The following is a 228923-nucleotide window of genomic DNA, read 5'->3' as shown; positions in this document are numbered from 1 at the left end:
CCGAACGTGGTCAAGGTCGTCAGCGACCTCAATGGCCTGGCGCTGACATTCAGCCGTGCCACGCTGCCGTGGGCGCGCGATGCGTTCGCCAAAAGCCGCGAGCAACTGCCGGAAGGCGTCCCCTATCGCCGCCACATCGGCATCTACGCCTACCGCGCCGGTTTCCTGCAGGATTTCGTGAACTGGGGCCCTTGCTGGCTGGAAAACACCGAATCGCTCGAACAGCTGCGTGCCCTGTGGCATGGCGTGCGCATTCATGTCGCCGATGCGTTGATCGCGCCGCCGACCGGTGTCGACACGATCGAAGACCTTGAGCGCGTTCGCCGCCTGCTGGAGGCGTGATGCGCGTTCTGTTTGTGTGCCTGGGCAACATCTGCCGGTCGCCCACGGCCGAAGGTGTGTTGCGCCATAAATTGCGCGAAGCGGGGCTGGCGGATCAGGTTGAAGTAGCCTCTGCGGGGACCGGCGACTGGCATGTCGGCAATCCGCCGGACAAACGCAGTCAGGCCGCCGCGAAACTGCGCGGATATGACCTGTCGCTGCAACGCGCGCAACAGGTCAGCCGCGCCGACTTCGCCAGCTACGACCTGATTCTGGCGATGGACAACAGCAACCTGCGCAACCTCAAGGCCTTGCAACCGTCTACCGGCAAGGCCGAACTGGATCTGTTCCTGCGTCGCTACGCCGGTCTGGTCGATGAGGTGCCGGACCCGTATTACGACGGCGACCAGGGTTTCGAGCAAGTGCTGGACCTGATCGAAGCGGCTTGCGACCAACTGCTGATCGAAGTGAAGGGCCGGTTATGAGTGTGCAGGTGCAATCGCAGGTTTCCCTGAAGCCGTTCAATAGCTTTGGTGTGGATGTTCGCGCCCGATTCTTTGCCGAAGCCCACAGCGATGCCGATGTGCGTGAAGCGCTGGACTATGCCAAATCCCATGAGCTGCCGTTGCTGGTCATCGGTGGCGGCAGCAACTTGCTGCTGACCGCGGATATCCAGGCGTTGGTTTTGCGCATGGCCACGCGGGGCATTCGCGTGCTGAGCGATGACGGCAACCACGTGGTGATCGAAGCGGAAGCCGGCGAGCCGTGGCATGCGTTTGTGCAACACACACTGGCCCAGGGTTTTTCCGGTCTGGAAAACCTCAGCCTGATTCCCGGCACCGTCGGTGCCGCGCCGATGCAGAACATCGGCGCCTACGGCGTCGAGATCAAGGATGTGTTCGCCGGTCTCACCGCGCTGGATCGCCAGTCCGGCGAGCTGCGCGATTTCAGCTTGCAAGAGTGCAACTTCGCTTACCGCGACAGCCTGTTCAAACAGCAGCCGGGGCGTTGGCTGATCCTGCGGGTGCGCTTTAACCTTGATCGCGCCGCGCATCTGCATCTTGAATACGGCCCGGTGCGTCAGCGCCTGCGCGAGCAGGGCATCGAGCAACCGACGCCCACCGACGTCAGCCGCGCCATTTGCAGCATCCGCAGCGAAAAGCTGCCGGACCCGGCGGTGCTCGGCAATGCTGGGAGTTTTTTCAAGAATCCGCTGGTGCCTGCCGCCGTGGTCGCACAGATCAAGCAGCAGCACCCGGATGTGGTGGCTTATGCGCAACCGGACGGGCAGATGAAACTCGCTGCCGGTTGGCTGATCGAGCGCGCCGGCTGGAAAGGTTTTCGCGAGGCCGACGCCGGCGTGCATAAATTGCAGGCGCTGGTGCTGGTCAACTATGGCGCGGCGACCGGGCTGCAACTGCTCGACCTGGCGCAACGGATCCAGAAAGACATCGCCGAGCGTTTCAATGTCGAGCTGGAGATGGAGCCGAATCGGTATTAAGGCTACGCTTTGCCAACGCCATCAAAAGCCCTGCACTGATAAAAAAGTGCAGGGCTTTTTTGTTAATGCTGGGTTAACTTAGCGAGCTAACGATACCACCCATTTGCTCCACCAAAGGCCCGGTGCAGACGTCATCGTCGGTACAAGAGAGCCTGATTAGCCTGAGTCGATCTGCGCGAACCCCCGCTGATTTTCCGGCGGCAGATTGCTCGACCCCATAACCTCCAATAACTATGCGGGCGTGCCCATGATTACCCTGAAACTCAACGGTCAAGACCATTCTCTCGATGTCACTGAAGACATGCCGCTGTTATGGGCGATTCGTGACGTCGCCGGTTACAACGGCACCAAATTCGGCTGCGGCATGGGCCTGTGTGGCGCCTGTACCATCCATATCGACGGTTCACCGGCGCGCAGTTGCATCACGCCGATCGGCTCGGTAGTCGGCCAGAACGTCACCACCATCGACAACCTGCATGCCGACCCGATCGGCAAAGTCGTCCAGCAGGCATGGCTCGACAGCGCCGTTGCACAATGCGGTTATTGCCAGGGTGGGCAGATCATGTCCGCCACCGCTTTGTTGAAAACCAACCCGAACCCCAGCGACGAGCAGATCGAAGAAGCCATGGTCGGCAATATTTGCCGCTGCGGTACGTACAACCGGATCAAGACGGCCATTCGTCAAGCCTCCACCCACCTGAAGGAGGCCAAGGCATGAGCCGCCTTCCGAATGATTTCGCCCTGAGCAACCTCAGCCGTCGTGGCTTTCTCAAAGGCGTCGGCGCCACCGGAGCACTGGTACTGGCCGCGACCTGGGGCTGGCAGGATGCATTGGCCGAAGACGCGCCGAAGAAATTTGGCGCCGACGGCATGCCCAATGGCTGGATCGACGACCCCAAGGTGTATGTGAGCATCGCCGCCGACGGCAGCGTCACTGTGGTGTGCAACCGTTCGGAAATGGGCCAGGGCGTGCGCACCAGCCTGACCATGGTCGTGGCCGATGAGCTGGAGGCTGATTGGGCTCAGGTCAAAGTGCAGCAAGCGCCGGGCGATGAAGTGCGTTTCGGTAACCAGGACACCGACGGTTCGCGCAGCATGCGTCATTGGTATGAGCCGATGCGTCGTTGCGGTGCGGCGGCGCGGACCATGCTTGAGCAAGCGGCCGCCGCGCAGTGGAAAGTGCCGGTTGGCGAATGCCACGCGCAGCTACACAACGTCATCCATAAACCGTCCGGTCGCGAGCTGGGCTATGGCGAACTCGCCGCTGCCGCGAGTGCGTTGGCGGTGCCGGCGCGTGACAGCCTGCGCCTGAAGCAACCGTCGGAATTTCGCTACATCGGCAAGGAAGGCACCAAGGCCATCGACGGTGCCGATATCGTCAATGGCCGTGCGGTGTACGGCGCCGACGTGCATTTCGATGGCATGCTCTACGCCACCATCGCCCGCCCGGCGGTCTATGGCGGCAAGGTCAAAAGCCTGGATGACAGCGCCGCGCTGAAAGTGCCCGGCGTGCTAAAAGTGATTCAGATCGAAAGCCGTCCGTTACCCTCGGAGTTCCAGCCACTGGGCGGCGTGGCCGTCGTCGCGAGCAATACCTGGGCGGCGATCAAGGGCCGCGAGGCATTGAAGATCGAGTGGGACGATGGCCCGAATGCCAGCTATGACTCGATTGCCTATCGCAAGGAACTTGAAGCGGCTTCGCTGAAACCCGGCAAAGTGGTGCGCAACACCGGTGACATCGACAAGGCCTTGAGCGGTGCCGCCAGCACGCTCGAGGCGTCTTATTACTTGCCGCATCTGGCGCAGGCGCCGATGGAGCCGATGGTTGCCGTTGCCCGTTTCCAGGACGGCGTGTGCGAAGCCTGGGCGCCGAGTCAGGCACCGCAAGTCACCCGTGAGCGCATCGCCGAGCGTCTGGGCGTGCCGTTCGACAAGGTCACCTTCAATGTGACGCTGCTTGGCGGTGGTTTCGGCCGCAAGTCGAAACCGGACTTCGTGGTTGAAGCGGCAATCCTCGCCAAGGAGTTTCCGGGCAAGGCCGTACGGGTGCAGTGGACGCGTGAAGACGACATCCACAACTCGTATTTCCACACCGTGTCGGCCGAGTACCTGAAGGCCAGCGTCGACAAGAACGGCATGCCGTCCGGCTGGTTGCATCGCACCGTGGCCCCGAGCATCACCGCGTTGTTCGCGCCGGACATGAACCATGAGGCGGCGTTCGAACTGGGCATGGGCTTCACCAACATGGCCTATGCGATTCCCAACGTGCGTCTGGAGAACCCCGAAGCCAGGGTGCACACGCGGGTTGGCTGGTATCGCTCGGTGTCGAACATTCCCCATGGTTTTGCGATCCAGAGTTTCGTCGATGAGCTGGCACACAAGGCCGGGCAAGATCCGCTCAAGTACCAGATCAAGCTGCTGGGTCCGGATCGGCAGATTGATCCGCGCACGCTGAGCGAGGAGTGGAACTACGGTGAATCCCCTGAGCGCTATCCGATCGATACCGGGCGCATGCGCACCGTACTGGAAACTGCGGCCAAAGCCGCCGGATGGGGGCGCAAGCTGCCCAAGGGCCGAGGTCTTGGCCTGGCGGTGCATTACAGCTTCGTCACCTACGTGGCAGCGGTGATCGAAGTCGAGGTCAAGGACGACGGTACGCTGATCGTGCACAAGGCGGATATCGCCGTCGATTGCGGGCCGCAAATCAACCCCGAGCGGATTCGTTCGCAGTTCGAGGGCGCCTGTGTCATGGGACTGGGCAATGCTGTGCTGGGCGAAATCAGCTTCAAGGACGGCAAGGTCCAGCAGGACAACTTCCATATGTACGAAGTCGCGCGCATGTCGCTGGCGCCGAAAGAAGTGGCCGTGCATCTGGTCACGCCGCCCGGTGAAGTGCCATTGGGCGGGGTTGGCGAACCGGGCGTGCCACCGATTGCGCCGGCGCTGTGCAATGCGATTTTTGCCGCTACCGGCAAGCGCATCCGCAATCTGCCAGTGCGTTATCAGTTGCAGGGCTGGCAAAAGGCAGAAGCGTAATGGACAGCGTCGACCTCAATGTCCTGCGCAGCGTGCTGGAATGGCGTCGCGCCGGACAACGGGTGGTGCTGTTCAGCGTGGTCCAGACCTGGGGCACCGCGCCCCGGGCACCTGGCGCCATGCTGGCATTGCGCGAGGATGGTGTGGTGATCGGTTCGGTGTCGGGCGGGTGTGTCGAAGATGACTTGATCGCCCGGCTGCACGACGGGCGGATCGCCACCGATGGCCCGCCAGTACAGATGATCACCTACGGTGTGACCCGCGAGGAGGCCGCGCGTTTTGGCCTGCCTTGCGGAGGCACCTTGCGTTTGACCGAGGAGCGTGTTGGCGATCCGGCATGGGTGGCCGAACTGCTGCAGCGTTGCGAAAACCATGAAATTGTCGCTCGCGAGCTGAACATCGAAACCGGCGAGGTGGTGCTTGCGTCGGCGAATAAAGCCGATTCGCTGGTGTTCGACGGCAAGACCCTGCGGGCGATTTACGGCCCGCGCTGGCGCTTGCTGTTGATCGGCGCCGGGCAGTTGTCGCGCTACGTTGCGGACATGGCGCGGCTGCTGGATTTCGAAGTGCTGATCTGCGATCCGCGCACTGAGTTCGTCTACGGTTGGGAAGAGCAGCACGGTCGATTCGTGGCCGGCATGCCGGATGAGGCGGTGCTGAACATCCAGACTGACGAGCGTACGGCGATCGTTGCATTGACCCATGATCCGCGTCTGGATGACATGGCGTTACTCACGGCACTGGATTCGCCGGCTTTCTACGTCGGTGCACTCGGCTCGCGGATCAACAGCCGCAAACGCCGGGAAAACCTCGCTGAGCTAGGCTTGTCGCAAGCGTCGATCGATCGTCTGCACGGGCCGATCGGTTTACACATTGGCAGCCACTCGCCGGCGGAGATCGCCTTGTCCTTGTTGGCGGAAATTGTCGCGATCAAGAACGGTGTAGAGCTGAAACAGAAGAAACCGCTGGAGGGCGTATGAGCCGATCCATCGCAGTGATTGTGCTGGCGGCGGGCGAGGGCAGTCGCTTTCGCCAGGTCGCCGGCCCTGATAAGGACAAATTGCTGGCTGACTGCACGGGGCGCGACGGCGCGGTGCGTTCGGTGATTGAACAGGTTCTGGTGAATTTGCCGGCCAGCCTCGACAAGCGTGTGTTGGTGACAACTGAGGCACGGCCGCAGGCGATGCGCATGGCGCAGGCTTATGGCTGCGACGTCGTGTCGATCGAATCGACCGGGATGGGCGACAGCATTGCCGCAGGTGTTGCTGCGTGTGCCGATGCGGATGGCTGGTTGATTGTTCTTGGCGACATGCCGTTTATCCTGCCATCGAGTATTGAGCGGGTTGTCGCGGCGATGACCGATGACGCGGTGAGCGTGCCGGTGCTGGGCGACGAGTTTGGGCATCCCGTAGGGTTTGGGCGTGGGTTTGGCGCGCAGTTGCAGGCGCTGACCGGCGATCGTGGGGCTCGGCCGTTATTTGCGCAGGGGCGAGTGGTGGAAGTGGCGGTGGATGATCCCGGGGTTTTGTGGGATATCGATGTGCCTGAATCTCTGGTATTTCCCCATTCTTGAACCGTGTTGAGATCCCTTGTGGGAGCGAGCCTGCTCGCGAAAGCGGTGGTTCAGCTAAAGGCGTGCTGACTGACACACTGCTATCGCGAGCAGGCTCACTCCTACAATGAACATCGGTGCGGTCTGAATTGCGTGCATAAAAAAGCCCCGCCTGGCTTTCACCAGGCGGGGCTTTTTATTGAGCTTCAGGAATCAGACAAGCGGTTTAGGCTCGTGCTCTTTTTCCTGAGCCTCTTCGCGCTGTTCAACCGCGTCCTGAACGGAGCGTGGTGCTTCAGCGATTACCGCTTCAACCGATGCCTGCTCAGCGACCGGGGCAGGCGCTGCCTCGACCACGTCAGCCGCAGCGGCGGGTTCGGCGGCGACCGGAGCAGCAGCGGCAGCCAGTTCGGCCTCCTTCTGCAGACGCTCTTCTTCACGCTTGCGACGACGCACTTCACGCGGGTCGTTAGGCGCGCGGCCATTTGGCGTCAGGGCGCTGACTGGAGCCGGCGCTTCAACTACCGGAGCTGGCGCTTCGATAACGGCAGGCGCTTCGACAACCGGTGCCTCAACCACTGGCGCTGGTTCAGCCGCGGCGACTACTGGCTCGGAAACCATGGCTGGCGGTACTTCGGCTTCAGCGACCGGCGCTGGAGCTTCGGTGACAGCTGGCTCGGCAACCCAGTTGAACGCAGTCTGCTCTTCGCGAACTTCACGCACGGTCTCGGTCACTGTTTCAGCTACGGTTTCAACCGCTGGTTCAGTGATTGCCGTTGGCGCTTCAGCGACAGCTTCAGGTTCGGCAGCCGCTTCAACCTGAGGTTGAGCTTCGCGAGCAGGGGCCACTTCGACTTCTGGCGCGGCAGTCACTTGCACCGGAGTAGTCGCTTCGACAACCGGCGCTTCGACTGGAGCGCTTTCCAGAGTAGCAGCGGTGGCGCGTTCAGCCTGCTCGTGAGCCTGGGCTTCAGCCGGAGCACTGATCACGCTGCTGGCAACAGCGGCGGTGACTGCCAGGCCGGCGGCCAGATCGGCAGTGCTTGGGCTTTCAGCGTTTTCGCCGGACTCGGATTCTTCCGAACCTTCGATCACGTTGCCATTGGCATCGCGCTGACGTTCACGACGATTGCTGCGACGACGCTGACCACGGGAGCGACGACGTGGACGATCGCCTTCGGCGTTGTCCTGACCGTCTTCCGGCAGTTGCTCTTCGTTATTGGTGTTGACTTCTTCTTCAGCGACGGCAGCTGCGGCCTGCTCGGCGCGCGGTTGACGCTCTTCACGCGGCGGACGCGGGGCGCGCTCTTCGCGTGGCTGACGGACCGGACGCTCTTCAGCGGTCACGGCAGCAGCGGCTGCGGCTGGCACGGCGTCCAGTGGCTCGCGCAGTTCACGCACGCGTTCTTCACGCTCGCCACGTGGCTTGCGGTCTTCGCGCGGAGCACGCGGTGCACGTTCTTCACGCGGGGCACGTGGCGCGCGCTCTTCGCGGGCTGCCGGTGCTTCGTTGCGGGTTTCACGAGGCTCGCGCACTTCGCGGGCTTCACGTGGTTGACGCTCTTCACGCGGCTCACGTGGTGCGCGTTCTTCACGCGGGGCACGTTCTTCGCGCGGCTTGCGTTCGTCATCGCGGCGACCGTTACGGTTGCGGCTCTGCTGACGACCGTTGCGACGCTCTTCATTGCGGGCTGGACGCTCGGCAGCCGGTTTTTCTACGGCAACCGGTGCAGCAGGCTCTTCCTTGGTGGCGAACAGGCTGACCAGCGACTTCACCAGACCTTTGAACAGGCTCGGCTCAGGTGCGGCAACCGGTGCCGGAGCAGGTGCGGCAGGCGCGACTTCGGTTGGCACCGGCGCATTGGCGCGAGCTGGCGCGGTCTTGACCGCGGCTTCCTGGCGAACCAGGGTGCGGGTCGCGGCGGCTGGCTGGACTTCTTCGACTTCGGCAGCGGCTGCCGCGATTTCGTAGCTGGACTGGTTCGTCGCAGCTTCCGGGCTGTCGTCACGCAGGCGCTGAACTTCGAAGTGCGGCGTCTCGAGGTGATCGTTCGGCAGAATGACGATGCGCGCGCGGGTGCGCAGTTCGATCTTGGTGATCGAGTTGCGTTTTTCGTTGAGCAGGAAGGCTGCAACCGGGATCGGCACCTGGGCGCGAACTTCGGCAGTGCGGTCTTTCAGCGCTTCTTCTTCGATCAGGCGCAGGATCGCCAGCGACAGCGATTCAACGTCACGGATGATGCCGGTGCCGTTGCAGCGAGGGCAGACGATGCCGCTGCTTTCGCCGAGCGATGGACGCAGGCGCTGACGGGACATTTCCAGCAGGCCGAAGCGCGAGATGCGGCCGATCTGCACGCGGGCGCGGTCGGCTTCCAGGCATTCGCGGACTTTTTCTTCCACGGCGCGCTGGTTCTTGGCCGGGGTCATGTCGATGAAGTCGATGACGATCAGGCCGCCGATGTCGCGCAGGCGCAACTGACGGGCGATTTCTTCGGCGGCTTCAAGGTTGGTCTGCAGGGCGGTTTCTTCGATGTCGCTGCCTTTGGTGGCGCGCGCCGAGTTGATGTCGATGGACACCAGGGCTTCGGTCGGATCGATGACGATGGAGCCGCCGGAAGGCAATTCGACGACGCGCTGGAAAGCGGTCTCGATCTGGCTTTCGATCTGGAAACGGTTGAACAGCGGCACGCTGTCTTCGTACAGCTTGATCTTGCTGGCGTACTGCGGCATCACCTGGCGGATGAAGGTCAGGGCTTCGTCCTGGGCTTCAACGCTGTCGATCAGCACTTCGCCGATGTCCTGGCGCAGGTAATCGCGGATGGCGCGGATGATCACGTTGCTTTCCTGGTAGATCAGGAACGGCGCGGAGCGATCCAGCGAGGCTTCTTTGATGGCGGTCCACAGTTGCAGCAGGTAATCGAGGTCCCACTGCATTTCTTCGCTGCTGCGGCCAAGGCCGGCAGTGCGCACGATCAGGCCCATGTCGGCTGGAGCGACCAGACCGTTCAGCGCTTCACGCAGTTCGTTGCGTTCTTCGCCTTCGATGCGACGGGAGATACCGCCGGCACGCGGGTTGTTCGGCATCAGCACGAGGTAACGACCGGCCAGGCTGATGAAAGTGGTCAGGGCGGCGCCCTTGTTGCCACGTTCTTCTTTCTCGACCTGAACGATGACTTCCTGGCCTTCGCTCAGGACGTCCTTGATATTGACGCGGCCTTCAGGGGCTTTCTTGAAGTATTCGCGGGAGATTTCTTTGAGGGGCAGGAAGCCGTGGCGCTCGGAGCCGAAATCGACAAAGGCAGCCTCAAGGCTTGGTTCGATGCGAGTGATACGGCCTTTATAGATGTTGGCCTTTTTCTGCTCGCGTGCACCGGATTCGATGTCCAGGTCGTAGAGGCGTTGGCCATCTACCAGTGCAACACGCAACTCTTCGGGTTGAGTTGCGTTAATCAGCATTCTTTTCATGTAGTACCGTCGGTTTCCGGGCTGCCGGAAACGGCGTTCGGCACACACGACTTCTCACGGTCGGTGTCAGGTGCGTCGGGAGTGGTTGGCCATTCCCGTGTCCAGCGATGTCAGGCCAATTGGGCCCATACCGCGACGTACGCGTCCTGCTTGCTGTGGCTACTTAAGCACTCAGTCAGGAGGAGGAATCAACCAGCGGCTGTGGACGAGATGAAGCGTCTTGATCAAACCTGTTGCTACACAGTCCGGCGGTTGTGCATCTCCACCCTACACGTATCCCTGATAATTCGGGTGCTGCCGCGCGCAGAATCCGCAGCGGGTTGGCATTTACCGTGAGCTCCGAAAGGGGAGGTCACGCATCATGGCTAATTCAGGCGATGTTTCCGAAGTCTTCGCTCGGGGTCATTTGCAGCTGACTGCACTTTGTGAACTGGCCGTGAATATTTGCCTGCCAGGCGAGTGAAAACTCTGCTCGGCGGTGTAATTCAGGCCTCATGTCACCTGCGCTCGTTACAACTGCAGACTCCACCGTTACGTAGCGAAAGCCCCGTAGGACGGCCTCGCGCCCTGGTGAATTGCGTTGGTCAGGGCCGGTCTTTGACCGTGGTTCCGCTGTCCAGGCCGCTTTTGGCGGCGTTCGCGACTATAGCAGCAATGATTAAGTGCTTCAATTCCATAAAAATTGTTATCATCCGCGGCATGACAACTACTGCCCCTTCGACTCCAGGCGTTCAACTGCTTGAAGTCTCGCCGGAGTATGCCGGCCAACGAATCGACAACTTTCTCCTCGCCCGGCTCAAAGGCGTGCCCAAGACCTTGATTTACCGCATTTTGCGCAAAGGCGAAGTGCGCGTGAACAAAGGTCGGATCAAGCCTGAATACAAGCTGCAGGCCGGCGATATTGTGCGCGTACCGCCGGTTCGCGTGCCTGAGCGCGACGAGCCGGTGCCGCTGGCCCAAGGGCTGTTACAGCGCCTGGAAGCCTCGATCGTCTTCGAAGATAAAGCCCTGATCGTGATCAATAAGCCCGCCGGCATTGCGGTTCACGGTGGCAGCGGGTTGAATTTCGGGGTGATCGAAGCCTTTCGTCAGTTGCGTCCCGATGCCAAGGAGCTGGAGCTGGTTCACCGTCTCGACCGGGACACCTCCGGCCTGCTGATGATCGCCAAGAAACGCAGCATGTTGCGTCACCTGCACGAGCAGTTGCGCGGCGATGGCGTCGACAAGCGCTACATGGCGCTGGTCCGTGGCAACTGGGCCGCCTCGATCAAGCAAGTCCGTGCGCCATTGCTCAAGAGCAATCTGCGCTCCGGTGAGCGCATGGTCGAAGTTAACGAAGAGGGCAAAGAAGCCCTGACCGTGTTCAAGGTGCTGCGCCGCTTCGGCGACTTTGCGACCATGGTCGAGGCCAAGCCTGTCACCGGGCGTACTCACCAGATTCGCGTGCACACCCTGCATGCCGGGCATTGCATTGCCGGCGACAGCAAGTACGGCGATGACGATTTCACCAAGGAAATCCGTGATCTGGGTGGCAAGCGCCTGTTCCTGCACGCCTACATGCTGACCGTGCCGCTGCCGGATGGCGGCAAGCTGACCCTGCAAGCACCGGTCGATGAAATGTGGGCCAAGACCGTGGAGCGATTGAGTGCGCCCATCTGATTACAAACTGCTGATTTTCGATTGGGACGGCACCCTCGCCGATTCCATCCATCGGATCGTCGAGGCCATGCACTCGGCGTCCGGGCGTTCCGGCTTCGAGTTGCGCGATGATTTTGCCGTCAAGGGCATTATCGGTCTGGGCTTGCCCGAGGCCATTCGCACCCTGTACCCCGAAATCAGCGATGCTGAAATGACCGCGTTTCGCGAGTACTACGCCGATCACTACATCGCGGCAGAAGCCGTGCCTTCGCCGTTATTTGAAGGTGTCGTCGAGTCGATGGCGTCGTTTCGCGAGCAGGGCTATCACCTGGCGGTCGCGACCGGCAAGAATCGTCGCGGCCTGGATCGCGTTCTCAAGGCCAACGGCTGGGAAGATTATTTCGATATCACCCGTGCTGCCGATGAAACTGCCAGCAAGCCACACCCTCTGATGCTTGAGCAGATCGTCAGCCACTGCGGCGTGCGCCCGGAGCAGGCGTTGATGGTCGGAGATTCGTCCTTCGACCTGCTGATGGCGCGTAACGCGGGGATGGATTCGGTGGCGGTCAGTTATGGCGCGCAATCGATCGAATCCCTGCAGCAGTTCGAGCCGCGCCTGTCGATCGATCGTTTTTCTGAATTGCATGCCTGGCTGGGACAGCATGTTTAATACGTTTTTGCTGGGGTAGATGGCATGACCGACGAATGGAAAGCACCGGCCAAGGCAAGTGCCGACGACGGTGACGCAAAAAGCTGGAAGCTGCTGGAAAAGACGCTGCTTGCCGGTGTGCAGGAACAACGTCGCTCGCGGCGCTGGGGGATTTTCTTCAAGCTGCTGACGTTTGTTTATCTGTTTGTTGCGTTGCTTCTGTTCACGCCGCTGATGGACATGGAAAAGAGTGCCGCGCGCGGCACGAATTACACCGCATTGATCGACATCAACGGCATGATCGCCGACAAGGAGCCGGCCAGTGCCGACAACATTGTCGGCAGTCTGCGGGCGGCGTTTGAGGACAAGAAGGTCAAGGGTGTGATTCTGCGCATCAACAGCCCGGGCGGCAGTCCGGTGCAGTCCGGTTATGTCTATGACGAGATCAAGCGCCTGCGGGGCCTGCACCCGGAGATCAAGCTGTACGCGGTGATTTCCGATCTCGGTGCGTCCGGTGCCTATTACATCGCCAGCGCGGCGGACCAGATCTACGCCGACAAGGCCAGTCTCGTCGGTTCGATTGGGGTAACGGCGGCCGGTTATGGTTTTGTCGGTACCATGGAAAAACTCGGCGTCGAGCGCCGCACCTACACCTCGGGCGAGCACAAGGCATTCCTCGATCCGTTCCAGCCGCAAAAGCCTGAGGAAACTGCATTCTGGCAGAGCGTGCTGGATACCACGCACAAGCAGTTCATCAATAGCGTGAAGCAGGGGCGCGGCGATCGCCTGAAGGATAAAGAGCATCCGGAGCTGTTCTCCGGGCTGGTCTGGTCCGGCGAGCAGGCCTTGCCGTTGGGGTTGATCGATGGTTTGGGCAATGCCAGTTCGGTGGCGCGTGACGTGATTGGTGAGAAGGAATTGGTGGACTTCACTGTTGAAGAGTCGCCGTTCGACCGCTTCTCGAAAAAGCTCGGTGCCAGCGTCGCTGAGCAGTTGGCGATGTGGATGGGCTTCCACGGGCCTTCGTTGCGTTAATCCGCCGGTAGATTAAAAGATCGCAGCCTGCGGCAGCTCCTACAGGATTAATGTTCAATCGCTTTTTTTGCGGTGACGCTGATTCTGTAGGAGCTGCCGGAAGGCAGCGATCTTTTGCTTTTAAGGAATCTGTACGCCTTCGGCCAACAACATGTCGATCAGGCGAATCAGCGGCAGGCCGATCAGGCTGGTGGCGTCCGGGCCTTCGGTCGATTGAAACAGGCTTACGCCGAGGCCTTCGGCCTTGAAACTGCCGGCGCAATCGTACGGCTGCTCGAGGCGTAAGTAGCGCTCGATGCGCGCCTCATCCAGTTTGCGCATATGGACCGTGAACGGCACGCAGTCGACCTGGCAGCGCCCGGTCTGGCTGTTGAACAGGGCGAGGCCGGTGAGGAAGGTCACGCTGGCGCCGCTGGCGGCCATCAATTGCTCGCGGGCTTTGTCGAACGTATGAGGCTTGCCGATGATGCGGTCGCCGAGTACGGCCACCTGGTCCGAGCCGATGATCAGATGAGCAGGGTGGCTGTCAGCCAAGGCCCTGGCTTTTTCCTCGGCGAGGCGTTTGACCAGTTCGATCGCGGCTTCGCCTGGACGGTGACTTTCGTCGATATCCGGCGAGCTGCAGACGAACGGCAGGTGCAGGCGGGCGAGCAATTCCCGGCGATAGGTCGAGCTGGAAGCAAGTAATAAAGGCAGCATGGGTGTCTCCTGAGGCAGGAGCGGATTCTAACGGAGGCACGCAAGTGACGGACAGGGCACAATTTCCTTTGACATGGGTGGGTGCATCCCTATAATGCTGCGCCTATGTTGAATGACCCGATTCCACCTCACGTTGACCCGCGCAAATTGGCTGATCGTGGCACCACCCTTCAAGGTGAACTGCTGCTGGCCGATTTGAAGAGACTCTGCGACCCGCTTTCCGACGATGTCGGTACGGTGCAGGCCAAATTCGTTTTTGAACGAGATGAACGTAAATCTGTGGTCATCCACAGTTTTATCGACACCGAAGTCAAAATGGTTTGCCAGCGTTGTCTTGAGCTGGTCACCCTGCCGATCCACAGCGAATGCAGTTACGCGGTGGTGAAGGAGGGTGCGAATACCCAGTCGTTGCCGAAAGGTTATGACGTGCTGGAACTGGGCGAAGATCCATTGGATCTGCAGTCACTGATCGAGGAGGAGCTTCTGCTCGCCTTGCCCATTGTGCCTGCTCATCATCCGGAAGAATGCCAGCAGCCGGCGGGAGCAGATGAGCCCGAACCGAGCGAGGACGAGGTAACGCGGTCCAACCCGTTCAGTGTATTGGCGCAGTTAAAGCGTGACCCAAACGTTTAGGAGTTAATCAATTATGGCTGTTCAGCAGAACAAAAAATCCCGCTCTGCCCGTGACATGCGCCGTTCGCACGACGCTCTCGAGGCTAGCACCCTGTCTGTAGAAAAAACCACCGGTGAAGTTCACCTGCGTCACCACGTATCGCCAGAAGGCGTATACCGTGGCCGTAAAGTGATCGACAAGGGCGCTGACGAGTAATCACTTGTCTGCTCAAGTCATCGCGATTGACGCAATGGGCGGGGACTTCGGTCCCCGCAGCATTGTTCAGGCCAGTCTCGCTTGCCTGTCTGCTACGCCCTCGCTGCACCTGACCCTCGTCGGTCAACCCTCCCTTCTTGAAGAACTGATTACCGGCCATTCGGCTGCCGATCGCGCGCGCCTGACGATTGTTGCGGCCAGCGAAGTCATCACCATGGATGAAAAGCCTGCCCAGGCTCTGCGCGGCAAGCCGGACTCGTCGATGCGGGTCGCCCTCGAGCTGTTGCGTGACGGCAAGGTGCAGGCCTGTGTCAGTGCCGGCAATACCGGCGCGTTGATGGCATTGTCGCGGTTTGTCCTGAAGACGCTGCCAGGCATTGATCGTCCGGCGATGGTTGCCGCGATTCCGACGCAGACCGGTTATTGCCAGTTGCTCGATCTCGGCGCCAACGTCGATTGCAGTGCCGAGCAACTGTTGCAGTTCGCCGTCATGGGTTCGGTGGCCGCGCAGACGCTGGGCATTGCCCGTCCGCGGGTGGCACTGCTGAACATCGGTACCGAAGACATCAAGGGCAATCAGCAGGTCAAGCTGGCGGCAACGCTGCTGCAGGCGGCTCGTGGCATCAACTACATCGGCTTCATCGAAGGTGATGGTTTGTATCGCGGCGAGGCAGATGTCGTGGTGTGCGACGGTTTTGTCGGCAATATCCTGCTCAAGTCCAGCGAGGGGCTGGCGACGATGATCGCCGCGCGCATCGAAGCGCTGTTCAAGCGCAACCTCGCTTCCCGAGCCGTCGGCGCCCTGGCCTTGCCGCTGATGAAGCGCCTGCAGGCTGATCTGGCCCCGGCGCGACATAATGGCGCAAGCTTTCTCGGCTTGCAGGGCATCGTCGTGAAAAGTCACGGTTCGGCCGGCGTTCAGGGCTTTCAGAGCGCGATTTCCCGGGCGTTGATCGAGATTCAGGAGAACTTGCCCGAGCGCCTCCACGGTCGTCTGGAGGATTTGTTGTCTTAGGCGTTTTCGTCGGACAATGCTTAAATGTGACCGCCCGGTTCAAAGGGCCATCCAAACTGTCAGTTTCTTGCGTCCCACGCGGGGCGTCATTTTCCGACGACAAGATCATTAGGGGCTTGTTACATGTCTGCTTCCCTCGCATTCGTCTTTCCAGGACAGGGTTCGCAGTCCCTCGGCATGCTGGCCGAGCTGGGCGCGCAACATCCGCTGATCCTCGAAACCTTTCAAGAAGCCTCTGCTGCGCTGGGCTACGACCTGTGGGCACTGACCCAGCAGGGCCCGGAAGAGCGGCTCAATCAAACCGACAAGACCCAACCGGCCATTCTGACCGCCTCGATCGCCCTGTGGCGTCTGTGGCTGGCTGAAGGTGGCGCGCGTCCGGCATTCGTTGCCGGTCACAGCCTGGGCGAATACAGTGCGCTGGTCGCGGCTGGCAGCCTGACGCTCGCTGATGCGGTCAAACTCGTCGAGCGTCGTGGCCAGTTGATGCAGGAAGCGGTTCCGGCCGGGCAGGGTGGCATGGCCGCCATTCTCGGTCTGGAAGATGCCGATGTCCTCGCGGCTTGCGCCGAAGCGGCGCAAGGTGAAGTGGTCAGCGCCGTCAACTTCAACTCGCCAGGCCAGGTCGTGATTGCCGGTGCCAAGGCTGCGGTCGAGCGCGCCATCGAAGGCTGCAAGGCCCGTGGTGCCAAGCGCGCCATGCCGCTGCCGGTCAGCGTGCCGTCGCACTGCGAGCTGATGCGCCCGGCCGCCGAGCGTTTCGCCGAATCCATTGCCGCCATCGACTGGCAGGCGCCGCAAATTCCGGTGGTCCAGAACGTCAGCGCGCAAGTGCCGGCCGATCTGGACACCCTCAAGCGTGATCTGCTCGAACAGCTGTATAAGCCAGTGCGCTGGGTTGAGTCGGTACAGACTCTGGCGGCCAAGGGCGCGACCAATCTGGTCGAGTGCGGCCCAGGCAAGGTCCTCGCCGGCCTGAACAAACGTTGCGCCGAAGGCGTTGCGACTTCCAACCTCAATACCCCAGACGCCTTCGCTGCCGCTCGCGCAGCGCAGGCCTGAATCAGGAGAAACTTGCATGAGTCTGCAAGGTAAAGTTGCACTGGTCACCGGTGCAAGCCGCGGTATCGGCCAGGCCATCGCACTGGAACTGGGTCGCCAGGGCGCCATCGTTATTGGCACCGCGACCTCCGCGTCGGGCGCCGAGCGCATTGCCGCGACCCTGAAGGAGAACGGTATCCAGGGCGCGGGTTTCGAACTCAACGTCACCAGCGACGAATCGGTCAGCGCCGTGCTGGCAGGCATTCAGGAGCAGTTCGGTGCGCCAGTGGCGATTCTGGTCAATAATGCCGGCATCACCCGCGATAACCTGATGATGCGCATGAAAGACGACGAATGGTACGACGTGATCGATACCAATCTGAACAGTCTGTATCGCCTGTCCAAGGGCGTTTTGCGTGGCATGACCAAGGCGCGTTGGGGTCGAATTATCAGTATTGGCTCAGTGGTGGGTGCCATGGGCAACGCAGGCCAAGTAAACTATGCAGCCGCCAAGGCCGGTCTGGAAGGTTTCAGCCGTGCGATGGCGCGTGAAGTCGGTTCGCGTTCGATTACGGTCAACTCGGTAACCCCAGGGTTCATCGACACCGATATGACCCGCGAGCTGCCTGAAGCACAGCGTGAAGCCTTGCAGACGCAGATTCCGCTGGGTCGTCTGGGGCAAGCTCAAGAGATCGCGTCTGTGGTCGCTTTTCTTGCATCCGACGGTGCGGCATACGTTACCGGGGCTACAATTCCGGTGAACGGTGGGATGTACATGTAAGTAAAATGTGACGGATTGCTTCAAAAAAATGTCATACGAGCTGTCTAAAATCCGTTATAAAGCTGCAATCTATTTATAGACAGAGGGCCGCAGGGTTTGAGGAGTGAAGCTTTCAGTTGAAAAGCTGAAAAGTCTTTCTATACACTTACCCACTGGCCAGCTGCCTGAATTTGTCCATTAGGAGTGATAAAAGGTATGAGCGACATCGAATCGCGCGTCAAGAAAATCGTTGCCGAGCAACTGGGTGTTAAAGAAGAAGAAGTGGTCAACACTGCTTCCTTCGTAGAAGACCTGGGTGCCGACTCCCTTGACACCGTTGAGCTGGTGATGGCTCTGGAAGAGGAATTCGAGACCGAAATCCCTGACGAAGAAGCTGAAAAGATCACTACTGTACAAGCTGCAATCGACTACGTTACTGCCCACCAGGCGTAATAGTTTGTAATCGTTGCTCGCTGTCATGGAAAAACCGCACTGCCATCATGGCGTGCGGTTTTTTCTTTAGGCCTGATGCAAAGTCGTCATCTGAAAAAGGAGAGTGCTGTGTCGCGTAGACGCGTCGTAGTCACCGGTATGGGTATGTTGTCGCCACTGGGCACCACTGTGCTGAGCAGTTGGCAGGGCATTCTGGCTGGCCGCAGTGGCATTGGTCTGATCGAACACACCGACCTTTCTGCCTACTCCACCCGCTTCGGCGGTTCGGTAAAGGGCTTCAATGTCGAGGAATATCTGCCGGTCAAGGAAGCGCGCAGGCTTGACCTGTTCATTCAGTACGGCCTCGCTGCAGGCGTTCAGGCAATGAACAACGCCGGGCTGCAAGTCACTGACGCCAACCGTGAGCGCATCGGCGTCGCCATGGGTTCGGGTATCGGCGGCCTGACCAACATCGAAGAAACCAGCCACGCACTGCATGAGTCGGGCCCACGCAAGATTTCGCCATTCTTCGTGCCTGGTTCGATCATCAATATGATTTCCGGTTGCCTGTCTATCCATCTGAAAGTGCAGGGACCCAACTACGCCATCGCCACGGCCTGTACCACCGGTACGCACTGCATTGGCATGGCGGCGCGCAACATCATGTACGACGAAGCCGATGTAATGATCGCCGGCGGTGCCGAAATGGCTGCATGCGGTCTGGGCATGGGCGGCTTTGGCGCGTCCCGCGCGCTGTCGACCCGCAATGACGAGCCGACCCGCGCCAGCCGTCCCTGGGACAAGGACCGTGACGGTTTCGTCCTGTCCGACGGTGCCGGGGCGCTGGTGCTTGAAGAGCTGGAGCACGCCAGGGCGCGCGGTGCGACCATCTACGCCGAGCTGATCGGCTTCGGTACCAGCGGCGATGCGTACCATATGACCTCGCCGCCCTGCGACGGCGCCGGGGCTGCACGCTGCATCACCAATGCGCTGCGCGATGCGAAGATCAACGCCGATCAGGTGCAATACATCAACGCTCACGGTACTTCGACCCCGGCTGGCGACCTCGCCGAAGCCAACGCAATCAAGTCCGTGTTCGGTGATCACGCCTACAAACTGGCGGTCAGCTCCACCAAGTCCATGACCGGTCACCTTCTGGGTGCAGCGGGCGCGGTCGAGGCGATCTTCAGTGTGCTGGCAATCAACGGTCAGGTCGCGCCGCCGACCATCAACCTTGATGAGCCGGGCGAAGGCTGCGATCTCGATTTTGTGCCGCACACCGCACGCAACATGGACATCGATGTCGTGTTGTCCAACTCGTTCGGGTTCGGCGGCACCAACGGCACCTTGGCCTTCCGTCGGTTTGCAGGCTGATGGACTGCTGGGTCGACGGTCAACCGGCTGACAGTCTGTCGCTGAAAGATCGCGGCCTGGCCTACGGCGACGGTCTGTTCGAGACCATCGCCGTGCACGGTGGCCAACCGATCCTGCTGGGTCGGCACCTGGCGCGTTTAGCCGATGGCTGCACGCGTCTGGCCATCGCTGCGGACATCGAGCTGATCCGCGCCGAGCTGCTCTGCTATGCGGCAGCGATGGGCACGGGTGTGCTCAAGCTTATCCTCACGCGGGGTGACGGCTTGCGCGGCTATGCGCCCGATCCGGCGGCACCGGGCCGGCGTATTCTGCAAGGCAACCCTCCTGCGGCGTATCCCGCTGTTCACGGCGAAGCCGGCATTCGTCTGTTCCCGTGCAATACGCGCCTGTCCAGGCAGCCTTTACTCGCCGGGCTCAAGCACCTGAATCGACTGGAGCAGGTTCTCGCCCGTGCCGAATGGAAGGATGACGAGCACGCCGAAGGCTTGATGCTCGATCAGGCGGGGCGAGTCATCGAAGGCGTGTTCAGCAATCTGTTCCTGGTGCGCGACGGTGTCTTGATCACGCCTGATTTGAAGCGTTGCGGGGTCGCCGGGGTGATGCGCAGCGAAATATTGTTTCAGGCCGAGTCGTTGGCAATTCCCAGCCAAATCGCCGATATCAGCCTGGAACAGCTGCAATGGGCCGATGAGGTGTTTGTCTGCAACAGCGTGTATGGCGTCTGGCCGGTACGCGCCTACGCTGCACTGAGCTGGCCGGTTGGCCCGCTCACCCGTAAACTGCAAACCATTGCCCGCGCGCTACTGGATGCTTGATTCGTGAGACGTAAACTATTGCTGCTGCTGGAAACCGGACTGGTTCTGGCGGGGCTGCTGTTGGGCGCCAGCGCCTGGAAGATTCATTCCGCACTGGAACAGCCCCTGAACATCACGCAGGAAGAACTGCTGGATGTGCCGAAAGGCTCTACACCGACCCGGACTTTTCTGGGGCTCGAAACCGATGGCGTCATCCGGGACGCGTTCTGGCTCCGGGTGTACTGGCGCTTCAATCTTGCCGGCACGCCGATCCACAGCGGCGAATACCGCATGCAGCCAGGCATGACCGTCAACGGTCTGATCGACTCGTGGAAGCGTGGCGACGTCGTGCAATACAGCCTGACTCTGGTCGAAGGCTGGAACTTTCAGCAAGTACGCGCCGCTTTGGCCAAGGATGAGAAGCTCACTCAGACTCTGAACGGTCTGAGCGACAGCGAAGTCATGGCGAAGATCGGCCACAAGGGCTTGTTTCCTGAGGGGCGGTTCTTTCCTGACACCTATCGTTTCGTGCGGGGCATGTCGGATGCCGAGTTGCTGAAAAAAGCCTTCGATCGCCTCGACGAAGTGCTCGCCAGGGAATGGGAGCAACGTTCGGCCGATGTGCCTTATACCGAACCCTATCAAGCGCTGATCATGGCCTCGCTGGTTGAGAAGGAAACCGGTGTACCTCAGGAGCGCGGTCAGATTGCTGGCGTGTTTGTGCGGCGCATGGCCTTGGGCATGCAGTTGCAGACCGATCCGACCGTCATCTACGGTCTGGGCGATCGCTACACCGGCAAACTGACCCGCGCGCACCTGAAAGAGCCGACGCCGTACAACACTTACGTGATTCCCGGTTTGCCGCCGACACCGATTGCAATGGTCGGGCGTGAAGCGATTCACGCCGCGCTTAATCCGGTGGCGGGCACCAGTCTGTATTTCGTCGCACGTGGCGATGGCAGCCATGTGTTTTCCGACGACCTCGACGCGCATAACAACGCGGTGCGTGAATACCAACTGAAGCGCCGCGCCGACTACCGTTCAAGCCCCGCGCCAGCGACAACGCCGCAAACGGCTCCGGCAGTCGATGAGGCGATTCCTGCGGCCTCGCCGAACACCGCGCCCGAAGCGCTGCCGCCAGTGCCGCCGCAGTCACCTGCGCCGGTCGCGGAACCTGAAGCCGATGCCCCGCAAAACGCGCAATGACTTTGATTAAGGACTGCCTGTGACTGGCTTGTTTATTACCCTGGAAGGCCCGGAAGGCGCCGGCAAGAGCACCAATCGCGAATACCTCGCCGAGCGCCTGCGCGCCGCGGGTGTCGAAGTGGTGCTGACCCGCGAGCCCGGAGGCACGCCGCTGGCCGAGCGGATTCGCGAGGTGTTGCTGGCACCGGCCGATGAAGTGATGAACCCGGACGCTGAGCTGTTGTTGGTTTTCGCCGCACGTGCGCAGCATCTGGCAGAAGTGATTCGCCCGGCGCTGGCCCGTGGCGCCGTGGTTCTGTGTGATCGCTTTACCGACTCGACCTACGCTTATCAGGGCGGCGGTCGCGGTTTGTCGCTGGAGCGCATTGCCACGCTGGAAACCTTCGTACAGGGCGACTTGCGTCCCGATCTGACGCTGATTTTCGATCTGCCAGTGGAAATCGGCCTGGCCCGTGCCAGTGCGCGGGGGCGGCTGGATCGTTTCGAGCTGGAAGGCCGGGCGTTTTTCGAGAGCGTGCGTAATGCGTTTCTCAAGCGTGCCGAAGCCGATCCTGCGCGCTATGTGCGCATTGATGCCGGTCAGCCATTGACCAAGGTGCAACAATCGCTGGATACCTTGCTGCCGAACTTGCTGGAGCTGGCCCGTGGCTGAGGCTTACCCATGGCAGGCCAGCCTCTGGCAGCAACTGGCCGGACGCAGTCAGCATGCCCACGCGTATTTGCTGCACGGTCCGGCCGGGATCGGCAAGCGCGCGCTCGCCGAGCGGTTGATGGCCAGCCTGCTGTGTCAGCGTCCGACGCCCGAGGCGTGCGGTGAGTGCAAATCCTGCCTGTTGCTCAGGGCCGGCAGCCACCCGGACAACTACATCCTTGAACCGGAAGAAGCCGACAAGGCGATCAAGGTTGATCAGGTCCGTGATCTGGTCAGTTTCGTGGTGCAGACCGCACAACTCGGCGGGCGCAAGGTGGTGCTGATCGAGCCAATGGAGTCGATGAATATCAACGCCGCCAACGCTTTGCTCAAAAGTCTTGAAGAACCTTCCGGCGATACCGTTCTGCTGCTGGTCAGCCATCAGACCAGTCGTCTGCTGCCGACCATCAAGAGCCGTTGCGTACAGCAGGCGTGTCCGCTACCGGGCGAAGCGATGAGCCTGCAATGGCTGGCTCAGGCGCTTCCTGATTGCTCTGAAGAAGAGCGCGTCGAATTGCTGACACTCGCGGCCGGCTCGCCCCTGATGGCAGTCACCCTCCAGTCTCAGGGCGTGCGTGAACAGCGCGCGCAAGTGGTCGAAGGCGTCAAGAGGCTGCTCAAGCAGCAGCAATCGCCGACGCAACTGGCCGAAGAATGGAAAAACATTCCGATGCTGCGCCTGTTCGATTGGTTCTGCGACTGGTCGAGCCTGATCCTGCGCTATCAACTGACACAGGATGAAGCCGGCCTCGGCCTGAACGATATGCGCAAGGTCGTGCAATATCTGGCGCAGAAAAGTGCGCAGGGCAAAGTGCTCGATATTCAGGACTGGATTCTCGCCCAGCGCCAGAAAGTCCTGAGCAAGGCCAATCTCAATCCGGCGCTGCTGCTCGAAGCATTGTTGGTGCAATGGGCGGGATTGCCTGGTCAAAGATAGAAATGTGTACCTAGACTCTGAATGTCAGCAGTGGAGGTCAACATGATTGAATCCGTCAGCCCCGGGCCGCGTAACGGTATCTTGTCCCTGACCATCAAGGACAAGGCCGTGCTTTACGCCGCTTATATGCCATTTATCAAGAATGGCGGCCTGTTCATCCCGACCAACAAAAGCTACAAGTTGGGCGACGAGGTGTTCATGCTGCTGCATCTGATGGATGAAGCAGAGAAAATTCCGGTCGCCGGAAAAGTCACCTGGATCACCCCCAAAGGTGCACAAGGCAATCGCGCGGCGGGTGTCGGCGTACAGTTCAACGATGGCGACAACACCGCGCGCAGTCGCATCGAAACCCATCTGGCCGGAGCGATGAAGTCCGACCGTCCCACTCATACGATGTAAGTTGCAGCCCTTTTATGCTCGTAGATTCCCATTGTCACCTTGATCGCCTCGACCTCACCGCCCATGACGGCTCGCTGGAAGCCGCACTGGATGCCGCCCGCGCGCGCGGGGTGGGGCACTTTCTGTGTATCGGTGTAAGCGCCGACAACGCCGCCGACGTCAAAGCCCTCGCCGAGCGTTACGACGACGTCGATTGTTCCGTTGGCGTTCATCCGCTGGATGTGCAGCCCGGCGCGGCTCCGGCGCTGGACTGGCTGCTGCATGAACTCGATCACCCGAAAGTAGTGGCGATCGGTGAAACCGGTCTGGACTATCACTACGAGCCGGAGGCCGCCGAGTTGCAACAGGCGTCGTTCCGCCTGCACCTGCAAGCGGCGCAACAGACCGGCAAACCGGTGATCATCCACACCCGCGGCGCCCGTGCCGACACCCTCGAACTGCTGCGCGAAGCGGCGCTGCCTCAAGCCGGCGTGCTGCATTGCTTCACCGAAGACTGGGACATGGCCAAGGCTGCGTTGGACATGGGCTATTACATTTCCTTGTCGGGCATTGTCACCTTCCGCAACGCCGACGCGCTGCGCGATGTGGCGAGCAAGGTTCCGGCCGATCGCCTGCTGGTTGAAACCGATTCGCCGTATCTGGCGCCGATTCCGTATCGCGGCAAGCCCAACCTGCCGCAGTACGTGCGCGAAGTGGCTGAGTTCCTGGCGATGCTGCGCGGTGAGAACTACGAGCGTTTTGCCGAGCAGACCACGGAAAACTTCAAGCGCCTGTTCCCGCTCGCCAGTGTTAGATCTGCCGCGTGACGGCTGGCTGAATCGCAGGCAAAAAAAACCCGGGTTCTGGGGGGTGAATCCGGGTTAAGACCATTAGGAGTAAAACAAAGGCACGCGGTCCGTTGGTACCTTTATCGGCGCGGCACTTGGGGGAGATGCCGCCCGACAGTTCAAGTATTGATCAGTCTGGCGTGCAGTCCAGTGAGCCGGTCGGGGTTTTTAAACAAATTTGGAATACGTTCGCTTCAGTTGAGTTCTCATTCCCTCCGAAACGTTCTCAAAATGAACAGCAAACACAGATATGGTCGGATGATCCGTGCATTTTTGCGCAAGTTAGGCATAATACGCGGCTTCGATTTTGACCCTTCAGACCTTTTCTTATGCACAAAGAACCTCGTAAGGTCCGTGAGTTTCGTCGCCGCGAGCAAGAAATTCTCGATACCGCGCTCAAGCTGTTCCTCGAACAAGGTGAAGACAGCGTCACCGTCGAGATGATTGCTGATGCCGTGGGTATCGGCAAAGGCACGATCTACAAACACTTCAAATCCAAGGCGGAGATCTATCTGCGCCTGATGCTCGACTACGAGCGCGATCTGAATGAGCTGTTGCATTCGGCCGACGTCGACAAGGACAAGGAGGCGCTGTCGCGCGCCTACTTCGAATTTCGCATGCGCGACCCGCAGCGCTATCGCCTGTTCGACCGTCTCGAAGAGAAGGTGGTCAAGGGCAATCAGGTGCCGGAGATGGTCGAGGAGCTGCACAAGATCCGCGCCTCGAACTTCGAACGCCTGACCCTGCTGATCAAGGGGCGTATCAGCGAAGGCAAGCTGGAAGACGTGCCGCCGTATTTCCATTACTGCGCGGCCTGGGCGCTGGTGCACGGCGCAGTTGCGCTGTATCACTCACCGTTCTGGAGCAATGTGCTGGAAGATCAGGAAGGCTTCTTCCAGTTCCTGATGGACATCGGCGTGCGCATGGGCAACAAGCGCAAGCGTGATCCGGAAACGCCGAGCAGTTGAGTCATTCAGTTGCTCGATTGCGCCGTTATTTCGCTATTGGGCGCAATACCGCAGGAATATACTCAGGCATAGGGCTTGCTAAAACTTGATTTGTGAGTCAAGTTTTAGCGGCTCGAAATTCTATTGCCGGAGTGCTCATGATCGTTGACCGTCAAGGCAGGCGTTTTCGCAATTTGCGGATCAGCCTGACCTCTGCCTGCAATTACGCCTGCACCTACTGCGTGCCCAACGGCAAGCGACTGGTCGCGGCGCAGGACGAATTGTCGGCCGACGCCATGGCGCGTGGCGTGGCGTACCTGATCGAAGCCGCCGGCATCGAACGCCTGCGCATCACCGGTGGCGAGCCACTGGTCAGCCCCAAGCTCGAATCCTTCATGAGCGCCATCGGCCAGATGGGCCTGGACGACATCAGCCTGACCACCAACGGTCAACTCCTCACGAAAAAGCTCCCGCTGCTGGTGGACGCCGGTCTGCGCCGGATCAACGTGTCCCTCGATACTCTCGACCCCGCCGCCTTCCGCAGCATCGCCCGCGGCGGCGACCTGGCGAGCGTGCTCGACGGCATGGAGCAGGCTGCGGCGGCAGGCATGAAAATCAAAGTCAACATGGTGCCGCTGAGTGGGCAGAACCTTGATCAGGTGCTGCCGTTGCTTGATTACTGCCTGGAGCGCGGGTTCGAATTGCGTTTCATCGAGCTGATGCGCATGGGCCACTTGGCCAAAGATGCCAACGCGTTCCTGCAACAGTTCGTCAGCCTGCAGCAATTGCTGACGCTGATCGGCGAGCGCTACGAGTATGCGCAAACTGACGCGCCAGTCGATGCCACGGCGGTGCGGTATGCGATTGCGGGACGCGGCAACTTCGGCGTGATCGCCAACGAAAGCGTGCCGTTCTGCAGAACCTGCTCGCGGTTGCGCCTGTCTTCGACCGGCTGGCTGCACGGTTGCCTGTCGTCGAGCAACCGCCACTATGTCGGCGACCTGCTCGACAAGCCGCGCCATGAGGCATTGCCGGCGTTGCAGCGTTTGCTGATGAAAGCGTTGGGAGACAAACAGGAGGTGGCGTTCTCTGGCGGCGCTACTGTCATGAAGATTATCGGCGGCTGATGTGGCGAGGGAGCTTGCTCCCGCTGGGTTGCGAAGCGACCCCCAAATCAATCCCCCAACAGACCTGTTCGCGCACCGCAGCGCGCGGTTTTACGTCAGCTGCGCCGCCGAGCGGGAGCAAGCGCCCTCGCCACAAATAAAGCATTTCAGATTCGATACCTGCACATTCCTGCGAGCTGGCGCAAAAGCTGCATTCAATGGCCATTCGCCGGTTTTCCGTCACCGGCCTTTGGAGGAATAGGATGCGTAGCCTGGTTTTGCTGCTGGCCGTTTTGGCGCTTGGCGGCTGTATGACTGTCAGCGATATGGCCGAAGGCACTCGCGACCAGATGAGCGATGCAGGGTTGCTGGACCACAGCGACAGCCGGCGCGTGAACAATTTCCGCATTCAGCCGGACTCGTTCATCTACATCGCCCAGGGTGCTTTTGCCCCGCCGGGTGGTTCTTATCCTCGGCCGAACGTGGTCGCTGAAGAAGCCTTCAAGGGCTTTATCGAATACTTCCCGATGGTCCGCCGCGCCCGTGCGCCGGAAGGCCTCGACCAGGCCATGGGCGAAGCCCGCGATGCCGGCGCGCATTACCTGCTGTACACGCGTTTCGCCAGGGCTGACGACCGCATCGGCAACTCCGACGAGTGGCTGGATGAGGAGGCCGTGGATCGTCTCGGCATCGACGGCGGGGTGATTCAGATCATGTTGATCGAGACCAGCACCCAGTATTTGATTGATACTGCACGGATCAAAAGTCGTGGCGGTTTACTGACGTTCCACGACAACAAACCCGAGGACCTGATCGGCCCGCCGCTGACGCAATATGCGCGCAGTCTGCTGGGGATCGGCAACCAGTAAACACAGGAGTACGCCATGAGTGGCCCGCAAAAAGCCAATGACCTGTTGGGACAGATCCCGAAAACCAAAGGCTTGCCGCCGGTGCATTTGTGGAACCCGGATTTCTGTGGCGACATTGACATGCGCATTGCGCGCGACGGCACCTGGTATTACCTGGGCACGCCGATCGGACGCAAGCCGATGGTCAAGTTGTTCTCCACGATCATCCGTCGCGACGGTGATGATTACTTTCTGATCACGCCAGTCGAGAAAGTCGGGATCAAGGTCGATGACGCGCCCTTCGTGGCGATTGCCGTGGAGGTGGAGGGCGAGGGCGAGGCGCAGGTTTTGCGTTTTACCACCAACGTCGACGAAACCACCGAAGCGGGGCCTGAGCATCCGATCCGGGTCGAGATCGATCCGCAGACCCAGGAACCCGCGCCTTATGTGCATGTGCGCACCAACCTCGAAGCACTGATTCACCGTAATGTGTTTTACCAGTTGGTGGAACTGTCGGTGAGCCGTGAGATCGAGGGCCAGCGCTGGCTTGGCGTGTGGAGCGGCGGCGAGTTCTTTCGCATCGGTCTGGAACCCTGACATAAATTCCCTTGTAGGAGTGAGCCTGCTCGCGATAGCGGTATGACAGTCGACATTTGCTTTGACTGGTACACCGCTATCGCGAGCAGGCTCACTCCTACATTTGTTTTGTGTTTCAGCTGAAAATCCTGATTGACTGTTATTCATATGATGATTAGCGTAGGCACCCATCGCGATCTGCCTTGAGGTGTCCATGTCCAGCAGCTTTCATGCGTCGACGGTCGACTGGCTTGGCAGCTGGATTGCCGCCGGCCAGGTCAAACCGGGTCAGACCATCAAAGTCGAGGCAGATCTGGGCGAGCAACTGGGCGTCAGCCGCACGGTCATTCGCGAAGCGATCAAAACCCTCGTCGCCAAAGGCCTGCTCGAAGTCGGGCCGAAAGTTGGCACGCGGGTGCTGCCGGTGCGGCGCTGGAACCTGTTTGATCCGCAAGTCGTCGGCTGGCTGTCACGCAACGGCTTGCCGGAAAATTTCGTCGATGACTTGCTGGATTTACGCCGCACCATCGAACCGATGGCAGTGCGCTGGGCTTGCGAACGTGCCACGCCGGAGCAGATCGAAGCGGTGCAATTGGCCTATAACGCCCTTGAACGGGCCGTCGACAGTGGCAGCGATTACAACCGCGCCGACCAGGTCTTTCACGAATGCATTCTGGCCGCCAGCCATAATCAATTCATCGAGCAAATGGTGCCGGCCCTGGGCGCGCTGCTGGCGGTGTCATTCGAAGTGTCCGCCGCCGACCCCGATGAACTGCGCCGCACCTTGCCGATCCACAAAGACATGGCCGACGCCATCGCCGCCCGGGATTCGACCCGCGGCGTGTGGGCGTGCATGACGTTGATCGACAACGCCGATCTGGCGATCAAACGGTTTTACCCGAAAGTCATGGCCGACAAAAAAGCCAGCTGACACACACAGCCCTTGTAGGAGTGAGCCTGCTCGCGATGGCGGCGTGTCACGCGACACCGTTGGTACTGAACCACCGCTTTCGCGAGCAGGCTCACTCCTACAAAGAAAACAACAAGAAACATGAAGGATCAGACATGACCTGCACCGCCCTGACCCAACACCGCGCGCAACTCGGCGAAGGCCCGTTCTGGGATGCGCCAGCCCAAGCGCTGTACTGGGTCGATATCGCCGGCAAACAAGCGCTGCGCCTGATCGGGCAGAACGTGCAGATCTGGCAGATGCCCGAGCACATCTCGGCATTCATCCCCTGCGCCAGCGGCGATGCACTGGTCACCCTGAGCAGCGGTGTCTATCGCCTCGACCTTGACTCCCCAGGCCTTGAACCACGCCTGAGCCTGTTCTGTGTCGCTGATCCGCAACCGGGCAACCGTCCCAATGAGGCCCGTTGCGATGCCTTGGGCCGACTGTGGCTGGGCACCATGCAAAACAATATCGGCGAGCAGGGCGAGGATCTGCCGATTGTGCGCCGTTCTGGTGGGCTGTTCCGCATCGATCCGGACCAGCGTGTTACGCCGCTGTTGCTCGGGCTGGGCATTCCCAATACGTTGCTCTGGAGCGATGACGGCACCACGCTGCTGTTTGGTGAAAGTCTCGACAGCACGCTCCATCGCTATTTCATTCACCCCGACGGTCATCTTGACGTCCCCCAGGTCTGGTACGGCCCGGACGCGCAGGGCGGCCCCGACGGTTCGGCGATGGACGCCGAAGGCTACGTATGGAATGCCCGCTGGGACGGCAGTTGCCTGTTGCGCCTGACGCCGGAAGGGCAGGTGGACCGTAAAATCGATCTGCCCGTCAGTCGCCCGACCAGTTGTGTATTCGGTGGCGAAGACCTGAAAACCCTGTATATCACCAGCGCCAAGAGTCCGCTCGACCACCCCCTGGATGGCGCCGTGCTGACAATGCGCGTCGATGTTGCAGGAAAGCTCTGTACGCGTTTTGTTGGATGAATCCCAAAATATGGGATGCAAAATTATATATTGAGATTATTTGCGGGTCAGGTTTATAGTCGGCTCCAGCAGTAACACGCACTCACACTTAAAAAGAACAAAACAGGTGAAGTGATGCAGCGAATCTTGATCGCACTCCCCTGCGGAGTCCGCGTCTCGCAACGGCTCAATGCCGTGAGCGACGCCTGTCTGTTTGATTCCCCACGCCGTCAAAACCGGACATCGATTGATGCCCGGTTTTTTTGCGCCTGCGCGCAGGAGGCCTGAGCCATGGCTGAAGCGCTGACATTGCCAGCCGTGTCGCCACCGCCGAAAGGCGAGCGCCTGAAAAACAAAGTGGTATTGCTGACCGGCGCCGTGCAAGGCATCGGCGAGGCGATCGTCGCGGCGTTCGCTTCGCAGCAGGCAAAGCTGCTGATCAGCGATATTCAGGCTGACAAGGTGGAGCAGGTTGCCGCCCATTGGCGCGAGCAGGGCCACGACGTGCAGGCGCTCAAGGCTGACGTGTCGAGCCAGCAGGATCTGCACGCCCTGGCCAGACGCGCGGTGGAGTTGCATGGCCGCATCGATGTGCTGGTCAACTGCGCCGGGGTCAATGTCTTCCGCGATCCGCTGCAAATGACCGAAGAAGACTGGCGCCGTTGCTTCGCAATCGACCTGGATGGCGCCTGGTATGGCTGTAAAGCCGTGCTGCCGCAAATGATCGAGCAGGGCGTCGGCAGCATCATCAATATCGCCTCGACCCATTCCAGCCACATCATTCCCGGTTGCTTTCCGTACCCGGTGGCCAAGCACGGTCTGCTCGGCCTGACCCGCGCCCTTGGCATCGAATACGCGCCGAAGGGTATTCGCGTCAATGCGATTGCGCCTGGCTACGTCGAAACGCAATTGAACGTCGATTACTGGAACGGTTTCGCCGACCCGCAGGCCGAGCGTCAGCGTGCTTTCGACCTGCATCCGCCCAAGCGCATCGGTCAGCCGATTGAAGTGGCGATGACCGCGGTATTCCTGGCCAGCGACGAAGCACCGTTTATCAACGCCTCGTGCATCACCATCGATGGTGGACGTTCGGTGATGTACCACGACTGAATAAAGCGGATTCCGAGCGCTGGACTACGCTTGAAATCCAATCATCATACGATATGACTATTTTCTAACAGCTTCACTGGAAACACAGTTCAACGCTTTTCAAACCTTGCTCAAAAAAAATAACAAGGAGTCATCTGATGAAACGTCGTTTCGGGATTCGTACCCTGTGCAGCACTGCCCTGGCGGTCACTGCGTTCAGCCTGAGCAGTGCGCTGCTCGCCGCCGATGCGGTGAAGATCGGTTTTCTGGTCAAGCAGGCCGAAGAACCTTGGTTCCAGACCGAGTGGGCTTTTGCCGAGAAAGCCGCCAAGGACAAGGGCTTTGAGCTGATCAAGATCGCCGTGCCGGATGGCGAGAAAACCCTCTCGGCCATCGACAGCCTGGCGGCGAATGGCGCCAAGGGCTTCGTGATCTGCCCGCCGGATGTGTCCCTCGGCCCGGCCATCATGGCCAAAGCAAAGCTCAACGACCTGAAAGTAATTGCCGTGGACGACCGTTTCGTCGATGCCAACGGCAAGTTCATGGAAGACGTGCCGTACCTGGGCATGGCTGCATTCGAAGTCGGCCAGAAGCAGGGCGCCGCCATGGCCGCGGAAGCGAAAAAGCGTAACTGGGACTGGAAAGACACCTACGCGGTCGTTAACACCTACAACGAACTCGACACCGGCAAGAAGCGCACCGACGGTTCGGTCGATGCCCTGAAGAAGGCCGGGATGCCTGCGGACCACATCCTCTTCGCCGCGCTGAAAACCCTCGACGTGCCGGGCAGCATGGACGCCACCAACTCGGCGTTAGTGAAACTGCCGAGTGCGGCGAAAAACCTGATCATCGGCGGCATGAACGACAACACCGTGCTTGGCGGCGTCCGCGCTACTGAAGCCGCCGGTTTCGCCGCTGCCAACGTCATCGGTATCGGCATCAACGGTACCGACGCCATCGGCGAATTGAAAAAGCCTAACAGCGGCTTCTTCGGTTCGATGCTGCCAAGCCCGCACATCGAAGGCTACAAGACTGCCGAGATGATGTACGAGTGGGTCACCACCGGCAAAGAGCCGCCGAAGTACACCGCCATGGATGACGTCACTCTGATCACCCGCGAGAACTTCAAGCAAGAGCTGGAAAAAATCGGCTTGTGGAACTGAGGCAACGACGGCCCGGGCAGTCGGGCCGTTTTTCGGTGTGAAGAGGTGGCTTTATGCACGCGCAAGTACAGACACAACAACAGCACAGCGCCAGTGGCAGCCTGCGTTTTAACGGGATCGGCAAAAGCTTTCCCGGCGTAAAAGCGCTCGACGGCATCAGCTTCGTCGCTCATCCCGGCCAGGTTCATGCCTTGATGGGCGAGAACGGCGCGGGCAAATCGACCCTGCTGAAGATTTTGGGTGGCGCCTATATTCCCAGCAGCGGCGAACTGCAGATCGGCGAGCAGACGATGGCGTTCAAGTCCACCGCCGACAGCATTGGCAGTGGCGTCGCGGTGATTCACCAGGAGCTGCATCTGGTTCCGGAAATGACCGTGGCCGAGAATCTGTTTCTTGGCCATCTGCCGGCCAGTTTCGGCCTGATCAATCGCGGCGTATTGCGTCAGCAAGCCTTGAGTTGCCTCAAAGGCCTGGCCGATGAAATCGACCCGCAGACCAAAGTCGGACGCTTGTCGCTCGGCCAGCGGCAGTTGGTGGAAATCGCCAAGGCGTTGTCCCGTGGCGCCCATGTCATCGCTTTCGACGAGCCGACCAGCAGCCTTTCGGCCCGCGAGATCGACCGCTTGATGGCGATCATCGGCCGCCTGCGCGACGAGGGCAAAGTCGTGCTCTACGTTTCCCATCGCATGGAAGAAGTGTTCCGCATCTGCGACGCCGTCACGGTGTTCAAGGACGGCCGCTACGTGCGCACCTTCGACGACATGAGCCAGTTGACCCACGATCAACTGGTGACGTGCATGGTCGGGCGTGACATTCAGGACATCTACGATTATCGCCACCGCCCACGCGGCGCCGTGGCGCTGAAAGTTGATGGGCTGCTCGGCCCGGGCCTGCGCGAACCGATCAGTTTCGAGGCGCACAAGGGCGAAATCCTTGGCCTGTTCGGACTGGTCGGAGCAGGGCGTACCGAGCTGTTTCGTTTGCTCAGCGGCCTGGAGCGCCACACTGCCGGACGCCTTGAATTGCGCGGCCACGAATTGACGTTGCGCTCACCGCGCGATGCGATTGCCGCGGGGATTCTGCTGTGCCCGGAAGACCGCAAGAAGGAAGGCATCATCCCGCTGGCCAGCGTTGCCGAGAACATCAACATCAGCGCCCGCGGTGCGCATTCGAGCCTGGGCTGTCTGATCCGTGGCTTGTGGGAAAAGGACAATGCCGACAAGCAGATCAAGGCCCTGAAAGTGAAAACCCCGCACGCCGGGCAGCAGATCAAATTCCTTTCCGGCGGCAACCAGCAGAAGGCCATTCTTGGCCGCTGGCTGTCGATGCCGATGAAGGTGCTGCTGCTCGACGAACCGACCCGTGGCATCGACATCGGCGCCAAGGCGGAGATCTACCAGATCATCCACAACCTCGCCGCCGACGGTATTTCGGTGATTGTGGTGTCCAGCGACCTGATGGAAGTGATGGGCATTTCCGACCGCATTCTGGTGCTGTGCGAAGGCGCCCTGCGCGGCGAAGTCAGCCGTGACCAGGCCAATGAATCCAACCTGCTGCAACTGGCTTTGCCGCGCCACCGCGCTGACGGCGTGGCGAACTGAGAGGTGACTATGATGACAACCCAAAACGAAACCCTGCCGACCGCGCGCAAACCCCTGGACCTGCGCCGCTTCCTCGATGACTGGGTCATGCTGCTTGCGGCCGTCGGCATCTTTGTCGCCTGTACGCTGCTGATCGATAACTTCCTCTCGCCATTGAACATGCGCGGTCTGGGCCTGGCGATTTCCACCACCGGCATCGCCGCGTGCACCATGCTCTATTGTCTGGCGTCCGGGCACTTCGACCTGTCGGTCGGCTCGGTGATTGCCTGTGCCGGCGTGGTCGCGGCGGTGGTCATGCGCGACACCAACAGCGTGTTCCTGGGTGTCAGCGCGGCGTTGGTAATGGGCCTGATCGTCGGGCTGATCAACGGCATCGTGATCGCCAAGTTGCGAGTCAACGCGTTGATCACCACGTTGGCGACGATGCAGATTGTTCGTGGCCTTGCCTACATTTTTGCCAACGGCAAAGCGGTGGGCGTGTCGCAGGAATCGTTCTTCGTGTTCGGTAACGGCCAGTTATTCGGTGTGCCGGTGCCGATCCTGATCACCATCGTCTGCTTCCTGTTCTTCGGCTGGCTGCTGAATTACACCACCTACGGGCGCAACACCATGGCCATTGGTGGCAACCAGGAAGCGGCGCTGCTGGCAGGCGTGAACGTTGACCGGACCAAGATCATCATCTTCGCCGTGCACGGCGTGATTGGTGCGCTGGCTGGCGTGATCCTGGCGTCGCGGATGACTTCCGGGCAGCCGATGATTGGCCAGGGTTTCGAACTCACGGTGATATCTGCCTGCGTACTGGGCGGGGTGTCGCTGAGCGGCGGCATCGGCATGATCCGCCATGTGATTGCCGGGGTGTTGATTCTGGCGATCATCGAGAACGCGATGAACCTGAAGAACATTGATACGTTTTATCAGTATGTGATTCGGGGTTCGATCTTGCTTTTGGCCGTCGTCATTGACCGCTTGAAACAACGCTGACACAACCTAACCCCTGTAGGAGTGAGCCTGCTCGCGATAGCATTCTTTCAGCCACATTGATGCTGGATGTGCTGACGTAATCGCGAGCAGGCTCACTCCTACAGGGATCGCGCTACTCTCCTCCTTCTGTCACCTTCCCTCAAATATCCCTTGCCCGCCGCCTGCCGTTTCGGTTATCACTTTGTACATGATTAGACAGGTACGATTTGACAAGAAAAAAAGGGTGGTCGACGAGCTTGTTCGACGCATCGAAAGCGGCCTGATGGAGGATGGCTTTCTGTTGCCCGGCGAACACCAGTTGGCTCAGGAATTCCAGGTCAGCCGTGGCACGCTGCGCGAAGCGCTGGCCGAACTGAAGCGGCGCAATTACATCGCCACGCAAAGCGGGGTTGGCTCGATCGTCACCTACGACGGTGTTGCCCTCGACCAGCGCAGCGGCTGGGCGCAGGCGCTGGCCGACAGCGGGGCGCTGATCAACACTGAGGTGTTGCGCCTCGAAGCCGTGACCCGTACGGATCTGCTGGTGCGGTTCGGCACCGATCAATTCATCACCCTCGACCGTCGCCGGCGCGCCACCGACGGTACGCTGGTGTCTCTGGAACGTGCATTGATGCCGGCCAACGGCGGCCTGGAAAGCCTGCCGCGCGTCGGTCTGATCGACAATTCCCTGACCATCACCCTGGCCGCCTACGGCTACATCGGCGAGCGCGGCGATCAGTGGATCGGCGCCGAGCCGCTGAACGCCGAAGACGCCGAACTGCTTGGCCGTCCGGTCGGCACGGTGTTTCTCAAAGCCCTGCGCACCACGTACGACCGGCAGAACCGTTTCATGGAACAGGTCGAAAGCTTGCTCGACCCGGTGCATTTTCGTCTGCACCTGCAATTTGGAGAATCGCGATGACCACGCTCAACCGTGCGCTTGGCGCTTTCTATGGTCTGGCCCTGGGTGACGCGCTCGGCATGCCGACTCAATCGCTGGACCGCGAAACCATCAAAAGCCGTTTTGGCCAGATCACCGATCTGCAGGACGCCGGACCGCTGCAACCGATCGCCGCGAACATGCCCAAAGGCTCGATCACCGACGACACCGAACAGGCAATCCTGGTTGGCGAGTTGCTGGTCGAAGGCCAGGGCCGCATCGAGCCGGCCATCCTCGCCCAGCGCTTGATCGAATGGGAAGCCGAGATGCAGGCCAAAGGCTCGCAGGATTTGCTCGGCCCCTCGACCAAACGCGCCATTGAAATGATCCTCGCCGGCCATTCGCCCGAAGAAGCCGGGCGCTATGGCACCACCAACGGCGCGGCGATGCGGATTACCCCGGTCGGCATTGCGGCGAATGTCGCTGATCCCGAACGCTTTATCGCCGCCGTGGTGCAGGCCTGTCAGGTGACCCACAACACCACACTGGGGATTTCCAGTGCGGCGGCGGTGGCGGCGGTGGTGTCCGCTGGTATCAATGGCGTCGACCTGGGCGAGGCGTTGAACCTCGGTCAGCACATTGCCCAGCAAGCCGAAGCCCACGGACACTGGGTGGCGGGTGGGCGCATCGCCTCCCGGATCAGTTGGGCGCGCAGCATCAGCGTCGACAGCGATAAGGCATTGCTCGCCGACCTGCTTTACGACGTGATCGGCACGTCGGTGGCGTCGCAGGAGTCGGTGGTGGTTTCATTCGCGCTGGCTCAACAAGTGGCCATTGGTGAGATGAGCGCATTCGAAGCACTGTGCATGGCCGCCAGTCTGGGGGGCGACACGGATACCATCGCGGCGATTCTCGGGGCGATGCTCGGTGCCTGTCTGGGGCTTGAGTGTTGGCCTGTGCCGATGATTGAAACGGTGAAAGCGGTTAATCATCTGGAGCTTGAGCCGTTGGTGCAGGGGCTGCTGGCCTTGCGTTGACAGGGCTGCCGCCTTCGCGAGCAAGCTCGCTCCCACATTGGATTTGTGGCGTTCACATACCCTGTGGGAGCGAGCTTGCTCGCGAAGGCCGCACCGCATAGTCGAATACTTAACCCGCAATGGATCGCACAGACAGGCCTCGGAAGGCCAATGGTCATGTCGTTTTGCATCATTGCCACAACCACAAAAAAGGCAAACAGGAGCACGTTCATGAGTTCAACAACCGCCGGGCAAAGCGTCGGGCAACTGGAAACCCGCGGCATCGAGCCCGTGCCGGAAGCCGAGTGCAACGGCCATCCGCTGCAGCTGTTCTGGGTCTGGTTCGCCGCCAATATTTCAATTCTCGGCTTGCCGCTGGGCGCGACGCTGGTGGCGTTTCGCGGTCTGGCGATCTGGCAGGCGATCATCGTCGCCATTCTCGGCGCGGCCGGTTCGTTTGCCGTGGTCGGGATCATCTCCATCGCCGGCCGTCGTGGCCGCGCACCAAGCCTGACGCTGTCCCGCGCGATCTTCGGGGTACGCGGCAACATCGGCCCGACACTGGTCTCGCTGATGTCGCGGCTGGGCTGGGAAACCGTCAACACCACCACGGCGGCGTTCGTGCTGCTGTCGCTGTGTTCCATGCTGTTCGGCTCGCCGGTGGAGGCCAAAAGCGCGCCGTTGCTGACACTGCTCTCCATCGCGATTTTCGTGCTGCTGACCTTGGCGGTGTCCGGCCTTGGCCACGCGACCTTGCTGGTAATCCAGAAATGGGCGACCTACGTGTTCGGCGCGCTGAACATTCTGGTCGGCGGTTTTCTCTGCGCAACCATCGACTGGAGCGCAGTGTTCAACGCCACGCCGGCGCCGCTGAGCGCGATGATCATCGGCATCGGCACCATGGCCGCCGGCACCGGGATCGGCTGGGCCAATGCCGGCGCGGACATGTCGCGCTATCAGCACCGCAGCGTCAAAGCCGTGCGGCTGGTGGCGTCGGCAGCGTTCGGCGCAGGCATTCCGCTGGTGCTGCTGATCACCCTCGGCGGCTTGCTCTCGGTGGGCAACAACGACCTGGCGTCAGCGACTGACCCGATCGTGGCCATCCGCGACATGTTGCCGACGTGGATGGCCGTGCCGTATCTGATCACCGCGTTCGGCGGCCTGCTGCTGTCGAACAACCTGTCGGTGTACTCGGCCGGTCTGACCACGCTGACCCTTGGCCTCAAGGTCAAGCGCGTCTACGCAGTGGTGGTCGACATTGTCGCGATCTTCGCCGGTTCGATCTACTTCATGCTGATCGCTGACAGCTTTTACGGCCCGTTCATCACCTTCATTTCCCTGTTGGCCGTGCCGATCACCGCATGGGTCGGGATCTTCGTGGTCGATCTGATTCACCGTCATTACTACAGTCCGCAAGACCTGCTCGACGTCAGTCCTCGCAGCGCCTACTGGTACAGCGGTGGCATCGAGTGGCGTGCATTCGGCGCCTGGGCCATTGCCATCGTGCTGGGGTTCAGCTTCACCACCATCGGCACCACCGCCGAGAACGTCTGGTTCAAGGGCTTTCTGTCCGACTCGTGGCTGGGCCATAACGGCCTCGGCTGGATCGTGACCTTCGTTGTGGCCGGTGGCATTTACTTCCTCCTCGGCGGGGCGAAGGATCGCCGCGCCGCGCCAACCGAGAATGCCCATGCCTAAGCTGTTGCACACCGGCCAGGTCATCATCGACCTGGTCATGGCCGTGGAAAAACTGCCGCAAATCGGCGGTGATGTACTGGCGCAGTCGGCCGGATTCGAAGCGGGTGGCGGGTTCAATGTGATGGCGGCGGCGGCGCGCAATGGCTTGCCGGTGGTTTATCTGGGGCGCCACGGCAGCGGGCGTTTCGGCGACCTGGCGCGCCAGGCGATGAACGCCGAAGGCATTCGCATCGGCATCCGTAAACCGGCGCTGCGCGATACCGGCCTGTGTGTGGCGCTGACCGATGCGTCGGCCGAGCGCAGTTTCATTTCGTACATCGGCGCAGAAGGCGAGGTCACCGAGGAGGATCTGAACAGCGTCGCTGCCGAGGCCGGCGACTACGTTTATCTCAGCGGTTACAGCTTGCTCCACGCCGGCAAGGCCCAGGCCTTGCTCGACTGGACGCTGGCATTGCCGGCAACGGTTCACGTGGTATTCGATCCCGGGCCGTTGGTGCAATCGCCGGATTCGCCGCTGATGCAGGCGCTGCTGCCGCGCATCGATGTGTGGACCAGCAACAGCGTCGAGGCGCTGCGTTTTACCGGTGCCGAGGACATCGCTGTGGCGCTGGATCGTCTCGCCGGGCATCTGCCGGCCAACGTGCTGATGGTGGTGCGCGACGGGCCGCAAGGCTGCTGGATTCATCAGGCCGGCGAGCGTCGCCACGTGCCGGGTTTTGCCGTGCACGCGGTGGACAGTAACGGGGCTGGCGATGCTCATGCCGGGGTGTTTATAGCGGGATTGGCACGAGGGCTGGATGCACCGGAAGCGGCGCGGCGGGCGAATGCCGCGGCGGCGCTGGCCGTGACGCGCTGGGGGCCGGCGACTGCGCCGGGGGCGGCTGAGGTGGATGGGTTTATCCGCGAGTCCTGCGGTGGCTGATCATTAGCTATCGCGAGCAGGCTCACTCCTACAGGGGGAACGCTTTCCAACTGTAGGAGTGAGCCTGCTCGCGATAGGGCCATCAAATACGCTGAAGTACCCGGACCTAGCCAGCCTTGCGCAACGCCTCGATCAGCTCCTGCTTACGCATCGAAGACCGTCCCGGAATGTTCTTCGCCCGGGCTTCCTTCATCAAACTGTCAACGGTCTGCGCGTCCTTCGAAGTCTCGCTGTTGCGCGAGTGCCCCTTGCGACTGGCCACCGCGCGCCGCGATGACTCCTTGCGATCTTCAGACTTGGCGCTCGCCGGCTTCTTGCGTCCCGAGCCGCCGGATTTCTCGCCGCCGCCCGATTGCTTGTTGACGGTCGCCCAGGCCCGCGCTTCGGCTTCATCTGTGGACACGCCTTTTTTCTCGTAGCTGTCTTCGATGTGCTCGGCCTTGCGCTTTTGCTCGGCGGTGTATTTGTCTTTGCTGCCACGAGGCATGGGATTTCTCCTTGCATCGGTAGGTGAAGTTCACTGCCGGCACTGTCACATGGCTCAGCTGTCGAGTTTGCGCGCCGCTTCAACACCGGCGGCGCTGAGCTTGATCGGCAGGTTCAACGACTGTTCGCCGGCCTCGCCGCAGGTCACATGGCCGTGGTGAATCAGCCCGCGCTCCTGTAGCGCCGCGAGGGTATCGGCGACGACTTTCTCGCCGCGATAATTGTCCAGGACTTCTTTGCCCAAGCCATCGGGATGCGCATGCAGCAGGCGGGTGAGGACTTCTTTTTCGAGGTCTTTGTCGACGTTCATGGTTACCTCTTCAGGGGAGTGAACAGGACGCTCGCGTCGGCGAACTATTGACCGGCACCTTCGGAACCCGAGCCACCGGTGGTGGTTTTCGAACCGGTGCCCGGCCCGGCGTTATCGGGCGTAGCCGGCGCGTCAGGCGTGTTCATGCCGCCCTGGCGTCCAGGGTCGCTGCCTTGGGTGCGCGGGTCAGTGCCGGTGGCCGGCGGCTGATTGATCAGCGGCACGCCAGAGCCATCGGTGTTTATGCCGGGGGCGCTGTTGATGGCCGGGGCTCGCGGTGGCGTCGGATCGGTAGGGCCAGTGCCCGCTGCCGTGGACGAGGCGGCGAACACCGCGGGGCAGAGCAGGGCGCTGAAGACGAAAGCAGTCAACCTTGACGGGATCATAGGGCTTCTCCAGTAATTGGAATCCTTACCCTTTTTTGGTCAGCCCTGATGGCGGATTGGTGCCTGAGGACCGACGAACGGTCTTCCTGCGCGTCGCAGTCAAGTGGGTTCAGACGATGCCGATCTCTTCCTTGAATTGCTCCATGAAACCCTTCAGGCGGTGATGGCGAATCTGTGCCAGACGCTGGCCGGCCGCGGTCTGAAAGCCGTCGGCGAGGTGCAGCAGTTTGGTCTGGAAATGATCGAGGCAAAAACGCGTGTCGTCGTAATCACGTTCACGCGCTAGCGGATCCTGCGGGTCATACAACGCCGCGCCCATGCGCCCGGCAACGTAGAAGGTACGCGCAACGCCAAGCATGCCCAGCGAATCGAGACGGTCGGCGTCCTGGACGATTTTTGCCTCAAGCGTCAACGGGGTGATGTTGGCGGAGAAACTGTGGGCTTCGATGGCGTGGGCGACGCTGGCGATTTTCTCGCCGGGCCAGTTCATTTCCTTCAGCACGGATGACGCTTTGTCCGCTGCCAGACGTGAAGCCTGCGAGCGTAGCGGAGAGTTTTTTTCGACGGCGACGCAGTCATGCAGCAGCACGGCGGCGAGCAAGATGTCGAGATCGCCGCCTTCTGTTTCGTGCAGGGTGCGGGCGTTGTGCCAGACGCGTTGCAAATGGGCGAGGTCATGGGCTCCGTCGTCGCAGGGCTCCAGAGCGTGGGGCAGCAACTCGGCGGCGAGGTCGATCAAAGGCGCAAATGCTGTAGCAGGCATAGACATCGTGTTCATGGGCTCAGTTAAATTTTGTGGCGAGGGAGCTTGCTCCCGCCGGGTTGCGCAGCAGCCCCCCGATGCGGTGAACCAGGCAGGCAGCAAGCCTGAATTATGACTGCTTCGCAGCCAAGCGGGAGCAAGCTCCCTCGCCACAAAAGCGCTGCGGACTTAGTATGGCGCTTTAATTTCCCCACAAGGCCCGTCCATGACGATCGAAATCCGCCCGGCGACCCCCAGCGATGCACCGCAGATCCTCGCCTTCATCACCGAACTGGCCGATTTTGAAAAGGCCCGCCACGAAGTCATCGCCAGCGTCGCCGACATCGAGCGCAGCCTGTTCGGCGAAGGTGCTACCGCCCATGGTCTGATCTGTCTTCGCGACGGCTTGCCGATCGGTTTCGCGGTGTTCTTCTTCAGTTATTCGACCTGGCTGGGCAGCAACTGCCTATACCTCGAAGACCTTTACATTACTCCTGAGCAACGCGGCGGCGGCGCCGGCAAAACCTTGCTGCGCCACTTGGCAAAAATCGCCTGCGACAACGACTGCGGCCGCTTCGAATGGAGCGTGCTGGAGTGGAACACCCCAGCGATCGAGTTCTACAAATCCCTCGGCGCGCAACCGCAGGAAGAATGGGTGAGGTATCGCATGGATGGCAAGGTGTTGAGGGAGTTTGCCGAGGGTTGAACGAATGATGGCAATCCAATGCTGATTCGGTTGTCGCCACCGCTCTAGTCCGGCATCCTGTGCGCCATTTTTGCGCGCTCACGGACGACACCTGCAATGCCTCTGGCAAAATTTCTCCGCGCCTGCGGAGCGCTCGCTGCGTCAATGAGTGACCAGCAATGAGCGGTCTACAGGCCTCAATGCGCCTGTATGGCCTGGTGAAAAATACCGGGTCTACTGACGACCCAAAACGACAGGCTGTCGAAATTCTCTGCATGGCCCAGCGCACTGGCGGCCTGGCTATTCGGGCTTTCGTGTCGCGGCTTGACGCCGAGTTGATGACGCGCAGTGCCGGACTTGGCGATTACCGCGTGGTAGCGCTGAGAACCTTCGATCCAACAGCGGTTATAGACGCCCATCGAGGCTGGCTGATGCTGCACATCTGTTGCGGCTTCGTCGCTCTCGCCGGCCATTCTCTGTTGGAGAACGGTGCGTTGATCCCGATGGGCTGGCATGTCTATTCCGAAATTGGCCGGTGGACGTCGGGGCATCATCTGGACCTCGGCGTGCACATGGGCGACTTGCTGCAATCGACTTATGAGCGCAATCACCTGCGTAACTACAACGCCTGGCTCAACGAACTGGATGATGCAACGCCTGCCGATTTGAAGTGGCAAGCCGACGAAGCCTGGCGTGCCGTGCAAACCGCAACATCACCTGAAAGCCTTGAGCATTGTCACGCTCTGTTCGACCCGGTCGACAATCGCTGGCGCTTTGCCGCGACCGACATCGACATCTATCAGCCATCCCCGGCACCCCTTAAGCAAGGAGCTTTGAATTGAGTGGTAAACCCGCAGCACGCGTCACCGACCCGACCGCTTGCCCACTGCCAGGACACGGCACCAACCCGATCGTCTCCGGCTCGCCGGACGTGTTTTTCGATGGCCTCGCTGCTGCACGCATGACCGATAAATCAGCGTGTGGCAGCCCGATTACCGGAGCGGTCTCCGGCACCGTCTTCATTAACGGCCTCAACGCCGCGATGCTCGACAGCACTGGCGGGCATGGCAATGTCGTGATCGGTGGCTCGGGCACGGTGATCATCGGCCAGAGCGGCGGAGGGGCAGCGTTTAGTGGGCTGTTGCCGATGCCGGTGCATTTCACTGACAGGTTGCAAGTGACGAATGAAGCGACCGGAGAGCCAGTGCCTTATCACGCCTACACCATTGAACGGGGTGACGGAAGCGAGGAACACGGTGTTACCGATGCGAACGGATTCACGCATATGGTCAGCTCGCACGTGGCGGAAACCATCAAATTATTCGTGGAGTGATTGGTCATGTCCGAAGTCAGCGCACCTACTGAAACACCTCACGCGAAGAGGGAAGTAAAGGCACACACACTTACTTGCAAGACCGATCAGACCAATAAGCAGGTTGCTATATCTCTGCGGAACTTTGTTGTGTTTTTTATTGGTGGTGCTGGAGATCAGGAAAGTTATTATTTCAGCGGTCCAAATAATAACGTCGACGCCGTGCGGGAAATTTTCATTAGAGATGCCAAAGCGTTGAATTTTCCTGTGGGTAAATTCGAGTCGTGGCCTCTCGGTTATAATGATTTCATTACTGATAAAGACCTGTCTGAAAAGGTACTGGCGAAGATCCCGGACTGCTCAACCGCTGTGTATATTGTGGGTCATAGTCTGGGAGGTTGGAATGGCGCTCACCTTTCAGCCACTCTCACGGAGAAAGGCTATACAGTCAGAATGTTATTGACCATCGATCCGGTTGGCGAAGGTGTGATGGTGTGGGGCATTTCCAATATCTACAGGTTGCCACCCAAGCCCAAGGCTCAGTACTGGGTCAATATTCGCGCCGCACCGAAGATAACAAACGTATCAGATACAGTTGCAAGTTTTGGTGAGCAATGGGAAATCTCTACCGGGCCGAATGTAATGGGGCGGGTAAACGTGAATCATGCGGATGCCAATATTATGTATTTGCGACCGTTGGATAACGGAAAAACTGCTCGTCAGATTTTCAATGAGTCGGTTTTGAGCTTTTTCAAGGAGTGAGCATCGTGTCCCGATTTTTTTTGATGCTTTTATTGCTCATATGCTCTGCATGTTCAATGAATCATGGCAAGCCGGCTGCGAAATTGTCTTATTCCGGAGTCGAAGAGTTGGAAGATACCGGAATCTATCAGGTTCGCTTTCGCGCCGATGTGGAGATTCTCGAGTTGTTCAAATCACATATCAGCCAAGGGTTGGTATGCGCTGTGGATGATGATCTGGACTTTTCTGTCGCGCACCAGATAAAACGCTCCGGTTTTGGCCTTGTTGAGCGCGATGAGAGGGGGAAGGAAAACGAGTACAAGGCCGACGTCATTTTCAGAGAGTCGACCGGGAAAAAGGGCGCGGAAATCTTTCCTGAGGGGGCAGTACTCAGTCGTTGGTTTACGAAAAGACCTTTTATTTCCTGCGTATTCCGCGCTCATACGACTCCTTACAAAACGTATTTTTCCGAAATCATGCGTGTGCCATCCGCTGATCTGGCGCGAGCAATCAACAGGGAATAACCCTTCGTTCAAGTGGGCTTCTTGTCTGGCGGCAGGAAGCCGATTTGTCGATCACTCTTCTGCCGCCTGCCAATTGCCGCTGAGCGATTCATTCAGCGTTGTCGTACGGAAATCCTGAAGATCCCGGCTTTTTCTTTGTCGAATTCAGCGGATCAGGATTTTTATGCCCGTAGACAAGAAAAGCTGGCTACTCGTCTATGTCCCACTATGTGGGATTGATATTTATATATTGAGATTTTCCTTCCCTCGGGTTTATAGTCCATCGCACTCACTGCCAAAAACAAAACAGGTGAAGCGATGCAGGCGCAATTGATCGCGCTCGATTGGGGGACGACCTCATTACGTGCTTACAAACTCGCGGCGGACGGTGTGGTGCTGGAGCAGCGTGCGCTGTCGTCCGGGATCATGCAGTTGCCCAAGACCCCAAGAGCCATCCACGGGCGCGAATGCGCCGACGGCTTTGAACTGGCCTTTGACGAGGCCTGCGGTGACTGGCTCGACGCGCAGCCGAATCTGCCGGTGATTGCTTGCGGCATGGTCGGCAGTGCGCAGGGCTGGCGCGAAGCGGCCTACTGCGAGACGCCGGCCGACGTCGCCCATCTCGGAAACTCCCTGCAAACCGTTGTCAGTCTTCGCGGTACGTCCGTGCACATCGTGCCGGGTGTGATTCAGCGTTCGCGCCTGCCGAACGTGATGCGCGGCGAAGAGACCCAAGTGCTAGGGGTCCTGCAAAGCCTGCCGGCCGAGTCTGGTAACGACTTGCTGATCGGCCTGCCGGGCAGCCATTCGAAGTGGGTGGAAGTGGTCGATGGCCGCATCACTCATTTCGACACATTCATGACCGGCGAAGTCTTCGCCGTCCTCAGCGAGCACAGCATTCTCGGGCGTACCCAGCAGCCGAGCGCGACCTTCGATGCGCAGGCGTTTGACCGCGGCGTACAAATTGCCCTGTCGACAGACGCTGAGCTGGGCGTGTTGTCGACCTTGTTCAGCGCCCGCACCCTCGGCCTGACCGGTGAACTGAGTCCGACCGCTCAGCCGGACTATCTGTCCGGCCTGATGATCGGCCATGAGCTGGCCGCGCTCGCCAACGTCCAGCGGCGTCGGCGCAACAACCCGAATCTTCCTGCGATCGTGCTGATTGGCAATGCGCAATTGTGTACCCGCTACCGCCGTGCCCTCGACGCCTGCGGTTTCGCCACGGTGACCCTGGCCGAGCAAGCTACCGAGCGTGGTTTGTGGCAACTGGCGCTGGCCGCCGGACTGATCGAATCCTCATCCCGTTAACCCTGACTGGAGGCCTGACATGCTCAAGCAAGCATTGGCGCAAAACGGTCTGATCGCGATCCTGCGTGGCCTGCAACCGCAGGAAGCTGCCGCGGTCGGAGAAGTCCTGTATGCCGCCGGATTTCGCGTCATCGAAGTACCGCTCAATTCCCCATCGCCGTACGAAAGTATCCGCATCCTGCGCCAGACACTGCCCGCCGATTGCCTGATCGGTGCGGGCACCGTTCTGACACCCGAGCAGGTCGCACAAGTAAAAGAGGCCGGCGGCCAGGTAATCGTCATGCCGCACAGCGATGCCAAGGTGTTGCGCGCGGCGAAAGCGGCGGGGCTGTACCTGTCGCCGGGTGTGGCCACGCCGACTGAAGCGTTCGCGGCGCTGGCGGAGGGCGCGGACATTCTCAAGCTGTTCCCGGCCGAGCAGATGGGCCCGGCGGTCGTCAAAGCCTGGCTCGCGGTGTTGCCAGCGGGCACGGTACTGGCACCGGTCGGCGGCATCACGCCGGACAACATGCAGGTGTTTATCGATGCCGGGGTAAAAGGTTTCGGCCTCGGCTCCGGCCTGTTCAAGCCAGGCATGACGCCCGAGCAGGTTGCGGTCAACGCCAAGGCGTACGTGGCCGCGTGGAAAGCGCTTCGCTAAGACTTTTTGGCGCCGCGTGCGCTGCATCAATAAGAGAGACAAAAAGATGAAAATCACCAAACTCACGACCTTCATCGTTCCGCCGCGCTGGTGCTTCCTCAAGGTCGAAACCGACGAAGGCGTGACCGGTTGGGGCGAACCCGTGGTGGAAGGGCGTGCGCACACCGTCGCCGCTGCCGTGGAAGAATTGTCCGACTACCTGATCGGCAAAGACCCACGCAATATCGAAGACATCTGGACCGTGCTCTATCGCGGCGGCTTCTACCGCGGCGGCGCGATTCACATGAGCGCGCTGGCCGGTATCGATCAGGCGTTGTGGGACATCAAGGGCAAAGCCCTCGGGGTTTCGGTCAGTGACCTGCTCGGTGGTCAGGTGCGCGACAAGATTCGTGTCTACTCGTGGATCGGCGGCGACCGTCCGGCCGACACCGCGCGTGCGGCGAAAGAGGCGGTGAGCCGGGGTTTCACCGCGGTGAAAATGAACGGCACCGAAGAACTGCAGTTCCTCGACACCTTTGAGAAAGTCGACCTCGCCTTGGCCAACGTCGCCGCCGTGCGTGATGCCGTCGGGCCGAACGTCGGCATCGGCGTCGATTTCCATGGTCGTGTGCACAAGCCGATGGCCAAGGTGCTGATGAAGGAACTCGACCCTTACAAACTGATGTTTATCGAAGAGCCGGTGCTCAGCGAAAACTACGAAGCGTTAAAAGAACTCGCCCCCCTGACCAGTACGCCGATTGCCCTGGGCGAGCGGCTGTTCTCGCGCTGGGACTTTAAACGGGTGTTGAGCGAGGGCTACGTCGACATCATCCAGCCGGACGCGTCCCACGCCGGCGGTATCACCGAGACCCGCAAGATTGCCAACATGGCCGAAGCCTACGACGTAGCGCTGGCGCTGCATTGCCCGCTGGGTCCGATTGCGCTGGCAGCCTGTTTGCAATTGGACGCGGTTTGTTACAACGCGTTTATCCAGGAGCAGAGCCTGGGCATCCATTACAACGAGAGCAACGATTTGCTCGACTACGTGAAGGACCCGCGCGTGTTCGATTACGACAAGGGCTTCGTGAAGATCCCGAACGGTCCGGGCCTGGGCATCGAGATCAACGAGGAATATGTGATCGAGCGCGCGGCCGTCGGCCACCGCTGGCGCAACCCGATCTGGCGCCACGCCGATGGCAGCTTTGCCGAGTGGTGAGTCATCACTGATCCACCGCCCTGATCGTTCCCACGCTCTGCGTGGGAATGCCTCAACGGACGCTCCGCGTTCGGCTCTCGAGGGACGCGGAGCGTCCCGGGCTGCACTCCCACGCGGAGCGTGGGACCGATCAGATCTTCAGGGAGAGGGAGATCTGCGTCATGACCTCAACAAACATAAAAAGAGGCATCTCTCATGCAAACGCACACCCTCACCGGGCAGGCGTCTTTAGTCACGCCTAGCCGCAAGCGTTTTTTCATCATGGTGTTGCTGTTTATCACCGTGGTCATCAACTACCTGGACCGCAGCAACCTGTCGATTGCCGCGCCGGCGCTGACCAGTGAGCTGGGCATCGATCCGGTTCACGTCGGGCTGATTTTTTCCGCCTTCGGCTGGACCTACGCCGCCATGCAGATTCCCGGCGGCTGGCTGGTCGATCGCGTGCCGCCACGGATCCTCTACAGCGTGGCGCTGCTGCTGTGGTCGGTGGCCACGGTGATGCTCGGTTTCGTCAGCAGTTTCATTGCGCTGTTCGTGCTGCGCATGGCCGTCGGAGCGCTGGAAGCGCCCGCGTATCCGATCAACAGCCGCGTGGTGACGACCTGGTTCCCCGAGCGTGAACGCGCCACGGCAATTGGTTTCTACACGTCCGGGCAGTTCGTAGGTCTGGCCTTCCTGACACCGGTACTGGCCTGGCTGCAACACACATTCGGCTGGCACATGGTTTTCGTTGTGACTGGCGCGGTCGGCATTCTCTGGGCGGTGATCTGGTACGCCGTGTATCGCGAGCCGCGCGACTTCAAGGGCGCCAACGAAGCAGAAATCGATCTGATCCGCGAGGGTGGCGGGCTGGTCGATATCCAGGCCGAGACGGCCAGAGTCAAAGCCAAATTCAGCTGGACCGATCTCGGCGTCGTCCTCAGCAAGCGCAAGTTGTGGGGCATCTACCTCGGCCAGTTCTGCCTGAATTCGACGCTGTGGTTTTTCCTCACGTGGTTCCCGACCTACCTGGTGAAATACCGCGGCATGGATTTCATCAAGTCCGGCCTGCTGGCGTCGCTGCCGTTTCTCGCCGCGTTCGTGGGTGTGCTGTGTTCGGGGTTCTTCTCCGACTTCCTGATCCGCCGTGGCTACAGCGTGGGCTTCGCACGTAAATTGCCGATCATTGGTGGCCTGCTGATTTCGACCTCGATCATTGGCGCCAACTTCGTTGAGTCGACGCCGCTGGTGATTGCCTTTCTTGCGCTGGCATTTTTCGGTAACGGTCTGGCGTCGATCACGTGGTCGCTGGTCTCGACACTGGCCCCGGCCCGTCTGCTTGGCCTGACCGGTGGCGTGTTCAACTTCATCGGCAACTTGTCGGCGATTGCCACGCCGATCGTCATCGGCTTCCTTGCCAGCGGTGATTCGTTCGCCCCGGCCATCACCTACATCGCTGTGCTCGCGCTGGTCGGCGCTTTGTCCTACGTGCTGCTGGTGGGCAAGGTCGAGCGTATCGAGTTGTAGTGCTCAGCATCGGGCGACCATAATGCCGCCCGTTCCCTCGCTCAACGGTAAAGGCTGGATATGCAGGAAGACGCTCCGGAAAAAACCAGGGAGGCCGCGCCCACCGGCACCCAGACACTGCTGCGCGGCCTCGGTGTGGTGCAGGCCGTCGCCAGCGGCGCCCGTGATCTCAAGGAGATTGCCCGGCTGATCGGCACCACGCGCAGCACCACCCATCGCCTGGCCAGTTGCCTGGTCGACGAACGCTATCTGCGTGTGGTGCCACAGATCGGTTATCTGCTCGGGCCGAAGCTGATCGAGCTGGGCTTTCAGGCGCGCGAAGAGTTGCCGTTGGTGACGTTGGCCGGACCGTACCTTGACGAGTTGTCGGCGCTGACCGGCGACACCGTGCATCTGGGCATCCGCGAAGGTGACGAAGTGCTGTATCTGTTGAAGAATCCTGGACGCAATGGTCCGGAGATGCGTTCACGGGTCGGCCATCGCATGCCGCTGGTGCGCACCGGGATCGGCAAGGCGTTGATGCTTGATGACTCGCCGCAGGATTGGCAACGGCTGTACGACATCAGCCTGCCGGCGGGTGGGAAAAGTCAGTTCTGGCCGCAGCATCCCCAGCAGTCGTGGGAGCAGCTCGAGCAGCGCATGACCGAATACGTGGCGGGCGGCTACGCGTTCGATCTGGAAGACAACGAACCATCGATCCGCTGCGTGGCGGCGCCGATTCGCGATGCGAGCAAGGGTATTGTCGCGGCGATCAGTATCGCCAGCACCGTGCCGTACATGCCGCTGGAAAAGATGGCCGAGTTGATTCCCCTGCTTAAAGGGGTCACAACCCGGCTGTCGGCGGAGCTAGGCTTGAAGGTGTAAGTCTTGAAGGTGTAAACCTTGAAGGTTTAAGCCTTCAGCGTCGCCATGTCGATGACAAAACGGTATTTCACGTCACCGGCGATCATCCGGGCGTAGGCTTCGTTGATCTGGCGGATGTCGAGCATTTCGATGTCGCAGGTAATGTTGTGCTCGGCGCAGAAATCCAGCACTTCCTGGGTTTCGGCGACACCGCCGATCAGGGAACCGGCCAGCACACGACGGCTCATCACCAGTTTGCCGGCGTGGACCGGTGGGTTAACTGGCTCGATCAGACCGACCAGAATGTGCACGCCGTCAAACCGCAGGGTGTCGAGGTACGGATTGAGGTCGTGCTGCACCGGAATGGTGTCGAGCAGGAAGTCGAAATACCCGGCGGCGGCTTTCATTTGCTCGGCGTCGGTGGAGACGATCACATGATCGGCGCCCTGACGACGGCCTTCCTCGGCTTTGCTCGCCGAACGGGTGAACAGGGTCACTTCCGCGCCCATGGCTTTGGCAAACTTGATGCCCATGTGGCCCAGACCACCCATGCCAAGAATCCCGACCTTGTCGCCCGCTTTGACACCGTAGTGCTTGAGCGGCGAGTAGGTGGTGATGCCGGCGCAGAGAATCGGCGCGGCGCTGGCCAGTGCCAGTTTTTCCGGAATGCGCACCACAAAGTGTTCGCTGACGACGATGCTGTCCGAATAACCGCCCATGGTGTTGCTGCCGTCCACCCGGTCTGGCGTGGCGTAGGTCATGGTCGGGCCTTCGAGGCAATATTGTTCCAGATTCGACTGGCAGGCTTCGCAGGTGCGGCAAGAGTCGACCATGCAGCCAACACCGACCAGATCGCCCACTTTATGCCGGGTGACATTCGCACCGACAGCGGTGACTTTTCCGACGATCTCGTGGCCGGGCATCAACGGATAAACGGCGATTCCCCATTCATTGCGCGCCTGATGGATGTCGGAATGGCAGACGCCGCAGTAGAGAATTTCGATCGCCACGTCGTCGGCCCGTGGGCTGCGGCGTTCGAATTTCATCGGGGCGAGGGGTGTGGTGGCCGATTGGGCGGCATAGCCGATGGCGGTGTACATGAGTGACCTCGCAAAAGCAGTGACAAGTGAGGCGGTGCATTCTGGGCGCCGACTGAGCGTGCGGCCATGGCGATTCCTCCGGGTCTCATGCCTAATTCTCCGGCATGCAGGTTTTGACGGTCGCAGGGGGCAACGGATCTGCGATGATGTTTTCATCCCTTTTTCCCTGATTTTTGCGAAGACTTTTTTCGATGCAGTTAACTCGTCATCTTGATGCCAACGCCCGGCTGGTTTCGCTGATCGAACCGCTGGCGCTGCGTGATGGTTACAGCCAGACCGGCTTGCCCGGCGTGCAAGTGCTGCGCGCCAGTTGCGATGTCGCCCGTGGCCCGCACATTTACGAGCCGAGCCTGATGATCATCGCCCAGGGCAGCAAACTGGCGTTCCTCGGCCCGCGGACCATGGAATATGGCGCCGGGCATTACCTGATTCAGGCACTGCCGGTGCCCTTCGAGTGCGAAACCTTTGCCTTGCCCGACGCACCCTTGCTCGGTGTCTCGGTGGCAATTGATCGGGTCCAGCTCGGTGAGTTGGTGTTGGCGATGGGCCTGGCGCCGGGGCGGCATATCCCGGCGCAGACGCCAGAATCGATGACCTCTGTGGTGCTCGACGATGACATGCGTGGCTGTGTCGAGCGGCTGCTCAGTTGCCTGCACGATCCGCTGGAATGTCAGATTCTCGGTCCGGCGCGGGTGCGCGAGTTGTTGTTCGTCGCGCTACGCGGGCCGCAGGCGGATGTCTTGCGCGCGCTGGTGGAAAAGCAGGGGCAGTTCGCGCGGGTGGCGGCTTCGATCAGCCATCTGCACGCGCATTACACCGAGCCGTTGAACGTCGAGACCCTGGCCGGTTGCGCGAACATGAGCGTGTCGACGTTTCATGAGCATTTCAAACGCAGCACGTTATTGTCGCCGGTGCAGTATCTGAAGCGGCTGAGGTTGCTCAAGGCGCAGACCTTGCTGGTGGCCGAAGGCCTGGGCGTGGCGCAGGTGGCGCATCGGGTGGGGTATCAAAGCACGTCGCAATTCAGCCGCGAGTACAAACGTTATTTTGAGCGTAGCCCGGGAGACGAACGCGCCGCCTAAGTCGACGAAGATCCCCTGTAGGAGTGAGCCTGCTCGCGATAGCGGTATGTCTGTGCCAATGATGCTGGCTGACACACCGTTATCGCGAGCAGGCTCACTCCTACAGTTGTTTTGTGGTGTCAGAGGAATTTTGGGCAACAAAAAGGCCCCCATGTCGGGAGCCTCTTCGTTCAGCGCATCGACTTACATGTTCGGGTAAGTCGGTCCACCAGCACCTTCCGGCGTGACCCAGGTGATGTTCTGCGCAGGGTCCTTGATGTCACAGGTCTTGCAGTGCACGCAGTTCTGGGCGTTGATCTGGAAGCGCTTTTCGCCGTCTTCCTTGGTGATCACTTCGTATACGCCGGCCGGGCAGTAGCGCTGCGCTGGTTCGTCGTACAGCGGCAGGTTTTTGCTGATCGGAATGCTCGGATCGGTCAGCTTCAGGTGGCAGGGCTGCTCTTCTTCGTGGTTGGTGCCGGAGATGAACACCGAACTCAGTTTGTCGAAGCTCAGCTTGCCGTCGGGTTTCGGGTAATCGATCTTCTTGCAGTCGGCCGCCAGCTTGAGGCAGGCGTAGTCCGGCTTGGTGTCGCGCAGGGTGAACGGCAGCTTGCCGCCGAAGATGTTCTGGTCGAGCCAGTTGAAACCGCCGCCGATGATCGCGCCGTATTTGTGGATCGCCGCGCCGAAGTTGCGGCTGGCAAACAGTTCTTCGTGCAGCCAGCTGTTCTTGAATGCGTCGACATAAGTGGTCAATTCGACTGTGCAGTCTTGCTCGGCGAACAGCGCATCAGCGACCGATTCAGCGGCGAGCATGCCGGACTTCATTGCGGTGTGGCTGCCTTTGATCTTGGCGAAGTTCAGCGTGCCGAGGTCGCAACCGATCAGCGCGCCGCCCTTGAAGACCATTTTCGGCAGCGAGTTCAGGCCGCCCTTGGCAATGGCGCGGGCACCGTAGCTGATGCGCTTGCCGCCTTCCAGATACTGCGCGAGTACCGGGTGATGCTTGAGGCGCTGGAATTCGTCGAACGGCGACAGGTAGGTGTTGCTGTAGGACAGGTCAACGATCAGGCCGACGACCACTTGGTTGTTTTCCAGGTGGTAGAGGAACGAGCCGCCGGTGTTCTCGGTGCCCATGATGTCCAGCGGCCAGCCGGCGGTGTGCACCACCAGGCCTGGCTGGTGTTTCGCCGGGTCGATTTCCCAGATTTCCTTCAGGCCTATACCGTAGTGTTGAACGTCGGCATCGCTGTCGAGGTTGTAGCGCTTGATCAGTTGCTTGCCGATGTGGCCACGGCAGCCTTCAGCGAACAGTGTGTACTTGCCGCGTAGTTCCATGCCCGGGGTGTACAGGCCTTCTTTCGGGTTGCCTTCGCGGTCGACGCCCAGATCACCGGTGATGATCCCGCGCACTACACCGTTTTCGTCGATCAGCGCTTCCTGGGCGGCGAAGCCGGGATAGATTTCCACGCCGAGGTTTTCGGCCTGCTGGGCCAGCCAGCGGCACAGGTTGCCCAGGGAAATGATGTAGTTGCCTTCGTTGTGCATGGTCTTGGGCACAAAGAAGTCTGGAATTTTCTGTGCGCTTTCGGCGTTTTTCAGCACGAAAATGTCATCGCGAGCGACCGGCGTGTTCAGCGGCGCGCCAAGTTCTTTCCAGTCCGGGAACAATTCGTTCAGAGCGCGCGGTTCAAACACCGCACCGGAGAGGATGTGTGCGCCGACTTCGGAGCCTTTTTCGACCACGCAGACGCTGATTTCCTTACCGGCATCAGCGGCCTTCTGCTTCAAGCGGCAGGCGGCGGACAGACCAGCGGGGCCGGCACCGACGATGACGACGTCGAATTCCATGTATTCGCGTTCCACAGGCTATCTCCTACTCAAGGCTCAACAGTTTTTTTTCTAATTTGGAGGTTTGATGTCGCATCCGTATTGCCTTTACGTTAACGTCAAAGGGAATATTGGCGAATCCACCTTTCTCTCTAGGCGGCGCATTATATCTACACCACTCTCAGCGTCCAATACAAACGTTTGTTTGAATCGGCTCCAGCCCAGAGAAATCAAAGAAGCGCGGCTTATGAATGGTCATTTTGCTGTATTGACCGGAATAGGTGTTCCGGTCAAGATACGGGCGGTTTTGCGCTAGTCGTAAGCAGACTGGCGGTTTCAAGAGCACCTCTAAAGACAGGGCGCAGGCAGCGTCAGGTGATGCGCAGCGCAGCTTGGGCGCGCAGTTTACACCGCGTGAAGATCGATGACTGCTCAGTCACCCCTGACGAACGGTTATCAGCCTTTGTAACGTGCAATCACCCGGCAGACCCGTCGGCGTTTTTAGAGGTGCCCTTTTAGCCTGATGAGCATCAACCGCCAGGTTCGCCTAGGCGACTTTCTTTTCACCGGAGAGTAACGAGGAATCCATGAAGGTTCTTGTAGCTGTCAAACGCGTTGTGGATTACAACGTCAAGGTTCGCGTCAAGGCGGACAATTCCGGCGTAGACCTCGCCAACGTCAAGATGTCGATGAACCCGTTCTGCGAAATCGCAGTGGAAGAAGCCGTACGCCTGAAAGAAAAAGGTGTTGCGACTGAAATCGTCGTCGTCTCCATCGGCCCGTCCACCGCTCAGGAACAGCTGCGCACTGCACTGGCTCTGGGCGCCGACCGCGCCATCCTCGTCGAATCCGCTGAAGACCTGACCTCGCTCGCCGTGGCCAAGCTGCTCAAGGCTGTGGTCGACAAGGAACAGCCTCAACTGGTGATCCTCGGCAAACAGGCCATCGACAGCGACAACAACCAGACCGGCCAGATGCTCGCGGCACTGAGCGGCTACGGTCAGGGCACGTTCGCCTCGAAAGTCGAAGTCTCTGGCGACAGCGTTGCCGTGACTCGCGAAATCGACGGCGGCGCGCAGACCGTTTCGCTGAAACTGCCGGCCATCGTCACCACCGACCTGCGTTTGAACGAGCCGCGCTACGCGTCCCTGCCAAACATCATGAAAGCCAAGAAGAAGCCTCTCGAAGTGCTGACTCCGGACGCTTTGGGCGTTTCCACCGCCTCCACCAACAAGACCCTGAAAGTCGAAGCGCCGGCTGCACGCAGCGCGGGCATCAAGGTCAAGTCGGTGGCTGAACTGGTCGAGAAACTGAAAAACGAAGCGAAGGTAATCTGACATGACTATCTTGGTAATCGCTGAACACGACAACAAAGTGCTGGCCCCGGCCACGCTGAACACCGTGGCTGCTGCGGCCAAAATTGGCGGCGACATCCACGTTCTGGTAGCCGGTCAGGGCGCAGGCCCAGTGGCTGACGCCGCGGCGAAAATCGCTGGCGTGAGCAAAGTCCTCAACGCTGACAACGCCGCTTACGCGCACCAGCTGCCGGAAAACGTAGCGCCGCTGGTTGCAGAGCTGGGCGCTGGCTACAGCCACATCCTGGCCGCCGCCACCTCCAACGGTAAAAACATCCTGCCGCGCGTTGCTGCTGCGCTGGACGTCGATCAGATCTCCGAGATCATCTCGGTAGAAAGCGCTGACACCTTCAAGCGTCCGATCTACGCCGGTAACGCCATCGCTACCGTGCAATCGACTGCCGCAATCAAAGTCATCACCGTGCGTGCCACCGGTTTCGACCCGGTTGCCGCTGAAGGTGGTTCGGCGGCCGTTGAAGCCGTGGGTGCTGCGCACGACGCCGGTACTTCGAGCTTCGTCAGCGAAGAGCTGGCCAAGTCCGATCGTCCCGAACTGACCGCTGCCAAGATCGTCGTTTCCGGCGGTCGCGGCATGCAGAACGGTGACAACTTCAAACACCTGTACGCGCTGGCCGACAAGCTCGGCGCTGCTGTGGGCGCCTCGCGCGCTGCGGTCGACGCAGGTTTTGTACCGAACGACATGCAGGTTGGCCAGACCGGCAAGATCGTTGCGCCTCAGCTGTACATCGCCGTCGGTATCTCCGGCGCGATCCAGCACCTGGCCGGCATGAAAGACTCCAAAGTGATCGTGGCGATCAACAAGGACGAAGAAGCGCCGATCTTCCAGGTGGCCGATTACGGCCTGGTGGCGGATCTGTTCGAAGCAATCCCTGAGCTGGAGAAGCTGGTCTAATCCGGCGGCTTCACTTATAAAGAGCCCGGCCTGATGGTCGGGCTTTTTTTTGTTTCGGATTTGACTGGGAGCGTTTCGCCATGGATCTGCGTCGCAGGTTGTTATTGGGATTGATCCTGTTACCGGGCGTGGCCGCGGCCGCCGGCAAGTGCGAGCGCCTCGTCGTCACCGGCAGCCCGGACGCGCCGCCGTACCTGTGGCAGGATCCGCAGAATCCGAAGCTGTTGATCGGTGCCAGCGCCGATCTGTTGCAGCACGTCGCCAAGGACCTCGGTATCAAGGTCGAATTGCTTTATGCCGGCAAACGCGCGCAAGCCCTCGATGAAGTGCGCAGCGGGCGCATGGACCTGCTGGCCGACGCGCCGCTGGTCGTCAACGAGCTGGAAAACCTCGACTACATCCATCCGCCGTTGCTGGAAAATGACTACCTGGTGTGGACGCGCAAAGGCTCGACGTTGCTGTACGGCGAAGCCATGGACTTGCGCGGGCACACCGGCGGTGTGTCGGAAAAGTCTCGAATGACCCAGGCATTCGGCACTTTCGCCGAGCAGAATCTGACCCTTACCCGGACAGCCAACCTCACCCAGGCCTTTCAGAAATTGCTGCTGGGCGAAGTTGAATATGTACTCGCCGGACGTTACTCAGGCATGGCCGCCGCGCAGGCACTGGGCATGACCGAGGACCTGCTGGCCTTCGAACAACCGATCGATCGACCGGGCCTGTTCCTCGCGGTTTCCCATAACTCGGCCTGCAACGATCCGTGGTTGCGCGGACAGCTGGCAAAAAAGATGACAGAATTGCCCGCGTCCGGACTGACGGAAGCCGCGCTGCAACGCAACATCGAGCGCTGGAAGGCGCAGCAGCAACAGCCACCACAACCTGTCAGTGCCCCAAAACAGTAGGGATTCTTAGTGAGTAATCGACTTCTTTTCGCGGCGGTGGCCGTGCTGGCCCTGGCCGGCTGCGCAACCGATCCGGCACCTAACGAACAAATGCGTTTGACCGAACAGGCCATCGCCCAGGCCAAGGCTGTCGGTGCAACGGCCGACGAAGTCCCGCAAATGCAACTGGCCGAAACCAAGTACAACCGGGCCAAAGGCAACATGGCAGACGAGTCCTATCGCAATGCGCGCATGCGCGCCGAACAGGCCGAACTGGATGCCCGTCTGGCCGAAGCCAAGGTGCTGACGCAAAAAAGCGAAGAACAACTGAACGTGCTCAATACCCGCATCGTCCGCCTACGCAAGCAACTGCAACTGGGGGAGGCCCAATGAGCCTCAAATCCAGTGTATTCGGCGCCTTGCTCCTCGCCGGTTGCGCGAGCCTCTACGGCTGCGCCGGCCAGCACAGCGAAGCGGCCCTGCAACAGGCCGGTGCCGACTTCCAGAAAGTCAAAGAAGACTCCAACGTGCTGCGCATCGCGCCGAAAGACGTGATCCGCGCCGGAGAATCGCTGGCGCGTGCCGATCGCTTGTCGACCTATTGGGGCAGTGGTTCGGACGTGGTGCATTACGCCTACCTGAGCCAGCGCTACAGCGAAATCGCCCGTGAGCACACCAATCAGGTGCTCAACGAAGAGCGTGCCGCCAAGCTCGAACTGGAACGCCAGCGCCTGCAACTGGCCCTGCGCGAGTCGAAACTGCTGAGCGTGCAACAGCAGGGCAAGTGGCTCGAAGAACAGATCGTCGCGCTCGCTACCACGCAAACGGATCGTGGTCTGGTAATGACCCTGGGCGACGTGTTGTTCGACACCGGCCAGGCCGAGCTGAAGAACTCCGCCAACCGCGTGGTGCTGAAGATCGTGCAGTTCTTGCAGCTGAATCCGAAACGCGTGGTGCGCATCGAGGGCTACACCGACAGCACGGGCGGCAAGCAGGAAAACCTCAAGCTGTCCCGCGACCGCGCACAATCGGTGGCCGATGTGCTGATCGATTTGGGTATCGACGAAAAACGCATCCAGGTCGAAGGTTACGGCGATGAATATCCCGTGGATGCCAACGCGTCCGAACGCGGACGGGCGCAGAATCGGCGCGTGGAGATTGTTTTCTCCGACGAGAAAGGCCAGCTCGGCGCCGCCCGCTGAGGGAGGCGTCATTGGGAAGCCCGGCCTGTGATGCAGAGCCGGGCTTTTTTTCGTCTGTCGACTGGCGCGCAAAACAGTACAGACAGGGGCTGACACCGCACTGTATGGTCGACTAAAGTGGCAACTGTCCCAGTACACTTCCCAACTGTTCCGGTATTGTTTCACACAAGAATAAAATGCCCGTGAAATCGAGTGCTGCGTCATGACCAATCTCTTGCTTTACCAGCGTATTGCTCAGCAACTGGCCGAAGACATCCGCCGCGGTGTCTATCAACCGGGAGAGCGCGTGCCTTCGGTGCGCAAGATGAGTTCGCAGCTCAATGTCAGTCATGCGACGGTGTTGCAGGCGTATGCCAACCTTGAAGATCAAGGGCTGATCCGCGCCCGTCCACAGTCCGGTTACTACGTCCACCAGACGCCCGCACTGACGGCGCCGACCCCGGACATCGCCCGGGTCGAACGGCCAGGACTGGTCACCCGCAGCAGCATCATTCAGCAGGTCCTGGTCGAGTCTCGCCGCGAGGGCGTGTTCCCGTTGGGCGCCGCGGTGCCCAGTGTCGATTATTTGCCGGTCCGCGCGCTGCATCAGCAACTGGCCAAGGTCACGCGTTTTCATAGTCCGCGGGCGTTCAGCTATATGTTCAGCCCGGGATTCGAGCCGCTGCGGCGGCAAGTCGCGATTCGCATGCGTGACGCCGGCGTAGTGGTCGACCCCTCGGAAGTGGTGATCACCCACGGCTGCGTCGATGCTCTGCAAATGTCACTGCGCGTACTGACCCGGCCGGGCGATCTGATCGCGGCCGAATCACCGACCTACTACGGGCTGCTGCAACTGGCTGATCTGCTGGGCCTGAAAGTCATCGAGATTCCCAGCGATCCGGCCACTGGCATGAGCCTTGAAGCGTTGCAACTGGCCGCCAACCAATGGTCGATCAAGGCACTGGTGCTGACCACACGGCTGAGCAATCCGCTGGGCGGCACCATGCCCGAAGAGCGGCAGAAACAACTGCTGCGCCTGGCCTCGGATTTCGATATCCAGATTGTCGAAGACGACATTTACGGTGAATTGATGTTCGAGCAGGGCCGCACCAAGGCCCTCAAGGCCTACGACCGGCTTGATCGAGTGATTTACTGTTCGAGCTTTTCCAAGACGTTGTCGCCCGGCGTGCGCATCGGCTGGATGATCGCTGGCAAGTATCAGCAGGAAATCCAGCGCTTGCAGACATTCAGTACCCATTCGGCCTGCAGCGTGACGCAGATGGCCATCGCCGCCTACCTTGAGAACGGCGGCTATGACCGGCATTTACGGTACATCCGTCAGGAATACCGAAAAAATCTCAGTGCTTTCCAGTTGGCGGTGCAGCAACACTTCCCCGAAGGCACGCAAATGTCCCGGCCCACGGGCGGTTTCATCCTGTGGGTGAGCTTGCCGGGGCGGGTCAACACGCAGGAATTGCATGTCCGCGCGTTGCAGCAGGGCATCAGCATCGCACCGGGCCTGATCTTCAGTAATACCGAGCAGTTCAACCACTGCATCCGCCTGAACTGCGGGATCCCATGGAACCGCGAGGCGGAGAGGGCGTTGATGACACTCGGGTTGCTGGCGACCCAACTGTGTCAGGAAACGGCTGGCGGATTCTGAACGAGCGGCAGGTCAGGCTTGTCTTGTCGCGCACAACAGGCGAGCATGTGGCCCTCTGCCGTTAGTCTTGTTGGGTCCATGAAAGCGATTGTTCCTGCCGCGTGGGTATTGCTGGGTTTACTGGTGATGGGTCAGGCACCCAGTGTCATGGCGGCTGCTCCCCAGGAAAAGCCGGCAGCGACCCATAAGACCAACAAGGCCGTCAAGACCGCGGCACCGGTGAAGAAAGCCCAGTCCAAAAAAGCCACCCCGGCAAAGAAGCGACGCCCGGTAGCTTCCAAGTCGAAATCTGCCAGCGAAGTGGCGAAAACCAAATTGCCGCCGGCAAAACTCGATCTCAGCCTGCCCAAAGACCTGGTTGAGGAATTGAAACCCAAGGGCGCAGTGGAATTGCCCAAACGCGAGGCAATCCTGCCGCAGATGTTTGGCGAAAAAGACAGCGGCTTCCAGCTCAACGGCCGTTTGCTCAGCAACGAAATGCAATTGCAACTGCGTGAAGAACGCCGCGAAGTTGAAGGCGCTGCCCTGGATTTCGAATTCAAACAGTGACTAACAGCCACCTCTGACCCGCAGAACAGACGCTTTGCCTGTGACTGCGCAGTCACTTTCAGTTATCGCGCAAAACCCGGTTCAGGCAATTTGAAACAGCCGTTTTAGCGGTTACTCTGTGCCCCGTCTCCTTTAACACATCGTCCGTCGCGAGGATTGGTTCGTCATGAAATGCCGTGAAGGCTGTGGCGCTTGCTGCATTGCCCCCTCCATCAGTTCGCCGATCCCCGGCATGCCCGATGGCAAACCTGCCGGTGAACGTTGCGTGCAACTCTCGGTCGATAACCTGTGCAATATTTTCGGTCGCCCGGAACGCCCGCCGGTCTGTTCAGGGTTCGCTGCGGATGTTGAAGTCTGTGGCGCCAGCTCGGAAGAGGCGATCAGGTTGATCGGCTGGTGGGAGCGAATGACCGCGGCGTGATGTGTCAAACGAACGGAACTTCAACAATAAGGAATAAGACTATGGGTTCGCTGCATCGTATCGCCGTGTTGTGTGGATTGACCGCTGTGCTCGCCACCTCGATGGCTCAGGCTGAAGAGTGGAAAGTCGCCAAGAACGAACAGGGCATCAAGGTTTCCCTGAGCGAAGTGCCAGGTTCGGACTACAAGGCCTATCAGGGCGTTGCGCTGATGAAGACCACCGTCGCCAAACTGCGCGCCTTGCAGGAAGATGTCGCGGGTGCATGCGCCTGGATTCACGAGTGCAAGTCCCAGAAGCTGCTCGAGCATGAAGGCGATCAGAGCTGGACCTATTCTCAGTTCAATACGCCATGGCCGGTGACCCCGCGTGACTCGGTGTTGAAGATCACCACCCTTGAAGGCACTGACGGCAGCCTGACCCGCAACCTTGAAGGCGTGCCGACCTATCTGCCGGAAGAGAAAGGCTTTGTGCGTGTCACCGAAGTCAAAGGCTTCTGGAAATTCGTACCCAAGGGCGATCAGGTCGAAGTGACCTATCAGGTGCACACCAATCCTGGCGGCAGTGTGCCGGCGATGGTGGCTAACAAGTTCGTTGTCGACGCGCCGTTCAACACGCTCAAAGCGCTGAAAGAACGCGCCGAGAAATAATTGCCGCACCGACTGCAGAACGCCCCGACCGGTTCGGGGCGTTTTGTTTGTTCTTTATATTGTGTTTCCGGATATGCGTTGCACGAAATTTTCACAAAGTGTCCAAGACAATTCGCCCGCACTTTTGCACGTTGTCTCGCCTGTGCTGCTTTAAATGAAAGTGTCAGCGGGCAGGGCAGTAATCAATGGCAATGGTGTGGATGATCGTGCAACATTTGCGCACTGCGCACGCCCCGGGGTCTGGAATGACCAATAGAGGGCATGGCGCCGCTGTATTTTTGCAACTTCAACTTCCAATGGGTCCTAAAACGACATGGCAAACCCGGACGCCCTGAATCAGCAGCGATCTTCTGCTCGCCTGCTGCAACCGACCGTCAAATCGCATCTGGCCTACACGCTGCTTTGTGCGCTGGTCATGATGGTGATGTTTTCCGTGCTGCGCCTCGCGCTGCTGGTCTACAACCGCGAGATGATCCTCGACACTCCGGCTTCGACGTTCCTCGAAGCCTTCGCCAATGGCCTGCGTTTTGACCTGCGCCTGGTGGTCTACCTGTGCATTCCGCTGGTGCTGTCGCTGTTCAGCGCCCGCGCCATGGCGGCACGCGGCTTCTTCCGTCTGTGGCTGACGGTCGCTTCGAGCATCGCGCTGTTCCTCGGCCTGATGGAGATGGACTTCTACCGCGAGTTCCACCAGCGCCTCAACGGCCTGGTGTTCCAGTACGTGAAAGAAGACCCGAAAACCGTGATGAGCATGCTCTGGTACGGTTTCCCGGTGGTGCGCTATCTGCTGGCGTGGGTCATCGGCACGGTCATTCTGACCCTGGCGTTCAAGGGCGCCGACCGCGCCACACGTCCGCGCGGGCCATTCAGCGGAGGCAGCGTCAGCAGCCGTCAGGTGGCGCCGTGGTACACCCGTCTGGCGGTGTTCGTGGTTTGCCTGCTGATCTGCGTGGTTGCCGCGCGTGGCACCCTGCGTCAGGGCCCGCCCATGCGTTGGGGCGATGTCTACACCACCGATTCGAACTTCGCCAACCAGCTCGGCCTCAACGGCACGCTGTCGCTGATCGCCGCCGCCAAATCGCGCATGGGCGAGGACCGTGACAACATCTGGAAAGCCACGCTGCCGCAAGAACAGGCGCAGCAAGTCGTGCGAGACATGCTGGTGATGGCCGACGAGAAACTGGTCGATGCCGACATCGCCGCGGTGCGCCGCGACTACACGCCACCGGCTGACAAGACCCTGCCGATCAAGAACGTCGTCGTGATCCTGATGGAAAGCATGGCCGGTCACTCGGTGGGTGCGCTGGGTGCGCCGGGCAATATCACTCCGTATCTGGACAAGCTGTCGAAGGAGGGTCTGCTGTTCGACCGTTTCTTCTCCAACGGCACCCACACCCACCAAGGCATGTTCGCGACCATGGCCTGCTTCCCCAATCTGCCAGGTTTCGAATACCTGATGCAGACGCCGGAAGGCAGCCACAAGCTGTCGGGCCTGCCGCAGTTGCTCAGCGCCCGTGACTACGACGACGTCTATGTCTACAACGGCGACTTCGCCTGGGACAACCAGTCGGGTTTCTTCAGCAACCAGGGCATGACCAACTTCGTTGGCCGTAACGACTTCGTCAACCCGGTGTTCTCCGATCCGACCTGGGGCGTGTCCGACCAGGACATGTTCGATCGTGGCCTGCAGGAGCTCAAGGCGCGGGAAAACGGCAAGCCGTTCTATGCGCTGTTGCAGACGCTGTCCAACCACACGCCATACGCCTTGCCGACGCCATTGCCGGTCGAGCGCGTCACTGACCGTGGCAGCCTCAACGAACACCTGACTGCCATGCGCTACTCCGACTGGGCGCTGGGGCAGTTCTTCGAGAAGGCCCGCAAAGAGCCGTACTTCAAGGAAACCCTGTTCGTCATCGTCGGCGACCACGGCTTCGGCAACGAGCGCCAGATCACCGAGATGGACCTGGGCCGCTTCAACGTGCCAATGCTGATGATCGCGCCGGGCATCCAGGAAAAATTCGGCACCCGTGACCACACCGTGGGCACGCAGATCGACATCGTGCCGACCATCATGGGCCGTCTCGGTGGCGAAGTGCGTCACCAGTGCTGGGGCCGCGATCTGCTCAACCTGCCGCAAGGCGATACCGGTTTCGGCGTGATCAAACCGTCGGGCAGCGAGCAGACCACCGCCATCGTCACGGCCGATCAGATTCTGGTGCTGCCGCGTGACAAGGACATGGGGCCGAAGATCTGGCAATACCAGCTCGGTGCCAATCCGCACGCCGAAGTAGTGCCCAATGCACCGCGTACCGCTGAACTCAAACTCAAGCTGGAGTCGTTCCTGCAAACGGCGACCAAGAGTCTGATGGATAACACCGCCGGTGTGATCCACGGCAAACCGGACTGATGACTCGGTAAAGTCCATGCAATAAAAAAGAGGCCCTTGAAAAAGGGCCTCTTTTTTTACCGCTTCAAATCGTCATATCTTGCCGAGTAACAACAGCACCAGCAGCACGACCAACACCACGCCGATAATGCCCGACGGGCCATAACCCCAACTTCTGGAGTGCGGGAAGACCGGCAGACCACCGATCAGCAACAGGATCAGGATGATGATTAGAATTGTGCCCATGGGTGATTTCCTTGTTCAGAGTCTGGAAGAGTCTTGATGCTCAGTGGGCAGCTGGAGAGCAACTAAATTCCAGCCGGCTTACATGTTCCGACGTGCCCCAATGAAAAAAAATTCAATGTTTTTTTAATGTATTTGGATTGCTCGGTTATTTCGTTTTGAGCGAAAAGATCGCAGCCTCGTTGCACGCGACAGCGCCTACAGGGATTCATCGAAAATTAGCGCAGGCGCTGATCTTTTGATCCTGCATTCAGCAATCTGATGGAGCGTGGGCGCGCACGCTTCCTTCGCTACACTCCGCGCATCTTCCCCGGAACAACAAGGCTGTCTGTTATGCAAAATCGCATGATGATCACTGGCGCAGGCTCAGGCCTGGGTCGCGAAATCGCACTGCGCTGGGCGCGCGAAGGCTGGCACCTGGCCTTGTCCGACGTCAGCGAGCCCGGCCTGCAGGAAACCCTGAAAATGGTCCGCGAGGCGGGGGGCGACGGTTTTATCCAGCGCTGCGACGTGCGCGATTACAGCCAGCTCACCGCGTTCGCCCAAGCCTGCGAAGAGAAGCTTGGCGGCATCGACGTCATCGTTAATAACGCCGGTGTGGCCTCGGGTGGTTTCTTCAGTGAACTGTCGCTGGAAGACTGGGACTGGCAGATCGCGATCAACCTGATGGGGGTGGTCAAAGGCTGCAAAGCGTTCTTGCCGCTGCTGGAGCAAAGCAAGGGCAAGATCATCAACATCGCGTCCATGGCCGCCTTGATGCAAGGCCCGGCCATGAGTAACTACAACGTGGCCAAGGCCGGCGTGGTGGCGTTGTCGGAAAGTCTGTTGATTGAACTGGCACAGCAGGAAGTGGCCGTGCACGTGGTCTGTCCATCGTTCTTCCAGACCAACTTGCTTGACTCTTTCCGTGGTCCGACCCCGGCCATGAAAGCGCAGGTCGGTAAACTGCTGGAAAGTTCACCAATCAGCGCCGCCGACATTGCCGACTACATTTATCAGCAAGTTGCCGCTGGCGAATTCATGATTCTGCCCCACGAACAAGGGCGCATGGCCTGGGCCATCAAACAGAAAAACCCGCAACTGCTCTACAACGAAATGACCACCATGGCCGATAAAATGCGTGCCAAGGCCAAACAAAACAACGCTTGATCTTGTTCCCTGCACGCCGCGTCGTTAGGGTGACCGCCATGGTCACCCTGTCGAGACGCATCAATGCTCAATTACCTGTGGTTCTTCCTTGCGGCGTTGTTTGAAATCGCCGGTTGTTTCGCTTTTTATCTGTGGTTGCGTCAGGGCAAAAGCGCCTTATGGGTGATTCCCGCAGTGCTCAGTCTGACTGTGTTTGCGCTGTTACTCACCCGCGTCGACGCCGCTTACGCCGGTCGTGCCTATGCCGCTTATGGCGGGATTTATATCGTCGCCTCGATCGGCTGGCTGGCGGTGGTGGAGCGCGTGCGTCCTTTGGGATCGGACTGGATCGGTATGGCGCTGTGCGTCATCGGCGCCAGTGTGATTCTGTTCGGGCCGCGATTTTCCGCCGCTTGAGGTGTTTGTGGGAAGCGTCTGAAGGCTTGGTTCTGTCTGGTGTGTAGGGCAAAACTGATTTGTCGGCTACGGATTGTGCAGCGCCGCCAAGCCGCGCATCTTCAGGGTTTGTTAATCCTGAAGGACGAATCCCATGCTTGTACTCAGCCGTGTTGTCGGTGAGCTGATTTCAATCGGAGACGACATTACCTTGCGCGTGCTGTCGGTGAACGGTGGCAGTGTGCGCTTTGGTGTCGAGGCACCGCAGGAGGTCAATGTGCACCGCGCGGAAGTTTACCAGCGCATCCAGCGCAAACGCGCCGTCGAAAAGGCCCGCTGAGGGCCTCAGTCGAAAAGATGTTTGGGCACGTCGTGCTTGAGCATCAGTTGACACTGCTCGCTTTCAGGGTCGAAGACGATCAGCGCCTGGCCTTTGGTCAGCGCCTGCCGCACGCGCAATACGCGGGTTTCCAGCGGCGTGTCGTCGCCATTGTCGGTGCCGTCGCGGGTGACGAAATCCTCGATCAGGCGGGTGAGGGTGTCGACTTCAAGAGCGTCGTAGGGAATGAGCATGGGCACCTCGGCTGGATCAATGGCGCGATGCTACGGCGATTGGGTTTTGTCTGCCAGTTTTCTAGCCTGTGCCGGCCCGTTCGCGAGCAGGCTCGCTCCCACATGGAAATACGGTCTCCTGTGGGAGCGAGCCTGCTCGCGAAGGCGTCAACAAGGATTCAACTGTCGGAACGCTGCCCCACCAGACTGTCCACCGAAGGCACCCGGGTGTCGCTTTCCATCTGCGTTTCATGTTCGATCTGGTGGCTGAAGCGGTCGAGCGACGCATTGGCTGGCGCCGCATCGCTGGCAAACACCGGCGGGCTGAGAATGTAGGCCCCGAGCAAACGGCTCAGCGCCGCCAGACTGTCGATGTGCGTGCGTTCATAGCCGTGGGTCGCATCGCAGCCGAAGGCGAGCAGGGCGGTGCGGATGTCGTGGCCGGCTGTTACCGCTGAGTGCGCGTCACTGAAGTAGTAGCGGAACAGATCCCGGCGCACCGGCAGTTCATGCTCACCGGCCAGGCGCAGCAGATGCCGTGACAAGTGATAGTCGTAAGGCCCGCCGGAGTCCTGCATCGCCACACTGACGGCATGTTCGCTGGAGTGCTGGCCCGGCGCGACCGGCGCAATGTCGATGCCGACGAACTCACTGACGTCCCACGGCAGGGCCGCCGCCGCGCCACTGCCGGTTTCCTCGGTGATGGTGAACAGCGGATGGCAGTCGATCATCAGTTCCTGCCCGCTGTCGACGATGGCTTTGAGTGCGGCGAGCAGCGCCGCGACCCCCGCCTTGTCATCCAGATGGCGCGCGCTGATGTGGCCGCTTTCGGTGAATTCCGGCAGCGGGTCGAAGGCGACGACGTCACCGATGCTGATGCCCAGGGACTCGCAGTCGGCCTTGGTTGCGCAATAGGCGTCCAGGCGCAGTTCGACGTGGTCCCAACTGATCGGCATCTCGTCGACCTGAGTATTGAAGGCGTGTCCGGAGGCCAGCAAGGGCAGGACACTGCCGCGAATCACGCCGTTGTCGGTGAACAGGCTCACGCGACTGCCTTCGGCAAAACGGCTCGACCAGCAGCCGACCGGGGCGAGGGTCAGGCGGCCATTGTCCTTGATCGCGCGCACAGCGGCGCCGATGGTGTCCAGGTGGGCCGAAACGGCGCGGTCAGGACTGCTTTTTTTGCCCTTGAGCGTGGCGCGAATGGTTCCGCGGCGGGTCATTTCGAAGGGAATGCCAAGCTCCTCCAGCCGTTCGGCGACATAGCGCACGATGGTGTCGGTGAACCCTGTAGGGCTGGGAATGGCGAGCATTTCCAAGAGGACTTTCTGCAGGTAATTCAGATCCGGTTCGGGGATGTGTGAGGTCATGGTCATGGAAACTCCTGATGGGTTGAGCACACCGATGGTTTCGATGAGAAGGAATGTGCAGTGAATTTGAGGCCTCCATCGCGAGCAGGCTCACTCCTACAGGGGAATGCATTTCAGATGTAGGAGTGAGCCTGCTCGCGATGGCGATGGTGCATTCAGCGCATCAATTTCAAACAGCCGGCTGACTGTGCGGAAACAGCAGATCGACAAACCGCTCCGCCGTCGGCTGCGGTTCATGGTTGGCCAGGCCGGCGCGTTCGTTGGCTTCGATAAATACGTAGTCGGGCTGATCCGCCGCCGGCACCATCAGGTCGAGACCAACCATCGGGATATCCAGCGCCCGCGCTGCGCGCACCGCCGCATCGATCAGGGCCGGATGGAGAATGTCGGTAACATCTTCCAGCGTGCCACCGGTGTGCAGATTGGCGGTGCGCCGCACGAACAAATGCTCGCCCGCCGGCAGAACGCTGTCGTAGCCATAGCCGGCCGCCTGTAGCGTGCGCTCGGTTTCCTGATCCATCGGGATTTTGCTCTCGCCACCCGTGGCGGCCTGACGGCGCCGGCTCTGCGCCTCGATCAGCGCGCGAATCGAATGCTGGCCGTCGCCGACCACTTGCGCAGGCTTGCGAATCGCCGCCGCAACGACCTCAAACCCAATCACCAGAATGCGCAGGTCGAGCCCCTCGTGAAAGCTCTCCAGCAACACGCGAGCGTCAAATTGCCTGGCGGTTTCGATGGCTTGCTGCACCTCTTCGATGCTGCGCAAATCCACCGCCACGCCCTGACCTTGTTCACCGTCAAGGGGTTTGACCACCACCCGCTGATGCTCATCGAGAAACGCCAGGTTGTCGTCGGCATTGCCTGCCAACTGCTGCGCGGGCAAATTCAATCCGGCGGCTTTGAGTACTTTGTGGGTCAGGCTTTTGTCCTGGCACAGGGTCATGCTGATGGCGCTGGTCAGGTCGCTCAACGATTCGCGGCAACGCACCCGGCGACCGCCATGGCTGAGGGTGAACAGCCCGGCGTCGGCGTCATCGACCTGCACATCGATGCCGCGCCGATGGGCTTCTTCGACAATGATCCGCGCATACGGGTTGAAGTTGGCTTCCGGCCCCGGGCCGAGAAACAGCGATTGGTTGATGCCATTCTTGCGCTTGATCGCGAAGGTCGGCAGGTTGCGGAACCCCAGTTTCGCGTAGAGGTTTTTCGCCAGGCGATTGTCATGCAGCACCGACAAATCCAGATAGGCCAGACCGCGACTCATGAAGTGCTCGACCAGATGCCGTACCAACACTTCACCGACGCCGGGACGCGTGCAATGCGGATCGACCGCCAGGCACCACAGGCTGCTGCCGTGTTCCGGGTCGTTGAACGCATTCTGATGGTTGAGGCCCATGACGCTGCCAATCACTGCGCCGCTGTCTTCATCCTCGGCCAGCCAATACACCGGGCCGCCCTGATGATGCGGGGTGAGTAACTCGGGATCGATCGGCAGCATGCCGCGCGCCTGATACAAACGATTGATGCCTTGCCAGTCCGCCTCGCTCTGCGCGCGGCGAATGCGGAACCCGCGAAACACCCGGGTCGCCTGGCGGTAATCGCTGAACCACAGACGCAAGGTGTCGGAGGGATCGAGAAACAACTGCGTCGGTTCCAGGCCCAGAATCTGTTGCGGCGCGGCGACGTACAGCGCGATGTCGCGCTCGCCCGGTTGCTCGTTGAGCAACTCCTGCGCCAGCGAGGCCGGATCGGGAAACGTGTGGCCGATCAGCAGTCGGCCCCAGCCGCAATGCACGGCAATCGGCGCGGTGGCCGGTTCGCTGCCGTCTTCGGCCAGGCGCGCCTGCAACCGTTCATACGAGGGCGACTGACCACGTAGCAGGCGTTGGTTGATGGACGTGGGGTGGGGTTTCATCGATCAGATTCCTTGTTCACTGAGCCACAGGTTCAGGGCCGCCAGTTGCCACAGTTTCGAACCGCGCAACGGGGTCAACTGGCCTTGCGGATCAGTCAAAAGCTTGTCGAGCATGGTCGGGTTGAACAGGCCGCGATCCTGGCTGGGATCAAGCAACAGGTCGCGTACCCAATTGAGCGTGTCGCCCTGCAAGTGCTTGAGGCCCGGTACCGGGAAGTAGCCTTTCTTGCGATCGATCACTTCGCTTGGAATGACTCGACGCGCAGCTTCCTTCAGCACTTGCTTGCCGCCATCGGGCAGCTTGAATTTGCCCGGAACGCGGGCCGACAGTTCGACCAGTCGATAATCCAGAAACGGCGTACGCGCTTCCAGACCCCAGGCCATGGTCATGTTGTCGACGCGTTTGACCGGGTCATCGACCAGCATCACCGTGCTGTCCAGGCGTAAGGCTTTGTCCACCGCGGCATCGGCGCCAGGCTGGGCAAAGTGCTCTTTGACGAAGTCGCCGGCCGCATCGTGGTCGACCAGCCATTTCGGCTGCACGGTCGCCGCGTAGTCGTCGTAGCTGCGATCGAAGAACGCATCGCGATAGGCGGCGTAAGGATTCGCCGCGCCGTCGACTTGCGGGTACCAGTGGTAACCGGCGAACAACTCATCCGCGCCTTGGCCGCTCTGTACCACTTTGCAGTGCTTGGCCACTTCCCGGGACAACAGATAGAAAGCGATGCAGTCGTGGCTGACCATCGGCTCGCTCATCGCGCGGAACGCGGCGGGCAGTTGCTCGATGATTTCCTTCTCGTCGATTCGCAACTGATGGTGGCGGGTGCCGTAGTGCCTGGCGATCAGGTCCGAATACTGGAACTCATCGCCGCGTTCGCCACCGGCGTCCTGGAAGCCGATGGAGAAGGTCGACAGGTTCTCAACGCCGACTTCGCGCAGCAGACCGACGAGCATGCTCGAATCGACACCGCCGGACAGCAGCACACCGACGTCGACCGCTGCACGCTGCCGAATCGCCACCGCTTCGCGGGTGCTGTCGAGCACACGGTCGACCCAGTCTTCGAGGTTGAGGTTTTTCTCGTCCTCGCGCGGGCCGTAGGGCAAGGTCCACCAGGTTTTCTGTTCGGTGCGGCCATCGGCCTCGACGCGCATCCAGGTGGCTGGCGGCAGTTTCTCGATACCCGCCAGCAGGGTGCGCGGTGCCGGAACCACCGCGTGGAAGTTCAGGTAATGGTTGAGCGCTACCGGATCGAGGATCGGGTTGATGTCGCCGCCCTTGAGCAGTGCCGGCAATGCCGAGGCAAACCGCAGGCGTGGCCCGGTCCGCGACAGGTACAACGGCTTGACGCCGAGACGGTCGCGGGCGATGAACAGACGCTGGTTGTCACGCTCCCAAATGGCAAAGGCAAACATACCGTTGAGCTTGGGCAGCAGCGCTTCGCCCCAGGCGTGATAGCCCTTGAGCAACACTTCGGTGTCACCGTCGGAATAGAAGGCGTAACCCAGCGCTTCGAGTTCAGCGCGCAATTCGGGGAAGTTGTAGATCGCCCCGTTGAAGGCGAGTGAGAGGCCCAACTGACTGTCGATCATCGGCTGCGCCGAGCCGTCCGACAGGTCCATGATTTTCAGGCGTCGATGGCCCAGGGCAATCGGCCCTTGGGCATGAAAGCCCCACGCGTCAGGGCCGCGAGGCGCCAGGTGATGGGTGATTCGCTCGATGGCTGCAAGGTCTGCAGGTTGTTGATCAAAACGTAACTCGCCAGCTAATCCACACATAAAGTCCTTACCGGTTTTTCCGTTGGGGAGGGGTCAAGCCGTACCGCGCAAAAAGAGCGGGTACTCAGAAACTGACCCGCCTCGGTATGTGGAGTTTTAGATCGATAAGTTATAAGCAGGCCTGGCAGGCGTGCGCCCGGCCGTCACGGGGGCGACACCGTTTGGCTCAGAGATTTGTCGCCGGGTGGTGGTAGCGGGGTATTTTATTGATGACAAATGCTGTTGGTTTGCGGCCGGGCAGACCCGGTTTTTTGAATTATTAATGGGGCAGTAATCTCGCTAAGGTCAAAGTCCGAAACCCGCAATAAAGGACTATTGCCGATGCCTGCCACGGAGAAGAAACAGGACCTGCCTCAAGGGTCGATACTCAACACCCTACTGGACGCTACGGGCGACCTCGATACTGCCGAGGCCCTGCAAAAGTGCCTGCCGGCGTCTTTGCTCAAAGCCTCCACCGCGACGCTGGCCAATATCGATCAGACCGCGCGGGATTTGCACGACATTCAGCTCAAAGTCGACAAGGATCTGGCCGGGCTCAAACCGTTACACAGCTTTTGCATCAATGCACTGAACGAAGCGTTGCAGCGCAAATGGCCGGCGAAGTACGACGTCGAGCAGGATTTGCTGAGCATGCCGGGCGATCCGTGCGGCTGTCCGCCGTCGTCTGTCAAGGATGGTATCGAAACCATCAACCACTCCACACAATCCCTGTTGCAGGGGGCAATGCAGAATTTCAGCGAAGACGAGGAGGGCGCTGATGCGTTTCCCGATGGCAGTGTGGTGCGCGTCAAAGCTGCGCCTGGCGGAGTGAAAGACTTGACCCCCGCGGCCTTCGCCGCGTTCTGCCGCGAGCTGGATCTTGGCAAACAATATCAGGAACATTTTCAGCAGGTCTTTGGCCTTCGGGACGAAGATGGCAAGGTCGTGGCAACCAGCTCGATGACCCGCGATATCGCGAGCATGAAGAAGCTGCTGTTGCAGTTCGATACCCATCTGGCTTCGCTCAAGGGGCACATCACGCCAGTCGGCTTGCGCATGCTGCAGGACTTGATCAAGGCCGAAGGCGTGGTATCGGCGAAGAGCCTGCGCTACGGCGGGCGCACGATGATCATGCAAGGCCTTGAGGCCATGGACGCTTGCGTGTGGGGCGTCGTGGTGTTTTCCGCGCGGTCGGTGGAGCAATACCCGGATGAATGGTGCCTGGTGTATATGGCCGGCGAACCCGACCGGCCGCTTTACGAATACTCCAGTTTCAGCGCCTTCAAGCGATACCTGACTCAGCAGTTGCAGCTCAAGCCGTTTCAGGAGTATTTCGCTCAAAGTCTGGACGAAGATGCCAAGGCGGATTTTTTCAAAAGCTTTAGCGACACCCAGGAGCTGGGCACCGTCCGGCAGCTGTCGATCACCACACCACTGTTTGAATTCATGGTGCAGAGCCACGTCGGCAAGTTGCAGCTCGACGCCCGCAAACTGGCAGTGCCGACCGCTGATATCGATGAAGATGTTCGGCAAAAGCGCTTGCTCGATTTTCTCCAGATGGGCGTAACCGTGGCATCGGTGGCGGGCTTGTTTGTGCCGGTGCTTGGGCAACTGATGATGGGCGTTGCGGTCGGGCAACTGCTTGGCGAGGTGTACGAAGGCGTCGAAGACTGGCGTCGCGGCGATCATCAGCAAGCCCTGTCTCACCTGCTCAGCGTGGCCGAGAACATCGCGCTGATGGCTGCGTTTGCTGGCGGGCAAAAAGCGCTGGGGGCATTGGGCGCAAAACTCGTGCGTTCACACCCGGAATTTTTCGGCCAGTTCACCGCCATCCTCAACCGGGCCGGCAAGCCGCGCCTGTGGAAACCTGATTTGAGCGTCTATGAACATAGGCTTCCGGCAGGGCTGACCGTGGCGGAGGGCTCCACGGAGTTTTACCGGATCGGTGACAAGACCCTTGGCCGTGTCGATCATCGCTTCTTTGCCGGCAGCCATGACTCCGAGACGAACGTCTGGCGCCTTGAGCACGCCAGCCGTGCGCAGGCGTATTCCCCTGAACTGACGCGGCACGTCGAAGGCGGCTGGCAGCTTCCCGATGAAAGGACTGAAGAATGGGCCGGCAGCGCCTACCCGCTCAAGCGCATCGATCCGCACTTGAGTGAATTCGTCGACACCGACCTGGACATGATGCGCCGGCTCAGCGACACCTCGTACGAAACCTTGCACCGCGTCTTCAGCGACAACCTGAGCCTGCCGGTGCGATTGCGCGATACCGTGGAACGCGTGCGCATCGGCCGCCAGTTAAGTGAGTTGGCGCGCGAGCTGCAGAGCGGCGAGATCCATTCGGGGCAGTCCGTCGAGGAGCAGTTGCATGCCTTGCCGAAACTGCCGGGCTGGCCAACTGACCGCTACATTGAAGTGATGCGTGCCGAAGGTTCAGTCAAAGCGGCCTATCCGCCGACCAGGGTGGCCGACGATCAACTTTGCGTCGAAGTCGACGAAGACCAGTTGGCCCAGGGGCAGTTGCTGCAAACGGTTATCGACGGTCTGTACCCGCACGAAGTCGACACTTTGCTCGGCAGCAAGGTTGCGCAAGGCGCTCAAGAGTCAGCGTTGGCGAAAAAACTCGGTACGGCGCTGGAGGCGGACCATCGCGCGGTGTTCGAGCACATGTACCGGCGTTATGACCAGAGTGAGGCAGCGGATGTGCTGACACTGCGCGCGGTCTATGCCGGCCTCCCGCAGCGCGTTGCGCAAACGCTGATCGACCGCGCGCCCAGTGTTGAGCGGTTGTCCCTGCGCTCGGCCGATCGCGTACCGCTGCGCCTGGGACAGCAGGCCAGCGAGCAGCTCGCCAGGGTACGGCTCGATCGTGCCCTGACGGGATTGCACTGGCCGTGGATCGCCACGGCCGATACCGACAAACTGGCGATTCAATTGCTGTCACGCTTGCGTGGCTGGGAGGCCGGGCTGCGTCTGGTGATGCGGGACAAAACGCTCACCGGACCGGTGCTGGAAGCCATCGGCGCCGAAACAGCGACCGCCGCCGACACCTGTTCGCTAGTGAAGTCCGGCGCAGGCTACGAAGCATTCGGCGGCAACGGCAAATCGCTGGGCAAAGTGGCAGCGGGCCCCGACGCGCTCTATACCGCTGTCCTCAAGGCATTGCCCGCGCGCCAGCGAATCGCCGTCGGATTTGCCGACCCGTCACCCGCCGAGGCTGCACGGTTGCGCAGCCAGTTGCTCGATGCCGCGCTGGCCGAGCGCGAGGCCAGCGCGCAGACATTGGTCAGCGGCAAGTTTACCGAGCGGCTCGTCGAACCCGCGTGCATCCAGGGCGATCAGCCACTTGCGATCAATCATCCCCGAGCCTTGTTGCGCAAAGTGCGCAAGTTGTATCCGCGGCTGAGTGAAATCGAGGCCGGACAATTGCTCGATGAGCTGGGTGATGATCCGCTGAGCCGCGCGACCCGTGTCCGCGCCTTGCGTCAGGATTTGCTCAAACTGCGTGATGCGTTGTTTGCGTGGAGTGAGGATGAAGCCGCCATGCGCGCGCTGGGCGGCGACTGGGGCGAGGTGCGACACGGCCGCAAGACGGTCGCCGAGATGATCGAGGAGGCTTTTCGACGGATTTCTGTGGCTGAAAACGATCAGGGTGAATCTGTCTGTGCGCTCAACCTCGACAAGATGCGCGTCGGCAAACTGCCAACCTTGCCGCCGGGGGTGAGCTTCGATCACATCGAGCGATTGTCGCTGCGGGAAATGGAGCAGGGCGATGACGTGGTGTACTTCCTCAAAGCGTTCAAGCAGCTCGAGTCACTGGAACTGGACCACAACAAAATCACGCGCCTGCCGGAAGTCCTGTCGCATATGCCCAGGCTCGGTCGCTTGAGTCTGGCCAACAATCAGCTGCGGTTGACCGAGCAGACGCTGGTAAAACTCAACGGGTTGCGCACCCTGCATCACCTGAACCTCAACGCTAATCCACTGGGGGCCACGCCGGATATCGGCAGCATGGTCAAGCTGCGGCAATTGCTGCTGCGCGAGACCGGCCTTACGGAGCTGCCCAAGGGCCTTGAGCTGCCCGCGCATCTTGACTGGATCAACCTGAGCGATAACCAGATCAAGGAATTGCCGCTCTGGCTGTTCCGCACCTCGAGACGCTTCAGTCAGTCCGTTGATCTGAGCCGCAATCCATTGTCCAGAACCAGCGCGACGCACCTTGAGACGTATCGCAAGAATTACGGCGTCGGCATGGGGTATCTGGCGGACGACATTGCCCGACTTGACGAGCAAAAGGCTCGTTCACTCTGGTTTACCGAGACCGCAGGCGAGGTCGGCGCGACACGTGAGCGGATCTGGACGGCATTCAAAGAGGAACCGCGAGCCGAAGCGTTGTTCCATTTGCTGGCGGTACTGGGCGATACCGCCGGTGGCACCAAGGGCAGCGCTGATCTGCAACGCCGTGTCTGGACGGTACTTGAGGCTGCGGAAACTGACGCTGGGTTGTGCGACCAACTGCTGGACATAGCGGCCAACCGGATGATCTGTACCGACAGCGCGGCGGTCAATTTCAGCCACCTTGAAGTTGCGGTGGAGGTCAATCAATTGACCAACGCAGCCTCCGGTGAGATCACAGCCAAACCGCTGTTGAAGCTGCTCCGCGGTCTGTTCAGACTGGACCAACTCAACGCAATTGCCGAGGAGCATGCTGCCAAAGTCAAAGCCGATGCACTGGAGGTGAATCTGGCTTTTCGCATCGGCCTGGCCGAAACGCTGGACCTGCCCGGTCAGCCGCGGCACATGCTCTTCAGTGAACAGGCGAAGGTGACTGCTGCCGATCTGGAGGCAGCGAAGAGCCGCGTCAGTGCCGCTGAACTTTCCCCTGAACTGTTGAAGTTCATGCTGCGCCAGCCGTTCTGGAGCGATTACCTCAAACGCACATTTCCCCGTCAGTTCTCGCCTATCGATGAAAAGTTCGCGGCGAAACTCGAGCGGGAGTTTGAAGGGGCGAGCAAATTGTCATCGGCCGACTACCTGAGTAAGGTGGACGCCATCAAGCTCGATCGCGAACAGGCTGAAGAGGCGGTGCTCCAGCGCCTGACCGACGACGCCGTTCGTCTGGCCGATCTGGGCATCTGCATGATGCCCGAGGCCTGAGCGGTTATTGGCCGCGAATCAGCCGGCGCAGGGCGAAGCGGTTGGGGTGACAGGCTTCGGCCACTGGGCGTGGCAGGGGCAGCGGTTCATTGTCCAGCCACGCCGCGAGCAGTTCGCCGGACAGCGGCGCGGTGATCAAACCGCGCGAGCCGTGGCCGCTGTTGACGTACAGACCATCGAGCCATGGGCAAGGCGTGTCCGGCACTTGTCGGGCGTCCTTGCTCAGCGCCGCGTAGGCATGGTTGAACGCTTCAAGGTCGGCGAGCGGGCCGACGATGGGCAGATAATCCGGGCTGGTGCAGCGGAACGCCGCGCGTCCCTGAAGGCTGTCGAGCGGCAACTCGGCGATGTTCAGGCGCGTGACCAGATCGCTGGAAATTTCTTCGAGCATCGCCAGATTGCCCCGGTGCTCGGCGAGGGTCGGCGTCAGGTCGTCGCTGTGGAAAGCGAAACTGGCACCGAGAGTGTGTTCGTCCAATCGGGCCGGGGCGACGTAGCCTTCGGCACAGACCACCGTGGTCAGCGTCTGGCTCTGCGCGGTCTGCGTGAGCCGGGTGATCTGTCCGCGAATGCGTTTGAGGGGCAGCTCGGCAGTCTGTTCGAAGCGCTTGATCTCTGCCGCCCCGGCCAGCACCACGACGGGCGCGCTGGCGAGCAGGTGCTCGCCGTCGAACGCTTGCCACTGATCATTGACCTTGCGCAGTTGCAGCACGTCGCGATGGGGGAGCAGCTCAATATTCGGCTGCGTCGCTTGCGCCTGACACAACGCCGGCGGATGCACCCAGCCCCCTTCGGGGTAATACAGACCCCCGCAGTTCAGGCCCACGCCCGCGACAGCCTGCGCTTGTGGCGGGTCGAGCCAGTGCAGCAGGTCCTCGGGGAAGGCGGCCGCCAACTGCGCGTGACGCTCGGCTTCCTTGGCATTGAACGCCAGTTGCAGCACACCGCAGTCGTCCCAGTCGGTGCCGCGTTGCAGCGATTCGAGCAGCCGGCGGGTGTAACCGAAACCGCTGAGGATCAGTTGCGACAGCGCCGTGCCGTGGGCGGACAGTTTCAGGTACAGCACGCCCTGCGGATTGCCCGACGCTTCTTGCGCCACCGCGTCGTGCCGCTCGAGCAGCGTCACCTGCCAGCCTCGTGCGGCGAGACTCGATGCGCTGGCGCAGCCGGCCAGACCGCCGCCGATCACCAAGGCCCTTCGCTCGCCACTCACCGGGGCAGGGCGGGCAAACCATGGCTTTGCCGGGGCGGGCGCTGCGACCTCTGGCGGCCAGCCGAGAAACTCGCCACGCAGAATCTCCCATTTATGCCCGATGCCCGGCGTGCGCTTCATTTTGAACCCGGCGGCATTGAGCAAACGCCGCACCCAGCCGGTGCTGGTAAATGTGCTGATGGTCGCGCCCGGCGCCGCGAGCCGCGCCAGTTCGACGAAAAGTTCTGCAGTCCACATGTCGGGGTTTTTCGCCGGAGCAAAACCGTCGAGAAACCAGGCGTCAATCTGGCCGTCGAGTTGGGGCAGTTGCTCCAGCACATCGCCGATCAGCAGGGTCAGCGTCACTCGCCCGTCGGCCAGGGTGATGCGCTGAAAACCTTGGTGGATCGCCACGTAACGGGTCAGCAACTGATCGGTCAGGGATTTGAGTTCAGGCCATAACGCCAGCGCCCGCTGCAGGTCGGCAGGGCTCAGGGGATATTTTTCGACGCTGACAAAGTGCAGCCGCGCACCGGCCATGGCGTGCTGCTCGAACAATTGCCAGGCGCAGAGAAAATTCAGCCCGGTGCCAAAGCCGGTTTCACCGATGACCAGGCGGCCGCCCGCCGGCAGCGCAGCAAAACGCTCGGCCAGGCGGTTTTGTTCAAGGAACACATAACGGGTTTCGTCCAGCCCCGACTGGTCGGAAAAATACACGTCACCGAACACTCGTGAACGAGGACGTCCGTGGTCATCCCAATCGAGTTGGGCATGGGGCAATGGGGCTTTCATGGCAGGCTCGGCGATCACAAGGCGGCCATTCTAGCCGATCACGCGCGGGCTGCCTGATCCAGCATAAGACTCGCGGTGAAGAGAATCCTGTGGCGAGGGGATTTATCCCCGCTGGACTGCGCAGCAGTCCCGAAACCATCCACCCCGTTTTCCCGAGTTAAACCGCACTTCCCGGATTTACGACTGCTGCGCAGCCGGTCGGGGATAAATCCCCTCACCACAAAGTTCTCATTCAGTCCTGCGTTCGTGGGAATTTCTGCCCTGCGCCCGTGCCCAATCCGCTAGTCTTGCTGAACCCTGGAAGGAGCCGTCGCCCATGTTTGAATCCGCTGAAATCGGTCACGCCATCGACAAAGACACCTTTGAGGCCGCCGTCCCGGCGCTGCGCGAGGCGTTGCTGGAAGCCCAGTTCGAATTGCAGCAGCAGAAGCGCTTTGCGGTGATCATCCTGATCAACGGCATCGAAGGTGCAGGCAAGGGCGAGACGGTCAAGCTGCTCAACGAGTGGATGGACCCGCGCCTGATCGAGGTGCGCACTTTCGATCAGCAGACCGATGAAGAACTGTCGCGACCGCCGGCCTGGCGCTATTGGCGGATGCTCCCGGCCAAGGGGCGCATGGGTATTTTCTTCGGCAACTGGTACAGCCAGATGTTGCAGGGCCGGGTGCATGGGCTGTTCAAGGATCCGCGTCTGGATCAGGCCATCGCGGGCGCCGAGCGTCTGGAAAAAATGCTTTGCGATGAAGGGGCGCTGATCTTCAAGTTCTGGTTTCACTTGTCGAAAAAACAAATGAAAGCCCGGCTCAAGACCCTGGCCGACGATCCCCTGCACAGCTGGCGCATCAGCCCGCTGGACTGGCAGCAATCGCAGACCTACGACAAGTTCGTCAAATACGGCGAGCGCGTGCTGCGCCGCACCAGCCGCGATTACGCACCGTGGCACGTCATCGAGGGCGCCGACGCCAATTACCGCAGCCTGGCCGTCGGCAAGATTCTCCTCGAAGGCCTGCAAAATGCGCTCAAGCGTGCCGACGTCAGTCCTCACGATGTCAGCGCCGCGCCGTTGGGCACGCCGGTCGATCAGTTGAACCTGCTCGACAGCCTCGACCTCAGTCAGCGTCTGGACAAGAAAGACTACGAAGAACAACTGATCACCGAACAGGCGCGCCTGTCGGGTTTGATGCGCGACAAACGCATGCGCCGCCATGCTCTGGTCGCGGTGTTCGAAGGCAACGATGCAGCGGGCAAGGGCGGGGCGATTCGCCGTGTCGCGGCGGCGCTCGATCCGCGCCAGTACAGCATCGTGCCGATCGCCGCGCCGACCGAAGAAGAGCGCGCGCAACCGTACCTGTGGCGGTTCTGGCGGCATATTCCGGCGCGAGGCAAGTTCACGGTATTCGATCGCTCGTGGTACGGACGGGTGCTGGTCGAGCGGATCGAGGGCTTTTGCACCCCGGCCGACTGGCTGCGCGCCTATGGCGAAATCAACGACTTCGAAGAGCAACTGGCCGATGCCGGGATCATCGTCGTCAAGTTCTGGCTGGCGATCGACAAAGACACGCAAATGGAGCGCTTTCAAGAGCGCGAAGAGATTTCCTTCAAACGCTTCAAGATCACCGAAGACGACTGGCGCAATCGCGAAAAATGGGACGCCTATCGCGCGGCGGTCGGCGACATGGTCGATCGCACCAGCACCGAGATCGCGCCGTGGACGCTGGTCGAGGCCAATGACAAGCGCTGGGCGCGGGTCAAGGTTTTGCGCACGATCAACCGGGCGCTGGAAGAGGCTTTCGAGCAATCCGACAAGAAAGCCAGGAAACACAAGCACTGAGGCGATGGCCGCGCATACGCCGGGTGAATGATCCTCGCGGTCGGCAAGAAGGTGGACTTATGCTCAGGTCCACTCTCAACCGACAACAACAATGAGGTATGCGCCATGCGTGAAGTGGTGATCGTCGACAGCGTGCGGACCGGCCTGGCCAAATCCTTTCGCGGCAAGTTCAACCAGACCCGCCCCGATGACCTGGCGGCCCATTGCGTCAATGCACTGCTTGAGCGCAACGCCATCGACCCGGCCAGCGTCGAGGATTGCATCGTCGGTGCCGGCTCCAACGAGGGCGCGCAGGGTTACAACATCGGTCGCAACGTCGCGGTGCTGTCGCGTCTGGGCACCGGCACCGCCGGCATGACCCTCAACCGTTTCTGCTCGTCGGGCTTGCAGGCAATCGCCATCGCCGCCAACCAGATCGCCTCGGGATGCAGCGACATCATCGTTGCCGGCGGCGTCGAGTCGATCAGCCTGACCCTGAAAAGCGTGAACACCGACAACTTGATCAATCCGCTGCTCAAGCAACAGACCCCGGGCATTTACTACACCATGGGCCAGACCGCCGAAGTGGTCGCACGGCGTTATGACGTCAGTCGTGAAGCGCAGGATCGCTATGCGTTGCAAAGCCAGATCCGCACCGCTCAGGCGCAGGCGGCCGGGCTGTTCGATGATGAGATCGTGCCGATGGCGGTGCAGTATCGCGTCGAGGACAAAAACACAGGTGAGGTGCAGGTACTCGACGGCGTCGTGGATCGCGACGACTGCAACCGTCCCGACACCACTTACGAAAGCCTCGCGGCGCTAAAACCAGTGTTTGCCGAAGACGGTTCGGTGACGGCGGGCAACTCGTCGCAACTGTCTGATGGGGCGTCGATGACCTTGGTGATGAGCCTGGAAAAAGCGCTGGCGCTGGGGCTTAAGCCGAAAGCGTTTTTCCGCGGTTTCACTGTGGCCGGCTGCGAGCCGGACGAGATGGGCATCGGCCCGGTGTTCTCGGTGCCGAAACTGCTCAAGGCCAAAGGCTTGCAGGTGGCGGATATCGATCTGTGGGAATTAAATGAGGCGTTCGCTTCGCAGTGCCTGTACAGCCGCGATCGGCTGGAGATCGATAACGACAAATACAACGTCAACGGCGGTTCGATCTCGATCGGACATCCGTTTGGCATGACCGGGTCGCGCCAGGTCGGGCATCTGGTGCGCGAGCTGCAGCGGCGTAATCTGCGTTACGGCATTGTCACCATGTGCGTGGGTGGCGGGATGGGGGCTAGCGGGTTGTTTGAGGCGGTGCGCTAAGCCGCAAATAATTGGGTCTGTTCCGGCCTCTTCGCGAGCAAGCCCGCTCCCACATTCAACCGCGATCCCAGGTGAGGAATGCGGTCGAATGTGGGAGCGGGCTTGCTCGCGAAGGCATCACTGCGGTCTATCGGTTGCAATCCTGCCGCTGCATCCGCGCAATATAAGCCTGAATTTCCTGCTCTATCACTTGACTGTCAAACGGTCCCTCAAGGGTGTTTTCCCGGGTGCTGAAAAACAGTTCGCCGTTGACCCTGCAGATGCGGTCGCTGCGAAAACGGGTAGCGGGAGCGGGGGCGCTGTCGTCGGCGCGCTTGGCGTACATGTCGGTCTCCTGAGCAATGCGCTGAAACGTCTGCAATCAGCTTATGCCTGAAGCACTTGGGGCGCCTGTTGAGGCGATCAACGGCGGCGCGCCGGTTTACTGCTGCGACCCGCACAGTTTCATTCGCGGCCTGTCCTCAACTGTCCCTGTGTTGCACGCGGCGGCGCGCCTAGAATGACTGTTCTTGTCAGCAGGCTTTTGGGGTTCGCATGCACATTTCATCGGGGCGCTGGGTGTACGGATTGTTCCTGGCGCTGCTGACCGCGTTTTTATGGGGCATCCTGCCGATCAAGCTCAAACAGGTGTTGTTGGTGATGGACCCGGTCACGGTGACCTGGTTTCGCCTGATGGTGTCCGGCGGCTGCCTGTTCATCTACCTGGCGTCGGTGAAGCGTCTGCCGAGCCGCAAGGTACTCGGGCCCAAGGGCGGCTGGCTGGTGCTGATGGCGGTGCTCGGCCTGGTCGGCAATTACGTGTTGTACCTGATGGGCCTCAACCTGCTCAGCCCCGGCACCGCGCAACTGGTAGTGCAGATGGGGCCGATCATGTTGCTCATCGCCAGCCTGTTTGTGTTCAAGGAGCGTTTCAGCATTGGCCAGGGCATCGGGCTGGCGGTACTGCTGATCGGTTTCGGATTGTTCTTCAATCAGCGTCTGGCCGAATTGCTGACCTCGTTGTCTGATTACACCGCAGGCGTTTTGCTGGTGCTGCTGGCTTCGACGGTATGGACCTTTTACGCGCTGGGTCAGAAGCAACTGCTGACGGTGTGGAATTCGCTGCAAGTGATGATGGTGATCTACCTGTTCTGCGCGTTGTTGCTGACGCCGTGGGTGCATCCGCTTGAAGCGCTGAACCTGAGTCCGCTGCAAGGCTGGCTGCTGCTGGCGTGCTGCATGAATACGCTGATCGCCTACGGGGCATTTGCCGAAGCGCTGGCGCACTGGGAGGCGTCGCGGGTCAGCGCGACCCTGGCGATCACGCCGCTGGTGACGTTTGCTGCGGTGGCGATTGCGGCGCGGGTCTGGCCCGAATATGTGCATGCCGAGCAGATCAATGCGCTGGGCTATGGCGGGGCAGTGCTGGTGGTGCTCGGCTCGGCGCTGGTGGCGCTGGGGCCGTCGTTGATGGCCGGGCTCAGGGCGCGACGTCTGAAAATGGCAGCCAGTTAAACCGCGTCAGCTTCATCGCGAGCAGGCTCACTCCTACAATTGGAATGCGTACCCCTGTAGGAGAGAGCCTGCTCGCGATGACTTACTGACAGACGCTAAAAAACTCAGCCCTTGGCTCCCGCCTCGATCATGTTCTCCGGCCGCACCCACGCCTCGAACTCTTCATCGGTCAGATAGCCCAGTTGCAGCGCCGCCTCGCGCAAGGTCAGCCCTTCGCTGTAAGCCTTCTTGGCGATTTCCGCCGATTTGTCATAACCGATGTGCGGGTTCAGCGCTGTCACCAGCATCAAGCCGCGTTCCAGGTGTTGGGCCATGACCTCGGCATCCGGTTCCAGCCCGGCAATGCAGTGCTGCTGGAAGTTGCTGCAGCCGTCGCCCAGCAGGCGGATCGATTGCAGCAGGTTGTGAATGATCACCGGTTTGAACACGTTCAACTGCAAGTGACCCTGGCTGGCGGCGATGCCGATCGTCACGTCGTTGCCCAATACCTGACAGGCGAGCATCGACAGCGCCTCGCACTGTGTCGGATTGACCTTGCCGGGCATGATCGAACTGCCTGGTTCATTGGCCGGCAACTTCACTTCGGCGAAACCGGCACGCGGGCCGGAGCCAAGCAGACGCAGGTCGTTGGCGATTTTCATCAGGGCTACGGCGAGGGTTTTCAGCGCGCCGGAGAGGTTGGTCAGCGGCTCGTGGCCGGCCAGCGCGGCGAACTTGTTCGGCGCGGTGACAAACGGCAGGCCGGACAGCGCGGCCAGCTCGGCGGCAATTGCCTCACCAAAACCGTGCGGCGAATTCAGCCCGGTGCCGACGGCGGTGCCGCCCTGAGCCAGCTCGCAGACAGCGGGCAGAGCGGCGCGAATGGCACGCTCGGCGTAATCGAGTTGCGCGATGAAACCGGACAACTCCTGGCCAAAAGTGATCGGGGTGGCATCCATCATGTGTGTACGGCCGGTCTTCACCAGTTTCATGTGCCGCGCCGCCAGTTCGGCGAGGCCGCCGGACAACTCGGCAATCGCCGGCAGCAGTTGTTCGTGCACCGCTTTGACGGTGGCGATGCTCATGGCCGTGGGGAAGCAATCGTTGGAGCTTTGCGAGCGGTTGACGTGATCGTTCGGGTGCACTGGCGTCTTGCCGCCGCGCGGATTGCCGGCCAGTTCGTTGGCACGGCCGGCGATCACTTCGTTGACGTTCATGTTGCTCTGGGTGCCGCTGCCGGTCTGCCAGACCACCAGCGGAAACTGGTCGTCGTGCTGACCATCGAGAACTTCATCGGCGGCCTGTTCGATCAGGCGGGCGATGTCGGCGGGCAGGTCGCCGTTGCGGTCGTTGACCCGTGCGGCGGCTTTCTTGATCAGCGCCAGGGCGTGCAGCACCGGTAGCGGCATGCGTTCCTGACCGATGGCAAAGTTGATCAGCGAGCGTTGCGTCTGAGCACCCCAGTAGGCGTCGTCCGGGACTTCAATCTGGCCCAGGCTGTCGGTTTCGATACGGCTCATCGTGCTCACTCCTGTTGGTCGGTTGGCGCAGTTTAGGCCGGCTTCGGCCCGGGTGGTTCCATCGGCTCGATTGTTGACCGCAAAACCGGGCCAATCAAGCGCGGCAAGGGTCGGGGGTTGAGCCATAGCGTTTTTTAGGCGCAGAATGGTCGCCCTTGGGGTTTGACCTCGCTTTGCTTAAAAGGAAACTCGATGACTCGTCTTCGTGCCATCTGTACCGCGGTTGCACTGGTTTGCGCCAGCGGCCAGGTGCTTGCCGATACCGCCAGCCACAACGCCAGTGCCGAAGCTTTCCTGACGCTGGCTCACGCTGACAAACTGGGCACTCCGGTGTACATGCAAGTGCAGCAAATGTTCGCTCAGCGCTTCGAGCAGACCAAAGCCCCTGAGGCCAAGAAAGCCGTACTGGAAACCTATCAGGCCAAGGCCAACGCCGCGCTGGACCAGGCCATCGGCTGGAACAAGCTGAAGCCGGACATGGTCAAGCTCTACACCAGTAACTTCAGCGAATCCGAGCTCAAGGATCTGGTTGCTTTCTACAAGTCGCCACTGGGCAAGAAAGTCCTGGAAAAAATGCCGCAGCTGACCCAGCAATCGGCGCAGATGACCCAGGGCAAACTGGAAAGCGCCGTACCGGTCGTCAACAAACTGCTCGACGACATGACCAAAGAGCTGACCCCTGCCGCTGCACCGGCCAAGAAGAAGTAAGCGGAGTTCGTGATGACCATGCAACAACGCATCGAATCGACGCTGGGCCTGCTTCAGCCTGAGCATCTGCAAGTGCTGGACGAAAGCCACATGCACAGCCGCGGGTTACAGACGCACTTCAAGGCTGTGGTGGTCAGTGCGCAGTTCGAGGGCCTGAACCGGGTCAAGCGCCACCAGAAAGTCTACGGCACGCTCGGCGAGCTGATGGGCGAGTTCCATGCGTTGGCGCTGCACACCTACACCCCGCGGGAATGGGCAGAGACCGGCGCCGCCCCGGCGTCGCCGACCTGTGCCGGCGGTAGCAAACACTGAGAACGGCGAGGGCTGCTGTTGTGGCGAGGGAGCTTGCTCCCGCTGGAGTGCCCAGCACTCCCATACCGGCAAAAGTGCGCCGATTGAAGAAGTGGGTTTGCTGGTTTTATGACTGCTTCGCAGCCAGACGGGAGCAAGCTCCCTCGCCACAGAGATATCAGTGCATCCTCAACCGATCGTGTTTTTGCTAGAATCCGCAACGCGCCGCTTAGCCGGCGCGTTTTTTTTGAATCCGGTTCACCCTTTGCGAGGGTAGCCACCTGGAGAAATACCCATGACACAACCGATTGTCGTGGCGGCACTGTACAAGTTCGTCACCCTCGAAGATTACGTCAACCTGCGCGAGCCACTGCTGCAAGCGATGGTCGACAACGGCATCAAAGGCACTCTGCTGATCGCCGAAGAAGGCATCAACGGCACGGTCTCCGGCACCCGCGAAGGCATTGACGGCCTGCTCGCCTGGCTGAAGAACGATCCACGCATGGTCGACATCGACCACAAGGAATCGTACTGCGACGAGCAGCCGTTCTATCGCACCAAGGTCAAGCTGAAAAAAGAAATCGTCACCCTGGGCGTCGAAGGCGTCGACCCGAACAAAAAGGTCGGCACCTACGTTGAGCCGCAAGACTGGAATGCGCTGATCAGCGATCCGGAAGTGCTGCTGATTGACACGCGCAACGATTACGAAGTGTCGATCGGCACCTTCGAAGGCGCCATCGATCCGAAAACCACCAGTTTTCGCGAATTTCCCGACTACATCAAAGAACACTTCGATCCGGCCGTGCACAAGAAGGTCGCGATGTTCTGCACCGGCGGTATTCGTTGCGAGAAAGCCTCGAGCTACATGCTCGGCGAAGGTTTCGAAGAGGTTTATCACCTCAAGGGCGGCATCCTGAAGTACCTCGAAGAAGTGCCGCAGGAAGAGACCAAGTGGCGCGGCGACTGCTTCGTCTTCGACAACCGCGTGACCGTGCGCCACGACTTGACGGAAGGCGACTACGATCAATGTCATGCCTGCCGTACGCCGGTCAGCGTTGAAGATCGCGCGTCCGAACACTACGTGGCCGGCATCAGTTGCCCGCATTGCTGGGACAAGCTCAGCGAGAAAACCCGCCGCAGCGCCATCGATCGGCAAAAGCAGATCGAACTGGCCAAGGCGCGCAACCAGCCGCACCCGATCGGCTACAACTATAAGCAAGCATCCACCGAGGCTTAACCATGTCCGCGCGCCTGCTCTATGTGATGGATCCGATGTGTTCCTGGTGCTGGGGGTTCGCTCCGGTGGCCAAGGCACTGGTCGAGCAGGCGCAGGCCGCCGGAGTCGAGCTGCATCTGGTGGTCGGTGGTTTGCGCACCGGCAGTGGTTCGGCGCTGGAGCCGACCACGCGGCGCTACATTCTGGAGCACTGGCAAGCGGTCACCGAGGCCACCGGCCAGCCGTTCAGATTCGATGGCGCGTTGCCTGACGGTTTTGTCTATGACACTGAACCGGCCTGTCGCGCCATCGTCACCGCGCGCAGTCTGGCGCCGGATTGCGCATGGACACTGGTCGGGCTGATCCAGCAGGCGTTTTACGCTGAAGGCCGCGATGTCACCCAGGCCAGCGTGCTGGTTGAGCTGGCCGAACAGGCCGGAGTGCCGCGCATCGAGTTCGCCGAGCATTTTGATCACGCCGATCAGCACAAGGCGACTCAGGCCGATTTCAGCTGGGTGCAGGATCTGGGCATCGCCGGGTTTCCGACCCTGCTGGCCGAGCGCAACGGCCAATTGGCGCTGTTGACCAACGGCTATCAACCGCTCAGCGAGCTGTCGCCGTTGCTCGGCCGCTGGCTGGAGCGTGCGGCCTGTGTCTGATCTGGCCGATGACACGCCAGCCGTAAAGCGTATCGACCGGCTGAGCTGGGCGGAAGTCCGGCGGTTGGCGTTGCATCACAAAAAATCCCTGTGGATCGCCAACGGCGTGGCCGTGCTGGCGACGCTGTGCAGCGTGCCGATTCCTTTGCTGCTGCCATTGCTGGTCGACGAAGTCCTGCTCGGCCACGGCGATGCCGCGCTGAAAGTCATGAACCATTTCCTGCCTGATATGTGGCAGCAGGCGGCGGGCTATATCGGCCTGATGCTGCTGGTGACCCTGACCTTGCGTTGCGGCGCCCTGTGTTTTGGCGTGTTGCAATCACGGCTGTTCGCGCGACTGGCCAAGGACATCGTCTATCGCATTCGCGTGCGTCTGATCGAGCGGCTCAAGCGCATCTCCCTCGGAGAATACGAAAGCCTGGGCAGCGGCACGGTGACCACGCATCTGGTCACCGACCTGGATACCCTGGACAAGTTTGTCGGCGAAACCCTCAGTCGTTTTCTGGTGGCGATGCTGACCCTGGTCGGCACCGCGAGCATTCTGATGTGGATGCACTGGAAGCTGGCGCTGTTGATCCTGCTGTTCAATCCGCTGGTGATCTACGCCACGGTGCAGTTGGGCAAACGCGTCAAGCACCTGAAGAAGCTTGAGAACGACAGCACCTCGCGCTTCACTCAGGCGCTGAGCGAAACCCTCGATGCGATTCAGGAGGTGCGTGCCGGCAACCGTCAGGGGTATTTCCTCGGCAGGCTCGGATTGCGTGCACAGGAGGTGCGCAACTACGCGGTCAACTCGCAGTGGAAAACCGACGCCTCCAATCGTGCCAGTGGCTTGCTGTTCCAGTTCGGCATCGACATCTTCCGCGCCGCAGCGATGCTCACCGTGCTGTTTTCCGACCTGTCGATCGGGCAGATGCTCGCGGTGTTCAGTTACCTGTGGTTCATGATCGGCCCGGTGGAACAACTGCTCAATCTGCAATACGCCTATTACGCGGCGGGCGGGGCGCTGGCGCGGATCAACGAGCTGCTGGCGCGCGCCGACGAGCCGCAGTACCCGGGCGGTGTCGATCCGTTCAAGGGACGCGACACCGTGGGCATCGAAGTGCAAGGCCTGAGTTTCGGTTATGGCGACGAATTGGTGCTGGATCAGATGAACCTGTCCATTGCGCCCGGTGAAAAAGTCGCGATCGTTGGCGCCAGTGGCGGCGGCAAAAGTACCCTGGTGCAACTGCTCCTGGGGCTGTACACACCGTTGGCCGGGAGCATCCGTTTCGGCGGTTCGACCCAGCAAGAAATCGGCCTGGAGACGGTCCGCGAGAATGTCGCGGTGGTGCTGCAGCATCCGGCGCTGTTCAACGACAGCGTGCGCGCCAACCTGACCATGGGCCGGCCCCGTACTGACGAAGCCTGCTGGCAGGCGCTGGAAATTGCGCAAATGGCCGCGACTATCCGGGCATTGCCCGATGGCCTCGACAGCATCGTCGGGCGTTCCGGTGTGCGTTTGTCGGGCGGCCAGCGGCAACGGCTGGCGATTGCGCGGATGATTCTCGCCGAACCGCGGGTGGTGATTCTCGACGAAGCCACGTCGGCTCTTGATGCCGCCACCGAATACAACCTGCACCAAGCGATGGCGAAGTTTCTCAATGGCCGCACCACGCTGATCATTGCCCATCGCCTGTCGGCGGTGAAACAGGCGGACCGGGTGCTGGTGTTTGACGGCGGGCAGATCGCCGAGGACGGCGACCATCGCCAACTGATTGCCGACGGCGGTCTTTACGCCAAGCTCTACGGCAACTTGCAACAGCACTGATCGAAACACTTGCTGGCCTGTCAGACGTTCTACGCGTGGTGTAAAGCCGCGCCTTGCCTTGCGCGAGAACCCCACCTAGTCTCGTCATAGCGATTTCGTCCGGAAGGCGAGCGGGCAGTGCTCATGCAAGGAATCTCATGAAGCAAAAGCAGACTCTGGGAACACCACGGTTGTTGGGCATCGTCTGGCCTTTTATTGCTGTCGTGGTGTTTCAGGCGTTATTGGGCGGCGTGAGTCTGTACGTGCTCTCGGCCGTTCGCGGTTATGTTGCCGGCGAAAGCCTGTGGTCCAAGGGCCAGAAAGATGCCATCTATTATCTGAACCTCTACGCCGATAGCCGGGACGAGGCGATTTACCACAAGTACCTGACGGCGATTGCCGTGCCTCAAGGCGGGCACCAGTTGCGTCTGGCGCTCGACCGCCAGCCGCCGGACCTGCCGGCCGCGCGCGAGGGCATTCTCAAGGGCGGCAATCACCCCGACGACGTCTCCAGCCTGATCTGGCTGTACCTCAATTTCCGTCATTTCAGTTATCTGGAAACCGCGATCGATCACTGGACCGTTGGCGACGCCTATCTCGACCGATTGCATGAAGTTGCGCAGGAAATGCATCAGCGCATCACCCGCAATGAAGCGACCTCCGGCGATGTTCAGCGCTGGAAAGTGCAGATCTTCTCCATCAACGACGCGGTGACGCCGGCCGCCAGGGCGTTCAGCGATGCCCTGGGCGAAGGGTCGCGGGTCATCATGCGTTTGCTCTTGTTCATCAACCTGGCCACTGCGCTGGGGCTGATCGTGCTGGCGCTGTGGCGCACGCACAAGCTGCTCAAGCAACGGCACGCGTTTGCCCAAGCGCTGCAACTGGAAAAGGATCGCGCGCACATCACGTTGCAATCAATTGGCGATGGCGTCATCACCACGGACGTCAGCGGTGCGATCGATTACATGAACCCCGCTGCCGAAGCCATGACGCACTGGAAGGCCGAGCAGGCTGCGGGTCTGCCACTGGCCGCGTTGTTCAATCTGCTCGATGACAACGCCCAGACCGAAGGCCTGACGCTGATCGAACACATCCTCAGCGGTCAGCTCAGCGGCGGCAGCGAACATTCGAAGCTGATCCAGCGCCTGGATGGCAGCACTGTGTCGGTCACGCTGGTGGGCGCGCCGATCCGCAACGCCGGCAAGGTCAGCGGCACGGTGCTGGTGTTGCACGACATGACCCAGGAGCGGCAGTACATTGCCAACCTGTCCTGGCAGGCCACCCACGATGCGCTGACCGGGTTGGCCAACCGCCGGGAATTCGAGTATCGCCTGGAGCAAGCGCTGCACAACCTTACGCGCCAGGCGGGGCGGCACGCGTTGATGTTCCTCGATCTGGACCAATTCAAGCTGGTCAACGACACCTGCGGCCATGCGGCGGGCGATGAGCTGTTGCGCCACATCTGTACGCTGTTGCAGTCGGGCTTGCGCGAGGGCGACACCCTGGCGCGGCTGGGCGGCGATGAGTTCGGCATTCTGCTGGAAAACTGTCCACCGGACGCTGCGGAGAAAATCGCCGAAAGCCTGCGCCAGACAGTACAGAATCTGCATTTTGTCTGGAAAGGGCGGCCCTTCCTGACCACTGTCAGTATCGGCCTGGTGCACATCACCCAGGCGCCGACCACGCTCGAAACGTCACTGCGGGCGGCCGATATGGCGTGCTACATGGCCAAGGAAAAAGGCCGCAACCGCGTGCAGGTCTATCATGCCGACGATTCCGAACTGTCGCTGCGCTTTGGCGAAATGGCCTGGGTGCAGCGCCTGCACATGGCGCTGGAAGAAAACCGCTTTTGTCTGTACGCCCAGGAAATCGCGCCGCTCAAGCAACAGGACGGCGAGCGCGGGCACATTGAAATCCTCTTGCGTCTGCATGATGAGTCCGGGCGAATGATTTTGCCTGACAGTTTTATTCCCGCCGCCGAGCGTTATGGCTTGATGAGCCAGTTAGACCGTTGGGTGGTGCAAAACGTATTTAAGGTTATTGCTCAATGTATTGCCGAGGAACATCAAGAACCCTTGGCGATGTGTGCGATTAATCTGTCAGGCATTACTATCGGAGATGACGCCTTTTTGCACTTTCTGCGCGAACAGTTTGTTAACTACGCTATACCGCCTGAAATGATTTGTTTTGAAATTACTGAAACCAGTGCTATTTCAAATTTAGGCAGTGCAATTAGATTTATTAATGAACTCAAAGGCTTAGGTTGTTACTTCTCGCTGGATGACTTTTGTGCCGGAATGTCTTCATTCGCTTACTTGAAACATTTGCCTGTAGACTTCCTGAAGATCGACGGGAGTTTCGTCAAGGATATGCTGGACGACCCGATTAACCGGGCCATGGTCGAAGTGATCAATCACATCGGGCATGTCATGGGCAAGCGGACAATTGCCGAGTTTGTTGAAACTGTCCAGATCGAACAAGCGTTGCTTGAAATCGGTGTGGATTACGCTCAGGGTTATGTCATCGAGCGTCCGCAGTTGTTTACCTGTGACAGTTTGCGCAGTCGCCCCGCCAGGCCGCAGCCGCTGTTATTCAAAGCGCCTGGTACGTTCCGTTGAAGTCTCTCGCCGATCCTTGCCATCACAACTCAAAAGGAGCCGAACAGTGATCGACACATTCAACCGAGCCGGACCGCTCATGGAAGCCGCCAGTTATCCCGCCTGGGCACAACAGTTGATCCAGGATTGCAGCGAGAGCAAACGCCGGGTTGTCGAACATGAACTTTATATGCGCATGCGTGACAACAAACTCAGCGCTAAAACCATGCGTCAGTACCTGATCGGGGGCTGGCCGGTGGTCGAGCAGTTTGCGCTGTACATGGCGCAGAACCTGACCAAAACCCGCTTCGCCCGACATCCGGGCGAAGACATGGCGCGGCGCTGGCTGATGCGCAACATTCGTGTCGAACTCAATCACGCCGATTACTGGCTGAACTGGAGCCGGGCGCACGGTGTGAGTCTGGAGGATCTCCAGGCGCAACAGGTGCCGCCGGAGCTGCACGCCTTGAGTCATTGGTGCTGGCACACCAGCGCTGCCGACTCGCTGATCGTGGCCATCGCGGCGACCAACTATGCGATCGAGGGCGCGACGGGCGAGTGGTCGGCGCTGGTCTGCTCAAGCGGCGTCTATGCGGCGGCGTTCCCCGAAGAGGAGCGCAAGCGGGCGATGAAGTGGCTGAAAATGCACGCCCAGTACGACGATGCTCATCCGTGGGAAGCGCTGGAAATCATCTGCACCCTGGCCGGGATGAACCCGAGCAAGGCCTTGCAGGCCGAGTTGCGCCAGGCGATTTGCAAAAGCTATGACTACATGTACCTGTTCCTGGAGCGGTGCATGCAGCTAGAAACATCTGAGCGTCTGCTGGTCAATCGGGAGCGCAGAACTGTCGTCGAGAGCTGAACTTCAAAGCGATGGATAACCATGTAGGAGTGAGCCTGCTCGCGATTCGGCGTATCAGACAATAAATTTATCGGCTGACACGCCGAATCGCGAGCAGGCTCACTCCTACAAATGCTGTGGGGTGGTCGAAAAGAATTATCCCGCCATTGCCAGGCGATTACGCCCCTCGCGTTTAGCCACATACAGCGCACTGTCGGCACGACGCAGCAAGCTGTCAGCCGACTCGCCCGGCAGCAAGGTGGAGCAGCCCAGGCTCACCGTCAGTTCAATCAATTGTCCATCCGCGTAGTACTCCGCCGCCTGCGTCGCGTAGCGCAGACGCTCGCCGACCATCGCCGCCGCCTCCCGGCTGGTGTTCGACAGCAGGACCAGAAATTCCTCGCCCCCATAACGGAACACCATGTCGACGTTGCGCAGTTGCGCCTTGATTGTCGCGGCGATCGCCTTGAGCACATCGTCGCCCGCGCTGTGGCCGTGACTGTCGTTGACCCGTTTGAAATGATCGATATCGAGCATCAGCACCGACAACGGTTGTTGATGGCGGCGCGACATATCGATCTCGCGCTGCAGGGTCTGCTCCATCGCAATCCGGTTACCGGCACCGGTCAGCGGGTCGCGCAGGGCGCTCTGGGTGGCGGCGCGATAAAGCAGGGCGTTGCGCATCGGATAAAGAAGGGATGACAGCAGGGATTCGAGGTCGCCTTGTTCCTTGTCGTTGAAGCGCTGGTTGCGGCGAAACACCAGTTCGCCCATCTGCTCACCTTCGTGACTGAGGCTGTAGCTGAGCGAGTGGTGACCGCGCGTGCCGAACTCAAGGCGCAGGTCGCTTGCCTGATGCACATAACTCAGGGCATCGAGCGGTACCAGGCGTTGGGCTTCGCGGAAAAACAGGCCAAGGATGCGTTGCGGCTCAAGGCTGGTTTGCAGCTGCAGGCTCATTTGCTGGCGCAGTTGCGCAAGACTGGCCGGGCGCTCCAGCAGAGGGGGCAACTGACCAAAGCCCAGGCGCTGCAATTTGGCACTGTCAAAGTCAATTGCATGGGTCTGGGAGGGTGGTTTCATATGGCGTGAGCCCCTAAGCAGTAAATCTGTCTTACAGGCTGGGTGAGAGCGGCTGTGGGCTGCGCGTCATACTGATCCATCAGTCCCGTAGGACGTTTGGCGTAAGTTTAGTCTGCCTGATCACGATGAGTCAGCTATCGAAATCGGCCTTGCCCGACTGCCTTCACACGGCATGCTTTGAAGGAAATTAGAGCGAAAGTCGTGCCATTCGGTTCGCTTTTATTTAAACCCTTTCGAATCAGTTAGTTGGCAACGAGGTGTCACGAGAGGTGGTGGGAAATTGACTGATTTGTGACGCGCGGATCCGGCAAATGTTCGCCGCGACAGGAAACTGCCGCGGCAACAAAAGCGACGTGTGGCATTACTGGGCGTTGAACGCCTGGCCGTTTATCCCGCTACTGTCAGGCCCCATCAGGTACAGGTACACCGGCATGATCTCTTCCGGCGTCGGGTTGTTCAGCGGGTTTTCCCCCGGATAGGCCTGGGCGCGCATGCTCGTGCGAGTCCCGCCCGGGTTGATGCTGTTAGAGCGTACCGGTGCCACGCCCTCGACTTCATCGGCCAGGGTTTGCATCAAGCCTTCGGTGGCAAACTTCGACACGCCGTAGGCGCCCCAATAAGCGCGGCCCTTGCGTCCGACGCTGCTTGAGGTGAACACCACTGAAGCGTCCTGCGACAGCTTGAGCAACGGCAGCAAGGTGCTGGTCAGCATGAACATGGCGTTGACGTTGACCTGCATGACGCGCATGAAGTTCTCGCCAGACAACTGCTCGATGGGCGTGCGCGGACCAATGATCGAGGCGTTGTGCAGCAGACCGTCGAGATGGCCGAACTCGGTTTCGATCATCGCCGCCAGCTCATCGTACTGATGGGGCAGGGCGGTCTCGAGATTGAACGGAATCACCGCCGGTTGCGGATGGCCCGCCGCTTCGATCTCATCGTAGACCTGCGTCAGATTGGCTTCGGTCTTGCCCAGCAGCAACACGGTCGCGCCGTGGGCGGCGTAGGTTTTCGCCGCGGCCGCACCGATGCCACGCCCGGCGCCGGTGACCAGAATGAACCGATCCTTGAGCAATTCGGGACGAGCGGTGTAATCAAACATAAAAACCTCACAATCCATTTCGTGAAGACCTGCTTCACCTGTAGCGAGGGGATTTATCCCCCTTCAGCGGCGAAGCCGTCGCAAAACCTGCCTGTCATATCATGCGGATGAAAGCGGGGGCCGCTTCGCAGCCCAGCGGGGATAAATCCCCTCGCCACAAGGGCATCCTGCAACAGTCAGGTCAGCAGCTGCAAAGCGCGCTGTCGAGCACCTTGCGCAACTCCAGCGGATGATCCACCACCACGTCCGCGCCCCAATGCCGCGGGTTGTCGTCCGGGTGAATGTAGCCATAGGTCACCGCCGCCGTTTTGGTCCCGGCGTCGCGGCCCGACTCGATATCGCGCAGATCATCGCCGATAAACAGCACGGTCGACGGATCCAGATCAAGCATCTTGCACGCGAGGATCAGCGGCTCCGGATCCGGCTTGCTGTTCTTCACGTGGTCGGGGCAAATCAACAGCGCCGAGCGCTCGGCCAGTCCCAGCCGTTGCATGATCGGCTCGGCGAAGCGCACCGGTTTGTTGGTGACCACGCCCCAGATCAGGTTGGCGCTCTCGATGTCGGCCAGCAGCTCGGCCATGCCGTCGAACAGTTTGCTGTGCACCGCGCAGCCGACCAGATAGCGCTCGAGAAACTCCTGGCGCAGCTCCTCGAAACCCGGCGACTCCGGGTCCATGGAAAAGGTCACCGCGACCATGGCTTTGGCGCCGCCGGAAATCTCGTCGCGGATGTGCTTGTCATCGATCGGCGGCAGGCCGCGATCCGCGCGCATCGCCTGACAGATGGCGATGAAATCCGGCGCCGTGTCGAGCAGGGTGCCGTCCATGTCGAAAAGTACCGCTCTGATCGCCATCGGCTTATTCCTCGCGCAGGGTCTGGATCATATAGTTGACGTCAACGTCGTTGCCCAACTTGTAGTGCTTGGTCAGCGGGTTGTAGGTCAGGCCGATGATGTCCTTGACGGTCAGGCCGGCCATGCGGCTCCAGGCACCGAGCTCGGACGGGCGGATGAATTTCTTGAAGTCGTGGGTGCCGCGCGGCAACAGCTTCATGATGTATTCGGCGCCGATGATGGCGAACAGGTACGCCTTCGGGTTGCGGTTGATGGTCGAGAAAAACACCTGGCCGCCCGGTTTGACCATGCGGAAGCAGGCGCGAATCACCGAGGATGGATCCGGCACGTGTTCGAGCATCTCCAGGCACGTGACGACGTCGAACTGCTCGGGCATTTCTTCGGCCAGGGCTTCGGCGGTGATCTGCCGGTATTCGACGCTGACACCGGATTCCAGCTGATGCAGTTGCGCGACCGCCAGTGGCGCTTCGCCCATGTCGATGCCCATCACGGTGGCGCCGCGTTGCGCCATGGCTTCGCTGAGAATGCCGCCGCCGCAACCGACGTCGAGGACTTTCTTGCCGGCCAGATTGACCCGCTCGTCAATCCAGTTGACCCGCAGCGGGTTGATGTCGTGCAGCGGTTTGAATTCGCTTTCGCGGTCCCACCAGCGATGGGCCAGGGCTTCGAATTTGGCGATTTCGGCGTGGTCGACGTTGCTCATGGTGTATTCCTCTGAAACTTCAAAAGGGCTGTCGCCGTGGCATGCGTGCCGCGGCGTTTACGATTCGGTGTGGCCGCTGATCCGCTGGCCCCAGGCGCGGGCGGTGGCGCCAAGCTGTTGTTCGTCCATGCGGGTCAGACGCCGGTCGTCGAGCAACTGTTTGCCAGCGACCCAAAGGTGTTTCACGCAATCGCGACCGGTGGCATATATAAGCTGCGACACCGGGTCATAGACCGGTTGCTGCGCCAGGCCGGACAGGTCGAACGCGACGATATCGGCGGCTTTGCCGATCTCCAGCGAGCCGACTTGCGTTTCGATGCCCAGTGCCCGTGCGCCGTTGAGCGTGGCCATGCGCAGTGCGCGATGGGCATCGAGCGCCGTGGCTGAGCCGGCGACGGCTTTGGCCAGCAGGGCGGCGGTGCGGGTTTCGCCGAGCAAGTCGAGATCGTTGTTGCTCGCCGCGCCATCGGTGCCGACTGCAACATTGACCCCAGCCTGCCACAAACGCTCGACCGGGCAGAAGCCGCTCGCCAGTTTGAGGTTCGATTCCGGGCAGTGGATCACGCTGCTGTTGCTTTCTACCAGCAAGGCCAGATCGTCATCGCTGATCTGGGTCATGTGTACGGCCTGGAAGCGCGGCCCGAGCAAGCCCAGGCGAGCGAGGCGCGCCAATGGGCGTTCGCCGGTCTGCTCGATGGCTTGCTGCACCTCGAACGCGGTTTCATGCACGTGCATGTGAATCGAGGCGTCCAGTTCCTCGGCGATCACCCGGATTTTTTCCAGGTTCTCGTCGCCGACGGTGTAGGGTGCATGGGGGCCGAAAGTGACCTTGATGCGCTCGTGATGCTTGAGATCGCCGAACAGCTCGACGCCCTGACGAATGGCTTCGTCGGCGCTGCTGGCGCCCGGAATCGGGAAATCGAGGATCGGTATCGCGATCTGTGCGCGGATGCCGCTGTTGTGCACGCGTTCGCTGGCGACTTTCGGAAAGAAGTACATGTCCGAGAAGCATGTGATGCCGCCCTTGATCTGCTCGGCGATCGCCAGGTCGGTGCCGTCGCGGACGAAGTCTTCGTCGACCCATTTGCCTTCGGCCGGCCAGATGTGGTTTTCCAGCCAGGTCATCAGCGGCAAGTCATCGGCCAGGCCGCGGAACAAGGTCATCGCCGCGTGGCCATGGGCATTGATCAGCCCGGGCGCCAACAAGACATCCGGCAATTCGCGGATTTGCGTGGCGTTACACTTCAGCGCTTCGGCGCGCGGGCCGATAAACACGATGCGACCGTCGCGGATACCCAGGCCGTGCGCCTTGAGCACCACGCCTGCGGGTTCGACGGGGACCAGCCAGGTCGGCAGCAATAACAGGTCGAGCGCAATGGCAGGTTTCGGCATCGAGGGTCGGTTCCAGTGCTTTTGTAAAGGATGGCGAAGTATACCCGAGCGTCTTCGCGGGGGGATCGCTATAATCGGCGGCTTTTGTTCATGAGTGCGGGGTGTGGGATGCGCGATCGACTGTTGGCTGCGGAGAAAGTGAAGGCCATCGATTGGCGTGATGGCGCGCTGCACCTGCTGGATCAGCGTATTTTGCCGTTCGAGGAAACCTGGATTGCCTACACCAGCGCCGCCGGCGTGGCCGAGGCGATTCGTTCGATGGTGGTGCGTGGCGCACCGGCCATCGGTATCAGTGCCGCCTACGGTATCGTCCTCGCCGCGCGGGCGCGGATTGCCGAAGGGGGCGACTGGTATGCGGCCCTGGAGGAGGATTTCGCCTTGCTGGCCGATTCGCGTCCGACCGCGGTCAACCTGTTCTGGGCGTTGAATCGCATGCACGACCGCCTCGATCGGCTCAAGGGCAATGTCGATCCGCTGGTGGCGCTGGAAGCAGAAGCCGTCGCCATTCATGAAAGCGACCGCGAAGCCAACCTGACCATGGCCCAACTGGGCGTCGATCTGATCCGCAAGCATCAGGGCAATGCCCAGGCGATTCTGACCCACTGCAATACGGGCGCGCTGGCCACGGGCGGTTTTGGTACGGCGTTGGGGGTAATTCGTGCCGCGTTTATCGAAGGCATGGTCGAGCGTGTTTACGCCGATGAAACCCGTCCATGGCTGCAGGGTTCGCGCCTGACCGCGTGGGAACTGGCCAACGAAGGGATTCCGGTGACGCTGAACGCCGACTCCGCCGCCGCGCACATCATGAAAACCAAGGGCGTGACCTGGGTGATCGTCGGGGCTGACCGCATCACCGCCAATGGCGATGTGGCGAACAAGATCGGCACCTATCAATTGGCGGTCAATGCGATGCACCACGGCGTGCGCTTCATGGTCGTGGCGCCGAGTTCAACCATCGACATGCATCTGGCCAGCGGCGACGACATTCCGATTGAAGAGCGCGATGGCGCTGAATTGCTGGAAGTCGGCGGCAAGCGCGTCGGTGCGGACGTTGAGGCGTTCAACCCGGTATTTGATGTCACCCCGGCGGACCTGATCGACGCGATCGTCACTGAGAAAGGCATCGTCGAGCGCCCCGACACGGCGAAAATGGCCCAGTTGATGTGCCGCAAGCGCCTGCATTGAAGGGCTGTGGCGTCTGCAAGGACGCCATCGCGAGCAGGCTCACTCCTACAATTTTGTGTCGAACGCAAATCCTGTAGGAGTGAGCCTGCTCGCGATGAGGCCAGAAAAGTCAATAAACAACCCCAAACCAGGCCAATATTTCACATTCAAAGAAGCTCTGAGCCTCTCTCGTCCCCCTCAAGCCTGTCACCGGTCAACTAACTATGCTCCATGCGCATCTGGGGGATAGGTGCGTGGCGGCCTTTGTGATAACATCCGGCGTTTTCCGAGGCAGCTCCACGGAGCTGTCTTTACTGCGCAAATCCACTCTCCAGATTGTTGATTTGTCGTAAGTCGGCGCATGGCACTCGGCCGGCCCCGACGAGCTTCGTTGCTCCCACATGGATATGACGAAGTTTCACCAGAAAAAGGAATCAGGCTTCTCATGGGCGAACTGGCCAAAGAAATCCTCCCGGTCAATATCGAAGACGAGCTGAAACAGTCCTACCTCGACTACGCAATGAGCGTGATCGTCGGCCGTGCACTGCCGGATGCGCGCGATGGCCTCAAGCCCGTGCACCGTCGCGTACTGTTCGCGATGAGCGAGCTGGGCAACGACTTCAACAAGCCGTACAAGAAATCTGCCCGTGTCGTCGGCGACGTGATCGGTAAGTATCACCCGCACGGTGACACCGCCGTGTACGACACCATCGTCCGCATGGCCCAGCCATTCTCTCTGCGTTACCTGCTGGTCGACGGCCAGGGCAACTTCGGTTCGGTCGACGGCGACAACGCCGCGGCGATGCGATACACCGAAGTGCGCATGACCAAACTGGCGCACGAGCTGCTGGCTGACCTGCACAAGGAAACCGTGGACTGGGTGCCGAACTACGACGGCACCGAACTGATCCCGGCGGTCATGCCGACCCGCGTGCCGAACCTGTTGGTCAACGGTTCCAGCGGTATCGCCGTGGGCATGGCGACCAACATTCCGCCGCACAACCTCGGTGAAGTCATCGACGGTTGCCTGGCCCTCATCGACAATCCCGAGCTGACCGTCGATGAGCTGATGCAATACATCCCCGGTCCGGACTTCCCGACTGCCGCGATCATCAACGGTCGCGCCGGCATCATCGAAGCCTACCGCACCGGTCGCGGCCGCATTTACATGCGTGCCCGCTCGATCATCGAAGACATCGACAAGGTCGGTGGCCGTCAGCAGATCGTCATCACCGAACTCCCGTACCAATTGAACAAGGCGCGGCTGATCGAGAAGATCGCCGAGCTGGTCAAAGAGAAGAAGCTCGAAGGCATCACCGAACTGCGCGACGAGTCCGACAAGGACGGTATGCGCGTCGTGATCGAGCTGCGTCGCGGCGAAGTGCCTGAGGTCATCCTCAACAACCTCTACGCCCAGACCCAGCTGCAATCGGTGTTCGGTATCAACATCGTTGCGCTGATCGACGGCCGTCCGCGCATCCTCAACCTCAAGGATCTGCTGGAAGCCTTCGTCCGTCACCGTCGCGAGGTGGTCACCCGCCGTACCGTGTTCGAACTGCGCAAGGCGCGCGAGCGTGGCCACATCCTCGAAGGCCAGGCCGTTGCCCTGTCGAACATCGACCCGGTGATCGCCCTGATCAAAGCCTCGCCAACTCCGTCGGAAGCCAAGGAAGCGCTGATCAGCACGCCTTGGGAATCCTCGGCTGTGGTAGCGATGGTTGAACGCGCCGGTGCCGATTCGTGCCGTCCGGAAAACCTCGATCCGCAATACGGTCTGCGCGAAGGCAAGTACTTCCTCTCGCCAGAACAGGCCCAAGCGATTCTGGAATTGCGCCTGCACCGTCTGACCGGTCTTGAGCACGAGAAGCTGCTGGCCGAGTATCAAGAGATCCTCAACCAGATCGGCGAGCTGATCCGCATCCTCAACAGCGCCGTGCGCCTGATGGAAGTGATCCGCGAAGAGCTGGAAGTGATCCGCGCCGAATACGGCGACCAGCGCCGCACCGAGATCCTCGATGCGCGTCTGGACCTGACCCTGGGTGACATGATCCCGGAAGAAGAGCGCGTTGTGACCATTTCCCACGGTGGCTACGCCAAGACCCAGCCGCTGGCTGCGTACCAGGCACAGCGTCGTGGCGGTAAAGGCAAGTCGGCTACCGGCGTCAAGGATGAGGACTACATTGCTCACCTGCTGGTTGCCAACAGCCACACCACGCTGTTGCTGTTCTCCAGCAAGGGCAAGGTGTACTGGCTCAAGACCTACGAGATTCCGGAAGCGTCCCGCGCCGCCCGCGGTCGTCCGCTGGTCAACCTGCTGCCATTGAGCGAAGGCGAATACATCACCACGATGCTGCCGGTCGATCTCGAAGCGATGAAGAAACGCGCTGACGAGGAAGAGGCCGAAGGCGTCGAGGCTGACGTTGAAGAAATCGAAAACAGCAATGAGACCGACGAAGAGCGTCGCGCCCGGATCAAGGCTGCCGACCGCAAGAAGGCACCGTTCATCTTCATGTCGACCGCCAACGGTACCGTGAAGAAAACTCCGCTGGTGGCCTTCAGCCGTCAGCGCAGCGTCGGCCTGATCGCGCTGGAGCTGGACGAAGGTGACATTCTGATTTCCGCCGCGATCACCGATGGCGAGCAGGAAATCATGCTGTTCTCCGACGGCGGCAAGGTCACGCGCTTCAAGGAATCCGAAGTACGCGCCATGGGTCGTACCGCTCGCGGTGTGCGCGGCATGCGTCTGCCGGAAGGGCAGAAGCTGATTTCCATGCTGATCCCGGAAGAAGGCAGCGAAATTCTTACCGCTTCCGAGCGCGGCTACGGCAAGCGCACGGCGATCACTGAATTCCCTGAATACAAGCGTGGCGGTCAGGGTGTGATCGCCATGGTCAGCAACGAGCGTAACGGTCGTCTGGTCGGTGCGGTTCAGGTGCAGGACGGCGAAGAAATCATGCTGATCTCCGATCAGGGCACCCTGGTGCGCACCCGTGTCGACGAAGTGTCGAGCCTGGGCCGTAACACTCAAGGTGTCACGCTGATCAAACTGGCCAAGGATGAAACCCTGGTCGGTCTGGAGCGGGTTCAGGAGCCTTCGGAAGTCGAAGGTGAAGAGTACGAAGGTGAAGAGGGTGAGGAATTCGATGGCAGTGTCGTGAACAACGATGCTGGCGAAGACCAGCAACTCGACGCCGCAGCTGACGAAGAACCGCAAGAATAAGCGGACAAACAAGGGGGCGGATGAGAATTCGCCCCCTTGTTATTTGTCCGGTATGAAATATCGTCAGGCACGGAGATTCCCTTGTAGGAGTGAGCCTGCTCGCGATAGCGGTGTGTCAGTCAACGCATGTTTATATGACACACCGCTATCGCGAGCAGGCTCACTCCTACACTGGAAAGCGTTTCATCGCCGTTCCAGTGTCGACGGTCGATACGATTTAATGCGTGATATCAAATCAGAGCGAGATTGGATGTGAGCAAGCGAGCCTATAACTTCTGCGCCGGTCCTGCGGCGTTGCCTGAAGCTGTCCTGCAGCGCGCCCAGGGTGAACTCCTTGATTGGCACGGCAAGGGGCTGTCGGTCATGGAAATGAGCCATCGCAGCGATGAGTTCGTGTCCATCGCGACCCAGGCCGAGCAGGATCTGCGTGACCTGCTGAATATCCCGTCGAACTACAAAGTGCTGTTTCTGCAGGGTGGCGCCAGCCAACAGTTTGCGCAGATTCCCCTGAACCTGTTGCCGGAGGGCGGCTCGGCCGACTATATCGACACCGGTATCTGGTCGCAGAAAGCCATTGAAGAAGCCTCGCGCTACGGCCACGTCAATGTCGCCGCGACCGCCAAGCCTTACGACTATTTCGCCATTCCGGGCCAGAACGAGTGGAACCTGTCGAAAGACGCCGCTTACGTTCACTACGCGCCAAACGAAACCATCGGCGGTCTGGAATTCCAGTGGATTCCGCAAACCGGTGACGTTCCGCTGGTGGCCGACATGTCTTCGGACATCCTCTCGCGACCGGTCGATATTTCGCGTTTCGGCATGATCTACGCTGGTGCGCAGAAGAACATCGGCCCGAGCGGCATCGTCGTCAACATCATCCGTGAAGACCTGCTTGGCAAGGCCCGCGCGCTGTGCCCGACCATGCTCGACTACAAGGTCGCGGCGGATAACGGCTCGATGTACAACACCCCGCCAACCCTGGCCTGGTACCTGTCCGGTCTGGTGTTCCAGTGGCTGAAAGAGCAGGGCGGCGTTGAAGCGATCGCCAGGCTCAACGACGTCAAGCAGCGCACGCTGTACGACTTCATCGACGCCAGCGGCCTCTACAGCAACCCGATCAACAAGTCGGATCGCTCGTGGATGAACGTACCGTTCCGTCTGGCTGATGATCGTCTGGACAAGCCGTTCCTCGCCGGTGCTGACGCGCGCGGCTTGCTCAACCTCAAGGGCCACCGCTCCGTGGGCGGCATGCGCGCTTCTATCTATAACGCCGTCGACATCAACGCCGTCAACGCGCTGGTGGCGTACATGGCTGAATTCGAGAAGGAACACGGCTGATGTCCGAGCAAGAACTCAAGGCACTGCGCGTTCGCATCGACGCTCTGGACACTAAAGTCCTGGAGCTGATCAGTGAGCGTGCGCGTTGCGCCCAGGAAGTCGCGCGAGTAAAGATGGCCTCGCTGGCCGAAGGCGAAGTGCCGGTGTTCTATCGTCCCGAGCGCGAAGCTCAGGTGCTCAAGCGAGTGATGGAGCGCAATCAGGGGCCGCTGGGCAACGAAGAAATGGCGCGCTTGTTCCGCGAAATCATGTCCTCGTGCCTGGCGCTGGAGCAGCCACTGAAAGTGGCCTATCTCGGCCCTGAGGGCACTTTCACCCAAGCGGCGGCGATGAAGCATTTCGGTCATGCCGTGATCAGCAAGCCTATGGCGGCGATCGACGAAGTGTTCCGCGAAGTGGCGGCCGGTGCGGTGAATTTTGGCGTGGTGCCGGTGGAAAACTCCACCGAAGGTGCGGTCAACCACACCCTCGACAGCTTCCTCGAGCACGACATGGTGATCTGTGGCGAAGTCGAACTGCGTATCCACCATCATCTGCTGGTCGGGGAAAATACCAAGACCGACAGCATCAGCCGCATCTATTCCCACGCGCAGTCGCTGGCCCAGTGCCGCAAGTGGCTGGACGCGCATTATCCGAATGTCGAACGCGTCGCGGTGTCGAGCAACGCTGAAGCGGCCAAGCGGGTGAAGGGTGAGTGGAACTCGGCGGCGATCGCCGGCGACATGGCGGCGGGCCTGTATGGCCTGACCCGTCTGGCCGAGAAAATCGAGGATCGCCCGGATAACTCAACACGTTTTTTGATGATCGGTAATCAGGAAGTGCCGCCGACCGGCGACGACAAGACTTCGATCATCGTCTCGATGAGCAACAAGCCCGGCGCGCTCCACGAGCTGCTGGTGCCGTTCCATGACAATGGCATCGACCTGACCCGCATCGAAACCCGTCCGTCGCGCAGCGGCAAATGGACTTACGTGTTCTTCATCGACTTCGTCGGCCACCACCGTGATCCGTTGATCAAAGGTGTGCTGGAAAAGATCAGTCAGGAAGCAGTAGCACTCAAGGTGCTGGGTTCCTACCCGAAAGCAGTTCTCTAAGGGGCTAGCAAATGAGTGGCAACTTCCTCGCTCTGGCACAGCCGGGCGTGCAACAACTGTCGCCGTACGTTCCGGGCAAGCCTGTGGACGAACTGGCGCGTGAGCTGGACCTGGATCCGGCGAAAATCGTCAAACTGGCGAGCAACGAAAACCCGCTGGGCGCCAGCCCGAAAGCGCTGGCGGCGATCCGTGAAGAACTGGCCGAGCTGACGCGTTATCCGGACGGCAACGGTTTTGCCCTGAAATCGCTGCTGGCCGAGCAGTGCCGGGTCGAGCTGAATCAGGTCACGCTGGGCAATGGCTCCAATGACATTCTTGAGCTGGTCGCCCGCGCCTACCTGGCGCCGGGCCTGAATGCGGTGTTCAGCGAACACGCCTTCGCGGTGTATCCGATTGCGACTCAAGCGGTCGGCGCACAAGCCAAAGTGGTTCCAGCCAAAAACTGGGGGCATGACCTGCCGGCGATGCTGGCGGCCATCGATGCCAATACCCGTGTGGTGTTCATCGCCAACCCCAACAACCCGACCGGCACCTGGTTCGGTGCTGAGGCACTGGACGAGTTCCTGCAGGACGTTCCCGAGCATGTCTTGGTGGTGCTGGACGAGGCCTACATCGAGTACGCCGAAGGCAGCGATCTGCCTGACGGTCTGGATTTCCTCGCCGCTTACCCGAACCTGCTGGTGTCGCGAACGTTCTCCAAGGCTTATGGCCTGGCCGCGCTGCGTGTCGGTTATGGCTTGTCGACGCCAGTGGTCGCCGATGTGCTGAACCGCGTTCGCCAGCCGTTCAACGTCAACAGTCTGGCCCTTGCGGCGGCTTGCGCGGCGTTGAAAGACGGTGAGTATCTGGCGCAGAGCCGTCAGCTCAACGAGTCTGGCATGCAGCAGTTGCAGGCCGGTTTCCGTGAGCTGGGTCTTGGTTGGATCGAGTCCAAGGGCAACTTCATTTGCGTCGATCTTGGTCAAGAAGCCGCTCCGGTTTTTCAGGGCTTGTTGCGCGAAGGCGTGATCGTGCGCCCGGTCGCTAACTACGGCATGCCGAACCACCTGCGCGTGACCATCGGACTGCCGGCGGAAAACAGCCGTTTCCTCGAGGCACTGCGCAAGGTTCTGGCTCGTGGTTGATGTCACTGCACTGCAACCTGCTGCACCTATGATCGGTCGCCTGGTGGTGGTCGGTCTGGGCTTGATCGGTGGTTCGTTTGCCAAAGGCTTGCGCGAAAGTGGCGTGTGCCGCGAAGTGGTCGGGGTCGATCTCGACCCGCAATCGCGCAAGCTTGCGGTCGAGCTGGGTGTGGTCGATCGTTGCGAAGATGACCTGGCACTGGCCTGTGTGGGTGCTGATGTGATTCAGCTGGCGGTGCCGATTCTGGCCATGGAAAAACTGCTCGCGCGTTTGGCTGTGATGGATCTGGGACAAGCGATCCTTACGGATGTCGGTAGCGCCAAAGGCAATGTGGTGCGCGCTGCGACCGAAGCGTTCGGCGGCATGCCGGCGCGCTTCGTGCCGGGGCACCCGATTGCCGGTTCCGAGCAGAGCGGGGTGGAAGCCTCGAATGCCGAACTGTTCCGTCGCCACAAAGTGATCCTTACGCCGCTTGAGCAGACCGATCCCGTCGCGCTGGCAGTGGTTGATCGGCTGTGGCGCGAATTGGGCGCCGATGTCGAGCATATGCAGGTCGAGCGTCACGACGAAGTGCTGGCCGCGACCAGTCATCTGCCGCACCTGCTGGCCTTCGGTCTGGTCGATTCATTGGCCAAGCGCAATGAAAATCTGGAGATCTTCCGTTACGCTGCCGGTGGTTTCCGCGATTTCACAAGAATCGCCGGAAGCGACCCGGTGATGTGGCACGACATCTTCCTCGCCAACCGCGAGGCTGTTTTGCGCACACTCGATACATTTCGCAGCGACCTCGACGCCTTGCGCGACGCGGTCGATGCAGGGGATGGGCACCAATTGTTGGGCGTTTTCACGCGCGCCCGGGTTGCCCGCGAGCATTTCAGTAAAATCCTGGCCCGCAGGGCCTATGTGGACGCTATGAATTCCAACGATCTGATCTTCCTGGCTCAACCTGGTGGCCGCCTGTCCGGTCGGATTCGCGTACCGGGTGACAAATCGATTTCCCACCGTTCGATCATGCTCGGCTCGCTGGCCGAAGGCGTCACCGAAGTCGAAGGCTTCCTCGAGGGCGAAGATGCCCTGGCGACCTTGCAGGCGTTTCGCGACATGGGCGTGGTCATCGAAGGCCCGCACCACGGCCGCGTGACCATTCACGGTGTCGGCCTGCACGGCCTGAAACCTGCGCCGGGCCCGATCTACCTGGGCAACTCCGGCACCTCGATGCGTCTGCTGTCCGGCCTGCTGGCGGCGCAGAACTTTGACAGCACTCTGACCGGCGACGCATCGCTGTCCAAGCGTCCAATGAATCGCGTGGCCAATCCATTGCGCGAGATGGGCGCGGTGATCGAAACCGCCGCTGAAGGTCGTCCGCCGATGACTATCCGCGGCGGGAACAAGCTCAAGGGCCTGACTTACACCATGCCGATGGCCAGCGCCCAGGTGAAATCCTGCCTGTTGCTCGCCGGTCTGTACGCCGAAGGCAAGACCACCGTGACCGAGCCGGCACCGACCCGTGACCACACCGAGCGCATGCTGCGTGGCTTCGGCTATCCGGTCAGCGTCGACGGTGCCACGGCCTCGGTCGAATCCGGCGGCAAGCTCACCGCGACTCATATCGAGGTGCCGGGGGATATCTCGTCTTCGGCGTTTTTCCTGGTGGCGGCGTCGATTGCCGAAGGCTCGGAGCTGGTGCTTGAGCACGTCGGCATCAATCCGACCCGTACCGGCGTGATCGACATCCTGCGTCTGATGGGTGCCGATATCACTCTGGAGAACCAGCGCGAAGTCGGTGGCGAGCCAGTGGCTGACTTGCGCGTGCGGGCAGCTAAACTCAAAGGTATCGAAATTCCCGAGGAGCTGGTTCCGCTGGCGATCGATGAATTCCCGGTACTGTTCGTCGCGGCTGCATGCGCTGAAGGCCGCACCGTGCTGACCGGGGCCGAAGAGCTGCGGGTCAAGGAATCGGATCGGATTCAGGTCATGGCGGACGGTTTGCTGGCGCTGGGCGTCAAGTGCGAGCCGACCCCGGACGGCATCATCATCGACGGCGGCCAGATCGGTGGCGGCGAAGTGCATGGTCATGGCGACCACCGTATCGCGATGGCCTTCAGTGTTGCCTCGTTGCGCGCGACTGCACCGATCCGCATTCACGATTGCGCCAACGTCGCGACCTCGTTCCCCAACTTCCTCGCGCTGTGCGGGCAGGTCGGTATTCGTGTGGCACAAGAGGCTCAGTCGTGAAAAACATTGCACCGGTCATCACCATCGACGGGCCAAGCGGCTCTGGCAAAGGCACGGTTGCCGGGATTCTGGCCAAACGTCTGGGCTGGAATCTGCTGGATTCCGGTGCGCTTTATCGCCTGCTGGCGTTCGCGGCGCACAACCATGGTGTCGACCTGACCAATGAAGAACTGCTGAAGAAGCTTGCCGCTCATCTGGATGTTCAGTTCATTGCGGCGACCGAAGGTCAGTTGCAGCGGATCATTCTGGAAGGCGACGAAGTCAGCGATGTCATCCGCACCGAGAGCGTTGGCTCCGGCGCTTCGCAAGTGGCTGCGCTGCCTGCCGTGCGCGAGGCACTGCTGCAGCGCCAGCGTGCGTTTCAGGAAGCGCCGGGCCTGGTCGCCGATGGCCGTGACATGGGTACGGTGGTTTTTCCGGATGCACCGCTGAAGATTTTCCTCACCGCCAGTGCCGAGGAGCGGGCGCGCCGTCGATATTTGCAGTTGAAGGGCAAAGTCGAGGGTGTTAGTCTGTCGAGTCTGCTAGATGAGATCCGTGCACGCGATGAGCGTGACACCCAGCGCGCAGTAGCCCCGCTCAAGCCGGCGGCCGACGCGATTCAGCTGGATTCCACGGAGCTTTCCATCGATCAGGTGCTTGAACGCATCATGAGCGAGATCGCCATTCGCGATATCGCCGGGTGACCAAGAGGGTCGCAGGGGACCAGTCATAGTCCTGCGGTGCTTCTTTTAAATGAAACTAACCCACACCGTCTGGGGTGTGGAGATGGGCGTTTACTTCGCCCTCATCTACAGGAATTAAAATGAGCGAAAGCTTTGCGGAACTCTTTGAAGAAAGCCTGAAAACCCTGAACCTTCAGGCAGGCTCCATCATCACCGGTGTTATCGTTGATATCGATTACCAGGCTCGCTGGGTAACCGTTCACGCTGGTCTGAAGTCTGAAGCACTCATCCCGCTTGAGCAGTTCTACAACGATGCTGGCGAACTGAACATCAACGTTGGTGATGAAGTTCACGTTGCTCTGGATTCGGTTGAAGACGGCTTTGGCGAAACCAAGCTGTCCCGTGAAAAAGCCAAGCGCGCTGAATGCTGGATCGTTCTGGAAGCAGCCTTCGCAGCCGAGGAAGTGGTCAAGGGCGTTATCAACGGTAAGGTTAAAGGCGGCTTCACTGTCGACGTTAACGGCATCCGTGCGTTCCTGCCAGGTTCCCTGGTTGACGTCCGTCCAGTGCGCGACACCACGCATCTGGAAGGCAAAGAGCTGGAATTCAAGGTCATCAAGCTGGACCAGAAGCGCAACAACGTTGTCGTTTCCCGTCGCAGCGTCCTCGAAGCCGAGAACTCCGCCGAGCGTGAAGCTCTGCTGGAATCCCTGCAGGAAGGCCAGCAAGTCAAAGGTATCGTCAAAAACCTCACCGATTACGGCGCATTCGTCGATCTGGGTGGCGTGGACGGCCTGCTGCACATCACCGACATGGCCTGGAAGCGCATCAAGCATCCTTCCGAGATCGTTAACGTTGGTGACGAAATCGACGTCAAGGTTCTGAAATACGATCGCGAACGCAACCGTGTTTCCCTGGGCCTGAAGCAACTGGGCGAAGATCCATGGGTTGCTATCAAAGCCCGTTACCCAGAAGGCACTCGCGTAACCGCTCGCGTTACCAACCTGACCGACTACGGCTGCTTCGCTGAGCTGGAAGAAGGCGTTGAAGGTCTGGTACACGTTTCGGAAATGGACTGGACCAACAAGAACATCCACCCTTCGAAAGTCGTACAAGTCGGCGACGAAGTGGAAGTCATGGTTCTGGACATCGACGAAGAGCGTCGTCGTATCTCCCTGGGCATCAAGCAGTGCAAGTCGAACCCATGGGAAGACTTCTCTGGCCAGTTCAACAAGGGCGACAAGATCTCCGGCACCATCAAGTCGATCACCGATTTCGGTATCTTCATTGGTCTGGACGGCGGCATCGACGGTCTGGTTCACCTGTCCGACATCTCCTGGAACGAAGTGGGCGAAGAAGCCGTACGTCGTTTCAAGAAGGGCGACGAGCTGGACACGGTCATCCTGTCGGTTGACCCAGAGCGCGAGCGCATCTCCCTGGGCATCAAGCAACTGGAAAGCGATCCGTTCTCCGAGTACGTCTCGGTTAACGACAAGGGCGCTATCGTGACCGGTACCGTGAAAGAAGTTGACGCCAAAGGCGCCATCATCGTTCTGGCCGACGACATCGAAGCTACCCTGAAAGCCTCCGAAATCAGCCGTGACCGCGTTGAAGACGCGCGCAACGTTCTGAAAGAAGGCCAGGAAGTTGAAGCCAAGATCATCAGCGTTGATCGCAAGAGCCGCGTAATTCAGCTCTCGATCAAGTCGAAAGATGATGCTGAAGAGAAAGAAGCTATCCAGAGCCTGAAAGCAGCTCCGGAAGGCGAAGCAGCTGACACCACCATGGCGGCACTGCTGCGTCAAGCAATGGCCAAACAGAACTAAGTTCTGCTTGATCATGAAAAAGGGCGACTTCGGTCGCCCTTTTTTGTGCCTGTGATTTGGCAATACGGCTTGGCCGTGAAACCAATCGCTTCGCTTGCGGGTCTGTTTCTTTAATCGGATCAATCGCCTATTCGCGACTAAGCTTCGTCTAAGCGTGTAAGCGTCGGGCTTGACCTGGCATAAGGAAGTGGATGAACAAGTTGATTGTCGTTGCAGCGATATTGGCATTGGCGGGTTGCACGACCAGTGCAAAGACCCATGCCGTGCGTGGTGTAAGCGGTATCGAGGTCGACTGCTCCGGGCTGGGTTCTGGCTGGGAGAAGTGCCACAAGCGCGCTGCGAAGGAGTGCAAGGGGGCGGGCTACAAGGTCGTCACGCGGTCAGACGATGCCAAGGATGAAGATGAATATCCGTTTGGGTTCAACCCGGCAGGTTACCTGACCAGGACCATGTTGGTGATCTGTCGTTAAGTGCGTGACTGCCGCCCGGCATCGATTTGATGCCCTGAAAATGGGCGTTTTGACGCTGGCAAAGATAAGTCAATCCCTGGGCTGTTCAAAATCTTCCGGGCATGCTAAAACCTTTCAAGCGCTGATCTAGCTGCTTGAAAAAGAAGGGAAAAATATGACGAAGTCGGAGTTGATCGAACGAATTGTCACCCATCAAGGGCTACTCTCATCCAAGGATGTGGAGTTGGCCATCAAGACCATGCTTGAACAAATGTCTCAGTGCCTCGCCACCGGTGATCGCATCGAGATCCGTGGATTTGGCAGCTTCTCCCTGCACTACCGCGCGCCACGTGTCGGCCGCAATCCCAAGACCGGCCAGTCGGTCAGTCTGGACGGTAAATTCGTTCCGCATTTCAAGCCGGGCAAGGAATTGCGCGACCGGGTGAACGAAGAAGAGGAGGAGGGCGCGTGATCTTCGCTATTCAAATCCAGGGAGACCTGAATGCGTAACTTGAAACGCATACTGCTTGGCGTATTTCTTCTACTAATGGTTCTGGTTGTCCTGGCGTTCGTGCTGGAGAACCAGCAATCGGTCGCGCTTTTGTTTCTGGGTTTTTCCGGGCCGCAGTTGCCAGTGTCACTGGTCGTGGTGTTGGCGTTGCTTATCGGCATGTTGATTGGGCCGCTGCTAGGCTGGTTTCTGGGACGCTCGTCCAGAGCGGCGCGCAAGCGACTGGTCTGAAAACGACAGGTGCAGGGCATCTGTCGAAATTGCGCATCAGCCTGTCTTTATCCAATAGTAAAACGATCATTAAGCTGTAAAATGCAGCCCTTGTTCGATTGTGCCTTGGTGCATGTCGATTCAGACTGACTCTGACGGATGCCAACAGCGAGTGGCGTCTGCATTCATGGATTAGACGGCGCTCAACGGCAGCGCTGTCCGCAGCTCAAGGGTATCGTTTCGCGTGAAAATTCTAGTTACCGGCGGCGCCGGCTTTATTGGCTCGGCAGTGATCCGTCACATCATCTCTAACACTTCCGATGCTGTCGTTAACGTCGATAAGCTAACGTACGCTGGCAATCTGGAGTCCCTGGCAGAGGTCAGCCAGAATTCGCGTTACGCTTTCGAGCGCGTCGATATCTGTGATCGTGATCAGATTGACCGTGTCCTGCGTGAACACCAACCGGATGCAATCATGCACCTGGCCGCAGAATCTCACGTAGATCGCTCTATCTCAGGCCCGTCCGAGTTCATCCAGACCAACATCATTGGCACTTACACACTGCTCGAAGCTGCTCGCCATTACTGGGCTGCGCTGGACGACGCGCGTAAAGCCAATTTCCGCTTTCACCACATTTCGACTGACGAAGTTTACGGAGACCTCGAAGGTCCGGAAGACCTCTTCACCGAAACCACGCCGTATCAGCCAAGCTCGCCATATTCAGCCAGCAAAGCCAGTTCCGACCACTTGGTTCGTGCCTGGGCGCGCACTTATGGCCTGCCGACGCTGGTTACCAACTGCTCGAACAACTATGGCCCGTGCCATTTCCCGGAAAAATTGATCCCGCTGATCATTCTTAATGCGCTGGAAGGCAAACCGCTGCCGGTGTATGGCAAAGGTAACCAGGTTCGTGACTGGTTGTATGTCGAAGATCACGCTCGTGCGCTGTACAAAGTGGTCACCGAAGGCGTCATTGGTGAGACTTACAACATTGGCGGCCACAACGAGAAGCAGAACATCGAAGTGGTACACACACTGTGTGCGTTGCTCGATGAGTTGCGTCCAGATTCCGCGCACCGTCCGCATGCCAGCTTGATTACTTATGTTCAGGATCGTCCAGGTCATGATGTGCGTTATGCAATCGACGCGAGCAAGATCCAGCGTGAGCTGGGGTGGACGCCGGAAGAAACCTTCGAGACGGGCATTCGCAAGACTGTTGAGTGGTATCTGAATAACACTGAATGGGTTGCCCACGTCAAGAGCGGCGCGTATCAGCAGTGGATTGATCAGAACTACGCGGATCGCTCGAACTAAGCATGAAAATCCTTCTGTTAGGTAAGGATGGTCAGGTGGGCTGGGAGCTACAACGCTCCCTAAGGCTTCTTGGCGAATTGATTGCACTGGGTCGCCACGGTGCTGATGGACTGTGTGGGGATTTGACCGATCTCGGCGCTTTGCGCGATACGATTCGCAAGCTCAAGCCTGATGTGATCGTCAATGCAGCCGCCTACAATTCCGTCGATCACGCCGAAACAGAATTCGAATTGGCTCACCTCGTGAATGCGCAAGCAGTTCAGGTGCTTGCCGAAGAAGCACGATTGTCCGGTGCATGGCTCATTCATTATTCGACTGACTATGTCTTTGATGGTCACGGGACCACACCTTGGCGAGAAGAAGACGCAGTCCAGCCTCTGAATCGTTATGGCCAGAGCAAGCTGGCGGGAGAGCAGGCAGTGCAGGCCTCTGGCTGTAAATATCTGCTCTTCCGAACCAGTTGGGTGTATGGCAGTCGGGGAAATAATTTTGCCAAGACCATGCTTCGTCTAGCCAAAGAGCGACAGAAGCTTAGCGTGATCGTCGATCAGATCGGCGCCCCTACCGGTGCGGATCTGATAGCGGATGTAACTGCCTTGGCGTTGGAGCAAGCGCTCCGTCGCCCGGAGCTGTCAGGCCTGTACCATTTGGCAGCTGGCGGTGAGGTTTCCTGGTACGGCTACGCACGTCAGGTGGTGGACTCTGCCGGGGCCTATGGTGAGCCGCTTTCTGTACAGGAAGTAGAGCCTATCGAAGCGGCGGCCTATCCAACGGCGGCACGTCGGCCATTGAATTCGCGCCTGAATACTCAGAAGTTGCGCGATAATTTTTCTCTACACTTGCCGGATTGGCAAAGTGGTGTAATTCGAATGCTTAGGGAAGTTCTGAACAAATGACCACTCTAAATCGTAAAGGCATCATCCTCGCAGGCGGCTCCGGTACTCGTCTTCATCCGCTGACCTTGGGCGTGTCTAAACAGATGCTGCCGATTTATGACAAGCCGATGATTTTTTACCCGCTGTCGGTTCTCATGCTTGCCGGTATGCGCGAAATACTGATTATTTCCACGCCGGAAGATCTGCCTTGCTTCAAAAAATTGTTGGGTGATGGCAGCGTCTACGGCATACAGCTGACCTATGCCGAGCAGCCAAGCCCGGATGGTCTGGCGCAAGCGTTCATCATTGGTGAAGAGTTCATTGGCAAAGACCCTTGCTGTCTGATCCTGGGCGACAATATCTTCTACGGGCAGCACTTCTCGGACAATCTGCGTTCTGCCAGTTCGCAGCAGCACGGCGCTACGGTATTCGGCTACCACGTATCAGATCCGGAACGTTTTGGCGTTGTCGAGTTCGACTCTACGGGTCGTGCGCTGAGCATTGAAGAGAAACCGCTGAAACCAAAGTCCAACTACGCGGTAACCGGTCTGTATTTCTACGACAATCAGGTTGTGGAAATCGCCAAGAACATCAAACCGTCGGAGCGCGGCGAGTTGGAAATCACCGATGTGAACAGCGCTTATCTCGATCAGAAGTCGCTTAACGTCGAGATGTTGGGCCGTGGCTTCGCCTGGCTGGATACTGGCACGCATGACTCATTGCTGGAAGCCAGTCACTTCGTCCACACCATCGAGCAGCGCCAAGGTTTGAAAGTGGCGTGCCTGGAAGAAATTGCATTTACAAATGGCTGGATCACCGCCGAACAACTGGCTTCTCAGGCGCAGGCCCTGAAGAAGACCGGTTACGGTCAATATCTGCAGAAGTTGCTGGATGCACCTTCCCGCTGAGCTGAATGTCCAGGGTTTCCCATTTGGTGCGTTCAACCGCCGCAAGCAGGAGTGGCATGCCAGTAGAACCTCCCAAGATCGCAGTATTGCTGGCTGCCTATAATGGTATGCAATGGATCGAGGAGCAGATTGCCTCGATCCTTGAGCAGCTGTCCGTCGATATCACTATTTATATCAGTGTGGACCCGTCCGATGACGGGACCGAAGCCTGGTGCGAGGCGTTTGCAGCTGCCGACAGTCGCGTGATTCTTTTGCCTCCGGCTGGACGGTTTGGGGGGGCAGCTCGAAATTTTTTCCGTCTGATTCGTGACGTGGATACGCAAGGCTACGATGCTGTGGCGTTTGCCGATCAGGATGATATCTGGCACCCCGACAAGCTTTTGCGCGCGACTCAGGAGCTGGCCTTGCAGGGCGTAGACGCCTATTCGAGTAATGTCACGGCGTTTTGGCCGAATGGAAAAAAGATCCTGCTGGACAAAAGTCAGCCGCAGGTCGCTTGGGATTTTTTGTTCGAGGCAGCGGGTCCCGGTTGCACCTACGTGCTAAGCGGTACGCTGGCGATGTCGCTGAGGCAGGAAGTCAGTCGTGTTTGGGAGCCATTGCAGCAAGTCAGTCTGCACGACTGGTATTGTTATGCCTTTGCTCGTAGTCGCGGATTCAAATGGTTCATTGATCGGCGCTCCAGCATGCTGTACCGGCAGCACGGAAATAATCAGATGGGTGCGAATACTGGCTTGTCGTCGTTGTGTCAGCGCTACAGCACCATTCACAAGGGCTGGTGGTTCAAGCAAGTAAGAACCATCGCTTTGCTTGTTGGGGTGGATGAAGCGCCGTTCGTCAAGCGCTGGTTGAAATTGAGACGGCGCGATCTGCTATTGCTTTCGATACAGGGAAAGCAGTGTCGCCGCCGCCCGCGTGACAAATTTCTTTTCTTTTTCGTGTGCTGCCTGACGGCGGTCGCCGGGAAGAAACGATGACCAGCCGTCGAATGGACATATTGGTGGTTCCGGCCTGCTCGAAGCCTGACCATCGGCCATGAAATCTCTTTATAATCACTCGCTTCGTAAAGGAAGCGAATGGAGCCGGTAAAAGCGTGAGGCGTTTCAGGAAGTGGTGGGGCCTCCCGACCAGCGTTTAATTGCAGTGGAGCATACAGTGTCAAGCCCCTTGTCAGCGCATTCCACGAACTCCGGCCTGGATTTCGACTCCGTCGATGCGCTGGAGAAGAGCGAGTCTGTCGCGATATTGATGTGCTCTTTCAATGGTGAGCGATTTCTATCCGAACAATTAGCCTCGATTGAGCAGCAAGACCATGTACGGTGGCGGCTGTACGTATCGGATGACGGTTCGACGGACTCGACGCTAAGTATTCTTGACGCCTTTCAAGCGCGGCTGGGTAGCGAAAAGGTAACGGTGTTTTCCGGCCCTCGGACCGGTTTCGCCAGCAACTTCATGTCGGTGACCTGTAAAAAAGAAATTAATGCTGATTTCTTTGCGTGGTCGGATCAGGACGATGTATGGGCTTGTGACAAGTTGACAGCGGCATTGACGTGGTTACGTCAAGTGCCCGCCGACGTTCCCGCGCTGTATGCCGCACGAACAACCTTGGTCAACGAGGATGGAGTGACCATCGGGGTTACGCCGCGATACTCTCGCGCTTTTGGATTCTCCAATGCTTTGGTGCAGAACATCGCGGCTGGCAATACGATGGTTTTTAATCGTGCGGCGTGTGAAATCTTGCGCTCTACTGCTCATCTCAACATCGTAGCTCACGACTGGTGGGCCTATCTGCTCGTGACTGGAGCTGGCGGGGTATTCCATTTCGACGAAGCCCCGCACCTTTTTTATCGCCAGCATGAGGCGAACTCGATCGGTGCCAGTAGGGGGTTCGGGTCAACAGTCATACGCATCCGGAAATTATTTCAGGGTCGGCTGAGGCGCTGGATAGATCAGAACATCGAAAATCTGGAGAGCGTAGAGTTTCTTCTAGCACCGCAAAATCGAGAAGTGTTGCAGCGATTCAAGATTGCCCGGAAGCGAAATCTGCCTGGTCGTCTATTTGGGATCTGGCGTTCGGGTATCTACCGCCAGACTCTAATGGGCAACTTGGGGTTGCTGATCGCTGTTATTTCAAGAGGGGTTTGAACAATGATGTATCGAGAGAATACGGTTATGGGTATTAATGAGGTTTCTGGCTGATGCAGATTTTTTCCGCTTCGCCCAGTGTCATGTTTACCAGCGTCTGGCGTAATCGGGCGTTGATCACTGCATTGATCAAACGGGAGGTCATCGGTCGTTATCGGGGCTCCTTCATGGGTATCCTCTGGTCGTTTTTCAATCCGATCGTGATGCTCTCCATCTACACGTTTGTATTCAGTTTCATCTTCAATTCCCGCTGGACGGGCGCCGGCGATTCAAAGTCGGAGTTCGCATTGGTTCTGTTCGCCGGATTAATGGTCTTTAACCTGTTTTCGGAATGTGTAACTCGCGCCCCCAACCTGATTATTTCAAATGCTAATTACGTTAAAAAAGTTGTCTTCCCTCTGGAGATACTGCCTTGCGTAATCGTTGGCGCCTCCTTGTTCCACGCTCTGGTCAGCTTGATCGTATGGAGCGTGGCGTACAGCGTGGTATTTGGCATGCCGCCGATAACGATGCTCTATCTTCCCGTGGTCATTGCACCCTTGCTACTGATCATTCTCGGTTTGTCCTGGGGCTTGGCTTCGCTGGGCGTCTTTATGCGTGACGTCGCACATTTCATCGGTCTGGTCACGAGCGGCTTAATGTTTCTGGCGCCTATTTTTTATCCTGCCACGGCTGTGCCCGAGGAGTACAGGCACTTGTTGCAACTTAACCCGCTGACCGCCGCTGTTGAAAACGTTAGAAGTGTCCTGTTTTTTGGGCAACAACCGGATTGGCAAACGCTCGGAATTTATTCCTGCGTTGGAATAACAGTCGCATGCCTGGGTTTTGCATTTTTCCAGAAGACCAGAAAGGGGTTTGCTGATGTCCTCTGAAATTGCGATTCAACTGCAAGATGTTAGCAAGTGCTATCACATCTACGATAAGCCACGAGATCGATTGGCGCAGATGCTTGCCGGCCAGCGCAAGCAGTACTACCACGAGTTCTGGGCTCTGCGGAACGTTTCGTTCGACATTAAACGAGGCGAAACTGTCGGGATTGTCGGGCGTAACGGCAGTGGTAAGTCCACGCTGCTTCAGGTTATTTGCGGCACGCTGAACCAGAGTGCCGGCAACGTGCAAACGGTGGGGCGTATCGGGGCTCTGCTGGAATTGGGGTCGGGATTCAACCCCGAGTTCACCGGGCACGAAAACGTTTATATGAACGCTGCGATTTTGGGCCTCAGCCGCGCAGAAGTTGATGAGCGTTATGACGACATCGCGGCTTTTGCTGATATTGGCGAATTCATTCATCAGCCAGTCAAGACCTATTCGAGCGGCATGATCGTTCGCCTGGCCTTTGCGGTTCAGGCAATGGTGGACCCCGATATCCTTATCGTCGACGAAGCGTTGGCTGTAGGCGATGAGCGCTTCCAGCGAAAGTGCTTCGCTCGGCTTGACGAGTTGAAGGCAAAAGGCACCTCAATCCTGTTTGTGTCTCACTCAGGGCCTCAGGTTGTAGAGCTCTGCGACCGGGCGATCCTGATGGAGCGCGGCGAGCGAATCTGTACGGGGTCGCCGATGAGTGTGGTCCGGGCGTATCAAAAACTGATCTATGCCCCTGCGGATGAACAACCGAGGTTGATTGAGGAGTTTCGCCAGATTGGCAGCGAGAAAGTTGCGATCGAGGCTGGCGAAGCAATAAAAACCGATGGTGTCGAAGATAAAGCCCCTGAGGACCAGTATTTCGATCCGGGTATGGTTCCCGAGTCCACAACAATCTATCCGGAGCAAGGTGCTCGGATCGACACTTTCGAGATTTTCGACAAGCAAGGTCGGCGCTGCAATGTTCTGAAGGCCGGTGCGGACTACGATATCGTCATGACCGGCGAATTGAAAGAATCGGTGTCACGCGTGTTTTTTGCAACTCACGTACGCACGGTTTCTGGTGTGGTAGTGACCGGTCAACGCTTTCCTGACGAAGGCAAATATTTTGACTTCGACAGTGCGGACCGAGCGTTCAAAGTCACCTTCAGTTTCAAGATGGTCATGTTGCCGGGCGTATACTTCGTCGGCGGAGGCGTGTGGTCGGAGCATGAACCGACTTTGTGCCACAGAATTCTCGATGCGCTCATGTTCCGTCTCGTTTCGGATCGCGGCGCAAGATCTTTCGGTTATATGGATGCCTCAAATAATGAACCAGCAATTGAATTACTCTGACTGTATTCCTGCGGATCAACTCAGGGAGATTCACACCTTTCATAAACTCACCGATGGCATGATCAGTCTTGAGGAGGGTCTGGTTCTGTATGTATTGGCAGGCCAGGTCCAGTCCGGATGCATTGTGGAGGTGGGGTCATACCGTGGTCGATCTACGGTATTTCTTGGTCGAGGTTCTTTGGCGGGTCACAACGCACCGGTCTTTGCGGTCGATCCGCACAAGCCTTTCATTGGCGTGCTGGGTGGCGTCTTTGGTCCCAAGGACCGCACCGAGTTCTACAAAACCATGTTGATCACCGAATGCAGCGAGATTGTCTCGTTGATCAATATGAGCAGCGAAATGATCGTACCAAAGTGGAACGAGCCGGTTGGCCTGTTGTGGATTGATGGCGATCACAGCTATGAAGGAGTGAAGCGGGATTTCGAATGCTGGCTACCGCACGTTGCTGAAGGTGCATGTATCGCTTTTGACGATGCATCGGATCCAAACCTGGGGCCGCGTATTCTGATCGATGAGCTGCTCGCGACGCAGATGTACGAAGAGTGCATCAACGTGGGCAAGGTTTCCGTTCTTAAGAAAAAACAATAAGCCTGAGAGGACGGTAATGACGAGTAACGATGACCAGAGTCTGCTGGATTTTCTTACATGGAACAGCTGTGTTTCACACGAACGGCAATTATTCTACGTAGCCACCCCGAAAGTGGCGTGCACCTCTCTGAAGTGGTGGTTCGCTGAGCTGGAAGGTGTCGCGGAGGCTGTTCGTAACCTCAAAACCAGTTCCGAAACTGATCCTGAGCTGGTCATCCATGACTCTCTGCGCGTTGCTGCACCGCATCTGTGCGTGCATTCACCGGAACAACTGGAAGAAATCAAGAAGGGTGGTTTCCTCATCTTTGCTCTGGTAAGAAATCCGTACAAACGGCTTTTTTCCGCTTGGCAGTCGAAGATACTACTGCGTGAGCCTTATCAGATCGAACCCTATTTAGGGCAGGCATTTGTTGAGTACCCGATTGAAACAAAGAGCGATGTGGCAGGGGCGTTCGAGTGCTTTCTTGAGTACCTGAATACTAATGAAAAAGACGATTTCAAAGATTGGCATTGGGCGCCACAGTATGATCTGCTTAAGCCCCAACTTTTTCCTTACACTTTTGTCTCGAAGATTGAAGATACAACTGAGCTAAATGAGGCGTTGCGCACTCATTTAGGTGACGCGTATGTCAATCCCTTCACAACTTCAAAAGCCAACGAAAGCCTGATTCCATATCTGCCTGAATTTATCAGCCCAAGGTCAAGGGAACTGATTGAGCTGCTTTATGCGAAAGATTTTGAAGCCTATGGCTACTCGTTGGAACTGCCCCCAGCCAAAGTAAATTTCTCGGATGAGCATCTGGATCTGGCGCTGAAGGGTATTCAGCTTTTACGTGGCCGTCATTTGCGCATCACTGAAATCCGCCAGCATTGCAACGCCGAGTTTTCTGCTTTGTTGGTGGACAAGAATTGGCTGGCAGAGCAGCGTGAAGTCTGGATGGCTCTTTGCAAGGAGAAGGAAGCGGAACTTGTCGATCTTCAAGGTTACTGCGCAACTGAGGCACAAGCTTTCGAAGCGACTCGTGCAGAACTGGAACGGTTGAAGGTTGAACTGGCACAATCCAATGCTGCTCTTGCACATTCAAACTCCGAACTCCAACGATCGAATGCTGAACTGGCCACATGTAGCGAGGATGGGGTGCAGCTTGAGGCCAGGCTTGCAAACTCCGTGCTGGAGGCGGAAGGGTTAAGGTCCGAACTGGTGCAAGCAAGTTCCGAGCTGGTCCAATTGAAATCAAGCCTGGCTCAGACAAATTCCGTGATGGCACAAGCAAATTCGGAGCTGGCGCAGTTGAAGGCGGAGCTGGCTCGTTCAGCTACCGAGCTGGCACAGTCCGGCAGTGAACTGGTGCGGTCCAATACTGAGCTGGCAAAGTCCAATTCGGAGCTTTCACGTTCGAATAACGATCTCGCGCAAACCAATCAGCAGCTGGAATGGTCAAGAGCCGAGCTGGAAAAGCTCAAAGTGAACGTGGCTTCATTGATTTCCGAGCGTGAGGCGTTTGCCCTTAAGCATAAGCGATATCTTTCTGTGCATCATTTTGTCGAGACTGGTTTAGTCAGCCGGTTGCGTAAAGCCGGGCAGCTCGTTAAAGGGCGCAAAGGAGAATAAAAGTGGCAAAGGTTTCGGTTGTATTAACGTCTTATAATCACGAAAAATACATCGGTCAGGCGATCGACTCTGTTCTCAATCAAACTTTCACCGATTGGGAATTGATCATTGTTGACGATGTGTCGCCGGATAATTCCTGGAGCGTTATCGAAAGTTATAATGATCCTCGCATCATTAAAATTCAGAATGATAGAACGCGTCGATATATCTATAACATCAACCGCGCTATCGAGTTGGAAAGCAGCGGTCAATATATTGCCATTCATCATTCTGACGACGATTGGGCGCCTGACAAGCTGGAAAAGCAAGTGGCAGTTCTCGAGGCGAACTCCAACGTGGGCGCGGTGTTTTCCCATGTGCAGTGTATTGATGAAAATAACCGCCCGCTTGTCGTTGAATGGTTTAACCAGCCGAACAAACCAAGGACGGATTGGTTACGTTCGTTATTCTTTAATGAAAATCAACTGTGCCATCCAAGTGCCTTGGTCAGACGATCTGTCTACGAACAGGCTGGCTTGTACAGAAGTGCGCACGCGCAAACCGACGACGCGGAGATGTGGACGCGATTGTTGATGATCGCTGATATCCATGTTGTCCAGGAACGGCTCACCTTGCACCGAATTTTTTCGGACCAATCCAACGAAAGCGGTGATCGGCCGGACAGGCGGGCGCGGATGTGGCTGGAGTGGTATTTACAGAAAAAACATTATATTGGCATGCCACTGGCTGACATTCTCGAGGCGTTCCCCGAGAGTAAAAGGTGGGTAACTCCAAAAGGCGCGAATAGCGGATATCTGCTGGCGATGTTCGCGATTCAGATCGGCGGTTGCCCGGGCACTCGGCTTTTTGGTGTAGAGCTGCTGTATCAACTGATGAACAATGCCGAAGACCGGGCTGATATCGAAGCGATCCATGGCTTCACTTATCTCGATTTCATTGCGCTCACGGGGCAGGAGGATTTCTTTAACCCGGCCGCCGTCCTACCGGTAACGCCTAAGCCGATTGTCAGCAATCCGTTGCGGCGTTTTGCTGGCAAGGTAGTACGCAAGCTCCGCGCGTTGTAATTGGACGCTCTGCCTCCCAGTCAGCCGAGCCTTGGCATGGCGGCTTGGCTTCGAAAAGCGAAGAAGCCCCGGCTACTGTCGTATATGAAGTGATCTGCAATTATGGGGCTGCGTGTGAAGGTTGATCTGAAAATTGTGAGCGGCGTGGTTTTTTTTACCTTGATTGCGGTCGGCGTTCTGGCTCTGGTTCGCTGGTCGGAAGTCGGCCAGAAGGCTGAGATGTCCGCGCCAATGATAGTGCAGCTCGCTCCTCCCAAAGGGCTCGATGTGACGGTAACGGCATCTGAAGTCACGCTGGGCGTAAAAGCGTGCAACATCGACAAGTTGGGGGATGAGTTTTTTTTGCACCTTTATCCGACGGATGCTACGAGCGCCGGCCCTGAAGGGTTTGTAAACCAACAGTTCAACCTGAAGACGCTGACACCGATTGAAAGCAGTGATCAGGCAGGTGTGGCTTCCTGTCATTACCGCGTAAAAATTTCCTCGAGCGACGTCAAGCGCGTCGCAGTCGGGCAGTTCAGGGCACCGGAAGGACGCTGTTGTGAAATTCTGTGGACTAAAGAAGTGAAACTGGATGAATAACCTTCAGGGGGCTGGTTTTGCTTCCGAGGCTCATCGGTCATTTGGTCTGGATGTCTGTCGGACCATCGCCTGCCTGCTCGTTGTGTTCGGGCATATGCTGGGGCATTCGACACCTCATCCGCTATTGGCCGGCTTTGCGTTTCTGGCAACCTTCGGCGTGGATTTGTTCTTTTGTCTGAGTGGCTTTCTGATTGGCAGAATCCTGCTGAAAGAGGCGGCGAATTGGCGTGAGCAGAAAATTGCCGGACTTACAGGGTTCTGGTACCGGCGCTGGATGAGAACACTGCCGCTCTACCTGTTTTTCTTCTTTGTTTCGCTGCGATTTGACTGGGCGGGGGCAACTACGTTTGCCGAGCAATTTCATTACTTGGTATTTGCGCAGAATTTCGCTTGGAACATGACGGATTTTTATCGTTTGTCCTGGAGCTTGGCGGTTGAAGAGTGGTTTTACTATTGCTTTCCGCTCGTTATGTTGTTGATGATCGGCTTTGGAGCGAACGTCAGGCGCGCAGCAATGATCGTTATCGCGCTCTTTATGGTCGTGCCTTTTTTAGCCCGATTCGAGCTGCCTATTGAGTCGCTGCGATATGATGATGCGAGATACGTTGTGCTGTATCGATTGGACGCCATCGGTTTCGGCGTGTTGATCGCCTATCTATATACGTGGCACCGCCCGGTTTTCGAACGCCTTGCGCGGTTTTGGTATGTACCCTTTGCATTTGCTGGTGCGCTGATTTTGATGACTCGGCAAGGGCTTCCCTGGACGGCGAACAGCAAGCTTGAACAATCATTGTTTTTCACTTGTTCGGCGATTTTTTTCGCAGCATTGATTCCCGCTTTTTTCAGTTTGAGAGCATCGCGTTCTAATGTGATTAACCATTTTGTGAAATACACCAGCCTGATTTCCTATTCGATTTATCTGGGGCATATCTTCGCTTTTATATTGGTGATAAGCGTTCTTAATCGATACGGTCTGTATGAGCGTGTTTACCTTAATCCATGGTTGGTTTATCCGGTTTTCATTGCTTGTGTTTATGCGCTCGCTCATCTGACGTATACCTGTGTCGAGAAACCATTCTTGGCACTTCGTGACGTTAATAGTGTGTCGAAGTTTAAATTATTGGTAGGCCTTTCGCGTTTCGGCTCAGGGAAGTAATTTTGTTATGTTGAACTCCGCGCACCGTGATTATTCTTCAGTCTCCGCTCTGGGCGAAATGACAAAACGTTATGAGCCAAGTCCTGAGCTTTCCGACGGGGGGCGGCAGGGCCACGTGCTTGTTGTCAGCTGTTCGAATGCGGCTCTGACAGACTTTTTCAGTCTATACCGCTCACTGCTCGGCCAGACATTCCAGGCCTGGAAGTGGTTGATATGCCTTGAGGAAAGTGAAAAGCAGCAAATGAGCGCTGCTTTTCTTCAAGCGATAACCGCCGATAAGCGCGTGCAGGTGATGGGGCGCAAAGAATGTGCTGTCACGGGTGATATCTGGAAAGAACCTGAATATATCGTACTGGCTGATGCGGCGACGGAGTTCGATCCGACCTTTATTGAAAAAGGAATCTGGTGTCTCGAATCGAATCCGGAATTTGCTTTTTGCAACTCCTTCGGCACGATCAAAAAAGAGGGGCTCGTAGAGGTACGACATAACTTAAGTGAGGGCAAGTATTATCTTGATAATCCACATGCCAAGGTTAGAGGCGTTATTGCTCGCACGCCTATACTTCTGCAGGCGTTTGAAGACATAGCGCTCTTGCCTGATGGGCGTGAGCCGACATCGTTGCTCGCCCGCCTGGCGGATGCGGGTCACTGGGGGTTTACCATTGCGGAGTCCCTGCAAAGTTGCGGCACTGTGTCGTTGCCACAAGGTAACGATGCTTTGCCCGAGATGCCGCTCAAGCCGGTTCCGAGCCCTCAGCGGCGTTATCCGTCGGCTTATGAAACACTGCCCGAGGGGGTCGCGTTCAGCAATCCCCTTAATTGCAATCCTCGCGGCAGGCGAGTCATGTTTCTCCTGCCGTGGATGGTGGAGGGCGGGGCTGACCGGGTGAATATCGACCTGATACAGGGTCTTGTCACCGGTGGGGCTGATGTGACGGTTTGCGCCACGCTTGAGGCAGACCATCGCTGGCAGGACCGTTTCGCGGAGCTGACTTCAGATATTTTTATACTGCCCAATTTTCTCTCGCTATCTGATTTCCCACGGTTTTTGTTATATCTCATAGACTCCAGACGCATTGATACCGTGTTGGTCGCCGGAAGTACCTTGGGTTACCAGCTTCTGCCGTATCTGCGCACAGCTGCACCAAACACAACGTTTGTCGATTTATGCCACACCGAGGAGATGCATTGGCTCAATGGTGGGCATCCACGATTTGGGGTGGGTTATCAGGACGCGCTGGACATGAATGTGGTCAGTACACGTCATTTGTCCGAGTGGATGGTTCAACGTAACGCGAACGCCAGCAAGATCCGGGTTATGTATACGGGAATCAAATCGCATCCTGTTTCGCTCACTAAAAACCAGCGGGCTGAAATGCAACGTGGTTTCGGTCTCGACGAACACGCGCTGACGATCATTTTTGCGGGTCGGATGTGCAATCAGAAGCGCCCGTTGAAACTGGCCGAGATACTCCATGCGCTGAAGCAGGCCGGCGTTCGCTTCAATGCGTTGATCATTGGTGAAGGGGAGTTGCGCCCGGCGTTCGAGAGCTTGATCAGCCAGTTCGATTTGGCTACAGAAGTCCATGTAGTGGGCGCGAAACCGCATGACGAGTGGCTTTCGTTGCTGGCGATTTCGGATGTGCTGTTGATGCCGTCGGAATATGAGGGGATCTCGGTCGCGCTTCTTGAGTCGATGGCGGCAGGCGTTGTTCCTGTTGTAGCGGACGTCGGTGGGCAGGATGAGTTGGTGGGAGAGGAAACCGGATATCTGATCCCTCACGGCGAAGATGAGGTCGGCCGATATGTCGATGTATTGCGTGCGCTCTCTCTTGACGCTGCGATGCGTGAGCGAAAGGCACAAGAGTGCCGGCAGCTGATCGAGGCGCATTATACCGCGGCGGCGACTAACCGTCAGTGGCTTGAGATACTGGATGAAGCTCAAGCCAACAGAGCGGCGTCAGCTAAGCCGTTTCTACCCTCTGGGCTAGCGCGAGAACTGGCAACGACAGCGTTAGAGAATCGGCGTCTGACTTCGTATCTGGACTATCTTTACGCCACACACTGCTTGACAAACGAAGCTCAAACCGTTGAACCAATCAAGGCTGGCATTCTTCAGTTAATATTTGCGCAACTTCGCCAATATCCCCTGATGAAATACTTATCTGAAAAACCGCTGCTTAAAAAAATCTTGCGAAAGTTGAAAGCGTTGGTTTCTTGACGCTTTGTATGTTTTGTGTTATTTTTTTAAAAATTTAATAGCTGTTTGTGTAAATTGTTTTTATGACTTAAAAGTAAGTCGAGAGTCTTTATGAAGATTACAGTATTTGGTGGCGGCGGTTTTATCGGGTCAACTATAGTTGACCGTTTGTTGTTGGATGGCCATTCGATTCGAGTCTTCGAGAGACCTCGGGTAGTTGAGTACCGTAAGTTTTTACCTCATGAATGTGTCGAATGGATGACAGGTGACCTGTCATCGATCAGCGATATAAATAAAGCTGTCGAAGGCGCTGATGCTGTTTTTCACCTGGTCTCCACCACGCTACCGAAAAGCTCGAACGAAGATCCGGTTTACGATGTGCAGAGCAATGTGGTCGCAAGTTTGCAGTTGCTCAATGCGATGGTGGCCCACAAGGTGGGGCGGATTGTATTTATTTCTTCCGGTGGCACGGTCTATGGTGCTCCTAAATACCTGCCCATCGATGAAAAACATCCCACTGACCCAGAAGTTTCCTATGGTATTACCAAGCTGACCATTGAGAAATATCTGCAGATGTACAACCATCTCTATGGCATCAAGCCCGTTGTTCTTCGAGTCGCCAACCCCTATGGCGAACGTCAGCGCGTGGAGACGGCGCAGGGAGCGGTCGGGGTGTTCATCCATAACGTATTGAAGGGACTGCCAATCGAAGTTTGGGGTGATGGTAGTGTTGAGCGCGACTTCCTTCATGTCAGTGATGTGGCAGAAGCATTTGCCAAAGCGTTGACATATTCGGGTAACGTCAGTGTGTTCAATATCAGCTCGGGAGTCGGCACCAGCCTGAACAGCTTGATGTCAATGATCGAAGAGGTCAGCGGTGAGCCGGTTGCCAGAAACTATAAGCCAGGACGACCTTTTGACGTGCCGGTCAGTGTCTTGAGCAACGATCTGGCACGGGATGAGTTGGGATGGGAGCCCAAGGTGTCAATGCAGGAAGGTATAGTCAGAACTTTTGAGTGGGCCAAGAACGAAAACCAGAAATGAAGGTGGTCTGGTGAGTTGCCGTCCGCGTGCTGAAAGCGCTGATTGCAAATGAAAATACTCCTCACAGTCCATCAGTTTTTTCCGGAGTTCTCTGCGGGTACTGAGGTGTTGACGCTGTCCGTTGCCCGTGAGCTGAAATCTCTTGGGCATGAGGTCAGAGTATTCACCGGCCACCCTGCTGAAGAGACGCTCGCTGATGACGAGCGTTTCGATCAATATCGTCACGACGCCATTCTGGTCGACCGATTTCGGCACTCATATGAACCGATGGGAGATCAGACCTCAAAAATCGAGATCGGTTACGACAACCATCTGGCTGCTGATTATTTCCGGCGCCTGCTGGAGGAGTACAAGCCGGACGTCGTTCATTTTTTTCATCTCAATCGTCTCGGTACCGGTTTGATCGAGAAAGCGGTCGAAGCCGGTGTTCCAGCGTTCTACACACCCACTGATTTCTGGAGCATTTGTCCTACCGGCCAGCTGCTGCGGTGCGGGGGGCGAACATGTGCAGGCCCAAGTAAAGATGCGGGAAACTGTGTCGTACACTTTGCCGCCAGCCGGCTTCCGGAGCGAATCGGACCGCTGCTGACAATGGTTCCGGATGTTATCAGCGATATGCTGGTGCGCAGTGTGCAGTCGCATTGGATTCCAGCCGGACCTCTTGTAGATGAGGTGCGTGCGCTGAACGCGCGGCTCCACAGGAATGTTTGGCGATTGAATCTTTTGCAGGGAGTCGTAGCACCAAACCCGGTGATCGAGCAGCTATTGACGCGCAATGGCGTGCGGCAGGACATTGTGGTCAGGTCTTCCTACGGCATCGATCTGGAGCAACCGGTAGTGATGCGGGATCGAGCTCCCAGGAATCGGTCGTTGGTGCTGGGGTTCATTGGCACTCTTGCGCCACACAAGGGCTGTCATGTGCTGTTAGAGTCTTTGCGCCATTTTTCCCCTCGCGATATAGAGCTGAAAATCTACGGTAAGGAAACTGACTTCCCTGACTACGCGGCGCGGTTACATCAATTGGCTGATGGAAGCGAGGCTGTAACTTTTTGCGGCACTTTTGCCAACAAAGAAATATTCAATGTACTGGGTGAGTTGGACGCGCTGGTTGTGCCATCTGTCTGGAACGAAAATACACCTTTGGTCGTCTATTCGGCCCAGGCCGCCGGCTGCCCTGTTGTGGCTTCCAATGTGCCGGGAATCGCTGATGCCGTTATCCATGAGGTGAACGGGCTATTATTTGAGCCGGGAAGCGCCGAAGCGCTTCAGGGGGCTCTGAAACGTTTGGTTTCAGAAGAAGGTTTATTGGCGAATTTATCGTCCAATTCCACTCCTCCAAAATCTGTTGCTGTTTATGTTGAAGAGTTATTGCAGATATGGAAATCGTCAATGTAGCAATGTCGGCTATTATTTTCGCATTGAGGTTTTCCTTGGCGCAGGCGGTCGCCGGGTCTATCCTTCACGTTTAATTCTTAGCGCGGTTTCAAGCACGGCAGATCACGGCTTCTGTCGGTGTTGAAAAACCGAATTTAAGCCAATTTGAATATAATTGCGGTGTGGTTTCGATGACGGAAAATCTTGTCGCTCATCAGATGGTCGTTGATCGGGAGCAGCGTAGCGCTCTCAAACAGCAGCGCCCAGTGGTCCTTTGGTTCACCGGACTTAGCGGTGCCGGGAAGTCGACGATAGCCAATGCGCTGGAGCAGGCCTTGCTTGAGCATCATCGTCACACGTATTTGCTGGACGGAGACAACATGCGCCTCGGTCTATGCAATGATCTTGGTTTCAATGATCATGATCGCACGGAAAACATCCGCCGAGTCGCCGAAGTTGCCAAGTTATTGGTTGATGCTGGCCTTATCGTGGTCAGTGCGTTTATCTCGCCGTTTCGCCTTGATCGAGCCTTGGCTCGCAAGGTTATTGGTGATGAATTCTTCGTTGAGGTCTACATCAGTACGCCTTTGCTCGAATGTGAGCGGCGGGACCCCAAGGGGCTGTATGGCAAGGCGCGTTCAGGAATGATTAAAAATTTCACTGGTATCGACTCCTCCTATGAAGCCCCAGTGAGTCCGGATATCACTATCAATACACTTGATGAAGATGTATCCACCTCTGTTGCCAAAATCATGGACTTCCTGGTGGGGCGGATAGAACCTTGAAGACCTTGGTAATCATAGGCGCAGGCTTCAGTGGCGCGGTAACGGCTGTTCAACTGTTGCAAGTCGCCACGGCCGGCACTCGTGTGGTGCTGCTCAATCGCTCCGGTGAGATGGCACGCGGGCTGGCTTACGGAACCAATAGTTCTCGGCATTTACTGAACGTACCCGCAGGTAATATGTCGGCGCTGGCTGATCAGCCAGATCATTTTTTGAAGTTTTGCGAAGCGCGGTTACCAGGCACTTCGGCGTCTTCTTTTGTTCCGCGCAAGCTCTACGGCGAATACCTGACGGAGCTCCTACGGGATGCGGAGCGTAGTTGTCGTCAAGGTGTCTGTTTTGAGCGGCTTACCACCGAAGCGCATAGCATTGAAGAACAAGGCGGCAAGGTATACGTCCGTATCGCTGATGGCCGGGAAATAATTGCCGATCATGTCATCCTTGCGTTCGGAAACTTTTCTCCATACAACCCGGCCGTTACTGCTATTGCACAGCAGGCGGGTCGTTACCTGGCGGATCCCTGGTCGCGAGAAATCGAGGTGCCGATTAACCCCGAGGCACCCGTCCTGTTGCTTGGCGCAGGTCTGACGGCATTGGATGTCGCGTTGACTCTGGATCAGAAGGGGCATAAAGGGCCGCTCTATATGCTTTCGAGACGAGGTGTGCAGCCGCTACCGCACCGCTCTTCACGGCATGTCGATACAGTCTCGGCAGATGTGGTTCAGACTTTGCTTTCTTCTCCCGCGACCGTGCTGAGTTATTTGCGTCAGATGCGCTCATTGGTTAAAACTGCTGCCACGGATGATATTGACTGGCGGGATATTGTTGCAGCTGTGCGCCCGATTACTGCGCAGTTATGGGAGCGCCTGAGTGAAGTGGAGCGACGACGCTTCCTGCGCCATCTGCAAGTGTACTGGGACGCCCACCGTCACCGAGTCGCGCCTGCTTCATACGCCGCTTTCTCGGCTTTGATAGAGCAAGGGCAGCTTAAACCGATGGCTGGAAGGATTGAGAATATTGAAGTGTTAACCGACGGTCTACGGGTTCATGTTCGCAAGCGGGGGCGAACAGCAGCAGAACCAGTGGACGTGTCGCATGTCATCAATTGCACTGGGCCGAATTCGAACCTTGCTCGGGTCGATGATCGTTTAATTGTTCATCTGCGCCACAAAGGTCTGATTCAACTGGATAGCCTGGGGTTGGGGATCTGCGTGGATGAGTCTCTTTCTGTCCTTGATCAGCATGGAGAGCGTGTCGATTGGCTGAGTTACGTCGGGCCGATGCTGAAGGCTAAATTCTGGGAAGCCACCGCTGTCCCGGAGCTCAGAAAATACGCACGGGGCCTCGCGTTGCGAGTCAATGCAACCGTGGGTTAGGGGTGTCGGCGGGGCACCTGCCGCTTCAGGCCTGGATGTCTCCATTCCAAATGCAGGGCTCCGTCGTTTCCATGACGGGCATGCGATGATACGAAGCATTTGGTGGTGTGCAGTTTATGCATTATCAAACATCATTACTTTCCAGCGGGCCTGATCAGTGAAAGTTGAAACGGTACTAGTAACCGGTGGCTCGGGTTTCCTGGGAAGTGGCTTGCTGAAGCATCTTGCCTCTTGCAAACGCTATTCTTTGATAGCCGCGTTGCGTAGAGAATTTCCAGAGCTTCCTGAGTCCATTCACCGTTTTATGTTTGCGGATTTGACTGCGCATGTAGATTGGCAAGTCGCCATGAGCCGCGTTGATGTGGTGGTGCATTCGGCTGCGCGGGTCCACGTCATGGACGAGTCTGCGGAGGATCCCCTGGCGGAGTTTCGGCGCGTAAACGTCGACGCTACATTGAATCTGGCGCGGCAGGCTGCGAAGGCAGGTGTCAAGCGATTCATCTACCTCAGTTCGATCAAGGTGAATGGTGAATTTACCGAGCCTGGTAGCGTATTTACTGCCGATGATTCGCCTGCGCCTGTCGACCCTTACGGTATATCCAAGCTCGAGGCAGAGCTTGCATTGAAAGAACTCGCCACAATCACCGGTATGGACGTTGTTATCATTCGTCCCGTATTGGTTTATGGGGCGGGAGTTAAAGCCAATTTCCTGACGATGATTCGCTGGCTACAGCGCGGAGTGCCCTTGCCTTTCGGCGCGATTAACAATAAGCGAAGTCTTGTCAGTATAGATAACCTGATTGATTTTATTATGACGTGTATCGAACATCCTGCGGCCGCCAACCAGACATTTCTGGTCAGCGACGGGCATGACGTTTCCACAACAGAGCTTTTACGAAGCCTGTCTGTGGCGCTGAATCAACCATCCGTCTTGCTGCCCGTTCCGGTGAGTCTAATTAGCGCCGGAGCGAAGCTTTTGGGTAAGGGCGCCATGGCCCAGCGCATCTTTTGTTCGCTTGTGGTGGACATCAGTAAAAACAAACACGTATTGGGCTGGGTTCCACCAGTAAATTTCCAACACGCCATTGAAAATACAGTCAAACCGTTTGTGGATGCTCGAACAAAATGAATTACTGGTGGCTTATCCCGTTCTTGGCTGTGTTTTCTTATGTTCTAACGGGGCTTCTGCGCCGCTACGCGTTATCGCGTAGTTTGATAGATATTCCCAATCAGCGCAGTTCACACTCTATTCCGACTCCTCGAGGCGGGGGCGTCGCTATTGTTCTTTCATTTATCTGCGCGTTGGTAATCCTGTTCAATACCGGGTTAATCAGCGATCGCACCGCGATTGCGTTGGTTGGCGCAGGCGGTATTGCCGCTGTCATCGGTTTTTTGGATGACCACGGGCATATAGCCGCGCGATGGCGTCTTCTGGCTCATTTTTTTGCAGCAGCCTGGGGAATCTACTGGGCGGGTGGCATGCCACCTTTCGAAATCGGGGGTGTCAGTATCCAATTGGGGTGGCTTGGGCATTTTCTGGCGCTTATCTATGTAGTGTGGATGCTTAATCTTTATAACTTCATGGATGGCATTGACGGTCTTGCTGGCGTCGAGGCGGTGACAACTTGCGCGGGTGCGGTGGCGATCTGCTTGCTCGGTGGCTATACAGGGTTGGCATGGCCCCCGGCTTTGCTTGCAATATGTTGCGTAGGTTTTCTTTGCTGGAATTTTCCACCGGCAAAAATCTTCATGGGGGACGCGGGAAGTGGATTCCTCGGTGTCGTACTCGGCGTGTTGGCGCTTCAGGCTGCGTGGATCGATCCAGGATTGCTCTGGGGGTGGTTGATACTGCTCGGCGTGTTCGTGGTGGATGCGACATTCACATTGATACGTCGCTTGCTACGAGGCGAAAAAATTTACGAGGCGCACCGTAGTCACGCCTACCAGGTTGCATCCCGAAAGTTTGGTAAACATTTGCCCGTCACTACTGCTGTCGGATTGATCAACGTGCTCTGGCTGCTACCGATCGCGCTCTGCGTGGTCCGCTTCAAGCTGGATGGTGCGGTGGCGCTGGTGATAGCGTACCTCCCACTCTTTTGGTTGGCCGTCAAATACAGGGCGGGCGAGCTCGAGGAAAACTAGAGGGCTGATGGCGTTTTGCCAAAAAAATGCGCCAGGCTCTTTCGGGTCAGCAAAATCCTCCCGAGAATTCGTGTCAGGAAGTATCAGAATTGTTTCCAAAATGTGTATCATGCACACACGAAGGGATCGGTCCTACAGACGACGGCGCGAATTTGACGTCCAGCTCGCTTGGGCGCCTGGAATTTTTCATGAGAAGTGTGATTCGGACAGCGTCCAACCGCTAGCCATAGCAATCCCCGGACACACGTCGTTCATGAACTGCATTAACCAGAAGGAATAGATTTTGGCTCGCAATGGCTTTTTTCCCAAGCTGTTCAGATTGTTTGCTGAACGTTCAAAAAACCTGAAGAACTCCGCTGCATCCCCAATGCAGGCAGGCGAGCCGAAAATTTCTGCTGAACGAGTTAACGTTGCAGCGAACACAGTCGAGCATAGTCCTCCCTGCCTGGAAGTTATCCAGCCAGTTAAGGTTGAGAAGCCAAGTGCGGACCGGAAGGCAAAAAATTCGGTTTCACTGCCTGACAACTTTGATCCGCAGCTCTATTTGAAGCTCAACCCGGATCTAGGTACGGCCATTGATCCTGTTGCTCATTACTTGAATCACGGTCATCGGGAAAGTTGGCGTATTGTCACACTTCCTGAAATTAAAATGTCCAGCAGTCGCGCTTTTGATGCTTCGCGAGAAACGGTCATGATTGTCAGCCATGAAGCATCTCGTTCGGGAGCACCGATACTGGCGTTAAATTTGGTAGAGCGCTTGGCGAGTCGTTACAACGTGGTTGCGCTTTTACTGGGGCATGGCCCTCTGCTTGATGCTTTTGAACAAGCTGCCGTCGCAACAATGGCGAGTCCGCGGCTAAAAAATAATGCGCCTTATACAAACCCTGCTGTTGAACATCTGTGTAGCTTATTCAAGTTTAAATTTGCACTGGTTAACAGTATGGAGTGCCGTGTGGTTCTGGAACCCTTGGCCCGGAACTTTGTACCTGCCATTCCGTTAATTCATGAGTTTGCATCCGCGTATCCTAACTCCAGTGCGGTGTTCTCCGATGCCAGATTGTGGTCCAGTGACCAAGTGTTCTCCGCAGATATTACCTGGGAGAGTGCTAAAGATGCATGTTCTCCTCTAAAGTCAATGACTGCCCACATTATTCCTCAAGGGCGTTGTGTATTACCTGAACAAGTCGTCAGTAAGGCCGCGTTGACAAAAGAGGCAGAATTTCTGCGTGGTCGGATCCGGCCAGACAGTGACACTGAGAGAAAATTTGTAATCCTCGGTGCGGGCTATGTCAACTTTCGTAAAGGCGCAGATCTTTTCATTCAATGTGCTATTAAGACCATGCTTGCACCGGGAGGCGAAAGATTCCGCTTCGTATGGATCGGCAAAGGCTATAACCCTGATGTAGAAGATGGCTACTCGGTTTACCTTGCGGATCAGATCAAAAGGTCGGGATTGCAGGATCGTTTCGTGATGCTGGATGAAACTTCTGCCATTGAAACAGCTTATGAAGAGGCCGATCTGCTGTTTATTTCGTCTCGCCTTGATCCATTGCCGAATGTGGCTATCGATGCGTTTGATGCTCGATTGCCGGTGCTCTGCTTCGACAAGGCTACAGGTATTTCGGACTTCCTTTCCTCTTGCGGGTTGCGCGAGTCTTGCGTTGCAGATTATCTCGATGTTGACAGCGCCGTACAAAAAATCTTCGCACTGGCAAATTCCAGTGAGCTGTATGAATGCGCGGTCAGCAAGAGTCATGAGGCTTCGAGGATTTACTTCGATATGGACAAATACGTGGCGGAGCTTGAGCAGGTCGGACTTAACGCCGCCGAACGCGCAGACCAGGAAAAGCGCGATGTCGACACCATTCTCAACTCCGGTTTGGTCAATGCTGCCGAGCTTGACGTACGACGCTATGTGCGGGCATGGGCAAGTGGAATCAACCCACAGTCACCCCGCGCGGATTTCAAACCGGATGTATATGCTTCGCAACAGGCTGTCCAGACCTTGGCCGGCGATCCATTTGCTGATTACATTCGCAAGGGTTGCCCACAGGGCGCGTGGAACCAAGGCGAATAATCGTTTCTGCATATAGATAGCGTCTGTAACGCAATTTCTAACGATGCAGTTTTGGCTCGATTTAAATCATGCGGGTGCCGTCCTTGCCGGTTAGGGTGATGACCGGATTTGACGGCATTCCTGATGCGTATGTCGGCCACAAACGAGCCTGGAAAACCTTTGTAGGCGGTGTTTAATCTGCAGATGAATTCGCTTTGTCGCAGCCAATTTATTCAGATGATGGCTCAAGCATTGAGGTTACAATGCTGCTCGTCGACTGTCTAAGGAGGGAGCCAACGTGCTCGAGCGGGTGAATGGATAAACTGCGTACTGTTTTGTTGGGGTTGCCGCGCAAGCGCAAGCGTTTGCTGCAGGTCGCTACCGACGTCGTCCTGGTATGGGTCGCGCTCTGGTTGTCGTTCATTGTGCGTTTGGGCATCGACGACATGTACAACCCCCTCAAAGCTCATATCTGGCTCTTCGCGTCCGCTCCAGTCATCGCAATTCCGTTATTCATACGCTTTGGCATGTATCGCGCGGTCATGCGCTACTTCGGTAACGATGCCCTGATCGCGATCGTGAAGGCCGTCAGTCTTTCATCGCTGATACTGGCGGTCGTCGTCTATTGGTACAGCAACCACCAAGCCGTTGTGCCCCGGTCAATCATCTTCAACTATTGGTGGTTGAGCATGATAATCATCGGCGGCTTGCGCCTTTGCATGCGCCAGTTTTTCATGGGCGACTGGTTTACCGCTGCACAGCACGTACCTTTTACCAGTCGCGATGATGGTTTGACCAAGGTTGCCATTTACGGGGCGGGCGTCGCTGGTAATCAACTGGTGGCCGCTTTACGCATGGGGCGCGTCATGCGCCCGGTAGCGTTCATCGATGACGATCCTGGTATTTCCGATCGTTCGATTTCCGGCCTGCAGGTGTATAAACCGAAGCACATCCAGCAGATGATCGATGTCACTGGCGCTCAGGAGATACTTCTCGCGCTGCCATCCTCCACGCGTGCCAGGCGCAGGGAAATTCTCAACTTGTTGGAGGGCTTCCCACTGCATGTGCGCAGTGTGCCGAACTTCACCGACCTGGCCAGCGGGCGGGTCAAGGTCGAGGATATCCAGGAGGTGGATATTGCCGATTTGCTGGGGCGTGATGCGGTGCCGGCACAGCAGGATCTGCTGGCCCGATGCGTCAACGGCAAAGTGGTGATGGTTACCGGTGCCGGTGGATCGATCGGCGCCGAACTCTGTCGACAGATCTTTACGCTGGGCCCTACCACGCTAGTACTTTTCGAGCACAGCGAATTCAACCTGTACAGCATACTGTCGGAGTTGGAGCAGCGCGGACGTAGAGAGTCATCTCCGGTCCGTCTGTTGCCCATACTCGGCTCCATCCGCCATCAAGACAAAGTCCTTGATGTGATGAAGATGTGGAAGGTAGAGACCGTATATCACGCTGCGGCTTACAAACATGTACCGATGGTAGAGCACAACATTGAGGAAGGCGTGCTTAATAATGTAATCGGTACATTGAATACTGCGCAGGCTGCATTACAGTCAGGCGTATCGAACTTCGTGCTTATTTCAACAGATAAGGCGGTGCGACCGACAAATGTAATGGGCAGTACCAAGCGTCTCGCCGAATTGACCCTGCAAGCATTGAGTCGTGAATCGGCCCCGGTACTGTTCGGTGACAGCTCAAATATTTCCCGTGTCAATAAAACCCGTTTCACCATGGTGCGGTTCGGCAACGTACTCGGCTCCTCGGGTTCGGTTATTCCCTTGTTTCACAGCCAGATCAAATCGGGCGGGCCACTGACGGTCACTCATCCGAAAATAACTCGTTACTTCATGACCATCCCCGAGGCCGCCCAGTTGGTCATACAGGCGGGGTCTATGGGGCTGGGGGGGGATGTTTTTGTCCTCGATATGGGAGAGCCGGTGAAAATCGTCGAACTGGCGGAGAAAATGATTCATCTGTCGGGGCTGAGCATACGCTCCGAGCGTAATCCGCAGGGGGACATCTCCATCGAATTCACTGGACTTCGCCCGGGAGAGAAACTGTACGAGGAACTGTTGATCGGTGACAACGTGGCTGCCACGCCGCACCCGATGATCATGACAGCTAACGAAGACTTTTTATCGTGGGATGTCCTTAAAGCCAGGCTGAGCGAGTTGCTCGTTGCATTGGAGACGGATGACTATTCCCGCGTCCGCCAACTCCTGCGCGAAACCGTCAGCGGCTACACCCCCGACGGAGAAATCGTCGATTGGATCTACCAACAGCGCCGCCTCGAGCCTTGATTGTTTCACATTCTGTAACGCTCGTATTTTTGACAACGCCCCTTCATGGCCTACGTTTGAAGAGCAGCTTCGGAAAAGCTGCTTTCTAAAACGATGATGGAGCGTCACTTATGCGTACCGGTTATTTCTATTCGCTGATCTTTGCTTTCCTCACCAGCGCCTCGATTGCTGCGATTGCTGCCCCTGTTTCGCCCTCAGAGACAACCAAGGCGCCTTTGCTGATGGATGCAGCGGCGCCCTCGCAGAGCGCGAAGGTCGACCTCAACGGCGCGGATGCGGCGACATTGCAGAAAGAGTTGGCCGGTGTAGGGGAGGCCAAAGCACAGGCGATTGTTGCGTATCGTGATATAAACGGGCCGTTCGCATCGGTAGATGAGTTGCTGGAGGTGAAGGGGATTGGCAAGGCGATTCTGGATCGCAACCGTGAAAAGCTGGAAGTGAACTAAGCTGACAGTTCAACGCCGAGAGGCCGGTCATTGACCGGCCTTTTTTATTGAACGCCGATCGGTAGGACGTCTCAAAGCTGAGAATTATGGGTGTCATATTGTTATGGGATTATGCCTATAATAAAGTCCGATGGGGATTGGCTCGGCACTTGAAGTGACGCCGAAGCGGCTGCGCCCAAGTGTCTGATCACGATTGCGTCGCTGTCCATCGCTGATGAATTGGCGGGTTTGCAGCGCAACCTTAGATGTCGAATATATGAATTGATAAGGGGGCACCACGATATGAACCAACGTCGAGTCGTCGTCACGGGCATGGGCCTGGTTTCACCCTTGGGCAGTGATGTTGAAATCGTCTGGCAGCGTCTGCTCGCCGGGCGCTCCGGGTTGCGTAATCTGCCCGACGCGGTGGTAGCTGACCTGCCGACCCGGGTTGGCGGCAGTGTGCCAACGGTGGAGGAAGATGCCGAGGCCGGTTTCGATCCGGATCGGGCGACGCCGCCCAAAGAACAGAAGAAGATGGATCGCTTCATCATGTTCGCCATGGAAGCGGCGCGGCAGGCGCTGGAGCAGGCCGGTTGGCATCCAGTAGACGCTGAAAAACAGGAGCGTACTGCGACAATCATCGGCTCGGGCGTCGGCGGCTTCGGTGCGATTGCCGATGCGGTGCGTACCACCGACAGTCGTGGCCCTCGGCGTTTGTCGCCGTTCACCATTCCATCGTTTCTCGTCAATCTCGCCGCCGGCCACGTGTCGATCCAGCATGGCCTCAAGGGACCGCTGGGCGCACCGGTTACCGCATGTGCCGCCGGTGTTCAGGCAATCGGCGATGCGGCGCGGTTGATCCGGGCGGGGGAGGCGGACATCGCAGTATGTGGCGGTGCGGAAGCTTCGATCGATCGCGTCAGTCTCGCCGGTTTCGCGGCGGCACGGGCGTTGTCCAGCGGCTACAACGATACCCCTGAAAAAGCCTCGCGTCCCTTCGACAGCGGCCGGGATGGTTTTGTGATGGGTGAGGGTGCCGGCCTGCTGGTCATCGAGTCGCTGGAGCATGCGCTGGCGCGTGGTGCGAAGCCGTTGGCCGAACTGGTCGGTTACGGCACCACGGCCGATGCCTACCACCTGACCGCCGGGCCGGAAGACGGCGGTGGCGCGCGGCGGGCGATGCAACTGGCGCTGGCTCAGGGAGGGGTGACACCGGAGCAGGTGCAGCATCTCAATGCCCACGCGACCTCGACGCCGGTCGGTGACTTGGGCGAGTTGGCGGCGATCAAGACGTTGTTTGGCACGCAGAACAAGATCGCCGTAACGTCGACCAAATCCGCCACCGGTCATTTGCTTGGTGCTGCCGGTGGCCTGGAGGCGATATTCACGTTGCTGGCTATCCGTGACCAGAGGGTGCCGCCGACGCTCAACTTTGAAAACCCGGACCCTGCGAGCGAAGGGGTCGACATCGTTCATGGCGAAGCGCGGGCAATGCCGATCGAATATGCCTTGTCCAACGGCTTCGGTTTTGGCGGGGTCAATGCCAGCGTACTGTTCAAGCGCTGGGAAGGTTAATCGGTCGATTGCTTGAGGTGATCGCGGGTGACGTCGAGGATGCGCTGGCCGAAGTCGGCATCCGCGACGCTGCGTGACAGCAGCAGTGCGCCCGCGAGCGTCGCCATGATGACAATGCTGCGGTCAGCGCTGTTCTCGCCTGCAAGCGCCCCTTGAATCTGCTCAAGTCGAGCGTTGAGGACGTCATCGCTGGTGGGGCTTGGCTGGCCGCGCTGGCCCAGCTCCGATGAAATGGTCAGCAGCGGGCAGCCTTCGTGGGGCGAAGTCTGATGCCACTGCGACAGGTAGGTGTCGATAAAAACCTGCAATGAGTTTTCCTGAGCGAAAATTTCCTCACACAAGCCCGCGACTTGCTCGCCGGCTTCTTGAAGCGCTTTTTCGACCAGTTCTTCCTTCGATTTGAAGTGCGAGTAGAAACCGCCATGGGTCAGCCCGAGTGCTTTCATCAGTGGTTGCAGCCCGGTCGCGCCGATACCGTCCTTACGAAAGCGCGCCGAGGCTTCCTTGATGATGCGCTGATGGGTCTGGGCTTTGTGATCTGGCGAGTAACGCATGTGAAGCTCTCCGCGACGATGCTGCCATCTTAACCACGGAAGATTAAATGGTGACTGTACTTCTAAAATCTAAAAAGCCTGCTGTTGAGTCCGATTGCGCCGGGAAAATAAACCCCGCCTTTGCGGCGGGGTTGGTATCAGCGGTCCTGTGCATCCTTGGCGTCCGCTTCGGCATTGCGCTGTGCGACGCGCTTGCGTTCTTCATCGGTCAGTTCGACCTTGTTGGCGGTGTCGCGCAACATCATCAGTCCGCCAACAATCGAGCCGATCGCAACGGCCAGAATCAACCAGGCATACCAGGGCATAACGGCTCTCCTTAATGGCAGCTCGACGGGCGAGGACTTCGCCGCGCGATGCTGCATACCACGTTTGAGCGAAACGACTTCGCAGTGGTTCCATTCTAGGCCGCTTATGCCCGGCACACCCGAACGGGGTTAAAGACCGGTCAACATCGCATCCGCCGGCGCAGCGGCACGCAGTTGCCCGGTCAGCATGAAGTAGCAGAACCCGACCGCCATAAACCCAAGAAAAATCAGACCGATCAACGTGTTGAACCACGCCATCGCCACCAGGCAAACCACCGCCAGCACCAGCGCGATCATCGGCACCAGCGGATAGCACGGCGCGCGGAAAGTACGCTCCAGGTTCGGTTCGGATTTACGCAGTTTGAACAGGCTGAGCATGCTCATGATGTACATGACGATCGCGCCGAACACGGCCATGGTAATCATCGCTGCGGTCAGCGTCATGCCGCCCAGGTTGATCAGGCCGTCGCTGTAAATAGCCGCGATGCCGATGATGCCGCCTACGATGATCGCGCGATGCGGCGTCTGAAAGCGCGAGAGTTTTGCCAGCGAGGCGGGCAAGTAACCGGCGCGGGCGAGGGCGAAGAATTGCCGTGAATATCCAAGAATGATGCCGTGGAAACTCGCCACCAGGCCGAACAGGCCGATCCACACCAGCATGTGCAGCCAGCCGGAGTCGTCGCCGACCACGGTTTTCATCGCTTGTGGCAACGGGTCGTTGATATTCGCCAGGGTGCGCCAGTCACCGACACCTCCGGCGAAGAACATCACGCCCATCGCCAGCACGACCAGCGTAAGAATGCCGCTGATATAGGCCTTGGGAATCGTGCGCTTCGGATCCTTGGCTTCTTCGGCGGCCATCGCGGCACCTTCGATGGCGAGGAAGAACCAGATCGCGAAGGGGATTGCCGCAAACATCCCGGCAATCGCTGGTGCGCCGAAGACGTCGGAACCGGCCCAGCCATTCAGGGCGAAGTTGCTGAAGCTGAACGCCGGCGCGACCACACCCATGAACACCAGCAGTTCAGCCACCGCCAGCACGCAGACGATCAGCTCGAACGTCGCCGCCAGTTTCACCCCGAGAATGTTCAGGCCCATGAAGACGATATAAGCACCCACCGCGGCGTGCTTCGGATCGAGTGCCGGAAACTGCACATTGAGGTAAGCGCCAATCGCCAAGGCAATCGCTGGTGGGGCGAAAACGAATTCGATCAGCGTCGCCAGCCCGGCAATCAATCCGCCTTTTTCACCAAAGGCGCGGCGACTGTAGGCAAAGGGCCCGCCCGCATGGGGAATTGCGGTGGTCAGTTCGGTGAAGCTGAAGATGAAGCAGGTGTACATGGTCGCGACCATGAACGAAGTCACCAGGAAACCCAGCGTACCGGCGACGCCCCAGCCGTAACTCCAGCCGAAATATTCCCCGGAAATCACCAGCCCCACGGCAATGCCCCACAGGTGCAACGTGCCCAGCGTGGGTTTGAGTTGTGTGTTCATGCGATTGCTCCCGCAACGGTTGGAAAGCTCGGGGGAGGGCGTGTGCAGTGGGCGTGCCATTGCGCTGAAACAAGTCGTAATGAGTTCGAAGCTGTCGCTGCGGGGATGATTGGCGCTGTATGTGCCGCAACAGTGCGCCAGTTGGGTGCGATGTTGCCGGTAATGCCGCTATCGCGAGCAGGCTCACTCCTACAGGGGGAATGCATTCCAACTGTAGGAGTGAGCCTGCTCGCGATGGGGGCCTGTACAAGCGCCTGAAATCTCCCTGTAACGCCCGCATAAACCCACTCTTTACGCTTTCTTTATGCCCCGCTGCCTGCCTCGCTCTCGTTCCTTTACAGCCTCCTTCCCGACAATCCCTGCACACACGGCAATACGCCGTAACACGGAGATCTTCCATGAGCGTTCTGGACGGGGTGTCACTGCTGCTGGCAGTGGGGCTGTTCATTTATCTGTTGGTTGCGCTGTTGCGCGCGGATCGGAGCTAGGAGCGGCTATGCACAGTTATGACTATTGGCTGATCCTTGGGTTTTTTGCGCTGGTCCTGCTGCCGGCGCCGTTCCTCGGGCGTTTCTACTACAAAGTGATGGAAGGCCAGCGCACTTGGCTGACGCCGGTTCTGGGCCCGGTCGAGCGCGGTTGCTATCGCCTCGCCGGGGTCGATCCGCAGAGTGAACAGAGCTGGCAGAAATACACCCTGGCACTGCTGGCGTTCAACCTCGCCGGGTTCCTGCTGCTGTTCGCGATTCTGCTGTTCCAGGATCATCTGCCGCTGAACCCGCAGAATCTGCCGGGCCAGGAATGGACGCAGGCGTTCAACACCGCGGTCAGTTTCATGACCAACACCAACTGGCAATCCTATAGCGGCGAAGCGACCCTCAGCTACCTCAGCCAGATGGTCGGCCTCACCGTGCAGAACTTTGTCAGCGCCGCCACCGGGCTGGCCGTGCTGGTTGCGTTGTGTCGTGGCATCGGACGCAAGTCGGCACACACCCTTGGCAACTTCTGGGTCGACATGACCCGCGCCACCCTCTACGGCTTGCTGCCGCTGTGCCTGCTGCTGGCGCTGTATCTGGTCTGGCAGGGCGTGCCGCAGACCTTCGCGCAGTATGTCAACGCGGTGACGATGCAGGGCGTTGACCAGGTGATTGCGCTCGGCCCCGCCGCCAGCCAGATTGCGATCAAGCAACTGGGCACCAACGGTGGCGGCTTTTTCGGCGTCAACTCGGCGCATCCGTTCGAGAACCCGACCGCGTGGAGCAACCTGTTCGAAGTCGCCTCGATCATTCTGATCCCGGTGGCGCTGGTATTTACCTTCGGCCATTACGTCAAGGATCTGCGCCAGAGCCGCGCGATCATCGCCTGCATGCTGGCGTTGTTTTTGATCGGCGGCGCGACATCGCTGTGGGCCGAATATCAGCCGAATCCGACCCTGAACAACGCTGCCGTCGAACAGACCGCGCCGCTGGAAGGCAAGGAGTCGCGCTTCGGCACCACCGCGACGGTGTTGTGGTCGGTGACCACGACGGCGGCCTCGAACGGTTCGGTCAATGGCATGCATGACAGCCTCAACCCGCTGAGCGGCATGGTCGCGCTGGTCAACATGATGGTCGGCGAAGTGATCTTCGGCGGCGTCGGTGCCGGGCTTTACGGCATGTTGCTCAACGTGCTGATCGCGGTATTCCTCGCCGGTTTGATGATCGGCCGCACGCCGGAATACCTCGGCAAGAAGCTTCAAGCGCGTGAAGTGCAATTGCTCGTCGTGACCTTGTTGGTGATGCCGGTTGGTGTGCTGGTGCTGGGCGCGATTGCCGCCACGGTTCCCAGTGCTGCGGCAACCATCAGCAACCCCGGCCCGCACGGTTTCAGCCAGTTGCTCTACGCCTACACCTCGGCCAGCGCCAACAACGGCTCGGCATTCGGTGGCCTGAGCGCGAACACGCCGTTTCACAACCTGATGCTCGGCCTGGGCATGTTGATCGGCCGCTTCGGCTACATCCTGCCGGTGCTGGCACTGGCCGGCAGCCTGGCGATGAAAAAAAGCGCACCGGTCGGCCAGAACAGCTTTCCGACTCACGGTCCGCTGTTCGTAACCCTGTTGACCGTGACCATTCTGCTGGTGGGTGGCCTGACCTTTCTGCCGACCCTGGCGCTGGGTCCTGTCGCCGAACATTTAAGTATGGGCTTCTAAGGAATCCATCATGAATATGCCTGCAATCAAACCGGCTGCCATCAAGGCACCGGAATCAGCAAAAACCGCGATCTCGGCGCTGTGGCGCCCGGCGCTGGTGCAAGCTTTCGTTAAACTCGACCCACGGCAACTGGCGCGTTCGCCCGTGATGCTGGTGGTCGAACTGACGGCGATTTTCACCACGGTGCTGTGCTTCATTCCAGACGCCGATGTGCCGACCTTCGTCGCCGCACAAATCGCCTTGTGGCTTTGGTTTACCGTGCTGTTCGCCAACTTCGCCGAGGCCTTGGCCGAAGGTCGTGGCAAGGCCCGCGCCGACAGCCTCAAGGCCGGCAGCGAAGGTCTCAGTGCTCGCTGCCGCCAAGCCGATGGCAGCTTCAAGATTGTGCCCGCTGCCAATCTGCGCAAGGGCGATGTGGTGCGCGTCGAAGCCGGCGAGATGATCCCCGGTGACGGCGAAGTCATCGAAGGTATCGCGGCGGTCAACGAAGCGGCGATTACCGGTGAATCGGCGCCGGTGATCCGCGAGTCCGGTGGCGACCGTTCCGCCGTCACCGGCAACACGCGGCTGGTCTCCGATTGGCTGCTGGTGAAGATCACCGCCAACCCTGGTGAATCGACCCTCGACCGCATGATCGCGCTGGTCGAAGGCGCCAAACGCCAGAAGACTCCGAACGAAGTCGCACTGGATATCCTGCTGATCGGCCTGACCCTGATCTTTCTGCTGGTGGTCGTGACCCTGCAACCGTTCGCCCATTTCGCCAACGGCAGCCTGCCGCTGGTGTTCCTCGTGGCGTTATTGGTCACGCTGATCCCGACCACCATTGGCGGCTTGCTCTCGGCGATCGGTATCGCTGGGATGGACCGGCTGGTGCGTCTGAACGTGATTGCCAAGTCCGGTCGCGCCGTCGAAGCGGCCGGTGACGTGCATGTGCTGTTGCTCGACAAGACCGGCACCATCACCTTCGGCAACCGTCGCTGCAGCGCGGTGTACGCTGCGCCGGGCGTGACTGGTCGTGAGCTGGCCGAAGGCGCGTTGTTCGCCTCCCTGGCGGACGAAACCGCTGAAGGCAAATCGATCGTCGAGTTCTTGCGCGGCCTGCATCCACAACCCGAGCCGGCGCCAGAAACCTTGACGGCCGTGCCGTTCAGCGCAGAAACCCGTTTGTCCGGCGTTGATTATCATGGACGCGTGTATCGCAAGGGCGCGGTGGATTCGCTGCTGGCGTTTCTCGGTCAGCAGCGCTCGGATCTGGCCCCGGCACTGGCGCGGGAAATCGACAAGATCGCCCAGAGCGGTGGCACGCCGTTGCTGGTCTGCGCCGACGGCAAACTGCTCGGAGCGATTCACCTCAAGGACGTGGTCAAGCCGGGCATTCGCGAGCGTTTTGCCGAACTGCGCAAGCTGGGCATTCGCACGGTGATGGTTACCGGCGACAACCCACTGACCGCGGCGGCAATCGCGGCGGAGGCGGGCGTTGATGATGTGCTTGCCGAGGCGACCCCAGAGAAAAAACTCGCGCGTATTCGTCATGAGCAAAACGACGGTCGTCTGGTCGCGATGTGCGGCGACGGCGCCAACGATGCCCCGGCGCTGGCTCAGGCAGACGTCGGCATGGCGATGAACGACGGCACGCAAGCTGCCCGCGAAGCGGCGAACATGGTCGATCTCGACAGCGACCCGACCAAGCTGCTCGATGTGGTGCAGATCGGCAAGGAGTTGCTGGTGACCCGCGGCGCGCTGACGACCTTTTCCATCGCCAACGACATCGCCAAATACTTCGCGATCCTGCCGGCGCTATTCGCTTCGATTTATCCGCAACTGGGCGTGCTGAACATCATGCAATTGACCAGCCCGCAGAGCGCGATTCTCTCGGCCATCGTCTTCAACGCGTTGATCATCGTCGTGCTGATTCCGCTGGCCCTGCGCGGCGTGCGGGTGCAGGCGGCGAGTGCGGCGGCGTTGTTGCGGCGCAATCTGCTGATCTACGGGGTGGGCGGGATTGTGGTGCCGTTTGTGGGGATCAAACTGATCGACATGCTGCTTACGGCGCTGCATCTGGTTTGACAAGATCTCGGCGGTGCGGGGCCCTGGTGGCAAGGGAGCTTGCTCCCGCCGGGCTGCGAAGCGGCCCCAATCCGATTGACCGAGTTGCCGGTTTTTACGACTGCTGCGCAGCCGAGCGGGAGCAAGCTCCCTCGCCACAGGTGTCGCAGTGTTGCCCATTTGCAAGAGGATTTTGAAAATGTCCACAATGATACGCCCAGCCCTGAGCCTGTTAGTGCTGATGACCCTGATCACCGGCGTCGCCTATCCACTGGTGGTCACCGGCATCGCCCAGGTCGCATTCCCGGCCCAGGCCAACGGCAGCCTGATCCACGACGCCGATGGCAAAGTCCGCGGCTCATCGCTGATCGCCCAGGATTTCAGCGGTGACGGCTGGTTCCACCCGCGTCCTTCGGCGGGCGCGTTCGCCACGGTCGCCAGCAGTGCAAGCAACCTCGCACCGAGCAATCCGGCTCTCGCCACACGGGTGATCGACGACGCCAACAAACTGCAGGTTCCCGGCCAGGGCCCGGTGCCGTTAGCCTTGCTGACCACCTCCGCCAGCGGCCTCGATCCGCACTTGCCACCGGCAGCGATTGCCTATCAACTGGCGCGTGTCGCGGCGGCCCGTAACCTGCCCGTTTCGACCTTGCAGCAACTGCTCGATAAGCACATCGAACAACCGCTGGTAGGGCCGCCGGTGGTGAATGTGCTGGAGTTGAATCTGGCACTGCAAAACTTGTAATTCAGCTAACACCGATCGTTCCCACGCTCTGCGTGGGAATGCATCAATAGACGCTCTGCGTCGGCTTTTATGGGACGCAGAGCGTCCCGGGCTGCATTCCCACGCAGAGCGTGGGAACGATCAATCTCAAACCGAACAAGGCAATCCAAGCATGAGCGACTCCGGCCGCGCCGACGCACTGTTAGCAGACTTGCCCCGGGACGGCCGTGGCCGTTTGAAGGTCTTCCTCGGCGCCGCCCCCGGCGTCGGCAAAACCTACGCCATGCTCCAGGCTGCGCACACGCAATTGCGTCAGGGTGTGAAAGTCCTCGCCGGTGTCGTCGAAACCCATGGCCGCGCCGAAACCGAAGCGCTGCTTGGCGGCTTGCCGCAGCAACCGCTGGTGCGCACCGAATACCGTGGTGTGATGCTCGAAGAAATGGACCTCGACGGCCTTCTTGCCGCGAAGCCGAAACTGGTGCTGGTCGATGAACTGGCCCACAGCAACGCCCCCGGCAGCCGTCACGCGAAACGCTGGCAAGACATTCAGGAGTTGCTCGCCGCCGGCATCGACGTGTTCACCACCGTCAACGTCCAGCATCTGGAAAGCCTTAACGATCAGGTGCGCGGTATCACCGGCGTGCAGGTGCGCGAAACCCTGCCCGACTGGGTGCTGCAAGAAGCCTTTGAGCTGCTGCTGATCGACCTGCCGCCACGGGAACTGCTTGAGCGGCTGCGCGAAGGCAAGGTCTACGTGCCGGAGCAGGCGCGTGCCGCCATCGATGCTTTTTTTACCCAGACCAATCTCACCGCGCTGCGCGAGCTGGCGATGCAGACGGCGGCGGCGCAAGTCGACAACGATCTCGCCCAGGGCTATCGCCAGCTCGGTCAGGCCGCGCCGGCCGTGCGCGGGCGCCTGCTGGTCGGCGTCGATGGTGACGCGCAGGCCGAACGCCTGGTGCGGCATGCCAGCCGCGTCGCTCAGCGTCGGCATTTGCCGTGGAGTCTGGTCCATGTCGATAACGGCAGCGTGCGCGATGAACAATCGCGGCTGCGTCTGCAAAGCGCTCAGCAATTGGCCGAGCGCCTCGGTGGCGAAGTGGTGTTGCTGCGTGCCGGCGAAGTGGCGAAGACCTTGATTCAGCACGCCAGCGAACGCCGAGCGAGTCTGCTGTTGGTCGGCCAGTCGCGGCCACGATTGCGTCGGCGCGTGTTCGGCGGTGGATTAGCGGCGCGGTTGCTGCGTCAGGCCCACGGTCTGGAAATCAACGTGCTCGACAGTGACCACGAACAGCACCCACCGCGCCCGCGCAATCCGATCACGCTGGTTTGGTTCGACTACGCGCTGGCGCTGGTTGCCACGGTATTGGCAAGTGCATTGGCATGGGCGGTATCGAGTGTGTTGCCGCTGCCGAACATCTCGCTGGTGTTTCTCGCCGCGGTGCTGCTGGTCGCGGTGCGCAGCAGCCTCGGCCCGGCACTGGCGTGTGCGGCGCTGTCGTTTCTGACCTATGACTTTTTATTCATCCCGCCGAATTTCTCCTTCAGCATCCAGCGCGAAGAAGACGTGCTGACGCTGTTGTTCTTCCTGCTGATGGCGGCGCTCACCGGTAATCTCGCCGCGCGTCAGCGCCGGCAATTGCAGGCCCTGCGCGACACCCAGGAAGAGACCAGCGAATTGCTTGACCTGTCGCGCAAACTCACCGCCGCGACAGATCGTCAGGCGGTGGTCAGTGCGGCGGCGCAGCACCTCAACGGCTGGCACGACCTGCAACTGTGCCTGCTCAATCGCGACGGTCAGGGCGGCTGGAAGGTCGAGACCGGCGGCCCGCTGCAATTCAGCGAGGCAGAACGTGCCGCCGCCGACTGGGCCTGGCAACACGATCAACCGGCGGGCATGGGCACCGGAACGCTGCCGTCCGGGCGTTGGTGGTGGTGGCCGTTGTCGGTCGATGACGGGCCGCTGGCGCTGCTCGGGGTCTGCGCCAAAGAGGGCCAGACCCTGAGCGGCCAGCGCCGACGCTTGCTCACCGCGTTGAGCCAGCCGCTCGCACAGGCGCTGGCGCGGGCGCAGTTGGCCGATGATCTGGAAGCCGCGCGCTTGCACGGCGAAACCGAGCAGTTGCGCAGCGCCTTGCTGGCGTCGGTGTCCCACGATTTGCGCACGCCGCTGACCGCCATGCGCGGCAGCATCGACAGCTTGCTGGCGCTGGGCGAAGCGATCCCGCTGGAGGACCGCCGCGAATTGCTCGAAGGCACCCGCGATGAAGCCGAGCGTCTGGATCGCTATATCCAGAATTTGCTCGACATGACCCGCCTCGGCCATGGTGCGTTGAAGCTGGCGCGGGACTGGGTGTCGCCGGCCGACATCGTCGGCAGTTCGCTCAATCGCCTGCGTGCGGTGCTGGCGCCGTTGCAGGTGAGCACCGATGTGCCGGCTGAATTACCGCTGCTGTTTGTGCATGCGGCATTGATCGAACAGGCATTGGTCAATGTCGTGGAGAATGCCGCACGCTTCTCGCCCGCCAATGGTCGTTTGCAACTGCGTGCCGGGGCTGACGATCAGGAGATCTTTTTCGCGGTCAGCGATGAGGGACCGGGTATCCCCGAAGACGAGCGGGCGAAGATTTTCGACATGTTCTATACCGCCGCGCGCGGTGATCGTGGAGGGCAGGGCACGGGCCTGGGCCTGGCGATCTGTCAGGGCATGGTCGGCGCGCACGGCGGACGGATCAGCGTCGCCGACGGCATCGACGGGCGCGGCACGTGCATCACCCTGCACCTGCCGTTGCAGACGCAACCGGGGATGGACAATGAACCCTGAGTCCGTCTGCGCTACTCTCTTGTCACTCTTTTGTATCGACGTGAATTCATGAGCCAGACCGCGACCATTTTGGTCATCGATGACGAACCGCAGATCCGCAAGTTCCTGCGCATCAGCCTCGCGTCTCAGGGATATAAAGTGCTGGAAGCGGGGACGGGGGCCGAGGGCCTGGCGCAGGCCGCGTTGAACAAGCCGGACCTGCTGGTGCTCGACCTCGGCTTGCCGGACATGGACGGTCAGCAAGTGCTGCGCGAATTTCGCGAATGGGCCACGGCGCCGGTGCTGGTGTTGTCGGTGCGCGCCAGCGAAGGGCAAAAAGTCGAGGCGCTGGATGGCGGCGCCAATGACTACGTGACCAAACCGTTCGGCATCCAGGAATTCCTCGCCCGGGTACGCGCATTGTTGCGTCAGGCACCGACGGGCGAGGCGCCGCAAGCGGCGCTGAATTTCGGCCCGTTGACCGTGGATCTGGCTTATCGGCGGGTGCTGCTCGACGGCGCGGAAGTGGCCCTGACCCGCAAGGAATATGCAGTGCTGGCGCAACTGGCGCGGCATCCGGGCCGGGTGATTACCCAGCAGCAACTGCTCAAGGATATCTGGGGACCGACGCACACCGAGGACAGTCATTATCTGCGCATCGTGGTCGGGCACCTGCGCCAGAAGCTGGCGGATGATCCGACCCGGCCGCGGTTTATCGTGACGGAAGCGGGGGTGGGGTATCGGTTGTTGAGTGCTGATGGTCTGTAGTTTTGTGGTGTCTGGTCTGGCCTCTTCGCGAGCAAGCCCGCTCCCACAATGGATTTATGCACGACGCAAAACCTCTGTAGGAGTGAGCCTGCTCGCGATGACGGCCTGACAGCCAGCGCAGATTTTCAACCCTGCTCACTCTCATACCGATCCAGCGTATCGCTGGCAATCTGCCGCCCCAGTGCGATCAATTCCGGTGCCTTGTAAAACTCGAAAAACCGGCACACCCGTTTCGGCACATTGATCAGGATATCCGGCGGATAGCCGGCAATCTTGTACTGCGCCAGTGAGGTCTGCATGACCTCGAAACTTTGGTTGATCAGGTCGAGCAGGGACGCCGGGCCGACGTTATCGATAATGAAAGAACCGGTGGCGGACTTCGGCGCGCCTTCACGCTCGGGCGCGGCCGCCGGCTGCTGGCTTTCCGGTTCGACGCCTTCAACCCAGGGATTGATGTCCGCCGCTTCGGCACGCAGCGCTTCCTGTTCCAGCCGCAACAACTGCTCGGCCTGCTTGCGCCTGAACGGCATCTTCGAACCCAGCGAATTGAGCAGGCTGTCGAAGCGTGAACGAAAGGCTGGCGGGCGTTCGATCACCGGTAGTTTGTAATGCCGCTGGTTGGTCGAGTTGAGATTGACCGCGATGATCAGATCGCAGTGGCTGGACACTACCGGCACGATCGGCAAAGGATTGAGGATGCCGCCATCGACCAGCATGCGATTGCCTTGCATCACCGGAGTGAACAGGCTGGGAATCGCCGCCGACGCGCGCATGGCCTGGTGCAGGCAACCTTCCTGGAACCAGATTTCCTGCTGGTTGGTGAGGTCGGCGGCGACGGCGGTGTAAGGGATGCGCAGGTCTTCAATATTGATTTCGCCGACAATCTTGCGGATCTGCCCGAAGACTTTTTCGCCGCGAATCGCGCCGAGGCGAAAACTCACATCGACCAGCCGCAGCACGTCGAGGTAATCGAGGCTTTCGATCCAGCGGCGATACTCATCGAGCTTGCCGGCGGCATAAATCCCACCGACCACCGCGCCCATCGAACAACCGGCGATGCAGGCGATGTCGTAGCCGCGCCTTTCCAGTTCTTCGATAACGCCAATATGGGCGTAGCCCCGGGCCCCCCCGGAACCCAGCACCAGTGCGACACGCTTTTTCATCCAACGTCCTCCCGACAAGGTTTCACAATGCACCCATCGAGGCAGCGGCTCAATCGCCGACGTCGTTCAGCACGCCAATGACGTCGTTTTTTCGATACTGTGCGATGCTTCCAGACTATCCTTTTCGCCAATGCAGTTTGCTGGGCGGGCAAGGCACTTTTTCGCCGCCCGACCGTCTTACCTGCACGACTGTTGACCTACCTTGAGGTGTGAGTGATGAAAGCCTGGATCTGTGTGCCGTTGATGGCCCTGGTATTGGCCGGTTGTGCCGGCAAAACCGCGTATCGCGACAGCTGCGGCAGCCAGCTCGACGCGGCGTGGCATGAACTGGATCTGGCCAAGGCGGAAGGCTTCGCCGGCACGGTCAGCTATTCCAAGGCGCTGTCGCTGCTGACCGCAGCCAAGACCCAGCAGCAATTCGAAGGCTTCGAAGGCTGCAGCAAGAAAGCCGAGAAAGCGCGTTTCTACATTCGCGAATCCCGCGCAGGACGTTAACAGCAACTGCAAGTTTTGAGCTGCAAGCTGCAAGCTTAAGGCGACCGCCTTCAGCCTGAAGCCTGCAGCTTGGAACTCGCAGCTGCCCATGGAGTAGCCCCCTATGATCGACCGGTTGGTGGCTCATCTGTTGAGCCTGGAAGTGCGCTTGCTGGCTTGCCAGGCGCGGTTGGCCGCGCGCACCGATCCCGAGGCCTTGCACGATTTGCGTACCACCGTGCGGCGCTTGCGCAGTCTGTTGCGGCCATTGCGTGGGCTGCCGGGTGTCGAGCAACTGGAAGCCGCTGCCTCGGCGGTGGGTGATGTGACGACGCCGTGGCGCGATCGTGAGGTGCTGGCGGCGTATTTGCTCAAGCATGATCAAGGCGAAGCTGCCCAACGCCGCATGGCACAGATGGCCGAAGCGTATCCGGCACTGGCCGCCAGTGCGCAGTTGGCTTCGTTGCTGATGATCCTCGATGCCTTCCCGCGTTTCCTGCGTGCCGCGCAGCGTCAGGGCCTGCTCAAAGGCTTGGCCAAACGCATCGAAAAACGCCTGGGCAAGCAGTGGCAGAAACTCGATGAAGCGCTGCACGACCCCGCCCATGACCGCCATCGTCTGCGTCTGCTGATCAAACGCGTGCGCTATGGCATCGAAGCCTATCCCGAGCTGGATCGCTTGCCGGAACCGGCGCTCAAACGCTTGAAGTCTGCGCAAGCTGCGCTGGGCGACTGGCACGACTGCTGGCAATGGCTGGCACGCGTCGAGCAGGAAGCGGATCTGCAACCGTGCGTGGCAACGTGGCAGGCCGGCTTGATCAAAGCTGAACTGAAAGCCGATCAAGTGTTGGAAAAACTCAGCGCGACCTGCTTCAAATCCTGAGATCGCCGCGATCCCTGTAGGAGTGAGCCTGCTCGCGATAGCAATCTATCAGTCGCCAATTCATTGTCAGATAAATCGCTATCGCGAGCAGGCTCACTCCTACAGAGGATTTTCAGCGTGACGGATATTGGTCCAAGGCCTATCTGTCAGCCCATTTGACCGGAATAGACGCTGCGCCGCGGTGCCGGGCTGGTTAAGATCGCCGCATCCCTTTTTTGCTTGCCGAGGTTGCCATGCGCTTTTGCGATCTGCTCGATGCCGTCCGCCAACAACCTGAAGTAACCATTCCCGCCGAATGGGGACAGGGTCGGGCCAGTTTTGGTGGCCTGGTGGCTGCGCTGCAATTTGAAGCCATGCGCGCCAGAGTGCCGGACGAGCGTCCCGTGCGGTCGCTGGCGATCACTTTCGTCGGCCCCGTCGAACCGCAAATCCCGGTGAGTTTCGAGGTCGAGGTGCTGCGCGAAGGCAAAGCCGTCAGCCAGGTATTGGGCCGAGCCATGCAGAAGGGTCAGGTGGTGACGATCATTCAGGGCAGCTTCGGTGCTTCACGGCCCTCGGAAGTGGCCGTTGACGCGTACCCGGCACCGACCATGAAACACTGGGATGAATGCCAGGAGCTGCCGTATATCAAAGGTGTGACCCCGGAGTTCATGCGTCATCTGGCGATGCGCTGGAGCGTCGGCGGCATGCCTTTCACCGGCACGCAGTCGCGGCAGATGGGCGGATGGGTGCGTTTGCGTGGAGACGTTCGGGAAGAGCCGGTCAATGAAGCGCATCTGCTGGCGCTGGTTGATGCGTGGCCACCGGCGCTGTTGCCGTACCTGAAGAAGCCGGCACCGGGCAGCACACTGACCTGGACCATCGAATTCGTTCAGCCCTTAAGGAACGTGAGTACGCTGGACTGGTGCCAATACCTGGCCGATATCGAATACGCTGCCGATGGCTACGGTCATGTCGCCGCAAAGCTGTGGAGCGCGGAGGGAGAGTTGATCGCCATGAGTCGCCAGACGGTGACGATCTTTGCCTGACTCAATGCCGACGGTGACGCTCACGCCAGGCGCGCCACCAACCGCCGCTGAGCAAGAAGCGCGGGAAAGTCAGGAACTGCTCGACCAGCAAGCGTGACACCGCGTCTTTACGATCACTGAACGGCTCGGAGGCTTGCGCCTCCAGGCTGTGGCCGTGGCGCTGCAGACCCAGCGCCGCGAGGATACCGATCACGCCGATGGCGACGCTGGCCAGACTCAGGCTGAACACCCCCGACACGATCAACAGAAAGGCCACGATAAACAGCGGCACGGCAATCAGGTGCAGCACCAGATTGGTCGGATGCTGGTGATTGCCCGGGTAGGCGCGCCATTGCCACGCGGGAAGGTTGGGGTGACGTTTGCCCATGTTGCTACTCCTTGATCCATGTTTGAACTCATGGTTGAAGAATAGGCGCGGGCGAGGAGGGCGGCGAATCAAGGTTGGCTATTGAAGTGATAGGGGCAATGGACAAATTGGATGTTGCCCAATCTGGCCCCATCGCGAGCAGGCTCACTCCTACATTTGGAACGCATTCCCCCTGTAGGAGTGAGCCTGCTCGCGATGGCGTCATCAAAGTTTCAACTGACCTATCGCCTTGTTAAGCGCCCCAGCCAACGTCGCCAACTCACTGCTCGTCGTCGCCGAATCCACCGTCTGCCGTACGGTGTTTTCAGTCACATCGCGAATACTCACCACCGCCCGGTTCATCTCCTCGGCGACCTGGCTCTGCTGCTCCGCCGCCACGGCAATCTGCGTGTTGCTCTCACGCATCTGTGCCACCGCCCCGGTGATGTCAGCCAATGCCTCACCGGCCTCCTGCGCCTGTTGCACGCAGTCGTCGGCCTTGTACGAACTCTCCTGCATGAAGTCCACTGCATCGCGGGTGCCGGCCTGCAGGGCGGACACCATGGTGGTGATTTCATCGGTCGAGGTCTGCACACGCTTGGCCAGATTGCGCACCTCATCGGCAACCACCGCAAAACCGCGGCCCATCTCGCCGGCGCGGGCGGCTTCGATGGCGGCGTTCAACGCGAGCAGGTTGGTCTGCTCGGCGATGCTGTGAATCACGCTGACCACGCCGTTGATTTTCTGGCTGTCCTCGGCCATCCGTTGAATCATCTCGGCGGTCTGCTGCACGCCGCTCGACAGCCCGGTAATCGACTGCTGTACGCGCGCCACTACCTGTTGGCCGCTGCCGGCGAGGCCGTCGGCGGTCTTTGACAGATCGCGGGTGGCACCGGCGTGCTGGGCGATGTGATAGACGGTGGCGGTCATCTCGTTGATCGCGGTGGCGGCCTGATCGGTCTCGCTCTGCTGGCCGAGCATGCCGTGACGCACTTCGTTCATGCTCGACGCCAGCCGTGCCGCACCGACGTCCAGTTGCCGCGCGGTGTTGGCGACGGTCGTGACCACACGCTGATAACCGGCCTGCATCGCATTGAAGGCATTGGTCATCTGCCCGACCTCGTCCTTGCCCGCCAACGGCACCCGGGCCGAGAGGTCGCCGGTTTTTTCGACGTGGAGCATGACGTCTTTCAACGTATTGAGTTGGCTGAGCAGAAAGCGGATCAGCAATTGCGAAGCGCCGAGCATCGCCAGCATCAGGATAAACACCGCGAATGCGTAGTTGGCGAAGCGCTCGCTGAACACCTGGCTCAGGCTCGGGGCGTAGGCGATGACCGCCACTTGTTCGCCATCGGCGCGGCTGAATACCTCGGCGCCCATTAACGGGTTGTCGCCGAACAGCGGCATTTCATTGATGGCATTCCAGCCGTTGCTGCCGCTGATTTCCAGCAGCGGTTGATCGTTGAGACGCGGTGCTTCACCGCGCTTGAAAGTCAGCACCTGAGCGGATTTGGGCAGCGCCCGCTCTGGCGGCCAGGCCTTGAGCAGTTGCGCCTGCGCCTGAGCGGAGGCCTGCGCGGCGTGGCTGCGGGCCTGTTGTTCAAGCTGGACGGCGTACAACACCAGCAGCAGGGTGGTGACAAAGGCGACCGCGTTGACCGCCCAGAATTTGTATTTCAGCGAGATATTGCTAAGCCAGGCACCCATGGAGGTCTTCTCTGATAGCGGAAACAGTTTTGGCAAGGTGCCATTATTGTGCCGCTATCCAGATGAGAAGACCTTGATATGAGTCAACAGACGCCGCTGCCCTGCTTTTCTGTAGGAGTGAGCCTGCTCGCGATAGCAGTGTGTCAGTCAATGCTGTAAGCAACTGACCCACCGCTATCGCGAGCAGGCTCACTCCTACAATGGGATTCGGTGGTGTCAGGAAACGATTGGCAAACCGTAGAACGTCCGGGCACATGCGGTGGTATGCGCCGCCAGCGCTTCTTCGGTCTCGCCGCGATGCAACGCCACCTCGCGCAACACCTCAGTCAGATACGCCGGCTCATTGCGACCGTTTTTCGGTTTCGGCCGCAGCGTGCGCGGCAGCAGATACGGCGCATCGCTTTCCAGCATCAGCCGTCCCGGTTTGATCTCTTTGACCAGCGGATGCAGATGCGTGCCGCGGCGCTCGTCGCAGATCCAGCCGGTGATGCCGATGTGCAAGTCCAGATCAAGGTAGCTGAACAAGGCTTTTTGCTCGCCGGTGAAGCAATGCACCACGGCCGCGGGCAACTGATCGCGGTAATCCCTGAGGATCTCCAGCAATCGCTGGTTGGCATCACGCTCATGCAGGAACACTGGCAATTGCAGCTCGACCGCCAACGCCAGGTGTTCCTCGAGGACTTTCTCCTGTTGCGGGCGCGGCGAGAAGTCGCGATTGAAGTCCAGCCCGCATTCGCCCACTGCAACGACATTGCCTTCCTGCAACAGGCTGCGCAGGCGCCGTGCACTGTCGGCATTCCAGTCGCTGGCCGAATGCGGGTGAATGCCGGCGGTAGCAAACAGTCGCTGACCGCTGTCATCGAGTTGCCGGCACAGTTCAAGCGCCTGTTCGCTGCCCTCGACGCTGGTGCCGGTCAGCACCAGCTGGCAGACCCCGGCGGCATAGGCGCGGTCTAGCACGGCCTGGTGTTTGTCGGCGAAACTGGGGTTGGTCAGGTTGACGCCGATATCGATGAGTTGCATGGTGCTACCTCGGGCCGAAGGCCGGAAAGCATATCAGAGCTGTAGATTTATAAGAAAAGCCAAGAACTACAACGGCTTATGGCTGTCTGTTGAGGCCGCGAGAGACCGGGGGTGGCGGTGATGCCATCACTGTGCCAGTCTTTCGCACTTTACCAGCGCTCCGAGCGCTCTGTTTTCCTCGGTGATTTCGCCACGGTTGTACGCGCAAATCGCCCGTATTCTTTTCGGAGAGTGGATGCATCGTCCCTCGGTTTTGCTGCTGTTGTGTGGCGCGTTGCTGCTGCCGATGCCGGTGCTCGCCCGCTTGCCCGGGCCGCTGCAAGCCGTGCCGGCGACCAAGGTCCGCGACCTGTCCGAGATTCGCAGCAGCCGCGTGTTGCGGGTGCTGGTCAATCAGAGCCGCAACAGCTCTGGCGAAGTTCAGGGCCAGGCCATCGGTGTCGAATACCATCGCTTGCGTGCGTTCGAGCAATACCTCAATGGCCATGCCCGCGATGGTCAGGACGTCACCCTCAAGATTATCCCCAAAGCCAAGGATCAATTGCTCGGCGCCTTGCAGCGTGGCGAGGGCGACATGGTCGCGCCCGGCGAGTTGCTCGATTTGCCGTCGGGCTATGCGGTGTCCAGCAGTGAACCGATCGCCAGCAATGTGCCGTTGGTGCTGGTCGGCATCAAAGGCGAGCGGCGTTACACCAAGGTCGAGCAGCTCTCCGGGAAAACCCTCGCGTTGCCCACCGGCAGCGCGGCGGGGGAGGCGGTCAGCCAGTTGAATCAGAAACTGGCGCTGCACAAGCTGGCGCCGATCAATATCGAATGGGTCGATCCGACACTGGCGGTAGAGGACGTGCTGGAGATGGTGCAGGGCGGCATTTTCCACCTGACCATCGTCGAGCAACCGATTGCCGAGCGCTGGGGCAAGATCCTGCCCAAATTGCGCCTCGACCGGCAGCTGAACCTCGGCGAACCGGGCGAAGAGCATTGGTTCGTGCGGCGCGACGCGTCGATGTTGCGTGCGAGCATCGACCGCTTCCTCACCGGTTACAAGAAACCGTCAAACGAAGATGCCGCGTTTCTGCGCATTTATCGCCGCCTGTATCAAGTCCATTACCCCTTGGCCAAGGCCGATCGCCAGCGTCTGGAAAAACTGCGTCCGACCCTGCAGAAGCACGCCGACGCGCAGAACATGGACTGGCTGAATCTGGCGGCGCTGGCGTTCAAGGAATCGCGCCTGCAACCCAACGCCCGCAGTGGCAGCGGCCCGACCGGGCTGATGCAGATCACGCCGTCCGCGGCGCAACGGGTCGGCGTCAGCAATATTCAGAATCTCGATGCCAATGTGCAGGCCGGGGCCAAGTACCTGGCGATGATCCGTCGCAAGTTCTTCAACAGCCCGAAACTCAATGAGCGTGAACGCATGGCCTTCACGCTCGCCGCCTACAACATCGGCCCGGAGCGCGTGCAGGGCATGCGTGCCGAAGCGCGGCGACGCGGCCTGAATCCGAACCAGTGGTTCTTCCAGGTCGAGCGCATTGCCATGGAGCAGGTGGGAATGGGCGCCGTCAGCTATGTTAATAGCGTCAACAAGTATTACTTGGCATTCGACCGGGAGCGGGAGTCGCTGGAGCCGCGCGGACAAAAAGTGGTCACACGGAAATAATCTAATAATTAGATTGTTATGGCGCAATTTTTGCGCTTTAAGCATAAAATAAACTGATTAATATAGCGACCAACCCAAACACACAACACTTCTGCACAACAAGGAATGCCCCATGAGTTCTCTGATCAACAAGGTTCTGTTCACCCGTGCCGGTTACGGCCTGACTGTTCTGCGTATCGCTGTCGGCGTCATCTTCGCCGCGCACGGTGCACAAAAGCTCTTTGGTCTGTTCGGCGGCTACGGCCTGGCCGGCACTGCGCAATGGATGGAGAGCATCGGCCTGACCCCGGGCTACCTGATGGCGTCGCTGGCCGGCGGTACCGAGTTCTTTGCCGGTCTGGCGCTGATCATCGGCCTGCTGGTGCGCCCGGCGGCACTGGGTCTGGCGTTCCTTTCGCTGGTGGCGATCTTCTCGGTACACATCGGCAACGGTCTGTTCATGGCCAACAACGGTTATGAGTTCGCCCTGGCCCTGCTGGCCGGCAGCATTGCAGTACTGATCGAAGGCGCCGGCAAGCTTTCGGCGGATCGCGCCATCGCCGGTTAAGCGCTCTGGCTCAAGCCCAAGGCCCGCATTGTGCGGGCCTTTTTTGTTGCGGCTGATTCTTGACACTGGTCGGTCACGTTATCTAGGATGTTGCTCATGCGCCGATTTAAACAGCTACTTGCGGGGCGCCAGGTAACTCGATCAGTTACCGTCAGAAGCCGTAACAGGGCTTCGAAATACCGCTAAAGCGCTGGTTCGGTGTTGCCTCTCACCTGCCATGCAGACTTTTGAGGCAGAGACACGACACGATGAATGCACTACGCCCTCCAGCACGTCCCGCGCCGATCACGGCTCATATCACCCAGCGCAACCCGAAAATTCTCCTGGGCGGCAAACACCAGCCGACGCTGTTGCGTTATCTCGATGGCTGGCCACGTCGCAGCGGCGGTCCTGCCGCCTTCCTGATCCAGTTTGTTGATGACGGCGAGTCGCTGGCGCGTTTTGCCAGCGACAGTTTCGATCTGGCGGTGATTCAGGCGCCCAGCGCAGAAGAGGCGCCTGACATGATCAAGCAACTGACCCGCGTTGCGCGGCAGGGTTTGATCACTCGCCGCTGATTCGGCTTACGGGTATTCGATCGCGACGATATAGACGAACTGCTCGCCGGTCGGCGTCTGTACCCGGACTTCCGCGTCAAGCGCTTTGCCGATCAACGCGCGAGCCAGTGGCGAGTCGATGCTGATCAGGCCTTGTTTCAGATCCAGTTCATCCGGACCGACGATGCGGTAGCGCGATTGCTTGCCGCCTTCGTCCTCGATGGTCACCCAGGCGCCGAAGTAGACCTTGTTCGGATCGCTGGGTTTTTCGCTGACTACCTTGAGTGCTTCCAGGCGTTTGGTGAGAAAGCGCACACGACTGTCGATTTCGCGCAGCATTTTCTTGCCGTAGGTGTACTCGGCGTTTTCCGAACGGTCACCCTGTGCCGCCGCCTCACTGACGGCTTGCGTGACTTGCGGGCGACGCACATGCCACAACTCATGAAATTCAGCGCGCATCCGCGCTTCACCCTCGGGGGTGATCAGCGCGGTGCCAGCGGTGCGGGGAGGGCGATAGCGGCTCATGGCAACTTCTTGTGATTAAGACGGCTTTGAGTCTATCAACCCTCGCGCAACACTGTCAGTGGGCTCGCGTTCAATGCCCGACGCGTACCGAACACACCGGCGCCACCAATCAACGCTGCGCCAATCAACGGCAACACCAGCAACCACGGATGCGGGTGCCACGGCAGGTCGAAGGCGTAGCGATACAACACCAGACTCACCACCTCCGAACCGATCGCCGCGAGCAGACCGCTGACCGCGCCGAGCAAACCGAACTCGATACGCCGCGCCTTGATCAGCAACTGCCGCTCGGCACCCAGCGCGCGCAACAGCGCACCCTGGCGAATGCGTTCATCCAGTGTCGCCTGCAGGCCGGAGAACAGCACCGCCATCCCCGCAGCGAGCACAAACAACAGCACATATTCCACCGCCAGGGTGACCTGGGCGAGGATACTGCGCAGTTGTTCGAGCAAGGCTTCGACCTGCAGGATGGTCACTGCCGGGAAGGTCCGCGACAGCTCGACGATCTGCTGATCGTGACCGGGGGCCAGATAGAAACTGGTCAGGTAGGTTGCCGGCAGATCCTTCAAGGTGCCGGGCTGGAAGATCATGAAAAAGTTCGGCTGGAAGTTATCCCAGTTGATCTCGCGCAGGCTGGTGACCTTCGCTTCACGATTGACCCCACCGACATTGAAGATCATGTGATCGCCGAGCTTGAGTTTCAGGCTTTCGGCGACTTTGCCTTCCACCGAGACGCCCGGTACATCGTCGGACGGCTGGCCGCTCCACCAGGAACCGGCGGTGAGCTTGTTACCGGCCGGCAGGTCCGCGGCCCAGGTCAGGCTCAGGTCGCGTTGAATGGCGCGGTCGCCCGCTGAATCCTTGCTGACGATTTGTTGTACCGCTTCGCCATTGATACTGATCAGTCGCCCCGGCACCACCGGATACAGCGGCGCCGCTTGCGCGGACACCTTGATCAGGTGATCGGCGAAAGCCTGTTTATCCCCTGGCAGGATGTTCAGCGCAAAATAATTGGGCGCATTTTTCGGCAACTGGTTCTGCCAGGTATCGAGCAGTTCGCCGCGCAGCAGGGCGATCAATGCCATCGACAGGAGGATCAGTCCGAAGGCCAGCGATTGTCCGGCCGCTGCCAACGGATGACGCAGCAATTGCCCAAGGCCCAGTCGCCAGGGCAGCGAGGCGCGGGCGAGCATCCGGCGCAGGCTTTGCAACAGCAACAGCAGCAAACCGCCAAGTACCAGCGCAGCGACCACGCCACCGCCGAGCAGAGCGAACGTCAGCAGCAGATCCAGGCTCAGGCGCCACATGATCAGGCCCAGCGCACCCAGCGCCGCGCCGTACACCATCCAGGTGCTCGACGGAATCGGCAGCATGTCGCGGCGCAACACCCGCAGCGGTGGCACCCGGCCCAGTGCCGCAAGTGGCGGCAAGGCAAAACCGGCCAGCGCCACCAGTCCGGTACCGATTCCGGCGATGGCCGGGAACAGGCCCCCCGGTGGCACATCACTGGGCAGCAAATCATGCAGCAAGGCGAACAGGCCCAGCTGCGCAAGCCAGCCGAGCAGGGCGCCGCTGATTGCGGCAACCAGCCCGAGCGCGGTGAGTTGCAGGCTGAACAGCACCATCGTTTCCCGGCGTGAAAGACCGAGGCAGCGCAGCAGGGCACTGGCATCGAAACGCCGACTGGCAAACCGATTGGCCGACAGCGCTACCGCCACACCGGCCAGTAACACCGCGACCAGACTGGCCATGTTCAGATAGCGCTCGGCCTTGCCCAAGGCACCGCCAATCTGTCGATTACCGTCACGGGCATCCTGAATTCTCTGGTTGGCGGCCAGGCCCGGTTTGATCAGTTCCCGATAGGTTTCCAGCGCCTGGGGTTCGCCGCGCCACAGTTCGCGATAGCTCACGCGGCTGCCCGGCTGCACCACGCCGGTGGCGGCGAGGTCTTCAAGGTTGATCAGCACCCGTGGCGTCAGGCTGTAGAAATTGCCGGCGCGGTCCGGCTCATAGGTCAGCACGCGCGTCATCTTCAGGGTCTTCATGCCGACATCGATGCTGTCGCCGATCTTCAGATCCAGCGCCGTCAGCAGGCGCGCCTCGACCCACGCTTCGCCGGGTTGCGGCTCGCCGCCGACTTCTTCAGGGGCAAAGGGGGCGGGCGCACTTTTCAGCTCGCCGCGTAATGGATAGGCGCGGTCGACGGCTTTGATGCTCGACAGTTGAATGCCGTTGTCGGTGGCGATGACGCTGGAAAACTCCACCACCTGCGCATGATTCAGGCGCAGTTCGCTGCCGCTGCGGATCTGCTCCTCGCGAGCCGGCGAGCTGCCTTCCAGCACCAGGTCGGCACCTAGAAATTCAGTTGCGCGCAGCATCATCGCGCCGTTGAGGCGGGCACCGAAGTAGCCAATCGCGGTGCTCGCCGCAACGGCGACCACCAGCGCAAAGAACAATACGCGCAACTCTCCTGCGCGGGCATCGCGGATGAGTTGACGAAGGGCAAGGCTGAACAGGCGTAACAGCGGCAAACGTGCCATCAAGGCTCCAGAGGGGCGACCAGCAGCCCGGCTTCAAGACGGATCAGACGCCGGCAGCGATGGGCCAGGCGTTCGTCGTGGGTCACCAGCACCAGAGTGGTGCCGCGTTCCTTGTTCAATTCGAACAGCAGGTCGCTGATGCGCTCACCGGTGTGGCTGTCGAGGTTGCCGGTCGGTTCATCGGCAAACAGCACGTCAGGTTCGGCAGCGAAAGCCCGGGCAATGGCCACGCGTTGCTGTTCGCCACCGGAGAGCTGACGCGGCGAGTGGGTCAGGCGCTGGCCGAGGCCGACGCGCTGGAGCAATTGCGTGGCGCGTTCGCGGGCGTCTTTGCGGCCATCGAGTTCGAGCGGCAGCATGACGTTTTCCAGCGCGTTGAGGCTGTCGAGCAACTGGAACGACTGGAAGACAAAACCGACGTGCTCGGCACGAATACGTGCGCGCTGGTCCTCATCGAGATTGCTCAGGCCCTGGCCGGCGAGGGTGACTTCGCCGCTGCTGGGCAGGTCGAGCCCGGCGAGCAGGCCGAGGAGGGTGGATTTGCCGGAACCGGACGCGCCAACGATGGCCAGGCTGTCGCCCTTGTTCAGTTCCAGGCTGAGTTCGTGCAGGATAGTCAGTTCACCTTCCGCGCTAGGGACCACTTTGCTGAGGTTCTTCGCGGTGAGAATGCTTGCGCCCATGGAGAATCCGATGCGTGTATGGTTTTTGAGTGCTGGTCTGGCCTTGATGTGCATGGCCCAGAACGCAGCGGCGGGTACTGTCCTGATCGTTGGCGATAGTATCAGCGCCGGTTTCGGACTGGATACCCGCCTTGGGTGGGTGTCGTTGCTGGAGCAACGGCTCAAACAGGAGGGTTTCGACGATAAAGTGGTCAACGCCTCCATCAGTGGCGACACCAGTGCCGGAGGCCTGGCGCGGCTGCCGGCGCTGCTTGCAGAGCATAAGCCGGAGTTGGTGATCCTCGAACTTGGAGGTAACGATGGCCTGCGCGGAATGCCGCCAACACAATTGCAACAAAATCTTGCCTCGATGATCGATCGTTCCCGCCAGAGCGGTGCAAAAGTGCTTTTGCTCGGCATGCAGTTGCCTCCCAATTACGGCAAGCGTTACACCGATTCCTTTGCCGAGGTTTACGGCAAGCTCGCCGACGCGAAAAACATCCCGCTGGTGCCGTTTTTCCTCGAGGGCGTCGGTGGCCATCCGGACTTGATGCAGGCCGACGGTCTGCACCCGGCCGCCGGGGCTCAGGCCAAGTTGCTGGAAAATGTCTGGCCGACGCTAAAACCGCTGCTATGAGGCTTTTCTAGTGGCAGGCTTTCGGCTAATGTGGCGCCCCCTAATTTGGAGCCCCCGATGCCGCGTCCTGCCTGGTCCCTGTTTGCCTACCAACTGATCGAGCCTGACGAGCAGCTGGACCTGTTCGCCTGCCAGGAAGTGCGGGTGCATCTGGTGACGCGTCAGCTGGAACTCGGCGGCTCGGCCGATCGCACCCTGTGCGGCAGCCTGCTGCCAGCGCAGCCGCGCTGGTCCAGCGTGGACCGTCGGGTGTTTCAGGATCAGCGCCTGTGTTCGCTGTGCCGGGCGATTCTCGAATCGCAGAAGCGCGGCACGTCGCCGATCTGGCCGGAGCTGCGTTTCGAACTTTGACGTCACCCAAATCCCCTGTGGCGAGGGAGCTTGCTCCCGCTCGGCAGTGCAGCCGTCGCAAAATTGCCGAATACTTGTCTGACTGAAAAGCCAAGAGGGCCTGCTGCGCAGTCCAACGGGAGCAAGCTCCCTCGCCACAGGTCTTGAGTCTCCCCGAAATTTCAAAGTGCGGTGTACAATCGCGCCCTTATACCCTTGATGATCATGCGAAGGATTTTCCGGATGTTGCCGCGCTTTCCTGCCGTCACCCGCTGCCTGTCACTTGCCGCCCTGTGTGTGGCCGGTCCCGTTGCTGCATTGGAGCTTCCCCTGCCACCGCCTGGCGAAGACATCGTCGGCCAGGTGCAGGTAATCAAAGCCAAGTACGAAGACACATTCGCCGATCTCGGCACGACCTACGACCTGGGCTATTCGGAAATGGTCGCGGCCAACCCGGGCGTCGATGCCTGGCTGCCCGGTGCCGGTACCGAAATCGTGTTGCCGACGCGTTTCATCCTGCCGCCGGGACCGCGCGAGGGCATCGTCATCAACCTGGCTGAATACCGCCTCTACTACTACCCGAAAGGCCGGAACGTGGTGTACACCTTCCCGCTGGGTATCGGTCGTGAGGGTTGGGGGTCGCCGATCGCTCATACCTCGATCATCGCCAAGACGCCGAACCCGACCTGGACGCCTCCGGCCTCGATCAAGGCCGAACACGCCGCCGATGGTGATCCGCTGCCGAATGTCGTGCCGGCGGGGCCTGACAATCCGCTGGGGCCGTTCAAGTTCACGCTTGGCACGCCGGGTTACCTGATTCACGGTTCGAACAAGAAATTCGGTATCGGCATGCGCACCAGCCACGGCTGCTTCCGCATGTTCAACAACAACGTGCTGGAGATGGCCAGCATGGTCCCGGTCGGGACTTCGGTGCGCATCATCAACGATGCGTACAAGCTCGGCAGCAGTGGCGGCAAGGTCTATCTGGAAGCGCACACGCCGATCGACGACAAGGGCAACCCGTCGGTGGTCGACAAACACACCGCGGTCATCAATGCGATGCTCAAGCGTGAAGACGTCACCAGTAACTTGCGGGTGAATTGGGACGTGGTGCGCGATGTGGTCGCGGCCGAAGATGGCCTGCCAACCGAAATCGGTACGCCGGGTACTTCCGCGCCGATGGTCTCGAGTGCGCCGATCGACTTGCAGTAAGCCGCCAGTCGCGAACCCGTCGATGCGTTAAGCGTCGGCGGGTTTTTTTGTGCCCGGGCAAAAGCGTCGGGCACAAAAAAGCCGACCCGAAGAATCGGGTCGGCTCGATAACAACCCCGAAGGATTATTACTTGCGGCTAGCTTTGTCCAGCATGCGCAGAGCACGCTCGTTAGCTTCGTCAGCAGTCTGTTGTGCTTTTTGAGCAGCAGCCAGAGCTTCATCAGCTTTACGGTAAGCTTCGTCTGCACGAGCCTGGGAGCGAGCAGCTGCGTCTTCAGTAGCGGTCAGACGTGCTTCGGTTTCTTTCGATGCGCTGCTGCAACCGGTAGCCAGAACTGCGGCCAGAGCCAGAGCAGAGAATTTCAGAACGTTGTTCATCGTGTTCCCCTTCAAGGACTTTCAAATTAAGTAGCTGTCTCCTCACGATTGAGGAAATAGCCGGCGTACATACTACCCATTACTTGTAGTAAGTAAACTGACGTAGCGCAAGAAGCAAAAAAAATTGTAGGCGTTGATTCTTTTTCGAGCAACTTTTAACGTTGCTGTATAAAAAGTATCCAGCTGCAAGCCCCGCCCTGAGTGACTCGATCAGAAAAAGTTCCCGCCGCTGTGCAGTGTTTTTGTTGCTTTCGGTAAAAGTCCGCGTAGATGAAATACGTCCACACTTTTATTCCGATTTTGTGCACGGCTTCGCTTATCTTTGCCCATGTTGAGGTGACTTTAAAAAAGCGTGCACGTCTTAAGTCTCAACATCCGGCAATGTTCAGGTGAGCGGCCCGGGAAGAGCGTTACCCAGGCCCACCCTGCGTCCATCGGAGCCACCCCCGCCAGCCCCTCGATGACGAGTGCACCTTGAGCATTTTTGCCAATGGTGCCTACTATTTATCAGGTGCCCGGTTGCGCGGGATCGGTGTGGCTCTTCTCGGTGCCCAACAGGCACGGGGTGGCGTAGATGTTCCTTCGCCGGAAAAACATCGGTAAGGTAGGGTCAGAATTCAAGACCCGCGAGGAGTAGTGATGAGCGAGGCGTTGTCCATCCACCATGACCAGGCTGGTCATCAGTTCGAGACCAGTGTGGACGGTCATCGTGCCTACCTGACGTACATGGATCTGGGGAAACAGACCCTGGATATCTATCGCACGTTTGTGCCCAACGCCTTGCGTGGCCGTGGCATTGCCGCCGCGCTGACCGAAAGGGCGCTGCAATACGCCGAGGAAATGGGCTACACGGTGATCCCGTCGTGCTCCTACGTCGAGCGCTACATGGAACGCCATCAGCGTCGCGCCGCAAAGATCTGAAGCGCGTACACACAAAAACGCCGGGCAATGCCCGGCGTTTTTTTATGCGTGCGAAACCCTGCTTAAGTACGCTGGCGCTTCGGCAATACGTCCTTGAGCTTGGCATGCATGCTGCGCAAGGTGTTTTCGGTGGCGGACCAGTCGATGCAGGCATCGGTGATCGACACGCCGTATTGCAGGTCGGCAAGGTCTTTGGGGATTGCCTGGCAGCCCCAGTTCAGGTGGCTCTCGACCATCAGGCCGATGATCGACTGATTGCCTTCGAGGATCTGGTTGGCGACGTTTTCCATCACCAGCGGCTGCAGGGCCGGGTCCTTGTTGGAGTTGGCGTGGCTGCAGTCGACCATGATGTTCGGCTTGATCTTCGCCTTGTTCAACGCCTGCTCGCACAGGGCGACGCTGACCGAATCGTAGTTCGGCTTGCCGTTACCGCCACGCAACACCACGTGACCGTAGGCATTGCCCTTGGTGGTGACGATCGACACGCCACCTTCCTGGTTGATACCGAGGAAACGGTGCGGGCTGGACACCGACTGCAAGGCGTTGATCGCCACGGTCAGGCCGCCGTCGGTGCCGTTCTTGAAGCCGACGGCGGAGGACAGGCCGGAGGCCATCTCGCGGTGAGTCTGCGATTCGGTGGTACGCGCGCCGATGGCCGACCAGCTGATCAGGTCCTGCAGATACTGCGGGGAGATCGGGTCGAGGGCTTCGGTGGCGGTCGGCAGGCCTTTTTCGGCCAGATCCAGCAGCAACTGGCGACCGATGTGCAGACCATCCTGAATCTTGAACGAGTCATCCAGGTACGGATCGTTGATCAGGCCTTTCCAGCCGACGGTGGTACGCGGCTTCTCGAAATACACACGCATGACCAGATACAGGGTATCGGCAACTTCCTCGGCCAGTACCTTGAGACGATCGGCGTATTCGTGGGCGGCCTTGATGTCGTGGATCGAGCACGGGCCGATCACGACAAACAGACGGTGGTCGGTGCCATCGAGAATGTTGCGAATGACTTCGCGGCCCTTGGTGACGGTGCGCAAGGCGGCGTCGCTCAGGGGGATATCACGCTTGAGCTGATCGGGAGTGATCAGGGTCTCGTTAGAGGCGACGTTTAGGTCGTTGATCGGTAAATCAGCCATCGTTTACTCGTCAGGTCACGGATGCCGGCCGCCAGCGATCCCCGCGCGGCGGAGCACAGCAGATTTAGCGCGTCGGGGGAGCCGAACCTTAGCGCGTCAGACGCGGCTCGACAATGGGCAAACGGTGCTTTAGTCCAGCGCTGGCTGCGTAAAAGCCTCGCGCAGGCGATCATCGGAGAACTCGTCGGCGTGTTGCTCGACCCATTGCAGGGCCAGTTGCTGAATGGCCTGGAGATCATCGTGGGGGTCATTCTGGCGACAGAAACGCTCGATCTGACACACCTGCTCACCCATTCTTGCGCTGAACAGCGTCTGTTCATCGGTAAAGGCGATCCCCACCAGATAGCCCTTTTTGCGCCGCAGGCACCAGGCGACGAAGCCTGCAAAGCAGATGTCGGCGTGCAGCGTCGGCAGGCGTACCTGCAAGGCGGTGCCATGGCGCCAGGCACGGTGGTAATTGCAAGCGATGCCGCCGAGGCTGATAGTGTGCAGCTGTTGTCGGGAAATGCACTCAGGCTTGAGCAAGGTTAATTCAACCGGCACTTCCTCCGGATGAGGTATGAAACGTCCCATGAGCACAGACTCCCTGTGTCGGCCATCTGACATTGTTTCCCCCAGTATAGTGGTCGAATCCGAGCTGACCGATTTCGACGCCGACCAGCAGCTGTTGGCGATGAGCGGTGTTTCGCTGGTGATTTTTACCAGCCTCGGCTGCGCCAGTTGTCGCTATGCCCGCGAAGTCCTGCCGGGAATGGCGCTGGCGGTTGATCGCCTGTGCTGGATCGATGCTGGCGTGAACGGCGGATTGGTGCAGCGCTACCAGGTGTTTCATTTGCCGGCGCTGTTTGTGGTGCGCGACGGCGAATTCTTTGGTGCCTTGCACACGCGCCTGACGGTCGATGACTTGAACCAGGCCGTGGCTCAGGCGCTGGGTCGAACTGCAGAGGAGTTGCCATGAGCGAGACAGTGAACAAACCGGTGGTGGGCATTATCGGCACCGGTGCGATCGGTGGGTTTTACGGGGTGATGCTGGCGCGTGCCGGTTTCGATGTGCACTTTTTGTTGCGCAGCGAATTTTGCGCAGTGGCTGAGCGCGGTTTGCAGATCAACAGTGCGGTGCACGGCCCGTTGACGCTGCATCCGGCCAATACCTACTCCGCCGCCGAAGACATGCCGCCCTGCGACTGGTTGCTGGTCGGCACGAAAACCACCAGCAACGTCGGTCTGGCACCAGCGATCATTCAAGCGGCCAAACCCGATGCAAAAGTGCTGTTGCTGCAAAACGGTCTTGATGTCGAAGACAGTCTGCGGCCGTTGTTAGCGGATTCGCTGCATCTGCTGGGTGGTCTGTGCCTGATCTGCGTGCACCGCGACGGCCCGGGGCTGATAACCCATCAGGCCCTCGGCGCAGTAAACGTCGGTTATCACAGCGGCCCGGCCATCGCTGACGCGGCGCGTCAGGCGATTGTCGAGGAGGGCGCCGGGCTGTTCCGCGCTGCCGGCATCGATTCCCAGGCGATGGCTAACCTGCATCAGGCGCGCTGGCAGAAGCTGGTCTGGAATATTCCCTACAACGGTCTTTCGGTGCTGCTGGGCGCCGGCACCACGCCGCTGATGGCCGATGCCGACAGCCGCGTGCTGATTCAGGCGCTGATGGCCGAAGTGGTGCGGGGCGCCAAGGCCTGCGGCCACGACATTGCGCCGGGATACGCTGACTACCTGTTCACCATGACCGAAAAAATGCCCGACTATTGGCCGAGCATGTACCACGATTTCCGACATAAACGACCACTGGAGCTGGAGGCGATTTACGCTCGGCCACTGGCGGCGGCAAAAGCGGCAGGCTGTGAATTGTCGCGCATAGATGCGTTGTATCGCAGTCTGTGTTTTATCGATCGTGGCAACCTTTGAGTTTTTCTGGGCAAGGCGGGGGAAGGCATGGCCAACAATATCGATGACAAACTGGTGCTGGCGATTTCGTCGCGTGCGCTGTTCGACCTGAGCGAAAGCCACAAGGTCTACCTGTCGAGCGGCGTCGAAGCCTATCGGCAATACCAGATCGAACATGAAGACGAGATTCTCGCGCCGGGCGATGCCTTCCCGCTGGTGGAAAAACTGCTGAGCCTCAACAGCCGCCTCGGCCGTGCGCGGGTCGAGGTGATCCTGGTATCACGCAACAGCGCCGACACCGGGCTGCGCGTGTTCAACTCGATTCACCATTACGGCCTGGCGATTTCCCGGGCGGCGTTCGTGGGCGGGCGCAGTCCGTATCCCTACCTGAAAGCGTTTGGTTGTGATTTGTTTCTGTCGACTCATGCCGAGGACGTACGCGCCGCCCTCGACGCCGGCTTCGCCGCAGCGACGATCCTGTCCGGTGGCGCGAGCCGCGCGGCCAGCGATGAATTGCGCATTGCCTTCGACGGCGACGCAGTGATCTTCTCCGACGAATCTGAACGCATTTATCAGTCCGGCGGGCTCGAAGCGTTTCAGGCCAAAGAGCGCGAATCGGCCCGCGAGCCGTTGCGGGGCGGGCCGTTCAAAGGTTTTCTGGCGGCGCTCAATCTGTTGCAGCGCGAGTTTCCCGACGATGCCTGCCCGATCCGCACGGCGCTGGTCACCGCGCGTTCGGCGCCGGCCCATGAGCGGGTGATCCGCACCTTGCGCGAATGGGACATCCGCCTCGATGAATCGCTGTTTCTTGGTGGTCTGACCAAATCCGCATTCCTTGAAGCGTTCGCCGCTGACGTGTTCTTCGATGACCAGACCGGCCACTGCGAACTGGCCCGAGAGGTGGTCGCCACCGGCCATGTGCCGCACGGCATCAGCAACGAACCTTCGATCTAGAGCCTTCTGGTTCAGGACATTGCGTCACACGTCGTACTCGCCGAGGCACTGCTAAGCTGAATCAATCTCCGCCATCGTTGGCTCGCGAGGAGGTCCCATGATTCGCTCAATGCTGTATGCCACCGACCTCGGTCTTTACGCACCGTTCGTGATGCAGCATGCCCTGGCGCTGGCGCGAACATTCAATGCCGATCTGTATGTGGTGCATGCGGTGGAACCCATGGGCCTGTTTGCCGAGTCGGTGTTGCAGAGCTACCTCGACGAACAGGCATTGAACGAATTCCATAGTCAGGGTCTGAAAACTGTCATCGCCAACATCGAGCAGCGGGTGCTGGACAGCTTTCGTGAAGAACTGGGGGACGAGGGCGAGCAGGACTTGCAGCGCATTCGCGCGGTGCGCGTGCTGCAGGGCGATCCGTCGCAGGTGATTCTCGACCAGGTGCAGAAACTCTCCGTCGATTTACTGATCGTAGGGAGTCACAGCCACGGGGTCGGTGCGGAAACACCGTTGGGGCGCACGGCAGCGCGGGTCCTGCAATTGGCCAAGGTGCCGGTGTATCTGGTGCCATTGGTGGAGCGCCGGCGCCGGGAGGATCGCTGAGGCAGAATAATGGCGCTTTGATAAAAAAGTTCTAGATTTATTATCCAAACCATTAATATAGTTATATACCGTCGCTGATGCCCGTGGCGTCTTTCTGCTTTGAGGGATTCATATGAAGCTTCAACAACTGCGCTACATCTGGGAAGTGGCGCACCACGACCTCAACGTTTCCGCTACCGCCCAAAGCCTCTACACCTCGCAACCGGGCATCAGTAAACAGATTCGCCTGCTGGAAGACGAACTGGGCGTAGAAGTGTTCGCCCGCAGCGGCAAGCACCTGACCCGCGTCACCCCGGCCGGTGAGCGCATCATTACCACCGCCGGCGAGATTCTGCGCAAGGTCGAAAGCATCAAGCAGATTGCCCAGGAATTCTCCAACGAGAAGAAAGGCACGCTGTCGATTGCCACTACTCACACCCAGGCGCGTTACGCCCTGCCGCCGGTGATCAGCAATTTCATCAAGCAATACCCGGACGTGGCGCTGCACATGCATCAGGGCTCGCCGATGCAGATTGCCGAAATGGCCGCTGATGGCACCGTCGATTTCGCCATCGCCACCGAAGCGCTGGAACTGTTCGGCGATCTGGTGATGATGCCGTGCTACCGCTGGAACCGCTGCGTGGTCGTGCCTCAGGGCCATCCGCTGACCAAACTGCCGAAGCTGACACTTGAAGCCCTGGCCGAATACCCGATCGTGACCTATGTGTTCGGCTTCACCGGCCGTTCGAAACTCGACGAAGCTTTCAGTCATCGCGGCCTGACGCCGAAAGTGGTGTTCACTGCCGCTGACGCCGACGTGATCAAAACCTACGTGCGTCTGGGCCTGGGCGTGGGCATCGTGGCGAAAATGGCCGTCGACACCAAACTCGATAGCGACCTGGTGGTGCTGGATGCCAGTGAACTGTTCGAGTCGAGCGTGACCAAGATCGGTTTCCGTCGCGGCACGTTCCTGCGTGGTTTCATGTGCGACTTCATCGAGAAGTTTGCCCCGCACCTGACCCGGGAAGTCATGGCCAAGGCCATTCAATGCCACAACAAGCAGGAACTGGAAGAACTGTTCGATGGCGTCGAACTGCCGGTTCACTGATCCGCTGCTTCAAAGCACCTCGGTGACAGCAAACTGTTGCCGGGTGCCCGCCACCAGAATTTCCACCTCATCGCCCTCGAACTTGCCCAGCAGGCTTTTGCCCAGCGGCGAGCGCGGGGTGATGACGGTAATCGGCTGACCGACCACGTCGACTTTCAGGCCTGCCGCATCCGGTGCCAGAAACAGCCATTGCTCGCGCCCCTTTTCGTCCTCCAGACCGAGCAGGGCGCCGACTTCGATCCCGCGATTTTCATCGTAGGCGCGCAACGTCAGGTTTTGGCACAGCGCCAGTGACTGACGGATTTCCTCGACCCGTTTCGCCTGACCCGCCGCCAGATAGGACGCCTCCAGCCCCAGGGTGTCGTACTTGTTTTCAGCGATGTTCTCTTCGTGGGTCGCGGTTTCGTAAGCGGTCTGCGCAGCACGCTCGGCGATGTCGAGGTCGATGCGCAGCTTGTCGAGAATCAATTGGTGGACGGTCTGTTTGTTCATGGTCAATCGCAGAATTGCAAAACGTTGGCGCGGCTCTTTTCAGTCGGCGCGGTCTGGTCCTGTTGCAGCCAGAACTGGCATTTGGGATTCGAGGCATTACGCGAACTGGCGCGCGCCTGATCCAGCCGGGCCTGTTGTTCGTTCTTGCGCAGGTTTTCTTCGTACTGTTGGAACAGTGGACTTTGCGCCGGGATGTCCGGCTGAACTTGCACGGGTACTGGCGCCGTCGCGGGTGGATTGACTCTCTGCTGCACCGCTTGGGCGACAGGCGCCAGTTGCTCGGGGAAGATAAAACGCGACAGCAGCCAGCAGGTCAGTGCGATGGCGACGAAGCCCAGCCACAGGCCCAAAGCTATGCTGCCAATCAAATGCAGCGCGCTAAGCTGAACAGGCAAGGGGCGACGCGGATTGGGGCGGTAGGGCATGGCTGCCTCCTGGCGGTGATTGCGGGCAAGTGCCGCGATTGTCGCACGAAGATTAATCGCCGTCGGCTCTTCTGCACGAGATCATTTATGCGGACAATCAGCGTTTTTGCCAACGGGGAGTCTTGAATGCCGCAACCGAAAACCCGCTGGGATATTTTCTGCACCGTGGTCGACAACTTCGGCGACATCGGCGTCACCTGGCGTCTGGCCCGGCAACTGGTGGCCGAACATGCCTTGCCGGTGCGCTTGTGGGTCGATGATTCGCACGCGTTCGAGCGCATCTGCCCAGAGATCGACGTCGATCTTGCGCAGCAATGGCAGCAGGGTGTCGAAGTGCGTCACTGGCCGAGCGAGTGGGTCCACGCCGAGGCCGCCGATGTGGTGATCGCTGCCTTCGCCTGCCAGTTGCCCGCTAATTACATGGACAGCATGGCCGCGCGGGAAACACCGCCGCTGTGGCTCAACCTCGATTATCTCAGCGCCGAAGACTGGGTGACCGGCTGTCACGGCTTGCCATCGGTGAAATACAAAACGGTGCAAAAGTTCTTCTTCTTTCCGGGCTTCAAACCGGGGACGGGTGGTCTGCTGCGTGAACGCGGATTGCTCGAACGGCGTCGGCAGTTTCAGCAGGATCGGTCGGCGCAGCGACAATTCCTGCAAGGGTTGGGCATTGATCCCGCGCCCGATGCGCAGTTGATCTCGCTGTTTGCCTACGAAAATACCGGATTGGCCAGTTGGCTGGACGTACTGGCCGGCGACGCGACGCCGACCCACCTGCTGGTGCCGGAAGGGCGGATTCTCGGCGATGTGGCGCGCTGGCTGGGCGTGGAAACCCTCACCGTCGGCGCGATACAGGCGCGCCAGACGCTGACCGTGCAGGTGCTGCCGTTCGTCCGGCAAGACCAATACGATCACTTGCTCTGGTGCTGCGATTTCAACGCGGTGCGCGGCGAAGATTCCTTCGTGCGGGCGCAATGGGCGGGGCGGCCGATGCTCTGGCACATCTATCAGCAGGATGACGACATCCACCTGGACAAGCTCGACGCCTTCCTCGCGCTCTATACCAAGGGCCTGCCACCGGAAGCCGCCCAGGCGATGAACGGTCTCTGGCGCGCCTGGAACGCCGGTCAACCGATCGGCGAGCACTGGCTGGCAGCCCGCAAGCACTGGCCACCACTGCAGGAAAACGCCGAGGCATGGTGTCTGGAACAGGCCTTGCAGGCCGATCTTGCCACGGCGCTGGTACAGTTTTATGTAAATTGGATATGATACGCGGCCTAGATTTTTGTAAATCCCATCCAAATTCGGATATTCGCAATGAAAACTGGTAAAGAACTCAAACCCGGTACCGTGATCCGTATCGACAACGATCCTTGGCTGGTTCAGAAAGCTGAATTCACCAAGTCGGGCCGTAACAGCGCGATCATGAAGACCAAGCTGAAGAACCTGCTGACCGGTTACAAGACCGAAACCGTTTACGGTGCGGACGACAAACTGGACGACGTGATCCTGGATCGTAAAGAAGCCACCCTGTCGTTCATCAGCGGTGACACTTACACGTTCATGGACACCACTGACTACACCATGTACGAACTGAACGCCGAAGACATCGAAAGCGTTCTGCCTTTCGTTGAAGAAGGCATGACCGACGTTTGCGAAGCCGTGTTCTTCGAAGAGCGTCTGGTTTCCGTAGAATTGCCGACCACCATCGTGCGTCAGGTTGACTACACCGAAGGCTCCGCTCGCGGTGACACTTCCGGCAAGGTGATGAAGCCTGCCAAACTGAAGAACGGTACCGAGCTGTCGGTAGCTGACTTCATCGAAATCGGCGACATGATCGAGATCGATACCCGCGAAGGCGGTTCCTACAAAGGCCGTGCCAAATAAGCACTGCTTTTTCCGGAAAGAAAAAACCCGACCATTGAGTCGGGTTTTTTTGTGCCTGCGGTTTGTGCAACAACGCAAATCCCCTGTAGGGGTGAGCCTGCTCGCGATGGCGGTGATTCAGTCACTGAAGAGGTCGACTGAAATGACGCTATCGCGAGCAGGCTCACTCCTACAGGGGGGGGATGTGGTTATTTCAGGTGTTCCTTAAGCTCTTGCGAAGCCTGCAACATCGCCGACCGCACCGCCGGCACCTGGCTGACCACGTTGAGCAAACCGTAATCGTGGATCATGCCGTTGTACCGCACCGCCGTCACCGGCACACCCGCTTCGTCGAGTTTGCGTGCGTAAGCCTCGCCCTCATCACGCAGCACGTCGGCGCTGGCGGTCTGTACCAGCGCAGGCGGCAAGCCTTTGAGTTGTGCGGTGGTGGCGCGCAGCGGCGAGGCGTAGATCTCGTTACGCTGCCTGGCGTCGGTGGTGTAGTTGTCCCAGAACCACTTCATCATGTTGCGGGTGAGGAAGTGACCTTCTGCGTACTGGTTATACGAACCGGTGTCGAAGTTGGCATCGGTCACCGGCCACAGCAGCACCTGGAATTTGATCGCCGGCGTGCCTTTGTCTTTCGCCATCAGCGCTACAACCGCCGCCATATTGCCGCCGACGCTGTTGCCGGCCACGGCCAGACGCTTGCCGTCGACGTTGATCTCTTTGCCGTGTTCCGCCACCCATTTAGTCGCGGCGTAGGCCTGGTTGATCGCCACCGGGTAATGCGCTTCCGGTGAAGGGGTGTAATTGACGAACACCGCCGCCGCCCCTGAACCGACCACCAGATCCCGCACCAGGCGTTCGTGCGTCGGGAAATCCCCCAGCACCCAGCCGCCGCCGTGGAAGAACATGAACACCGGCAGCTCACCCTTGACCCCGGCCGGCCGGACGATGGTCAGGCTCAACGATTGACCATCGACCTGCACGGTCTTTTCGCTGACGTCGGCTTTGGGCAGCGTCAACTTGACCCCGGACTGCGCGCCGACCAGCACGGCGCGGGCATCCTTGGGCGACAGCTGCTCGATCGGCTTGCCGCTGCCTGAATTCAGCACATCGAGAAAGGCCTGGGTGTTGTGTTCGACATCACCGGCAAAAGCGCTGTGCACCGAGAGGGCGAGAAGGGTACCGGTCAAGACTTTGCTGAAAGTGTTCATGTTCAATTTCCTTGTTCGGGCCGGGGGCTTGAGTGATTACACGGTGACGTGCAGACGGACATCGACGTTGCCACGGGTGGCGTTGGAGTACGGGCAGACCTGGTGAGCTGCGTCGACCAGCGCTTGTGCGTCGGCTTGTTCAAGGCCCGGCAGGCTGATGTGCAAATCGATGTCCAGACCGAAACCGCCAGGGATCTGGCCGATGCCGACATGGGCGGTAATCGACGCGTCGTCCGGAATCTTGCGTTTGGTCTGGCTGGCGACGAATTTCAACGCGCCGATGAAGCAGGCCGAGTAACCGGCAGCGAACAGTTGTTCCGGATTGGTCGCCGCGCCGCCGGCACCGCCGAGTTCTTTGGGGGTGGCGAGTTTGACGTCAAGCACGTTATCGCTGGAGATCGCACGACCGTCACGGCCGCCAGTGGAAGTTGCGATTGCGGTGTAGAGAGTTTGCATGGTGTGAGCCTCGTTGGTTGTGATGTTGTGCGCTAATTGTTTGCGCGCTAAGTAGGTGTGAAGAGAATGTATAGCGCTAATGTTTAGCGCGCAAGATAAATTTTTGAGAAAATTTGAAATAACGTGACTGTCGAGAGATCAATCAGCTGGAGAGGGTTGAGATAGAAGGCTCGGAGGGGATTTGAAGGCGAAAGATATTTTCAGGCGAAGGCGCTCTACTGTAGGAGTGAGCCTGCTCGCGATAGCGTTCTGTCAGGCAACATATGCGGTGACTGGAATACCGCTATCGCGAGCAGGCTCACTCCTACAGGGGACTGTGGCGTTCAGTTGAGGCTGTCTTGCAGATGCCCCCGCAGTGCCTGCAATTCGGCCTGCAATTTCTGCAATCGCTCCAGGGTGAAACCGCTGGCACCCAAAATGCACTGAGGCACGGTTTGCGCCTTGTCGCGCAAGGCCCGGCCCGCTTCGGTCAGCTCGACAATCACCACCCGTTCATCCGCTTTGCTGCGGGTGCGGCTAAGCAGGCCTTCCGCTTCCAGGCGTTTGAGCAGCGGGGTCAGCGATCCCGGATCGGTAAGCAGACGAGCGCTGATTTCCCCCACGGTCAAACCGTCTTGCTCCCACAGCACCATCATCGCCAGATACTGCGGATAGGTCAGCCCCAGCGCCTGCAACAGCGGTTTGTAGACCTTGGTCATCATCAGCGACGTCGAGTGCAGGGCGAAGCACGCCTGGTTGTCGAGCAGCAAGTCGTCGCAATTGTCGCGTTCGGAAGTCATGTCAAAGCCTTGATCGTTGATCGTTTTAAATCTAGCGCTCGAATCTTTAATGCGCCAGATAAATATGCCCGGGTCAGTGTCGAGCGAATTGCCGTTGCAAAGCCAGGTCCCAAGGCGGCACCGGGCTGAAGCGGGTTTTCAGGTACTCCAGCAACAAACGACTGCGCGAATGAATCTGCTGTTCCATCCGCAGCGCATAAATGCCGGTGCACTCCGGCGGCGGCAGGCCGTGTTCACAAAACAGCGGCAGCAACTCGCCGCGCAGCAGGTATTCGCTGGCCAGCCAGGTTGGCAGGTGTGCGACGCCCAGTCCCGCCGCCGCGCCACACGCCAGGGCCTCGGCATTGTTGGCGCTCAGGCGTATGCGCGACGGACGATGCAACTGCATCTGCCCGTCCACCTCGAACTTCCAGGCGAAGGGCGGCGCAAGGCCTTCCCAGTCCAGACCGTCGTGTTCGTTCAACTGCGCAGGGTGATTGGGAACGCCACGGCGCTTCAGATAGTCGGGACTGGCGCAGGCGACACGGACCATGCTTGCCAGCGGTGTCGCGACCAATCGGGTGTCCGCCAGTTGGCCGGCACGCAGCACCAGGTCGACCTTGCCCAGATTGGCGCCGGCCATGTCGATGAAGCTGTCGATCAGGTGCATCTGCACGTCGAGTCCGGGGTAGAGCAAAAGAAAATCGGCAATCACTGGCGCCAGATGCCGACGTCCGAAGGCCGCGGGTGCGTCGATGCGGATCAGCCCTTCAGGTGCGCTGCTCAGGGACACGGCTTCGGCGCGTGCCAGTTGCAGCTCGGCGATGATCCGTCGCGCTCGTTCGGCAAACGCCATGCCGGCCGAGGTCGGGAGTACGGCATGGGTGCTGCGCACGAATAACTGGCTGCCCACCGCACTTTCCAGGCTGTCGATGCGCCGCGCCACGGCGGAAGGCGTCAGCGGATGGCGACGCGAAGCGGCCGAAAAGCTGCCGCTCTCCAATACATCAAGGAACAAGCCGAGCTGGTCGGTCAATTGGTTGGGATTCATCAGAAAAACACGCTTGTGCAAAATCGGCATAGCCATTGTGCGTTGCTGTGCGTTTCCCCGCTAGGCGCGACTGCGTAGCATTGGTCACTTGACGCTTGAGGATGACGGTTGTGATGGAGCTTTTGTTGTACCTGTTGTTTGGCGCCGCCTTGGGTACCTTGGGCGGAATCTTCGGCATCGGCGGTGGTTTGATCGCCATTCCCTTGCTCGGCGTATGGTTCGGACTGGATCAACAGATCGCCCAAGGCACCGCGCTGGTGATGGTGGTGCCGAACGTGATGCTGGCGCTGTGGCGCTATCACCAACGCAATCGCATCGAACTGCGTCATGCGCTGCCGTTGGCGGCGATGGGCTTTTGCTTTGCCTGGCTCGGTTCGATCTGGGCGGTGGGCATCGATGCGCAAACCATGCGCATCGGCTTTGTCGCGTTTCTGGTGGCGCTGTCGGCTTACAACTTGCTGAAGATGTTCGGCCGGCGACCCGCGCCGAGCGCCGAGATGCGCTATTCCTGGCCGTGGCTCGGCGTGCTTGGCGCAGCGTCCGGGACCATGGGCGGGTTGTTCGGCGTTGGCGGAGCCGTGGTGGCCACGCCTGTGTTGACCAGCCTGTTCGGCACCACGCAAGTGGTGGCGCAAGGTCTGTCGCTGGCGCTGGCATTGCCAAGCACCGGCGTGACCCTGGTCACTTACGCGGTGCACCACGAAGTCAACTGGATGATCGGCTTGCCTTTGGCCATCGGCGGTCTGGCCAGCATCAGTTGGGGCGTGAAAGTCGCCCACGCCTTGCCGGAAAAACTGCTGCGGGGGCTGTTCTGCGGTTTTCTGGTGCTGTGTGCGGTGATGCTCGCGTTTAAAGTTTGAAGCCTTCGACGATGTGCTCGGCCAGGCATTCGGTGATCGGCGACGGATTGTTGAGGTTGCGGATCAGCATGATGCTGGCTTCCGGCAACAACGGCAGGCCTTCGTCGGCACCGAGAATGCGCATGTCCGGGGTGATCAGACTCTCCAGTTGTGCGGTGATCGCCAGACCCGCGCTGACCACGGCCATCAGCGCCGACAAACTGCTGCTGTTGTAGGCGATGCGGTAATCGCGGCCCATCGCATCCAGCGCATTGCACGCCCACAAACGACAGAAACAATCACTGTTGAACATCGCCAGCGGCAGCGGCGTCTGTTCGTGCGCGCTGAAGTTCTGTGCTTCGGCCCAGACAAACCGCTCCTTGCGCAATAGCTGTCCAAGCTCGTTGCCTGGCTCTCGCGTAACGATCGACAAATCCAGATCGGTGCGTTGCAGCAACTGCTTGCTCGACTCGCAATGCACTTCGATCTGAATCAGCGGATAGAACTGCGCGAACCGCGACAGGATTCCTGGCAGAAAGCGCATCACGTAATCGTCCGGCGTGCCGATCCGGACGGTGCCGACCATGTGCGGCTCGCGCAAAGTGTTGAACACCTCGCTGTGCAACTTGAGGATGCGCCGCGCATAGCCGAGCAACACCTGGCCCTCGGCAGTCAGCCGCACCTGGCGGCCGTCGCGCTCAAACAGCTGGCGCTGCAACACGTCTTCTTCCAGCCGCTTCATTTGCATGCTGACCGCCGATTGCGTGCGGTTGACCATCTCGCCGGCGCGGGTGAAACCGCCTTGATCGGCAATGGCGACAAAGGTGCGCAGGACATCGGTATCGATACTGGGGTAGGCCGACAATTGATGAATCTCCGTGATGCATGCCATCAGAAACATTCGTTGGATTGATCTTAGCGCCAGCGCGAGACTTGAGCCATCCACAAAAGGAGGCAACACGATGAAAGGTCAAAGAGAGTATCCAGGCGATGTAGAACATGCCGGCCACGGCCATATTGTTTCCGACCTGCTGCACAAGTTTAGCCGCTGGTACGAATTGCACCGCGAGCGTGAATTGCTGGCCAGTCTCAGCGACGAAGCGTTGAAGGACATCGGCGTCAGTCGTGCCGATGTCGAGCACGAGTCGGTGCGGCCGTTCTGGGACGACCCGATGCATAAATGATCAAGCGAACGCTACACAAACCACTTTCGGCTGAGGTAGGTTGCGAGCAGACAAGGAGATGCTCATGCCCGCGACACTGGCCTTATCCCTCAAACAGGCGCGACGTCTGGCGCTGGCCGCCCAAGGATTCAACGGGCGCCAGCCGCCAACCGTCAACGCTGCGCACCTCAACCGGCTGATCGAACGGCTGGGCCTGCTGCAAATCGACTCCGTCAACGCCGTGGTGCGCTCGCACTACCTGCCGCTGTTCTCTCGTCTCGGTACGTATTCTTCGGATCTGCTCGACCAGGCTGCCTGGAGCTCGGGCCGTCGGCGTACGATTTTCGAATATTGGGGACATGAAGCCTCATTGCTGCCGTTGTCGATGTATCCGCTGATGCGCTGGCGCATGCAGCGCGCCAGGCGTGGCGAGGACATCTATCGGCAGTTGGCAACGTTCGGCCGCGAGCGCCAGGACGTCATTCGCCGGGTGCTGGGCGCGGTTCAAGAGCAGGGCGCGTTGGGCGCCGGCAGTCTGTCGACCCGCCAGGACAAGGCGGGGCCATGGTGGGACTGGAGTGTGGAAAAGCTTGCGCTGGAATGGTTGTTCGCAACCGGCGAGGTGACGGTGGCAGGGCGGCGGGGTTTTGAGCGTTTGTACGATTTACCCGAGCGGGTGTTTCCCGCAGCAATTTTGCAACAGACAATGCCTGACGAGGCCCAGGCCCAGCGTGGTTTGCTGCTGCACGCGGCGCAAGCGTTGGGCGTCGCTACGGAGAAAGACCTGCGTGATTATTTCCGCCTGAATCCTGCGGATGCGCGCCCGCGCCTGGCGGAACTGGTGGAGGCTGGTCAATTGCACACCTGCGAAGTTGCCGGTTGGCGGCAGATCGCCTATTGCCTGCCGGCGCCGAAGATACCGCGTAAAGTTTCGGCGAGCGCGCTGCTGTCGCCGTTCGATTCGTTGATCTGGGAGCGCAGCCGCACCGAGCGTCTGTTCGATTTTCGCTATCGGCTGGAGATTTATACGCCGCAGCACAAACGGGTTTATGGCTATTACGTGTTGCCGTTTTTGCACAACGAGCGGATCGCCGCGCGCGTTGACCTGCGTGCCGAGCGAGCGGCGGGGCAGTTGGCGGTGCATGCGGTGCACGAAGAGGCGCCGGGACTGGACGAGGCGGGGATGCTGGCGCTGGCCTTGAATTTACGGCGGATGGCCGATTGGTTAGGGTTGACGCGCGTGCAGTTGAATTGTCAGCGCGAGAGTGCGGCTCGGTTACGGGCGGCATTGGCGCAGGTTGATGGAAGCTGAAACGGCCTCATCGCGAGCAGGCTCACTCCTACAGGGGAAACGCATTCCAAGTGTAGGAGTGAGCCTGCTCGCGATCCGGGGCGACTCGATCTAGCGCCGAACCTGCTTCAGAGTCTCGGCAATCAAAAACGCCAGCTCCAGCGACTGATCGGCATTCATCCGTGGATCACAGTGGGTGTGATAACGGTCCGACAAGCCATCTTCGGTAATCGGCCGCGCGCCGCCGATGCACTCGGTGACGTTCTGCCCGGTCATCTCGATATGAATGCCGCCAGCGTAACTGCCTTCCGCTTCGTGCACTTGGAAGAACTGTTTTACCTCACCGAGGATCTGCGCAAAGTCGCGGGTCTTGTAGCCGCTGCTGGCCTTGATCGTATTGCCGTGCATCGGGTCGGAACTCCACAGTACCTGTTTGCCTTCACGCTGCACCGCACGGATCAGTGCCGGCAGGTGGTCGCCGACCTTGTTCGCGCCCATCCGCGCGATCAGGTTGAGGCGGCCCGGGTCGTTGTCCGGGTTGAGCACGTCGATCAGACGAATCAGGTCGTCAGGGTGCATGCTTGGGCCGACCTTGACGCCGATCGGGTTGTTCACCCCGCGCAGGAACTCAACGTGGGCGCCGTCGAGCTGACGGGTGCGGTCGCCGATCCACAACATGTGCGCCGAGCAATCGTAGTAATCGTTGGTCAGGCTGTCGCGGCGCACGAAGGCTTCTTCGTAGTTCAGCAGCAACGCCTCGTGAGCGGTGAAAAAACTGGTTTCGCGCAGTTGCGGCGAGCTGTCCATGCCGCAGGCGCGCATGAACGCCAGGGTTTCATCGATGCGGTCGGCGAGGTGGCTGTATTTCTCGGCAAGCGCCGAGTTGGCGATAAAGTCCAGGTTCCACTTGTGCACCTGATGCAGATCGGCAAAGCCGCCCTGGGCGAAGGCGCGCAGCAGGTTCAGGGTTGCGGTGGACTGGTGATAGGACTGCAACAGCCGTTCCGGGTCCGGCACGCGGCTTTTCTCGTCGAAGCCGATGCCATTGACGATGTCGCCACGGTAGGCCGGCAGAGTCACGCCGCCGATCGTCTCGTCATTGGCCGAGCGCGGCTTGGCGAACTGACCGGCCATGCGCCCGACCTTGACCACCGGGCAGCCCGCGGCGAAGGTCATGACAATCGCCATTTGCAGCAGCACTTTGAACGTGTCACGAATCTTCGCCGCAGAGAATTCGGCAAAGCTTTCTGCGCAATCGCCGCCCTGCAGCAGGAACGCCCGGCCCTGAGTGACTTCGGCGAACTGACGGCGCAGCTCGCGCGCCTCGCCAGCGAACACCAGTGGCGGATAGCTGGCCAGGGTCTGCTCGACCTGGCGCAGGTGCGCGGCGTCGGGGTATTGCGGTTGTTGCTGGATCGGCAAAGCGCGCCAGCTGTCAGGGCTCCACGGTTGGCTCATCACGGTCTCGAAGTTCATACGCAGGGGAACGCCATGGTAGCAGCAATTAGTGCGTGACCTGCTGCCACCCCTTCGCCGACAATCGGCGCTTTGCCACGGCGCCACAGCGCTGCCATCGCGTCACCGCGCCCGGTGACCATCAGGAGACGAAATGACTGAGGAGCGCGTCGAGCATCTGCTCGCCGAAGTACAGGACGAGTTCGGCGTGATTCGTGTGCTGGAAGTGGCCGATTACCGGTTTCTTGAATTTGGCGATGCGATCGAGCAGAGCTGCGTGTTCACCGCTGATCCGAGCTGGCTGGAGTACGACTACACCCGCGCGATGCTGATTGGCGCGCTGTGCCATGAACAACCGGAGAGTGCGCTGTTTCTTGGCCTGGGCGCCGGCACGCTGACCCAGGCGTGCCTCAAGTTCCTCCCGCTGGAAGACGTCGAAGCCATCGAACTGCGCCCCGACGTACCGCGCCTGGCGATCGAATACCTGGGGCTGGATGACGATCCGCGGCTGTACATCCGCGTCGGCGATGCCCTCGAGTTGCTGCCGAGCGCCGAGCCGGCGGACCTGATTTTCGTCGACCTGTATACCGATGTCGGCCCGGGTGTCGGGCATCTGGCGTGGAGTTTCCTCGGCGACTGCCAGAAACGCCTGAATCCGGGCGGCTGGCTGGTGATCAATCAGTGGGCCACCGACGACGGCAAGCCGCTGGGCGCGGCGTTGTTGCGCGGGCTCTACCACCGGCATTACTGGGAACTGCCGGTGAAGGAGGGCAACGTGATTCTGATCGTACCGGCGGATCTCGATCAGGACCTGGATATGCAGGCGCTGACCCAACGGGCCGAGGCGCTGGCGCCGCGGTTGGGGTATTCGTTGCAGTCGTTGATCAAGGCGATTCGCCCCGCGACCTGAAACGAGGGCCGTGCCGGCCCTATCGCGAGCAGGCTCACTCCTACAGGGGATTGCATTTCAAATGTAGGAGTGAGCCTGCTCGCGATGGCGCCTCGATAGGCGCCAGACTTCTCAAACTCCTTTGAAGATGCCAGGCCGCCGCTCCACCAACGACCGCACCCCCTCCCGGGCATCTTCAGTCGCCAACAACTTCTTCACCAGCACCGGCAATCCCTGCGCTGCCGCCGTCTCACCCTCATACCGCGCCTGCCGTGCCGACAGCAACGTCGCCTGCACCCCCAGCGGCGCCTGTCGGGCGATCCTTTCAGCCAGTTCAATGGCCCGCGGCATCAGGTCTTCACTGGCCATCACTTCCTGCACCAGGCCCAGGTGCAACGCGTCATGCGCATCAAACTCATCCCCGGTGAGCAGCCAGCGCATCGCATTGCCCCAGCCGGCGATCTGTTGAAAACGCAAAGTCGCGCCACCAAACGGAAAGATCCCACGTTGCACTTCCATCTGCGCGAAGCGGGTATTGCTCGCACACAGGTTGATATCAGCGGCGAGCATCAACTCGATGCCGATGGTCAGGCAATAGCCCTGCGCGGCGACGATCACCGGTTTGCTTACCCGTGGCCCGACGAAAACGCCCCACGGATCGCAACCGCCGGTCGGAACCTGCCAGCCTTCGGCCAGAGCGGCACTGGCGTTGACCAGATCGAGCCCGGCGGTAAAGTGCTCGCCGTGGCCAAACACCACGGCGACCCGCGCTTCGCGGTCGGCTTCGAACTCGCCGTAAGCCAGGCTCAGGTCATTGAGCAGATCAAGGTCGAAGGCGTTGCGCTTGGCCGCCCGATCAAGGCCGATCAGGTGCACGTGACCACGACGTTCTCGGCTGACGCGGCCGGCGCAGGGCTGATTCATGGCGAAATCCTCGAACGCGAAGGGCGGGTGCGCGGCGCTTTGCCGCAGGTCGATGAACCGTTTAAGCGTGATCGCCCGCAGGGACGGGCCTTTGCAAAATAGACCGTTGCGCGATTATCCGCAAAACCCCGTTACACAGCGGTGACACACGGATTGCGGCGATAAAAAAAGCTCCCTTTTTGGGCGAAATCCGGTATAGTGCGCGCCGGCCTTTAACCGGGCCGCGTTTAGGTAGCGCAATTTCCCGAAGTCAGCTTCGGCTGCACGTCCGCATTGCGGGCTCTTCCTTGACGATCCATCTTCATTCATTCGTTTTCGCAAATCCCCGCCGACAAAGCTGCCAGGGCGACTCTTGAGTCTCAACACGGCATGCGCAGCTTTGGAGCATGGGTCTTTGCGGATGCACTTAGAGGCAGACCCATGACCCAGGAAACCGGCGGATTCGCCGCTTTTAATCTTAATCCGAATATTCTTGCAGCCGTCGCAGCGACCGGCTACGAAGAGCCTTCGGCGATTCAGCAGCAATCGATCCCGATCATCATGGCCGGCCAGGACATGATTGGCCAGGCGCAAACCGGTACCGGTAAAACCGCCGCGTTCGCACTGCCTATTCTGCACTGCATCGATCCTGCCAAGCGCGAACCGCAAGCCCTGATCCTGGCGCCAACCCGAGAGTTGGCGCTGCAAGTAGCAACCGCTTTTGAAACCTACGCCAAGCAAATGCCAGGCGTTACTGTCGTGGCCGTTTACGGCGGCGCGCCGATGGGCCCGCAACTCAAGGCAATCCGTAATGGCGCACAGATCGTTGTCGCCACCCCGGGTCGTCTGTGTGACCACCTGCGTCGCGACGAGAAAGTCCTGTCGACCGTGAACCACCTGGTTCTCGACGAAGCTGACGAAATGTTGAAGCTGGGCTTCATGGATGACCTGGAAGTCATCTTCAAGGCTCTGCCAGCGACCCGTCAGACCGTTTTGTTCTCGGCGACCCTGCCGCAGTCGATCCGCGCCATTGCCGAACGCCACCTGCGCGATCCGCAACACGTCAAGATCCAGACCAAGACCCAGACCGTTACCGCGATCGAACAGGCTCACCTGTTGGTTCACGCTGACCAGAAAACCTCGGCCGTGCTCAGCCTGCTGGAAGTCGAAGACTTCGATGCACTGATCATGTTCGTGCGCACCAAGCAAGCGACCCTTGATTTGGCCAGCGCCCTCGACGCCAAAGGCTACAAAGCCGCCGCGTTGAACGGTGACATCGCCCAGAACCAGCGTGAGCGCGTTATCGATTCGCTGAAAGATGGCCGTCTGGACATCGTTGTGGCGACCGACGTTGCTGCTCGTGGTCTGGACGTTCCGCGCATCACTCACGTGTTCAACGTTGACATGCCGTACGATCCGGAATCCTACGTGCACCGTATCGGCCGTACCGGCCGTGCCGGTCGCGAAGGTCGTGCACTGTTGCTGGTCACGCCACGTGAGCGCCGCATGCTGCAAGTGATCGAGCGTGTGACCGGTCAGAAGGTTGCCGAAGTGCGTCTGCCGGATGCTCAGGCAGTGCTTGATGCGCGCATCAAGAAACTGACCAACAGCCTGTCGCCGCTGGTTGCCGATGCCGAATCGACCCACGGTGATCTGCTAGATCGCCTGACCGCCGACATCGGTTGCACCCCGCGTGCACTGGCCGCAGCGCTGCTGCGCAAAGCCACCAATGGTCAAGCGCTGACCTTGGCAGCGATCGAGAAGGAACGTCCATTGGTGCCGAACAACGCACCGCGTGGCGACCGTCCCGAGCGTTCCGGCGATCGTCCGGACCGTGGTGATCGCGAGCGTCGCGCGCCAATGCCGCTGGGCGAAGGCCGTGCTCGTTGCCGTACCGCGCTGGGCGCGCGTGACGGTATCGCTGCGAAAAACCTGCTGGGCGCCATCCTCAACGAAGGTGGCCTGGCCCGTGAAGCGATCGGTCGCATCCAGGTGCGTGACAGCTTCAGCCTCGTCGAGCTGCCGGAAGAAGGTCTGGAGAAACTCCTGACCAAGCTGAAGGACACTCGCGTGGCCGGTAAGCAGCTCAAGCTGCGTCGCTACCGCGAAGATTGATCCGCCCTCGGGCTGATTGATCGCACATAAAAAATCCCCGACTGGTTCGGGGATTTTTTTTGGCTTTTTTTGGCTTCTGTGGGAGCGAGCCTGCTCGCGAATGCTTCAACCGAAGCGATAAATATCCATACCCAACGCACCCATCGTAAAGCCCTGATGCGCCACGCTGAATATCCCACCGGCACCGCGCGCAAAGTACAACGGCAACAAATGCTCATCACTCGGGTGACTGCGCAGCGCATTCGGCGCCTGCTGGCGATAGCCATGCAGCGCCGCTTCATCGTCGGCCGTAAGCTTGTCTATCATCCAGTCACGGAAATCCCGCGCCCACGGCTCGATGCTTTCCGGGCCGGCATGCCAGTCCAGTTCTCGCAGGTTGTGGGTAATGCTGCCGGAGCCGATGATCAGGATGCCCTGTTCACGCAGGCTCGCCAGCGCACGGCCAACCCGCGTCTGCAATGCCGCTCCGCCGCGACTCGGCAGCGAGACTTGCACCACCGGAACATCCGCCTGCGGGTACATCAGCGACAGGGGCACCCACACGCCATGGTCGAACGGACGTTGCGGATCGAGGCGCGCTGGCAGGTCGTTGGCTGTCAGCAAGTCGGCCACCTCGGCCGCCAACTGCGGATTGCCCGGCGCCGGATACTGCACTTCAAACAACGCGCGGGGAAAACCGCCGAAGTCATGCCAGGTTTCCGGTTGCGGGTGGCTGGCAACCAGCAGTTCCTGGCTTTCCCAGTGTGCCGAGACGATGACGATGGCGTTGGGGCGCGGCAGTTCGGCGGCCAGTCGCGTCAATGCCGGGCCACTGGCGCCGGGTTCCAGCGCCAGCATCGGTGAACCATGGGAGATAAACAGGCTGGGAAGCATGCGAGGATTCCTGCGCGTTAAGATGCTTCATCTTCGGTCAGATCGTTCATCTGAATCTAATATAAGTTTTAACGCCTTATCATCGGTTTTTCGGGAGGGATACATGCAAGCTGACTTTTGGCACGAGAAATGGGCTTCAAACCAGATCGGCTTTCACCAACCTGAAGCGAATCCGTACTTACAGCGCTATTGGCCGCAGCTGGCGCTGACGCCATCGGCGCGTGTGCTGGTGCCGCTGTGCGGGAAAAGCCTGGACCTGCTGTGGCTGGCGGGTCAGGGCCATCAGGTGCTGGGCGTGGAGCTGTCGGATAGGGCCGTTGAGGGCTTTTTCGACGAGCATCGTATCGTGCCGCAGATCAGCGAAGAGGGCGATTTCAAGGTTTACCGCAGTGATGCCATCGAACTGTGGTGTGGGGATTTCTTCGCGCTGACGGCTCAGGAGGCTGCAGGCTGCACGGCGTTGTACGACCGCGCCGCGTTGATCGCCTTGCCGGCGCCGATGCGTGAACGTTATGCGGCGCATCTCCAGCAAATCCTCGCGCCCGGCGTGCAGGGGTTGTTGATCACCCTCGATTACCCTCAGGCGCAAATGCCCGGGCCACCGTTTGCGGTGGATGATCAAGAGGTGCAGCGGTTGTTCAGTAAGGGCTGGCAGGTGAAGAGCCTGGAAGAGCAGGATGTGTTGGCCGAGAGCCCGAGATTTTCCGATGCGGGGGTGACGTCGTTGGTGGAGCGGGTTTACCGGCTTTCCAGCCGTTAGTTCTGTGCAGGCAGTTCTGGCCTCATCGCGAGCAGGCTCACTCCTACATTGATTTCTGGTGGATCAAGGATTACGTGAATACCACAAATCCTGTAGGAGTGAGCCTGCTCGCGATGAGGCCATATCAGGCGCCGAAAACCATCCAGGAAAACGCAAAAAGGCCCGCATCACTGCAGGCCTTCGTTTTTACACCGATGCAGTCAACCGCGACGACGCAACGCGTCGATACGCTCTTCCAGTGGCGGGTGGCTCATGAACATGCGGGCGAAGCCCTGCTTGATGCCGCCGTTGATGCCAAAGGCGTTCAGGGTGTCCGGCATGTGCACCGGCATGCCCTGTTCGGCGCGCAGACGTTGCAGGGCGCCGATCATCGCGCTGGTCCCGGCCAGGCGTGCGCCGGCTTCGTCGGCACGGAATTCGCGTTTGCGCGAGAACCACATGACGATGGCGCTGGCGAGGATGCCCAGTACCAGTTCGGCGAAGATGGTTGCCACGTAGTAGGCGATGCCCTGGCCTTCTTCGTTCTTGAAGATCACCTTGTCGACGAAGTTGCCGATGATCCGTGCGAAGAACATCACGAAGGTGTTCACCACGCCCTGAATCAGCGCCAGCGTGACCATGTCACCGTTGGCGACGTGGCCGATCTCGTGGGCCAGAACAGCTTTCACTTCATCAGGCGAAAAGCGCTCCAGCAGGCCCTGGCTGACGGCAACGAGTGCATCGTTCTTGTTCCAGCCGGTGGCGAAGGCATTCGCCTCGTAGGCCGGGAAAATACCGACTTCGGGCATCTTGATCCCGGCTTCGCGGGACAATTGCTCGACGGTTTGCAGCAGCCATTGCTCATGCCGAGTGCGTGGCTGGCTGATGATCTGGGTACCGGTGCTCATCTTCGCCATCCACTTTGAGATGAACAGCGAGAACAGGGAACCGGCAAAACCAAAGACCGCACAGAATACCAGCAGCTGACTGAGGTCGAGGTCGACCCCGTTGGCCGCCATGAACCCGTTGAAGCCGAACAGGCTCAGGGTGATGCTGGCTATCAGCACGACCGCCAGGTTAGTGGCCAAAAACAGCAGGATGCGCATCATGGTTGTAGAAATCTCCTCAAGCTAAAGATGTAGCGTACTGCGGGGTATATAAGGTGCTGCCACGGGCTATTCAACTGAGTGACTATTTCAAACTGTGTCCTACAGCTGATTCTTCGGTGTACAGCACAGCTCCCACGGCAGATTAAGGCATGAACCGCAGCCAGTTGCGCCCCGTCGCCATTGTGTTGTGTGCGCTAAACGGGGCTGAACCGCAAGTGTAGAAGGCATGCACAAGTGCGGAATGTAGAAGTGTTGCTGAATCAGACAGTGCGCAACGTTCTGCCGTTGCGCACTGATTGCGAGCTACTGGCGGTAGGATTTGAGGAAATTGCCGATACGGCCGATGGCCATTTCCAGGTCGTCGACGCGGGGCAGGGTGACCACGCGGAAGTGGTCCGGCCATGGCCAGTTGAACGCCGTGCCTTGCACCACCAGCAGCTTCTCGGAAAGCAGCAGATCCAGGACGAATTTCTCGTCATTGTGGATCGGGCAGACTTTCGGGTCGATTTTCGGGAAGGCATACAGCGCGCCCATCGGCTTGACGCAGCTTACCCCCGGAATATCGTTGAGCAGCTCCCAGGTGCGGTTGCGCTGTTCCAGCAGACGGCCCTGTGGCAGCACCAGATCGTTGATGCTCTGGTAACCGCCCAGCGCGGTCTGGATGGCGTGCTGGCTCGGCACGTTGGCGCACAGGCGCATGTTGGCCAGCATGTCGATGCCTTCGATGTAGCTCTGGGCATTGTGTTTCGGCCCCGAGATAGCGATCCAGCCGGAGCGGAAGCCGGCCACGCGGTAGGATTTGGACAGGCCGTTGAAGGTCAGGCACAGCAGGTCCGGCGCCAGGGACGCGGTGCAGATGTGCACGGCATCGTCGTAGAGGATCTTGTCGTAGATCTCGTCGGAGAACACCACCAGGTTATGCGCACGGGCGATCTCCAGCATGCCCAGCAGCACTTCCTTCGAATACACCGCACCCGTCGGGTTGTTCGGGTTGATGATCACCATTGCTTTGGTGTTCGGGGTGATCTTGGCCTTGATGTCGGCCAGGTCCGGGAACCAGTCGGCGCCTTCGTCGCACAGGTAATGCACGGCGTTGCCGCCGGCCAGGCTGACGGCCGCCGTCCACAGCGGATAGTCAGGCGCCGGCACCAGCACTTCGTCGCCGTTGTTGAGCAGCGCCTGCAACGACATCACGATCAGCTCGGACACGCCGTTGCCCAGGTAGATGTCTTCGATGCCGACACCTTCGACCTGCTTCTGCTGGTAGTACTGCATCACCGCCTTGCGCGCGCTGAACAGGCCTTTGGAATCGCTGTAGCCTTGTGCGGTCGGCAGGTTGCGGATCACATCCTGAAGGATTTCATCAGGCGCTTCGAAACCGAACGGTGCCGGGTTGCCGATGTTCAGCTTGAGGATGCGCTGGCCTTCCTCTTCCAGTCGTTTGGCGTGCTTGAGCACCGGACCGCGAATGTCGTAGCAGACGTTGGCGAGCTTGTTCGATTTGCTGAACTGCATGGCGATGTGATCCCGAAAATGAACGATCCAGACGGCGAATGGACAACCGTGCTGGGATTCCTGCGTTTTCACACAGGCGGACGTCTTGAGCCGTGGCTCCCATAATCCGTTTGAATGCGCCCGGTCTGACTGCCAGACTGGTGCGTGACGAGGCGCAATCATACGTGCCGCCCGATCCGTGGAAAAGGTACAGATCGGGCTTTTTCAGCCGCTGAGGTGTGATGATGGAAAAGTTGCAAAAAACCCTGGAAGAATGGAAAGCCATGCTCGACCCCGAGCAGTACAACGTCTGCCGTCTGAGCGCGACCGAGCGACCGTTCTCGGGCAAATACAACGACACCAAAACCGACGGTGTCTACCACTGCGTCTGCTGCAATGAGCCGCTGTTCGACTCCACGACCAAGTTCGATTCCGGCTGCGGCTGGCCGAGTTTCTATCGGCCGATCGGCGAAAGCGCGATGACTGAAATCCGCGATACCAGCCACGGCATGATCCGCACTGAAGTGAAATGCGCGCGCTGCGATGCGCATCTGGGTCATGTGTTCCCGGACGGGCCGCCGCCAACCGGCCTGCGTTATTGCATCAACTCGGTGTGCCTGAATCTCGAGCCGCGCGAGTAAGGGACAAGGCGACAGGGTGTCGCCTTTCGGATAATTAAATTGCACACAATTTAATTGCTCGCTATGTTTGGTCTTTCCCATTTCTTGCGGAGCCCGCCCCATGAGCGACAACTTGCTGAATATTCCCTGCACCACGATCCAGGGTGAGCAAAAGACCTTGGCCGATTTCGCCGGCAAAGCGGTGCTGGTGGTCAACACCGCGAGCAAGTGCGGTTTCACCCCACAGTACAAAGGCCTCGAAGCCCTGTGGCAAACCTACAAGGATCAGGGGCTGGTGGTTTTGGGCTTTCCCTGCAACCAGTTCGGCAAACAGGAACCGGGTAACGAGGGCGCGATCAGCGAATTCTGCGAGCTGAATTTCGGCGTCAGTTTCCCCCTGTTCAAAAAGGTCGAGGTCAACGGTGCCGGTGCTCATCCGTTGTTCGTGCAGTTGAAGAAGCGCGCCCCGGGCGTACTTGGTTCCCAGGGCATCAAGTGGAACTTCACCAAGTTCCTGATCGGCAAGGACGGCCAGGTGGTCAAGCGTTTCGCCCCGGCGACCAAGCCGCAGGACCTGAGCCGCGAGATCGAAGCCCTGCTCAAATGAGCGTCGATTCGCTGAAGCTCGACAGCCAGCTGTGCTTCAAGCTGTACGCCGCGTCCCGCGCGGTGATTCGTGCCTACAAGCCGATGCTTGATCAGCTTGGCCTGACGTACCCGCAGTATCTGGCGATGCTGGTGTTGTGGGAGTGGCAGGAGACCGCCCCGGAGCAACCGACCGTCAAGGCCCTGGGCGAGCGTCTGGCGCTGGACTCCGGCACGCTGACGCCCTTGCTCAAGCGTCTGGAGCAGTTGCACCTGGTGCAGCGCCAGCGCTCGGCCCGCGATGAACGCGAAGTGCATTTGAGCCTGACCGCTGCCGGACAGGCGTTGCGTGCGCAGGTCGGACCGTTGAAGGCCCGGCTGCTGTGTGACAGCGGTGTCGATCTGGACCGCCTCAATGATTTGCGCGACGGCCTCGATCACTTGTTGGGACAGATCAAGGCGCTGGCGTAGCCGCAATCCACTGATCGAGCAGCGCTGCCAGTTCTTCGCGGCGAAACGGTTTCGCCAGATAGTCGCTCATGCCCGCGGCCCGGCAGCGCTCGCGCTCCTCGGACATGGCGTTGGCGGTCAGGGCGACAATCGGCAGGTTCGGCCAGCGCCCGCTTTGACGAATCTGCCGACTGGCTTCGTAGCCATCCATCACCGGCATGTTGCAGTCCATCAACACCAGATCGAATGCCTGGACTTCCAGTTGATCCAGCGCCTCGACACCATGGGCGGCCACCACCACCTCGCAGCCGAGCTTGCCCAGCATGCCCTTGGCCACCAATTGATTGACCGGGTTGTCTTCGACCAGCAAGACCCGTGCGCGGCGCGCGCTGGGTGCCGCCTCGAGGCGCGCATCGCCGGTCGTGGCGGTGTCTGGCTGCAGGGTCCGGCGCAAATTCTGATAAAGCGCATTGCGCGCCAGCGGTCGCGCCTGTTGCTGCAACGGGGCGAGGGCGGCCGCCTCTTCGCTGGGCAGGAAACTGCCGTAGGCGGTCACCAGGAGAATCGGTGCGACGATGGTCGGTCGCAGCCCGAACAGGCACTCCGGGCAATCAGTGATCAGCACGTCAGGCTTGAGGCCCAGCAACGAGTCATCGATGGTGCGTTGTTCATATTCGAGGCCCCACACCGGCAGCAAACTCTTCAACAACTCGGCCAGGCCGCTGCTGGCCGCGGTGATCGCCAGGACTTTTCCCTGCAGCGGGGCAGGCGCCAGCGCCCGGGTGTGGCAGGGCAGCGGCAGTTCGGCGCAGAACTGACTGCCGAAACCGGTCTCGGAACTGATGGTCAGGCGCCCCTGCATGGCTTCGCAGAGGTTGTAGGTCAACGCCAGGCCCAGTCCGGTGCCGCCGTACTGGCGAGTGATCCCGGCTCCGGCCTGGGTGAAGGGCTGGAAAATTTTCACCTGGGCTTCCTGGGCGATGCCGATGCCGGTGTCGCAGACTTCGATGCGCACGCCCTCCTGGTAAGTGCTCAGGCGCACGTCCACCCGGCCGAAACGGGTGAATTTCAGCGCGTTGGACAACAGATTGCTGACGATCTGGCGAACCCGGGTCGGATCGCCCAGCACCAGCGCCGGAAAGTGCGGATCGATCAGACAGCTCAATTCGACACTGGGGGCGGCATTCTGCGACAACAGGTTGGCGGTGTCTTCGATCAAGGCGCCGAGGTCGAACGGAATATGTTCAAGCTCCAGTTGCCCGGCGTCGAACTTCGACAGGTCGAGAATATCGTTGAGCAGTTCTACCAGCACCTTGCCGGAGTCGTGCGCGATCGACAGCTGTTGCTGCTGTTCGGCGTTCAGCGGGCCGTCGAGCGACAGTGCAATCATGCCCAGCAGGCCATTGAGTGGTGTGCGGATCTCGTGGCTCATGTTGGCGAGGAATGCCGAGCGCGCTTCGGCCATTTCCAGCGCGGTGCCGCGGGCGATTTCCAGTTCCTCGTTGGATTGACTGAGCCGGGCGTTGATCGCCTTGAGTTCGGCGGTGCGCGCCGAGACGATGTTTTCCAGTTGACCGAGGTAGTCGGTCAAGCGGTTTTCGGCATTGCGCCGTTGCTGGATCTCGGTCGCGATATTCTCGAACTGCTGGTTGGCGACTTTGACCAGGACACCGATTTCATCATTGCTGTGCCCTGCCGGGCATTCCAGAACGGTCGGCACCGCGGCGCGCGGATCGCGGCCGCTGAGTTCCCGAATCACCCGTACCAGCGGTTTGGTCAGCATCACATAAAACAGCGCCAGCAGAATCCCGGTCAGGAGCAGGCTGCGGGCGAAACCGTTGAGCAAAGTGACTTCGGCCCGCCGCAGGAAGCGGCTGCCGAAGGCATAGGTGTCAACTTCCAGGCTCAAGACACCGAGGGACTCGTTGGGCAAGTGGTCGAGGTACAAGCGGTCTTCGAACTGGCGTTTGGCGCCGAACAGAAAGTCGCTGATCATCCGGTAACCGCTCTGCAGCTCCGGTCGTTTGACGTTGGCCAGTACCGTGCCGTTGTTGTCGGTCAGCTGTGCAGAAATGATCGCGGGCGAGCGCAGCAGGCCCAGGGTGAGTTCCTGGGCGAGTTCGGCGTCAATGTTATAGGCAATGCGTGACGCCGGATTGTGGCTGATTTCCAGCAACGAGAGGATTTCCCGGTTGATGGACGCGTCTTCGCTGGCATAATCGATACCGATTTGCAGCAGGCTGAGCAGCGTGCCCAGAATGAACCCGACCAGCACGGTAAGCCTGGCTTGCTTGTACGACAGCCGGTGGGTGAATTTGATATCCATGGGGTGTTGAACCACTTCCGTTTCCCTTCGCTGCTCAAGCATAGTCGATCATGTATGGATACCGAGGTTCCCGAATCGCCTTGTAACAAGGCTCGAGGCGGGGATTGGGGTCTGTGTGTCGGCGCTGGATCGTCATCATCACTGTGAACCTGCCCGAGGAAAAGACGTGGATTCCCGATTGAATGCTTTTCTTGAACGCGCCGAGTCGGTTCTGGCGCGAATCGAACCCCTGTTGCCGGCCCCGCGTCCCGTCATTGACTGGCACACGTGCCTGGCGGCGCGCTGGCAGCGTGACGGGCGCAGCGGTTACTTGCTGCCGCTTGAAGTCAGCCTCGACATGCGCCTGTCGGACCTGATTGGCGTCGATCGTCAACTGGAGCAATTGGGCCGCAATACTCAACAGTTCCTTGACGGCATGCCGGCCAATCACGCCTTGCTGTGGGGCTCGCGCGGCACCGGCAAGTCTTCGCTGGTGCGCGCGTTGCTCGCTGAACACGCCGGGGCCGGCCTGCGCCTGATCGAGATCGAGCGCGATCATCTCGCCGATTTGCCGCGCGTGGTCGAGCAGATCGCCAAGCTGCCGCAGCGTTTCGTGCTGTTTTGCGATGACCTGTCGTTCGAGTCCGGCGAAGGCGACTACCGCGTCCTCAAAAGCGTGCTCGACGGCTCGCTGGAGCAGGCGCCGGACAACGTCTTGCTGTACGCGACGTCCAACCGCCGGCACCTGGTGCCAGAGAAAGAAAGCGATAACGAAAACTGGAAACGCGTCGACGGTGAACTGCACCCCAGCGAAGCGGTGGAAGACAAGATCGCGCTGTCGGACCGCTTCGGCCTGTGGCTGTCGTTTTACCCGTTTACCCAAGAGCATTTTCTCAACGTCGTCGAACACTGGATCGGCCAGTTGGCCGCCAGGGCCGGCTTGAGCTGGCAGCGCGACGAAGCGCTGGACATCCTTGCGGTGCGCTGGGCCACCGGCCGCGGTAATCGTAACGGACGTTGCGCGTACCAATTCGCCCGATACTGGGTGGGACTGAAATTGTTGGAGCACAAGGCATGATTGATTTGCAACAGAGCGGCCAGGGCCTCGAAGGCTACGGCATGTTGGCCGCACAACTGGAATCGCTGCTGGCGGACGAGCGCGATTTTATCGCCAATGCCGCGCAGTTTTCGGCGTTCCTGTTCAACCAGCTCGACGATCTGAACTGGGCCGGTTTTTATCTCAATCGCGATGACGAGCTGGTGCTCGGTCCGTTCCAGGGTCAGATTGCCTGTGTACGGATTCCGTTCGGCCGTGGTGTGTGCGGCGCGGCAGCGGCCAGTCGACAGACCCAACGCGTTGAGGACGTGCATGCCTTCCCCGGTCATATTGCCTGCGACAGTGCCTCGAACAGCGAACTGGTGGTGCCGTTGGTCAAGGACGGCCGCCTGATCGGCGTTCTCGATCTGGACAGCCCGAAGCTCGCCCGTTTTGGTGTCGACGACCAGGCCGGTATCGAACATTTGGCAGCGATCTTCCTGCGTCTGACCGATTGCTGATCACGCCGTGAGGCCAGCCTTGTGCAACAGGCTGGCCGGATCCACGGCATCGATTTGTTGCGGATCGAGAAAACGCGTGGCGTAGGCCATGTACACCCCCTCGTTGATGAACAGGCCAAACAAGTCGGCGTCGATATGGGCCTCGCGGCACATGGTGGCCATGATGCCCAGGGCCTCGCTCAAAGACTTGGCTTTCTTGTAGGGCCGATCGGCGGCCGTCAGCGCCTCGAAAATGTCGGCAATCGCCATCATCCGGGCCGGCAGGCTCATGTCTTCGCGCTTCAAGCGTTTGGGGTAACCGGTGCCGTCCATTTTTTCGTGATGGCCGCCGGCGATCTCGGCAATGCTGTCCAGATGCCCGGGGAAGGGCAAGTGGCTGAGCATCATGATGGTCTGCACCATGTGATGATTGATGATGTAGCGCTCCTCGCGGGTCAGCGTGCCGCGGGCGATGCTCAGGTTGTACAGTTCGCCACGATTGTATTTGTAGCGGGGCACGTCGAGCTTGAAACCCCAGGGATTGTCTTCGGGGATCAGCTCACTTGGGTCGCGCTCGACCAGGTGCTCGGGTTTGTCCGCCAACAGCTTTTCCGTGACCGGAAGCACCGGCGCAGACGTACGCGCCTGACGCCGGTTTTCTTCCCATGACACACCGAGGCGGTCGTCCAGGGTGCGCGTCCAGGTACGCTGGGCCAGTTCGTCAAGGCGCTGCAAATCCGCTTCGGCCATGGCCTCGCTGCCCAGGTTACAGCGCGCGACAAAAGTAAAGTCGTCGTCCAGCGCCATCAGCGAGGCATCGCGCAGGCGTGCCAGTGTTGCCTCGTCACCGCCCGTCGCCAGCGCTTGCCAATAGCTGATCCAGGCATCGCGCTTGAGCACTTCGAAACGCGTGCGGATCTCGTGGATGCGGTCGTTGATGGTCTCCAGTTTGGTGGCCTTGTCGACCACATATTCCGGGGTCGTGACCTTGCCGCAATCGTGCAGCCAGGCGGCGATGTGCAAGGCTTCCCATTCATCCTCGCTCGGCCGGTACGCGCTGAAGGCGGGGTCGCGGCTGGCGGCGGCCGCCTGGGCAAGCATCAGGGTCAGCTCCGGCACGCGCTGACAGTGGCCGCCGGTGTAGGGGCTTTTTGCGTCGATGGCCCCGGCGAGCAATTGGATAAACGCGTCGAGCAATTGCTTCTGTCTGGCTTGCAGGCGTTGGCTTTCAATGCTCACGGCGGCAGCGCCGGAAACCGCCTGGAGGAAGGCGATGCGATCAGGCCGCAGCTTTTCCAGATCGGCCGCGCTGCCACTGTCTTCCACCAGCAACACCAGCAGGCCAATGGTTTCGTTGTGGCGGTTGTGCAGACGGATGCCGATCAGATGGACTCTCGGGGTTGCCATGGCCAGCAGGATTTTCTGCAGATCACCGGCCTGATCGAAACCCAGGTGGCTGACGACGTTGTTGGCGCTGACCAACTGTTCGAACCATGCCGGGCCGTTGTTCTTGTGCAAGTCGTGACCCTCGACTTCGAACGCCTCCAGCGCTTGCGGCGTCCCCTCGATCACCAGCCCGTAAGGCTCCATGCGATTGCCATCATTTTCGCGCAGGTAGATCAGGCCTGCCTGCGCCTGAGCGATCTGCACGGTTTCGAAGAGGACCCGTTGCAGCAAAGGGGCGAACCGGGTCTCGGCGCACAAGCTGTCGGTGATGCGAAAGAAACTTCCCAGGGTGTCTTTCATCCGCGCCATCGACAGGCTCAACTGGTCGACTTCGAGCACTGGCGAACGCCGGGCCAGCGGGAAGTTGAAGTCGAAACTGCGGATGGCGTCGGCTTCCTTGACCAGGGCGTGCAACGGCTTGACCAGAATCCGCGAAATCACCCAACCCAGGGGCAGGCATAACAGCAAGGTGGCGAGGGTGATCAGCGCGCCCTGCCAGCGCATCCGATAAGCATCGATCAGCAACTCGTCTTCCGGCACCAGCAACGCCAACTGCAGGCCTTTCGGTCCGCCCTCCTGAATATGGCTGCGGGCGACGATCCATTGCCGGCCATCGGCATGCAGGCGCATGCCTTGGGGATTTCCGGTCAGCAATGCGTGCAGCGCCGGGCTCAGGTCGGTCACCCGGGCCAGCCGTGCGGTGCGGTCGTCAACGATCAAGCGGCTGCTGTCGGGGTAGGCCACGGCATTGCCGTCGGCATCGAACAAGGCGACTTCGGTCGATGGGGTGACGCGATGTTTATCCAGCGTTGCCGACAGCGCGGCCAGTGTCAGGTCGGCGCCGATGACGGCGTTTTCGCCGCTGCGCCGGCCCAGGGTGGTCCCCACCGTATGGGTGGAGAAAAACACATAGGGCTCGGTGGTGATCTGCCCGGTCTGCTGACGGGCGTCGGTGAACCAGGCTCGCTCGCGCGGGTCGTAGCGGTCTTGCGGATTGTCCCGGCGACTGATCGGCGCCAGCGCCTGATCGAAGAACAACGATTGCGAATGCACTTCGCCCTGCGGGCCATGCTCGATGCTCCAGACCTGGTAAGTCGCCGCTTCCGGGGCCTTGAGCAAGGATTTCAGGGCGGCGCTGCGCAGCGGGCGGACCATGAAAAAGTCGCCGTTGGCATAACCCAGATACAAAGAGGCCAGATCCGGATTGTCGGTGAGTGATTGGCTGAACGGCCTGAGCAGTGGCAGGCGTTGGTCGAGGCGCTCGGCCTGAGTCGCCGGGTTCTCGGCGAGCAGGCTCAACAGGTGGCGTATCGGTTGATACGTTGCCTGTAGATCGAGGCGTACATCCTGCTCGATACGGGTGAACAGTTTTTCGCTGCTCGACAGGATGATCTTCGTGGTCTGGTGGTAATTGAACAGCCCCAGCACCACGCCCGTCAGCAACAGCAAAAACGTGAACATGACGCTGATGTGCACGTGCAGCGGTAACCGGCGTTGCTCCGGGCGCAGTGGGCTGGGCATTTCAGACACTCCATGACGTTTAACTCACTGCTCAGCGTTCAAGCATAGTTAAGGCCGGCACATTGTGCTTTGGTCAAACAACGCCAATTGCGCCTGCAGCGCCTGCTCCAGTTGCAGCATCGCCTGATTGCTTGCCTCGCATCGACGGGCGACCTCGTCAGTCGCCACCCCTTGCATGCAGGCGTGTTCAAGCGCATCGCAACATTCGATCAGGCGTGTGGCCTGGGCAATGCGCGCCGCCCCCTTGATCTTGTGGGCGACCACGGCAAGCGCGTCGCGATCATGCTGCGGTGACAGTGCGAGCAGCTCTTCGCGGTCGAGACGACTGCTTTTGAGCAACTCCACCAGCATTCGTCGCGTCTGCGCAGGATTGCCGCCGGTGAGCATGCGCAGATTCTCCAGGCTGAATACCGGCGCCGTTGCGGTTGGCGTGATGCCGTCGACCCACTGGCTGAGCAGGCTCAGGCTCAGTGGTTTGAACAGGCAGTCGTTCATGCCGGCCTGCTTGCAGCGTTGTATTTCCTCGGGTTGGGCGTTCGCGGTGAAACCCAGCACGGTGCAGGGTGGGCTGCGTGTCTGCAGCTCTTGTTGACGAATTGCGCGGGTCAGCTCGTAGCCGTTCATCAAGGGCATGTTGCAGTCGACAATCACCAGATCGAACTGGCCGTTTTTCCACAATTCGAGGCCGCTGCAGCCGTCTTCGGCAATGCTGAAACGATGGCCGAGGAATTCCAGCTGCTGGCACATCAACAAGCGGTTTGCCGGATGGTCGTCCACCACCAGTACGCTCAGGGGCGTCGTCGCGGGCGTGATCGCCGACTCGGTTCGGGGTGCAATGATCTGCGCCGGCGCGGTGTTCAGTGGCAGGGACACGCAGACTTGCGTACCGATGCCGGGCTGGCTGCTCAGTTGCAACTGTCCGCCCATCATTTCGCAGAGGTTGCGACTGATGACCAGCCCCAGCCCGGCACCGCTCTTCGCCTGACGATTGCCGTTTTCTGCCTGGGCGAAAGGCTCGAACAAACGTTGCTGGTCTTCGGCACTGATGCCGATGCCACTGTCCTGGACGCTAAGTTGCATCAGGGCGCGGCCGGGGGTGTTCGAACTCATCAGGTCCAGGGTGATCCTGATGTGTCCGTGATCGGTAAATTTGATGGCATTGCTGACCAGATTGGACAGCACTTGCTTGAAGCGCAGTGGGTCAATCTGCACATCCACGGCAACGTCCGGCGGGTTGAAGACGACTTGCAAGGCAAGATTTTTCTGGCGGGCGAGCCCGTCGAAGATTCTTGCAACGGATTTCACCGTATCGCCCAGATTCACCCATTCAGGGCAAAGGCTCAGGCGACCGGACTCGATGCGAGCAATGTCGAGAATGTCGCCGATCAAGCCCAGCAGATCCTTGGCCGACTGATAGGCCGTGTCGATCGAGGCACGATCCGGATAGTGTGGGTCCATGCGCCGCAGCGTCAGTTCGAGCATGCCGATCACTGCATTCATCGGTGTGCGGATTTCATGGCTCATGGTTGCCAGGAATGTGCTTTTCGCCCGATTGGCCTCATCGGCCTGCTCCTTGGCTGCGCGCAAGTCCTCGCACAACTGGCGGCGTTCGCTGATGTCGATCCAGCCACCGATAATGCCTTTGACCTCGCCGCTGGAGTCGCGGTAGGGCAGTATCCAGTGATAGATCGTCAGCCGCCGGTTGCCGATATGCAGCGGGCGGTCGAGCAGCAGCGGGGTGCCCTCGGTGACGACTCGTTGATAATCGGCATGGAAGGCCTGGGCTTCGAACGCGTTGCTCAGACTGCCCTGAACGACGGTTTTGCCGATGACGTCTTCGCGTCTGGCGTTGAATGCTTCGAGGTAGCTGTCGTTACAGCTCTGTAATAGTCCTTCGCGATCACGTACGTAGATCGGATGCGGCGTACCGTTGAGCAGAGAACGCATGAATTCCAGTTGGTCGTTGAGGGCGCGCTCGGCCGCCTGGCGCTGTTTGATCTGATGTCGCATATAAGCGTTCCACACCAGTAACAGCAGCAATATCAGGCACGCCGCGGCGATGACTTGGTAAAAGAGGCGTTGGTAGTTTTGCCAGATATTCTGCGAGGCAGTGGAATAGCCGCGCCAGCGCCCGTTGATCACCCCCAGCTCTTCCGGGGCAATGCTCAGCAGCGCCTTGTTGATGATCGACGCCAGCTCCGTGCTGTCCCGTGCCGTCACCAGCGAAAACGCTGCCTGTCCGGTGCCGATGGTGGTGGTGATCTGCAACGCCCGGTCGAAGATCCGTGAAGAAATGAAGTAGTTGGCAATCACCAGTGAACTCACGGCGCCGTCGACATGATTTTCCGCCAGTAACGAGACCGCGCTGAACGTATCGGGTGTCTCGATCAGGCGAATGCCGGGGTACTCGCTGCGCAGGTATTGGACCATCGGATTGCCCTGGGCGATTGCCACCTGTCTGCCTTTGAGCTGATTCAGATTGCTCGGTCCGTCGGCGCTTTTGCGGGTCAACAGAACATAGGAGTTTTCCAGGTACGGGCGGCTGAAGTTGAGGGTCTTCTCGCGCTCGGGGGTGGGCAGCAGCGCCGCAATCAGGTCGACTTGGTGGTTATCGATCTGTTTGATCATTTCGGCGTCGTTACGGCTGCGGCGGATGTCGAAGCGCAGGCCGGTGCGCAGCCGGATCAGTTCGAGCAGGTCGGCGCTGATGCCGCGAAAATTGCCATCGCTGTCGAAGAACGTCAGCGGCGCGAATGCCTCGTTCACCACCACACTGACCACCGGATGCTGCTTGAGCCAGTGTTCTTCGCGTTGGGTCAGTTGCAGTTTCTTGTCGGTAAGCAGCAGGTCGCTGCCGGCGTTCCAGCGTTTGGCAATGTTGTCGCGTTCGGCGCTCGGCACGGCGTTGAGTACGGTATCGATAATGCTCAACAGTTGCGGGTTGTCGCGCCGCACGGCGAAACTGAAGCCCTGCGCCTCCTGCTTGCCGAAGTTGGCCATGCGAACGTTGTTGAGGTAGCCCTTGTTGATCATGTAATGGGTGGACAGGGTGTCGCCGAGAAAGACATCGGCCTGGTCGAATGCCACGGCATTAAGGGCATTCTGATAAGAGGGGTAGCAGGTAATCAGCGCTTTAGGGTACAGCGCCTTGACTTCAGGCAGCGGCAGATAGTGATAGACCATGCTCAGGCGCAACCCCGCCAGGCCTTCGCTGAGCGGGCGGGTTTCGTCTTCGCGCGTCACGAGGACGGGTTGGTCAATGGCATAGGGGACCGAGAGCGCAAGATTGGCATTACCCGCTTCGTAGCCGTTCGCGGTGCCCAGCAGATCAACCTGACCATCGAGCAGCGCGCGAATCGCGGCCTCGCGGGAAGGGAAGCGTTTGACCCGCACCGGCAGTCCGGTGGCCTGACTGACAAGCCCTGCGTAGTCGGCCGTCAAACCCTCGTAATCCTTGCCGCTGGCGGTCATGTCAAAGGGTGGGTAATCCGGCGCGGAGGTGCCCAGTATCAGTTCGCCGCGCGCTTGCAGCCAGTGCCGCTGGGACTGTTCGAACGTGACGGGCAACGTCTCGACTACCGATCGGCTGAGCAACGCGTAGTCCGGCGAAGCGGCGGGCATGGCGGACACGCCGGCATTCAGGCACAGACCTGTACACAACGCGATAAGGAAGTCCTTCAAACGGCTGAACATGCGGGATCTCACACGAGTGCGTTTCGTTTGGCCATCTCGATAAGTTCTACCAGGGATTTGGCTTTGAGTTTTTGCATCAGGCGTTTTTTATAGGTGCTGACGGTTTTATTACTGAGAAACATGCCTTTGGCTATTTCCTTGTTGGTTCGGCCCTGGGCAAATAGTTGCAATACCATCAGTTCGCGGTCATTTACCGACTTGAAAAGTTCCAGTTCGGCATAACGAGTGTCATCACTGCGTACCGGATTCAATGCCTGGCTGGGAAAATAGTTATAACCGGAAAGTACCGCCTTAATAGCACTGACCAATTCACTCAAGTCTTCCTGTTTACAGACATAACCCGACGCCCCGGACTGCATGCAGCGGATGCCGAACAGTGTCGGACATTGTGCCGTCAGAATCAGGATCTTCAGCGCAGAGCCCATGGCGTTGAAGCGGGCCAGTACTTCCAGGCCGTCCAGCTTGGGGATGCTGACATCGAGAATGACCAGATCAGGCATGCATTCGCGGACCATTTGCATGGCATCGACACCGTTGTCGGTTTCGCCAACGACCTTATAACCTTCATGCTCCAGCAACATTCGAACGGCGAGACGGATGACCGGATGATCGTCGACGATAAAAACGGAGTTCATAATCAAATCCCATGCAAGCACGAATAAAGCGCGCACCTTAGCTCAGTTGAATGAGCGCTCGCATGGACTCACAGTGTCTCGGGTGCGTTATCGGATAAATCCTACATTCAATAAGGAAAGGGACTACATGTAAATTAGGATTGGCGTAAGGAAGTGCGGGCTTGGCAAGGGCTTATAGTTGGCCTTTTTAATTTTGCAAGTGTTGATTGTCAGTGGCTTTACACAGCTGTTTAAAAGTTATCACCCCAATAGCGAGTTCCGGTTCTATTCAGTGACCTCTTAGCGTGAACTGCACTGGCAGTCACTGAGGTCTGAAAAGCGGTTATGTCTCGTGCAGACGTGCGCCTTCAACCGGCCAACGGATCGGCCGGCTGAAGGCGCGGTTTCAATGACTGGAGCGCCCGGTCATTTCCAGCGCCATATCGCTGGCGTAGCTGTCGGTCATGCCGGCGATAAAGTCGATCATGCGCAGAAACGAAGTGTGTAACGAACCCTGTGGATGCGGGGCGTTGTTGCCCAGCAGATCGAGGATGCGTCGGCTTTTGAACGACGGCGTGCGCCCGTTGTGTTGCTCCAGCGCAGCGCCGCAGAACGAGTTGAGCAGGATTTCCAGTGTCGTGTAGGCACCGATTTCATGCAGTGTCTTGCGTTTGTCCTGGAAGATTTTCTTGCGGGCGATGTCCTTGGCATTCAGCACGCAGCGTTTCGCCGGACCGTGCATGTGCTCCACCAGATCGCCGTGCAGGGTGCCGGCAAGCAGCGCCTCTTGCTGTTCGACAAACGCCCGTGCCGCCGCGTTGGTCAAGTGTTCGATGGCCTTGCCGCGCAGGATCGCCAGTTTGCGCCGCCGCGAATCCTGCGGACCGAGCTGACGGTAAGTCTCCGGCAGATCGTCGCCGACCAGACCGAGCAACAGCGACTCGACTTCGGCGTACTCCAGCAAGTCCATTTCCAGGCCGTCCTCGAGGTCGATCAGCGCATAACAGATATCGTCGGCGGCCTCCATCAGGTACACCAGCGGATGCCGCGCCCAGCGCTGTTCCTCCAGTTGCGGCAGGCCAAGTTTGCTGGCGATCTGTTCGAGCAAGGGCAGTTCGCTCTGGTAGCAGCCGAACTTGTGTTTTTTATAACCCAGAGAGTCAGCGTGACGTGCCGTCCACGGGTATTTCAGATAAGTCCCCAGAGTGGCGTAGGTCAGGCGGGTGCCGCCGTCGAACTGGTGATACTCCAGTTGCGTCAGGACACGGAAACCCTGGGCATTGCCTTCGAAATTAAGGAAATCGCCGCGTTCGGCTTCGCTCATGTCGTCGAGCCAGCCGCGTCCCGCTGCCTGCTGGAACCAATGGCGAATCGCGTCTTCCCCGGAATGGCCGAACGGCGGGTTGCCGATGTCATGGGCCAGGCAGGCGGACTGCACCACCATGCCCAGATCGGCCGGGTCGCACCATGGCGGCAGGGCGCTGCGCAAGGTTTCGCCGACGCGCATGCCCAGCGAGCGGCCTACGCAGCTGACTTCCAGCGAGTGGGTCAAGCGCGTGTGAATGTGATCGTTGCTCGTCACCGGGTGCACTTGGGTCTTGCGGCCCAGGCGACGGAAGGCACCGGAAAAGATGATGCGGTCATGGTCTTTGTGAAAAGGGCTGCGGCCGAGTTCTTGCGGGCTGTGCAGCGGCTTGCCGAGGCGTTCGCGGTTGAGCAGGGTTGGCCAATCCAAGGCTGATTCTCTCCGTCTGGTGACTGATCCCCTAGCTTCCCGGTTCACGCTGGCGCCTGCAAGCGCAACTACAGTCCGGCGGCATCAATGTCGATCAACAGCAACCGTTCGCCGTTATCGAAAAACTGCCCGGCTGTCAGGCAATACTGATTGCTGGTGGCGTCGCGGTACGTCGTCGACAGGGTCAGGCGGCGCTCTTCCCAGCCTTCGGCGAGCAATTGATAAAAGTACGGGCGCCACGACCAGTTGTGCCCCAGGTAACGGTTGTCGGCGACCCAGCCGTTGTGGCGCCATTCGAGGTTGGGCGTCAGTTGGGTGCCGTGACGGTCGCATTGATAAAAACGCAGCAGCCAGGGAAAAGCTTCCAGTTGCGGTAACGCACTGAGTGATGCGTGCGCGCCGGCCCAGGCTTGCAAAATGTTCATGAGTTGGCCGAGTTGCTGGCGCATTTGCATCAGGCGCCCGCGCTCGGCCAGCTTTTGTTGCACGTAGCGTTGTCGCAGTCTGGCGAAGTGTTGCACGAAGGCATCGGTTGCGAAGAACGCTTGCTGCGCGCGGGCGAACAGAAAACCCTGCACGTAACGTGAGCCGCACTCAAGGGCGAAATTCAGTTGGGCTTCGGTCTCGACGCCTTCGGCGATGATCCAGCAGCCGGTTTTCTCGGCCATTTGCGCCAGGGCCTTGACCACGTCACTGCTGGGCCCGCCGAGTGCCGCGGCCTGGAACAGGCGCATGTCGAGTTTGAGGATGTCCGGTTGCAGTGCCAGGACACGGTCGAGCTGCGAATAGCCGGCGCCAAAATCGTCAATGGCGATGCGCGCGCCAGCCTCTCGATAACGTCCCACGACGTCGGCCAGGCGTTGGCTGTTGCCGCCCAGTTCGGTGATTTCGAAGACGATGCGTTGCGGGTCGACACCGTGTTGCGCCAATTGCTTTAGGCTGGGCAGCGCCTGATCCGGGCGCAGGCGACTGATCCAGCGCGGTGACATGTTCAGGCTGAGGAACCAGTCGGCGGGGGCCTCATGCAGGCGGCTCAAGGCGTTGTCGCGGATCTGTCGGTCGAGCCGGCGCAGAGCCACGGCCGGCGCGCGTGGGTCGGCGAACAGCGGACCGACCGAATGCAGTTGCCCGTCGGCCTGGCGCAGGCGACCCAATGCCTCGACGCCTGCGATGCGTCCGGTGGCGGTATCAATGAAAGGCTGAAAGCAGGCGAGCGGTTGCCCGTCGATCACGGGGCCTCCTTAGTCGTTGTTGTTCTGATTGAACCCGCCGACCGGATAGGCGCACGGGATTGAACCTCCCGCTAAAGAGGTTCATCCCGCCGATAGTGCAAGAATGTAGCCAGATGTATCGCGTCAGCGTTTACGCGTGGTTTGCAGGACCAGTTTGATCAGCGGACCCAGCGTGGTGCCCAATCGAACCAGCCGGCCCAGACCGCCGGTGCCGCCGCTTTTCGCGCCCTTGCCGGTCAGAAAACCCAGTAGCGTCACGGCTGCCACGCCCCATAACGGCGCGTGTTTGATGCCGAAGCCATCCTGCAGGTTTTGCGTCATGCCGCGCACACGCTGCAGTGGCTGCAGCACTTGCCCGGCTTCGTGACGAATTTCCTGGCGATGCATTTCCATGCGCAGGCGGATCAGCGCCTTGCGCATTTCTCGCCGCGAGCTGTTGTGGGGAAGTTCAGGCAGGCTCATGGCAGCAGACGCTCCCGGTCGTTGGCCAGCTCTTCGAGCGTGCCGTGGAAGGGCGAGGATTCATCGAAGATCGCCGCCTTGAGGCGCAATCCGCAGAAAATCGAAGCCAGGGTATAGAAGACACACAGGCCGATGATCGCCGCCAGGCGGTATGTATCCCAGAAGATGATCATAACCAGTGTCGACAGGCCCACCAACAGCAGCAGGGCGAAGACCAGCGCCAGACCGGCAAACAGCAGCAGGCTGACGGTGCGTGATTTCTGCTCCTGCAATTCGATGCCGAACAATTCGACATGACTGTGCAGCAGCCCCAGAACAGCGGCGCCCAGGCGCCGCGTGGAGGAGGCGGTGCCCGCAGTCGGGCCGGATTCACCGATCGACATGATCAGCGCCGCGTGGCCAGCAGGCCAATCAGAAAGCCGACGCCAGCGGCGATGCCGACCGACTGCCATGGGTTGGCCGAGACGTAATCCTCGGTGGCGGTCACGGCGGCCTGGCCGCGCTCGCGCAGGGTGTCCTCGGTGAGCTTGAGGGTCTCACGGGCGCGCAGCAGGCTTTCGTGGATCTGCCCACGCAATTCATCCGCCTGATCGCCGGCCAGGGTGGCGGTGTGCTCGAGCAACCGTTCGGTGTCGGCGACCAGAGTCTGGAAGTCGTTCATCAGGATTTCTTGAGCAGTCTTTGCCTTGATGCTGGCCATGGGTGGATCTCCGTAAGTGGCGTCTGAAGCGTTCGAGTATGAGCCTTGCGCGAAGGTTCAGTACAAATGACTGGTACAACTTTTGCTGTGTGCTGGTGCATCGCCTGGCATTCGTGCGCTGTTGCCGGGCGTGCCGGTGCAAAACCTTAACTCAAATGATCCCGGTTCGTGTCAGTCCATCGATCTTGTGCGCCAAAGCGGTTCGTCGATCCTTGATCGCGGTGACTGCGTTGGCGCAACTTGGTGCATGAAATGGGCGAGCGAACCGCTTTGGTGCCTTTTTAGCCTTCAGGTCTGCCTCCCATGGAAACTCTACAAAGCGCTGTGGACACGCTGGTTCACAGCTCCAATACGTTGTTCATTCTGATCGGTGCGGTGATGGTGCTGGCAATGCATGCCGGTTTCGCCTTCCTGGAAGTCGGCACCGTCCGGCAGAAGAACCAGGTCAACGCCTTGTCGAAAATTCTCAGCGATTTCGCCGTCTCCACGCTCGCCTATTTCTTTATAGGCTATTGGATCTCTTACGGCGTGACGTTCATGCAGCCGGCGGCTGTGCTGAGTGCCGATCATGGTTACCCGCTGGTAAAATTTTTCTTTCTGCTGACTTTTGCCGCAGCGATTCCGGCGATTATTTCCGGAGGGATCGCCGAACGCGCGCGCTTTGTTCCACAGCTGTGTGCCACGGCATTGATCGTTGCGTTTATCTACCCGTTTTTCGAAGGCATCGTCTGGAACGGCAACTACGGTGTGCAAGCGTGGCTGACGGTGCAGTTCGGGGCAGCGTTTCATGACTTCGCAGGCTCGGTGGTGGTGCATGCCATGGGCGGCTGGCTGGCGCTGGCCGCGGTGCTGCTGCTTGGCCCGCGAAATGGCCGCTATCGCGACGGACGCCTGGTTGCGTTTGCACCTTCGAGCATTCCTTTCCTGGCACTGGGCTCGTGGATCCTGATTGTCGGCTGGTTCGGCTTCAACGTGATGAGCGCCCAGACGCTGCAGGGCGTCAGTGGCCTGGTGGCGGTCAACTCGCTGATGGCAATGGTCGGCGGCACGGTGGCGGCTTTGATCGTCGGGCGCAATGACCCCGGGTTTCTGCACAACGGCCCATTGGCCGGACTGGTGGCGATTTGCGCAGGGTCCGATCTGATGCACCCGGTCGGCGCGCTGGTCACCGGCGCGATAGCGGGCGCGCTGTTTGTCTGGTGCTTTACCGCCGCGCAGGTCAAATGGCGCATTGACGACGTGCTGGGGGTGTGGCCGCTGCACGGCTTGTGCGGTGTGTGGGGCGCCATTGCCTGCGGTATTTTCGGCCAGACCGCGCTGGGCGGCCTGGGCGGCGTCAGCCTGATCAGCCAGTTGCTCGGCACCGCACTGGGCGTTGCGGTGGCGCTGCTCGGCGGTTTCGTGGTTTACGGCGTGATCAAGGCGCTGCATGGGCTGCGCCTGACTCAGGAACAAGAGTATTACGGCGCCGACCTGTCGCTGCACAAGATCGGCGCCGTGAGTCAGGACTAACGCTCTTCATCATCGGCACCGGGATAAAAACCGTGCAGCAGGCGATAGCGGTCGATGCGCACCTGATCGACCTTCGCCTGCACCTGATGCGCCGGCAGACCGAGCATGATCAGCGCGTGAGAGGCGAGCATCAGACTCGATTCCAACAGCTCCGGCACCACTTCGCTGGCGCCGGCCGCTTTCAGTTCGGCCCATTGGCTGTCGTCGCGCGTGCGGACCAGAATCGGCACGTGTGCGTTAAGTCGCCGCGCCTCCTTGAGAATGCCCAGGGCCACGTCACTTTGATCCACCGCAATCACCAATAGCTTGGCGCGCAGCAGGCCAACGGCGGTCAGCAAGTCACCGCGCGACGAGTCGCCGTAATGCACGGCGCTTTCTGCGCACGCGGCCTCCCGGACACGCACGGGGTCATTATCCAGCGCGATATAGGGTTGACTGGCGTTGCGCAGAAAGCGTCCGATCGACTGGCCGACGCGACCGTATCCGCAAATCACCACGTGCTTGTCGAGGTCGGCGTTGAGCGCACTGATCTGTTCGATCTGAGCTTCCTGATTCGGCTTGCGGTGCAGCGCTGCCGCGATGCGTGGCGCCGCCCGCAGCAGCAAAGGCGTGAGCAGCATCGAGCAGAATGTCGCCGCCAGCAGCAGGGCGCCCAGCTCGGCAGGCATCAGCTGGTTTTGCTGCATCTGCGCCATCAGGGCAAAACAGAACTCGCCGCCCTGGGCCAACGCCAGACCGCTGCGCCACGCCGTTTCACTGTCGCTGCCGCGCCATTTCACCAACAGCGCGACCACGACGCCCTTGATCAGCATCAGGCCGAGGGTGAGGCCGACGATCAACAGACCGTGACTGGCAAACAGTTGCAGGTCGATCAGCATGCCGATGCTGACGAAAAACACCCCGAGCAGGATGTCGCGAAAGGGCCGGATATCGGCTTCGATCTGGTGTCGATAGTGACTCTCACCGAGCAGCATGCCGGCGAGAAATGCGCCAAGGGCCGGCGACAGACCCAGCAAGTGGGTCAGCCACGCGGTGAGCAGCACAATCACCAGCGCCAGCAGGACAAACAACTCCGCCGAACGCGAGGCCGCTACCTCATGGAACAAACGCGGCAGCAGCCAGCGACTGGCCAGAAGCAGGCCGACAAACAGCACCACGGTCTTTGCCAGGGTCAGCGGCAACGCCCAGTACCAGGCCTGCTCGCTGCTGCCGGCGAAGACCGGCACCAGGGTCAGCAGCAACACCGCGACCACGTCCTGGAACAATAGAACGCCAATCGCGTTCTGGCCGTGGCTACTGAACACTTCGCCGAGGCTGCCCAGTTCCTTGGTGACGATCGCGGTGGAGGACAGCGAAAGCCCCGCGCCGAGCAATAGCGCCGGCGTCATTGGCATGCCCAGCAGCATCAGCAACAGACCGAGGACGGCAGTGCTGATCAGCACCTGCTGACTGCCGAGGCGGAACACCACCTGACGCAATGCAATCATCTTCGACAGCGAGAACTCCAGGCCCAGGGAGAACAGCAGGAACACCACGCCCAGTTCGGCGACGTCGGGCAGGTGTTCACTTTCATTGACCCAGTCGAATGCGCTCGGCCCGACCAGCAATCCCACGCACAGGTAACCCAGTACCGGCGGCAGCCGCAGGCGACGGAACAGGGCAATCACCACGAGGGACGAGGCGAGGATGATCAACAGGTTGGCAAACACGAGACGCTCCGATGTCAGGCTCTGGCCTCTCAAGCGTAGAGGCAAAAAGAGCGGGAGGATGACGGATCGGTGATTTGAGCGCACTGATGTGCGTCAGGGTTTTACCCCAGGCCCCGATCGTACCTTTGAGCGGTCACGGGTCGACGGGTTTTTCAAGGGCGCCTAGAATAGGCGCACTCATTTTGTGGTTGAGCACGCATGCCTCCTGAATGTCAGCTGTTCGGCACCCTGGGGTGTCACCTATGCGAAGTCGCTGAAGCTGAACTGATGCCTTTTGTCGAGCATGGTCTGCTGGTGGAACTGGTGGATATTGCTGAAGACGAATCGCGGTTCGAAGCGTACAGCCTGCGAATTCCCGTGTTGCGTCGCATCGACACCGGGGCGGAGCTGGACTGGCCGTTCAGTGCCGATCGGGTCGTGGCCTTTCTTCGCTGATCCGCTGTTCGCGCCGCTCCGCCGGTCGCAACTGCACAACCATGCCTTGGCACTTCCCGGTTCATTCGGTTACTGTATGTCCATACAGCAATCGAGTCAGAGGGATGAACCGTGGTCAATGTCGAACAGTTGAAGAGCAGCGTTAACCGGATGTCGGTCGACGTGGTGCGCGAGGCCGTCCTCGAATTGCGCCTGGACGGGCTGGTCACGGAAGGCAAGACGCCGTTCAACAAGCTGCATTTCAACACCTGTTTCGCCGAAATCGAGGCATTGTTCCAGCGCGCCGGCTATCACAAGCAACTGGATGTGGTCGGCTATCAGGGCTTGCTGTACGCCTTGTATGACCCGGGGCGCTGGGAGGCGGTCGATGTGTTGCGCTGGCTCAAGGAATTCACCGAGGCCGCAGCGCTCAAGACGATCCCGGCCTGAGGATTCTGCGCTAGGTTCGCATCCTGCAGTGCGGGATAATGCCGACCAGTCTTGAGGATTCGATTTGCGTATGCCCACCACTACCTTTTCTGCCGCTCAGAACCAGGCGAGCACGCTCTACCTGCCTCCCGGGTCCTGGCTGACCGTACTCGATTGCCTGTGCGAGCATTTCAGCGCCATCGGTCGTGAGCAATGGCTGGACAGGATCGCCCGCGGGCGGGTGCTTGATGGTCAGGGGCAACCGATCTCGCTGGACCTGCCCTACAAGGAAGGCCTGCGGATTCACTATTTTCGTGAGGTGCCGGACGAGAAGCCGATTCCGGTAGTCGAGACAATTCTCTATGCCGATGAACATCTGGTGGTCGCGGACAAGCCGCATTTCCTGCCGGTCACGCCCGCGGGGGAGTATGTCGAGCAAACCTTGCTGCGTCGCTTGATCCGCCGTCTGGACAATCCGCATCTGGTGCCCTTGCACCGGATTGATCGGCACACGGCGGGGCTGGTGATCTTTTCGGCCGATCCGCAAACCCGCTCGGCCTATCAGTCGCTTTTTCCGACACGGCAGATCGACAAGTATTACGAGGCGATAGCCCCCGCGTTGCCTGATCTGAGCTTTCCCCTGGTGCACAAGAGTCGTCTGGTCGATGGCGAGCCGTTCTTTCGCATGCAGGAGGGGCCGGGTGTCAGCAATACCGAGACGGCGGTCGAGGTGCGGGAAAAAAACGGCGATCTCTGGCGTTATGGCCTGTTCCCGGTGACCGGCAAGAAGCACCAGTTGCGTGTCCACATGACCGCGCTGGGGGCGAGCATCTGCAACGATCCGTTTTATCCGGATGTGCTGAAAGACGTCGAGGACGATTACGCCAATCCACTCAAGCTTCTCGCCCAGGGGTTGCGTTTTATCGATCCGGTGACCGGTGAACAGCGCGAGTTCCGGAGCCAGATCAGCCTGCACTGGTAGCGGCGCAAGTACTTTTCAGCGCCCATGAAAAAGCCCGCAAATCTGCGGGCTTTTCTGTATCCGGCGTGCCGCTGAGCTTACAGCTCTTTAACGGTACGTACCTGATCCTTGTTGATGCGAGTTTCTTTGCCGTCCAGCTGCTGGAACTCGTAGAAGCCCGAATCATCATCGTATTTCGGGGTGTCGACGGCCTGGATTTCGCGACCGTCATTCAAGGTGATCACTGTAGGCGAGGAGCAACCGGCGAGGGTGGCCAGGCCCAGTGCGAGCATGAAAGTGGCGAGGGTCCGTTGAGTCATGGGTGTGTCTCCGAATGGGAAATCTTCTGGTTACTGAGCTTGAGACGTACACAAGGCGTGAGAGTTCCTTGAATGCTGTCAGTCTGACACAGTGTTGTGCGCATTTAACAGTTCAGGGGTGTTGAGGTTGGCCAGGCGCGGGTCATTGTCAGGGCATTGCAAGGCGTTCGCGCCGAGGTTGCGCATCACCCGGCCGGGGCTGCGCTCGCCGCTTTTCCAGGCCTCTTCGAATGCCGGTAAAAGGCCGACCGGAATCACGCAGAGCAACGGTTGCCAATGTTCTCCCTCGCGCAACATTAAAGGTTTTTCAGGTTGCTCGCTGGCGGCCTCGCGCATACGTTGCAGCAGGGCTTCGTCAATCAGCGGAACGTCGCACGGCAGGACCAGCAAGTGTGAATGACGGGCAACTTTCAGGCCTGCCAGAATCCCCGCCAGCGGTCCCGGAAAGTCTTCTTCGTCATCAGCCACCAGTTGATCGGCAAACGGCGCATAGCGCTGACGATTGCGGTTGCACGAGATGATCAAATCGTCAGTCAGCGTGCGGACCTTGCGTTGCTGATGCGCAATCAACGGTTCGCCCTGCCACGGCACCAGACCTTTATCCTGGCCGCCCATGCGTTGGCCGCGTCCGCCTGCCAGCAGCAGAATCGAGCAGGGCGGCAATGGCGTTGGCTGGGGCATGGCAGCTCTCCACAGGGAAGGCGAAAAAATCGAGCGCTGTGATATAACACCGGGCTGTTTCTTCTACAACTGGATGAGCCTATGAAAGCCAAGGCTGATGTACCTTTCGTGCCGCTTAATATAGCGGTGTTGACGGTCAGCGATACCCGCACCCTCGAAACCGATACCTCAGGCCAGGTGTTTGTCGACCGCTTGACAGCGGCGGGCCACAATCTGGCGGAGCGGGTCTTGCTCAAAGACGACCTGTATAAAATTCGCGCGCAAGTCGCCAACTGGATCGCCGATGATGTTGTGCAGGTGGTGCTGATCACCGGCGGCACCGGTTTTACCGGGCGTGACAGCACACCGGAAGCGGTCGCGTGCCTGCTCGATAAACAGGTGGACGGCTTTGGCGAATTGTTCCGGCAAATCTCCGTGGCCGATATTGGCACCTCGACCGTACAGTCGCGGGCACTGGCCGGTCTGGCCAACGGTACGCTGGTTTGCTGCCTGCCAGGCTCGACCAACGCTGTACGCACGGGTTGGGACGGTATCCTCGGCGAGCAATTGGACGCGCGTCATCGCCCGTGCAACTTCGTCACCCATCTGAAACAGGCGGCGCCTTGTGAATCCCGTGGGTAAGCCGGGCAAAACCGCCAGCTTGATGCCGGTCGAAGCGGCCCTGGCGCGTCTGTTGGAAATGGCCGATGCATCGCCGATTGCCGAGCGCGAGTATTTGCCGCTGGCTCAGGTCGAAGGGCGAGTGCTGGCTGAAGGTCTGGTATCCACGCTGGATCTGCCACCTTGGCCAAACAGCGCCATGGATGGCTACGCCCTGAACCTGGCGGACTGGACGGGTGAACCCCTGCCGGTCAGCCAGAAGGTGTTCGCCGGGCAAGCCCCGGAGCCGATAAAGCCTGGGACCTGTGCGCGAATCTTCACCGGCGCGCCGGTACCCGCGGGTGCCGACTGTGTCGAGATGCAGGAAAACACTGAGCTCCAGGCCGATGGGCGGGTGCTGTTCACTCAGCTCATGAAGGCCGGTCAGAACATCCGCCCGCAAGGTCAGGAAACGACCGTGGGCGAGTGCGTACTTGCCGCCGGCACCCGGCTGGGACCGATCGAGCAAGGCTTGTCAGCTTCGTTGGGCTGCGCAGGCCTGAGCGTGGTGCGTAAAGTGCGTGTGGCGGTATTGTCCACAGGCGATGAGCTGGTTGAGCCTGGGCAGGCACTCGGCCCGGGGCAGATTTACAACAGCAACCGCGTGGTGCTGTGCAGTTGGCTGCAGCGTCTGGGATGTGAAGTGATGGATGCGGGCATTCTTCCCGATGATCTGGCCGCGACCCGGCTTCGTCTGGGTGAATTGCAGGATGTCGATCTGATCCTGTCTACCGGTGGAGTCTCTGTCGGCGAAGCCGATTTCCTTGGCATAGCGCTGCGGGAAGAGGGTGAGCTGGCGCTGTGGAAACTGGCGATCAAACCCGGAAAACCGCTGACGTTCGGACATTTTCGCAATGTTCCGGTCATTGGTCTTCCTGGCAATCCGGCGTCGACGCTGGTGACCTTCGCGTTGCTGACACGCCCTTATTTGTTAAGGCGCCAAGGCGTACAGGACGTCGAGCCGCTGAAGTTCACGGTGCCGGCGGGGTTTGTCTGGCCTGTGGCCGGAAACCGTCGCGAGTACCTGCGGGGCCGGCTTGAGCAAGGTCGGGCGATGATTTACCAAAATCAGAGTTCTGGTGTGCTGCGCAGCGCCGCGTGGGCCGACGGGCTGGTGGAAGTGCTGGAAGGACGCACGCTGACTGAAGGGGACGAGGTTGCTTTCATTCCATTAAGCGAGCTTCTGGGCTGATCTCGTTGCAGCCAGTACACGCGTCGGCTGATAAAGCTGACGCGTGTAAAAAAACGTTGAGTCAATTGCTGATCAGTGACACCAACTGGTCGAATCGGCTATTGGCGACCCAACCCAGCAACCCCAGCACGATCGTCGTCGCACCGGCCGAATAGGCCAGTCGATGCTTGATCGTTTTGACATCGTTGCGAACTTCGTCCATGTCCCGGCGGATATATTTGAGATGGGTCTCCAGCTCGGTGACACGAGGTTCCATTTCGATTTCTCCAGGGGTCTTGGCGCTTTTATTGAAATCCGACTGATGACTTGCGCGACTTTCGGCGAGGGCGGCGACCGGACTCACTGGTATTCTGGCTTCATGACTTTGCATGGAAACATCCACCAGCTATTTCAAGTGAACGCTTGCTGCCTGATCCATCTGGCGAACGGTCATCAGCCCTCGGGGCGTATCTGCTCATTACCGGCACATCCTTGTGTTGTTGGATTGAAAAACGATACCGCCGGCACACGTTGACCTAATGCTTGTGCCGGGTCAATTGAGCCGATTCCTCATGTTTCGTAAGAAAAAATACCACCGTGTAGGACGGTGCAGCCGGACAGGCGAATTTATTGAGACGCTGACGGCTTTTTTGCGCGTCGCGGTGGTCAAGATGATTCAACCGTATCAATTCTGGGAGTGACGTTTATGAGTGAGCGCCGGGCACTGTTGATTCTGCATGGCAAGCAGGCACTCAACGAGGCTGTTCGTGCAGCCGTACTGGACCGGCGCGAGCGGGGTTGGGAGCTGGCGGTTCGGCTGACCTGGGAGGCCGGGGATGCCAAACGCCTGGTGGAAGAAGCCCTGGCAGCTGGATACACGCACATCATTGCCGGCGGTGGCGATGGCACGTTGCGCGATATTGCCGAAGCCCTGGCCATGCACCCACGCCAAGCCGGCCTGGTCCTGCTGCCGCTGGGGACTGCCAATGACTTTTGTCGTGCCGCCGGTATTTCGCTGGAGCCTGCCGAGGCTCTGGAGCTGCTTGATACGCCGCCCACTGACATCGATCTGGGCGAAGTGGGCGGACAGATTTTCCTCAATATGGCCACCGGCGGATTCGGCAGTCAGGTCACCGCCAATACCTCGGAAGATTTGAAAAAAGTCTTGGGCGGCGCGGCCTATCTGTTCACGGGCTTGTCCCGATTCAGCGAGTTGCATGCCGCCTATGGCGAATTGCAGGGGCCGGATTTCCAATGGGAAGGCGAGCTGCTGGCATTGGGCATTGGCAATGGTCGCCAGGCCGGAGGCGGGCATGTCCTGTGCCCCGATGCGCAGGTGGATGACGGGCTGCTGGACATCAGTATTCTGCCGGCCCCGCAGGAACTGGTCGGCACGTTGAAGAACCTGCTCACCGAAGGTTTCGGTATCGACAGTATGTTTGTGCGGGCGCGGCTGCCCTGGGTCGAGATCAAGGTGGCGGAAGGGCTGTACATCAATCTCGACGGTGAGCCGCTGGAGGGCAATAGCCTGAGGTTTGCGGCGCGGCCGGCAGCCTTGCAGGTGCATCTGCCCAAGCATTCGCCGCTTTTGGCGCGCTCGGCGTCAATCAGTCGTCAAGGCTGATGATCTGCTCGCGCACGGCGAATAACACCAGGCCGGCCACGTCGTAGATTTGCAGGCGCTTCATGATCTGCGAGCGGTGGGTCTCGACGGTCTTGATGCTCAGCCCCAGACCATTGGCGATTTCGCGGGTGGATTTGCCCCGGACTATCAGTCTGAGGATTTCCAGCTGGCGCGCTGTCAGGTTGTGCGACTCGGCAACTTCCGGCTGGTTTTTCTGATTGCGGGTCAGTGCCTGGTTGATCACGGTGTGAGCGATGGCCGGGCTCAGGTAGCGCTCGTTGTTACGCAGGGCTTCCAGCGCGTGTTCAAGCTCGGTGGCGGTGGTGTCCTTGAGCAGGTAGCCATGGGCGCCGGACTCCAGCGCCTGCATGATCAGGGTCGGGTCGGTGTGCATGGAAAGGATCAGGACCTTGCTCTGCGGGCGGACCCGCTTGAGGCGTTGCAGGGCTTCCAGACCGCCGGTTTCCCTCATCGAGATATCGAGCAACACGATGTCGGGACTCAGTTGCTCGACCATTTCGAGCAGTTGCGAGCCGTCATTGGCTTCGCCGATTACCGCGTAACCGGGAATATCCAGCACCAGAGCGCGCACGCCGGCCCTGATCAGCGAGTGGTCATCCACCAGAAGTAAGTTACAAGTCAACGCATAACCTTATTCGTACTGGCCCGCTCGAGTGCTCGGGGCGCCCAGGGGAAAAGTGCTTCGATTTGTGTGCCTTTGCCCGGCTCGCTGGTGACGCTCAGTGTGCCGCCCAGCTGTTCGATTCGCTCGGCCATCCCGGCCATGCCCCGTTGTCCTTCCCGTCCTGGATTGACTGCAGGGGCAAACCCAAGCCCGTCGTCGCTGATCAGCAACGTCAGACCTTGCGGCAGGCGCTGAACACGCACCAGCAGGTTTTGCGCTTGTGCATGACGCAAGATGTTGGTCACCGCTTCCTGGGTGATACGGAAAGCGGCGACCGCCATTTCCTCCGGGATACCGTTCAGACGCTGCTGGCAATCGAGGCTCCAGTGTACCGAAGTATTGGCCAGTGTCTTGAGCAGGTGAGCACGCAGGCTGGCTTCCAGACCCAGGCTGGTCAATTGACGCGGATTGAGAATCGCCGAAACGTCGCGCACCTTGTTCAGTGTTTCTTCAAGCGTGTCGCAGAGCACCGTACATTGTTCCTGCAGGTCTTGCGGCAGGCGCCGTTTAAGCCATTCGCCTTGCAGTTTGGCGGCGGTCAGCAACTGGCCGATATCGTCATGCAATTCGCGGCTGAGCCGATGGCGTTCGTTCTCCTGCACCTGAAGCAGACGATCGGCCAGTTCCTGTGGCTGAAACTTGATCGACTTGCGCGACAAGCGATATTGCACCCAGACGCACGCTGTGGCCGCGATATTGAGCAACAGCAGGGCGAGGCTCACTGGCGCAGAAAAACCGTAGGTGAGCAGGCTGCCGAGCGCTGCCGCGACGCACAGTATCAGTGTGATCCGGCGGGCATTTTCCCGGGAGGGTGGCCATGTGATGAATGACTTGAGGCTGGCGTACATAACGAATGGAGCCACTGGATGTTCGCTGCGGGCAGACCGGCCGGTGGCGGGCGATCTCTGTCTGAAATACTGTCGATTCTGCTACTTGATTCAACAAGGCTCAGTAAGCGGTAGTTGATTGTCCACTGCGGCTGAGGCCGATGATAGACGTCACTTTGCCACTAACTGGGCGGTCACTGACTGCGCGGCATAATACCACTTAAGATACCGTTGGTCGCGTACGGGATAGAGGTCCGATGGGGCAGAAAACACGCCATCGAGGACGCCAGTTCCATAATCGGGAAAAGCCGGAACCCGGCTGTTGGGCAGTCATCGATAACGCCTGAATTCGCACGCTTGATAGACAGGCAAACCCTGATGGCGGTGCGAAAAAATTCGCAGTATCCAAGAGAGATTATTTGAATTGATGTGTCGCGGGTGGGCATGAACTATTCAATTACGACATTCAGCTATTGGCTGTACGCGATCAGCCGCGCGAACTTTGATCAGGCCTGACGCTCGGAAAAAGCCAGTCGGGGCAAACGTTTGCTCGTCAGGGCCGGCTGTACAGTGCCTTGACCGATCTGGAAGGCGAACGCTTCGATCAGTGCGGTTTGTTCGCTTTCTTCCAGATCCAGTTGGCCGGTCTGCTGGTCGACCAGCTCAAGCTGCCATGCCATCAGTGTGAGGCAATCCTTCAAGGCATCGAGTGCCTGCTGGTGCAGGTCGATCCGGACCCGCGCGCTGTCGATCACGCTGTGCAGGTGCTGGCAGAACTCGGAGATCGCCACCAGCGCCAGCATTTCGGCCCGGTTTGCCAGTTTGAGCAGGGTAGCGAGCAGGCAGTCAATGGCATCCTTGTCATTGCTGATCAGTTGCAGGTGGCTCAGGCATTCTTCGGTTTTGGCAAGGAGCGCTTCGGCCTCGACCAGAAACTCGGGGAAGCGTTGCGCCCAGTCTTTGCGGTCGATTGGCATGCTTATCTCCACAACGTCATGTCTGATGGGGGAATGCCGTGTGTGGTGACGATCGTGAATCGTCGGCAGATCGCGCCCAGACGTGCAAGTGCACAGACTGAGAGGTTCCAGGGGGTGTGTTGCCACTGAACTGCGATCGCACACAATAGCCTGACTCCGTTCATGCAATGAGAATGGCGTCACATTAATGGCTATTGGATATTGCGAATATCAGGTTGGGCCTGATTGTGGGTAGGGGAATCCCTTAGGCGCGGGAACCTAACGTGCGAATTGAGGTCGCGCCGCATTGAATGTAGCAGATGAAATAACGAGAGCCAGTAAAGCATGATGTTAATGTGACATCAATGCCCGCCTGTGGCATTTTGCGGATGTTTTTTGTGCGATCAAGATTCGCGCCCGGCAGCCGATAAACCTTCTTAATGAATTCATCCGAACAAGCCCAGGAGTCATTGATGGCCGGCATTCTCGACACGGTAGACCAACGCACGCAACTGGTGGGTGAGAATCGCCTGGAAATTCTCATGTTTCGACTCGCCGGACGCCAATTGTTCGCGATCAACGTGTTCAAGGTGCAGGAAGTGCTGCAACTGCCGAAACTGACGCTGATGCCTCAGCGTCACCCGTTCGTGTGCGGTGTGGTCAACCTGCGCGGGCAGACGCTGCCAGTGATCGACCTGTCCCAGGCGATCGGCATGCGCCCGCTGGTGCCGGGCCCCAACAGCACGATTATTGTCACCGAGTACAACCGCTCGGTTCAGGCATTCCTTGTCGGCGGCGTCGATCGCATCGTCAACATGAACTGGGAAGCCATCCTGCCACCACCGGCCAGTGCCGGCCGTCAGCACTACCTGACGGCGATCAGCAAGGTCGACGATCAGTTGGTGGAAATTATCGACGTCGAGAAAGTCCTTGCTGAAATCGTCCCGTACAACGCCAAGGTCTCGCGCGAGAAACTCGACGACCCGGTGCTGGAGCGCGCCCGTGGTCGCGAAGTGCTGCTGGTGGACGATTCCAACGTCGCGCTCTCGCAGCTGCGTGACACCCTCGGCCAGCTCGGCGTGAAGATGCACATCGCCAGCGACGGCTTGAAAGCGCTGAACATGCTCAAGGCCTGGGCCGATACCGGTGTGCACATGACCGACAAGCTGCTGATGATCTTCACTGACGCGGAAATGCCGGAAATGGACGGCTACCGCCTGACCACCGAAATCCGTAACGACCCGCGTCTGCGTGGTCTGTATGTGGTGCTGCATACCTCGCTGTCGGGCAGCTTTAACGACTCGATGGTGAAAAAGGTCGGTTGCGACAACTTCCTCTCCAAGTTCCAGCCGGACAAGCTGGTCGACGTGGTGCGCCAGCGTCTGATGCTCGACGCAGTGCCGGCCTGATCACACACCCATCGTAGGAGTGAGCCTGCTCGCGATAACGCTGTGTCAGCCCCGAATCATTACCTGACACAGCGTTATCGCGAGCAGGCTCACTCCTACAGTTATTGCTCTTTGATTCCTGATCAAGCTCGTATAGGGTGGCGTTTTTCCATCAAGGAAGCTGGCCATGCTGCGTCTCAGCGCGCTTTATCGTTACCCGTTGAAATCCGGCAAGGGCGAAGTGCTGCAAAGCATCGAACTGGACAAGTTGGGGTTGGCGGGGGATCGACGCTGGATGCTGGTGGACGAGGCCAGCGGCCGCTTTTTGACCCAGCGTGCCGAAGCGAAGATGAGCCAGCTGTCGGCCCTGTGGAATGCCCGTGGCGGCTTGACCCTCAACACTCCTGAGCAAGGTTCGATCGAGATTGCGTTACCTGACGATAACGCCGAACTGCGTGGCGTGACGATCTGGCGTGACACCCTGCGCGTGCCGGACGCCGGGGATGAAGCCGCGCGCTTCGTCAGCGATTTCCTTGGCAAGCGGACGCGGCTGGTACAAATGCCGTTGGAGCGGGCGCGAACCACGCAATCGGGTTTCGGCAAGGACGACGACCAAGTGGCGTTTGCTGACGGTTATCCATTGTTATTGATCGGCGAAGCATCCCGGCAGGACTTGTCGGAAAAAGTCGGGCGACCGCTGGAGATGCTGCGTTTTCGCCCGAATCTGGTTATCGAAGGCAGCGCGGCTTACGCAGAGGACGGCTGGAAGCGTATTCGCATCGGCGATATCGAGTTTCGCGTGGTCAAGCCGTGCTCGCGTTGCATCATGACCACCGTCGACCCACAAACCGGTGAGCGTAGCGCCGACCGTGAGCCTTTCGCGACATTGCAAAAGTACCGGACAACCGCCGATGGCGCGATGTTCGGACAGAACCTGGTCAATGACGGCAATGGTCGCCTGGAAGTCGGCATGCCGGTGGAGATCCTCGAATAACTGTCACTGAAACAAAAATGCCCGTGTTGCTGAACACGGGCATTTTTTTGGCGCGGTGACAACGGCTGGATCAGCCGCGGTATTCGCACAGATAAGCGGTGTCGACCGCCACTTTCAACTGAAACTTGCTGTTGGCCGGTACGTTGAATTGGCTGCCGGCGGCGAAGGTTTCCCAGTCGCTGCTGTCTGGCAGTTTTACGCTCAGCGCGCCGGACACCACGTGCATGATTTCACGCTGGCTGGTGCCGAATTCGTATTCGCCCGGGGCCATGACGCCAATGGTCGCTGGACCCTCGGCGGTGCCAAAGGCGATCGACTTGACGGTGCCGTCGAAGTACTCGTTGACTTTAAACATGGGCGATTCCTCGAAAAGGGCTTAAAAGGGGGCGGCCAGTATGCACAAGGCGTTTAGCGCCGTCACGTGCCTATAGCGGCAGCACCAGCGGCAACAACCGGGCCGTGTTGCGCGCATCTTCCAGGGCGCGATGCTGCTGACCGCTGAACTGCATGCCGGCCAGTTGCAGGGCGCCGTTGAGCCCCAGTGGCCGGTCGAGGCGGCGGGCCTTGGCGAAGCGCTGTTTGAGGTTCATGTGCGGCACTTTGCTCAAGCCACTGTCGAGTTGCAGGCGCTGCCATTCCTGGAGCAACTGCTTGCGGTCGTAATCGCCCCAACTGGCCCAACCCTCGAGGCGCGGCTGATGCTGCGCGAGCCAGCGTTCGAACGCCGGCCAGACCTCGGTCAGCGGCTGGGCGGCGTCGATATTGGCTTGGCTGATGTGCGTCAGCTCACGACAGAACGGGGTAAGCAAAGGCCGCCGTGTCGGTTTGACGAAGCGTTGAAAGTGATCCTGCTCGCGCCCGGCACGATCGACCAGCGTGGCGCCGATCTCGATAATTTCCATTTCCGTGACCGGCCAGCCGCCTTCATCGGTGGTGGCTTCCAGATCTATGACCAGCCAGTGTGGCATCGCAGGGTTCCTGATTTCGCGTTCTGATTGTTCAGAGCGTAGTCAAACCCCGCGCCGGTGTCCGGGCGACTACTCGACCTGCAACAGAACCTGACGATTTTTTACCTGATCGCCGACCTTGACCTGCACCCGCTTGAGCACGCCGTCGATTCCGGCCTTGAGCGGGTGCTCCATTTTCATTGCCTCAAGCACCACCAGCAACTGACCTTTGCTGACCATACTGCCTTCGCTGACCAGTACGTCGACGATGGCGCCGTCCATCGGCGCTTTCAGTGTGCCGGAGCTGACGCTGCTCTGACTGTCGATCACGGCCTGAGTTCGATCCTGCAGGCGCAGGCTGCCCGGATGGGTGAACAGCCAAAGCTGTTCCGCGTCCAGACGATAGGCGTGGCGTTGGCGCAAACCGTCGATGTCGAGCGTTATCGATTGCGCGGTGAATTCGATGACTTTTACCGTCAGCGTGCGTTCGCTGACCTGCACCGAGAATTCGCCGGATTGGCGCGCCAGCACGCACAGCGCCCAGTCCTGTTCTTCACCGCCCAGTCGATAGTGCAAAGGCACGCTGGCATTGTTGCGCCAGCCATTCAGCGGCGGGCGATGGGGCAGGGCGCTGGCCTGATAGAACAACACCACGGCAATCGCCAGTTGCTCCGCCGTCGGTACATAGGCGTTCAGGCAGGCATGGCGGGAAAAATGTTGCTGGATGAAAGCGGTGCTGAACTGTCCGCTGATGAACTGCGGATGTTGCAATAGGCTTTCGAGTAATCGTTGATTGCTTTGCACGCCGAGCAGTACCGTGTCCTGCACCGCGCGCAACAGCTTGCGCCGCGCTTCTTCGCGGGTGGCGCCGTGGGCGATCAGTTTGCCGAGCATCGGGTCGTAGAACGGGCTGATCGACTGGCCTTCAAGCAGACCGTGGTCGATGCGCGCCCCGTGTTGCTCGGCCGGCGTCCACGCCGTGATGCGACCGGTTTGTGGCAGGAAGTCCTGCGCAGGATCTTCTGCGTACAGGCGCACCTCCATCGCGTGACCCGTGAGCTGGACCTGGTCCTGAGTCAGCGGCAGCGGCTGCCCTTCGGCAACCCGCAGTTGCCAGGCGACCAGATCAATTCCAGTGATCATTTCCGTCACTGGATGCTCGACCTGCAAGCGCGTATTCATTTCCAGAAAGTAGAACTGGCCGCGCGCGTCGAGCAGAAACTCCACGGTGCCGGCACCGACGTAATCCACGGCACGACCGGCCTTGAGCGCCGCCTCACCCATGGCCTGACGCAACTCGGCGGTCATCACCGGGCAGGGTGCTTCTTCGATGACTTTCTGGTGGCGGCGCTGGATCGAGCAGTCGCGTTCGCCGAGGTACACCAGATTGCCGTGCTGGTCGCCGAACAGCTGCACTTCGACGTGACGCGGTTCGATCAATGCCTGCTCAAGGATCAGTTCGTCGCTGCCGAATCCGTTCAACGCTTCCGAACGGGCGGTGCGCAATTGCGCCGGCAGATCGCTGGCATCGTGCACCAGACGCATGCCGCGTCCGCCGCCGCCGGCGCTGGCCTTGATCATCAGCGGGTAGCCGATGCGTGCGGCCTCGCGCAGCAGAGTGGCGTCGTCCTGCGCGGCGTCCTGATAACCGGCGATGCACGGCACGCCCGCCGCAAGCATGGCGATTTTCGACAGGCGTTTGCTGCCCATCAGTTCGATTGCTTCGACGCTGGGGCCGATGAATGTCAGGCCGGCGTCTTTGCAGGCGCGGGCGAACTCGGCGTTTTCCGAGAGAAAACCGTAGCCAGGATGGACGGCATCGGCACCGCTGCGAAGGGCCGCGTCGAGGATAGCTGCGATATTGAGATAGGACTGCTGCACCGGCGCCGGGCCGATGTGCACGGCCTGATCGGCCATTTGCACATGCAGCGCATCGGCGTCGGCGTCGCTGAACACGGCGACGGTGCGATAGCCGAGGGCCTGGGCGGTACGCTGGATGCGGCAGGCGATTTCACCGCGGTTGGCGATCAGGATTTTGTGAATGGCGGGCATGGTGGGTGTCCTGAAGGGTTGGCGGTGAATGTGCAGGCCTCTTCGCGAGCAGGCTCGCTCCCACATTTGAAGTGCATTTCAACCCGGGATTTGCTTGAGGGTGGGCATGGTGGGTTTTCCTTGGGTGTTGGCGGTGAATGTGATGGCCTTTTCGCGAGCAAGCCCGCTCCCACATTTGGAATGCATTTCAACCCGGGATTTGCTTGAGGGTGGGCATGGTGGTTTCCCTTGGGTGTTGGCGGTGAATGTGATGGCCTCTTCGCGAGCAGGCTCACTCCTACAGGGGAATGCATTTCAACTGTGGGAGCGGGCTTGCTCGCGAAGCTTTTTCAGGCCCACCCGGGTTTGCGTTTCTGCATGAATGCCATGGTTCCCTCCACACCTTCGGCGCCAGTCACCGCCGCGCTGAACCACTGAGCCGCCTCATCAAGCAACTCACTCGACGGCTGCCCGGCACTCGCCAACAACAATTTCTTGGTTGCGGCGTTCGCTTCAGGCGCGCAGCGCAGCACTTGTTGCAGCACCTCATCCAGTCGTTCTGCCAGTGCCTGCGCATCCTGTTCAACGAAATGCACCAGCCCCAAACGCAGCGCCTCAGCGCCATCGAATCGCGCAGCGGTCAGCGCCAGTCGCCGGGTTTCGGTCAGCCCGATGCGTTGCACCACAAACGGTGCGATTTGCGCCGGGATCAGCCCCAGGCTGGTTTCCGGTAAACCGAACTGCGCCTGGTGATCGGCGAGAGCGATATCGCTGACGCAGGCCAGACCCAAACCGCCGCCCAGCACGGCGCCTTGCAACAGGCAGATCAGCACTTGTGGGGCGTGCTGGGCTTCTTCGAGCAAGGCCCCGAAGGCCCGGTTCAACTCGCGGTAAGCCTCCGCGCCCTGGGCCCGAGCGTTGGCCATGTCCTTGAGGTCGCCGCCGGCGCAGAAATGCCCGCCGGCACCGTTGAGCACCAAGGCCCGCACCGCACGGTCATCGCGTACCGCGGCCAGCAGCGCACGCAATTCGCCGACCATTTGCAGGCTCATCGCGTTGCGGCTGTCCGGGCGATTGAGGGTGATGTGCAAGACACCGCCGTGCAGTTCCAGCAGCAGCGTCTGGCACTCGGGCAGGTGGCTCATTTCTTTTTCCCCGGCAGGATGCCCATCAGTTTGCAGATGATCCCCAGCATGATTTCGTCAGCGCCGCCGCCAATCGACACCAGCCGCACATCGCGGTAGGCGCGGGCCACCGGGTTGTCCCACATGAAGCCCATGCCGCCCCAATATTGCAGGCAGCTATCACTGACTTCACGGCCCAGGCGTCCGGCCTTGAGCTTGGCCATCGACGCCAGCCGCGTCACGTCCTGGCCTTTGATGTACTGCTCGGTGGCCTGGTAGACCAGCGCGCGCAGGCATTCGATTTCAGTCTGCAGTTCGGCAAGGCGAAAATGGATGACTTGGTTATCAATCAGCGCGTTACCGAAGGTCTTGCGCTCCTTGCAGTACTCGATGGTGCTGTCGACGCAATATTCCAGACCCTTGATCATGTTCGCCGCGCCGAACAGGCGTTCTTCCTGAAACTGCAGCATTTGCATCATGAAGCCTGCGCCTTCGTGGCCGATGCGATTGCGTTGAGGCACGCGCACGTCGTCGAAGAACACCTGCGCGGTTTCGGAGCTGCGCATGCCGAGTTTGTCCAGGTGCGAACCGAGGCTGATCCCCGGCGTGTTCACCGGCACCATGATCAGCGACTTGTTGACGTGCGGTTTGTCGTCCGAGGTGTTGGCCAGCAGGCAGATGAAGTCGGCGCTCGGCGAATTGGTGATCCACATTTTGCTGCCGTTGATCACGTAGTCGTCACCGTCCTTGCGCGCGGTGGTTTTCAGTCCGGCGACATCGGAGCCGGCGCCGACTTCGGAAACGCCGATGCAACCCACCTGCTCGCCGCTGATTGCCGGGCGCAGGAATTCTTCGCGCAGTTCATCGGAGCCGAAACGGGCCAGCGCGGGTGTGCACATGTCGGTCTGCACGCCGATCGACATTGGGATGCCACCGCAATGGATGGTGCCGAACTCTTCGGCAGCTACGATCGAATAGCTGTAATCGAGGCCCATGCCGCCGAATTTTTCCGGTTTGGAAATACCCAGCAAACCTAGGTCGCCAGCCTTGCGGAAAATCTCGTGGATGGGAAAGCGTCCGGCTTTCTCCCACTCATCGACGTGCGGGTTGATCTCGTGTTCGACGAACTGGCGGACGGTGCGGCGCAAGGCTTCGTGTTCCGGGGTGAAGATCATTATTGTTGTTCTCCGTAGGATCCGTGGCGCTCAGAAGCGGCTGACGCCGAAGCTGTTGGGTTGCAGCTTGCGAAGGTCGGCTTCGTGGCAGATATCCAGCAAATAGCCGAGCAGGGTGCGGGTGTCGCGCGGGTCGATCAGGCCGTCGTCCCACAGGTTGGCGCTGCCGTAGAGCGCGGTGGATTGGCTGTCGAGTTTCTGCGCGGTCATTTGCTCCAGCATGTCGAGCATTTTCGGGTCCGGCACCTGGCCGTCCTTGAGCTGTTTGGCTTCGGTAACGATGCGCAACACCTTGCCGGCCTGAGCGCCACCCATCACCGCTGTGCGGCTGTTCGGCCAGGCGAAGATGAAGCGTGGATCGAGACCGCGTCCGCACATCGCGTAGTTGCCAGCCCCGTAGGAACCGCCGACGACGATCGTCAGTTTCGCCACCCGCGCGTTGGCCACGGCCTGAATCAGCTTCGAGCCGTGTTTGATCACGCCTTGCTGTTCCGATTCGGTGCCGACCATGAAGCCCGTGGTGTTGTGAAAAAACAGCAGCGGCGTCTGGCTCTGGTCGCACAGTTGAATGAACTGCGCTGCCTTGCTCGCACCGTTGGGGGTGATCGGCCCGTTGTTGCCAATGAAGCCGCAGGCGCGGCCCTGAATTTTCAGGTGGCCGCAAATCGTCTGTTGATCGAACTCGCCTTTGAATTCGAGGAAGCACGATTCGTCGGCGATGCGTGCGATGATTTCGCGCACGTCATACGGTTTTTTCGGGTCATCGGGGATCAGGCCGAGCAGCTCGTCGATAGGGTAGAGCGGCTCTTTGTATGGCGGCTGCGCGCGCCATGGCAATTGTTCGTTCCATGGCAGCATGCGCATGATGTCGCGTACCTGACGGATGCCGTCAGCGTCGTTTTCAGCCAGATATTCAGCAGTGCCGGCGACCTGCGCGTGCATCTCGGCGCCCCCGAGTTCTTCGTCAGTGGCGATTTCGCCGGTCGCCGCTTTAAGCAGCGGCGGGCCGGCGAGGAACAGCTTGGCCTTGCCGCGCACCACCACCACGTAATCCGACAGCCCCGGTTGGTAGGCGCCGCCCGCCGTGGCCGAGCCGTGCACCACGGTAATCTGCGGCAGGCCTTGGGCCGACATCCGCGCCTGATTGGCAAAGCTGCGCGCGCCTTCGACGAAAATTTCCGC

General features: G+C 59.6%; 217 protein-coding genes (2 of these 217 running past the window's edge). 149 read left to right on the top strand and 68 right to left on the bottom strand.

The genetic code is table 11. The features are described 5' to 3' along the window. The 7 genes from kdsB to HU739_RS21435 form a co-directional block, all read left to right on the top strand. Positions 1-342 carry the final stretch of a 3-deoxy-manno-octulosonate cytidylyltransferase gene (gene kdsB / locus HU739_RS21465; protein WP_186546955.1) on the top strand. 423 nt of this gene lie to the left of the window's left edge, so only the last 342 of its 765 coding nucleotides appear in the window; the start codon falls outside the window, past its left edge; its stop codon occupies positions 340-342. Beyond that, entirely contained in the window at positions 342-806 is a 465-nt protein-coding gene (locus tag HU739_RS21460) for a low molecular weight protein-tyrosine-phosphatase (protein WP_186546956.1), read from the top strand. Before kdsB ends, HU739_RS21460 begins: the two co-directional genes overlap by 1 nt. Then, positions 803-1822, top strand: coding sequence for a UDP-N-acetylmuramate dehydrogenase (murB, locus tag HU739_RS21455; RefSeq protein WP_186546957.1), 1020 nt, complete (start codon positions 803-805; stop codon positions 1820-1822). The genes HU739_RS21460 and murB overlap by 4 nt, the downstream gene beginning before the upstream one ends. Before the next feature lie 247 nt (positions 1823-2069). Continuing rightward, a complete protein-coding gene (locus HU739_RS21450) occupies positions 2070-2540 on the top strand; it encodes a (2Fe-2S)-binding protein (protein ID WP_186546958.1) in 471 nt (156 codons plus the stop codon). Continuing rightward, positions 2537-4858 (top strand): xanthine dehydrogenase family protein molybdopterin-binding subunit, encoded by a 2322-nt coding sequence (locus HU739_RS21445; protein WP_186546959.1) that lies wholly within the window; start codon positions 2537-2539, stop codon positions 4856-4858. Before HU739_RS21450 ends, HU739_RS21445 begins: the two co-directional genes overlap by 4 nt. Then, on the top strand, positions 4858-5838 hold the full coding sequence (locus tag HU739_RS21440; RefSeq protein ID WP_186546960.1) for an XdhC family protein: 981 nt from the start codon (positions 4858-4860) through the stop codon (positions 5836-5838). The genes HU739_RS21445 and HU739_RS21440 overlap by 1 nt, the downstream gene beginning before the upstream one ends. Then, positions 5835-6431 (top strand): nucleotidyltransferase family protein, encoded by a 597-nt coding sequence (locus HU739_RS21435; RefSeq protein WP_186546961.1) that lies wholly within the window; start codon positions 5835-5837, stop codon positions 6429-6431. The genes HU739_RS21440 and HU739_RS21435 overlap by 4 nt, the downstream gene beginning before the upstream one ends. 192 nt (positions 6432-6623) lie before the next feature. Here the strand turns inward: HU739_RS21435 and rne are convergent, their stop codons facing one another. Further along, positions 6624-9875, bottom strand: a complete 3252-nt coding sequence (gene rne, locus HU739_RS21430; protein WP_186546962.1) for a ribonuclease E — start codon at positions 9873-9875, stop codon at positions 6624-6626. A gap of 699 nt (positions 9876-10574) precedes the next feature. On the opposite strand from rne, the gene rluC reads away from it, so the two are divergent. The 3 genes from rluC to sppA are packed head-to-tail and all read left to right on the top strand — an operon-like array spanning position 10575 to position 13197. Then, a complete protein-coding gene (rluC, locus tag HU739_RS21425) occupies positions 10575-11534 on the top strand; it encodes a 23S rRNA pseudouridine(955/2504/2580) synthase RluC (RefSeq protein WP_186546963.1) in 960 nt (319 codons plus the stop codon). Next, complete coding sequence (locus HU739_RS21420; protein ID WP_186546964.1) at positions 11521-12183, top strand: HAD-IA family hydrolase; 663 nt, start codon at positions 11521-11523, stop codon at positions 12181-12183. Before rluC ends, HU739_RS21420 begins: the two co-directional genes overlap by 14 nt. A 24-nt stretch (positions 12184-12207) precedes the next feature. Next, positions 12208-13197, top strand: a complete 990-nt coding sequence (gene sppA, locus HU739_RS21415; protein ID WP_186546965.1) for a signal peptide peptidase SppA — start codon at positions 12208-12210, stop codon at positions 13195-13197. 120 nt (positions 13198-13317) lie between these two features. Here the strand turns inward: sppA and HU739_RS21410 are convergent, their stop codons facing one another. Further along, positions 13318-13896 carry a Maf family protein gene (locus HU739_RS21410; RefSeq protein ID WP_186546966.1) on the bottom strand — a complete coding sequence of 193 codons (579 nt, stop codon included), beginning with the start codon at positions 13894-13896 and terminating at the stop codon, positions 13318-13320. Positions 13897-14001: 105 nt separating this feature from the next. Between HU739_RS21410 and HU739_RS21405 the strand changes: the two genes are divergently transcribed. The 27 genes from HU739_RS21405 to HU739_RS21275 all read left to right on the top strand — a co-directional run bounded on the left by HU739_RS21405 (position 14002) and on the right by HU739_RS21275 (position 38927). Further along, entirely contained in the window at positions 14002-14529 is a 528-nt protein-coding gene (locus HU739_RS21405; RefSeq protein ID WP_003204262.1) for a YceD family protein, read from the top strand. A gap of 13 nt (positions 14530-14542) precedes the next feature. Further along, positions 14543-14725, top strand: coding sequence for a 50S ribosomal protein L32 (gene rpmF / locus HU739_RS21400; protein ID WP_003179396.1), 183 nt, complete (start codon positions 14543-14545; stop codon positions 14723-14725). Positions 14726-14729: 4 nt separating this feature from the next. Further along, complete coding sequence (gene plsX, locus HU739_RS21395) at positions 14730-15740, top strand: phosphate acyltransferase PlsX (protein ID WP_186546967.1); 1011 nt, start codon at positions 14730-14732, stop codon at positions 15738-15740. Positions 15741-15863: 123 nt separating this feature from the next. Continuing rightward, positions 15864-16802 (top strand): ACP S-malonyltransferase, encoded by a 939-nt coding sequence (fabD, locus tag HU739_RS21390; RefSeq protein WP_186546968.1) that lies wholly within the window; start codon positions 15864-15866, stop codon positions 16800-16802. A 16-nt stretch (positions 16803-16818) separates the two neighbouring features. Further along, a complete protein-coding gene (gene fabG / locus HU739_RS21385) occupies positions 16819-17562 on the top strand; it encodes a 3-oxoacyl-ACP reductase FabG (RefSeq protein ID WP_034155354.1) in 744 nt (247 codons plus the stop codon). A 195-nt stretch (positions 17563-17757) separates the two neighbouring features. Beyond that, positions 17758-17994 carry an acyl carrier protein gene (gene acpP / locus HU739_RS21380; RefSeq protein WP_186546969.1) on the top strand — a complete coding sequence of 79 codons (237 nt, stop codon included), beginning with the start codon at positions 17758-17760 and terminating at the stop codon, positions 17992-17994. 108 nt (positions 17995-18102) lie between these two features. Continuing rightward, complete coding sequence (gene fabF / locus HU739_RS21375; RefSeq protein ID WP_186546970.1) at positions 18103-19347, top strand: beta-ketoacyl-ACP synthase II; 1245 nt, start codon at positions 18103-18105, stop codon at positions 19345-19347. Further along, positions 19347-20162: an aminodeoxychorismate lyase gene (gene pabC, locus HU739_RS21370; RefSeq protein ID WP_186546971.1), complete on the top strand. Its 816-nt coding sequence runs from the start codon at positions 19347-19349 to the stop codon at positions 20160-20162. Before fabF (HU739_RS21375) ends, pabC begins: the two co-directional genes overlap by 1 nt. Positions 20163-20165: 3 nt before the next feature. Further along, a complete protein-coding gene (gene mltG / locus HU739_RS21365) occupies positions 20166-21347 on the top strand; it encodes an endolytic transglycosylase MltG (RefSeq protein WP_186546972.1) in 1182 nt (393 codons plus the stop codon). A 19-nt stretch (positions 21348-21366) separates the two neighbouring features. Continuing rightward, positions 21367-21999 carry a dTMP kinase gene (tmk, locus tag HU739_RS21360; protein ID WP_186546973.1) on the top strand — a complete coding sequence of 211 codons (633 nt, stop codon included), beginning with the start codon at positions 21367-21369 and terminating at the stop codon, positions 21997-21999. Continuing rightward, the gene (locus HU739_RS21355) at positions 21992-22975 is read left to right on the top strand and encodes a DNA polymerase III subunit delta' (RefSeq protein WP_186546974.1); all 984 of its coding nucleotides are present in this window, start codon (positions 21992-21994) and stop codon (positions 22973-22975) included. The genes tmk and HU739_RS21355 overlap by 8 nt, the downstream gene beginning before the upstream one ends. Positions 22976-23017: 42 nt before the next feature. After that, complete coding sequence (locus tag HU739_RS21350; RefSeq protein WP_186546975.1) at positions 23018-23374, top strand: PilZ domain-containing protein; 357 nt, start codon at positions 23018-23020, stop codon at positions 23372-23374. Positions 23375-23388: 14 nt separating this feature from the next. Then, positions 23389-24180: a TatD family hydrolase gene (locus HU739_RS21345; RefSeq protein WP_186546976.1), complete on the top strand. Its 792-nt coding sequence runs from the start codon at positions 23389-23391 to the stop codon at positions 24178-24180. Positions 24181-24530: 350 nt separating this feature from the next. Next, on the top strand, positions 24531-25169 hold the full coding sequence (locus HU739_RS21340) for a TetR/AcrR family transcriptional regulator (RefSeq protein ID WP_090285183.1): 639 nt from the start codon (positions 24531-24533) through the stop codon (positions 25167-25169). 137 nt (positions 25170-25306) lie between these two features. Next, positions 25307-26275: a GTP 3',8-cyclase MoaA gene (locus HU739_RS21335; RefSeq protein WP_186546977.1), complete on the top strand. Its 969-nt coding sequence runs from the start codon at positions 25307-25309 to the stop codon at positions 26273-26275. Between the two features lie 242 nt (positions 26276-26517). After that, a complete protein-coding gene (locus tag HU739_RS21330; RefSeq protein WP_186546978.1) occupies positions 26518-27123 on the top strand; it encodes a DUF4823 domain-containing protein in 606 nt (201 codons plus the stop codon). Positions 27124-27138: 15 nt separating this feature from the next. After that, positions 27139-27699, top strand: a complete 561-nt coding sequence (locus HU739_RS21325) for a DUF1285 domain-containing protein (RefSeq protein WP_186546979.1) — start codon at positions 27139-27141, stop codon at positions 27697-27699. 193 nt (positions 27700-27892) lie between these two features. Next, complete coding sequence (locus HU739_RS21320) at positions 27893-28609, top strand: FadR/GntR family transcriptional regulator (protein ID WP_186546980.1); 717 nt, start codon at positions 27893-27895, stop codon at positions 28607-28609. Positions 28610-28743: 134 nt separating this feature from the next. Continuing rightward, a complete protein-coding gene (locus tag HU739_RS21315; protein WP_186546981.1) occupies positions 28744-29619 on the top strand; it encodes an SMP-30/gluconolactonase/LRE family protein in 876 nt (291 codons plus the stop codon). 270 nt (positions 29620-29889) lie between these two features. Beyond that, positions 29890-30708, top strand: coding sequence for an SDR family oxidoreductase (locus HU739_RS21310; protein ID WP_186546982.1), 819 nt, complete (start codon positions 29890-29892; stop codon positions 30706-30708). A gap of 137 nt (positions 30709-30845) precedes the next feature. Further along, positions 30846-31850, top strand: coding sequence for a substrate-binding domain-containing protein (locus tag HU739_RS21305; protein WP_186546983.1), 1005 nt, complete (start codon positions 30846-30848; stop codon positions 31848-31850). A gap of 53 nt (positions 31851-31903) precedes the next feature. Beyond that, positions 31904-33451, top strand: coding sequence for an L-arabinose ABC transporter ATP-binding protein AraG (araG, locus tag HU739_RS21300; protein ID WP_186546984.1), 1548 nt, complete (start codon positions 31904-31906; stop codon positions 33449-33451). Positions 33452-33463: 12 nt separating this feature from the next. Beyond that, entirely contained in the window at positions 33464-34432 is a 969-nt protein-coding gene (gene araH / locus HU739_RS21295; RefSeq protein WP_186546985.1) for an L-arabinose ABC transporter permease AraH, read from the top strand. A 187-nt stretch (positions 34433-34619) separates the two neighbouring features. Next, positions 34620-35333 carry a GntR family transcriptional regulator gene (locus HU739_RS21290; protein ID WP_186546986.1) on the top strand — a complete coding sequence of 238 codons (714 nt, stop codon included), beginning with the start codon at positions 34620-34622 and terminating at the stop codon, positions 35331-35333. Beyond that, the gene (locus HU739_RS21285; protein ID WP_186546987.1) at positions 35330-36328 is read left to right on the top strand and encodes an ADP-ribosylglycohydrolase family protein; all 999 of its coding nucleotides are present in this window, start codon (positions 35330-35332) and stop codon (positions 36326-36328) included. Before HU739_RS21290 ends, HU739_RS21285 begins: the two co-directional genes overlap by 4 nt. A 210-nt stretch (positions 36329-36538) precedes the next feature. Next, on the top strand, positions 36539-38005 hold the full coding sequence (locus tag HU739_RS21280; RefSeq protein WP_186546988.1) for a purine-cytosine permease family protein: 1467 nt from the start codon (positions 36539-36541) through the stop codon (positions 38003-38005). Further along, positions 37998-38927 (top strand): PfkB family carbohydrate kinase, encoded by a 930-nt coding sequence (locus HU739_RS21275; protein ID WP_186546989.1) that lies wholly within the window; start codon positions 37998-38000, stop codon positions 38925-38927. Before HU739_RS21280 ends, HU739_RS21275 begins: the two co-directional genes overlap by 8 nt. A 106-nt stretch (positions 38928-39033) precedes the next feature. Here the strand turns inward: HU739_RS21275 and HU739_RS21270 are convergent, their stop codons facing one another. From HU739_RS21270 to HU739_RS21255, 4 genes are all read right to left on the bottom strand, one after another. Beyond that, a complete protein-coding gene (locus HU739_RS21270; RefSeq protein WP_186546990.1) occupies positions 39034-39414 on the bottom strand; it encodes a Rho termination factor N-terminal domain-containing protein in 381 nt (126 codons plus the stop codon). A 54-nt stretch (positions 39415-39468) separates the two neighbouring features. Continuing rightward, positions 39469-39723: a hypothetical protein gene (locus HU739_RS21265; RefSeq protein ID WP_186546991.1), complete on the bottom strand. Its 255-nt coding sequence runs from the start codon at positions 39721-39723 to the stop codon at positions 39469-39471. 44 nt (positions 39724-39767) lie between these two features. Next, entirely contained in the window at positions 39768-40109 is a 342-nt protein-coding gene (locus HU739_RS21260) for a hypothetical protein (RefSeq protein WP_186546992.1), read from the bottom strand. Between the two features lie 109 nt (positions 40110-40218). Next, the gene (locus tag HU739_RS21255) at positions 40219-40872 is read right to left on the bottom strand and encodes an HD domain-containing protein (protein ID WP_186546993.1); all 654 of its coding nucleotides are present in this window, start codon (positions 40870-40872) and stop codon (positions 40219-40221) included. A gap of 205 nt (positions 40873-41077) precedes the next feature. Here HU739_RS21255 and HU739_RS21250 point away from each other — a divergent pair, with 205 nt between their 5' ends. The 10 genes from HU739_RS21250 to HU739_RS21205 all read left to right on the top strand — a co-directional run bounded on the left by HU739_RS21250 (position 41078) and on the right by HU739_RS21205 (position 49605). Beyond that, entirely contained in the window at positions 41078-41557 is a 480-nt protein-coding gene (locus HU739_RS21250) for a GNAT family N-acetyltransferase (RefSeq protein ID WP_186546994.1), read from the top strand. 158 nt (positions 41558-41715) lie between these two features. After that, on the top strand, positions 41716-42378 hold the full coding sequence (locus HU739_RS21245) for a hypothetical protein (protein WP_186546995.1): 663 nt from the start codon (positions 41716-41718) through the stop codon (positions 42376-42378). Next, positions 42375-42869: a PAAR domain-containing protein gene (locus tag HU739_RS21240; protein ID WP_186546996.1), complete on the top strand. Its 495-nt coding sequence runs from the start codon at positions 42375-42377 to the stop codon at positions 42867-42869. The genes HU739_RS21245 and HU739_RS21240 overlap by 4 nt, the downstream gene beginning before the upstream one ends. 6 nt (positions 42870-42875) lie before the next feature. Continuing rightward, positions 42876-43610 (top strand): alpha/beta hydrolase, encoded by a 735-nt coding sequence (locus tag HU739_RS21235; protein WP_186546997.1) that lies wholly within the window; start codon positions 42876-42878, stop codon positions 43608-43610. Positions 43611-43615: 5 nt separating this feature from the next. Continuing rightward, a complete protein-coding gene (locus HU739_RS21230; RefSeq protein WP_186546998.1) occupies positions 43616-44113 on the top strand; it encodes a hypothetical protein in 498 nt (165 codons plus the stop codon). Positions 44114-44410: 297 nt separating this feature from the next. Next, positions 44411-45400 (top strand): 2-dehydro-3-deoxygalactonokinase, encoded by a 990-nt coding sequence (locus tag HU739_RS21225; protein WP_186546999.1) that lies wholly within the window; start codon positions 44411-44413, stop codon positions 45398-45400. 19 nt (positions 45401-45419) lie between these two features. Beyond that, positions 45420-46040, top strand: a complete 621-nt coding sequence (locus HU739_RS21220) for a 2-dehydro-3-deoxy-6-phosphogalactonate aldolase (protein ID WP_186547000.1) — start codon at positions 45420-45422, stop codon at positions 46038-46040. Positions 46041-46086: 46 nt separating this feature from the next. After that, positions 46087-47235 (top strand): galactonate dehydratase, encoded by a 1149-nt coding sequence (gene dgoD / locus HU739_RS21215; protein WP_008085519.1) that lies wholly within the window; start codon positions 46087-46089, stop codon positions 47233-47235. 195 nt (positions 47236-47430) lie between these two features. Further along, complete coding sequence (locus tag HU739_RS21210; RefSeq protein WP_186547001.1) at positions 47431-48741, top strand: MFS transporter; 1311 nt, start codon at positions 47431-47433, stop codon at positions 48739-48741. A gap of 60 nt (positions 48742-48801) precedes the next feature. Further along, positions 48802-49605, top strand: a complete 804-nt coding sequence (locus tag HU739_RS21205) for an IclR family transcriptional regulator (protein WP_186547002.1) — start codon at positions 48802-48804, stop codon at positions 49603-49605. Positions 49606-49631: 26 nt separating this feature from the next. On the opposite strand, the gene HU739_RS21200 is transcribed toward HU739_RS21205, so the two are convergent. After that, positions 49632-50684 carry an NAD(P)-dependent alcohol dehydrogenase gene (locus HU739_RS21200; RefSeq protein ID WP_186547003.1) on the bottom strand — a complete coding sequence of 351 codons (1053 nt, stop codon included), beginning with the start codon at positions 50682-50684 and terminating at the stop codon, positions 49632-49634. Between the two features lie 191 nt (positions 50685-50875). Between HU739_RS21200 and HU739_RS21195 the strand changes: the two genes are divergently transcribed. Then, positions 50876-51766 (top strand): AraC family transcriptional regulator, encoded by an 891-nt coding sequence (locus tag HU739_RS21195; RefSeq protein WP_186547004.1) that lies wholly within the window; start codon positions 50876-50878, stop codon positions 51764-51766. A gap of 183 nt (positions 51767-51949) precedes the next feature. Here HU739_RS21195 and HU739_RS21190 read toward each other — a convergent pair whose 3' ends face one another. Continuing rightward, positions 51950-53614 carry an electron transfer flavoprotein-ubiquinone oxidoreductase gene (locus HU739_RS21190; protein ID WP_186547005.1) on the bottom strand — a complete coding sequence of 555 codons (1665 nt, stop codon included), beginning with the start codon at positions 53612-53614 and terminating at the stop codon, positions 51950-51952. A 551-nt stretch (positions 53615-54165) separates the two neighbouring features. Here HU739_RS21190 and HU739_RS21185 point away from each other — a divergent pair. From HU739_RS21185 to HU739_RS21140, 10 genes are all read left to right on the top strand, one after another. After that, positions 54166-54915: an electron transfer flavoprotein subunit beta/FixA family protein gene (locus HU739_RS21185; RefSeq protein ID WP_003226982.1), complete on the top strand. Its 750-nt coding sequence runs from the start codon at positions 54166-54168 to the stop codon at positions 54913-54915. Between the two features lies 1 nt (position 54916). Further along, positions 54917-55846 (top strand): electron transfer flavoprotein subunit alpha/FixB family protein, encoded by a 930-nt coding sequence (locus tag HU739_RS21180; RefSeq protein WP_186547006.1) that lies wholly within the window; start codon positions 54917-54919, stop codon positions 55844-55846. A gap of 80 nt (positions 55847-55926) precedes the next feature. After that, complete coding sequence (locus HU739_RS21175) at positions 55927-56748, top strand: substrate-binding periplasmic protein (RefSeq protein WP_186547007.1); 822 nt, start codon at positions 55927-55929, stop codon at positions 56746-56748. Between the two features lie 9 nt (positions 56749-56757). Then, positions 56758-57120 (top strand): DUF4398 domain-containing protein, encoded by a 363-nt coding sequence (locus tag HU739_RS21170; protein WP_186547008.1) that lies wholly within the window; start codon positions 56758-56760, stop codon positions 57118-57120. After that, entirely contained in the window at positions 57117-57929 is an 813-nt protein-coding gene (locus tag HU739_RS21165; protein WP_186547009.1) for an OmpA family protein, read from the top strand. Before HU739_RS21170 ends, HU739_RS21165 begins: the two co-directional genes overlap by 4 nt. A 202-nt stretch (positions 57930-58131) precedes the next feature. After that, complete coding sequence (locus tag HU739_RS21160; protein ID WP_024013893.1) at positions 58132-59571, top strand: aminotransferase-like domain-containing protein; 1440 nt, start codon at positions 58132-58134, stop codon at positions 59569-59571. Between the two features lie 78 nt (positions 59572-59649). Next, entirely contained in the window at positions 59650-60120 is a 471-nt protein-coding gene (locus HU739_RS21155) for a translation initiation factor 2 (protein WP_186547010.1), read from the top strand. 166 nt (positions 60121-60286) lie between these two features. Continuing rightward, positions 60287-60541 carry a YkgJ family cysteine cluster protein gene (locus HU739_RS21150; RefSeq protein ID WP_186547011.1) on the top strand — a complete coding sequence of 85 codons (255 nt, stop codon included), beginning with the start codon at positions 60287-60289 and terminating at the stop codon, positions 60539-60541. 41 nt (positions 60542-60582) lie between these two features. After that, entirely contained in the window at positions 60583-61188 is a 606-nt protein-coding gene (locus HU739_RS21145; RefSeq protein ID WP_186547012.1) for an START domain-containing protein, read from the top strand. Positions 61189-61501: 313 nt separating this feature from the next. Further along, entirely contained in the window at positions 61502-63595 is a 2094-nt protein-coding gene (locus tag HU739_RS21140) for an LTA synthase family protein (protein ID WP_186547013.1), read from the top strand. Between the two features lie 72 nt (positions 63596-63667). On the opposite strand, the gene HU739_RS21135 is transcribed toward HU739_RS21140, so the two are convergent. Beyond that, positions 63668-63820, bottom strand: a complete 153-nt coding sequence (locus HU739_RS21135; RefSeq protein ID WP_003183939.1) for a DUF3309 family protein — start codon at positions 63818-63820, stop codon at positions 63668-63670. Positions 63821-64150: 330 nt separating this feature from the next. Between HU739_RS21135 and HU739_RS21130 the strand changes: the two genes are divergently transcribed. The 3 genes from HU739_RS21130 (at position 64151) to csrA (ending at position 65681) form a co-directional block, all read left to right on the top strand. Then, on the top strand, positions 64151-64966 hold the full coding sequence (locus HU739_RS21130) for an SDR family oxidoreductase (RefSeq protein ID WP_186547014.1): 816 nt from the start codon (positions 64151-64153) through the stop codon (positions 64964-64966). 63 nt (positions 64967-65029) lie between these two features. Beyond that, on the top strand, positions 65030-65362 hold the full coding sequence (locus tag HU739_RS21125) for a YnfA family protein (RefSeq protein WP_186547015.1): 333 nt from the start codon (positions 65030-65032) through the stop codon (positions 65360-65362). Between the two features lie 133 nt (positions 65363-65495). Continuing rightward, on the top strand, positions 65496-65681 hold the full coding sequence (gene csrA, locus HU739_RS21120; protein WP_186547016.1) for a carbon storage regulator CsrA: 186 nt from the start codon (positions 65496-65498) through the stop codon (positions 65679-65681). 5 nt (positions 65682-65686) lie between these two features. Here the strand turns inward: csrA and HU739_RS21115 are convergent, their stop codons facing one another. From HU739_RS21115 to HU739_RS21100, 4 genes are all read right to left on the bottom strand, one after another. Then, positions 65687-65914 (bottom strand): YheU family protein, encoded by a 228-nt coding sequence (locus HU739_RS21115; protein WP_003192759.1) that lies wholly within the window; start codon positions 65912-65914, stop codon positions 65687-65689. A 158-nt stretch (positions 65915-66072) separates the two neighbouring features. Next, a complete protein-coding gene (locus HU739_RS21110; RefSeq protein ID WP_186547169.1) occupies positions 66073-67263 on the bottom strand; it encodes an osmoprotectant NAGGN system M42 family peptidase in 1191 nt (396 codons plus the stop codon). A gap of 169 nt (positions 67264-67432) precedes the next feature. Continuing rightward, complete coding sequence (gene ngg / locus HU739_RS21105; protein ID WP_186547017.1) at positions 67433-69178, bottom strand: N-acetylglutaminylglutamine synthetase; 1746 nt, start codon at positions 69176-69178, stop codon at positions 67433-67435. Between the two features lie 3 nt (positions 69179-69181). Further along, on the bottom strand, positions 69182-70954 hold the full coding sequence (locus HU739_RS21100; protein ID WP_186547018.1) for an N-acetylglutaminylglutamine amidotransferase: 1773 nt from the start codon (positions 70952-70954) through the stop codon (positions 69182-69184). A 321-nt stretch (positions 70955-71275) separates the two neighbouring features. Between HU739_RS21100 and HU739_RS21095 the strand changes: the two genes are divergently transcribed. Further along, on the top strand, positions 71276-76093 hold the full coding sequence (locus tag HU739_RS21095; RefSeq protein WP_186547019.1) for an NEL-type E3 ubiquitin ligase domain-containing protein: 4818 nt from the start codon (positions 71276-71278) through the stop codon (positions 76091-76093). A 4-nt stretch (positions 76094-76097) separates the two neighbouring features. Here HU739_RS21095 and mnmC read toward each other — a convergent pair whose 3' ends face one another. Continuing rightward, complete coding sequence (mnmC, locus tag HU739_RS21090; RefSeq protein WP_186547020.1) at positions 76098-78077, bottom strand: bifunctional tRNA (5-methylaminomethyl-2-thiouridine)(34)-methyltransferase MnmD/FAD-dependent 5-carboxymethylaminomethyl-2-thiouridine(34) oxidoreductase MnmC; 1980 nt, start codon at positions 78075-78077, stop codon at positions 76098-76100. Positions 78078-78393: 316 nt separating this feature from the next. On the opposite strand from mnmC, the gene pap reads away from it, so the two are divergent. Both pap and HU739_RS21080 read left to right on the top strand, forming a co-directional pair. Beyond that, on the top strand, positions 78394-79908 hold the full coding sequence (gene pap / locus HU739_RS21085; RefSeq protein ID WP_186547021.1) for a polyphosphate:AMP phosphotransferase: 1515 nt from the start codon (positions 78394-78396) through the stop codon (positions 79906-79908). A 105-nt stretch (positions 79909-80013) separates the two neighbouring features. Next, positions 80014-81198 (top strand): thiolase family protein, encoded by a 1185-nt coding sequence (locus HU739_RS21080; protein ID WP_186547022.1) that lies wholly within the window; start codon positions 80014-80016, stop codon positions 81196-81198. Between the two features lie 127 nt (positions 81199-81325). Here HU739_RS21080 and HU739_RS21075 read toward each other — a convergent pair whose 3' ends face one another. Beyond that, positions 81326-81523, bottom strand: coding sequence for a DUF6316 family protein (locus HU739_RS21075; RefSeq protein WP_186547023.1), 198 nt, complete (start codon positions 81521-81523; stop codon positions 81326-81328). Positions 81524-81732: 209 nt separating this feature from the next. Here HU739_RS21075 and HU739_RS21070 point away from each other — a divergent pair, with 209 nt between their 5' ends. Further along, positions 81733-82692, top strand: a complete 960-nt coding sequence (locus HU739_RS21070; protein ID WP_186547024.1) for a DMT family transporter — start codon at positions 81733-81735, stop codon at positions 82690-82692. Positions 82693-82796: 104 nt separating this feature from the next. On the opposite strand, the gene HU739_RS21065 is transcribed toward HU739_RS21070, so the two are convergent. Beyond that, on the bottom strand, positions 82797-84191 hold the full coding sequence (locus HU739_RS21065; RefSeq protein ID WP_186547025.1) for a class II fumarate hydratase: 1395 nt from the start codon (positions 84189-84191) through the stop codon (positions 82797-82799). Positions 84192-84383: 192 nt separating this feature from the next. On the opposite strand from HU739_RS21065, the gene HU739_RS21060 reads away from it, so the two are divergent. The 7 genes from HU739_RS21060 to HU739_RS21030 all read left to right on the top strand — a co-directional run bounded on the left by HU739_RS21060 (position 84384) and on the right by HU739_RS21030 (position 92313). After that, positions 84384-84899, top strand: coding sequence for a DUF2059 domain-containing protein (locus HU739_RS21060; RefSeq protein WP_186547026.1), 516 nt, complete (start codon positions 84384-84386; stop codon positions 84897-84899). Between the two features lie 12 nt (positions 84900-84911). Beyond that, positions 84912-85211 (top strand): BolA family protein, encoded by a 300-nt coding sequence (locus HU739_RS21055; protein ID WP_186547027.1) that lies wholly within the window; start codon positions 84912-84914, stop codon positions 85209-85211. Between the two features lie 274 nt (positions 85212-85485). Beyond that, the gene (gene trhO, locus HU739_RS21050; protein WP_186547028.1) at positions 85486-86427 is read left to right on the top strand and encodes an oxygen-dependent tRNA uridine(34) hydroxylase TrhO; all 942 of its coding nucleotides are present in this window, start codon (positions 85486-85488) and stop codon (positions 86425-86427) included. A 35-nt stretch (positions 86428-86462) separates the two neighbouring features. Beyond that, positions 86463-87065, top strand: a complete 603-nt coding sequence (locus tag HU739_RS21045; RefSeq protein ID WP_186547170.1) for a DsbA family protein — start codon at positions 86463-86465, stop codon at positions 87063-87065. Then, positions 87058-88875: an ABC transporter ATP-binding protein gene (locus HU739_RS21040; RefSeq protein ID WP_186547029.1), complete on the top strand. Its 1818-nt coding sequence runs from the start codon at positions 87058-87060 to the stop codon at positions 88873-88875. Before HU739_RS21045 ends, HU739_RS21040 begins: the two co-directional genes overlap by 8 nt. A 137-nt stretch (positions 88876-89012) precedes the next feature. After that, complete coding sequence (locus tag HU739_RS21035) at positions 89013-91472, top strand: EAL domain-containing protein (RefSeq protein WP_186547030.1); 2460 nt, start codon at positions 89013-89015, stop codon at positions 91470-91472. Between the two features lie 79 nt (positions 91473-91551). Next, a complete protein-coding gene (locus HU739_RS21030) occupies positions 91552-92313 on the top strand; it encodes a TenA family transcriptional regulator (RefSeq protein ID WP_189684405.1) in 762 nt (253 codons plus the stop codon). A gap of 135 nt (positions 92314-92448) precedes the next feature. Here the strand turns inward: HU739_RS21030 and HU739_RS21025 are convergent, their stop codons facing one another. The 5 genes from HU739_RS21025 to HU739_RS21005 all read right to left on the bottom strand — a co-directional run bounded on the left by HU739_RS21025 (position 92449) and on the right by HU739_RS21005 (position 97425). Then, entirely contained in the window at positions 92449-93375 is a 927-nt protein-coding gene (locus HU739_RS21025) for a GGDEF domain-containing protein (RefSeq protein WP_186547032.1), read from the bottom strand. A 361-nt stretch (positions 93376-93736) separates the two neighbouring features. Continuing rightward, on the bottom strand, positions 93737-94477 hold the full coding sequence (locus HU739_RS21020; protein WP_186547033.1) for a YciK family oxidoreductase: 741 nt from the start codon (positions 94475-94477) through the stop codon (positions 93737-93739). Positions 94478-94658: 181 nt separating this feature from the next. Further along, positions 94659-95330 (bottom strand): N-acetylmuramic acid 6-phosphate phosphatase MupP, encoded by a 672-nt coding sequence (gene mupP / locus HU739_RS21015; RefSeq protein ID WP_186547034.1) that lies wholly within the window; start codon positions 95328-95330, stop codon positions 94659-94661. Positions 95331-95334: 4 nt separating this feature from the next. Next, positions 95335-96033, bottom strand: a complete 699-nt coding sequence (gene ubiG / locus HU739_RS21010) for a bifunctional 2-polyprenyl-6-hydroxyphenol methylase/3-demethylubiquinol 3-O-methyltransferase UbiG (RefSeq protein WP_186547035.1) — start codon at positions 96031-96033, stop codon at positions 95335-95337. A gap of 57 nt (positions 96034-96090) precedes the next feature. Continuing rightward, the gene (locus HU739_RS21005) at positions 96091-97425 is read right to left on the bottom strand and encodes a TRZ/ATZ family hydrolase (protein WP_186547036.1); all 1335 of its coding nucleotides are present in this window, start codon (positions 97423-97425) and stop codon (positions 96091-96093) included. A gap of 108 nt (positions 97426-97533) precedes the next feature. Here HU739_RS21005 and mtnA point away from each other — a divergent pair, with 108 nt between their 5' ends. The 34 genes from mtnA (at position 97534) to fabF (HU739_RS20835) (ending at position 138990) form a co-directional block, all read left to right on the top strand. Then, positions 97534-98610 (top strand): S-methyl-5-thioribose-1-phosphate isomerase, encoded by a 1077-nt coding sequence (gene mtnA, locus HU739_RS21000; protein WP_186547037.1) that lies wholly within the window; start codon positions 97534-97536, stop codon positions 98608-98610. Positions 98611-99034: 424 nt separating this feature from the next. After that, positions 99035-101809, top strand: a complete 2775-nt coding sequence (gene gyrA, locus HU739_RS20995) for a DNA gyrase subunit A (RefSeq protein ID WP_186547038.1) — start codon at positions 99035-99037, stop codon at positions 101807-101809. A gap of 252 nt (positions 101810-102061) precedes the next feature. Beyond that, the gene (serC, locus tag HU739_RS20990) at positions 102062-103147 is read left to right on the top strand and encodes a 3-phosphoserine/phosphohydroxythreonine transaminase (RefSeq protein ID WP_186547039.1); all 1086 of its coding nucleotides are present in this window, start codon (positions 102062-102064) and stop codon (positions 103145-103147) included. Continuing rightward, the gene (gene pheA, locus HU739_RS20985; protein ID WP_016770924.1) at positions 103147-104241 is read left to right on the top strand and encodes a prephenate dehydratase; all 1095 of its coding nucleotides are present in this window, start codon (positions 103147-103149) and stop codon (positions 104239-104241) included. The genes serC and pheA overlap by 1 nt, the downstream gene beginning before the upstream one ends. An 11-nt stretch (positions 104242-104252) precedes the next feature. Continuing rightward, positions 104253-105365 (top strand): histidinol-phosphate transaminase, encoded by a 1113-nt coding sequence (gene hisC, locus HU739_RS20980; protein WP_186547040.1) that lies wholly within the window; start codon positions 104253-104255, stop codon positions 105363-105365. A 28-nt stretch (positions 105366-105393) separates the two neighbouring features. Continuing rightward, positions 105394-107601 (top strand): bifunctional prephenate dehydrogenase/3-phosphoshikimate 1-carboxyvinyltransferase, encoded by a 2208-nt coding sequence (locus HU739_RS20975; RefSeq protein ID WP_264082154.1) that lies wholly within the window; start codon positions 105394-105396, stop codon positions 107599-107601. Further along, complete coding sequence (cmk, locus tag HU739_RS20970) at positions 107598-108287, top strand: (d)CMP kinase (RefSeq protein WP_064391442.1); 690 nt, start codon at positions 107598-107600, stop codon at positions 108285-108287. The genes HU739_RS20975 and cmk overlap by 4 nt, the downstream gene beginning before the upstream one ends. Before the next feature lie 119 nt (positions 108288-108406). After that, positions 108407-110092: a 30S ribosomal protein S1 gene (rpsA, locus tag HU739_RS20965; RefSeq protein WP_016770920.1), complete on the top strand. Its 1686-nt coding sequence runs from the start codon at positions 108407-108409 to the stop codon at positions 110090-110092. 191 nt (positions 110093-110283) lie between these two features. Further along, positions 110284-110562 carry a hypothetical protein gene (locus tag HU739_RS20960; protein WP_186547042.1) on the top strand — a complete coding sequence of 93 codons (279 nt, stop codon included), beginning with the start codon at positions 110284-110286 and terminating at the stop codon, positions 110560-110562. A gap of 154 nt (positions 110563-110716) precedes the next feature. Further along, positions 110717-111013, top strand: coding sequence for an integration host factor subunit beta (gene ihfB, locus HU739_RS20955; protein WP_007950920.1), 297 nt, complete (start codon positions 110717-110719; stop codon positions 111011-111013). Between the two features lie 30 nt (positions 111014-111043). After that, entirely contained in the window at positions 111044-111283 is a 240-nt protein-coding gene (locus HU739_RS20950) for a lipopolysaccharide assembly protein LapA domain-containing protein (RefSeq protein ID WP_186547043.1), read from the top strand. A gap of 223 nt (positions 111284-111506) precedes the next feature. Then, positions 111507-112577: a dTDP-glucose 4,6-dehydratase gene (rfbB, locus tag HU739_RS20945; RefSeq protein WP_186547044.1), complete on the top strand. Its 1071-nt coding sequence runs from the start codon at positions 111507-111509 to the stop codon at positions 112575-112577. Positions 112578-112579: 2 nt separating this feature from the next. Continuing rightward, positions 112580-113473 carry a dTDP-4-dehydrorhamnose reductase gene (rfbD, locus tag HU739_RS20940; RefSeq protein ID WP_186547045.1) on the top strand — a complete coding sequence of 298 codons (894 nt, stop codon included), beginning with the start codon at positions 112580-112582 and terminating at the stop codon, positions 113471-113473. After that, on the top strand, positions 113470-114360 hold the full coding sequence (gene rfbA / locus HU739_RS20935; protein ID WP_186547046.1) for a glucose-1-phosphate thymidylyltransferase RfbA: 891 nt from the start codon (positions 113470-113472) through the stop codon (positions 114358-114360). Before rfbD ends, rfbA begins: the two co-directional genes overlap by 4 nt. Before the next feature lie 56 nt (positions 114361-114416). Continuing rightward, positions 114417-115337: a glycosyltransferase gene (locus tag HU739_RS20930; RefSeq protein ID WP_186547047.1), complete on the top strand. Its 921-nt coding sequence runs from the start codon at positions 114417-114419 to the stop codon at positions 115335-115337. Between the two features lie 178 nt (positions 115338-115515). Then, on the top strand, positions 115516-116505 hold the full coding sequence (locus HU739_RS20925) for a glycosyltransferase family 2 protein (protein ID WP_186547048.1): 990 nt from the start codon (positions 115516-115518) through the stop codon (positions 116503-116505). A gap of 53 nt (positions 116506-116558) precedes the next feature. After that, positions 116559-117377 carry an ABC transporter permease gene (locus HU739_RS20920; RefSeq protein ID WP_186547049.1) on the top strand — a complete coding sequence of 273 codons (819 nt, stop codon included), beginning with the start codon at positions 116559-116561 and terminating at the stop codon, positions 117375-117377. After that, a complete protein-coding gene (locus tag HU739_RS20915) occupies positions 117367-118701 on the top strand; it encodes an ABC transporter ATP-binding protein (RefSeq protein ID WP_186547050.1) in 1335 nt (444 codons plus the stop codon). Before HU739_RS20920 ends, HU739_RS20915 begins: the two co-directional genes overlap by 11 nt. Continuing rightward, on the top strand, positions 118676-119290 hold the full coding sequence (locus HU739_RS20910) for a class I SAM-dependent methyltransferase (RefSeq protein ID WP_186547051.1): 615 nt from the start codon (positions 118676-118678) through the stop codon (positions 119288-119290). The genes HU739_RS20915 and HU739_RS20910 overlap by 26 nt, the downstream gene beginning before the upstream one ends. Positions 119291-119306: 16 nt before the next feature. Next, the gene (locus HU739_RS20905; protein ID WP_186547052.1) at positions 119307-120902 is read left to right on the top strand and encodes a sulfotransferase family protein; all 1596 of its coding nucleotides are present in this window, start codon (positions 119307-119309) and stop codon (positions 120900-120902) included. Between the two features lie 2 nt (positions 120903-120904). Further along, complete coding sequence (locus tag HU739_RS20900; protein WP_186547053.1) at positions 120905-121966, top strand: glycosyltransferase family 2 protein; 1062 nt, start codon at positions 120905-120907, stop codon at positions 121964-121966. 114 nt (positions 121967-122080) lie between these two features. Next, a complete protein-coding gene (locus tag HU739_RS20895) occupies positions 122081-122548 on the top strand; it encodes a hypothetical protein (protein ID WP_225922760.1) in 468 nt (155 codons plus the stop codon). After that, positions 122541-123704 (top strand): acyltransferase family protein, encoded by a 1164-nt coding sequence (locus HU739_RS20890; protein ID WP_186547054.1) that lies wholly within the window; start codon positions 122541-122543, stop codon positions 123702-123704. The genes HU739_RS20895 and HU739_RS20890 overlap by 8 nt, the downstream gene beginning before the upstream one ends. 7 nt (positions 123705-123711) lie before the next feature. Further along, a complete protein-coding gene (locus HU739_RS20885; protein WP_225922757.1) occupies positions 123712-125925 on the top strand; it encodes a glycosyltransferase family 4 protein in 2214 nt (737 codons plus the stop codon). Positions 125926-126015: 90 nt separating this feature from the next. Beyond that, complete coding sequence (locus tag HU739_RS20880) at positions 126016-126948, top strand: NAD-dependent epimerase/dehydratase family protein (RefSeq protein ID WP_186547055.1); 933 nt, start codon at positions 126016-126018, stop codon at positions 126946-126948. Positions 126949-126996: 48 nt separating this feature from the next. Next, positions 126997-128343, top strand: coding sequence for a glycosyltransferase (locus tag HU739_RS20875; RefSeq protein ID WP_186547056.1), 1347 nt, complete (start codon positions 126997-126999; stop codon positions 128341-128343). 170 nt (positions 128344-128513) lie between these two features. Continuing rightward, positions 128514-129107, top strand: coding sequence for an adenylyl-sulfate kinase (cysC, locus tag HU739_RS20870; protein ID WP_186547057.1), 594 nt, complete (start codon positions 128514-128516; stop codon positions 129105-129107). Then, entirely contained in the window at positions 129104-130480 is a 1377-nt protein-coding gene (locus HU739_RS20865) for an FAD/NAD(P)-binding protein (RefSeq protein WP_186547058.1), read from the top strand. The genes cysC and HU739_RS20865 overlap by 4 nt, the downstream gene beginning before the upstream one ends. 157 nt (positions 130481-130637) lie before the next feature. Continuing rightward, entirely contained in the window at positions 130638-131609 is a 972-nt protein-coding gene (locus HU739_RS20860) for a UDP-glucose 4-epimerase family protein (RefSeq protein ID WP_186547059.1), read from the top strand. After that, positions 131606-132622 carry an MraY family glycosyltransferase gene (locus HU739_RS20855; protein ID WP_186547060.1) on the top strand — a complete coding sequence of 339 codons (1017 nt, stop codon included), beginning with the start codon at positions 131606-131608 and terminating at the stop codon, positions 132620-132622. The genes HU739_RS20860 and HU739_RS20855 overlap by 4 nt, the downstream gene beginning before the upstream one ends. Before the next feature lie 283 nt (positions 132623-132905). Continuing rightward, positions 132906-134699: a glycosyltransferase gene (locus HU739_RS20850; RefSeq protein ID WP_225922756.1), complete on the top strand. Its 1794-nt coding sequence runs from the start codon at positions 132906-132908 to the stop codon at positions 134697-134699. Between the two features lie 293 nt (positions 134700-134992). Next, complete coding sequence (locus HU739_RS20845; RefSeq protein WP_186547061.1) at positions 134993-136987, top strand: polysaccharide biosynthesis protein; 1995 nt, start codon at positions 134993-134995, stop codon at positions 136985-136987. 110 nt (positions 136988-137097) lie between these two features. Further along, positions 137098-137433, top strand: a complete 336-nt coding sequence (locus tag HU739_RS20840; protein WP_186547062.1) for a ComEA family DNA-binding protein — start codon at positions 137098-137100, stop codon at positions 137431-137433. 282 nt (positions 137434-137715) lie between these two features. Beyond that, positions 137716-138990 (top strand): beta-ketoacyl-ACP synthase II, encoded by a 1275-nt coding sequence (fabF, locus tag HU739_RS20835; RefSeq protein ID WP_186547063.1) that lies wholly within the window; start codon positions 137716-137718, stop codon positions 138988-138990. Here the strand turns inward: fabF (HU739_RS20835) and HU739_RS20830 are convergent. The 3 genes from HU739_RS20830 to eat all read right to left on the bottom strand — a co-directional run bounded on the left by HU739_RS20830 (position 138987) and on the right by eat (position 141343). Continuing rightward, positions 138987-139544: a TetR/AcrR family transcriptional regulator gene (locus HU739_RS20830; RefSeq protein ID WP_186547064.1), complete on the bottom strand. Its 558-nt coding sequence runs from the start codon at positions 139542-139544 to the stop codon at positions 138987-138989. The two genes, fabF (HU739_RS20835) and HU739_RS20830, sit on opposite strands and share 4 nt — an antisense overlap. Before the next feature lie 137 nt (positions 139545-139681). Next, positions 139682-139849 (bottom strand): DUF2897 family protein, encoded by a 168-nt coding sequence (locus HU739_RS20825; protein WP_186547065.1) that lies wholly within the window; start codon positions 139847-139849, stop codon positions 139682-139684. Positions 139850-139978: 129 nt separating this feature from the next. After that, on the bottom strand, positions 139979-141343 hold the full coding sequence (gene eat / locus HU739_RS20820) for an ethanolamine permease (RefSeq protein WP_186547066.1): 1365 nt from the start codon (positions 141341-141343) through the stop codon (positions 139979-139981). 398 nt (positions 141344-141741) lie between these two features. Between eat and kdpF the strand changes: the two genes are divergently transcribed. The 6 genes from kdpF (at position 141742) to HU739_RS20790 (ending at position 149876) form a co-directional block, all read left to right on the top strand. Continuing rightward, positions 141742-141831, top strand: coding sequence for a K(+)-transporting ATPase subunit F (gene kdpF, locus HU739_RS20815; RefSeq protein WP_032830911.1), 90 nt, complete (start codon positions 141742-141744; stop codon positions 141829-141831). Positions 141832-141839: 8 nt separating this feature from the next. Next, positions 141840-143534 carry a potassium-transporting ATPase subunit KdpA gene (gene kdpA, locus HU739_RS20810; RefSeq protein ID WP_186547067.1) on the top strand — a complete coding sequence of 565 codons (1695 nt, stop codon included), beginning with the start codon at positions 141840-141842 and terminating at the stop codon, positions 143532-143534. A 10-nt stretch (positions 143535-143544) separates the two neighbouring features. After that, positions 143545-145602, top strand: coding sequence for a potassium-transporting ATPase subunit KdpB (gene kdpB, locus HU739_RS20805; RefSeq protein ID WP_186547068.1), 2058 nt, complete (start codon positions 143545-143547; stop codon positions 145600-145602). A gap of 178 nt (positions 145603-145780) precedes the next feature. Beyond that, the gene (kdpC, locus tag HU739_RS20800) at positions 145781-146326 is read left to right on the top strand and encodes a potassium-transporting ATPase subunit KdpC (RefSeq protein ID WP_186547069.1); all 546 of its coding nucleotides are present in this window, start codon (positions 145781-145783) and stop codon (positions 146324-146326) included. Between the two features lie 151 nt (positions 146327-146477). Next, positions 146478-149129 carry a sensor histidine kinase gene (locus HU739_RS20795; protein WP_186547070.1) on the top strand — a complete coding sequence of 884 codons (2652 nt, stop codon included), beginning with the start codon at positions 146478-146480 and terminating at the stop codon, positions 149127-149129. A gap of 48 nt (positions 149130-149177) precedes the next feature. Next, positions 149178-149876: a response regulator gene (locus tag HU739_RS20790; protein ID WP_186547071.1), complete on the top strand. Its 699-nt coding sequence runs from the start codon at positions 149178-149180 to the stop codon at positions 149874-149876. 125 nt (positions 149877-150001) lie between these two features. Here the strand turns inward: HU739_RS20790 and HU739_RS20785 are convergent, their stop codons facing one another. Next, complete coding sequence (locus tag HU739_RS20785) at positions 150002-151039, bottom strand: patatin-like phospholipase family protein (RefSeq protein WP_186547072.1); 1038 nt, start codon at positions 151037-151039, stop codon at positions 150002-150004. Positions 151040-151255: 216 nt separating this feature from the next. Here HU739_RS20785 and HU739_RS20780 point away from each other — a divergent pair, with 216 nt between their 5' ends. The 3 genes from HU739_RS20780 to HU739_RS20770 all read left to right on the top strand — a co-directional run bounded on the left by HU739_RS20780 (position 151256) and on the right by HU739_RS20770 (position 153424). Continuing rightward, positions 151256-151534, top strand: coding sequence for a hypothetical protein (locus HU739_RS20780; RefSeq protein ID WP_016770894.1), 279 nt, complete (start codon positions 151256-151258; stop codon positions 151532-151534). 103 nt (positions 151535-151637) lie between these two features. After that, entirely contained in the window at positions 151638-152396 is a 759-nt protein-coding gene (locus tag HU739_RS20775; RefSeq protein WP_186547073.1) for a CHAD domain-containing protein, read from the top strand. Positions 152397-152629: 233 nt separating this feature from the next. Further along, complete coding sequence (locus HU739_RS20770) at positions 152630-153424, top strand: acyl-CoA thioesterase (protein ID WP_186547074.1); 795 nt, start codon at positions 152630-152632, stop codon at positions 153422-153424. Position 153425: 1 nt separating this feature from the next. Here HU739_RS20770 and HU739_RS20765 read toward each other — a convergent pair whose 3' ends face one another. From HU739_RS20765 to HU739_RS20755, 3 genes are all read right to left on the bottom strand, one after another. Further along, entirely contained in the window at positions 153426-153791 is a 366-nt protein-coding gene (locus HU739_RS20765; protein WP_186547075.1) for a DUF962 domain-containing protein, read from the bottom strand. 204 nt (positions 153792-153995) lie between these two features. Continuing rightward, positions 153996-155477 (bottom strand): methyl-accepting chemotaxis protein, encoded by a 1482-nt coding sequence (locus HU739_RS20760; protein ID WP_186547076.1) that lies wholly within the window; start codon positions 155475-155477, stop codon positions 153996-153998. A 216-nt stretch (positions 155478-155693) separates the two neighbouring features. Next, a complete protein-coding gene (locus HU739_RS20755; protein ID WP_186547077.1) occupies positions 155694-156500 on the bottom strand; it encodes a TatD family hydrolase in 807 nt (268 codons plus the stop codon). A gap of 235 nt (positions 156501-156735) precedes the next feature. Between HU739_RS20755 and HU739_RS20750 the strand changes: the two genes are divergently transcribed. From HU739_RS20750 to HU739_RS20740, 3 genes are all read left to right on the top strand, one after another. Beyond that, positions 156736-158157: an MltF family protein gene (locus HU739_RS20750; RefSeq protein ID WP_186547078.1), complete on the top strand. Its 1422-nt coding sequence runs from the start codon at positions 156736-156738 to the stop codon at positions 158155-158157. 112 nt (positions 158158-158269) lie between these two features. Further along, on the top strand, positions 158270-158704 hold the full coding sequence (locus HU739_RS20745; RefSeq protein ID WP_186547079.1) for a DoxX family protein: 435 nt from the start codon (positions 158270-158272) through the stop codon (positions 158702-158704). A gap of 248 nt (positions 158705-158952) precedes the next feature. After that, positions 158953-159261, top strand: coding sequence for a class I SAM-dependent methyltransferase (locus HU739_RS20740; protein WP_186547080.1), 309 nt, complete (start codon positions 158953-158955; stop codon positions 159259-159261). Positions 159262-159267: 6 nt separating this feature from the next. On the opposite strand, the gene greB is transcribed toward HU739_RS20740, so the two are convergent. Genes greB through HU739_RS20725 form a run of 3 tightly spaced genes read right to left on the bottom strand, consistent with a single transcriptional unit; the run spans position 159268 to position 162988 of the window. Further along, complete coding sequence (gene greB / locus HU739_RS20735) at positions 159268-159765, bottom strand: transcription elongation factor GreB (protein ID WP_186547081.1); 498 nt, start codon at positions 159763-159765, stop codon at positions 159268-159270. Positions 159766-159800: 35 nt separating this feature from the next. Next, the gene (locus HU739_RS20730; RefSeq protein ID WP_186547082.1) at positions 159801-162305 is read right to left on the bottom strand and encodes an ABC transporter permease; all 2505 of its coding nucleotides are present in this window, start codon (positions 162303-162305) and stop codon (positions 159801-159803) included. Continuing rightward, positions 162305-162988, bottom strand: a complete 684-nt coding sequence (locus HU739_RS20725; RefSeq protein ID WP_016770883.1) for an ABC transporter ATP-binding protein — start codon at positions 162986-162988, stop codon at positions 162305-162307. The genes HU739_RS20730 and HU739_RS20725 overlap by 1 nt, the downstream gene beginning before the upstream one ends. Before the next feature lie 10 nt (positions 162989-162998). Here HU739_RS20725 and HU739_RS20720 point away from each other — a divergent pair, with 10 nt between their 5' ends. The 3 genes from HU739_RS20720 (at position 162999) to HU739_RS20710 (ending at position 165146) form a co-directional block, all read left to right on the top strand. After that, entirely contained in the window at positions 162999-163604 is a 606-nt protein-coding gene (locus HU739_RS20720) for an arylesterase (protein WP_186547083.1), read from the top strand. Between the two features lie 57 nt (positions 163605-163661). Next, entirely contained in the window at positions 163662-163955 is a 294-nt protein-coding gene (locus HU739_RS20715) for a hypothetical protein (RefSeq protein WP_003226812.1), read from the top strand. Positions 163956-164177: 222 nt separating this feature from the next. Then, the gene (locus HU739_RS20710; RefSeq protein ID WP_186547084.1) at positions 164178-165146 is read left to right on the top strand and encodes a L,D-transpeptidase family protein; all 969 of its coding nucleotides are present in this window, start codon (positions 164178-164180) and stop codon (positions 165144-165146) included. A gap of 127 nt (positions 165147-165273) precedes the next feature. Here HU739_RS20710 and oprI read toward each other — a convergent pair whose 3' ends face one another. Continuing rightward, positions 165274-165525 (bottom strand): outer membrane lipoprotei OprI, encoded by a 252-nt coding sequence (gene oprI / locus HU739_RS20705; RefSeq protein WP_003199355.1) that lies wholly within the window; start codon positions 165523-165525, stop codon positions 165274-165276. 639 nt (positions 165526-166164) lie between these two features. On the opposite strand from oprI, the gene HU739_RS20700 reads away from it, so the two are divergent. Then, positions 166165-166446 carry a GNAT family N-acetyltransferase gene (locus HU739_RS20700; protein WP_186547085.1) on the top strand — a complete coding sequence of 94 codons (282 nt, stop codon included), beginning with the start codon at positions 166165-166167 and terminating at the stop codon, positions 166444-166446. Between the two features lie 62 nt (positions 166447-166508). On the opposite strand, the gene HU739_RS20695 is transcribed toward HU739_RS20700, so the two are convergent. Both HU739_RS20695 and HU739_RS20690 read right to left on the bottom strand, forming a co-directional pair. Continuing rightward, a complete protein-coding gene (locus HU739_RS20695) occupies positions 166509-167585 on the bottom strand; it encodes a 3-deoxy-7-phosphoheptulonate synthase (protein WP_186547086.1) in 1077 nt (358 codons plus the stop codon). 129 nt (positions 167586-167714) lie between these two features. Further along, a complete protein-coding gene (locus HU739_RS20690) occupies positions 167715-168158 on the bottom strand; it encodes a PilZ domain-containing protein (RefSeq protein WP_186547087.1) in 444 nt (147 codons plus the stop codon). On the opposite strand from HU739_RS20690, the gene HU739_RS20685 reads away from it, so the two are divergent. The 5 genes from HU739_RS20685 (at position 168157) to cysB (ending at position 172117) form a co-directional block, all read left to right on the top strand. Then, positions 168157-168543 carry a thioredoxin family protein gene (locus HU739_RS20685; RefSeq protein WP_186547088.1) on the top strand — a complete coding sequence of 129 codons (387 nt, stop codon included), beginning with the start codon at positions 168157-168159 and terminating at the stop codon, positions 168541-168543. The two genes, HU739_RS20690 and HU739_RS20685, sit on opposite strands and share 2 nt — an antisense overlap. Beyond that, on the top strand, positions 168540-169496 hold the full coding sequence (locus HU739_RS20680; protein WP_186547089.1) for a putative 2-dehydropantoate 2-reductase: 957 nt from the start codon (positions 168540-168542) through the stop codon (positions 169494-169496). The genes HU739_RS20685 and HU739_RS20680 overlap by 4 nt, the downstream gene beginning before the upstream one ends. Positions 169497-169523: 27 nt before the next feature. After that, entirely contained in the window at positions 169524-170429 is a 906-nt protein-coding gene (locus tag HU739_RS20675) for a 5'-nucleotidase (protein WP_186547090.1), read from the top strand. 97 nt (positions 170430-170526) lie between these two features. Beyond that, on the top strand, positions 170527-171030 hold the full coding sequence (locus HU739_RS20670) for a universal stress protein (RefSeq protein WP_186547091.1): 504 nt from the start codon (positions 170527-170529) through the stop codon (positions 171028-171030). A 112-nt stretch (positions 171031-171142) separates the two neighbouring features. Then, positions 171143-172117: an HTH-type transcriptional regulator CysB gene (cysB, locus tag HU739_RS20665; protein ID WP_003199376.1), complete on the top strand. Its 975-nt coding sequence runs from the start codon at positions 171143-171145 to the stop codon at positions 172115-172117. 9 nt (positions 172118-172126) lie between these two features. Here the strand turns inward: cysB and HU739_RS20660 are convergent, their stop codons facing one another. Further along, the gene (locus HU739_RS20660) at positions 172127-172609 is read right to left on the bottom strand and encodes a GreA/GreB family elongation factor (RefSeq protein WP_186547092.1); all 483 of its coding nucleotides are present in this window, start codon (positions 172607-172609) and stop codon (positions 172127-172129) included. 2 nt (positions 172610-172611) lie between these two features. Further along, complete coding sequence (locus HU739_RS20655; protein WP_186547093.1) at positions 172612-173034, bottom strand: hypothetical protein; 423 nt, start codon at positions 173032-173034, stop codon at positions 172612-172614. 126 nt (positions 173035-173160) lie between these two features. Between HU739_RS20655 and earP the strand changes: the two genes are divergently transcribed. Further along, positions 173161-174303 carry an elongation factor P maturation arginine rhamnosyltransferase EarP gene (gene earP, locus HU739_RS20650; protein ID WP_186547094.1) on the top strand — a complete coding sequence of 381 codons (1143 nt, stop codon included), beginning with the start codon at positions 173161-173163 and terminating at the stop codon, positions 174301-174303. Positions 174304-174351: 48 nt separating this feature from the next. Beyond that, positions 174352-174921 carry an elongation factor P gene (locus HU739_RS20645; protein WP_003226785.1) on the top strand — a complete coding sequence of 190 codons (570 nt, stop codon included), beginning with the start codon at positions 174352-174354 and terminating at the stop codon, positions 174919-174921. A gap of 188 nt (positions 174922-175109) precedes the next feature. On the opposite strand, the gene HU739_RS20640 is transcribed toward HU739_RS20645, so the two are convergent. The 4 genes from HU739_RS20640 to HU739_RS20625 form a co-directional block, all read right to left on the bottom strand. Continuing rightward, the gene (locus HU739_RS20640; protein WP_186547095.1) at positions 175110-176120 is read right to left on the bottom strand and encodes an alpha/beta hydrolase; all 1011 of its coding nucleotides are present in this window, start codon (positions 176118-176120) and stop codon (positions 175110-175112) included. Positions 176121-176156: 36 nt separating this feature from the next. Further along, entirely contained in the window at positions 176157-176576 is a 420-nt protein-coding gene (locus tag HU739_RS20635) for an organic hydroperoxide resistance protein (RefSeq protein ID WP_077573935.1), read from the bottom strand. 323 nt (positions 176577-176899) lie between these two features. Next, positions 176900-177355: a MarR family winged helix-turn-helix transcriptional regulator gene (locus tag HU739_RS20630; protein WP_186547096.1), complete on the bottom strand. Its 456-nt coding sequence runs from the start codon at positions 177353-177355 to the stop codon at positions 176900-176902. Positions 177356-177428: 73 nt separating this feature from the next. After that, positions 177429-178385 (bottom strand): LysR substrate-binding domain-containing protein, encoded by a 957-nt coding sequence (locus tag HU739_RS20625; protein ID WP_186547175.1) that lies wholly within the window; start codon positions 178383-178385, stop codon positions 177429-177431. Positions 178386-178495: 110 nt separating this feature from the next. On the opposite strand from HU739_RS20625, the gene HU739_RS20620 reads away from it, so the two are divergent. Continuing rightward, positions 178496-179245: a sulfite exporter TauE/SafE family protein gene (locus HU739_RS20620; protein WP_186547097.1), complete on the top strand. Its 750-nt coding sequence runs from the start codon at positions 178496-178498 to the stop codon at positions 179243-179245. Here the strand turns inward: HU739_RS20620 and HU739_RS20615 are convergent. Further along, the gene (locus HU739_RS20615; protein ID WP_186547174.1) at positions 179235-180089 is read right to left on the bottom strand and encodes a LysR substrate-binding domain-containing protein; all 855 of its coding nucleotides are present in this window, start codon (positions 180087-180089) and stop codon (positions 179235-179237) included. The two genes, HU739_RS20620 and HU739_RS20615, sit on opposite strands and share 11 nt — an antisense overlap. Before the next feature lie 97 nt (positions 180090-180186). Here HU739_RS20615 and HU739_RS20610 point away from each other — a divergent pair, with 97 nt between their 5' ends. Both HU739_RS20610 and HU739_RS20605 read left to right on the top strand, forming a co-directional pair. Further along, positions 180187-180408 (top strand): DUF1127 domain-containing protein, encoded by a 222-nt coding sequence (locus HU739_RS20610; RefSeq protein WP_186547098.1) that lies wholly within the window; start codon positions 180187-180189, stop codon positions 180406-180408. Positions 180409-180472: 64 nt separating this feature from the next. After that, positions 180473-181699 (top strand): winged helix-turn-helix domain-containing protein, encoded by a 1227-nt coding sequence (locus tag HU739_RS20605; protein ID WP_186547099.1) that lies wholly within the window; start codon positions 180473-180475, stop codon positions 181697-181699. A gap of 90 nt (positions 181700-181789) precedes the next feature. Here the strand turns inward: HU739_RS20605 and HU739_RS20600 are convergent, their stop codons facing one another. Next, positions 181790-183136: a class II 3-deoxy-7-phosphoheptulonate synthase gene (locus tag HU739_RS20600; RefSeq protein WP_186547176.1), complete on the bottom strand. Its 1347-nt coding sequence runs from the start codon at positions 183134-183136 to the stop codon at positions 181790-181792. 151 nt (positions 183137-183287) lie between these two features. On the opposite strand from HU739_RS20600, the gene HU739_RS20595 reads away from it, so the two are divergent. Next, a complete protein-coding gene (locus HU739_RS20595) occupies positions 183288-184043 on the top strand; it encodes a spermidine synthase (protein WP_186547100.1) in 756 nt (251 codons plus the stop codon). Between the two features lie 111 nt (positions 184044-184154). Here HU739_RS20595 and HU739_RS20590 read toward each other — a convergent pair whose 3' ends face one another. Further along, positions 184155-184946, bottom strand: a complete 792-nt coding sequence (locus HU739_RS20590) for a crotonase/enoyl-CoA hydratase family protein (protein WP_186547101.1) — start codon at positions 184944-184946, stop codon at positions 184155-184157. A 420-nt stretch (positions 184947-185366) separates the two neighbouring features. On the opposite strand from HU739_RS20590, the gene HU739_RS20585 reads away from it, so the two are divergent. Continuing rightward, positions 185367-187040, top strand: a complete 1674-nt coding sequence (locus tag HU739_RS20585; RefSeq protein ID WP_186547102.1) for a DEAD/DEAH box helicase — start codon at positions 185367-185369, stop codon at positions 187038-187040. A 105-nt stretch (positions 187041-187145) separates the two neighbouring features. On the opposite strand, the gene HU739_RS20580 is transcribed toward HU739_RS20585, so the two are convergent. After that, positions 187146-187913, bottom strand: a complete 768-nt coding sequence (locus HU739_RS20580) for a DODA-type extradiol aromatic ring-opening family dioxygenase (protein ID WP_186547103.1) — start codon at positions 187911-187913, stop codon at positions 187146-187148. Between the two features lie 103 nt (positions 187914-188016). On the opposite strand from HU739_RS20580, the gene HU739_RS20575 reads away from it, so the two are divergent. Further along, on the top strand, positions 188017-188673 hold the full coding sequence (locus HU739_RS20575) for a thiopurine S-methyltransferase (protein WP_186547104.1): 657 nt from the start codon (positions 188017-188019) through the stop codon (positions 188671-188673). 200 nt (positions 188674-188873) lie between these two features. On the opposite strand, the gene htpX is transcribed toward HU739_RS20575, so the two are convergent. Continuing rightward, on the bottom strand, positions 188874-189761 hold the full coding sequence (gene htpX / locus HU739_RS20570; RefSeq protein ID WP_186547105.1) for a protease HtpX: 888 nt from the start codon (positions 189759-189761) through the stop codon (positions 188874-188876). A gap of 303 nt (positions 189762-190064) precedes the next feature. Further along, positions 190065-191276, bottom strand: coding sequence for a pyridoxal phosphate-dependent aminotransferase (locus HU739_RS20565; protein WP_016770856.1), 1212 nt, complete (start codon positions 191274-191276; stop codon positions 190065-190067). 224 nt (positions 191277-191500) lie between these two features. Here HU739_RS20565 and msrB point away from each other — a divergent pair, with 224 nt between their 5' ends. The 3 genes from msrB to HU739_RS20550 all read left to right on the top strand — a co-directional run bounded on the left by msrB (position 191501) and on the right by HU739_RS20550 (position 192931). Next, positions 191501-191896 (top strand): peptide-methionine (R)-S-oxide reductase MsrB, encoded by a 396-nt coding sequence (gene msrB / locus HU739_RS20560; protein WP_186547106.1) that lies wholly within the window; start codon positions 191501-191503, stop codon positions 191894-191896. A gap of 100 nt (positions 191897-191996) precedes the next feature. Next, the gene (locus tag HU739_RS20555) at positions 191997-192482 is read left to right on the top strand and encodes a glutathione peroxidase (RefSeq protein ID WP_186547107.1); all 486 of its coding nucleotides are present in this window, start codon (positions 191997-191999) and stop codon (positions 192480-192482) included. Then, positions 192479-192931: a MarR family winged helix-turn-helix transcriptional regulator gene (locus tag HU739_RS20550; RefSeq protein WP_186547108.1), complete on the top strand. Its 453-nt coding sequence runs from the start codon at positions 192479-192481 to the stop codon at positions 192929-192931. Before HU739_RS20555 ends, HU739_RS20550 begins: the two co-directional genes overlap by 4 nt. Here HU739_RS20550 and HU739_RS20545 read toward each other — a convergent pair. After that, positions 192915-195236 (bottom strand): hybrid sensor histidine kinase/response regulator, encoded by a 2322-nt coding sequence (locus HU739_RS20545; protein ID WP_186547109.1) that lies wholly within the window; start codon positions 195234-195236, stop codon positions 192915-192917. The two genes, HU739_RS20550 and HU739_RS20545, sit on opposite strands and share 17 nt — an antisense overlap. A gap of 166 nt (positions 195237-195402) precedes the next feature. Between HU739_RS20545 and HU739_RS20540 the strand changes: the two genes are divergently transcribed. Continuing rightward, positions 195403-196293, top strand: a complete 891-nt coding sequence (locus tag HU739_RS20540) for an ATP-binding protein (RefSeq protein ID WP_186547110.1) — start codon at positions 195403-195405, stop codon at positions 196291-196293. Beyond that, positions 196290-196772, top strand: coding sequence for a GAF domain-containing protein (locus tag HU739_RS20535; protein ID WP_186547111.1), 483 nt, complete (start codon positions 196290-196292; stop codon positions 196770-196772). The genes HU739_RS20540 and HU739_RS20535 overlap by 4 nt, the downstream gene beginning before the upstream one ends. On the opposite strand, the gene HU739_RS20530 is transcribed toward HU739_RS20535, so the two are convergent. The 8 genes from HU739_RS20530 to HU739_RS20495 form a co-directional block, all read right to left on the bottom strand. Next, positions 196773-199718: an HD domain-containing phosphohydrolase gene (locus tag HU739_RS20530; protein WP_186547112.1), complete on the bottom strand. Its 2946-nt coding sequence runs from the start codon at positions 199716-199718 to the stop codon at positions 196773-196775. A 48-nt stretch (positions 199719-199766) separates the two neighbouring features. Then, positions 199767-203411 carry a transporter substrate-binding domain-containing protein gene (locus HU739_RS20525; RefSeq protein ID WP_186547113.1) on the bottom strand — a complete coding sequence of 1215 codons (3645 nt, stop codon included), beginning with the start codon at positions 203409-203411 and terminating at the stop codon, positions 199767-199769. An 8-nt stretch (positions 203412-203419) separates the two neighbouring features. Then, positions 203420-204046 (bottom strand): response regulator transcription factor, encoded by a 627-nt coding sequence (locus HU739_RS20520; protein WP_186547177.1) that lies wholly within the window; start codon positions 204044-204046, stop codon positions 203420-203422. Positions 204047-204431: 385 nt separating this feature from the next. Beyond that, positions 204432-205760, bottom strand: coding sequence for a deoxyguanosinetriphosphate triphosphohydrolase (locus tag HU739_RS20515; protein ID WP_186547114.1), 1329 nt, complete (start codon positions 205758-205760; stop codon positions 204432-204434). Between the two features lie 68 nt (positions 205761-205828). Then, positions 205829-206992, bottom strand: coding sequence for an EAL domain-containing protein (locus HU739_RS20510; RefSeq protein WP_186547115.1), 1164 nt, complete (start codon positions 206990-206992; stop codon positions 205829-205831). A gap of 123 nt (positions 206993-207115) precedes the next feature. Beyond that, positions 207116-207454: a hypothetical protein gene (locus HU739_RS20505; protein WP_186547116.1), complete on the bottom strand. Its 339-nt coding sequence runs from the start codon at positions 207452-207454 to the stop codon at positions 207116-207118. Continuing rightward, positions 207451-207837, bottom strand: coding sequence for a phage holin family protein (locus HU739_RS20500; RefSeq protein WP_008079909.1), 387 nt, complete (start codon positions 207835-207837; stop codon positions 207451-207453). The genes HU739_RS20505 and HU739_RS20500 overlap by 4 nt, the downstream gene beginning before the upstream one ends. 2 nt (positions 207838-207839) lie before the next feature. Next, complete coding sequence (locus tag HU739_RS20495) at positions 207840-208154, bottom strand: DUF883 family protein (RefSeq protein ID WP_186547117.1); 315 nt, start codon at positions 208152-208154, stop codon at positions 207840-207842. Between the two features lie 303 nt (positions 208155-208457). Here HU739_RS20495 and HU739_RS20490 point away from each other — a divergent pair, with 303 nt between their 5' ends. After that, the gene (locus HU739_RS20490; RefSeq protein ID WP_186547118.1) at positions 208458-209666 is read left to right on the top strand and encodes an ammonium transporter; all 1209 of its coding nucleotides are present in this window, start codon (positions 208458-208460) and stop codon (positions 209664-209666) included. Here HU739_RS20490 and HU739_RS20485 read toward each other — a convergent pair. After that, positions 209663-211375, bottom strand: coding sequence for a cation:proton antiporter (locus HU739_RS20485; protein ID WP_186547119.1), 1713 nt, complete (start codon positions 211373-211375; stop codon positions 209663-209665). The genes HU739_RS20490 and HU739_RS20485 overlap by 4 nt on opposite strands. Positions 211376-211573: 198 nt before the next feature. On the opposite strand from HU739_RS20485, the gene HU739_RS20480 reads away from it, so the two are divergent. The 3 genes from HU739_RS20480 (at position 211574) to HU739_RS20470 (ending at position 213200) form a co-directional block, all read left to right on the top strand. Then, complete coding sequence (locus HU739_RS20480; protein ID WP_186547120.1) at positions 211574-211810, top strand: glutaredoxin family protein; 237 nt, start codon at positions 211574-211576, stop codon at positions 211808-211810. 111 nt (positions 211811-211921) lie between these two features. Next, positions 211922-212239 (top strand): transcriptional regulator, encoded by a 318-nt coding sequence (locus HU739_RS20475; RefSeq protein WP_186547121.1) that lies wholly within the window; start codon positions 211922-211924, stop codon positions 212237-212239. Between the two features lie 70 nt (positions 212240-212309). Beyond that, entirely contained in the window at positions 212310-213200 is an 891-nt protein-coding gene (locus HU739_RS20470; protein ID WP_186547122.1) for a pseudouridine synthase, read from the top strand. Between the two features lie 77 nt (positions 213201-213277). Here the strand turns inward: HU739_RS20470 and HU739_RS20465 are convergent, their stop codons facing one another. After that, complete coding sequence (locus HU739_RS20465; protein WP_016770600.1) at positions 213278-213499, bottom strand: YgdI/YgdR family lipoprotein; 222 nt, start codon at positions 213497-213499, stop codon at positions 213278-213280. A gap of 78 nt (positions 213500-213577) precedes the next feature. Continuing rightward, entirely contained in the window at positions 213578-214180 is a 603-nt protein-coding gene (gene mobA / locus HU739_RS20460; RefSeq protein ID WP_186547123.1) for a molybdenum cofactor guanylyltransferase MobA, read from the bottom strand. Between the two features lie 81 nt (positions 214181-214261). On the opposite strand from mobA, the gene moaB reads away from it, so the two are divergent. Beyond that, positions 214262-214801 carry a molybdenum cofactor biosynthesis protein B gene (gene moaB / locus HU739_RS20455; RefSeq protein ID WP_122591925.1) on the top strand — a complete coding sequence of 180 codons (540 nt, stop codon included), beginning with the start codon at positions 214262-214264 and terminating at the stop codon, positions 214799-214801. Next, positions 214785-216011: a molybdopterin molybdotransferase MoeA gene (locus HU739_RS20450; protein ID WP_186547124.1), complete on the top strand. Its 1227-nt coding sequence runs from the start codon at positions 214785-214787 to the stop codon at positions 216009-216011. The genes moaB and HU739_RS20450 overlap by 17 nt, the downstream gene beginning before the upstream one ends. A gap of 61 nt (positions 216012-216072) precedes the next feature. On the opposite strand, the gene HU739_RS20445 is transcribed toward HU739_RS20450, so the two are convergent. Further along, a complete protein-coding gene (locus tag HU739_RS20445) occupies positions 216073-216381 on the bottom strand; it encodes a hypothetical protein (RefSeq protein ID WP_186547125.1) in 309 nt (102 codons plus the stop codon). A 315-nt stretch (positions 216382-216696) separates the two neighbouring features. Between HU739_RS20445 and yegS the strand changes: the two genes are divergently transcribed. Then, on the top strand, positions 216697-217614 hold the full coding sequence (gene yegS / locus HU739_RS20440) for a lipid kinase YegS (RefSeq protein WP_186547126.1): 918 nt from the start codon (positions 216697-216699) through the stop codon (positions 217612-217614). Here yegS and HU739_RS20435 read toward each other — a convergent pair. The 3 genes from HU739_RS20435 to HU739_RS20425 form a co-directional block, all read right to left on the bottom strand. Continuing rightward, entirely contained in the window at positions 217598-218257 is a 660-nt protein-coding gene (locus tag HU739_RS20435; RefSeq protein WP_186547127.1) for a response regulator, read from the bottom strand. The two genes, yegS and HU739_RS20435, sit on opposite strands and share 17 nt — an antisense overlap. Continuing rightward, positions 218254-219147, bottom strand: coding sequence for a sensor histidine kinase (locus tag HU739_RS20430; protein WP_186547178.1), 894 nt, complete (start codon positions 219145-219147; stop codon positions 218254-218256). Before HU739_RS20430 ends, HU739_RS20435 begins: the two co-directional genes overlap by 4 nt. 485 nt (positions 219148-219632) lie before the next feature. Next, positions 219633-220103, bottom strand: coding sequence for a hypothetical protein (locus tag HU739_RS20425; RefSeq protein ID WP_186547128.1), 471 nt, complete (start codon positions 220101-220103; stop codon positions 219633-219635). 452 nt (positions 220104-220555) lie between these two features. Here HU739_RS20425 and HU739_RS20420 point away from each other — a divergent pair, with 452 nt between their 5' ends. Both HU739_RS20420 and HU739_RS20415 read left to right on the top strand, forming a co-directional pair. Further along, positions 220556-221491 (top strand): chemotaxis protein CheV, encoded by a 936-nt coding sequence (locus HU739_RS20420; RefSeq protein ID WP_186547129.1) that lies wholly within the window; start codon positions 220556-220558, stop codon positions 221489-221491. A 166-nt stretch (positions 221492-221657) separates the two neighbouring features. After that, positions 221658-222464, top strand: coding sequence for an MOSC domain-containing protein (locus tag HU739_RS20415; protein WP_186547130.1), 807 nt, complete (start codon positions 221658-221660; stop codon positions 222462-222464). A gap of 70 nt (positions 222465-222534) precedes the next feature. Here HU739_RS20415 and ppnP read toward each other — a convergent pair whose 3' ends face one another. From ppnP to HU739_RS20385, 6 genes are all read right to left on the bottom strand, one after another. Next, a complete protein-coding gene (ppnP, locus tag HU739_RS20410) occupies positions 222535-222819 on the bottom strand; it encodes a pyrimidine/purine nucleoside phosphorylase (protein WP_039759849.1) in 285 nt (94 codons plus the stop codon). Positions 222820-222889: 70 nt separating this feature from the next. Continuing rightward, entirely contained in the window at positions 222890-223432 is a 543-nt protein-coding gene (locus tag HU739_RS20405; RefSeq protein ID WP_186547131.1) for an exonuclease domain-containing protein, read from the bottom strand. Positions 223433-223501: 69 nt separating this feature from the next. Beyond that, on the bottom strand, positions 223502-225463 hold the full coding sequence (locus HU739_RS20400) for an acetyl/propionyl/methylcrotonyl-CoA carboxylase subunit alpha (RefSeq protein WP_186547132.1): 1962 nt from the start codon (positions 225461-225463) through the stop codon (positions 223502-223504). A 329-nt stretch (positions 225464-225792) separates the two neighbouring features. Further along, positions 225793-226587, bottom strand: coding sequence for an enoyl-CoA hydratase/isomerase family protein (locus HU739_RS20395; RefSeq protein ID WP_186547133.1), 795 nt, complete (start codon positions 226585-226587; stop codon positions 225793-225795). After that, positions 226584-227741, bottom strand: a complete 1158-nt coding sequence (gene atuD, locus HU739_RS20390) for a citronellyl-CoA dehydrogenase (RefSeq protein ID WP_186547134.1) — start codon at positions 227739-227741, stop codon at positions 226584-226586. Before atuD ends, HU739_RS20395 begins: the two co-directional genes overlap by 4 nt. Before the next feature lie 30 nt (positions 227742-227771). Continuing rightward, positions 227772-228923, bottom strand: the 3' portion of a protein-coding gene (locus HU739_RS20385) for an acyl-CoA carboxylase subunit beta (protein WP_186547135.1). Its footprint extends 465 nt past the window's final position; the window shows 1152 of its 1617 coding nt (coding positions 466-1617); its start codon lies off the right edge, out of view — the gene reads right to left on this strand; it ends in the stop codon at positions 227772-227774.

Source organism: Pseudomonas hamedanensis (assembly GCF_014268595.2).
Classification (GTDB): Bacteria; Pseudomonadota; Gammaproteobacteria; order Pseudomonadales; family Pseudomonadaceae; genus Aquipseudomonas; species Aquipseudomonas hamedanensis.
This window is presented reverse-complemented; position numbering and strand designations above follow the sequence as displayed.

Coding starts and splice junctions, on each gene's coding strand:
- HU739_RS21035 (WP_186547030.1), top strand. CDS start 89,013: ATGAAGCAAAAGCAGACTCTGGGAACACCACGGTTGTTGGGCATCGTC.
- mtnA (WP_186547037.1), top strand. CDS start 97,534: ATGCGCGATCGACTGTTGGCTGCGGAGAAAGTGAAGGCCATCGATTGG.
- HU739_RS21350 (WP_186546975.1), top strand. CDS start 23,018: ATGATTGAATCCGTCAGCCCCGGGCCGCGTAACGGTATCTTGTCCCTG.
- HU739_RS20505 (WP_186547116.1), bottom strand. CDS start 207,454: ATGAGCCTGCCTGAACTTCCCCACAACAGCTCGCGGCGAGAAATGCGC.
- HU739_RS20575 (WP_186547104.1), top strand. CDS start 188,017: ATGCAAGCTGACTTTTGGCACGAGAAATGGGCTTCAAACCAGATCGGC.
- HU739_RS21030 (WP_189684405.1), top strand. CDS start 91,552: ATGGAAGCCGCCAGTTATCCCGCCTGGGCACAACAGTTGATCCAGGAT.
- HU739_RS20875 (WP_186547056.1), top strand. CDS start 126,997: ATGAAAATACTCCTCACAGTCCATCAGTTTTTTCCGGAGTTCTCTGCG.
- HU739_RS21150 (WP_186547011.1), top strand. CDS start 60,287: ATGAAATGCCGTGAAGGCTGTGGCGCTTGCTGCATTGCCCCCTCCATC.
- HU739_RS20905 (WP_186547052.1), top strand. CDS start 119,307: ATGACGAGTAACGATGACCAGAGTCTGCTGGATTTTCTTACATGGAAC.
- HU739_RS21235 (WP_186546997.1), top strand. CDS start 42,876: ATGTCCGAAGTCAGCGCACCTACTGAAACACCTCACGCGAAGAGGGAA.
- HU739_RS21335 (WP_186546977.1), top strand. CDS start 25,307: ATGATCGTTGACCGTCAAGGCAGGCGTTTTCGCAATTTGCGGATCAGC.
- rpsA (WP_016770920.1), top strand. CDS start 108,407: ATGAGCGAAAGCTTTGCGGAACTCTTTGAAGAAAGCCTGAAAACCCTG.
- HU739_RS20830 (WP_186547064.1), bottom strand. CDS start 139,544: ATGCGTTACTCGCCAGATCACAAAGCCCAGACCCATCAGCGCATCATC.
- HU739_RS21340 (WP_090285183.1), top strand. CDS start 24,531: ATGCACAAAGAACCTCGTAAGGTCCGTGAGTTTCGTCGCCGCGAGCAA.
- murB (WP_186546957.1), top strand. CDS start 803: ATGAGTGTGCAGGTGCAATCGCAGGTTTCCCTGAAGCCGTTCAATAGC.
- HU739_RS20530 (WP_186547112.1), bottom strand. CDS start 199,718: ATGCCCAGCCCACTGCGCCCGGAGCAACGCCGGTTACCGCTGCACGTG.
- HU739_RS21280 (WP_186546988.1), top strand. CDS start 36,539: ATGAGTTCAACAACCGCCGGGCAAAGCGTCGGGCAACTGGAAACCCGC.
- HU739_RS21315 (WP_186546981.1), top strand. CDS start 28,744: ATGACCTGCACCGCCCTGACCCAACACCGCGCGCAACTCGGCGAAGGC.
- HU739_RS20585 (WP_186547102.1), top strand. CDS start 185,367: ATGACCCAGGAAACCGGCGGATTCGCCGCTTTTAATCTTAATCCGAAT.
- HU739_RS20725 (WP_016770883.1), bottom strand. CDS start 162,988: ATGGGCGCAAGCATTCTCACCGCGAAGAACCTCAGCAAAGTGGTCCCT.
- HU739_RS21255 (WP_186546993.1), bottom strand. CDS start 40,872: ATGCCTGCTACAGCATTTGCGCCTTTGATCGACCTCGCCGCCGAGTTG.
- kdpF (WP_032830911.1), top strand. CDS start 141,742: ATGAGCGTTCTGGACGGGGTGTCACTGCTGCTGGCAGTGGGGCTGTTC.
- HU739_RS21460 (WP_186546956.1), top strand. CDS start 342: ATGCGCGTTCTGTTTGTGTGCCTGGGCAACATCTGCCGGTCGCCCACG.
- HU739_RS20430 (WP_186547178.1), bottom strand. CDS start 219,147: ATGTACGCCAGCCTCAAGTCATTCATCACATGGCCACCCTCCCGGGAA.
- HU739_RS21225 (WP_186546999.1), top strand. CDS start 44,411: ATGCAGGCGCAATTGATCGCGCTCGATTGGGGGACGACCTCATTACGT.
- HU739_RS20625 (WP_186547175.1), bottom strand. CDS start 178,385: ATGAATCCCAACCAATTGACCGACCAGCTCGGCTTGTTCCTTGATGTA.
- mupP (WP_186547034.1), bottom strand. CDS start 95,330: ATGGCGATCAGAGCGGTACTTTTCGACATGGACGGCACCCTGCTCGAC.
- ubiG (WP_186547035.1), bottom strand. CDS start 96,033: ATGAGCAACGTCGACCACGCCGAAATCGCCAAATTCGAAGCCCTGGCC.
- HU739_RS20640 (WP_186547095.1), bottom strand. CDS start 176,120: ATGAACACTTTCAGCAAAGTCTTGACCGGTACCCTTCTCGCCCTCTCG.
- HU739_RS21345 (WP_186546976.1), top strand. CDS start 23,389: ATGCTCGTAGATTCCCATTGTCACCTTGATCGCCTCGACCTCACCGCC.
- HU739_RS20520 (WP_186547177.1), bottom strand. CDS start 204,046: ATGAACTCCGTTTTTATCGTCGACGATCATCCGGTCATCCGTCTCGCC.
- ngg (WP_186547017.1), bottom strand. CDS start 69,178: ATGAAACCCCACCCCACGTCCATCAACCAACGCCTGCTACGTGGTCAG.
- HU739_RS21310 (WP_186546982.1), top strand. CDS start 29,890: ATGGCTGAAGCGCTGACATTGCCAGCCGTGTCGCCACCGCCGAAAGGC.
- HU739_RS21200 (WP_186547003.1), bottom strand. CDS start 50,684: ATGTACACCGCCATCGGCTATGCCGCCCAATCGGCCACCACACCCCTC.
- HU739_RS20675 (WP_186547090.1), top strand. CDS start 169,524: ATGGCCAACAATATCGATGACAAACTGGTGCTGGCGATTTCGTCGCGT.
- HU739_RS21185 (WP_003226982.1), top strand. CDS start 54,166: ATGAAGGTTCTTGTAGCTGTCAAACGCGTTGTGGATTACAACGTCAAG.
- HU739_RS21260 (WP_186546992.1), bottom strand. CDS start 40,109: ATGATCCCGTCAAGGTTGACTGCTTTCGTCTTCAGCGCCCTGCTCTGC.
- HU739_RS21075 (WP_186547023.1), bottom strand. CDS start 81,523: ATGTACGCCAAGCGCGCCGACGACAGCGCCCCCGCTCCCGCTACCCGT.
- yegS (WP_186547126.1), top strand. CDS start 216,697: ATGAGTGAGCGCCGGGCACTGTTGATTCTGCATGGCAAGCAGGCACTC.
- atuD (WP_186547134.1), bottom strand. CDS start 227,741: ATGATCTTCACCCCGGAACACGAAGCCTTGCGCCGCACCGTCCGCCAG.
- HU739_RS20630 (WP_186547096.1), bottom strand. CDS start 177,355: ATGACTTCCGAACGCGACAATTGCGACGACTTGCTGCTCGACAACCAG.
- kdpC (WP_186547069.1), top strand. CDS start 145,781: ATGTCCACAATGATACGCCCAGCCCTGAGCCTGTTAGTGCTGATGACC.
- HU739_RS21110 (WP_186547169.1), bottom strand. CDS start 67,263: ATGACCTCACACATCCCCGAACCGGATCTGAATTACCTGCAGAAAGTC.
- fabD (WP_186546968.1), top strand. CDS start 15,864: ATGTCTGCTTCCCTCGCATTCGTCTTTCCAGGACAGGGTTCGCAGTCC.
- HU739_RS20960 (WP_186547042.1), top strand. CDS start 110,284: ATGAACAAGTTGATTGTCGTTGCAGCGATATTGGCATTGGCGGGTTGC.
- HU739_RS21070 (WP_186547024.1), top strand. CDS start 81,733: ATGCACATTTCATCGGGGCGCTGGGTGTACGGATTGTTCCTGGCGCTG.
- HU739_RS21005 (WP_186547036.1), bottom strand. CDS start 97,425: ATGCCGAAACCTGCCATTGCGCTCGACCTGTTATTGCTGCCGACCTGG.
- HU739_RS20660 (WP_186547092.1), bottom strand. CDS start 172,609: ATGAACAAACAGACCGTCCACCAATTGATTCTCGACAAGCTGCGCATC.
- rluC (WP_186546963.1), top strand. CDS start 10,575: ATGACAACTACTGCCCCTTCGACTCCAGGCGTTCAACTGCTTGAAGTC.
- HU739_RS21145 (WP_186547012.1), top strand. CDS start 60,583: ATGGGTTCGCTGCATCGTATCGCCGTGTTGTGTGGATTGACCGCTGTG.
- HU739_RS21180 (WP_186547006.1), top strand. CDS start 54,917: ATGACTATCTTGGTAATCGCTGAACACGACAACAAAGTGCTGGCCCCG.
- HU739_RS20600 (WP_186547176.1), bottom strand. CDS start 183,136: ATGAGCCAACCGTGGAGCCCTGACAGCTGGCGCGCTTTGCCGATCCAG.
- HU739_RS21065 (WP_186547025.1), bottom strand. CDS start 84,191: ATGAGCCGTATCGAAACCGACAGCCTGGGCCAGATTGAAGTCCCGGAC.
- araH (WP_186546985.1), top strand. CDS start 33,464: ATGACAACCCAAAACGAAACCCTGCCGACCGCGCGCAAACCCCTGGAC.
- HU739_RS20535 (WP_186547111.1), top strand. CDS start 196,290: ATGATTGATTTGCAACAGAGCGGCCAGGGCCTCGAAGGCTACGGCATG.
- cysC (WP_186547057.1), top strand. CDS start 128,514: ATGACGGAAAATCTTGTCGCTCATCAGATGGTCGTTGATCGGGAGCAG.
- HU739_RS21020 (WP_186547033.1), bottom strand. CDS start 94,477: ATGTTTGATTACACCGCTCGTCCCGAATTGCTCAAGGATCGGTTCATT.
- HU739_RS20715 (WP_003226812.1), top strand. CDS start 163,662: ATGCCGCGTCCTGCCTGGTCCCTGTTTGCCTACCAACTGATCGAGCCT.
- HU739_RS21045 (WP_186547170.1), top strand. CDS start 86,463: ATGTGTTCCTGGTGCTGGGGGTTCGCTCCGGTGGCCAAGGCACTGGTC.
- HU739_RS21155 (WP_186547010.1), top strand. CDS start 59,650: ATGAAAGCGATTGTTCCTGCCGCGTGGGTATTGCTGGGTTTACTGGTG.
- ppnP (WP_039759849.1), bottom strand. CDS start 222,819: ATGTTTAAAGTCAACGAGTACTTCGACGGCACCGTCAAGTCGATCGCC.
- HU739_RS20795 (WP_186547070.1), top strand. CDS start 146,478: ATGAGCGACTCCGGCCGCGCCGACGCACTGTTAGCAGACTTGCCCCGG.
- araG (WP_186546984.1), top strand. CDS start 31,904: ATGCACGCGCAAGTACAGACACAACAACAGCACAGCGCCAGTGGCAGC.
- HU739_RS20780 (WP_016770894.1), top strand. CDS start 151,256: ATGAAAGCCTGGATCTGTGTGCCGTTGATGGCCCTGGTATTGGCCGGT.
- kdpA (WP_186547067.1), top strand. CDS start 141,840: ATGCACAGTTATGACTATTGGCTGATCCTTGGGTTTTTTGCGCTGGTC.
- rne (WP_186546962.1), bottom strand. CDS start 9,875: ATGAAAAGAATGCTGATTAACGCAACTCAACCCGAAGAGTTGCGTGTT.
- HU739_RS20605 (WP_186547099.1), top strand. CDS start 180,473: ATGCCCGCGACACTGGCCTTATCCCTCAAACAGGCGCGACGTCTGGCG.
- HU739_RS20680 (WP_186547089.1), top strand. CDS start 168,540: ATGAGCGAGACAGTGAACAAACCGGTGGTGGGCATTATCGGCACCGGT.
- HU739_RS21325 (WP_186546979.1), top strand. CDS start 27,139: ATGAGTGGCCCGCAAAAAGCCAATGACCTGTTGGGACAGATCCCGAAA.
- HU739_RS20750 (WP_186547078.1), top strand. CDS start 156,736: ATGCATCGTCCCTCGGTTTTGCTGCTGTTGTGTGGCGCGTTGCTGCTG.
- HU739_RS21055 (WP_186547027.1), top strand. CDS start 84,912: ATGACCATGCAACAACGCATCGAATCGACGCTGGGCCTGCTTCAGCCT.
- HU739_RS21435 (WP_186546961.1), top strand. CDS start 5,835: ATGAGCCGATCCATCGCAGTGATTGTGCTGGCGGCGGGCGAGGGCAGT.
- HU739_RS21285 (WP_186546987.1), top strand. CDS start 35,330: ATGACCACGCTCAACCGTGCGCTTGGCGCTTTCTATGGTCTGGCCCTG.
- HU739_RS21320 (WP_186546980.1), top strand. CDS start 27,893: ATGTCCAGCAGCTTTCATGCGTCGACGGTCGACTGGCTTGGCAGCTGG.
- HU739_RS20975 (WP_264082154.1), top strand. CDS start 105,394: ATGATCGGTCGCCTGGTGGTGGTCGGTCTGGGCTTGATCGGTGGTTCG.
- HU739_RS21245 (WP_186546995.1), top strand. CDS start 41,716: ATGAGCGGTCTACAGGCCTCAATGCGCCTGTATGGCCTGGTGAAAAAT.
- HU739_RS21210 (WP_186547001.1), top strand. CDS start 47,431: ATGCAAACGCACACCCTCACCGGGCAGGCGTCTTTAGTCACGCCTAGC.
- HU739_RS20550 (WP_186547108.1), top strand. CDS start 192,479: ATGAGCGTCGATTCGCTGAAGCTCGACAGCCAGCTGTGCTTCAAGCTG.
- HU739_RS20655 (WP_186547093.1), bottom strand. CDS start 173,034: ATGCCCTACCGCCCCAATCCGCGTCGCCCCTTGCCTGTTCAGCTTAGC.
- HU739_RS20590 (WP_186547101.1), bottom strand. CDS start 184,946: ATGAATCAGCCCTGCGCCGGCCGCGTCAGCCGAGAACGTCGTGGTCAC.
- HU739_RS20595 (WP_186547100.1), top strand. CDS start 183,288: ATGACTGAGGAGCGCGTCGAGCATCTGCTCGCCGAAGTACAGGACGAG.
- HU739_RS20525 (WP_186547113.1), bottom strand. CDS start 203,411: ATGTTCAGCCGTTTGAAGGACTTCCTTATCGCGTTGTGTACAGGTCTG.
- HU739_RS21100 (WP_186547018.1), bottom strand. CDS start 70,954: ATGTGTGGATTAGCTGGCGAGTTACGTTTTGATCAACAACCTGCAGAC.
- HU739_RS21115 (WP_003192759.1), bottom strand. CDS start 65,914: ATGCTCATTCCCTACGACGCTCTTGAAGTCGACACCCTCACCCGCCTG.
- HU739_RS20645 (WP_003226785.1), top strand. CDS start 174,352: ATGAAAACTGGTAAAGAACTCAAACCCGGTACCGTGATCCGTATCGAC.
- HU739_RS20855 (WP_186547060.1), top strand. CDS start 131,606: ATGAATTACTGGTGGCTTATCCCGTTCTTGGCTGTGTTTTCTTATGTT.
- pheA (WP_016770924.1), top strand. CDS start 103,147: ATGTCCGAGCAAGAACTCAAGGCACTGCGCGTTCGCATCGACGCTCTG.
- HU739_RS20825 (WP_186547065.1), bottom strand. CDS start 139,849: ATGCCCTGGTATGCCTGGTTGATTCTGGCCGTTGCGATCGGCTCGATT.
- HU739_RS20740 (WP_186547080.1), top strand. CDS start 158,953: ATGAATGCACTACGCCCTCCAGCACGTCCCGCGCCGATCACGGCTCAT.
- HU739_RS20890 (WP_186547054.1), top strand. CDS start 122,541: ATGAATAACCTTCAGGGGGCTGGTTTTGCTTCCGAGGCTCATCGGTCA.
- ihfB (WP_007950920.1), top strand. CDS start 110,717: ATGACGAAGTCGGAGTTGATCGAACGAATTGTCACCCATCAAGGGCTA.
- HU739_RS21405 (WP_003204262.1), top strand. CDS start 14,002: ATGTTGAATGACCCGATTCCACCTCACGTTGACCCGCGCAAATTGGCT.
- HU739_RS20420 (WP_186547129.1), top strand. CDS start 220,556: ATGGCCGGCATTCTCGACACGGTAGACCAACGCACGCAACTGGTGGGT.
- HU739_RS20405 (WP_186547131.1), bottom strand. CDS start 223,432: ATGCCACACTGGCTGGTCATAGATCTGGAAGCCACCACCGATGAAGGC.
- HU739_RS20635 (WP_077573935.1), bottom strand. CDS start 176,576: ATGCAAACTCTCTACACCGCAATCGCAACTTCCACTGGCGGCCGTGAC.
- HU739_RS20770 (WP_186547074.1), top strand. CDS start 152,630: ATGCGCTTTTGCGATCTGCTCGATGCCGTCCGCCAACAACCTGAAGTA.
- msrB (WP_186547106.1), top strand. CDS start 191,501: ATGGAAAAGTTGCAAAAAACCCTGGAAGAATGGAAAGCCATGCTCGAC.
- HU739_RS21195 (WP_186547004.1), top strand. CDS start 50,876: ATGCAGTTAACTCGTCATCTTGATGCCAACGCCCGGCTGGTTTCGCTG.
- HU739_RS20785 (WP_186547072.1), bottom strand. CDS start 151,039: ATGAAAAAGCGTGTCGCACTGGTGCTGGGTTCCGGGGGGGCCCGGGGC.
- HU739_RS21440 (WP_186546960.1), top strand. CDS start 4,858: ATGGACAGCGTCGACCTCAATGTCCTGCGCAGCGTGCTGGAATGGCGT.
- HU739_RS20755 (WP_186547077.1), bottom strand. CDS start 156,500: ATGCAACTCATCGATATCGGCGTCAACCTGACCAACCCCAGTTTCGCC.
- HU739_RS20710 (WP_186547084.1), top strand. CDS start 164,178: ATGTTGCCGCGCTTTCCTGCCGTCACCCGCTGCCTGTCACTTGCCGCC.
- HU739_RS20690 (WP_186547087.1), bottom strand. CDS start 168,158: ATGGGACGTTTCATACCTCATCCGGAGGAAGTGCCGGTTGAATTAACC.
- HU739_RS20545 (WP_186547109.1), bottom strand. CDS start 195,236: ATGGATATCAAATTCACCCACCGGCTGTCGTACAAGCAAGCCAGGCTT.
- csrA (WP_186547016.1), top strand. CDS start 65,496: ATGCTTGTACTCAGCCGTGTTGTCGGTGAGCTGATTTCAATCGGAGAC.
- rpmF (WP_003179396.1), top strand. CDS start 14,543: ATGGCTGTTCAGCAGAACAAAAAATCCCGCTCTGCCCGTGACATGCGC.
- HU739_RS21080 (WP_186547022.1), top strand. CDS start 80,014: ATGCGTGAAGTGGTGATCGTCGACAGCGTGCGGACCGGCCTGGCCAAA.
- HU739_RS20840 (WP_186547062.1), top strand. CDS start 137,098: ATGCGTACCGGTTATTTCTATTCGCTGATCTTTGCTTTCCTCACCAGC.
- HU739_RS21220 (WP_186547000.1), top strand. CDS start 45,420: ATGCTCAAGCAAGCATTGGCGCAAAACGGTCTGATCGCGATCCTGCGT.
- HU739_RS21095 (WP_186547019.1), top strand. CDS start 71,276: ATGCCTGCCACGGAGAAGAAACAGGACCTGCCTCAAGGGTCGATACTC.
- HU739_RS20610 (WP_186547098.1), top strand. CDS start 180,187: ATGAAAGGTCAAAGAGAGTATCCAGGCGATGTAGAACATGCCGGCCAC.
- HU739_RS21135 (WP_003183939.1), bottom strand. CDS start 63,820: ATGGGCACAATTCTAATCATCATCCTGATCCTGTTGCTGATCGGTGGT.
- earP (WP_186547094.1), top strand. CDS start 173,161: ATGCCGCAACCGAAAACCCGCTGGGATATTTTCTGCACCGTGGTCGAC.
- HU739_RS20910 (WP_186547051.1), top strand. CDS start 118,676: ATGAACCAGCAATTGAATTACTCTGACTGTATTCCTGCGGATCAACTC.
- HU739_RS20760 (WP_186547076.1), bottom strand. CDS start 155,477: ATGGGTGCCTGGCTTAGCAATATCTCGCTGAAATACAAATTCTGGGCG.
- pabC (WP_186546971.1), top strand. CDS start 19,347: ATGGACTGCTGGGTCGACGGTCAACCGGCTGACAGTCTGTCGCTGAAA.
- HU739_RS20845 (WP_186547061.1), top strand. CDS start 134,993: ATGGATAAACTGCGTACTGTTTTGTTGGGGTTGCCGCGCAAGCGCAAG.
- HU739_RS21140 (WP_186547013.1), top strand. CDS start 61,502: ATGGCAAACCCGGACGCCCTGAATCAGCAGCGATCTTCTGCTCGCCTG.
- HU739_RS20470 (WP_186547122.1), top strand. CDS start 212,310: ATGCCCACCACTACCTTTTCTGCCGCTCAGAACCAGGCGAGCACGCTC.
- HU739_RS20775 (WP_186547073.1), top strand. CDS start 151,638: ATGATCGACCGGTTGGTGGCTCATCTGTTGAGCCTGGAAGTGCGCTTG.
- HU739_RS21290 (WP_186546986.1), top strand. CDS start 34,620: ATGATTAGACAGGTACGATTTGACAAGAAAAAAAGGGTGGTCGACGAG.
- gyrA (WP_186547038.1), top strand. CDS start 99,035: ATGGGCGAACTGGCCAAAGAAATCCTCCCGGTCAATATCGAAGACGAG.
- HU739_RS21275 (WP_186546989.1), top strand. CDS start 37,998: ATGCCTAAGCTGTTGCACACCGGCCAGGTCATCATCGACCTGGTCATG.
- HU739_RS20700 (WP_186547085.1), top strand. CDS start 166,165: ATGAGCGAGGCGTTGTCCATCCACCATGACCAGGCTGGTCATCAGTTC.
- HU739_RS21160 (WP_024013893.1), top strand. CDS start 58,132: ATGACCAATCTCTTGCTTTACCAGCGTATTGCTCAGCAACTGGCCGAA.
- cysB (WP_003199376.1), top strand. CDS start 171,143: ATGAAGCTTCAACAACTGCGCTACATCTGGGAAGTGGCGCACCACGAC.
- kdpB (WP_186547068.1), top strand. CDS start 143,545: ATGAATATGCCTGCAATCAAACCGGCTGCCATCAAGGCACCGGAATCA.
- fabF (WP_186547063.1), top strand. CDS start 137,716: ATGAACCAACGTCGAGTCGTCGTCACGGGCATGGGCCTGGTTTCACCC.
- HU739_RS20695 (WP_186547086.1), bottom strand. CDS start 167,585: ATGGCTGATTTACCGATCAACGACCTAAACGTCGCCTCTAACGAGACC.
- fabG (WP_034155354.1), top strand. CDS start 16,819: ATGAGTCTGCAAGGTAAAGTTGCACTGGTCACCGGTGCAAGCCGCGGT.
- htpX (WP_186547105.1), bottom strand. CDS start 189,761: ATGATGCGCATCCTGCTGTTTTTGGCCACTAACCTGGCGGTCGTGCTG.
- HU739_RS20500 (WP_008079909.1), bottom strand. CDS start 207,837: ATGTCGATCGGTGAATCCGGCCCGACTGCGGGCACCGCCTCCTCCACG.
- HU739_RS21205 (WP_186547002.1), top strand. CDS start 48,802: ATGCAGGAAGACGCTCCGGAAAAAACCAGGGAGGCCGCGCCCACCGGC.
- HU739_RS21265 (WP_186546991.1), bottom strand. CDS start 39,723: ATGAACGTCGACAAAGACCTCGAAAAAGAAGTCCTCACCCGCCTGCTG.
- HU739_RS21270 (WP_186546990.1), bottom strand. CDS start 39,414: ATGCCTCGTGGCAGCAAAGACAAATACACCGCCGAGCAAAAGCGCAAG.
- HU739_RS20730 (WP_186547082.1), bottom strand. CDS start 162,305: ATGGCACGTTTGCCGCTGTTACGCCTGTTCAGCCTTGCCCTTCGTCAA.
- rfbD (WP_186547045.1), top strand. CDS start 112,580: ATGAAAATCCTTCTGTTAGGTAAGGATGGTCAGGTGGGCTGGGAGCTA.
- HU739_RS21250 (WP_186546994.1), top strand. CDS start 41,078: ATGACGATCGAAATCCGCCCGGCGACCCCCAGCGATGCACCGCAGATC.
- HU739_RS21305 (WP_186546983.1), top strand. CDS start 30,846: ATGAAACGTCGTTTCGGGATTCGTACCCTGTGCAGCACTGCCCTGGCG.
- HU739_RS20555 (WP_186547107.1), top strand. CDS start 191,997: ATGAGCGACAACTTGCTGAATATTCCCTGCACCACGATCCAGGGTGAG.
- HU739_RS20395 (WP_186547133.1), bottom strand. CDS start 226,587: ATGAGCCACCTGCCCGAGTGCCAGACGCTGCTGCTGGAACTGCACGGC.
- HU739_RS21125 (WP_186547015.1), top strand. CDS start 65,030: ATGCTCAATTACCTGTGGTTCTTCCTTGCGGCGTTGTTTGAAATCGCC.
- hisC (WP_186547040.1), top strand. CDS start 104,253: ATGAGTGGCAACTTCCTCGCTCTGGCACAGCCGGGCGTGCAACAACTG.
- HU739_RS21410 (WP_186546966.1), bottom strand. CDS start 13,896: ATGCTGCCTTTATTACTTGCTTCCAGCTCGACCTATCGCCGGGAATTG.
- HU739_RS20480 (WP_186547120.1), top strand. CDS start 211,574: ATGCCTCCTGAATGTCAGCTGTTCGGCACCCTGGGGTGTCACCTATGC.
- HU739_RS20685 (WP_186547088.1), top strand. CDS start 168,157: ATGAGCACAGACTCCCTGTGTCGGCCATCTGACATTGTTTCCCCCAGT.
- HU739_RS20880 (WP_186547055.1), top strand. CDS start 126,016: ATGAAGATTACAGTATTTGGTGGCGGCGGTTTTATCGGGTCAACTATA.
- HU739_RS20670 (WP_186547091.1), top strand. CDS start 170,527: ATGATTCGCTCAATGCTGTATGCCACCGACCTCGGTCTTTACGCACCG.
- eat (WP_186547066.1), bottom strand. CDS start 141,343: ATGAACACACAACTCAAACCCACGCTGGGCACGTTGCACCTGTGGGGC.
- HU739_RS20490 (WP_186547118.1), top strand. CDS start 208,458: ATGGAAACTCTACAAAGCGCTGTGGACACGCTGGTTCACAGCTCCAAT.
- HU739_RS20885 (WP_225922757.1), top strand. CDS start 123,712: ATGTTGAACTCCGCGCACCGTGATTATTCTTCAGTCTCCGCTCTGGGC.
- HU739_RS20930 (WP_186547047.1), top strand. CDS start 114,417: ATGCCAGTAGAACCTCCCAAGATCGCAGTATTGCTGGCTGCCTATAAT.
- trhO (WP_186547028.1), top strand. CDS start 85,486: ATGACACAACCGATTGTCGTGGCGGCACTGTACAAGTTCGTCACCCTC.
- HU739_RS20495 (WP_186547117.1), bottom strand. CDS start 208,154: ATGGCCAGCATCAAGGCAAAGACTGCTCAAGAAATCCTGATGAACGAC.
- dgoD (WP_008085519.1), top strand. CDS start 46,087: ATGAAAATCACCAAACTCACGACCTTCATCGTTCCGCCGCGCTGGTGC.
- HU739_RS21060 (WP_186547026.1), top strand. CDS start 84,384: ATGACTCGTCTTCGTGCCATCTGTACCGCGGTTGCACTGGTTTGCGCC.
- acpP (WP_186546969.1), top strand. CDS start 17,758: ATGAGCGACATCGAATCGCGCGTCAAGAAAATCGTTGCCGAGCAACTG.
- HU739_RS20400 (WP_186547132.1), bottom strand. CDS start 225,463: ATGCCCGCCATTCACAAAATCCTGATCGCCAACCGCGGTGAAATCGCC.
- greB (WP_186547081.1), bottom strand. CDS start 159,765: ATGAGCCGCTATCGCCCTCCCCGCACCGCTGGCACCGCGCTGATCACC.
- HU739_RS20745 (WP_186547079.1), top strand. CDS start 158,270: ATGAGTTCTCTGATCAACAAGGTTCTGTTCACCCGTGCCGGTTACGGC.
- HU739_RS21130 (WP_186547014.1), top strand. CDS start 64,151: ATGCAAAATCGCATGATGATCACTGGCGCAGGCTCAGGCCTGGGTCGC.
- HU739_RS21165 (WP_186547009.1), top strand. CDS start 57,117: ATGAGCCTCAAATCCAGTGTATTCGGCGCCTTGCTCCTCGCCGGTTGC.
- HU739_RS20915 (WP_186547050.1), top strand. CDS start 117,367: ATGTCCTCTGAAATTGCGATTCAACTGCAAGATGTTAGCAAGTGCTAT.
- HU739_RS20415 (WP_186547130.1), top strand. CDS start 221,658: ATGCTGCGTCTCAGCGCGCTTTATCGTTACCCGTTGAAATCCGGCAAG.
- sppA (WP_186546965.1), top strand. CDS start 12,208: ATGACCGACGAATGGAAAGCACCGGCCAAGGCAAGTGCCGACGACGGT.
- HU739_RS20465 (WP_016770600.1), bottom strand. CDS start 213,499: ATGACTCAACGGACCCTCGCCACTTTCATGCTCGCACTGGGCCTGGCC.
- oprI (WP_003199355.1), bottom strand. CDS start 165,525: ATGAACAACGTTCTGAAATTCTCTGCTCTGGCTCTGGCCGCAGTTCTG.
- HU739_RS21025 (WP_186547032.1), bottom strand. CDS start 93,375: ATGAAACCACCCTCCCAGACCCATGCAATTGACTTTGACAGTGCCAAA.
- HU739_RS20790 (WP_186547071.1), top strand. CDS start 149,178: ATGAGCCAGACCGCGACCATTTTGGTCATCGATGACGAACCGCAGATC.
- mobA (WP_186547123.1), bottom strand. CDS start 214,180: ATGCCCCAGCCAACGCCATTGCCGCCCTGCTCGATTCTGCTGCTGGCA.
- rfbA (WP_186547046.1), top strand. CDS start 113,470: ATGACCACTCTAAATCGTAAAGGCATCATCCTCGCAGGCGGCTCCGGT.
- HU739_RS21450 (WP_186546958.1), top strand. CDS start 2,070: ATGATTACCCTGAAACTCAACGGTCAAGACCATTCTCTCGATGTCACT.
- HU739_RS20765 (WP_186547075.1), bottom strand. CDS start 153,791: ATGGGCAAACGTCACCCCAACCTTCCCGCGTGGCAATGGCGCGCCTAC.
- HU739_RS20720 (WP_186547083.1), top strand. CDS start 162,999: ATGCGTGTATGGTTTTTGAGTGCTGGTCTGGCCTTGATGTGCATGGCC.
- pap (WP_186547021.1), top strand. CDS start 78,394: ATGTTTGAATCCGCTGAAATCGGTCACGCCATCGACAAAGACACCTTT.
- HU739_RS21445 (WP_186546959.1), top strand. CDS start 2,537: ATGAGCCGCCTTCCGAATGATTTCGCCCTGAGCAACCTCAGCCGTCGT.
- moaB (WP_122591925.1), top strand. CDS start 214,262: ATGAAAGCCAAGGCTGATGTACCTTTCGTGCCGCTTAATATAGCGGTG.
- mnmC (WP_186547020.1), bottom strand. CDS start 78,077: ATGAAAGCCCCATTGCCCCATGCCCAACTCGATTGGGATGACCACGGA.
- HU739_RS20565 (WP_016770856.1), bottom strand. CDS start 191,276: ATGCAGTTCAGCAAATCGAACAAGCTCGCCAACGTCTGCTACGACATT.
- HU739_RS21330 (WP_186546978.1), top strand. CDS start 26,518: ATGCGTAGCCTGGTTTTGCTGCTGGCCGTTTTGGCGCTTGGCGGCTGT.
- HU739_RS20950 (WP_186547043.1), top strand. CDS start 111,044: ATGCGTAACTTGAAACGCATACTGCTTGGCGTATTTCTTCTACTAATG.
- HU739_RS20920 (WP_186547049.1), top strand. CDS start 116,559: ATGCAGATTTTTTCCGCTTCGCCCAGTGTCATGTTTACCAGCGTCTGG.
- HU739_RS20425 (WP_186547128.1), bottom strand. CDS start 220,103: ATGCCAATCGACCGCAAAGACTGGGCGCAACGCTTCCCCGAGTTTCTG.
- HU739_RS20445 (WP_186547125.1), bottom strand. CDS start 216,381: ATGCAAAGTCATGAAGCCAGAATACCAGTGAGTCCGGTCGCCGCCCTC.
- HU739_RS21175 (WP_186547007.1), top strand. CDS start 55,927: ATGGATCTGCGTCGCAGGTTGTTATTGGGATTGATCCTGTTACCGGGC.
- HU739_RS20580 (WP_186547103.1), bottom strand. CDS start 187,913: ATGCTTCCCAGCCTGTTTATCTCCCATGGTTCACCGATGCTGGCGCTG.